Source organism: Kitasatospora sp. NPDC030952 (assembly GCF_055571335.1).
Genome location: NZ_JBVIFM010000019.1, coordinates 1 through 174,491, shown reverse-complemented (window position 1 = coordinate 174,491; position 174,491 = coordinate 1). Strand labels below are relative to the sequence as shown.

The window sequence follows — 174,491 nt, the reverse complement described above, 5'->3', positions numbered from 1 at the left end:
ATCACCCAGCCCCCGGAGCGCCCACCCCCGGAACCGCCCCCGGCGCCACCCACCCTCCCGAAAGCCCACCCCCACAACACCAGCCCCGCGCAGCGCCCCCCACAACCCAACGGCCCGCCACCCCCCAAGGGGCAACGGGCCGCCAGCCATCCACCTAACCGTCAGCGCCTACGAACCCCAGCCGCCAACTCCCCCGCCAGCCCCCGCACCGCATCCAACGCAGCCCCCTCGTCCTCCCCCTCGGAGAGGATCCGCTTCACGAAGGCCGACCCCACGATCACCCCGTCCGCGAACCGGGCGACCTCCGCCGCCTGCTCCGCATCGGAGACCCCGAGCCCGACACACACCGGCAGGTCCGTCGTGGCCCGGGTCCGAGCCACCAGGTCCTCGGCCAGCGACCCGACCGCCGACCGGGTCCCGGTCACCCCCATCACCGCGGCCGCGTACACGAACCCGCTCCCCGCCGCCGTGACCTCCGCCAGCCGCGCGTCCTTGCTGCTCGGCGCGACCACGAACACGGTGTCCAGCCCGTGCGCGTCCGCCGCCTTGCGCCACTCCGCGGACTCCTCCACCGGCAGGTCCGGCAGGATGCACCCCGCCCCGCCCGCCGCCGCCAGGTCGGCCGCGAAGCGGGCCACCCCGTACCGGTCGACCGGGTTCCAGTAGGTCATCACCAGCACCGCCGTCCCGGGGTTGGCGGCGGCGACCTCCTGGACGGTCCGCAGCACGTCCTTGATCCGCACCCCGCCCCGCAGCGCGATGTCGTCCGCGGTCTGGATCACGGCCCCGTCGAGGACCGGGTCGGAGTGCGGCAGCCCGATCTCGACGACGTCGCACCCGCCCTCGATCAGCGCGTTGACCGCCCGGATCCCGCCGTCCACCGAGGGGAACCCGGCCGGCAGGTAGCCGATCAGCGCCGCCCGCCCCTCGGCCTTGGCGCCCGCCAGCACGGCACTCAGCTTCGAAGCCATGATCACTTACCCCCCTCGGCCGCGCCGCCGGCCGGCGAATCGTAGAGCCCGAAGTACTGGGCCGCGGTGTGCATGTCCTTGTCGCCGCGCCCGGAGAGCGAGACCAGGATGGTCGCCTCCGGCCCGAGCTCGCGGCCCAGCTCCAGCGCCCCGGCGAGCGCGTGGGCGCTCTCGATCGCCGGGATGATCCCCTCGGTGCGCGACAGCAGCCGCAGCGCCTGCATGGCCGCGTCGTCGGTCACCGGCCGGTACTCGGCCCGCCCGCTGTCCTTCAGCCAGGCGTGCTCCGGCCCGACCCCCGGGTAGTCCAGTCCCGCCGAGATCGAGTGCGACTCGATGGTCTGCCCGTCCTCGTCCTGGAGGACGTACGTCCGGGACCCGTGCAGCACCCCGGGGTCCCCCTTGGTCAGCGTGGCCGCGTGCCGGGGGGTCTCGGCCCCCTCCCCCGCCGCCTCGCAGCCGATCAGCCGCACACCGGCGTCCGGGATGAACTCGTGGAAGATGCCCATCGCGTTGGAACCGCCGCCCACGCACGCCACGACGGCGTCCGGCAGCCGCCCGGTCCGGTCGAGCACCTGCTGGCGGGCTTCGACGCCGATCACCCGGTGGAAGTCCCGGACCATCATCGGGAAGGGGTGCGGCCCGGCGACCGTCCCGAACAGGTAGTGGGTGGAGTCGACGTTGGCGACCCAGTCGCGGAAGGCCTCGTTGATGGCGTCCTTGAGCGTCCGCGACCCGGACTTGACCGCGATGACCTCGGCCCCGAGCATCCGCATCCGGGCGACGTTGAGCGCCTGGCGCTCGGTGTCGACCTCGCCCATGTAGATGGTGCAGTCGAAGCCGAACAGGGCGCAGGCGGTGGCGGTGGCCACCCCGTGCTGCCCGGCGCCGGTCTCGGCGATGATCCGGGTCTTGCCCATCCGCCGGGTGAGCAGCGCCTGGCCCAGCACGTTGTTGATCTTGTGCGAGCCGGTGTGGTTGAGGTCCTCGCGCTTGAGCAGGATCCGCGCCCCGCCCGCCTCGGCGGAGAAGCGGTGCACGTCGGTCAGCGGGCTCGGGCGCCCGGTGTAGTCCTTGAGCAGCCCGTCGAGCTCGGCGGTGAAGGCCGGGTCGGTCTTGGCCTTCTCGTACTCCTCGGCGACCTGTTCGACCGCGGCGACCAGCGCCTCGGGGATGAAGCGGCCGCCGTACGCGCCGAAGTAGCCGCGCGCGTCCGGCACCTGGGCACCGGGCAGGTAGTCCTTCTCGGACATGGTGGTTTCCCTTGGACGGAGATGGATGACAGTGACGTCCGATCGGCCGGATCCCGGATCCAGCCGCTCTGGTCGGCTGGATTCGGATTCAGCCGTGGGTCACGCGCCATCGCCGCCCCGGGACCTGCCCGGGCTCGCAGCCGATCACGTACCGCACCCGACGCCCCAGCACCCGGCGTGCGGGCGCGCGGCAGCCGCGCGGGCGGCAGCCGGGGGCGAGTCGGGTGGCGATCTTCATCGGGGCGGTGTCAGTCCTTGTGCCGGACGGCGGGGTGGGCCCCGGCCGCGACCAGGTCGGCGACGGCGGCCCGCGGGTCCTTGCCGGTCACCAGCGACTCGCCGACCAGCACCGCGTCGGCGCCCAGGTTGGCGTAGTTGATCACGTCGAGCGGGCCGCGCACACCGGATTCGGCGATCTTGACGATGCTGTCCGGGATGGCGTGGGCGACGTTCCCGAAGGTGTTGCGGTCGACTTCGAGGGTCTTCAGGTTGCGGGCGTTGACGCCGATGATCCGCGCCCCGGCGTCCACCGCGCGCTTGATCTCCTCCTCGTCGTGCACCTCGACCAGCGGGGTGAGGCCGATCGACTCGGCGCGCTCGATCAGCGACACCAGGGCCGGCTGGTCGAGGGCGGCGACGATCAGCAGCACGAGGTCGGCGCCGTGGGCGCGGGCCTCCCACAGCTGGTAGGCGGTGACGATGAAGTCCTTGCGCAGCAGCGGGGTGTCCACCTCGGCGCGGACGGCGTCCAGGTCGGCGAGCGACCCGCCGAAGCGGCGCTGCTCGGTCAGCACGCTGATCGCGGCGGCACCGCCGGCCGCGTAGTCGCGGGCCAGGGCCGCCGGGTCGGCGATCGAGGCCAGCGCGCCCTTGGACGGGCTGGAGCGCTTCACCTCACAGATCACCCGGACCCCGTCGCCCTTGAGGGCGGCGACGCCGTCCTTGGCCTCCGGGGCCTTGGCCGCGAGCGCCTTGAGTTCGTCAAGGGAGACCCGGGCCTGCCGCTCGGCGAGGTCCTCACGGACCCCTTCGATGATCGAGTCGAGCACACTCACTCAGGAGCCCCCATCAGTCCTGGCTGGTTCGCCAGCGCGAGCCGAGCGGGCGGGGGCCCGTCGGCCCTTCGATGGTATCGGCACCCGGGTGGGCACGGCGCATCCGCCCGGCCCGCGTCTCGCGGAACGGGACGCCGTACGACGGCTCTCAACTGCGGTTTCACCGGCTCTCCACCGGCGGGGCGGCCCGAACTCCGCACCGGGATGGGGCCGCTCAGACCACCGGCGGCGCCAGCCCGGCCCCCACCGGCAGGTTGCGCACCACCGCGAACACCAGCACCAGCAGGGCGATCAGCGCCCAGCGGCGGCCCCCCACCGACACCCGGACCGGCGGCCCGCCGGTCAGCGCGGCCCAGGCCCAGCGCAGCCACAGCAGCGCCAGGACGCCGAGCAGCAGGACGGCCACCGCGTTGTCGTGCAGCGCGCCGGTCAGGTCCCCGTGGGCCAGCGCGTGGACGCAGCGCAGGCCCCCGCAGCCGGGGCACCACCAGCCGGTGGCGGTCAGGAAGGGGCAGTCGGGGTAGTGCCCGGGGGCGTTCGGGTCCACCACCGCGACGTACCCGGCGGGGGCGGCCACCGCCGCCAGCGCGGCCAGCGGCGGGCCCATCCGGCGCTGCACGGGCGGTGGGGCGGGGGCGGCGGGGGCGGCGTTCACGCCCCGATTGTGCCGGTGCCGGGCCCGGACAGCACGAAACGGCGGGCGTGGCGCGCCCGCCGTTCGGTTGTACGAATCCGCGCCGGTCAGGCGGCGACGGCCTCGCGGGCCTCGATGGCCGCCTTGCGGGCCGCGGACTGCTCGGCGACCGACTTGTAGACGTTGGCGCTCGCCTGCTTGCCCATGCCGGCCATCGACATGGCCTTGCCGACGATGCCACCCACCAGGACGACCGCCAGGCCGGCCCAGACCAGCAGCGGGGACGGCAGGATCATCGCGACGCCCGCGATGCCGAAGCCGACGAAGGAGATGACGACACCGGTCCAGGCGGCGGGGTTGTGGCCGTGTGCTGCTGCTGACATCGATGGTGCTCCTAGGCTCTCGGGGCCCGGCCGGGCCTGCGGGGCCGCCGGCGGGTTGACGGTTCCCATTGTGCCGGGCCACACACGGGCGCCCCAAAGCGGGTGGCGGGTCTATCGCGTCACACCCGCCGCCCGGCCCCCCGGGGCCGTCAGACGGCCGTCGGGTCCTCGCCCCGGTCCAGGGCCTTCCACAGGTCACCGGGGGTGTCGGCGGTCGCCGGGGCCTTGCGGGTCGGCGCCTCGTAGCGGCTGCCCATGGCCGGCCAGCCCCGGCCGTGGCGCAGGGTGATCAGCCCGGCGACGGCGAGCAGCAGCCCGCCGGCCAGGGCGACCCAGGGCCAGGCGGTGTGCGAGACCTCGGTGGCGGACGAGCCGGCCAGCGCCAGCTTGCCGGAGGCGGCGGAGTCCAGGGCGGCGGTGCCCGAGGCCCCGGCCACCGAGGCGGCGGCCGCGCCCAGCCCGGCCAGCAGGGTCAGCGCGCCGACCGCGAGCCGGCCGATGCCGCGCACCGCGAACACCGCGACGGCCGCGGCCAGGCCCACCAGGGCCAGCCCGCCGGGCAGTTCGGAGATCTTGCCGCCGGTGACGGACACGTCCAGGGTGCCGGCCCGGCCCTCGGCCCAGACCCGTCCGACCGCGGTCAGCACCAGCACCGCGCTCAGCACGGTCAGCAGCAGCATCACGCCGAGGGTGCGGCGGCCTGCCTTGGGCGTCGCGGGAGCGTCAGGGGCGGGGGTCTGGTCTGCAGCGGTCACCCGTCCACTATCCCCCGGGCCACGCCCTACGCCGTACCCGGGGTGGGGAACCCGTCCGTGCGCAGCACCACCGTGCGCCCGCCCAGCGGCAGGAACAGGTCGTTGCCGAAGGGCACCCGCTCGGCCTCCCGGTAGACGCCGCCGGGGGACGGCGCGGTGTGCACGGTGCAGGCGGCGGCCGCCGGGTCGACTACCACGTACAGCGGCACGCCGCTCTCCGCGCAGGCCCGCGCCCAGGCGTGGTCGCGGCCCGGGTGCGACACCTCCAGCACCGCCTCGACGTCGGCGGCGGCGTACCGGCCCCGGGGGTGGTGGACGGCGCCCGGGGCGAGCACCGCGAGGTCCGGGGCGAGCGGCCCGTGCGCGGCCGGGAAGTCGATCATGACCTGGGACAACACCCGCCCCCGGCCCCCGAGTTCGTCCTCGACCTGCACGGCGGCGGCGAACACGACCCCCCAGCGCAGCTCGTCGTACGGCACCTCGGGCATCCCGGCCGCCTCCTCACGCCTCAGGACAGTTCCGGCCTCCGCAGCGTATTGGCGGTGGCGACGGCCCGCAGCACGGCGGCCGCCTTGTTGCGGCACTCGGTGTCCTCGCCGTGCGGGTCGGAGTCGGCGACCACGCCGGCGCCCGCCTGCACGTACGCGGTGCCGTCCCGCAGCACCGCGGTGCGGATCGCGATCGCGGTGTCCGAGGCCCCGGCGAAGTCCAGGTAGCCGACGCAACCGCCGTACAGGCCGCGCCGGGTGGGCTCCAGCTCCTCGATGATCCGCATCGCCCGCGGCTTGGGCGCGCCGGACAGGGTGCCCGCGGGGAAGCAGGCGGTCAGCACGTCGAAGGCGCTCCGGCCGGGGGCCACCGTGCCGGTCACCGTCGAGACGATGTGCATCACGTGGCTGTAGCGCTCGATCTGCATGAAGTCGACCACCTCGACGCTGCCCGGCTCGCAGACCCGCCCGAGGTCGTTGCGGCCCAGGTCGACCAGCATCAGGTGCTCGGCCCGCTCCTTGGGGTCGGCGAGCAGCTCGGCGGCCAGCGCCGCGTCCTCGTGCGGGGTGGCGCCGCGGTGCCGGGTGCCGGCGATCGGGTGCAGCATCGCCTCGCCGTCGGTGACCTTGACCAGCGCCTCCGGGCTGGAGCCGACCACGTCGAAGCCGCCCTCGGCGCCGCCGTCCGGACCGGGGAAGCGGAACAGGTACATGTACGGGCTGGGGTTGGTGGTGCGCAGCACCCGGTAGACGTCCAGCGCGGAGGCCGGGCAGGGCGCCTCGAAGCGCTGCGAGGGCACCACCTGGAAGGCCTCGCCGGCCCGGATCCGCTCCTTGATCTCCTCCACCGCGGCCCGGTACGGCGCCCCGCCGAACGGCGAGTGCACCTCGCCGGGGCCGACCGGGGTGAACGTCGCCAGGCCCGGGTCGACCGGCTTGAGCAGGCCGGCCTCCATCGCGTCCAGCCGGGCCACCGCGTCCGCGTACGCCTCGTCCACGCCGCTGGCCAGGTCGTTGTGGTTGACGGCGTTGGCGATCAGCAGCACCGTGCCGTCCGAGTGGTCGAGCACCGCGAGGTCGGTGGCCAGCAGCATGGTCAGCTCGGGCAGCTCGAGGTCGTCCGGGTTGAGGTCGGGCAGCTTCTCCAGCCGGCGGACGATGTCGTAGCCCAGGTAGCCGACCAGGCCGCCGGTCAGCGGCGGCAGGCCGTCGTCGGCGTGCCGCGGGGTGTGCAGCGCCTCCAGGGCGGCGCGCAGCACCTCCAGCGGGTCGCCGCCGGTCGGGATGCCCACCGGCGGGGTGCCCAGCCAGCGGGCCTGGCCGTCCGGGCCGGCGGTCAGCGCGGCGGCACTGCGCACGCCCACGAAGGAGTAGCGCGACCAGCTGCCCTGCTCGGCGGACTCCAGCAGGAAGGTGCCGGGCCGCTCCTCGGCGAGGCTGCGGTACAGGCCGATCGGGGTGAGGCCGTCCGCGAGGAGCCTGCGGGTGACGGGGATGACCCGGGTGTCGACGGCGAGCTTGCGGAAGGCTTCGAGGTCCATGCGGGGCGGCACCTTCTGGGGTGGTGGACGGGGTGTCAGGAGGTGGGGTCAGGAGGTGGTGTCAGGAGGTCTGGAGCAGCACGTCGGCGTCGAAGCAGGTCCGGTCGCCGGTGTGGCAGGCCGCACCGGTCTGGTCGACCTTCACCAGCAGGGTGTCGCCGTCGCAGTCGAGCGCCACCGACTTGACCGCCTGCGCGTGGCCGGAGGTGTCGCCCTTCACCCAGTACTCGTTGCGGCTGCGGCTCCAGTAGGTGCAGCGGCCGGTGGTGAGCGTGCGGTGCAGCGCCTCGTCGTCCATCCAGCCCAGCATGAGCACCTCACCGGTGTCGTACTGCTGCGCGATGGCCGGGAGCAGGCCGTCCTCGGTGCGCTTGAGGCGGGCGGCGATCGCCGCGTCGAGGGAGGTGGTACCGGGGGCGGCGGGAGTGGTGGACATGGGGCCATTGTGTCAGCCCGTCCGGGGGACGAACCGTCCGCGGGCCGTTCGCAGGCGTCCCGTTCGGGCCCACTTCCGCCAACCGCCTGCCGGGCACGGCCCCGGTGGGCCATCCTCGGGCCATGACCTCCGAGCAGCAGCCGCCCGACGCCGCCGCCACCCGTCCGCCCCGGAGCCTGGTGATCACCGTCGCCGCCGTCCTGGCCGTACTGCTCGCGGTGGTGGCCACCGTGCTGCTCTGGCCGGAGGACGACCGGGAGCCCGCCGCGGCCCCGCCCCCGCCCACTCCCAGCGCCACCCCCACCCCGAGCCCGACCCCCACGCCCACCAAGCCGCAACCCCCGTACGCCTTCTTCCCGGTCGGCACCTGCTTCGACCACCCCCAGCTCAGCCCCGTCATCACCAAGGCCGAACAGCGCCCCTGCACCGGCGACCACGACGGCGAGGTCATCGCCGACCTCAAACTCCCCGACAACCTCACCGGCGAGATCCCCATCGCCCTCGCCATGCGCGACGGCTGCAAGGACGCCGAAACCACCGCCAAGTCCCACCAACCCGCCGGCAGGACCTACTACCCCCGCCAGTTCGGCCCCGCCATGGCCAACTACCAGCAGGGCTGGCGCGACTACACCTGCACCCTCACCGCCAGCAACAAGCAGGGCGGCCCCAAACTCACCGGCCAGCTCCACCCCTGACCCGCTTCGAGATTCAAAAACAAAAGAGAAATAATGATGCGCAACAGGAGAAATGAAAATCTCTGGGGTGCTTCTCGGCAAGCCGAGAAGCACCCCAGAGAAAAACTCAAGAGCCATTGACATGAAGCAGACGAATTGCGGCGCCCCCTCGGCGAGCCGAGGGGGCGCCGCAACAAATGCCTGGTGCGCAAAGTCTCGACCGCTCACAGAGCGCGGAGCGAGGTGGCGGTAACCGGCCTTGGACGGGCAGGATCAGGGACCATGCGAATCCTGGTGATGGGTGGAACCTGGTTCCTAGGTCGGGCGATCGTGGCGGAGGCGCTGGCCCGTGGCTGGGCCGTAACAACCTTCAACCGTGGGCTGTCAGGTGTCGATGTCCAGGGCGTGCACACTGTCCACGGCGACCGCACGAGCGGTGATGACCTCAACCGCCTTGTGGAGCAAGGGCCCTGGGATGCCGTGGTGGACACCTCGGCATCCGAGCTGCCGCCTAGTGCTGTTCTCAAGGGAGTTCAAGCGCTGGAGCCCGTCAGCAGCACGTACGTCTACATCTCCACGGTGAGCGTCTACTCCGGGTGGCCCGACCTACCACTGCGGGTAGGTGACGCGCTGCTGGACGGACCGCCGGACGCCGACAAGGACTACGGACGGAACCCGGAGGGCTGGCAGGGGCCCAACCTCCACTACGGTCGGCAGAAGGCCGGTTGCGAGCGAGCGGTGCTGGCGGCCTTCGGTGCAGAGCGAGCGTGTGTGCTGCGGCCCGGCGTGATCCTCGGGCCGGGCGAGTACGTCGGCCGTCTCCCCTGGTGGCTGACCCGCGTGCAGCGCGGTGGCCCGACTCTGGCTCCCGCCCCCAGTAGCCGACCGATTCAGCCGGTCGATGTGCGAGATGTCGCGATGTTCGCGCTGGACCAAGCCGAGACCGGGGTGGGTGGTACCTACAACGTGGCCCACCCGAATGCCATCACGTTCGCCGAGTTCCTCGAGGCATGCTTCGAGGTGACCGGGGGGTCCGGTCACCCGGTGTGGGTGACACCGGAAGTACTGCTGGAGCGCGGGGTGAAGGAATGGACGGAGCTGCCGCTGTGGCGCACCCACGCCGGAGCCTGGGCGGTGGACGCAGGCACCGCCGTTGAGGCCGGCCTGCGCTGCCGGCCCCTGCGGGAGACGATCGCGGACACGTGGGCGTGGTGGGAGGCCGACGGCCGCCCCGTGGACCACCCGCGTTGGGCCGACCACGGGATCGACCCGGTCAAGGAAGCGAAGATCCTGGCCTCGCTGAGCTGATCAGCCTTCGAGGGCAAGCGGTCCCGTGCCGAGTTGGCGCGGGGCCGACTGCCTGGTGAAGTCCTCGATCCGCTCGCCCAGCTCTGCAGCGAGCGCTACCTGGGCGTACCGGCCATTGGTGAGCCCGCGTCGCACAAGCGCCGCTCGCGTCAGCAGGCCGGTGGCGCGCTGCTCCTTCGGTACGGCCCACATGGCTTCGAGGGCCTGCGCCGCACCGTCGAGGTCGTCCCGAAGAAGTCGAGCCGCGGCCAGATCTGCACCGGCGCCACCGACCACGCGCACGGACCGGGCTGCCGAGGGCCTCGAACGCGCCAGGTCCAACGCCTGGGCTGCGGTCTGCTCCGCTCGGCCTCCGTCCCCGATGAGCAGGCAGGTCGACGCATTCGACATCGCCAGTCGCTCCAGGCTGAACCCGAACTCGCCCCCCACCTCGTCGTGGAGATCGTCCCTCCTCCCGGTTCCGTCCGTGGTGGAGGCGTTCAGGGCCCTCTGCGCGGAGGCGACATCTCCCAGGTGCCCGAAGGCGCGGGCCTCGATCGCCGCCAGCCTGCGTTGTGCCACGTCACCCAGACCAGTGAATGCCTGCGCCGCACGAGCGAGCCGTGCGGCCTCGGCCGGTCGGCCGGAGAAATACGCGATGTAGGCGAGCGTGCCGCCCGCGAACGCCCGCAGCGGATCGAACCGGGCCACCTCACCGTACAGTGCAGCCGACCGGGAAAGTCGCCTCGCCCCGTCGAGTGAACCGAGGTCGAAGGCAGCAGTCGCCAGAAGTGCACAAGCCTGTCCAGCAATGATGAGGAGCTCCTGCTGCTGGGCAGGGACCTGCGTACGTTCACGGTTCGCCTCGGCCGACTCACGCATCTCCTTCGCCTTCTGGAAGACGACGTAGGTCGGCGTGGTGACGTACTCGCGGGCCAAGGCAGAAACGTCGTCGCGGAGTTGGTCGAGCGCGATATCGGAAATAGACGCTGCGGCGGCTGCGCCGGCTTCATTCTGGGCGTCTCGTGCAGTCATGTCGATCTCGTCTTCCAGGTTGAACGCGGGTGCGGGTAGATCCGAGGGAGGCGGACCGAACAACGTCGCGGCATCGATGCCGAACATGTACTCCAAGACTCGGCAAGCATCCGGCCCCGGCAGTGTCTGGACCCGTCCGGCGGTCCAACGGCGGAACTGCGACTCGGACACCGTGAGGTTCCGGGCACTCTCATCGAGGAGTTCATTCGCCGAGCGCCGGAAGTGGCGCTCGAAGTCGACGTATCGCCAACGCCGTTGATCGACGAGGACCTTGAGCAGCGTCTGGGGCGTCTCGCGCATATCGGCTCCTCGGAAACATCTGGCGCAGGGCGCTGGGTCAACTCCCTTACCCGCAGGGGACCTTCCCGGCATTGCCTGACGCAACCCTGTCTGGCGACGTGACACCCGGGCGACGTCTCCACACCACGTCGGTCACCGGAAAGGGTGCCCAGGTGGCACTCGCCGCGTGATGGCGGCGACATCCGCTCTTGCCTGACTCTTGGTCAGCCACTCGGCTTCCAGCAGGTCTTCCGGTCGCGGTGGCATTCCTCACCCTCGGATTCGCCGTTGGTTCCACTTCACCGTGGGGCTTCCGAAACGGCCTGTTTCTCCTGGGAGTTCACATGCCCAGCAGTACCGTCACGCAACAGTCCGGCGGCACGATCCCGCCCCTGCGATCCTGGGACGTCGAACCGAACCTGGAGGCCGTCCGATCCACGCGCCAACTGATCCGGCGCACTGCCGAGTCCTGGCGTCTGCCGCTGTCGGACGACGCACTGCGGGACGTGGAGCTGTGCGCCGATGAGTTGCTGGCCAACGCCGTCGACCACGTGCGGGAACCCTGCCGTGTCACGGTCCGGTGGACCGGTGAGCGCCTGCGCGTCGAGATCGCGGACCGGAGTGCGCAGCCGCCGAAGAGGAACATCGCCGACGACCTGTCCATCAGGGGCCGCGGTCTCGTCCTGGTGGAGGCGCTGGCCCATTCCTGGGGCTGGCACCCGGGGGACGTGGGGAAGGTGGTGTGGTTCGAGGTTGCGCCCGAACAATCCGTGACGGGAGACACTCGGCTCGCCGCGCTGGTTTTTGCGGCTCAGGTTCACGCCACGCCATTGGCATCGCCTCGGTACGAGGTTCGCCTGATCGATTCCCGAAGCCCCCACTTCCGGCTGCTGGAGTGCTGGGGGATCTACGACCGCAGGCAGCACGAGTACGTACGCGTCCCGGGCTCCTCAGACCGGGTCAGGCGCTTCTACATCCGGTCAACCGCCGAGACGTATCTGCAAACCCTGTGTGCGGCACGGGTCGAAGGACGGGCGGATCACGCGACCTGATCACAGGTTCGCTCCCCGACGACCCCCCACTCGCCTCTCGGCCACCCCTGTACGTGGGATGTGACCCAACAGGACGTGTCCTCATGCGGTGACGAGGAGCACGTCGGAGGCGACGCGAGCTTACCTGCACCTGCACTTGCACCAACTCGCCGTCACGGCAGGAAGGATGGATGGATGAGTGACTGGGAGTTCGTGAAGAACAGAACCGCCACCCAAGGCGCGGTGTGGAGGTCGGCCGATGGCCTGCTCTACAAGCGCACCGGTGGCGAGGATCTGCGGGCAGAGGCCGAGTTCCAGCGGCTGGCTGCCAGCCTCGGCTACCCGGTGCCGGAGATCGTCGACAGCGGGTCCGAGGACGGAGGCTATTTCGTCGTTGAGCGCGCTATCGGAGACACCTCGCTGCACGAGGAGGCGCTGGCCGACGCCAGGCAGGACGGTCAGGTCAGCTACCAGGTGATCAGCACGGCGGCGGCCGTCTCATCGAAGCTCCTGCAGGCCCAGGCGAGGCACCCCCTCCCCGCCACGCCGTGGTTCGAGAAGGCGGCCTTCGCGGCAGAGGTCTTCGAGGAGAACCCGGACCTCGACACCCCGCGCGTCCACGAAGCGGTCAAGCACGCCCTCGACCGGCTGACGCAGCTCCCGATGGTGCACGGACATCTCGACTACGGCCTGCCCAACGTCCTCCAGGCCGGCGTCATCGACTGGCAGCACCACGGACCGGTCCCGCTCGGCTACGACGTCTACCCCGCGCTCGACATCGTGGCGTTCAAGGGTGGCGGCAAGGGCTACAGCATCACCCCGGAACAGCGCGCCGCCTACACCGCCGCGCTCGACGAGACCACCGCGTCCCTGATCGGGCAGCGGGTGAGCGAGCACCTGGGCGATTTCCTGCTGGTCAAGTGCTTCTTCTTCCTCGCCCTCATGCGGCCCACCGACCCCACGCGGCACGACAAGCACATCAAGTGGCAGTACCGCCGCGCCCTCTTCACGATGGGACTCGATCAGTATGAGTCGGGCAACACGATCGACACCGGCACCTTCCCCGCTCTGGAACGGTTCGCCGCTGAACACCGGTAGGCCGGTGCCCGCCGTTCGCGACCGCGACTACCTGATGGACCACCACGGAGTCGTCTTCAAGGTCATCGGCGACAGCCACCCCGGCAGCCACTACCTGGGCTACGTCAAGTACCACCCCGACGAGAAGGGCGATCGACGGCTGTTCGGCCGGACCTACCGGCAGAACAGCGTCGTGTCGAAGTCCTTCGGCATCCTGGCCGGCAGGCCGGAGTGCTACGTCTACTCCGACACCCTCGGCTGCGTCATCACCGGCATCCCGCGCGAGGACGTGGCCGTCCACTACTCCTGCCGCCATGCCCTCGCCGCCATTCACGCGGACCCCGGCGCGGTCGCCGACAACCCAGCCGGAAAGGATCTCCTGGCGATCGCGGAGTGGATCACCGCGCACGACGCCCAGGGCCTGATCGGCGTCACCGGCTCTTTCCTGGTCGGCTGCTTCAACGAGCGCTCGGACATCGACCTCGTCTGCTACGGGCCGGAGGGATACGAGGCCGCGCAGGAGTTGTTCCAGCAGACCGACCTGATCCGGCCGTACGGCGGGGACGACCTCACCCGGCTGTACATCCGCAGGGCCAAGTACATGGAGGGCAGTTCCTTCGACGCCCTCATCAAGCAGGAAAGCCGCAAGCTCCAAGGGCTGACCGCTGGCGCTGGCGCGCACATCAACTGCGAGCCCATCCGCTCCGACCGCGACAAGACCTTCGCCCGCATCTCCTCCAAGGAGATCGGAGAGATCTCCCTCCTCGCGAGCATCACCGACCACGCCGAGGGTCTCACCACCCCTGCCGTCTACGGGATCAAGGTCAGGACCATCCTCAGCTCGACCATCGACGAGGCCGACTCCTTCGCCCGCCGGATCACCCACATGCGCTCGTACCTCGGCGCCTACACCGGTGCCTTCCGGTCCGGCGACACCGTGCACCTGTCCGGCAAGCTCGTCCACACCCAGGACGGCGAACACAGCGGCTTCGGCATCGAACTCACCCCCTGGACCGTCAGCGGCTCGTACGTCGCCAACCTCGCCGGATAGGACCCGAACCGTGACCCTGTTCGTCATCCGGCACGCCGAGTCCGTCGAGAACGCCGACAAGTGCAACGGCTTCTACCAGGACCCCCGCCCCTACAGCGGAGCCGCCGCGCACGCCATCTCCCGCACCATCGTCGGCCTCACCCCTCGCGGCTTCCGGCAGGCCCAGTGGCTCGCCGAGGTTCTCCCACAGCTCGCGGGCCCCGAACCGCACGTCTACACCTCGACCTACCGCAGGGCGATCGACACCGCGGCGATCGCCGTGCCCGCCCTCCCCGACGGCTGGCCCCAGCAGACGACGCTCCTGGACGAGCAGCACTACGGCGACGCCACCTACATGACCAAGCACGAGCTCAACGACAGCTACCCCGCACTCGCCGAAGACCGCCGCCTGCGCAAGCACGTCTGGACCGCGCCAGGCGGCGGCGAGTCGCTCGCCGAGGGCGTACTGAACCGGGCCGCCGGGTTCGCCGCCCTCGCCCAGGCCGAACTCCAGGAATCGCGCACCGTCGTCGCCGTCACTCACCAGACCGCCGCGGTGGCGCTGCGCTCCCTGCTCGAACTCCGCAGCCTGCCCGAGATCCTCGCCGAGGAGCGGAAGGGCAGGATGCCCAACGCCGCGATCCTCCACTACGAACTACGAGACGGCCGGTTCACCCGGACGGGAACCACCACCCCGCCGATCTAGGAGGAGCCCGTGCGACACCTGTTCCTCAACGGGCCCGTCCAGAACGGACCCTTCACCATCGGCACCCACCCCGGCAAGGCCGTCGGCATCCGCCTCGCCGCCGCCCTCAACACTATCCTGGGCCTACCGCCCGCACCCCACCTGTGGAACACCGTCACCCTCGCCGGAGACCTCCGCCACCGCCGGGCCGGGGGCCCGACGATCCCCCGCCAGCGGTTCGAGGCCAAGCTGATAGCCGACAAGTACGGCCCCGGACAGTCCCCGGCGGGCGGCATCATGACCGACACCGACGCCGAGGTCGCCAACCTCGCCCTGGAGATGATCGACGCCAACCTCCGCACCGGCGCCCTGAGCATCAGCCGCGAGACCGTCCCCACCTGCCGAACCTGCGGCCACATGACCGGCGGTGGCAGTCAACCCTGCAACTCCTGCGGCGGCACCGACATCCAGGATCGAACCACCCTCCACCTCGTCGCCGAGCTGGCGAAGGACCGTCCCGTCCTCGACCGCTCGGACATCCACGCCAGCCACCGCCGACGGCCCAAGCACCTCCAGCACACTGCCGGCAACGTCGCCCAGCGCCTGCTCCTCTCCCGAACGCGCGACCACGGCATCGACCTCTCGTCCCTCGGCCTCAACGGCCTCGTCCTGGACCCGCGCGCCGGAGTGCACGCCACGGTCCTCGCCGCAGCCCGACGGCACGAAGCCGATACGGCCGTCATGACCATCACCCAGAACGCGGCCAACCACATCGCCGCTCACGGACAGCACTTTCGAGACCACAACGGCACCCGCCTCCAGTACGCCCTGCACGGACACCTCCCGTACGACCGTCTGGCAGGCCTCCAGCCGCTGTACGAGGCGTACCGGGCCACCCCGACGGTCAAGGACGGCTTCGAGCAGTGGTTCCTCCCCCTCCTCGCCCTCAGAACCAAGAGCGCGACCCGGCCGGACCAGCTTCCGGCCCTCTTCAAGCACTACATCCGGGCGTACCTGACCCGACCTTCGGAGACCGCAGAAAGCGCCCTCTGGGCGGTGCGGCTCTCGGTCTCCGAAGGCCGCACCGAATGGATCACGGACAGGAGGGCACTGGCCGACATCATGGTTGCCTGCCTGTGAACTCGCCTTCCCAGCCGGGCATTCGACACAGGCTCGCCCCGCGCGCGCCGTGGGCGTAGCCGCAACCGCGCTACGGGGTGAGCCGGTTGGGGCCGCGGAAGAGGAAGGTGGCTTCGCGGATCGAGGGCAGGCCGAGCAGGACCATCAGGACCCGGCCGAGGCCCATGCCGAGGCCGCCGTGCGGGGGGCAGCCGTAGCGGAAGGTGTTGAGGTAGTCCCGCATCGGCTCCGGGCTCATGCCCTTCTCGGCGGCCTGCTCCAGCAGTACGTCGTAGCGGTGTTCGCGCTGGGCGCCGGTGGTGACCTCCAGGCCGTTCCAGAGCAGGTCGAAGCTCAGGGTGACGCTCGGGTCGTCGGCGGGCCGCATGTGGTAGAAGGGCCGGATGCCGACCGGGTAGTGGGTGATGAAGGCGAACTCGTGCCCGGTGGCCTTCTTGAGGTGGGCGGAGATGGCCCGTTCGCCCTCCGGGTCGAGGTCGTCCTTGACTCCCTCCGGGTCCCAGCCTCCCTCGCGCAGGATCCGTTGCGCCTCGGCCATGGTGATGCGGGGGAAGGGCGTGGTGGGGACGGTGACCTCGACGCCGAAGTGTTCGGCGATCGCCTCGCCGTGGGTGTCGGCGACCTTGGCGATGGCGTGGGCGAGCATCCGCTCCTCGAAGGCCATCACGTCCTCGACGCCGTCGATCCAGGCCAACTCCACGTCGACGCCGGTGAATTCGGTGGCGTGCCGGGAGGTGAAGGACGGTTCGGCGCGGAACACGGGGCCGATCTCGAAGACCTTGTCGATGCCGGCCGCGATCGCCATCTGCTTGTAGAACTGGGGTGATTGCGCCAGGTAGGCGCTGCGGCCGAAGTAGCCGAGCTCGAAGACCTCGGCGCCGGACTCCGAGGCGGTGCCCATGAGTTTGGGGGTGTGCATCTCGGTGGCGCCCTGCCCGTGGGCGTACTCGCGCATGCCCTGTTCCAGGGTGGTCTGCACGGCGAACACCAGTTGGGCGGCGGGGCGGCGGCGCACGTCCAGGAAGCGCCAGTCGAGGCGCTGTTCCAGGCCGGTGCGCTCGTCGATCGGCAGCGGCGTGGCGGCCGGGTTGAGGACCTCGACGGCCTCGGGGACGATCTCCAGGCCGCCGAGCTTGACCTGGGCCGCGTCGACGACGCGCCCGGTGATCCGTACGGCGGACTCGGGGGTGAGGGCTTCGAGGCGGGCCTCCAGCGGCCCGCCGTCCCGCTTGTGGGTCACCTGCACCAGACCGGTGGCGTCCCGGACGAGGACGAACTGCATGGTGCGCTGCAGGCGGAGGGTGTTCACCCACCCGCAGACGGAGACGGTACGACCGACGTGTTCTCGCAGCTCGGAGACACGGACGCGGCTGTGGATCATTGAGGTCCTCCGGAGGACATCGTCATGATCCCTTGGGAGTGCGGGCGAGAAGGGTGACTCGCGGTACCACCGCACTTTCGCCGCCACAAGGTGGCGGCCTCGTTCGGGCCCGATGACGGGGGCCGGCCGGCGGGGCATTGGACCCGGACGGGGGTCGTTCCTCCCCGCGCTCAGGAGGGTCTTCGCCTCGGGGCGCGAGGCCGCCTTCCCAGCTTCCGGCGGCTCTCTCTGCTCACGTGATCCCTGGCTACTCGTCTCCGTCGACGCGTTGCCCAGCAGATTACGGAGCCCGTGGCGGCCGCGCAATCGGGAATCCCCCACGGACGAGGGCAACCGTTCGACCGCACCCCTAGGTCCTGTCCGGCCGATCTTGGCGGATCAGCCCGCGGCTCCCCCAGCCTTCGGCCGGGAGGTACCCCCATGTCGCGCCCGGCTGGGCGTGCGCCCGGATCGTCCTCGTACTGGGCGTACTTGGGCGATTCGGGCGTGCGTCCAGGCGGGATGCGCGGCGTCGCGGGCCCGGCAAGATCGGCCGGACAGGACCTAGGCTGGCGGCATGTCGAATCACGCGCTCGCCGAACGCCACCGCCTCGCCCAGCTGCTCACCGACGCCGGGCCGGACGCGCCCACGCTGTGCGCCGGGTGGAGCACCCGGGACCTGGCCGCCCACCTGGTGATCCGGGAGCGCCGGGCCGACGCGGCGGCGGGGATCCGGGTCGGCCCCCTGGCCGGCCACACCCAGCGGGTGCAGGACGGCTACGCCCAGCGGCCGTACGAGGAGCTGGTGCGACTGTTCCGGGCCGGGCCGCCGGTGTTGTCGCTGTTCGCGCTGCCCGGCGCGGACGAGGTGGCGAACACCGTGGAGTACTTCGTGCACGCCGAGGACGTCGCCCGGGCCGGTGAGGACTGGACGGCCCGGCCGGTGCCGCCCGGCCGGGCCGAGGCGCTGTGGCGGCGGCTGCCGATGATCGCCCGCTTCGAGGCGGGCCGCCGCTCCCCCGTGCGCCTCGACCTGAACCGCCCGGACGGGCAGTCGCTGACGGTCGGCCCGGCCGGCGCCCCGACGGTCCGGATCACCGGCGAACCGGGTGAGCTGGTCCTGTTCGTCTACGGCCGCGGCGCCCGCACCGACCTCACCGTGGACGGCGACCCGGACGCCGTCGAGGCCCTGCGCCACATCCTGCCGCTGCCTTAGGACAGAACACGAGGAAGCTGGACGGGTACGACGACGTACGCGCGCCACTGTCGCACCGGTACGGCGGCGGGCCCGCCGGTCAGGGGATCTCCTGACCGGCGGGCCCTCCGTGCTGAACCCCGCTGCCGGGTCGGCGCCGTCCGCCTCCGACTACCAGCCGCCGGAGCCGATCTCGGTGCGGGAGCCCAGGCCGTTGCCGGTGCCCTTGTAGAGGTAGAGCTTCCCGGTCTCACCGGGAGCGGACTCCACCGCCGCCAGGTCGCCGATGCCGTCACCGTTGAAGTCCGCACCCGCGTAGTCCGAGATCCCGTTCCAGCCACCGGAGCCGATCTCCACCCGGCTGTCGATGCCGTGGCCGTTGCCCGGGTACAGCCACAGCTTGCCCGTGGACGTCTCGGTCGCCACCAGGTCGTCCTTGCCGTCCTTGTTCATGTCGCCAGGACTGACGATCTTGTTCATCCCGTTCCAGCCACCGGAGCCGATCTCCACCCGGTCACCCAGGCCGTGACCCGTCCCCGGGTACAGCCACAGCTTGCCCGTCGAGTTCTCACTCGCCACGACATCGTCCTTGCCGTCACCGTTGAAGTCGCCCACCGCGGTGTTGTTCATCCCGTTCCAACCACCGGAACCGATCTCCACCCGACCGTCGATGCCGTGGCCGTTGCCCGGGTAGAGCCACAGCTTCCCGGTCGACTTCTCGGTCGCCACCAGGTCGTCCTTGCCGTCACCGTTCAGATCGCCGACGGCCAGGTTGCTCATCCCGTTCCAGCCACCGGAACCGATCTCCACCCGGCTCCCCAGCGCGCCCGTACCGGTCCCCGGGTACAGCCACAGCTTCCCCGTCGACACCTCCACCGCCACCAGGTCCTTCTTGCCGTCACCGTTGAAGTCACCGGCCGTCAGGCTGGTCATCCCCGGGTCGGACGGGCCCGCCGGGTACGGGTCCGCGTGATCGGTCGAGAGTCCGGTGCCCGGGCTGCAGGTCCACGCGCCGGCCCCCTGGTCGGCGAGGATCTTCTCGGCGATCAGGATCTGTTCCTTCTTGGTCGCCTGGTGCGGATAGGCCGCGTACTGGGTGCCGCCGTAGTGCTGCCAGTTGTCCTCGGATATCTGCAGGCCGCCGAAGTAGCCGTTCCCGGTGTTGATGGACCAGTCGCCGCTGCTCTCGCAGGCGGCCACCTTGTCCCAGGTGCTGACCGACGCGGCGCCGGCCGTACCGGCGAGGCCGAGGGGTGCGAGGCTCAGCGCGAAGACGGCCAGGCTCTTGCGGATGCGGGTCTGTGCGGACATGGGTGTTCTCCCCCTGGAGCTGATGTTGACTGACGTGGTTTCAGAACTGCGCCGTTGCGCGCGGCGGCTCACCAGCCACCGGAGCCGATCTCGGTGCGGGAGCTCAGGCCGTTGCCGGTGCCCTTGTAGAGGTAGAGCTTCCCGGTCTCACCCGGGGCGGACTCCACCGCCGCCAGGTCGCCGATGCCGTCACCGTTGAAGTCCGCACCGGCGTAGTCCGAGATCCCGTTCCAACCACCGGACCCGATCTCCACCCGGTCGCCCAGACCGCTGCCCGTCCCCGGGTACAGCCACAACTTGCCCGTGGACGTCTCGGTCGCCACCAGGTCGTCCTTGCCGTCCTTGTTCATGTCGCCAGGGCTGACGATCTTGTTCATCCCGTTCCAGCCACCGGAACCGATCTCCACCCGGTCACCCAGACCGTGACCCGTCCCCGGGTACAGCCACAGCTTGCCCGTCGAGTTCTCACTCGCCACGACATCGTCCTTGCCGTCACCGTTGAAGTCGCCCACCGCGGTGTTGTTCATGCCGTTCCAGCCACCGGACCCGATCTCCACCCGGTCACCCACACCGTTGCCCGTCCCCGGGTAGAGCCACAGCTTCCCGGTCGACTTCTCGGTCGCCACCAGGTCGTCCTTGCCGTCACCGTTCAGGTCACCGGCCGCCAGGTTGCTCATCCCGTTCCAGCCACCGGAACCGATCTCCACCCGGCTCCCCAGCGTCCCCGTACCGGTCCCCGGGTACAGCCACAGCTTCCCCGTCGACACCTCCACCGCCACCAGGTCCTTCTTGCCGTCACCGTTGAAGTCACCGGCCGTCAGGTCGGTCATCCCCGGGTCGTTCACCGAGGCCTTGGCGGCGACGTCGACGTAGTTCCGGTCGATGTTGATGGTGGTCCCGCCGTACGACTCCGTGACGTCGCCGGCGTACTGGTGGACGCGCTGGTGGTTGGACCAGTACCCCGCCGGGATGTAACTGTCGTCGGTGTCGGCGGCGTTGTTCCAGTTCGCGGCCCATGCCACGTCGGGGCGGTCGAAGCCGGACGAGTTGTACGCGGCGACCATGTCCTTGATTCCGCTCGACGAGGAACTGTAGACGCCGGAGCGGAAGTTGAGCTCGTGCAGCCGACTGGTCCAGCCCGACAGGTAGTTCAGCACGTTGGTGCGGTAGCCGGACGAGTAGGCCTCCATGTCGACATAGAGCACCGTGCCGGAGGTGAAGCCCAGCCCCTGGGCCAGCTTGACGGCATCATCCGCCGCGGCCCGGCCCTGGCCCCCGGCGTCCGAGGAGGAGATCCCCGCGGCCTGGGTGCCCGCGTAGATCGGCAGCAGGTGCCAGCCGGCGCTGCTCTGCTGCGCCACCCACGACGCGGTGAGGTTGTTCTGCGCGCAGACCCGGGTCGGACCGCCGAGGTAGATGCCCACACCCCGGTAAGGAGAGGAGGCCCAGTCCGCCATCGCGCCGGAGGAGGGGGCGGCGCAGGCGTCGAACGCCTTACCGGTGTAGCCGGTGCTCGGCGTCGCCGACGCGGCCTCCGACACCGCGGCGGACGCGGCGGGCGCGGCCAGGGCGCCCGGAACGCCCTTCGGCGACTGCGGCACCGGAGCCGGGGACGGGGTCGGGGCCGCGGTGGCGCCGCCCCCGATCGAGGCGGACGCGAGAACGCGCTGCACCGCAGCGGCGGACGAGGCGACATGACTGGCCGTCACGTAGACGCCGGCGCCCTCGAACGCCACCCGCGCCTCCTGACCGGCACTGTCCGGCAGGGCCGGGACGCCGTGCCCGGCGGGCACCGCGACGGTGGCGAGGTCGGCTCGCTCGGCAGCACCGGCGAAGGTCTCGACGACCAGCGCGTCCGCCTTCTCCCCGATCAGGTGGGTCGGGCAGCTCTGGTCCGCGCCGGGGTGGCCGAGGTAGACGGTGTTCCGGTCGAGCCGGACGCAGGTGTCGGGCGCCTGGGCCAGGTCGACCACCGACCAGCTCGACGGCACCTGGAGCGAAAGTCCTTGATAGGTAACGGTCTTGACGCTCTGACCGGTAGCGGCGGACGGCTCGGCAGCCTGGGCGACCGGGCCCAGCGGCAGGGCGGCGGTGAGGGCGCCGGCCGCCACGGCGAGCGAGGCGACACCCCTCAGACGGTGGTGTTTCACGGATCTCTCCAAGGAGACGGGCAGGGCGGAGCCGCCCGGGGACGAACCCGGGCAAGGAAGCGCGCAGCCGGGGGAGACGAGCGGGGGGAAGGTGAGCGGGGAGGGCGGGGTGGGCCCGCACGGTGGTCGCGGGCCCACCCCGGGCTCGGCGGCCGACCGGGAACGGTCGGCGGAGCCCGTACGCGGTCTACCAGCCGCCGGAGCCGATCTCGGTGCGGGAGCTCAGGCCGTTGCCGGTGCCCTTGTAGAGGTAGAGCTTCCCGGTCTCGCCCGGGGCGGACTCGACCGCCGCCAGGTCGCCGATGCCGTCACCGTTGAAGTCCGCACCGGCGTAGTCCGAGATCCCGTTCCAGCCACCGGACCCGATCTCCACCCGGCTGTCGATGCCGTGGCCGTTGCCCGGGTACAGCCACAGCTTGCCCGTGGACGTCTCGGTCGCCACCAGGTCGTCCTTGCCGTCCTTGTTCATGTCGCCAGGGCTGACGATCTTGTTCATCCCGTTCCAGCCACCGGAACCGATCTCCACCCGGTCACCCAGACCGTGACCCGTCCCCGGGTACAGCCACAACTTGCCCGTGGACGTCTCGGTCGCCACGACATCGTCCTTGCCGTCACCGTTGAAGTCGCCGACCGCGGTGTTGTTCATGCCGTTCCAGCCACCGGAACCGATCTCCACCCGGTCACCCACACCGTTGCCCGTCCCCGGGTAGAGCCACAGCTTCCCGGTCGACTTCTCGGTCGCCACCAGGTCGTCCTTGCCGTCACCGTTCAGATCGCCCACGGCCAGGTTGCTCATCCCGTTCCAGCCACCGGAACCGATCTCCACTCGACTCCCCAGAGTCCCCGTACCGGTCCCCGGGTACAGCCACAGCTTCCCCGTCGACACCTCCACCGCCACCAGGTCCTTCTTGCCGTCACCGTTGAAGTCACCGGCCGTCAGGTTGGTCATCCCCGGGTCGGACGGGCCGTCCTCGCGGATGGACTTGTTGCGGACCGGCACGTAGGTGCCGTAGCCGGAGAAGTACGGGTAGGGGATCTCGCGGTAGTGGACGCCGCTGCCGGTGAACTCGTAGCCCATGTAGTGGTCGGAGTCGGTCCACTTCTCGAACAGAACCACGTGACCGTTGGCCCCGCTGTTGTCGTTGAGCAGCGCGTCGCCGGGCTTGAGGTCGCCCTTGCCGATCTGCTCGGTGACGCCCCGCGGGCCGAAGGTGTCGGTGGTCAGCGATTCGTCGAGCTTCCAGGCCATCGAGACGTAGCCCGAGCAGTCGGTGCGGTAGCCGTCGTGCGAGCCGGTCCAGCTGTAGTCGAGGCCGATGCCGACCCAGCTCTTGGCGCGCTGGATCGCCTCGCTCCGGCTGACCGCGGGGGCCAGGACGGAGTCGGACGCCGACACGCCGTCAGCGGCGGGCGCCTGGGCGACCCGGGGCGACTTGCCGACCCCGACCGGCTGGCCGGCGCCACCGTACTCGCCGCCCGCGACCGCCGTGGCGGCGGAGGCGGGGGCGGCGAACGCGGTGCCGCCCTGGACGAGCAGGCCGAGCGACAGCGAGCCGGCCAGGCCGAGGGCGATCGCGGACGTACGGAGATAGGCCTTGCGAGACATGAACACTCCTGGAAATGGCATTCGGAGGACCGGTGCGGCGCGTCAGCGCCCGATCACCGGAAGAGGAAGCGCCGGAGGGACTCCGGCAGGATGTGGACGGCCGTCAGCCGGCGACGATGACGCGCCAGGACCGGAAGGCCGGAGACCGCGAGAGGGCGGTGGAACAGATGGCCAGCGAATGGGCGGGGGCGCTGTCGCCACTTCCGCCGCTGGTGAAGAGGATGAGGTCGATCGAGTCCTGACGGGCCCTCGACTGGACGTGCTCCAGACCGCCGTAGGGATCGGCGTGGGCCCAGAGCACGTCCTTCAGGACATGGGCGTCGGCCGCGGTGGGCGGGCGCCGGTCGGGGGTCGTCAGGGTGAGACGGACAATGTGCATCGGGCTCGGTTCAGGCGGCCGACACCGACGGCGGCGGTCACTTCTTGTCGTCCCAGCTGATGCTGCCCGGGTCGCCCAGGCCGGGCTTGTCGGTCCCACCCGCGCCGGTCCCCCCAGCGCCGGTCCCACCCGCGCCGGGGTCGCTCGTGCCGGGGTCGCTCGTGCCGGGGTCGCTCGCCGCGGACACGCCCGCCACGGTGACCGGTGCGACGGCGGCGGTGACGGCGGGCAGAGCGAGCGTGGCCACCACTGCCGCAGCCGCCAGGACACCGGGAACGCGAGCGGAGATCCGCATGGAGAACAACCCCCTGGTTGTTGATGATCGGTCGGTTCGTCGGAGGACGACAGCTGGTTCCCGTCGTCCGTCCCGCCGGCCCGGGGCTCGGTGGCCCCTGCGGCTCGGTGATCCATATCCTGCTAGCCCCGACCGGTGCTCCGGAAGGCCTTACCCGAGGCAGCATCAGGTCTGGCAGCATGGCGCCACCCCCGCCCCCCCGGCCCTCCCTCGACGCCTCCGCAGCCCCATCGACGGACCGTCAGTTTTCCTTGCACACACGTGTTCGAACTGTGAGAATCACGAAAGCGGCCTTGACGTCTCCGGCCGCCCGCAACACCGTGACCAGGGGGAATCGTTGCTCGAAGTACTGGGACTGGACCCAACAGCGGAGGCCGTCTACACAGCCCTGCTGGTCGAGCCCGGATGCGGGGTCACCGACCTGTGCCGCCGGCTCGGCCTCTCCGAGAGCGTCGTCAGGGACGCCCTCGACCAACTCGCGGACCTGACGCTGCTGCGCCCCTCCCAGGAGGTCTGCGGCGCGCTGCGCCCGGTCAGCCCGGCGGTCGGCCTGGAGGCCGTCATCCGCCGCCAGGAGGACGACCTCGCCCGCCGTCAGCAGGAGCTGGCCGCCAGCAAGGCCGCCGTGGCCCAGGCCGTCGCCGCCTACGCGGACCTGGTGCCCAACACCACCTCGGACGCCACCGAGCGGCTGGTCGGGATGGACGCGATCCAGGCCAGGCTGGAGACGCTGGCGCGTGGCCTCCAGGAGGAGTTCCTCGCCGCGATCTCGGGCGGGGCGCAGTCCCAGGCCAGCATGGACGCCGCCCGTCCGCTCGACCAGCAGGCGCTGGAGCGCGGCGTCGCCATGCGGACGCTCTACCAGGACAGCGTCCGCAACGACCAGGCCACCCACACGTACGCCCAGTGGCTCACCGGGCTCGGTGGCCAGGTGCGGACGGCGCCCCTCCTGCCGCCCCGACTGTTGGTCTTCGACCGGCACACCGCCGTCGTCCCGATCGACCCGACGCGGACCAGGCTCGGGGCCCTGTGCACCAGCGAGCCCGGGCTGGTCGCCTCGCTCGTCGCCCTGTTCGAACAGGCCTGGTCGACCGCCGTGCCGCTCGGCGCCGACCAGCCCACCCATCACGACACCGGCCTCACCCCGGCCGAACGCGACCTGCTGCGACTGCTCGGTACGGGCCTGACCGACGAGGCCGCCGGCAAGCGGCTCGGCATCTCGGTGCGCACCGTGCGCCGCCAGATGTCCGCCCTCATGGAGCGGCTCGATGCCGCCAGCCGCTTCGAGGCCGGTCTCAAGGCGGCGCAGCGCGGCTGGCTGTAACCGCGGGCCCGGGCCCGACCCCCGGCACGGCCGCCTCCCGGCTGCGGATGTCAGTGGCCGGGTGCAGACTCGCAGGTGCCCGGGTCCGACCAGGGCGCCCGGGTCACTCTCCGTCGAAGGGGCACCGCCTCATGATCACCACTGACTTTCCCATCGGCTCGCCTTGCTGGATCGACCTGGGCAGCCCCGACATCGCCGCGACCGCCGCGTTCTACGGCAAGGTCTTCGGCTGGACGTTCCAGGAGCTCCCGGACGCGATGGGCTACGGCTTCCTCCAGCTGAACGGGAAGACCGTCGGCGCGATCGGCCCGCTCAATCCGGGCGACCAGTCGTCCTGGACGACGTACTTCCGCACCGCCGACGTGGACGCGACGGTCGGCGCCGCCCAGCAGGCCGGCGGCAAGGTGCTGGTGCCGCCGATGGACGTGATGGAGGAGGGCCGGATGGCCCAGCTCGCCGACCCGCAGGGCGCGCGGTTCGCCGTCTGGCAGGCCGGGAACACCGTCGGGCTGGACGCCGTCTCCGAGGACGACACGCTGGTCTGGTCGGAGCTGCACACCCAGGACCAGGACGGCGGATTCTCCTTCTACCACGGGCTGTTCGGCTGGCGGGAGGAGAACTTCGAGCCGTCCCCGGGGATGACCTACCGGGTGATCTCCACGGCCGACGGGGACCAGCAGCAGACCAGCTTCGGCGGCATCGCCCCGACCATGCAGCAGGGCCAGCCCTCCGCCTGGACGCCGTACTTCGCGGCCGGCGACGTGGACGCGCTGGTCACCAAGGCGACGGCGGCGGGCGGCACGGTGCTGATGCCGGCCGCGGACGTGGAGAACGTCGGCCGGATCGCCTGGCTGGCGGACCCGAACGGCGCGCCGTTCGCCCTGATCAAGGGCGAGCCGCGGCAGTCCTGAGCGCGGAACGCAAGGCCGCGGAACGCGAAGGCACGAAACGCGCGGCCGCGGAACGCGCGGCCACGGAGACGAAGGCACGAAACGCGCGGAGGGCCCGCCCCGGAAGCCGAGGCGGGCCCCTCCTGCACGTCCGGCCGTCACCGCACCGGGTGTCCGGCCTCCCGCAGCGCGTTCTTGACCTCGCCGATCCGCAGGTCCCCGAAGTGGAAGACGCTGGCCGCGAGCACCGCGTCCGCCCCCGCCTCGACGGCCGGTGCGAAGTCGCCGAGCCGCCCGGCCCCGCCGGAGGCGATCACCGGCACCGAGACGGCCTTGCGCACCGCGCGGATCATCTCCAGGTCGTAGCCGTCCTTGGTGCCGTCCGCGTCCATCGAGTTGAGCAGGATCTCGCCCGCCCCCAACTCGGCCGCGCGGCCCGCCCATTCGACCGCGTCGAGGCCGGTGCCGCGGCGCCCGCCGTGGGTGGTGACCTCGTAGCCGGACGGCGTCTCGGTCCCTTCGGCGCACCGCCGGGCGTCGACCGACAGCACCAGCACCTGGCGGCCGAACCGCTGGGCGATCTCGCGGATCAGCTCGGGCCGGGCGATGGCCGCGGTGTTGACGCCGACCTTGTCGGCGCCGGCCCGCAGCAGCTTGTTGACGTCCTCGACGGCGCGGATGCCGCCGCCGACGGTGAGCGGGATGAACACCTGCTCGGCGGTGCGGCGGACCACGTCGTAGGTGGTCTCGCGGTCGCCGGAGGAGGCGGTGATGTCGAGGAAGGTCAGCTCGTCGGCGCCCTCGGCGTCGTAGAGCTTGGCCATCTCGACCGGGTCGCCGGCGTCGCGCAGGTTCTGGAAGTTGACGCCCTTGACCACCCGCCCGGCGTCCACGTCCAGGCAGGGAATGACACGTACTGCGAGGGTCACGGCTGCTTGCCTTCCAGGGTCTTTGCCAGCCCGGTGCGGTGCGCGTCGATCTCGACCTCGACCATCATCCGGGAGTCGATCAGTCCGTCGACCACCACCAGGGTGGCCACAGGCCGTACGGCGTCGAAGAGTTCGTGGTGGATTCGGCCCACCGCTTCGACGTCGCGGGCGTGGGTGAGGAACATCCGGGTGCGGACCACGTCGTCCGCCGTCAGTCCGTACGCGGCCAGCGCCTCCAGGGCGTTGCCGAACGCGACGCGGGCCTGCTCGGAGGGGTCGCCCTCGCCGTAGAGGACGTCACCCACCAGCGGGCGGGCGCCCGACACGTGCACATGATCGCCGGCGGCGACCGCCTGCGCCGTGCCGATGGTGTCCTCCCAGTGGGAGAATCCCGCCACCCGACCGCGCACGACCTGACGTTCCGTCATCCGGAAACCGCCTCCAGGGCCTCTTCGAGGGTGAACTTCTGCTCGTAGAGTGCCTTGCCCACGATGGCGCCCTCGACACCCTCGCCGACCAGCGAGGCGATGGCGCGCAGGTCGTCGAGCGAGGAGACGCCGCCGGAGGCGACCACCGGGCGGTCGGTGGCGCCGCAGACGTCGCGCAGCAGCTGGAGGTTGGGGCCGGTCAGGGTGCCGTCGCGGTTGACGTCGGTGACGACGTAGCGGGCGCAGCCCTCGGCGTTGAGCCGCTCCAGGACGTCGAAGAGCTGGCCGCCGTCGCGGGTCCAGCCGCGGCCGCGCAGGGTGGTGCCGACCACGTCCAGGCCGACGGCGATCTTGTCGCCGTGCTCGGCGATGGCCTTGGCGACCCACTCGGGGGCCTCCAGGGCGGCGGTGCCGAGGTTGACCCGGGTGCAGCCGGTGGCGAGGGCGCGGGCGAGCGACTCGTCGTCGCGGATGCCGCCGGACAGCTCGACCTTGATGTCCAGCTGACCGGTGACCTCGCGCAGCAGGTCGTAGTTGCTACCGGTCCCGAAGGCGGCGTCGAGGTCGACCAGGTGCAGCCACTCGGCGCCGGCGTTCTGCCAGGCGAGGGCGGCGGCCAGCGGCTCGCCGAAGGAGGTCTCGGTGCCGGAGGCACCCTTGACCAGGCGGACGGCCTGGCCGTCCCGGACGTCGACGGCAGGCAGCAGCTCAAGGCTCATCAGTAACAACTCTCAGACGGTCAGAGGGTGTTGACCCAGTTGGTCAGGAGGGCGGCGCCGGCGTCGCCGGACTTCTCGGGGTGGAACTGGGTGGCCCAGAGCGGGCCGTTCTCGACGGCGGCGACGAACGGCTGCCCGTGGGTGGCCCAGGTGACCAGCGGCGGGTTGATCCGCGCGCTGTGGCTCTCCAGCTCCCAGTGCCGCACGCCGTAGGAGTGGACGAAGTAGAAGCGGGTGTCCTGGTCCAGGCCGGCGAACATCCGGCTGCCCTCGGGCACGTCCACCGTGTTCCAGCCCATGTGGGGGATGACCGGGGCGTCCAGCGGCTCGACGGTGCCGGGCCACTCGTCGCAGCCGGACGTCTCGACGCCGTGCTCGACGCCCTTCTCGAAGAGGATCTGCATGCCGACGCAGATGCCCATGACCGGGCGGCCCCCGGAGAGCCGGCGGCCGATGATCCAGTCACCGCGGACGGACTTCAGCCCGCGCATGCAGGCCTCGAAGGCGCCGACGCCGGGGACGAGCAGGCCGTCGGCGGCCATCGCGGTGTCGTAGTCGGAGCTGACCGTGACGTTCGCCCCGGTCCGTTCCAGGGCGCGCTGCGCGGAGCGGAGGTTGCCGGAGCCGTAGTCGAGGACGACGACGTTCTTGCCCATGTTCAGGTGTCCAGTCTCTCTACGGGGCCAGGCGGGTCTAGAGGCGCATGAGGCCGGAGCCCAGGCACATCACGGCACCGATGGCCAGCACCAGGATGACGCCCTTCGGCAGCTTCTGCTTCCAGAAGGAGATCACTCCGCCGGCCAGGAAGAGGCCGACGAACAGGAGGATCGTCGCGGACTTGTTCACAGCGCGCCCTTGGTCGAGGGGAGGATGCCGGCCGCGCGCGGGTCGTGCTCGGCGGCGTAGCGCAGCGCCCGGGCCAGCGCCTTGAACTGGCACTCCACGATGTGGTGCGCGTTGCGCCCGTACGGGACGTGCACGTGCAGCGCGATCTGGGCCTGGGCCACGAAGGACTCCAGGATGTGCCGGGTCATCGTGGTGTCGTAGCTGCCGATCATCGGCGCCATGTTCTCGGGCTCGGTGTGCACCAGGTAGGGCCGGCCGGAGAGGTCGACGGTGACCTGGGCGAGCGACTCGTCCAGCGGCACCGTGCAGTTGCCGAAGCGGTAGATGCCGACCTTGTCGCCGAGCGCCTGCTTGAAGGCGGCGCCGAGCGCGAGGGCGGTGTCCTCGATGGTGTGGTGGGTGTCGATGTGCAGGTCGCCGTCGGTCTTGACGGTGAGGTCGAACAGACCGTGGCGGCCGAGCTGGTCGAGCATGTGGTCGTAGAAGCCGACGCCGGTGGAGATGTCGGTGCGGCCGGTGCCGTCCAGGTCTATCTCGACCAGGACGGAGGTCTCCTTGGTGGTGCGCTCGACGCGTCCGATGCGGGACATGAAGGGTTACAGCTCCTTGATCACTGTGCGGACGGCGTCCAGGAAGGCGTCGTTCTCGGCGGGCGTGCCGGCGGTGACGCGCAGCCACCCGGGGACGCCGTTGTCACGGACCAGGACACCCTGGTCGAGGATGGCCTGCCAGACGGCGTGGGTGTCGGCGAACCGGCCGAACTGGACGAAGTTGGCGTCCGAGTCGGTCACCTCCAGGCCCATCGCGCGCAGCGCGTCGACCAGCCGGTCGCGCTCGGCCTTGAGCCGGCCGACGTACCCGAGCAGGGTGTCGGTGTGCTCCAGGCAGGCCAGCGCGGTGGCCTGGGTGACGGCCGACAGGTGGTACGGCAGCCGGACCAGCTGGACGGCGTCCACCACGGCCGGGTCGGCGGCCAGGTAGCCCAGCCGCAGCCCGGCGGCGCCGAAGGCCTTGGACATGGTGCGGCTGACCACCAGGTTGGGGCGGCCCTCGATCAGCGGCAGCAGCGAGGCGCGGTGCGAGAACTCGACGTACGCCTCGTCCACCACCACCAGGCTGGGCCTAGCGGCCTGGGCGGCCTCGTACAGCCGCAGGACGGTCTCCGCCGTCACCGCCGTCCCGGTCGGGTTGTTCGGCGAGCAGATGAACACCACGTTCGGCTTGTGCTCGGCGATGGCCGCGAGGGCGGCGTCCACGTCGATGGTGAAGTCGTCGCCCCGCGGGCCGGAGATCCAGGCGGTGCCGGTGCCCCGGGAGATCAGCGCGTGCATCGAGTACGAGGGCTCGAAGCCGAGCGCGCTGCGGCCGGGGCCGCCGAAGGTCTGCAGCAGCTGCTGGAGCACCTCGTTGGAGCCGTTGGCGGCCCACACCTGCTCGCGCACCACCGGGAAGCCGGTGGTGCGGGTGAGGTACGCCGCCAGGCCCTCGCGCAGCTCGACCGCGTCCCGGTCCGGGTAGCGGTTGAGGTTGCGGGCGGCCTCGGCGACCCGCTCGGCGATCCGGGCCACCAGCTCCTCGGGCAGCCGGTACGGGTTCTCGTTGGTGTTGAGCTGGACGGGCACGTCCAGCTGCGGCGCGCCGTACGGGGACTGGCCGCGCAGCTCGTCGCGGATGGGCAGGTCGTCGATACGAGTCGTACGCGTGGTCACGAGCGGGGAACCGTCCAATCGCTGTGCCAGTTCTGTTCGTCTCCGACGAAACGGGCCTTGATGGCGTCCCCGTGTCCGGGGAGGTCCTCGGCGTCGGCCAGGTTGACCACGTGCGCGGCGACGTCCGCCAGCGCCTCCCGGTCGTACTCGACGACCTGGACGCTCCGCAGGAAGGTCTGCACCGACAGCCCGGAGGAGTGGCAGGCGCAGCCGCCGGTCGGCAGCACGTGGTTGGAGCCGGCCGCGTAGTCGCCCAGCGAGACCGGGGTCCAGCGGCCGATGAAGATCGCGCCGGCGTTGACCACCCGCTCGGCCACCGCGTGCGGGTCCCGGGTCTGGATCTCCAGGTGCTCGGCCGCGTAGGCGTTGACCACGGCGAGGCCCTGGGTCAGGTCGTCGACCAGGATGATGCCGGACTGCCGGCCGCCGAGCGCCTCGGCGACCCGCTCGCTGTGCTTGGTCCGGCCGACCTGCGCGACCAGCTCGCCCTCGACCGCGTCGGCCAGCGCCGGGGAGTCGGTGACCAGCACCGAGCCGGAGGTGGGGCCGTGCTCGGCCTGGCTGATCAGGTCGGCGGCGACGTCGGACGGCAGCGCGCTGTCGTCGGCGAGGACGGCGATCTCGGTCGGCCCGGCCTCGGAGTCGATGCCGATCCGGCCGGCGAACAGCCGCTTGGCGGCGGCCACGTAGATGTTGCCGGGGCCGGTGACCATGTTCACCGGCGCGCACTCCTCGGTGCCGAGGGCGAACATCGCCACCGCCTGGGCGCCGCCGACGGAGTAGACCTCGTCCACGCCGAGCAGCGCGCAGGCCGCCAGGATGGTCGGGTGGACACGCCCCCCGAACTCCTTCTGCGGCGGCGAGGTCACCGCGATGCCCCGGACGCCCGCCTCCTGGGCCGGCACCACGTTCATCACCACGGAGGACGGGTAGACCGCCAGCCCGCCCGGCACGTACAGCCCGACCCGCTCGACCGGCACCCAGCGCTGGGTGACCGTGCCGCCCGGCACCACCTGGGTGGTGTGCCCGGTGCGGCGCTGGTCGGCGTGCACGGCGCGGGCCCGGCGGATGGACTCCTCCAGCGCGGCCCGCACCTTCGGGTCCAGCGTCTCCAGGGCCTCGGCCAGCTGCTCGGCGGGCACCCGGGTGGACTCCAGCCGGACGCCGTCGAAGCGCTCGGTGATCTCGATCAGCGCCGCGACCCCGCGATGGCGTACGTCCTCGGCGATCGGCCGCACCTTCTCCAGGGCGGCCGCCACGTCGAACTCGGCACGGGGCAGCAGGTCACGCGGGTCGTCCAGCGAGCCGCGGAGGTCGATTCGAGAGATCACGCCACCCAGTGTAAGGAGTGGCCGGAACGGCTGGTCCCACATTTCAGTCCGTGATACGAAAGGCGAGACGACCGGGGGGACGGGGGAAACCATGGCGGAGAGCGCTCCAGAAGGCTGGACCGACACCGAACGGGAGCTCTGGGAGGCCTTCCGGGAGGGCGAGGTCTTCGACCGCCGGTGTGGCCGGAACGACATCGACGACCCCTTCGGGGACACCCTCTGGGGGCCCGAGCGGACGGTCGGCGCCGAGGTCCTCGCCCACCTGCTGCTGGCCGGCCCGCGGCCCACCGCCGGGCGGGTCGCCTCGCTGCGGATGAGCGGGGTGTACGTCACCGGCGCGCTCAACCTGGCCGGCGGGCACATCGACCGGTACGTCGAGCTGCGCGGCTGCCGCTTCGAGCACAAGGTCCTCATCTCGGAGGCCTCGGCCACCACCCTGCGCCTGGTCGACTGCCTGCTCCCCCGGCTGGAGGCCTCCCGGCTCTCCACCACCGGCGACGTCCACCTGGCCCGCTGCCGGATCCCCGACGGCATCCGGCTCACCGACGCCAAGATCGGCACCGACCTGCTGCTCAACATGGCCGTCATCGGCGGCGACCGCTACGGCCGCGCCGTGTCCGCCGACGGGATGACCGTCCACCAGGACTTCGAGGCCGAACGCCTGGAGACCCGAGGCGAGTTGAGCGTACGCACGGCCCGCATAGGCGGCCGGTTCTCGCTCCGCGGCGCCCAGCTGCACGCCGACCCGCAGAACCGGGTCTGCCTCAACGCGGTACGGCTCAACGTCGGCCACACCCTCTACCTGACCAGCTCCGCCGACGGCGGCTGGTTCGGCTCCCGCAGCTACTACGGCTCCGGCTACGGCCAGAGCCCCCCGCCCGACGCCCCCAGCACGCCCTTCCGCGCCTACGGCCAGGTGCGCCTCTCGGACGCCCGCTTCGAGGCCGCCTGCCTGATCTCCGGCGAATTCCACCTGGAGGGTGACGACGAGCTCTCGCTGCGCCGCATCCACACCCCCGAACTGCGCTTCACCTGCAAGATCCGGCCCACCGGCACCGTCTCGCTGTCCCGCGCCCGGGTCGGCAACCTGGTCGACACCCCCGAGGCCTGGCCGCTCGGCCGGCACCTGCGGCTCACCGGGTTCGTCTACGAGAACCTGCGGCCGGTCGGCCAGTTCACCGTCCAGCAGCGGATCGCCTGGCTGGAGGGCTCCGCGGTGGAGTTCCAGCCCGAGTCCTACGAGCAGCTCGCCACCGCCCTGCGCCGCGACGGGGCCGACGACGACGCCCGGCACGTGCTGTACGCCAAACAGCGCCGCCGCCAGGAGACCCTGCCACTGCCCGCCCGGATCTGGGGCAGGGTCCAGGACGTCACCGTCGGTTACGGCTACCGCCCCGGCCGGGCCGGCCTCTGGCTGCTGCTCGCCTGGGCGCTCGGCAGCATCTGGTTCGCCACCCACCCGCTGGAACCGCTCAAGTCCGACGAGAAGCCGCACTGGAACCCGGTGCTCTACACCCTCAACCAGCTGCTACCGATCATCGACCTCAACCAGGGCGCCTGGAACCCCGGCGGGATCACCCAATGGATCTCGGCCGGCCTCGTCGTCGTCGGCTGGCTCCTCGCCTCCACCGTCGTGGCCGGCGCCACCCGCCTCCTCCAACGCGGCTGACCCCACCCCGGCCGCACACCCCAGAATCACGGTCAAGAGATTTTCTTTAGGCGGGCCCGTGTCTTCTGACACGAGCCCGCCCCCAAAAAACAGAGCGGCCCCACCCACCCACCCTTTCCACAAACCGCAAAGCAACGGAGCGGGCCCGGCCAGGGCTGGCCGGGCCCGCCGAAACGCCGCCATTTCCCCCCGTCGCCGCTTCGGCAGAGCCGAAGCGGCGACGGCATTATTCGACACCTCTCGCTCACATAGGAAGTCAACCAGCAGACCCCAGGGTGCGAGAAAATCACGAGAATAGTTTCAGATATTTCCCCGCCCCGCCGCGATAAAAATCGCGGCGGGGCGAAATCGAACCACGGGGACTTGAAAATAGAGTAGAAAACCCACCCACCCACCCACTCCAATGCGCGGGCGGCCTGGCCATGAAACGGCCAGGCCGCCCGAATACGCAGAACTCTTCGGAACTTGCGAAATCCGATCAAGCGGTTTTTCCTGCAGAATCAGCGGCGGCCCCGGCCAAATTGACCGGGGCCGCCGAAACGATAAGCGCGCGATCCTTTCCTCGCTCTGCCCACTCACCTCCCAAGCTTCTTGCCCTGCATAGGAAGTCGACCAGACCGACTTCCTATGCAGATCTAGAGAAGATGACGGCAGATCAGGATGCCGCCAAGGCTTGTGATCTTGAATGACCCCTCGGCCTCGATCGTGGCAGTGACGATCTCGGCTGCCCGGCTGACGGTGTCATGGAACGGGACACCGCATTGGTCGGCCCATGCTGCGTAGGAGGCCAGATGGGCGACGATCGGCGCGGGATCGGTGACCTCGATGGTGCCGGGCAACTTCCGAACCCGGATGTCCTTGAACGCCGTCCCGAGATAGCCGGGAGCCTTCTCCAAGGAGAAGCGGGAGCTGAGCGAGACGCGCGCCGGCCCCTCAGGAATCCCGAGGACGTCTCCCGCAGCCTTGGCCCAGAGCTGGTCCAGCTCCTGCTTGTCGGTGTCGCTGTTGGTCGAGGCGATGAGCACGCCGCCAGGCCGGAGGACGCGGGCCAGTTCATTGATCGTGGCCTCGATATCACTGACGTGGTACAGCATGTGCAGTGCCAGTACGGCGTCGGAGCTATTGTCGGCGAGGGGCAGGGCCTGGGCGTCGGCCACCAGGACCGGCTTCTCGACATCGGCAAGGATGCCCGCCGAGATGTCCATTCCCACGACCGAGAAGCCCGGACGATCCCTGTGCAGGCGGCTGACGAACTTGCCATTGCCGCAGCCGATGTCGAGGACGATCCCGCTGGTACCGGCCAGCTCTTCGACGACGATCCCAGGCAGGTCGTACTGCGGTTGCTGCCAGCGGTAGATCGACTGCCGGGCGACCAGGTGGCGCCCGTCGGCGTAAGCGCTGTTCACGAGGATCGCCTTGTCAGCAACTGCGGCGTCCTGCTGAGTCGTGTTTCTCGTCATTCGGGCAGCTCCGGAGGGTTCGTGAGTCCGGGTCGAGAACAGGCGGGCCTGTGTCCTCGGGCGTAGGCCCGCCCAAATACTGGCCACCCCACCCGCCCTACAGCGGTCAAACGTCCCAGGAGACCACGGTCGGCGCCGCCCACTCTGCGGCCGTCGCTGCGAGATCCGCCGGGAGCAGGGCAACCAGCAAGGCCCGACCGTCAGCAACGGCCTTCAACGCGGCTTCCTGAGCCTCGCCCTTGGTGTCGAACATGCCATCCCCCACGGTCTCGTTGTGGGGCGGTTCGCCGACCTCCCCGACCCACTGCGATGCCCCCGGCCATACGCGGATGTGGGTGAGTCGGGAAAGCTCCGGAAGCCCGGTAACACCCCGAGCTGCGGCTTCCTTGATCACGTCTTCGATCGTCATGCTTGGGCTCTCCTCATCTCGGCCAGTGCGGCATCCAGTCGCGCGGAGCGGACCACGGTGGAAAGGTCGGTGGCTGCATGGGCATAGTGCTCGGCTTCCTCCCGGGCGCCCTGACGGTAGAGCACGGTTGCCAGTTGGGCGGTATCAATCGCCTTCGAGCGGGCGCGGTTGGAGGTCTGGGAGTCCACTGCTCGGCGCAGTCGGGACACCAGATCGGACACAGGTCTCCCCTTGACCGACGCAAGCAGGTAGAGCGCATGACCGGTCTCGCCGTGCAGCTTGTGCTCGGTGAAGTACCACATCCAACGCGGCTCGCTACGGAGATCACTGACGCGGCTGTAGATCGACTCCGCGAGAGCGATCTGCCGCATCACCTCGGGCTCGTCGCCCTGGATGGCGTACGCCTGCGCCTTGACCGCTGCGATCATTGCGAGCGCCGACAAGGGCACGTTGCCCATGGCCCTGTCGGCCAGGGCAACTGCCTCTCCGGACCTACGCTCGGCGATCTCCTGCCGGGCAAGGCCGGTCGCCACGTGGCACAGCAGTCCGTCGTCACCGGCTTCTTGGGCCGCTTTGATGCCCAGTCCGAACGTGCTTCGCGCGGGAGCGCTCTGGCCCGCGTCGAACGCCGACCACGCCGCCAGATCAGCGAGATTGGCGATCTGGCTGCACAGCCGGTCTCGAACACGCGGTCCCATGGACGACTTGGTGAGGTCGACAGCGCTTCGCAGTTCACCGAAGGCCAGATGGCGAGTGGCAAGACCTCCGCTGCGCCGGTCCCACTCCTCCAGAGCGAAGGTCCGCTCTGCGATGTCGTCAACGTCCTTCATCCCCAGGGAAGATGGGGACGGCACCACGTCGGGCAGGATCGAGGCCAGGGAGACGGCCAAGAAGTCACGGCGCTTCGACTCACTCACCTCCTCGCGGTCCCGCCGGGTCCGCTTCGGGAACAGTCCCAGCTCTGCGTTCGTGGCCACGCCGAAGACGCCGCGCAGGGCATCACGGACATCCGCATCAGGCCAGCGGATCACGCCACGTTCTAATCGGCTGATCACATTGGCGTCAATCGCCGACTCACGGCCAGTCACGGCCTTGATCCGGGCGTTCGCCCGGCTCGCGACCTCGCCTTGGGTCCACTCTCGCCCGAGACGAAGCCTTCGTAGAGCATCGTTGGTCATCTGAGGCCCGTCTCTGCGGTGCCGTCGGTGAGGGCCAGACAGCCTAGTGAACTGCCTAGCGTCTGCCTACAGGATCGCCCTGTCTCTGCTCAGCCCGCAGGCGTTTGATGGTTCTCAGTCGCCCGGGGTGACGAGCCGGTTACGCCGGTGCTGTCGGGAAGGCCCCCGGGCGACGCCCGTGCAGCATCGATCCCGCGCCCTGGGTCAGACCGGGCCCTACCCTCGCAACTCCCAACGGCTGGAGACCGTATGTCCGTCGACGACCACTCGGCCGCGTTGATGAGCCGGGCCAACACCGCCTCGCTCCCGGTGCCACAGGAATGGGACGTCGAACCGGAGACGGCGGCCGTGCCGCCCTCCCGTCGTTTGATCCGAAGGATCGCCGAAGAGTGGCAGGTGCCCATGTCCGACGCCGCTCTGCGAGACGTGGAGCTGTGCGCCGGTGAGTTGTTGGCCAACGCCATCGAGCACACCCACACACGGTGCCGGGTCAGGGTGCGGTGGACCGGAGAACGGCTTCGAGTGGAGGTCACCGATTCGAGCCTGGATCTACCGGATCGGGAGGCGGCAGAGGACACCGTCACGGGTGGACGTGGGCTGCTCCTGCTCGAAGGGCTCGCACACTCCTGGGGCTGGCACACGACCGGGCCGGGAAAGACCGTGTGGTTCGAGTGCGCTGCTGACCAGTTGATCACGGGCGATCGGCGTCTGACCGTCCTCGTGCACGCCGCCAACGACCAGGTCGCGGCCCGCCCAACGCGTCCGGCGTGACCCCGAGCGCCCCGCCCCGGCCCCGACGGCCGGGGCGGGGCGCCACAACCCACAACCCACAACCCACAAAACGACCGAGGAACGGAGTTCGCATGGATACGCCCCGAGGATCCTTCGTCACCCTCGACGGCCTCAGCGCGAGCGGGAAGACCACCCTCGCCCCGCTGGTCGCCGCCTTCGTCAACGGCGTTCACCTCACGCACGACGCCTTGCCCACGTTCCCCCGCATGCGCGCGGAGGTGGATGCCACCGGCGTCCTGCCGGCCCGGTTCCACTGGTGGCTGATGGCGAACCACATCACGTCGGAGGCCGCCAGAACGCTCACGGAAAGCGGGCGGACCGTGGTGGTCGAGTCCTACTTCCCCCGCACCATCGCCACGCACAGGGCCATGGGGCACGACTGCACCCCGGAGTACCCGTACGGGGCCCTCGTCCCCGATGTGCCGATCCTGCTGGAGGTGAACGAACGCACTCGCCAGGAGCGGCTCCGTCGGCGCGCCGAGCGCGGGAGGCTCAGCTACTGGCACCAGCGGGAGGAGCCCAACACCGCCGAGAGCTCCCGCGTATACCGGGCCTTCGGCCTCCTTCGCGTGGACGGCACCGGCCGCACGCCGGAGGAGGTGGCCCACGCGATCGCCGATATCGTTCGCTCGCGTGTCCCGTACAGCATCGAGAAAGGCAACGGCCAATGACCGCAACTGAGTTCGAGGCGAAGATCCTCAACGTCGAGCCGGAGAAGATCCGCGCGTTGCTGGCCGAGGCGGGAGCCGAGCACGTGGCCGACCGCTTCCAGCGCCGCTACGTCTACGACATCCCCGACCGGCCTGGAACCTGGGTCCGCCTCCGCGACACCGGCACCGACATCACGCTGTGCGTCAAGGAGATCCACTCCGACGCCATCGACGGCGTGACCGAAACGGAGACGACCGTCGGCGACTTCGACGCCACGAACACGCTCCTCGGCAAGCTCGGATACCAGCCGAAGGCGTACCAGGAGAACCGCCGGTCCTCCTGGACGCTGGGCGGTGCGGCCATCGAGATCGACGAGTGGCCGCTGATCCCCCCGTACCTGGAGATCGAAGGGGACAGCGCCGACCACGTCCACGCGACGGCGACCGCGCTCGGGCTCCCCCTGGCCGAGCTGACGAGCGAGAACACCACCAAGGTCTACCGCCGGTACGGGATCGACATCGAGACGATCCCCCGGCTCACCTTCGAGTAACAGGAGACATGCCTTGCCAATGACCCAACACCCGGCGATCCGAGTCGTCCGGGACAGGACCATCCGCATCAAGGTGATCGACGACTGCGGGCTGGCCTGCACGTTCTGCCACAACGAGGGCACCCCGGTCACCGCCGACAACCGGGACCGTACGCTACTGCCCTTCGTCGCTGGCCCGGGCCGGACCGGGCGCGTGTCGATCTACAGCGAGACGAACGGCGTCGGCTTCCTCGCCGCGAAGATGACCCCGGACCTGCACTTCCGGCGCGCGGTGCGGACCGTGACGAGGGCGTTCGGCGCCGACGAGGTCCACCTCACCGGAGGGGAGCCCACCCTCCACCCGGAGGTCTCCACACTGGTAGCGGCGCTCACCGGCATGGGCCTGAGCGTCGGCATGACCAGCAACGGCGAGCGCGGCCGGCAGGTGATGCCGGACTGCTCGGCCTCCGGCCTCAACCGGGTCAATGTCTCCGTCTTCGGCACCACCCCCGAAGAACTGAAGGCCGTTCAGTCCGACCGCTTCAAGTCGGCGGGTCTGGCCGAAGCGAAGATCCGTGCCGCCGAGCAGACCATCCGGGCCGCCGTCTCCAACGGCGTGAAGGCCTCCGTGAACATCGTCGTTCCCGGCATGGCCCACGTGGACCGCGTCGTCAACCTGGTCGAGTCCTACGGCCAGTTCTCGGACGTCCGGATGCTCACCAGCATCCAGGACGGAACGGAGTCGATCGCGGCGATCTCCGCCGTGCTCGACCGGGTCGGCGCCGAACCGGTGCTCCGGACGTTCACCGCTGGCACCTCCGACGAACGCACCCTCTACCGGGCACTCGGCAGCAGGGCGGTCTACGTCAAGCGCCTGCTGCCGGTACGGCTCCCGGACACCTGCGCGTCGTGCCGGTTCAACAACGACACGGACTGCCAGGAGGGCTACTACGGCGTCCGCCTGTACCTCACCGACCAGGGCGAGTACATGGTCGGCGTCTGCATCCAGCGCATGGACCTCTGCGTCCCCGTGGCCGGGCTGGCGAAGAGCGGGATCGTGGAAGAGGTGCAGGCGTTCAAGGATGCCGAAGTCCGGCGGCTGACCAGCCAGTACGGCGCCGCCGCCTGATCGACGCGCGCGTACCGCGACGCGGGCAGTGGTTGGCGGATTTCGCAAACGGTTAGCACTCAGCGTAGTGACTGTGCTACTTTCCGCATCATCAACAGAACATAGAAGACCCCGGCGGTGGTGGAACACCCCGGGGTCCGGCACAGGAGCTGACACTCCCAATGCAGATTCATCGTAGCGCCCACGCGCGCTGTTTCACCGTACTTCCGAACGGCCTCCTCCAGGACCGTCGCCTCAGCTACACCGCCCGAGGACTTCTCGCCGATCTCCTCTCCCGCCCCGACGGCTGGCGCGAGGACGGGCGGCACATGGCCGACACCAGCACGCAGGGGCGCGGCGCAATCCGGCGGGCGCTCAAGGAGTTGAAGGACGCCGGGTACTACCGGGTCGAGACGGTCCGGATGCCCGACGGCACACTCCACACCCGCGTGCACGTGTACGACACTCCGCAGCGGGCGGCGTCACCGAGTGACCGCCTCTCGGACCCCGGTGAGCCCGAGACCGGTCCGCCTGACAGCCCTGTAGTAAAGAACCCGGGAGAAGTACCCACCCTCCCCACCCAGTTGACGCCAGCGAACGAGCAGACCCGCAGGGCGGTGGCAGCACTCTTCCGCGCGATCCGCCCCGAACCCCGACTGCGCCTCGGCGAGGCCGAGGCGCAGCAGCTCGCGCCCCTCGTGTCGCAGTGGCTGGAACGCGGCAGCACCCCAGCCGAGTTGGCCAACGCCCTACTCCCCGGCCTGCCCACTCCACTGCACTCCCCGGTGGCGATCCTGCGCGACCGCCTCCAACGCAAGCTGCCACCCGCCCGAGCACCACAGGCCACCCCCGCCGAGTGCGCCAAGTGCCACGACCCGGTGCCCCACCCCGGCATCTGCCGCCCCTGCGCGGGCCTCGGCGGCACCAGAACGCTCGCGATCGGCACCGGCGCCACCGCCACACCCGACGGCATCGCCCGTGCCCGCGCAGCGCTGCGCGGGCACGGGATGCTCGCCACCGCATGAACACGGTGCGTGTCCACGGGTCGGCGCTCCGGTAACCGCGCGACAAGGGGTGCCTCCGGGGAACTACGCTGTCCGCCGTGACAGAACGGCTGCCGCTCTTCCCGCTGAACACTGTGCTCTACCCGGGCCTCGTGCTGCCCCTGAACGTCTTCGAGGAGCGTTACCGCCGTCTCGTCGCCGATCTGCTCGAACAGTCCGAGGACGAGCCGCGCCGCTTCGGCGTGCTCGCCATCAAGGACGGCCGTGAGACCTCCCCGGTCCGGCCCGAGGAGGGCCCGGCCGGGCCGCTCGACGGCCTGGGCACCGTCACCGGGGACCCGCTGGAGGCGGTGTACCACGTCGGCTGCGTCGCCGACATCTCCTCCGTCCAGGCCCAGCCCGACGGCCGCTACGAGCTGCTGGTCACCGGCACCACCCGGTTCCGGCTCCGGCGCGACTCGGTGGACGTCACCGGCCCGTACCTGACCGGCGAGGTCGAGCTGGTGGAGGAGCGCCCCGGCGACGGCTCCGGCGCGCTCGCCGCCGAGGTCGAACGGGCCTTCCGGGTCTACCAGAAGCGGCTGGCCGGCGCCCGCGAGGCCAGCACCCACGGCCGCCAGGAACTCCCGGACGACCCCCAGGTGCTCTCCTACCTGGTCGCCGCCGCCTCGGTGTTCGAGACCCCGGTCAAGCAGCGGCTGCTCGCCTGCCCGGACACCGCCCAGCGGCTGCGCACCGAACTCGACCTGCTGCGCCGCGAGAGCGCCGTGCTCAGCTGGCTGCCCTCGCTGCCCGCGGTCGACCTCACCCGCCAGTCCTTCAGCCCCAACTGAGCCGAGGCACGCCCCCCATGGCCAAGAAGCCGAAGAAGGGCGGCCAGGGCACCCCCGCCACCGTCGCCCTGGAGACCGCCGCCGTCCCCTTCACCGTCCACTCCTACGAGCACGACCCGGCCGCCGCCTCCTACGGCGGCGAGGCCGCCGAGGCCCTGGGCGTGGCCGCCGAGCGCGTCTTCAAGACCCTGGTCGCCGACGTGGACGGTGCCCTCACCGTCGGCGTGGTGCCGGTCGCCGGCCAGCTCGACCTCAAGGCCCTGGCCGCGACCGTCGGCGGCAAGCGCGCCGCCATGGCCGACCCGGCCGCCGCCGAGCGCAGCAGCGGCTACGTCCTCGGCGGCATCTCCCCGCTGGGCCAGCGTCGCCCCCTGCGCACCGTGATCGACGCCAGCGCCCTGACCCACGCGACCGTCTTCGTGTCCGCGGGCCGCCGCGGCCTGGAGGTGGAACTGGCCCCCGCCGACCTCATCACCCTCACCCGCGCCCACACCGCCCCCATCGCCCGCTGAGCCCACCCGGCGAAAACCCCGCGCCCCGAAAGGAGCGCGGGAACTGCACGGGGAACCGCACGGGGAACCGCACGAGACGGAAGGCCCCGGCCTGTACCTGGCCGCTCTCCCTCAGCCCTGCCGCCGGTCCTCCGAAACCGTCTCCGCAGGAGCCCCCTCCGCAGGAGCCCCCTCCGCAGGAGCCCCCTCCACGGGAGGCCCGTACGTCCCCGCCGGCACCCCCCAGTACGGCGGCGGATCCTCCTCCCGCTTCCCGAACGCCGCCGACAGCGCCAGCAGCACCACCATCGCCGTCATCGGCCACACCAGCAGCGCCCCCAGCGCGCCCAGGTCGATGCTGGCGTCGAAGTGCCCGCCGTTGCCGACCCGCCGGGCCTCGGCGATCAGGTTGTCGCTCGGCCCGAGCCACCGGCCGAGCTTCCAGGCCCCGTACGAGCCGAGCAGTCCGCCGATCGCCAGCCCGAGCGCGACCGAGATCCCGCCGCCGCGCTTGCGGGTCACCAGGAAGGCGCCGAGCGCGGTGAGGATCCCGGCGCCCAGCCCGATCAGCACGAACACCGCGTCGGCGCCGGCCCGCTGCTCGCCCTCGGGGTCCACGTAGAGGATCCGGTCCCCGTCCACGACCAGCGGCACCTTGGGCGCCAGCCAGGCCCACAGCCCGGCCATCACCAGTCCGGCGAGCAGGCACACGAGCACGACCCCGGAGCCGATCCGCAGCTCGGCCGGCACCTGGCGCCCGCCCGCGGGCGGCGCCGTCGGCAGCCCGGCGGGCGGCTCCTCGGCGGAGACCGGCGGCGGTGCGAACGGGTCGGGTACGGCTCCCGGCTCGGCCGGCACATCGGCGCGGGCGGGTTCCGGAGGTGTGTTCGGTACGGTCACAGGCCCCATCGTTTCACGACGCCCGTACGGACGGCCGCACGGCCGCCCCTACCGCGCGACGGCCCGCCGGTACGCCCAGGTGGCCAGGGCCAGCGACACCACGCCCACCGCCGCGCAGACCCCGAGGTCGGCGAGCACCATCCCCCAGTCCGGGTCGGGTGCGAAGGTCCGGGCGAAGGCCTCCACCCCGTACGTCGAGGGCAGCAGGTCGCGCAGCCACAGCACCGGCTGCGGCAGGTGGTCCACCGGCAGCACACCGAGCAGCAGGGCCGCCGACATGCCGAGCTGCCCGAGCATGGTCGCGATCTCCTGCCGCGGCGCGAGCAGCCCGCAGGCCGCGCCGAGTCCGGAGAGGGCGGCCCCGGCGAGCGGCACGACGGCCAGCAGCACCCACAGCTGGCCGAGCGGCAGCCCGAACATCACCGCGCCGACGCCGGCCGTGACGAGCGTCCCGGGCAGGGTGAAGGAGGCGTAGGCGGCGGCCGCGCCGAGCACCACGGAGGCGGCCGGGACGGGCAGCGTCGCGTAGTGGTCGAGGCCGCCGGTGGCGCGCAGCTTCCCGAAGTACTGGGCCAGCAGGTTGAGCGCGACGAAGGCCACCACCAGCACGCTGGACCCGGCGACCACCGAGCGGGCGGCCGAGGTCTGCCCGGCGTCCACGACGCCCCGCATCATCACCAGGATGCCGACGGACTGGAAGGTCGCCACGAACAGCAGCGGGATCCGGGCCACCTTCGCCCGGGCGAGCTGCGCCCGGTACACCGCGGACAGCGCGGGCAGCAGCCGGGCGGCGGGGGCGAGCGGGGCGGCGGCGGCCGTGGACCGGCGGGTCTGCGGGGGCACCGAGAGCAGCGTCACTTGGCCAGTCCTCCGTGGCGGCCGCCCAGCTTGAGGTAGGCGTCCTCAAGGCTGGGGGTGGCGAGGGTGAAGTCGTCGAGGGCGGCGAAGGCCGGGCCGGTGGTGACGGCGGCGACCAGCTCGCGGGCCTGCTCGGGGGTGGTGCGGACGGTCCAGCGGCGCCCGGTGCGTTCGGCGCGTTCGGCCAGTTCGGCGACGGCGGGCACGCCGATCGGCGCCTCGTCCCGCCAGACCAGGTCGAGCCGGACGTCGCCGTCGACCAGCGCCTTGAGCCCGCCGGGCGTGTCGCAGGCGATCACCCGGCCCTCGTCGATCACGGCGACCCGGTCGAGCACGGTCTCCGCCTCGATCACGTTGTGGGTGACCAGCAGCACCGTGGTGCCGTGCTCGGCCCGCCGCCGGTCGAGGGCCGACCAGACGGCCCGCCGGGCGACCGGGTCCATGCCGGTGGTGGGCTCGTCCAGGACGAGCAGCGGCCGCTCCCCCACCAGGATGGCCGCGAAGCAGGCGAGCCGCCGCTGCCCGCCGGACAGTTTGGCGAGCGGCCGCGCGGCGATCGGCTCCAGCCCGAGTTCGGTGAGGACGTCCGCCGCCGCGTTACGGGCCGCTGCGCGCGAGAGCCCCCGCAGGCGTCCGGTGGTCTCGGCGGCCAGGGCGACGGTCAGCTCGTCCAGCGCGGTGGATTCCTGCCCGAGGTAGCCGAGCAGTCGGGCGGCCCGTTCCGGGTGGCGCACGATGTCGTGGCCGAGCAGTTCGACCGTCCCGGAGTCCGGCCGCAGCAGTCCGGTGAGCTGGCGGACCAGGGTGGACTTCCCGGCGCCGTTGGGCCCGAGCAGCCCGAAGACCTCGCCCTGCCGGACGGTCAGGCTGATCCCGTCATTGGCCCGGACCTCGGTGGCGGCGGCGCCGCGCCCGGTGCGGTACGTCCTGACCAGGTCGCGTACGGCGACGCACGGCGGGGTGTCCTGGGGTGCTCGCCCGGCCGTCTCTTCCACGACCGGAGACTTTACGCGCTCACACGGGCGAACCGGACAACGGGGCCCGATCGCCGCAACCCGCCGGAGGCCGTCAGTCGTCCACCACCATCGAGCCGCCCGGCACCCGGACGGCCAGCTCCTTCCAGAACCCCGCCCGGATGGCGTAGCGGTCGTGCTCGTCGATCTGGTCGTCCTTGTGGGCGAGCAGCCCGAAGCGGGCCGCGTAGCGCAGCAGCTCGCCGTCGACCCGGTGCGGGATGCGCGGGTAGTCGGGCCAGAGCAGGGTGAGTCGTTCGAGGTCGCCGAGCCGGTCGCTCCAGCGGCGGGCGAAGACCTGCCCGACCTCGTGGGCGTCGCCACCGATGGTGGTGATGTCCTCCTCGCGGTCGGCCCAGCGCTGTTCGGCGGTGGTCAGTTGGGCCAGGGTGGGCAGGCCGTCCCCGGCGGTGACGGAGGGCTCGGGCGCGGGCCGGTCGACCCAGCCCCGGTCGGAGGACCAGCGCAGCACCGGCCCGCCCGCCGCGTTCCCGTTGGCGGCGTGGCCGTTGACGGCGTGGCCGTTGGCGTGGCCGTTGGCCGGTACGCCCGCCGCCGGGGTGATCGGGGTGACGGCCGAGACCCGCCCGGCGAGGTCCTTGGGGGTGGGCACCACCCGCAGCGCCGCGGCCGGCTGCGGACGTCCGTCGGCGGCTGGTTCTTCGGGTGCCGCGGCGGCGGCCGGCCGGACGGCCGGGGGCGCCACGCTGGGCAGGGAGGCCGGCGGGGCGGCGAGGATCTTGGCGATCTCCTGCCGGGCGCCGCCCGTGCCGGGGGCGGGGAACACGGTGCTGTGGTCGCGCAGCGAGAAGGACCCCTCGATCCACTCGCGGTCCAGCACCCGGCGCTCGTCGGCCTCGCCGACCAGGTCCTCGGACTGGTTGAAGTCCCCGTCGGCGGCCTGCAGCGCCCACAGGTGCACGGCCACGCCGTGCTCCTTGGCGGTCATCATGCCGGGCAGCAGGTCCCCGTCGCCGGTGATCAGCACGACGTCGGCGCAGGCCCGGTTGCGGGCGAGTTCGGAGAGTTCGGCGTGCATCGCGGCGTCCACGCCCTTCTGCACCCATCGCCCCTCGGCCCGGGTGAGGGCGCCCAGCCGTACGGTGACCCGGGGCAGCACGCGCAGCCGGCGGTGCTCGGGCATCGGGCGGCGGTCGGGGGCCGCGTCGAACCAGTAGATGCGCAGCAGCGGCAGCCCGGTCTCGGCCTCGGCGCGTTCGCGCAGGGCGCTGATCAGCGCGGTGTGGTCGACGCTGACCTTGGAGCGGGAGGGGTCGCCGGCGAGCAGGCTGGCGGCTGCGCCCAACAGGTATCCGGCGTCCACCAGGACGACACATCGGTCCATCCGCGCACCTCTTTCCGCTCGCCCTCGTAGGTCGGTCTGGGTGGGCGGTCCGCCCGTCGGCCGGACGTGTGGGGTGAGGGGCCCCCTTGTCCGCCCGATCGTTGGGTCACCTTTTCCCCCTGGTTCGCGGCCCGAACCTCGGAGGATGTCCCGGTCCCGCAACAGCCGCCCCAATGAGTCGCAAAGAAACACGAAGGCGGGCCCCGTTCAACGACGGGGCCCGCCAAACGTCACGTGACGTTGCGCCGGGCTGCTCGGCAGGGGTGTCAGCGCGTGCGCTCGGTCAGCGCTTGCGCCCCGGGGTGTCAGCGGGTGCGCTCCGAGGTGTCGGCGATTGCGCGCCGGGGCGTCAGCGCTTGAGCTCGGCGGCCACCAGCTCGGCCAGCTGGACGGCGTTGAGCGCGGCGCCCTTGCGCAGGTTGTCGTTGGAGATGAACAGCGACAGCCCGTTCTCCACCGTCTCGTCGGCCCGGATCCGGCCGACGTAGCTCGGGTCCTGCCCGGCCGCCTGGAGCGGGGTGGGGATCTCGGACAGCTCGACGCCGGGGGCGCCGGTGAGCAGCTCGACGGCCCGCTCGGGGCTGATCGGGCGCTCGAAGCGGGCGTTGATCTGCAGCGAGTGGCCGGAGAAGACCGGGACGCGCACGCAGGTGCCGGCGACCTTGAGCTCCGGGATGCCGAGGATCTTGCGGCTCTCGTGGCGGAGCTTCTGCTCCTCGTCGGTCTCGTTGGAGCCGTCGTCGACGAGGGAGCCCGCCAGCGGCACCACGTTGAAGGCGATCGGCCGCTGGTAGACCTTGGGCTCGGGGAACTCGACGGCGGCGCCGTCGTGGGCGAGCGCGGCGGCGCCGTCCACGACCTTGGCGGCCTGGTCCCGCAGCTCGGCCACGCCGGCCACGCCGCTGCCGGAGACGGCCTGGTAGGTGGAGACGACCAGGGCGGCGAGCCCCGCCTCCTCGTGCAGCGGACGCAGCACGGGCATGGCCGCCATGGTGGTGCAGTTGGGGTTGGCGATGATGCCCTTGGGGCGGTCGGCGATCGCCTCCGGGTTGACCTCGGAGACGACCAGCGGGACCTCGGGGTCGCGGCGCCAGGCGGAGGAGTTGTCGATGACGACGGCACCGGCTGCGGCGACCTTGGGGGCCAGGGCCTTGGAGGTGGAGCCGCCGGCCGAGAAGATCACGATGTCCAGGCCGGTGTAGTCGGCCGTGGCCGCGTCCTCGACGGTGATCTCGGTGCCCTGCCAGGGCAGCGTGCGTCCGGCCGAGCGGGCCGAGGCGAACAGTCGCAGCTGCTCCACCGGGCCGATTCCACCGGGAAGTCCAGCGCGCTCGGCCAGGATCTCGCGGACCACGCCGCCGACCTGGCCGGTGGCCCCGACAATGCCGATCTTCATTCCGACTACTCCTCTGAATGGTGCTGTCTACAGCCGCACTCTGCCCATCATGCCTTGTCACGGGCATCGCACGACCTGGCATTCCACGGTATGAGAGCGCTTAGTGGTCCAGACCATTGACGAGGGCCAGCGCGGCCGCGACCTCGGCCTCCCCGGCGGGCAGCAACGGCAGCCGCACGTCCGGGGTGGGGATCCGGCCCTGGGCGTGCAGCACGCCCTTGGTCACCGTCGGGTTCGGCGCGGTGAACGCGGACAGCGCCAGCGCGGTCAGCCGGTGCCCGAGCCCTCGGGCCCGCTCGACGTCCCCGGCCCGCCAGGCCTCGTACAGCTCGACGAAGCGGCCGGTCGCCAGGTGCGCGGAGGCGAGGATGCCGCCGGCCGCGCCGATCGCCAGCATCGGCGCCAGGAAGGCGTCCTCCCCGGTCAGCACCGCGAAGCCGACCGGGGTGTCGGCGAGCAGCTCGGCGGCCGTCTGGTCCAGCCCGCCGGTCGCGTACTTGACGCCCACCACGCCCTCGATCGCGGCCAGTTCGCGCAGCGCGGCGGTGGAGAGCTGCTGCCCGGTGCGGTACGGGATGTGGTAGACGACCAGCGGCAGCGGGCTGGCCGCGGCCAGCGCCCGGAAGTGCGCGACCGTCCCGGCCTCGCCGGCCCGGACGAAGGCCGGGGTGGTGACCAGCGCCGCCGCCCGCGGCACCCGCGCGCCGAGCGCGGCGAGTGCCTCGCCGACGGCCCGGGTGTCGCCGCCGGAGGCCCCGACCGTCAGCTGCGCCCCGCGCGCGGCGCAGGCGGACGCCGTCACGTCGATCACCGCGTCCCGCTCCTCGGCGGTCAGCGCGGCGGGCTCGCCGGTGGTGCCGAGCGCGACCAGGCCGGCCGCCCCGGCGTCCAGGACCTCGTGCGCGAGCTTCTCCAGCGCATCGAGGGCGACGGAGCCGTCGGCGGCGAAGGGGGTGATCAGGGGGACGTGGATGCCCTTGAGTTCCATACCGACGATCCTGCGGCCCGGCGACACCCCAGGTCCAGTTCACATTTCCGACGCTTCTCGTAAGCTGAGCCGATGCTCGACGTACGACGCCTGCGCCTGCTGCGCGAACTCGCCCACCTCGGCACCATCGCGGCCGTCGCCGAGGCGCTGTCCTTCAGCCCCTCGGCGGTGTCCCAGCAACTGTCCGTCCTGGAGAAGGAGGCCGGCGTCCCGCTGCTGGAGCGCACCGGGCGGCGGGTCAGCCTCACCCCGGCCGGACTGGGCCTGGTCCGCCACGCCGAGGCCGTACTCGCCCTGCTGGAGCAGGCGGGCGCCGAACTCGCCCACGCCAAGCGGGGGTTGGCCGGCCCTCTGCGGATCGGCACCTACCCCTCGGCGGCCCGCGCGATTATCCCGGCGGTGCTCGCCGGCCTCGCCGCCTGGCACCCGGGGCTGGAGCCGATGGTCACCGAGGTGGATCCGGCCGCCGTCGGTGCGGCGCTGCGCGCGGGCGAGCTGGACGTGGCGCTGGTCCACGAGTACGACCTCGTCCCGACCGAGCCGGAGCCGGGGCTCGCGGTCACCCACCCGGTCTTCACCGAGCCGATGTACCTGGCCGCCCGCACCGCGGGGACGGTCGCCGAGCAGAGCGGCGCGCCGTGGATCATGTCCCCGCCCGGCACGCTCTGCCACACCATGGCCGTCCGCGCCTGCGAGGCGGCGGGCTTCGCGCCGCGGATCCGGCACCAGATCGACGACTTCACCACGGTGCTCTCGCTGGTCGCCGCGGGCCAGGGCGTGGCGCTGGTCCCCCACCTGGGCACCGCCGGGCCGCCGCCCGGCGTGGTCCTCACCCGGCTGCCGATGTACCGCCGCACCCGCGCCGCGTTCCGGGCCGGCGCGGGCTCCCACCCGGCCATCTCGGCCTTCGTCTCGGCCCTGCACACGGCCGTCCCGCCGGGACTGGGCGGCGGGGCCTGACCACGCAGGCGGGGCCCGAGCTCACGGGCGGGCCCGGGGTGCACACCCCGGACCCGCCCGCGTGCCGCTAACCCGCCAGGCAGCTCGGCCCGAGCAGCTGCTTGAGGTCCCCGAACAGCGCCGGGTCCGACTTCACCCGGTGCCGGTCCAGCCGCAGCACCGTGGTCTTGGTACGGCCCTCCAGCCGCACCCGCACCTCGGTGGTGCCCTTGTGGTGGGTCAGCACCTCGCTGAGCCGGGCGATCAGCGGCGGGGTGACCTTGGCGGTCGGGATGTTGATCACGATCGGCGCCTCGGCGTGCGCGTTCGACAGGTCCGGGATGGACAGCTCCATGCCCATCAGCCGCGGCACGTCCTCCCGCTTGTCCAGCTTGCCGCGCACGAACACCACGGCGTCCTCGACGAGTTGGGAGGAGACCAGCTGGTAGCTCGCCGGGAAGAACATGCAGTCGATCGAGCCCGCCAGGTCCTCGACGGTGGCGATCGCCCAGGCGTTGCCCTGCTTGGTCATCTTCCGCTGGAGGCCCGAGATGATGCCGCCGATGGTGACGATGGTGCCGTCCGGCCGCTCCGCGAGGTCCGCCACCGCGCAGTCCGACTTGTCGGCGAGCACGTGCTCGATGCCGTGCAGCGGGTGGGAGGAGACGTACAGGCCGAGCATCTCCCGCTCCTGGGTGAGCAGGAAGGACTTCTCCCACTCCTCCTCGGAGAACACCACGTCCAGCCCGAAGCTGGGCTCCTCCGAGGTGGCGTCGCCGCCGAAGAGGTCGAACTGCCCCTCGGCCTCCTTGCGCTTCACCCCGACGACGTTGTCGATCATCGGCTCGAACTGCGCGCTCAGGCCCTTGCGGGTGTGCCCGAGCGAGTCGAACGCCCCTGCCTTGATCAGCGATTCGACGGTCCGCTTGTTGCAGACCACCGACTCCACCTTCTCCAGGAAGTCCGGGAAGGAGGCGAACTTCCCCTTCGCCTTCCGGGTGCGGATCATCGACTCGACCACCGGCCCGCCGACGTTGCGGATGGCGGTCAGGCCGAACCGGACGGTCTCGCTGCCGTGCGGCGTGAAGTCCGAGTCCGACTCGTTGACGTCCGGCGGCAGCACCTGGATGCCCATCTTGCGGCACTCGTTGAGGTAGACCGCCGACTTGTCCTTGTCGTCCTTGACGGAGGTCAGCAGGCCGGACATGTACTCGGCCGGGTAGTTGGCCTTGAGGTACGCCGTCCAGTACGAGACCAGCCCGTACCCGGCGGTGTGCGCCTTGTTGAACGCGTAGCCGGAGAAGGGGACGAGGACGTCCCACACCGCCTGGATGGCCGCGTCGGAGTAGCCGCGCTCGCGGCAGCCCTTCTGGAAGGGCACGAACTCCGCGTCCAGGATCTCCTTCTTCTTCTTGCCCATCGCGCGGCGCAGCAGGTCGGCCTGGCCGAGCGAGTAGCCGGCCAGGATCTGCGCGGCCTTCTGCACCTGCTCCTGGTAGACGATCAGGCCGTAGGTGGGCCGGAGCACCTCCTCCAGGGGCTCCTCCAGCTCCGGGTGGATCGGGGTGATCTCCTGCTGCCCGTTCTTGCGCAGCGCGTAGTTGGTGTGCGAGTTGACGCCCATCGGGCCCGGCCGGTACAGCGCCAGGACGGCGGAGATGTCCTCGAAGTTGTCGGGCTTCATCAGGCGCAGCAGCGAGCGCATCGGCCCGCCGTCGAGCTGGAAGACGCCGAGCGTGTCGCCGCGGGCGAGGAGTTCGTAGGTGGGCTTGTCGTCGAGCGGCAGATCAAGCAGGTTGATCTTGACGCCCTTGTTCTTCTCGATCGCCTTGACGGCGTCGTCCATGATCGTCAGGTTGCGCAGGCCGAGGAAGTCCATCTTGAGGAGGCCGAGGCCCTCGCAAGTGGGGTAGTCGAACTGCGTGATGGTGACGCCGTCGGTGTGCCGGGTCCAGACCGGGATGTGGTCGGTCAGCGGCTCGGAGGACATGATGACGCCGGCCGCGTGCACGCCGGGCTGGCGGATCAGGCCCTCGATGCCGCGCGCGGTGTCGATCACCTTCCGCACGTCCGGGTCGTTCTCGTACAGCGCGCGGATCTCGCCCGCCTCGCCGTAGCGCGGGTGGCTGCTGTCCGTGATGCCGGACAGCGGGATGCCCTTGCCCATGACGTCCGGCGGCATCGCCTTGGTGATCCGGTCGCCCATCGCGTACGGGTAGCCGAGGACGCGCGAGGAGTCCTTGATGGCGGCCTTCGCCTTGATGGTGCCGTAGGTGACGATCATGGCGACCTTGTCGGATCCCCACTTCTCCGTCACGTACCGGATCACGTCACCGCGCCGGCGCTCGTCGAAGTCGATGTCGACATCGGGCATCGAGATGCGCTCGGGGTTGAGGAAGCGCTCGAAGATCAGCCCGTGCGGGATGGGGTCGAGGTCGGTGATGCCCATCGCGTAGGCGACCAGCGAACCGGCCGCCGAACCACGGCCCGGGCCCACCGCGATGCCCTGGCTCTTCGCCCACATGATGAAGTCGGCGACCACCAGGAAGTACGCCGGGAACCCCATCTGGATGATGGTGTCCATCTCGTACTCGGCGAGCTTCTTGTGCTCCTCGTCGTACCCGCCCGGGAAGCGCCAGTCCATGCCCTCCCAGACCTTGGACTTGAAGAAGTCCGCCTCGGACTCGAAGCCCTCCGGGATCGGGAACCGGGGCATCAGGTTCTTGAACTTGAACATGCCCTCGGTGTCGACCCGGGAGGCGACCAGCAGCTGGCTGTTGCGGCAGCCCTCCTGCCAGGCGTCCGAGGAGTCCAGCGCGTACATCTCGGCGGCCGACTTGATGTAGTAGCCGGTGCCGTCGAAGCGGAAGCGGTCCGGGTCCGAGAGGTTCTTGCCGGTCTGCACGCAGAGCAGCAGGTCGTGGGCGCCGGCGTCGGCCTCGGTGGTGTAGTGCGAGTCGTTGGTGACCACCGGGGGGATGTTCAGCTTCCTGCTGATCTCCAGCAGCCCGTCCCGGACCCGCTTCTCGATGTCCAGGCCGTGGTCCATCAGCTCCAGGAAGTAGTTCTCCCTGCCGAAGATCTCCTGGTAGTCGGCGGCGGACTTCAGCGCCTCGTCGAACTGGCCGAGCCGCAGCCGGGTCTGCACCTCACCGGAGGGGCAGCCGGTGGTCGCCATCAGCCCGCCGGACAGCTCGGAGATCAGCTCCTTGTCCATCCGGGGCCACTTCACCAGCCAGCCCTCGGAGTACGAGCGCGAGGTCAGCTTGAAGAGGTTGTGCAGGCCCTCCTTGTTCCGGGCCCAGATGGTCTTGTGGGTGTACGCGCCGGACGCCGAGACGTCGTCCCGCTTCTGGTGCGGCTGGCCCCACAGGACGCGCTTGGTGTTCGACCGGGACTCGGGGGCGACGTACGCCTCGATCCCGATCACCGGGGTGATCCCGGCATCGGTCGCCTGCCGGTGGAACTCGGCGGCGCCGTACATGTTCCCGTGGTCGGTCATCGCGACGTGGGTCTGCCCCAGCCGCTCGACCTCCTTGAACATCTGCTTCAGCCGGGCGGCACCGTCCAGCATCGAGTACTCGGTGTGGACGTGCAGATGCGCGAACGGCTGGTCGCTCAAGGCGGGGCCTCCGGAGGCTCTGGTGCTGTTCTGGTGGGCCGGCGAACGCGCGGGTCACAGGGGGAGGAGCCCCGGAAATGGATGTGGCCCGGAACACCTCTCGGGGTCCGGACCATCACTCACGCGTTCACGCGTCCACTCTAGCCTCCTTCGAACAGCTCCCCCACGTCTCCGGCAGGGCCTCAGCTCAGCCCGGCGAGTCGCTCCTCGGCGGCGTTCCTGACCTCCGGCACCTCGATCGGATCGGCCCGCAGGTACGCCAGCCGGGCCCGCACGTGCGGTGCGTCGGGGGCGTGCTCGACCCCCAGCAGCCGGACGTCCGCCTCGCAGTCCCAGAGCGACTCGGTGTACGCCTCGGGCATGCCCGCCGACCCGGCCGCCGCCAGCGCCTCCAGGTACGCGGCCCGCTCGTACGAGTGCGGGGTGTACAGCCAGAACCGTCGCAGCAACGAGACCGCGCCGGCCGCCTCCGACCCGAACCGCGCCAGCCCCCGCGCCAGCCGCATCGGCCCGCACCAGGCCCGGTCCACCCAGTCCCGCTCCAGCGCCGCGACCAGCGCCGGGACGTCCCGCTCCGCCCCGTGCTCGGCCGACCGCCCCGGCAGCGCGCCGCTCGCCGCCTCGGCCATCGGGTCGGGCCGTTCGGCCTCCCGCGCCGGTCCCGGCGGCTCGCTCTGGTCCGAGCCACGGTCCCGGTCCCGGACGGCCTCCTCCAGGTCGCCCCACCACTCCCGCGGCCAGGCCTCCGCCACCGACTCCAGGACGTCGGACCAATGCTCGCCGCCCTCCCGGAGGTACGCCCGCAGCGCCTCCCGGGCCTCGACCGAGCCGCTGAGCGCCAGCAGCTCCAGCACCCCCGCGGCCCGCTCACACGCCTCCTCGCCCCCGGCCAGCACCTCGATCACCGGCCCGAGCGGCAGCTCCAGGTCCCGGACCAGCCGCGCCAGGTACAGGTGCCGCTCGTCGATGTTCGAGTCCCAGCGCCACTCCCACCGGATGCAGCCGTACACCAGCTCGGCCGCCGAGGCGGGATCCTCCGCCGCCATCAGCGCGCCCAGCCCCCGCCCGCGCTGCAACATCCCCGGCAGCGTCCCCGCCGGTGCGTACTCGTGTCGCCGCTCTGCCATGCGCCCATGGTGCCCCAGCCCCCGGCGCGCGGACCCGGCGGGGGACGTCCGAGCACAGCTCCTCCCCGGCGCCACCGCCGGCCGATCAGCAGCACGGCCAATCGATGTCGTCAACCAACCCGCCCACACCATCGTCACTTTGACGATCCATCGGATTCGCCCCCATCGCGACTCCGGGGGTAGTACACCTCGATCGGCACCCGCGCCTCGTCGAACAGCGCCGGCCCGTCCTCCGCCACCACCGGCCACGCCCCCGACTCCGGGTTGAGCTCGACCAGTTGCTCGGTCGCGAGCGCGTACACGACCCGCCCGATCCCCGACCGGACCAGCGCCCCCGCGCACATCCCGCAGGGCTGGCAGCTGGTGTACATGGTCGTGAGCGCGGCGGTCTCCTCGTCCAGGGCCCGGGCCGCCCAGCGGGCGAGCTTCAGTTCCGGGTGGGCCGTGATGTCGTCGTCGCGCCGGACGGTGTTGTGCGCTTCGGCCAGCACCGTCCCGTCCGGCCCGGCCAGTAGCGAGCCGTACGGCGCGTCGCCCAGTTCCACGGCCCGCGCCGCGATCCCGATCGCCTGCCGCAGCAGCGCCTCGTCCGCAGGGGTGATCATGACGCCTTCCTCCACTCCTCGGCCACGGCCGTCAGGGCTCGCCACGCGGTCTCGGGGTGGCGGGTCTCCTCCGGATCGGCCTGGTACGGGTCCAGCACGACGGCCTCCGCGCCGAGTCCGCGCAGTTCCCGCAGGTCGGCGATGACCTGTTCCAGACTGCCGACCCCGGCGAGCCGTTCCGGGTCGTCCAGCGGCCGGTCGGTCAGCCGCAGCGCGATCCGCGGCGCGAACCCGGGCAGTACACGGCTCTCCAGCACCGACCGCATCTTCGCCAGGGTCAGCCGCAGCGGGTGCCAGGCGTCGCCGTGCTCGATCGCCCGTCGGATCGCCGCCCCGCTGTGGCCGCCGACCCACACCGGGGCGGCAGCACCCTCCCCCTGCTGCACCCACGCCTCCCGCACCGCCCGCAGGTACTCGCCGGTCAGCCGCCCCCGCGCGCCGAACGGCACTCCGAGCGCCTCGAACTCCTGCCGCGCCCAGCCGGCCCCGACGCCGAGCACGAACCGCCCGCCGCTGAGCCGGTGCAGGGTGCCGGCCATCCGGGCCACCAGCAGCGGGTTCCGGTACGGCAGCACCAGCACGGTGGTGCCCAGCCGCAGCCGGCCCTCGGTCACCCCGGCCAGCCAGGAGAGGGTGGCGAAGGGGTCGTAGAAGGGTTCGGGGTAGCGCTCGGAGACGTCCGCCGTCACGGCGACGTGGTCCGACACCATCAGCAGGTCGAACCCGAGACCCTCCACCACCCGCGCCCAGTCGCGCAGCATGCCGGGGTCCGTCCCGGGCCCGAAGTTCGGTACGTTGACGCCAAATTGCATGCCACGAGGCTATTCCCGGGCGGATTCCGCACGGAACCCAATGCTCCCGGCAGAACCCTCCCCCAGCCGCGAATCCACCGGTAATATCGCCGGATGGCCGCGAACCTCGACGACACCGACTGGGCGATCATCGATCAGCTCCAGCAGGAGGCCCGGATCTCGCTCAGCGAGCTGGGCCGCCGGGTCAACCTCAGCCCGTCCGCCACCACCGAGCGGGTGCGGAACCTGGAGTCGCTGGGCGTCATCACCGGCTACCACGCCACCGTGGACCTGGCCAAGGTCGGCTACCCGGTGCTCGCCGTGGTCCGCCTGAAGTACCCGGGCAACCGCCACCAGCCGCTGCACCTGATGCTCGCCCAGCGCCGCGAGATCCTGGAGTGCCTGCGCACCACCGGCGACGACTGCTACACCCTCAAGGTGGCCGCGACCTCCATGGAGCACCTGGAGACCCTGATGGACTCGCTCGCCGGCTTCGGCAGCACCACCACCAGCGTCGTCTACAGCCAGACCCTCCCCCGCCGCGGCCCGGCCCGCCCGTGACGGGCCGGCCGGGCTCCCGGTGACCGACTGGGACAAGCTCCGCCGGACCGGCCAGGACAGTCCCTAGCCGTCCAGGTCCGCGAGGAAGTCCACCGCCGCCGCCCAGGCCTGCTCGGCGGCGTCCGCGTCGTAGTCGTCCAGGTCCGGGTCGGTGAACAGGTGCCCGGCGCCCGGGTAGCGGTGCACCTCGACCTCCGCACCGGCCCGCCGCATCCGCAGGTACCAGGCGTTCAGCCAGTCCTCCGGCTCGTACGGGTCCGGCTCCGCCATGTGCAGCTGCACCGGGATCGCGGTTGCCGCGTCCTCCCGCAGGTCGGAGGTGCCGTGCAGGAGCAGCAGCCCGCGGGCCTTCTCGTCGGCCAGCGCCAGGTTCTGCGCGATGGCGCCGCCGAGCGAGAACCCGGCGTACACCAGCCCGCCCTCGGAGAGCGGGGCGGAGGCGACCACTGCGCGCCGCAGCAGTTCGTCCCCGCCGCCGATCTCCTCCTGGTAGGCCTGCGAGGCCTCGTTGTCGTCGAAGGTGCGCCCCTCGAAGAGGTCCGGGGTGTGCACGGTGTGCCCGGCGGCGCGCAGCCGGTCGGCGGCGGCCCGGACGGCCGGGTGCAGGCCGTGGGCGGAGTGGAAGAGGACGATCTGGGCCACGGTTCGGGGTCCTTCGGCAAACGAGATCAGGGATACCCACCCATGATCCCGCACCCGCCCCGGAAGCCCCCGCCGAAGGCCATCGCGCAGGAGTGCGGCCTCCTGCGCGATGGCCTTCGGCGCCGGACTCGGCCCGCTGCTCGCCGGGGCGCTCTCCGAGCTGGCGCCCGTGCCGACCGGCCCCGTCTTCGCGGTCGAGGCCGCGGTCCTGGCGAGCGCGGTACCGGCGAGCGCGGTACCGGTGGTGCTGCGAATGCCGGTGCGCCGCCCCCGCGCGCCGTTCCACACCCTCCCGCGCCCGCTCCGCTCCGTTCTGCGCCGTTCACATGTTCGTAAGATTCCTTCCTTTAGGAATGTTTCTTGGCCTCGATCCGACGGGCAAGAACAAGCACACTCCCTCCCCGAACGAAAGCCTTGCAACAACATTCCATCCCGATGGTATGTATGAGCTGTCGTCAATCACGGAGGGCAGGAACATGGCAAAGCAGGAGCGGGCGCGCCGCACCCGGGAGAAGGTCCTGACGGCCGCGGCCGAGATCTTCGCCGCCCAGGGCTACGAGAGCACCACCCTGAACACGGTGGCCGATCGCATCGGCATGACCAAGGGCGCGCTCTACGGCCACTTCCCCTCGAAGGGCTCCCTGGCCCGCGCCCTGATCGACGAGTCCCGGACGGTCTGGACCAGCGTGCACGCCGAGTACGACACCCCGGGCGCGGACGCCGCCGAGGTGCTCCGGGGCGTCGTGGTGGGCTTCGCCGACCGGCTGCGGTCGGACGTCCGGCTGCGGGCCGCCCTCCGGCTGGCGGCGGACTGCCCCAACCTGGCCCAGGCCCCCGCCGACGTCCTCGCCGACATGCACGTCGCCCTGACCGACCTGGTCCGCCGGGCCCAGCGCGACAGCGGCTTCCCCGACCACTGCCCGCCCGTGGTCGCCGAACTGCTGCTGATCGTGCTCCGGGGGCTGCTGAACACCCGCACCGAGTGCGACGGCGGCACCCGCGCCCCCGGCGGGGAGCCGCTGTGGCGGCTCCTCTTCACGGCCCTGTCCGGCAGCACCGCCCTGCCCGGCGACCCGGCCCCGACCGGAGGCCCCGCCCCGAGCCCCACCGCCGCCGGCTGCCCCGCCCCGGGCCCCGCCCACCCCTGAGCCCCCGCCCCGATGCCCCGGGCCTGCCCCCACCCCGCTACGACACCACGTCCTTGCGCGCGAACCCGCGGAAGGCCAGCGCCAACAGCACCACCGCGTACGACAGCGACAACGAGACCCCCTGCAGCATGCCGCCCCACTCCAGCTGCGGCTGCAGGGCGTCCGCCCAGGCGTACTGCCAGTGCGCCGGCAGCCACTCCCGCAGGTCCCCCAGCGCGGTGACGGCGTCCAGCACCCCGGTGATGATCGACAGGAACACCGCCCCGCCGACCGCCCCCAGCGGCGCGTCCGTGGCCGTCGACAGCCAGAACGCCAGCGCGGCGATCACCAGTTCGCTCAGGAACACGAAGGCCACCGCGATCGCGATCCGGGGCAGCGCCTCCCCGGCCGGCAGGCTGGCCCCGGCGGGCAGCTTGAGGTCCCCCCAGCCGTACGCCACCGTGCCCACGACCAGCCCGATCGCGGGCAGCATGACGACCGCGACCGCCGAGAACGCCAGCCCGACCACGAACTTGCGGGCCAGCAGCCGGGCCCGCGGCACCGGCGCGGCCAGCAGGTAGCGCAGCGAGGACCAGCTGGCCTCCGAGGCCACGGTGTCCCCGCAGAACAGCGCGACGGGGATCACCAGCATGAAGCCGGTGCCCACGAACAGCATGGTGACGGCGAAGTTGGCGCCCGAGGCGGTGGCCAGGTCGATGAAGGTGGTCCGGTCCGGGCGCCCGGGGGTGCCGCCGATCTGGAACGCCGCCAGGATGACGAACGGCATGGCGGCCAGCACCGCGCCGATCACCAGGGTGCGCCGCCGGCGCAGCTGCCGGATCGCCTCCACCCGTAGCGGCAGGGTCCGGCTCGCCCGGTACCCCGCCGCGTGGTCCCCCGAGGCGCGGTCGCCCTGGCCGGCGTCCGTGCTGTCACTCGTCACCCTGGCAGCGCTCACGCCGCACCTCCGATCAACGACAGGAACGCGTCCTCCAGGCGCCGCTGCGGTCCGGCGCTCTCCACCGGCACCCCCAGCCGCACCAGCTCCGCCAGCAGTTCGCTCGCCGGCAGCCCGTCCAGCCGGACCAGCAGCCCGCCCTCGACCGCCTCCGCCGAGCCGACCCCGGCCAGCGCGCCGATCTTCTCGACGACCGGCTCCGGGTCGTAGGACGCGGCCACGCCGATCATCAGCAGCTCACCACCGCCGACGATCTCGCCGACCGGCCCGGCCGTCACCAGCTGCCCGCGGTCCATCACCACCAGGTCCGTACAGCTCTGCTCGACCTCGGCCAGCAGGTGGCTGGAGACGATGACGGTCCGGCCGGCGGCCGCGTACCGGATCATCACCTCGCGCATCTCGCGGATCTGCGGCGGGTCCAGCCCGTTGGTCGGCTCGTCCAGGATCAGCAGGTCCGGCATCCCGAGCATCGCCTGGGCGATGGCGAGCCGCTGCCGCATGCCCTGCGAGTACGTCCGCACCGCGCGGTCCAGCGCCTCGCCGAGCCCGGCGATCGCGAGCGCCTCGTCGAAGCGCGCGTCGGCCTCCGGACGCCCGGTGGCCTGCCAGTACAGCCGCAGGTTGGCGCGTCCGGTGAGGTGCGGCAGGAAGCCCGCGCCCTCGACGAACGCCCCGACCCGCGAGAGCACCGGCGCCCCGGGGCGGATCAGGTGCCCGAAGACCCGGATCTCCCCGGCGTCCGGCCGGATCAGGCCCATCAGCATGCGCAGCGTGGTGGTCTTGCCGGCCCCGTTCGGCCCGAGCAGGCCGAGCACCTGGCCCCGCTCCACCCGGAAGCCCAACTCCCGTACGGCATAACGGTCCTGAGAGCCCTTGTAGCGCTTGCTCAGCCCGCTGATCCGTAGCGGCACCCCGGCCAGCGCCGGATCGAACTCGGGCCCCGGGGGCCCCGACGGCCCGGAGAGCCCCGCCGGCCCACCCGCCGCGGCCCCCCGCCGCAACCACCGCCGCCGCACCAGCGGCAGCAGCACCACCCCGGCGGCCACCAGCACGGCGCCCACCGGCAGCATCCAGGTCCGCGCGGGCAGCGGCGCCGCCTCCGTGACCAGCTCCTCGACGGTCGGCGCGGTGAGCGCCCCGGCCACCGCCACCCGGTAGGTGGCCGGGTCGGCCGGCGAGGCGTACGCCAGGTCGGTGGAGGCCAGCACCAGCCGCAGCCGGTGCCCGGCCGGGAAGTCATGGTCCACGGCGGGCAGCCGGACGGTCACCGTCTGCCCCGCGTCGGCGCCGGTGACCCGCAGCGGCGCCGCGAGCTGCTGCGGCAGCACCGCCTTGCCGTCCGGCCCGACGTCGTACAGCTTCGCGAACAGCACCGCGTCCGGCCGGTCCGCCGTCACCCGCACCGGTACGGTCGGCTGCCCGGTGAGGTGCAGCGGCTTGTCCAGCGGCGCCGATTCGAAGGCGGCGTTCTGCCCGGGGAAGTCCAGCGAGAGCCCGGCCCCGAGCGAGGCCGCCTGGCTCAGCGCACCGATCCCGGGCAGCGTGGAGATCCCCGGCGGCGCCCCGCCGGGCGGATTGGCGACGGCCTGCTCCCGGCCGGTCAGCTCGACGGACCGGGTCGCGGTCCCCCCGAGCCCGGGGTAGCGGTCGGCGTCGGCGCCGCGCAGCACGGCCTGGAAGCCGGTCGAGTCCACGCCGCCGGTCCGGGTCACCCGGAAATGCGGCCCGGTGTCGTTCCCGCGCCCCCTCAAGTAGTGGTCGAACCAGGCGGTGACCCGGTCGTCCACCCGGGCGCTGGTGTCCGTCCCGCCGTCGTGCCCGCCGGCGAACCAGTCCACCGAGACGGGCGCGCCGTTGGCCGCGACCGCCTGGGCGATCCGGTCGCCCTGGTCGAGCGGGAACAGGGAGTCCTGCTGCCCCTGCACCACCAGGGTGGGCGCCTTGAGCTGCGCCGCCACCGAGGACGGGCTCGACTTGTCCAGCAGCGCGACGGCCTCCGGGTCGGCGTGCCCGGCGGTCGCGACCCGGTCGTACATCTGGCAGAGCGAGTCCAGGAACCGCCCGCAGCCGACCTGCCCGTCCGTCGGGGCGCCGTCCGGCTCGGTCCCGTTGCGCGGCGCACCGCCCGAGGGCCCGAGGTCCCCCGCCGAGCCGGTGGTGAAGAAGATCCCGGCCCACAGCTTCTTGAACACGCCGTCGGCCGCGCCCGAGCCCTGTGCCCCCTGCGGGAACAGCGCGTCGGCCAGGTTCCACCAGGTGATCTGGGTGGCCACCGCGTCGATCCGGTGGTCGTACGCCGAGGCCAGCAGCGAGATCGCCCCGCCGTACGAGGCGCCGGTGATGCCGACCCGGGGGTCGCCGGGGCCGTCGAGCTGCACCTCGGGCCGCTGGGCCAGCCAGTCCACCAGGTGCTTGACGTCCTCGACCTCCCGGTCCGGCGCGTTCAGCCCGATCTTCCCGCCCGAGTGCCCGAAGCCGCGCGCCGACCAGGTCAGCACCGCGTAGCCCTGCCGGGCCAGCTGCTGAGCGCGGTCCCGCTCGCCCTCCTTGGAGCCGCCGAAGCCGTGCGCGAGCAGCACGGCCGGGCGCGGGCCGGAGCCGGTGGTGAAGAACGAGGTGTCCAGCTGGACCTGCTGGGTGCTGCCGGGCGTCTCCGGCATGCTGAGGAAACGATCCTCTTGATGGACCGCCTGCTCACCGTCGGACGCCACCGCCACCGTGCCGACCCCGGCCACCGCCACCAGGGCCACCGCCCCGGCCACCAGCCTGCGCCGTACCGACGTGCCCCGGCCGCGCCATCGACGCCATGCCCCACCGAACTCCATGGGGGCAGATCGTATCCGCCGCACGAGTAGGTGTCCGATAAAGCCGCCACCCCTTTTCATCCGTTTCAGGCCGCTAAGCGCCGGTATCGTACGGCTCACCAGCCTGTCCCGCCCCGAGAAGGTCCCCCGTGCTCTGGCCGCTGATCACCCTGCTCGCCACCGTCGCCGCCACCCTCGCGATCGGCTGGATCGTCGACCAGGCCCTCCAGCGGATCAGCGCCGACCACCCCGGGGCACCGGTCTGGGCACTGCTCCGCCGCTGCCGGATCCCGCTCCAACTCGCCATCGCGTCAGCCCTGTTGCTCGCCGTCGACCCGCTCAAGCGGATCTTCCACCTGGCCGACGACGAGGGCGCCCACCACCTGCTCCTACTGCTCCTGCTCGCCTCCCTCGGCTGGCTCACCGTCCGCGTGGTGGCCGCCGTCCTGGAGGCACTGCTCCGCCGCTACGAGACGGTCACCGACGACCCGGCCCGGGTGCAGCGGGTCCGCACCCAGGTCAGCATGCTGCGCCGGGTGGTCGGCGCGGTGATCGTCGTGGTCACCGCCGCCGTGATGCTGCTGACCTTCTCCGCGATGCGCACCGTCGGCGCCAGCCTGCTCGCCTCGGCCGGCCTGATCGGCATCGTGGCCGGCATCGCCGCCCAGAGCACCCTGGGCAACTTCTTCGCCGGCCTTCAGATCGCCTTCGGCGACACCGTCCGGATCGGCGACACCGTGGTGGTGGACGGCCAGCAGGGCACCGTCGAGGAGATCACCCTCTCCTACCTGGTGGTCCGGCTCTGGGACCACCGCCGGCTGATCGTCCCGGTCTCCTACTTCGTCAACAAGCCCTTCGAGAACTGGACCCGCCGCGATCCCGGCCTGCTCGCCGCCGTCCTGCTCCACCTCGACCCCACCACCCGGGTCGACGACCTCCGCGCCACCCTGCACACCCTGCTGGAGCAGCACCCCCGCTGGGACGGCGACGAATGGGCCCTCAACGTCACCGACACCACCCCCAGCACCATCGTCGTCCGCGCCACCATGACCGCCCGCACCCCCGACGACGCCGCCCAACTCCGCTTCGACATCCGCGAACAACTCATCGCCCACCTCCGCGACGAGCACCCCCAAGCCCTCCCCCGCCTCCGCACCACCGACACCTGACCCCGCACCCCCGCCCTCCCCCAACAAAAATCCCCGCGCCCCGGAAGGGGCGCGGGGAACTGCGCGAAGCGGAAGGCCGAGACCCGCACACCCGTCCCGGCCACCAAGAAGCCCTACAAAACCCTCGTCATCGTCCGATGCGGAATCCCGGCATCGTCATACACCGGCCCCTCCGCCACGTACCCCAGCCGCTCGTAGAACCCGAGCGCCCGCACCTGTGCGTGCAGTTCGACCTCGACGCCCCCGCGCTCGCGCCCCGCCGCCTCGATCGCCCGAACCAGCTCGACCCCGAGCCCGGTCCCCCGGGCCGCCGCGACGACCGCGAGCCGCCCGAGCAGCACGCGTCCCTCGACACCCCCGGTCAGCTCCAGCGCCTGGTCGCCGAAGATCAGCCGCCCGGTCCCGAGCCCCGCACCGTCCGCGCCCACGGCCAGCACGTGCACCGAGGTCGCGTCGTACTCGTCGTACTCCAGCTCCTCCGGCACGTTCTGCTCGACGACGAACACCTCACGCCGGACGGCCCGCGCCAGCTCCAGGTCCGCTTCGCTCTCGGCGACCCGCACGGAGACGGTCATCTCAGCTCTCCGAGGCGATGATGTCGAGCGCCTTCTGCAGGTCCGCCGGGTACTCGCTGCTGAACTCGACCCACTGCCCGTCCGCCGGGTGCTCGAAGCCGAGCGAGACGGCGTGCAGCCACTGCCGGGTGAGCCCGAGCCGCTTGGCGAGCGTCGGGTCGGCGCCGTACGTCAGGTCGCCGACGCAGGGGTGCCGCAGCGCGGACATGTGGACGCGGATCTGGTGGGTGCGGCCGGTCTCCAGCTTGATGGCCATCAGAGAGGCCGCCCGGTACGCCTCGATCAGGTCGTAGTGGGTGACGGACGGCTTGCCGTCGCGGGTCACCGCCCACTTCCAGTCCGAGCTGGGGTGCCGCCCGATCGGCGCGTCGACGGTGCCGCTCAGCGGGTCCGGGTGGCCCTGGACCAGCGTGTGGTAGCGCTTGTCGGTGATCCGGTCGTGGAACTGCCGCTTGAGGTCGGTGTAGGCCCGTTCGGACTTGGCGACGACCATCAGGCCCGAGGTGCCGACGTCCAGCCGGTGCACGATGCCCTGCCGCTCGGCCGCGCCGGAGGTGGAGATCCGGTAGCCGGCCGCGGCGAGCCCGCCGATCACGGTGGTGCCGGTCCAGCCGGGGCTCGGGTGCGCGGCGACGCCGACCGGCTTGTCGATCAGGACGATGTCGTCGTCGTCGTGGACGATCCGCATGCCCTCGACCGGCTCGGCCACGATCTGCACCGGGGCGGCGGGGGCGGGGATCTCGACCTCCAGCCAGGAGCCGGCGGTCACCCGGTCCGACTTGCCGGCCACGGCGCCGTCGAGCGTCACCTTGCCCTCGGCGGCCAGTTCGGCGGCCTTGGTCCGGGAGAAGCCGAACATCCGGGCGAGGGCGGCGTCGAGGCGCTCGCCCTCCAGGCCGTCGGGAACGGGGAGGCTTCGGATCTGCGCTGCGGTACTCACCCGTACGAGTATGCCGGAAACGCGCAGTGCCCCTTCCCCCGCCGGGAGCCGCACCGCTCCGGGCGGAGGACGGAGCGCACTACTTGTCGCCCTTCTCCGCCTGCTGGTGCACGGTCCCGTCCGGGTTGCTGCCGCGGAACGAGAGCAGCACCACGAGGATGCCGCCGCAGACGATCGCCGAGTCGGCGAGGTTGAACACCGCGAAGTGCTGGACCGAGATGAAGTCCACCACGTGGCCGCGGAAGACGCCGGGCGCGCGGAACAGCCGGTCGGTGAGGTTGCCGAGGGCGCCGCCGAGCAGCAGCCCGAGCGCGATCGCCCACGGGAGGCTGTACAGCCGGCGGGCGATCCGCCAGATCACCACGATGACGGCCGAGGCGATCATGGTGAAGACGACGGTCAGCGCCTGCCCCATGCCGAAGGCGGCGCCGGAGTTGCGGATCACCTGGAAGGTGACGATGTCGCCGATCACCTTGATCGCCGCGTGGTTCTCCAGCCGGGCGACGACGAGCAGCTTGCTGGCGAGGTCGATCAGGAACGCGAGGACGGCGACGACCAGCAGCACCCCGACCCGCCGCCGGCCCTTCGGCTTGTCCAGCGCCGTGGCCCCGCCCCCGGCGACCGCCTCGTCCGCGTTCCCGTTCTCCACGGAGCCCGCCCCGGAGGGCCCGGTGGGTTCGATGGGTTCGGCCACAACCGCCTCCGCGCCATCGGCGGGGTTCGGGACGGCGTCGTCCCGGGTCTGGGGGGAACCTTGCGTACTGATGATCCGCTCCGCTGCCGATGTGAGCCGGTGAGGGCCTGAACGCGTCCGTACCGACGAGTCAGGCGACGTTACGGGGTCGAGCGTACGGCAAGCCCGACCCCCCGCGTCGCCCCGGTCGCCCGGCCGAGCCGCCCAGCTGAACCGCCCAACTGAACCGCCCGGTCAAGCGCTCCGCGTCAGCGGCGTTCCTGCTTGGCCTTGCACTGCACACAGAGCGTGGCCCGGGGGAAGGCCTGCATCCGGGCCTTGCCGATGGCCTGTCCGCAGGACTCGCAGGTGCCGAAGCCGACGCCCTCCAGCCGCTCCAGGGCGCGCTCGGTCTGGGCGAGGCTGTCCCGGGCGTTGTTGGCGAGCGCCAGCTCGCTCTCCCGCGAGATGTTCTTCGTACCGGCGTCCACCTGGTCGTCGCCGGCTCCGTCGTTGGAGTCGCGCATCAGGCCGGCGATGGCGGCGTCGGCGGCGTCGATCTCGCCGCGCAGCCGTTCCAGGTCGGCGATCAGCTCGTCGTGCAGTTCGTGGACCTCTTCCGAGGTCCAGGCGTCCTCGCCTGGCCGGACCGGCAGCGTGGCCGGGTCGACCGACTCGGCTCCGCGCGGCACGGTGACGGTGTCGGTACTGGTGTTCTGAGGTGCGGTAGTGGTCACGGTCCCCTCCCCTGGATCGGCCGCCACGGCCTTGCGTGCCCGCTTGGTGGCGGTACCCGCGCTGGTTGCCTTCTCAGCCATGGCTTCGACCCCATCTACGAACGAATCGAGCCGCCGGTTCCCGGCGGCTTCCAGTGCCGGAACGATAATCCCGATCAAAACCGGTCACAACATGACATACCGGCGCCTCACGATGATCCCACCCAGGCAGCCGCCCCAAGCGCCACGCCCCACGCGCTGACAGACTTGTGCCCACCTCACCCCTGCCTAACCGCCCCCGCCGACCAGCCCGGATCGCCCCCGGACCGGCCTCCCCCGAAACCGTTTGGACAAACCGTCTCGCCCGGCCGATACACTTGCCCTGCAAGGCGCAGATGGGACGAGTACCGACGTACGCAGCCACCAGCGACCCGGGGACGGTGCGAGCCCGGGGGTGTGCACGACGGGAAGATCACCCCGGAGCCGCCGGAAGAACGGCCACCGCGCAGCCCGCGGCGGCCCACTAGACCCGGCAGCAAGCCCAAACAAGAGGGCCGCAGCGCAGTACGGCGGCCAAGGAGGGTGGTACCGCGGGGCGGCCAGGCCGTCTCGTCCCTCCGGAGGATCCAGTCCCAGCATCCGCCGGAGGTAGACGCCCGCGATGAACACCTATCACCCCGTCCCCGCACAGGTCGATCTCCCCGCCCTCGAACACCAGATCCTCTCCTTCTGGCAGGACAACAAGGTGTTCCAGCGCAGCCTGGAGCAGTCCGAGGGCCGCCCCGAGTGGGTGTTCTACGAGGGCCCGCCGACCGCCAACGGCATGCCCGGTGCCCACCACATCGAGGCCCGCGTCTTCAAGGACGTCTTCCCCCGGTACCGGACGATGAAGGGCTACCACGTCGCCCGCAAGGCCGGCTGGGACTGCCACGGCCTCCCGGTCGAGCTGGCCGTCGAGAAGGAGCTGGGCTTCTCCGGCAAGCAGGACATCGAGGCGTACGGCATCGCCGAGTTCAACGCCAAGTGCCGCGACTCGGTGACCCGCCACACCGACGCCTTCGCCGAGCTGACCACCCGCATGGGCTACTGGGTCGACCTCGACGAGGCCTACCGCACGATGGACCCGTCGTACGTCCAGTCCGTCTGGTGGTCGCTCAAGCAGATCTTCGACAAGGGCCTGCTGGTCCAGGACCACCGGGTCGCCCCCTGGTGCCCGCGCTGCGGCACCGGCCTGTCCGACCACGAGCTGGCCCAGGGCTACGAGACCGTGGTCGACCCCTCGGTGTTCGTCCGCTTCCCGCTGACCAGCGGCCCGCTGGCCGGCCGAGCCGCCCTGCTGGTCTGGACCACCACCCCGTGGACGCTGGTCTCCAACACCGCCGCCGCCGTCCACCCGGAGGTCACCTACGTGGTGGCCACCGACGGCAACGAGCAACTGGTCGTGGCCGAGCCGCTGCTGGCCAAGGCGCTCGGCGAGGGCTGGGAGAGCACCGGCGAGTCCTTCACCGGTGCCGAGATGGAGCGCTGGGCCTACCGCCGCCCCTTCGACCTGGTCGAGATCGAGAACGCCCACTACGTCCTCAACGCCGACTACGTCACCACCGAGGACGGCACCGGCATCGTCCACCAGTCCCCCGCCTTCGGCGCGGACGACCTCGCGACCTGCCGCAAGTACGGCCTCCCGGTGGTCAACCCGGTGCTCGCCGACGGCACCTTCGCCCCCGAGGTCCCGCTGGTCGGCGGCCAGTTCTTCAAGAAGGCCGACGAGGCCCTGGTCGCGGACCTCAAGGAGCGCGGCCTGCTCTTCCGCCACCTGCCGTACGAGCACAGCTACCCGCACTGCTGGCGCTGCCACACCGCGCTGCTCTACTACGCGCAGCCGTCCTGGTACATCCGGACCACCGCCGTCAAGGACGCGCTGATCCGCGAGAACGAGGCCACCAACTGGTTCCCGGAGACGGTCAAGCACGGCCGCTTCGGCGACTGGCTGAACAACAACATCGACTGGGCGCTCAGCCGCAACCGCTACTGGGGCACCCCGCTGCCGATCTGGCGCTGCGAGGAGGGCCACCTCACCTGCGTCGGCTCGCTGGCCGAACTCAGCGAACTCACCGGCACCGACCAGAGCGGCCTGGACCCGCACCGCCCGTACATCGACGCGGTCACCTTCGCCTGCCGTGACTGCGGCGGCACCGCCACCCGCGTGCCCGAGGTCATCGACGCCTGGTACGACTCGGGCTCGATGCCTTTCGCCCAGTACGGCTACCCGTACCAGAACAAGGAGCTGTTCGAGAAGCGCTACCCGGCGCAGTTCATCTCCGAGGCGATCGACCAGACCCGCGGCTGGTTCTACACGCTGATGGCCGTCGGCACCCTGGTGTTCGACAAGAACAGCTACGAGAACGTCGTCTGCCTGGGCCACATCCTGGCCGAGGACGGCCGCAAGATGTCCAAGCACCTGGGCAACATCCTGCAGCCGATCCCGCTGATGGACCAGCACGGCGCGGACGCCGTCCGCTGGTTCATGGCGGCCGGCGGCTCGCCCTGGTCGGCCCGCCGGGTCGGCCACGGCACCATCCAGGAGGTGGTCCGCAAGACCCTCCTCACCTACTGGAACACCGTCGCCTTCCAGGCCCTGTACGCCCGCACCTCGAACTGGGCGCCCTCCGCGACCGACCCGGCCCCGGCCGACCGCCCGCAGCTGGACCGCTGGGTGCTCTCCGAGCTGAACACCCTGGTCCGCGAGGTCGACGCGGCCTTCGAGGCCTACGACACCCAGCGCGCCGGCAAGCTGCTCTCCGGTTTCGTCGACGACCTCTCCAACTGGTACGTCCGCCGCGGCCGCCGCCGCTTCTGGCAGGGCGACGCCGCCGCGCTCGCCACCCTGCACGAGGCGCTGGAGACCGTCACCCGCCTGATGGCCCCGCTCACCCCGTTCATCACCGAACGGGTCTGGCAGGACCTCATCGTCCCCACCGACCCCCAGGCCCCGGCCTCCGTGCACCTGGCCACCTGGCCCGAGGCCGACGAGACGCTGATCGACACCGAACTCTCCCGGCACATGGCGCTGGTCCGCCGCCTGGTCGAGCTGGGCCGGGCCACCCGCGCCGAGTCCGGCGTGAAGACCCGTCAGCCGCTGTCCCGCGCCCTGGTCGCGGCCCAGGGCTGGGAGGAGCTGCCCGCCGACCTGCGCGCGCAGATCGCCGAGGAGCTCAACGTCGCCACCCTCGAATCCCTCGCCGAGGTCGGCGGCTCCCTCGTCGACACCACCGCCAAGGCCAACTTCCGCGCGCTGGGCAAGCGTTTCGGCAAGGGCGTGCAGGACGTCGCCAAGGCGGTCGCCGCCGCGGACGCCGCCCAGCTCGCCGCCGACCTGCGCGCCTCCGGCGAGACCGGCGTCGAACTCAACGGCGAGACGATCACCCTCTCCCCCGACGAGGTGATCATCACCGAGACCCCGCGCGAGGGCTGGGCCGTCGCCAACGAGTCCGGCGCCACCGTCGCCCTCGATCTGGCCATCACCCCGGAGCTGAAGCGCCTCGGCATCGCCCGCGACGCCATCCGCCAGATCCAGGAGGCCCGCAAGAACTCCGGCCTGGACGTCGCCGACCGCATCGTCCTCCGCTGGCGCGCCACCTCGGAGGACACCGCCGAGGCCATCGCCGAACACGGCCCCCTGGTCGCCGAGGAGGTCCTCGCCACCGACTTCGCCGCCGGCGCAGCCGACTGGGAGTCCACCACCTTCACCGACGAATCCCTCGGCCTCGCCTTCCAACTCCGCAAGGCCTGACCCACCCCGAAGCCGCCGTCACCCCCAGGGTGCCGGCGGCTTCGCCACACCCACCCCCAACACCCCACCCCCAACCCACACCCCACCCCCCAACCCGCACCCACCCACCCCCTCCACCCCCACCTCCCCCTCCCCACCCGACCCAGGCGAGAGGGACGCGCTGCGGGAGGGGGCGGTGGAGGGGGTGGGTGCGGAGAGGGGCGTGACGGGTGATTTTCAGACTGCCAACGGTCTCAACCCCCCACCCACAGAATCGGCAGTCGGAAAATCACCCAGCCCCCGGAGCACCCACCCCCGGAACCGCCCCCGGCCACCCACCCTCCCGAAAGCCCACCCCCAACCACAGCCCCGCGCAGCGCCCCCCACCCCCGCCCCCCAAACAAAGAGAGCGCCCCCTCCCCAACCCAAAGGCCAGAAAGGAGACGCCCTCAAAAAACCCTGCTACAACCTCAGTTGTCGCCATCCTCGTCGATCAGAAAGCCCCGCATCGGCGCAGGAGCCTGCTGCATCGGCTGCGGCGGCTGCGGCCGGACGGCCGCCATCGGCTGGGTCATCCCGGCCGGCTGCATCTGCGGCGCACCGCTGTTGCCACCGCCGCCCTGCCCACCGAAGCTCGGCGCCGGCGCGTTCCCGCCGAAGGAGCTCTGCCCCCCGAAGGACGGCGAGCTGCCCCCGAACGACGGCTGGTTCCCACCGAACGACGGCGCAGAGCCCATCGACCCGGCACCGGCTGGCGCCATCGACGAAGCCGCCGGGGGCAGCGACGCGGTGGCGGGGATCCGCGGCGGCGCGAGCGAGTCGTCCGCCTGCGACTCCAGCTGGCGCAGCTGGGTCTCCAGGTAGGACTTCAGGCGCGTGCGGTACTCACGCTCGAACGCCCGCAGGTCCTCGACCTTGCGCTCCAGCGTGGCCCGCGCGGACTCCAGCGACCCCATCGCGACGCGGTGCTTCTCCTGCGCGTCCCGCTCCAGGGCGTCGGCCTTGGCACGGGCGTCGCGCTCCAGGCCCTCGGCCCGGCTGCGCGCCTCGCCGACGATCTTGTTGGCCTCGGAACGGGCCTCGGAGATCGCCTGGTCGGCGGTCTGCTGAGCGAGCGCCAGCACGCGGGCGGCGCTGTCGCCACCGGGGCCCTGCTGCTGCATCGGGCCGCCGAGCGGGCCGCCCATCTGCTGCTGCTGGCCGCCCATGGGGCCACCCATCGGCTGCATCTGCTGCTGGCCCATGCCCTGGCCCATCGGGTTGCCCATCTGCTGCGGGCCACCGGGACCGCCCATGGGCTGGAGCATCTGACCGCCCATCGGCTGGACCAGCTGCTGCTGGCCGCCCATGGTCTGGCCCATCTGCTGCTGCTGGCCACCGGGGCCCATCTGGCCGCCCGGGCCGGCCGGGAGCTGCGGCGCGCCGGAGGGCAGGCCGAGCGGCTGGTTGCCCATCTGCTGCTGCGGACCGCCGGGGCCCATCTGCTGCGGGCCACCCGGACCCATCTGCTGGGGACCGCCCGGACCCATCTGCTGCGGGCCGCCGGGGCCCATCTGCTGCGGGCCACCCGGGCCCTGCTGGCCGGGGACCGGCGGGCCGGATATGGCGGCCGGGACGGGCGCGGCCGGACGCTGGGCGTCCTGCGGCGGTTCCTTCCGCATGTTGGCCTGGTTCTGCGCGGCGGCGCGAGTCGCGGCGGCCAGCTTGGCCCGCAGGTCCTCGTTCTCCCGGAGGAGGCGGGTCAGCTCCGCCTCGACCTCGTCGAGGAAGGCATCGACCTCGTCCTCGTCATAGCCTTCACGCAGGCGGACGGTCGTGAACTGCTTGTTCCGAACGTCCTCGGGGGTCAATGGCATCTCTTCACCTCAACGTGATCGTCGGCACACCGGCATCCTGTCGCATCGCTCACCTACGACTAGGGGTGCACAAGCGAGATCAGGACATACACAATGATCATCAGTACGAAGAAGGACAGGTCGAGCGCCACGCCCCCGAAACGCAACGGCGGAATGAACCGCCGAAGAAGCTTGAGCGGCGGATCCGTGACAGTGTACGTGGCCTCCAGGACCAGGACCATGGCCTTGCCGGGCCGCCACGAACGCGCGAACTGGAAGACCCAGTCCATGACCAGTCGTACGAGCAGGAACACCAGGAAGACGGTCAGGGCGTAGTAGAGCACCGCCCACACGATGTCCATCGCGTTTCCCTCTCCCCGGTCACGGGCCCTAGGGCCTGCCGCTCATCACCTGTCGCCAACCACTGTTGATCAGATCCACACGTAAAGTCGTGGCCGGGTCAGCTCTGGTTGAAGAACCCACCCTCGGCGATCCGAGCCTTGTCCTCCGCCGTGACATCGACGTTAGCAGGCGACAGCAGGAACACCTTCTGTGTCACGCGCTCGATACTGCCGTGCAGACCGAAGACGAGTCCAGCGGCGAAGTCTACGAGCCGCTTCGCGTCCGTGTCGTCCATCTCGGTCAGATTCATGATCACGGGGGTCCCGCCGCGGAACTGTTCCCCGATGGTACGGGCCTCGTTGTAGGTCCGGGGGTGCAGCGTGGTGATGCGGTAGGGCTCTCGTTCGTTCACTACCTTGGGCATGATCACCGGGGCGCTCTTCTCCAGGTTGTGGCGTCGTTCGGGTGTGATGGACGACACGGGGGCCATCCTCGGGGTCTCCTGCCGGATCGGCACCGCCGCCGGGACCGGCTGCGGGGTGATCGAGGAGACCGGGGCGGGCGCGGGGGCGGCGGCCGGCCGGGGAATGTCCTCGGTCCGCTGCCCGGTGCGGATCGGCTCGGGGTCCGCGTCGTAGTCGTCGTCGGGGTCGTACCCCTGGCCGTCGTACGTCTCGTCCTCCACGAGGCCGAGGTAGACCGCCATCTTGCGCATTGCGCCGGCCATGCTCCTGTCTCCTCCGCTCATGACCACCTCGCTCACGCTCGGTGGTTGCTTCGCGAAGCGCGCACCTTCCGGTGGTCGCTCGCTTCGCTCGCTCCTGAGGACCGTCCCGACGGCGGGCGACCAAGGGCCCCGCCTGCGGATTCCGCGATCCCCCCACGACGGCGCGTCAGGTCGACAACCTGTCAGAGTACGTGGAGTGGGGGCCGCGGAGCTGCGATCCACGGTTGGCCAGCACTTCGGAAAGCTGCTAGCTTCTGTCCTATTTTGTCCTGCAGTCTGATCTACTACCCGGTGACGTTACCCGAGGGGTGACCTCACTCCGAGTACCGCCGTTCCGACGCGTACATGTGTCGCTCCGGCGGCAATCGCCTGCTCAAGGTCACCGCTCATGCCTGCGGAGACCATGGTGGCAGCCGGATGGGCCGCCCGTACGGCGGTTGCGATTTCCGTCAGCCGGTCGAAGGCGCGAGCCGGGTCGCCGGCCAGCGGACCGGCCAGCGGAGCGACCGTCATCACACCGTCCAGGCGCAGGCCGGGCGTGTCGGCGATCGCGTCGGTGAGTTCCGCGACGTCCTCGGGGGCGACCCCGGCCCGGTGCCCGCCCTCCCCGTGCTCCTTGTCGAGCGCCACCTGCACCAGGCAACCCAGCTCCGGGCGCTCGGACTTGAGTACGGCCGCGGAGAGCGATTCGACCAGCCGCAGCCGGTCGACCGAGTGCACGTGGTTCGCGTACCGGACCACCGAGCGGACTTTGTTGGTCTGCAGCTGCCCGACGAAGTGCCAGTCAAGAGGAAGGTTTCTGCACTGTTCCGCCTTGGGCGCGGCGTCCTGGTCCCGGTTCTCCGCGACATCCGTCACACCCAGTCCGGCCAGCAGCGCGGTGTCCTCGGCCGGGTAGGTCTTGGTGACGACGATCAGGGTGACGTCCTCGCGCGGGCGCCCGGCGGCCGCACAGGCGTCCACGATCCGGCGCTCCACCACGTCCAGGTTGGTCCCGAGCTCCTCGTACCGGGCCCGCTGGCCCTCGGTCAGCACCTGGAGGAACTCCGCGCTTCCCGGGAACGGTCCGTAGATGTCGTTCGTCATCAGTGATCAGAGCCCAACCAGACGTAGCTCGCGAGCCGGCCGGTGCGCTGCTCGCGGCGATAGGAGAAGTGATCGGCGGATTCGAGGGTGCAGACCGGTGAGCGCACCAGTTCGGTGACTCCGGCCGCGGCCAGCTGGGCCGCGACGCCCTCCGGCACGTCCAGCGCCGGGGTCCCCCACGAGGTCTCGGCGAAAGCCGCCGGGACGACCTCGGCGACCTCGGCGCGCAGTTGGGCCGGCACCTCGTAGCAGCGTCCGCAGACCGCGGGGCCGGTGGCGGCGGTGATCCGCGCCGGCTCGGCCCCCAGGGCGACCATCGCCCGGACGACCGCGGGCACCACTCCGGCCGCGAGTCCGGGCCGCCCCGCGTGGGCCGCGCCCACCACGCCCGTCACCGGGTCGGCCAGCAGCACCGGGGTGCAGTCCGCGGTCAGCACCGCGAGGGCGAGCGGCCGGTCGGTGACCACCGCGTCCACCGTCGGGGCGGCCCCGAGCGGCTGGCGCTCGGTCACCACGGCCACCTCGGCACCGTGCACCTGGTTCATCCAGACCACGTCGGCCGGGTCGAGCCCCAGCTCCCGGGCCGCGACGGCCCGGTTCTCCCGGACGGCCCCGGGGTCGTCCCCCACCGCACCGCCGAGGTTGAGCTCCCCGTACGGCGAAGTGCTCACCCCGCCCCACCTGTCGGTGAAGGCGAAGTGAGCACCCGCGCGTACGGCGTGATCGATCACTTAAGGAAGTCCGGGACGTCGAGTTCCTCGGCCGGGCTCTCCACGAACGGCTGCCGGACCGGCTGCACCTGCGGCGGCACCGGGGCGGCGGCGGTCGTGGTGGCCGGGGTCTCGGTCGAACGCGACGGGGCGGCCGGGGCCTCCCCGTCCGAACGGGACGTCACCGAGCCGATGCTCCCGTAGGACGGACGGCCGGCCGGACGCTCCGGGGCGGCCGGCGGGGTGGCCGGGGCGGCGGGGGTGGTGGACTTCACCACCGGGTCGCGGACGATCGCCGGCGGCTGGCCGCCGTCGAAGCCGGCCGCGATGACGGTGACCCGCACCTCGTCGCCGAGCGCGTCGTCGATGACCGCACCGAAGATGATGTTGGCCTCGGGGTGGGCCGCCTCGCTGACCAGCTGGGCCGACTCGTTGATCTCGAACAGACCGAGGTCGGAGCCGCCCGAGATGGACAGCAGCACGCCGCGGGCGCCGTCGATCGAGGCCTCCAGCAGCGGCGAGGAGATCGCCATCACGGCGGCCGCCTTGGCGCGGTCCTCGCCGCGGGCCGAACCGATGCCCATGAGCGCCGAACCGGCGTCCGACATGACGGACTTGACGTCGGCGAAGTCGAGGTTGATCAGACCCGGGGTGGTGATCAGGTCGGTGATGCCCTGGACACCGGAGAGCAGGACCTGGTCCGCCGAGCGGAACGCGTCGAGGACGCTGACCTGGCGGTCCGAGATGGACAGCAGGCGGTCGTTGGGGATCACGATGAGGGTGTCGACCTCTTCGCGCAGGGAGGCGATGCCGTCCTCGGCCTGGTTGGCCCGGCGGCGGCCCTCGAAGGTGAAGGGGCGGGTGACCACGCCGATGGTCAGGGCGCCCAGCGAGCGGGCGATGTTGGCGACGACGGGCGCGCCGCCCGTGCCCGTGCCACCGCCCTCGCCGGCGGTCACGAAGACCATGTCGGCCCCCTTGAGGACCTCCTCGATCTCCTCGCGGTGGTCCTCGGCGGCCTTGCGGCCGACCTCGGGGTTGGCGCCGGCGCCGAGGCCCCGGGTGAGTTCACGGCCCACATCGAGCTTGACGTCGGCGTCGCTCATGAGGAGGGCCTGCGCATCGGTGTTGATCGCGATGAACTCGACGCCCTTGAGACCGACCTCGATCATCCGGTTGATGGCGTTGACACCACCGCCGCCGATTCCGACGACCTTGATGACTGCGAGGTAGTTCTGCGGTGCTGCCACGTCGAAGGCCTCTCGCCTCGAATTTCCGGGTCGGCCCGGCCCGACGGGGGCCGTACCGACGGATGTCGATGGGTAGGGAGCCTGGTTTCTGACTGAATGTCCGAAATGCCGACCGCCGACCCCAACCCTAAACTTGACCTTTAGGGTTAGTCCTGTGCCTCCGTCACATCACCAATGGACAGAGTCTGGTGACACAGGACACTAGGTGGCTCTGGGCACGCGTTTCAACGAACACGCCGAGCTTCCCTTTTTCTTTTGAGCCTATGTGATCATCGGTCGGCAATGGAAACCGGGGTGACCACCAAGGGTCGGGCCGACACTTCGAGGCGTCAACCCCTCCCTCGGGCACAGAATCTAGCGGATCAGCCGGACACCGCCGGCGCCTCAGGCGCCGTCACGTCGAAGGCAGTGCCCTTCTGCTTCATCAGCGCCAGCAGCACCCGGGCCTTCCGATCGGTCTCCTCCGGACTCCCCCAACGCACCGTCGCACCCCCGCTGAGCTGCAGTTCGATGTCGTCGTAGGAGTGCACCAGGACGGATCCGGCCCGCTTGGCGATCTCCGGCGGGAGCCCGGCGGCCACCGCCACCGCACCCTGCACCAACTGGCCCCGGGAGATCACCCCGTCCACGTCCTTCGCGGACTGACTGAGCCGCAGTTCCACCACCGGCACGCCCTGCGGGGGTGCCGCCTCGGTGGCGAAGCTCACGCCGGAGGCATCCACCTGGGTGAACTGTCCGTCATCCCCCTTGACGGCGGCGGCCGCCGTCCGCTGGACCACCTTGACCTGCAGGGTGTGCGGCCAGCCCCGCCACACCTCGGCCTTCGCCACCCGGGGGATCGCCTCCACCCGGTGCCGGACGCCGTCCAGGTCGACCCGGGCCAGCGGACCGTCGGCCAGTCCGCCGACCGCCTGGCGGACCTGGTCCGACGTCAGCTTGTCGTCCGTCGCGCCCTGGACAGCGACGTCGCGCACGTCCAGCACCGAGGAGAAGAACACCATCCAGGCCAGCCCGCCCAGCACCGCGGCGCCGAGCACGCTCAGCACCGCGATGCCCCGCCGGGAGAGCCGGAGGCGAGGAGCGGACTCCTCCTCCAGCTCCTCGTCCAGAGGGTCGGCGAGCCGGCCGTCAGCCACGTCGGCGACCGCCCCGGTGGGCCTGGATCGCCTCGTACACCATGCCGACCAGCAGGTCGTCGGCGTCCCGGCGGCCGAACTCGGCGGCGGCCCGGCTCATGTCCCACAGCCGCTGGGGGTCGGTGAGCACCGGCAGCACGTTCTGCAGTACCCAGTCCGGGGTCAGCTCGGCGTCGTCCACCAGCAGGCCGCCGCCGGCCTTGACCATCGGCTGGGCGTTCAGCCGCTGCTCGCCGTTGCCGATCGGCAGCGGCACGAAGGCGGCGGGCAGGCCGACGGCGGCCAGCTCGGCGACGGTCATGGCGCCGGCCCGGCAGAGCATCAGGTCGGCCGCGGCGTAGGCGAGGTCCATCCGGTCGATGTACGGCACCGGGCGGTACGGCGGCATCCCGGGGACGTCCGCGACCTGCGGCAGCTCGTTCTTCGGGCCGACCGCGTGCAGGATCTGCACGCCGTACTGCTGCAGCCGCGGGGCGATCGCGGTGACCGTCTCGTTGAGCCGGCGCGCGCCCTGGGAGCCGCCGGAGACCAGCAGGGTGGGCAGCCGCTGGTCGAGGCCGAAGTGCTGGCGGGCCTCCGGCCGGGTGGCGTTGCGGTCCAGGGTGGCGATGGTCCGGCGCAGCGGGATGCCGATGTACCGGGAGTCGCGCAGCTTGCTGTCCGGGGTGGAGACCGCGACGAAGTCGGTGTAGCGGGCGCCGATCTTGTTGGCCAGGCCCGGGCGGGCGTTGGCCTCGTGCACCACGATCGGCACGCCGGCCCGCTTGGCGGCCAGGTAGGCGGGCATCGCGACGTAACCGCCGAAGCCGACCACGGCGTCCGCGTTGACCCGCTCGATGATCTCCTGGGCGGCCCGCACGGTGCCGCGCAGCCGGCCGGGGACGGTGATCAGCTCGGGGGTGGGCTTGCGGGGCAGCGGGACGGCCGGGATGAGCTCCAGCTGGTAACCGCGCTCGGGTACCAGCCGGGTCTCCAGGCCCTTCTCGGTGCCCAGGGCGGTGATCCCGATGGACGGGTCGTGCCTGCGGAGTGCGTCCGCGAGGGCCATGGCCGGCTCGATGTGACCGGCGGTCCCCCCGCCGGCGAGTACGACATGCACCGAAATTCACCGCTCCCTGCGTGCCGGCCCGGGGACCGGGCGCGCTGTGGTTCGTCGTCGTGGCAGCACCCGGGCCAGTCGCTTCCTGATCCGGGAGTTCTTGCTCCGGGCGGCCAGGGCCGCCTTCGCGCCCGAGGAGCTGCGCGCCAGGCACAGCAGCACTCCGATCGCGGACATGGCCGACAGCATGGCGGAACCGCCGTAGGAGAACAGCGGGAGCGGGACGCCCGCGATGGGCAGCAGTCCCAGCGCCGACCCCAGGTTGATCATGGCCTGCGCCATGATCCAGGTGGTGGCGGCTCCCGCGGCGTACCTGACGAAGGGATCCTTCGTACCGATGGCCACACGGATACCCGCGTAGCCTAGTGCCGCGAAGAGACCGATCACCGACAGCGTCCCCACCAGACCGAGTTCCTCGCCGGTCGCGGCGAAGATGAAGTCGGTGTGCGCCTCGGGCAGCTGGCCCCACTTCTCCACGCCGGCGCCGAGGCCGGTGCCGAAGCCGCCGCCGAGGGCGAACGAGTACACGCCGTGCAGGGCCTGGAAGCAGGCGCCCTCCGGGTCGAGCTTGGTGACGCCGATGCAGCCCAGGCGCTCGGCCCGGTGCGGGACGGTGATCACCAGGGCGGTGCAGACCACGACCGCCACGCCGAGGGTGGCCACGAACAGCCGCAGCGGTGCGCCGACCATCCAGAGCAGCGCGAACACCATGGCCACCAGGATCATCGAGGTGCCCATGTCACCGCCGATCATGATCAGCGCGAGCAGCAGCAGGGCGCCCGGCACCAGCGGCACCAGCAGGTGCTTCCAGGAGGTGAGGGTGCCGGCCTTCTGCTTGCGGGCGAGCAGGTCGGCGCCCCAGAGCACCAGCGCGAGCTTGGCGAACTCGGAGGGCTGGAACTGGAAGAACCCGAAGTCCAGCCAGTTCTGGTTGCCGTTGATCCGCACCCCGATGCCGGGCACGGCGACCAGCGCGAGCGCGCCGATCACCCCGAACATCACCGGGTAGACGATCACCCGCAGCACCGCCACCGGGACGGAGGCGAAGCCGGCCAGCAGGACCAGGCCGAGGATGCCGGCGATCAGCTGCTTGAGGAAGTAGTACTGCGCGGTGTGGTGCTGGTTCAGCGCCAGGATCTGCGAGGCCGAGAAGACCATCATCAGGCCGAGCACGACCAGCAGCAGAGTGGTGCCGACGATCAGCAGGTACGGCGTGAGCGGCCGGTCCAGCCAGTACCGGACGCGGGCCCGGAAGGCCTGCAACCGCCCCAGCGGACCGGCCGACTTGTACTTGGTCGTGGTGGCGGAGATCACTCGCCACGGCTCGGCGGCGTCCTGCTCGGTCGCACCGGAATCCGCCCTGCCCTGCCCCGCCACCGCTCCCCTTTTCCGCGGCTCGTTCGCCTCCGGGCCGCTCCGCGCCGACGCCGACGGTCGTCGCTCCAATGCCCCTCGTTCCTCGGGGCCTCCTCGCTTCTCCCTTTCGGCGTCGGCGCGGCCCTTCGGCTCACTCTCCGGGGCCCGACTACTCGCCCGCCAGCTCCCGGACGGCCGCCGCGAACAGGTCGCCGCGCTCGCCGTAGTTGGTGAACATGTCCATCGAGGCGCAGGCCGGGGCCAGCAGCACCGTGTCACCCGATCGGGCGAGCGATGCGGCCGTTCGAACGATCTCGGTCATCGCCACCGCGCCAGTCTGGCCCTCGGCCGCCTCGATCACCGGCACATCCGGAGCGTGTCGCTCCAGTGCCTCCCGGATCAGCGCCCGGTCCTGCCCGATCAGCACGACCGCGCGCAGCCGCTCGGCCGCGCCCTGGACGAGGTCGTCGAAGGTCGCGCCCTTGGCCAGTCCCCCGGCGACCCAGACGATCGGCCGGTAGGCGGCCAGCGAGGCCGCGGCGGCGTGGGTGTTGGTGGCCTTGGAGTCGTCGATGTACGTGACCTCGCGGACGGTACCGACCTCGGCGATCCGGTGGGCGTCCGGGCGGAAGGCCCGCAGGCCCTCCCGGACGGCCTTCGGCTCGACCCCGTACGCCCGGGCCAGCGCCGCCGCGGCGAGCGCGTTGGCGATGTTGTGCGGGGCCGGCGGGTTGACGTCCTCGACGGAGCCCAGCTCGGCCGCGTTCTTGGCCCGGTCCGCGACGAAGGCGCGGTCGACCAGCAGGCCGTCCACGACGCCGAAGTTCGACAGCCCGGGCGCGCCGAGCCCGAAGCCGACCGCCCGGCAGCCCTCCTCGACATCGGCCTCACGGACCAGCGCCTCGGTGGCCGGGTCGGCCAGGTTGTACACGCAGGCCACCACGTTGCCCTCGTAGATCCGGCCCTTGTCGGCGGCGTACGCCTCCATCGAGCCGTGCCAGTCGAGGTGGTCCGGGGCCAGGTTGAGCACGGCCGCCGAGTACGGGCGCAGCGAGGGCGCCCAGTGCAGCTGGTAGCTGGAGAGCTCGACGGCGAGCACGTCGTACGGCTCCTCGGCGAGCACCGCGTCCAGCACCGAGACCCCGACGTTGCCGACGGCGGCGGTGCGCTTGCCGGCCGCGGTGAGGATCGAGGCGAGCATCTGGACGGTGGTGGTCTTGCCGTTGGTGCCGGTGACGGCCAGCCAGGGGGCGGGCTCACCGGTGCCCGGCAGCGGCTTGCGCAGCCGCCAGGCCAGCTCGACGTCGCCCCAGACGGGCACCCCGGCCGCCTCGGCGGCGGCGAACAGCGCGCTGTCGGGGGCCCAGCCGGGCGAGGTGACGATCAGTTCGGTGCCCTCGGGCAGGCTCGCGCCGTCGCCCAGGCGCACCGCGACGCCGATCGCCTCCAGCTCGGCGGCGCGGGCCCGGAGGCCCTCGCCGCCGCCGCCGTCGACCACGGTGACGCTCGCGCCGAGCCCGTTCAGGACGCGCGCGGCGCTGATGCCCGAGACGCCGAGTCCGGCGACGACGACGGGCAGGTCAGAGAAGTCAGGGTTCGTCATCCGGTCCGGTATCCCGCGTAGAAGAGGCCGAGGCCGACGGCCACGCACAGGCCCTGGATGATCCAGAAGCGGACCACGACCAGGACTTCGCTCCAGCCCTTGAGTTCGAAGTGGTGCTGCAGTGGCGCCATCTTGAAGACGCGCTTGCCGGTCATCCGAAAGGAGCCGACCTGGATGATCACCGACAGGGTGATGATCAGGAAGAGGCCGCCGAGCAGGATCAGCAGCAGCTCGGTGCGCGAGCAGATCGCGAGGCCGGCCAGGGCGCCGCCGAGGGCGAGCGAGCCGGTGTCACCCATGAAGATCTTGGCGGGCGAGGTGTTCCACCACAGGAAGCCGAAGCAGGAGCCCATCAGGGCGGCGGCGACCACCGCGAGGTCCAGCGGGTCGCGGACGTCGTAGCAGCTGCCGGTCGCCGTGATGGCGTAGGCGCAGCTCTGGGTGTACTCCCAGACGCCGATGAAGGTGTAGGCACCGAAGGCCATCACCGAGGCACCGGTGGCGAGACCGTCCAGACCGTCCGTCAGGTTCACGCCGTTGGAGGTCGCCGCGATCATGAAGTACGCGAAGATGACGAACAGCACCGGGCCGATCGCCCACTTGAAGTCGCGCACGAAGGACAGCGACTGGGAGGCCGGGCTGAGCCCGCGGTCGTCGTGGAACTGCAGCGCCAGGATGGCGAACACCAGGCCGACGATCGACTGGCCGGCCAGCTTCGCCTTGGCCCGCAGACCCAGCGAGCGGCGCTTGACGACCTTGATGTAGTCGTCCAGGAAGCCCACCAGGCCGAGACCGGTGGTCAGGAAGAGCACCAACAGCCCGGAGGCGGTCGGGCTCTCGCCCGTTATCGCCTTGGTGCCGAAGTACGCGATCAGGGTCGCCAGGATGAAGGCGATGCCGCCCATGGTGGGCGTGCCCTTCTTGCTGTGGTGCGCCTTGGGGCCGTCGTCACGGATGTACTGGCCGTAGCCCTGCCGGGCGAGCAGCTTGATCAGGGCGGGCGTGCCGACCAGCGAGAGGATCAGGCCGATCATCCCGGAGAAGAGGATCTGCTTCATCATCGGGCAACACCGTCCGTCAGGAGGGCCTCGGCCACCTTCTCCAGCCCCACCGAACGGGACGCCTTCACCAGGACCACATCCCCCGGCCGCAGCTGACTGCGCAGCAGCTCGACCGCCGCGTCCGCGTCGGACACCAGCACCGACTCCTCACCCCACGAACCTTCGTTCCTCGCGCCGAGTTCCATGCAGGCCGCCTCGCGTCCGCCGACCGCCACCAGCTTGGTGACGTCCAGCCGGACGGCGAGCCGTCCGATGGCGTCGTGCTCGGCCAGGCTGTCCTCGCCGAGCTCCCGCATCTCGCCGAGCACCGCCCAGGTACGGCGGCGCTCCGGACCGCGGCCGCCCATCGAGACCAGCGCCCGCAGCGCGGCCCGCATCGAGTCGGGGTTCGCGTTGTAGGCGTCGTTGACGACGGTGACACCATCGGCCCGGTCGACGACCTCCATGCGCCAGCGGGACAGCGCACCCGCCTCGCCCAGAGCTGCCGCGGTGTCGTCGACGGTCATCCCGAGCTCCGTCGCCACCGCGGCGGCGGCGAGGGCGTTCGAGACGTGGTGCTCACCGTACAGGCGCAGCTGCACGGGAGCGGAACCGGCCGGGGTGGTGAGCGTGAACGATGGCCGCCCGGTGGCGTCCAGGCGAACGTCGGTCGCCCGGACGTCGGCGTCCGGGGACTCCCCGAACAGGACGACCTTGGCCTTGGTGCGGGAGGCCATCGCGCGCACCAGCCGGTCGTCCGCGTTGAGGATCGCGGCGCCCTCGGCGGGCAGCGCCTCCACCAGCTCGCCCTTGGCCTCGGCGATCGCCTCCTGGGAGCCGAACTCGCCGACGTGGGCGGTGCCGACGTTGAGCACCAGGCCGATCCGCGGCGGGGTGATCGAGGTGAGGTACTCGATGTCGCCCTTGTGCCGGGCGCCCATCTCCATCACCAGGTGCCGGGTGCCGTCCTCGACCCGCAGCGCGGTCATCGGGTGGCCGATCTCGTTGTTCAGCGAGCCGGGCGGGAAGACGGTCTCGCCGTGGCGCTGGAGCAGCTGGGCGATCAGGTCCTTGGTGCTGGTCTTGCCGGCCGAGCCGGTCAGCGCGACCACCGTGGTGCCCTCGGCCCGGGCGACCACGGTCCGGGCCAGCCGGCCGAGCGCCTCCACCACACTGTCGACCAGGACGGCGGGCACGCCGACCGGGCGGGAGGCCAGCACCGCGACGGCGCCGGCCTCGACCGCCGTGGTCGCGTAGTCGTGGCCGTCCACGTGCTCGCCGACGAAGGCCGCGAACAGGCCGCCGGGGCGCACCTTCCGCGAGTCGACCTCGACCGGGCCGGTGACCAGGGTGTCCGGGTCGGCGCCGTCCAGGGTGCCTCCGACGGCGGCCGCCACCTCGGCGAGGGTCAGTGCGATCACTGCTGCTCTACTCCTCGGTCGCCCCGCTCGGCCGTGGTCCGCGCGATGGATTCGCGCAGCACCTCCCGGTCGTCGAAGGGGCGGATCTCGTCTCGTACGTACTGGCCGAGCTCGTGGCCCTTGCCGGCCACCAACACGGTGTCCCCCGCCCGGGCGCGGGCGACCGCGAGTTGGATCGCCTCCGCCCGGTCGGGGACGACCAGGACGGCCCCGCGCTCGGCCTCGGGCACCGCGGCGGCGCCGGTCAGCATGCTGGCGAGGATCGCCAGCGGGTCCTCGCTGCGCGGGTTGTCACTGGTCAGCAGGGCGGTGTCGGCGAGCCGGGCGGCGATGGCGCCCATCGGGCCGCGCTTGTGCGGGTCGCGGTCGCCGCCGCAGCCGACGACGACGTGCAGCCGGCCCTTGGTGACCTCGCGCAGCGAGGCGAGGACGGCCTGCAGGGCGTCCGGCTTGTGGGCGTAGTCGACCACGGCGACGAACGGCTGTCCGCCGTCCACCCGCTCCAGCCGGCCCGGCACGCCGGGGACGGCGGCCACTCCGGCCACCGCCCGCTCCAGCGGCAGCCCGGCGGCGACCAGCACGGTGATCGCGGCGAGCGCGTTGGCCACGTTGAACGGGCCGGGCAGCGGGACGGAGGCGTCGGCCTCGGCGCCGTCCGGACCGACCACCCGGAAGGTGGAGCCGACCGGTCCGAGCTGGACGTCCACGGCCCGCCAGTCCGCCCCGGCGTCACCGGTCGCGGAGAAGGAGGTCACCGGGATCTCGGCCTCGGCGGCGAGCCGGCGGCCGTACTCGTCGTCCAGGTTGACCACCCCGTGGCGGGACTTGCCGGCCTGGAACAGCCGGGCCTTCGCCTGGAAGTAGTCCTCCATGTCCGGGTGGAAGTCGAGGTGCTCGGGGGTGAGGTTGTTGAACAGCGCGACGTCGTACGTCACCCCGTCGGTACGGCCGAAGACCAGGGCGTGGCTGGAGACCTCCATGGTCACCGCGTCCGCGCCGCGCTCGGCCATCACGCCGAGGATCGCGTGCAGGTCGGTGGCCTCGGGGGTGGTGCGCTCGCTCTTGATCCGCTCGTCCCCGACCCGCATCTCGACGGTGCCGATCACGCCCGGGCTGCGCCCGGCGCCGCGCAGCCCGCCCTCGACCAGGTACGAGGTGGTGGTCTTGCCGTTGGTGCCGGTCAGCCCGATCATCAGCAGCCGCTCGGACGGGTGGCCGTAGACGATCGCGGCCAGCTCGCCCATCCGGCCCCGCGGCCGGTCCACGACCAGCAGCGGCAGCCCGGTGGGGGCGGCCAGCTCGGCGCCCGCCGGGTCGGTCAGCACGGCCACCGCACCGGCGTCCGCGGCCTTGGCGGCGAACGCAGCGCCGTGGTGGTTGGCGCCCGGGAAGGCCACGTACACATCACCCGGGCGCACCGCGCGGGAGTCGTGGGTGACACCGGTGACGGCACCGCCCTCGACGGGCGGCAGGCCCAGCCGGGCGGCCAGCTCGGCGAGCGGCAGGGCGGCGGCCCCGGTCGGGCGGGGCGGACTCACGGTGGTTTGATCGGGTTTCGGCACGGCGGGAAGGCTATCCGCCGAAGGGTGCCCAGGGCCAAACCGGGCCTTCGCCGCGCCGCCGTCCGCACCGGCCCGCTGGTTGCTCATCCTCGTTCACGGCTTCCACTCGACGGGCAGGTTCGGCGCCTGGCTTCCGCTCGGCGGGACCTGCATGGTCTTCAGGGTGAACTCCATCACCTGCTTGAACACCGGGCCGCACAGCTGGCCGCCGAAGTGCCCGTTGACCGGGCCCTGGAGGGTACAGGAGACGGTGTAGCGGGGGGCGTCGGCGGGGGCGAAGCCGATGAAGGAGGCGGTGTAGCCGTCATAGCCCTTGCCGTCGGCGGCGCCCCGGTTGGCGGTGCCGGTCTTGCCGGCGACCCGGTAGCCGGGGATGGCGGCCTTGCCGCCGGTGCCCTGCTCGTCGTCGACGACCGACTCCAGCATCGAGGTGAGGGTCTTGGCGGTCTGCTCGCTGACCACCCGGCTCTGCTCGCCCGGAGGGGTCGCGGTGTACTTGCCGTCCGGCCCGGTGACGCCCTGGACGATGCTCGGCGCCACCCGCACCCCGCCGTTGGCGATGGTCGAGTACACCGAGGTGGCCTGCAGCGCGTTCATCTGCAGCGGGCCCTGGCCGAAGGCGATGTTGTACTTCTCCGAGGCGACCAGGTCCTCCGGCTTCTTGAGCATCCCGGGTGTCTCCCCGGGGAAGTTCAGGCCGGTCGGCTTGGCCACGCCGAATTTGCGCATGTAGCCGTCCAGGATCTGGTTGGCCTTCTGCTGGTCGCCGTCGCCGAGGGTCTCGACCGCCTCGATGGTGCCGATGTTGGAGGACTTGGCGAGCACCCCGGCCAGGGTCAGGTACCAGTCGCCGTGCTCGACGTCGTCCTTGAACTGCTGCCCGGCGCGGACCAGCCGGTTGGGCACGGTGACCCTGGTGTCCCAGTTGGCCTTGCCGGAGTCGAGGACGGCGGCCAGGCTCATCAGCTTGGCGGTGCTGCCCGGCTCGTAGGCGTCGACCAGGGCCGGGTTGCCCATCTGGGACTGCTTGGCGAGGCTCAGGTCGTTCGGGTTGAAGCCGGGCGCGCTGGCCATCGCGATGACCTGGCCGGTCTTCACGTCCTGGACCACGACGTAGCCCTTCTCCGCGCCGGAGTTGGCCACCTGGTCGGTGATCGCCCGCTGGGCGGCCCACTGGACGTCCCGGTTGATGGTCAGCTTGATGTCGCTGCCCGGCACCGCCGGGTCCATCGAGCCCCCGGCGGTGGGCACCAGCCGCCCGCCCGACTGGGCGTAGCTGCTGTGGCCGTCCTTGCCGGCCAGCTGCTTCTGGTACTGCAGCTCCAGCCCGCCGGCGCCCTCGCCCTCGCCGTTGACGAAGCCGACCAGGTTGGCGGCCAGGCCCTCGGCCGGGTAGATCCGCTTCTGGGTCTCCCGGTTGAACACCCCGGCCAGCGGGTTGACGCACTCGTTGTCCATCCGGGTGCGCCCGCCCTGGTCGGCGGGCTTGCCGAGCAGCTTCTTCTGGGCCTGGCAGGTGCGCGAGCCGGCCTTCTTCTCCAGGCCCGCCTTGAGGTCGCTGATCTGGTTCTTGGCGGCCGGGGTCTGCTGCGCGGCGAGCCGCTTGTAGCGGGTCTTGGGGGTGTGCAGGTCGGCGGCGATCTTCTCCTTGGCGACGCCGACGATCGGCGACAGCAGGGCGGCCGCCTGCTCCGGCGCGTCCGGGATGCCGGTGGCCTCGGGGGTGAACATCGCCGGGTCGGCGGTGATGTCGTACGCGTCCACGGTGGCGGCCAGCGCGACGCCGTCGGAGGACGTTATCGAGCCGCGCTCGGCGGTGATCGGGATGTTCAGGTAGCGGTTGGTGTTGGCGTCGGCGGCCAGCGCGTCGGCGTCCACCAACTGGAGCTGCACCAGGCGCCCGGCGAACACCGAGAACACCAGCGACAGCGCCACGGTGATCACCCGCAGCCGGCGCTTCGGCTCGGCCAGCCGCAGCGCCCTGGCGCGCTGGGGCAGCCGGGACTTCGGACGCGGCCGCACCGCCGCCTGGCTGCGGGCCGGCGGACGGCCCTCCGGACGGCGCTGCTGCGGCGCCCGCGGGGTACGGGCGGCGGCGGCCTTGGCGGGCTGCGCCTTGGCCGACTGGCCGCGCGCGGTCGAGCCCTTCGCCGGCTGCGCCTTCGGCGGCTGGGGCTTGGCCGGCTGGACCTTCCCGGACTGGCCGCGGGCGCTCTGGCCGTTGGCCGGCTGCCCCTTCGCGGGCTGGCTGCGCCCGGTGGCGGGCCGGGCCGTCCCGGCCCGCGGCGGCTGGCGCCGACCGGAGCCCGAACCGGAGCCTGACGGCTGACGAGGCGTCGTCATCGGGTACCACCCCCGTGCTGGGCCGGCGAGGACGTCACCGGGTTGAGCTGGATCACCGAGTCACCGGCCGAGGCCGCCGGGGTCGGCGGCGGCGCCTGGGGGCTCGGCTGCGCCGGCGGCTGGGCACCGGGCGAGGTGGTCGGCGCGGCGCTCTGCTGCGCCGGGGCCGGGGACGGCGCGCCCGGCGAGGCCTTCATCGGCCACGGCTCGACCGTCGACTTCTTCACCGGCGGGCTGTCCTGCGCCGGGCCGGGCGTGCCGATCACCTTGCCGCCGTTCGGCACGTCCAGGAAGGCCATCCCGCCGGCCGGGACCATGCCCAGCTCGGCGGCCCGCTTGGCCAGCGCGTCCGGGGCCGAGCTCTGGTCGATCTCGTGCTGGAGGCTCTGCTGCTCGTCAGTCGCCTTGGTGGTCTGCTTCTGCAGCCGGGACAGCTCGAAGGAGCCCTCGTTGAGCGCCGTGTTCAGCGCCAGCAGCCCGAGCAGCCCCGCCGCCAGCAGCACCACCACGAGCACCGCGAACGGGGTGCGCCCCCGCACGGGGCGCCGCCCCGGCCGGACCGTGATCCGCGCCCTGCCCTGCCCGGGCAGTCCTCCCCGCCCCGCCCGGACCTCACCGGCCACCGGCCCCACCGCTCTCCTCCGCCCTTCGGACCCCGCCGGAGCCGTTCCTCAGCCCCGCTTGCTTCGGTCCCTGATCCTCTCCGCCACCCGCAGCCGTACGGGCGCGGCGCGCCGGTTCTCCTCGATCTCCGCCTCGGTGGCCAGCTCGGCGCCGCGGGTGATCAGTTTGAGCCAGGGCTGGTGCTCCTCCGGGATGAACGGGAGCCCCGGCGGGGCGGTGCTGGTCGAGCCGGCGGCGAAGCACTGCTTCACCAGCCGGTCCTCCAGCGACTGGTACGACATCACGACCATCCGGCCGCCGAGCGCGAGGACGTCCAGCGCCCCCGGGATCGCCCGCTCCAGGACCTCCAGCTCGCCGTTGACCTCGATCCGCAGCGCCTGGAACGTCCGCTTGGCGGGGTTGCCCCCGGTCCGGCGGGTCGCCGCCGGGATGGCGTTGCGCACCAACTCGACCAGACGCGCGCTGTTGGTGAACGGTTCCTTCTCCCGCTCCCGCAGGATGACCGAGGCGATCTTCCCGGCGAACCGCTCCTCGCCGTACACCTTGAGGATCCGGGCCAGGTCGCCGTGGCCGTAGGTGTTCAGCACCTCCGCCGCGCTGATCCCCCGGGTCTGGTCCATCCGCATGTCCAGCGGCGCGTCCTGGGCGTAGGCGAAGCCGCGGTCGGCCTCGTCCAGCTGCATCGAGGAGACGCCGAGGTCGAACAGGATGCCGTCCACCTCGTCGATGCCCAGGCGCTCCAGCACCTCGGGGATCTCGTCGTACACCGCGTGCACCAGGGTGGCCCGGTCGCCGAAGCGGGCCAGCCGCTCGCCGGACAGCTTCAGCGCCTGCGGGTCGCGGTCCACCGCGATCAGCCGCACCTCGGGGAACTGGGTCAGCAGCGCCTCGCTGTGCCCGCCGAGGCCGAGGGTGGCGTCCACCACCACGGCGCCGGGGCGCGAGATCGCCGGGGCCAGCGCGTCCATGCACCGCTGCAGCATCACCGGAACGTGCTTGGGACCCGGTTCGTTGGTGGTCATGCGCGGTGGCGCCCTTCCTCGGTGCGGAGCAGCCCGACGACCGGGAGCTCCGACCATTCTCGCCCACCGCCTGCCGGCGCGACGACGCGGCCCGTGGTCCCCGCCCGCTCTGGGGGAAGGTCGTGGACGCCCGGCGCCGGGGAAGGTGCGCCAGGTGAACACGGAGCGGGTGGAGGCCACGGGCCGCATCGACCGGGCCGCACACCGGCCGGAACGGCCCGGTTGACGGGCTGCGGCGGGTGTGCTCCAACGCGGCGCAACTCTATCGCGCGGACCCCTCCAGTCAATGGTCCGCTCCGGCGCACCACCCGGGCGGCGGTACGGATCACCGCAGGTCGCGGCCGTCCGGGCAGCTCGGCGGGGGCACCGGCCGGGGGTCTCCGGCGAGCGCCGCGCGCCCCCGTCGAGCGACCGGGCGCGAACCGACGCCGGGGCCGGCTCCGGAACCCGCGCCGGGACGACTCCGGGACCAGCCCGGACAAACCCCCCCGTTGTCGCTATGCGCTCGATCACAGCGGTGCGTTCTGTAGCTCTCCGCCCCACCGCGGAGCCCCGGATCGCACTAACGTCGCCCCCATGACAGTGACTCCCGACCGGCCCAGGCCGAACGCCGCTGCCGACTCCGCCGGACCCACCATCATCGACCGCTTCGTCACCTCCAACCGCGAGTACGCGGTGACCTTCCGCGACGGCGGCATGGACGCCCGCCCGGTCCAGAAGATCGCCGTGGTGGCCTGCATGGACGCCCGGCTCGACCTGTTCGCGGCGCTCGGCCTCGAACTGGGCGACGCACACGTCATCCGCAACGCCGGCGGCGTCGTCACCGACGACACCATCCGGTCCCTGACGATCAGCCAGCGCGCCCTGGGCACCCGCTCGATCGCCCTGATCCACCACACCGGCTGCGGCCTGCTCGGCCTCACCGAGGACTTCCGCCGCGAGCTGGAGCTGGAGGTCGGACAGCGCCCGCAGTGGGCGGTGGAGGCCTTCGTCGACCTGGACAGCGACGTCCGCCAGTCCATGCAGCGGGTGCGCACGTCCCCGTTCCTGCTGCACACCGACGACGTCCGCGGCTTCGTCTTCGACGTCCACACCGGGCTGCTTCGCGAGATCCGGTAGCGCGGGCGCCCGCCCGCCCGGAGGCCCGCCCGCTCCCCCGCCCGCGCATTCGGGGGCGGCCGAATGGTGACTTCTGGCCGCCGAACGGGGGAGAATGCGCCTGCCGGTCGGACCCCGAACCACCTGGGGCGGCCGGGCCGCAGGCCGCCCACCGGCGCCGGCTCCTCCTTCGGAACCGCCCCCGGGACGGCCGCGTCAAGCATGGGGTGGGGTCCGGCCTCGGGTGGGGCGGGCGCAGCGTGCCAGGGAGCGTAAACGGGTGACGAGCTACAACGATCAGGCCGGTCTCGGCAGTCCTGCGGGGGGCGAGCAGCGGGCGAACGGGTACCGTCCGGTCGGGCTCCCGGAGCTAGCCGCGGTCGTGGACCGGGTCCGCACCAACATCGAGAGCGTGATCGAGGGCAAGCCGGAGGCCATCCGGATCGCCCTGACCGTCCTGCTCGCCGAGGGCCACCTGCTGCTGGAGGACGTGCCCGGCGTCGGCAAGACCATGCTGGCCAAGGCGCTCGCCAAGTCCGTCGACTGCACCGTGCGCCGCATCCAGTTCACCCCGGACCTGCTGCCCTCGGACGTCACCGGCACCAACATCTACGACCAGCAGCGGCACGACTTCGAGTTCCGCCCGGGCGCGATCTTCGCCCAGATCGTGGTCGGCGACGAGATCAACCGCGCCTCGCCCAAGACCCAGTCCGCGCTGCTGGAGTCCATGGAGGAGCGTCAGGTCACCATCGACGGCACCAGCTACGAGCTGCCCTCGCCGTTCATGGTCGTGGCCACCCAGAACCCGGTCGAGATGGAGGGCACCTACCCCCTCCCGGAGGCCCAGCGGGACCGCTTCATGGCCCGGATCTCGATCGGCTACCCCAGCCCCGAGGCCGAGTTCGCGATGCTCGACGTGCACTCCGGCGCCAACCCGCTGGACGACCTCCAGGCGGTCGCGCACGCCGCCGACATCCTCAAGCTGGTCGAGCTGGTCCGCACCGTGCACATCGCCGACCCGGTCCGCCGCTACGCCGTCGACCTGGTCGGCGCCACCCGCACCAGCCCCGAGCTGCGGCTGGGCGCCTCGCCGCGCGCCACCCTGCACCTGGTCCGGGCCGCCCGCGCCGCCGCCGCGCTGGACGGGCGCGACTACGTCACCCCGGACGACATCCAGCGCCTGGCCGTCCCGGTCCTCGCGCACCGCCTGATGCCGACCGCCGAGACCCAGCTCGGCCGCCGCACCGCCGAGCAGATCGTGACCGACCTGGTCGCCCGGCTGCCGCTGCCGCGTCCGCAGGGCGGCCCGGCCGTCCGGAGGGGCTGAGGTGGCCTCATCCGACCCGACGGGCGGACTGCGGGCCGGGCTGCGCGGCCTCACCACCCGGGGCCGCTCCTTCCTCGCCGCCGGTCTGACCGCGGTGGTCTGCTCCTACCTGCTCGACCAGGACGCGCTGCTGCGGGTCGGCGTGCTGCTCGCCGCACTGCCGCTGGCCGCCGCCGTGGTGGTCGCCAACACCCGCTACCGGGTGGCCAGCGGACGCCGGCTCAGCCCGCACCGGGCGATCGCCGGCCAGGAGGCCCGGGTCCACCTGCGGGTGGACAACGTCTCCCGGGTGCCCACCGGGCTGCTGCTCCTGGAGGACCAGGTCCCGTACGTACTCGGGCCGCGCCCGCGCTTCGTGCTGGACCGGGTCGAGCCGCGCGGCTACCGCGAGGTGTCCTACCGGGTCCGCTCCGACCTGCGCGGCCGCTACCCGCTGGGGCCACTGCAGCTGCGGCTGTCCGACCCGTTCGGGATGTGCGAGGTCAACCGCGCCTTCACCGCCTCCGACGTGCTCACCGTCGTCCCCCAGGTGCAGGCGCTGCCGCAGGTGCGGCTCACCGGCGAGTGGATCGGCCAGGGCGAGAGCCACACCCGCACGCTGGCACTGGCCGGCGACGACGACGTGATCCTGCGCGAGTACCGGCCCGGCGACGACCTGCGCCGGGTGCACTGGCGTTCCACCGCCCGGTACGGCGAGCTGATGGTGCGCCGCGAGGAGCAGCCGCAGAAGGCCCGCGCCACCGTCCTGCTGGACACCCGCGAGGTGGGCCACCGGGGCATGGGCCCCGCGTCCTCCTTCGAGTGGGCGGTCAGCTGCGCCGCCTCCGTCGCCGTGCACCTGCTGGAGCGCGGCTACCAGACCCAGCTGCTCACCGACACCGGCCACTGGGTGCCCGGGCCCGGCAGCGGCGGGCACAACGTCGCCGCCGACACCTCCGGGCTGATCCTGGACGCCCTCGCGGTCGCCGACCTGTCCGACGGCGCCGGGCTCTCCCGCGCCGAGGAGCCGCTGCGGGCCGGCGGCGAGGGCCTGCTGGTCGCCGTCCTCGGCGACCTGGACAAGGCGCAGACCGCCCGGCTGGCCCGACTGCGCGGCCGTACCGGCGGGGCCGTCGCCTTCCTGCTCGACACCGGCACCTGGGCCGGTCTGCGGATGCTCGCCCCCGACACCGGCGGGGAGGAGTTCCGCGAGCGGGTCCGGGAGCTGCGCCAGGCGGGCTGGACGGTCCTGCCGGCCCGGGCCGGCGACTCCGTACCGGACCTGTGGCGGGCCGCCGACGGCGCCAAGACCACCGCCCCCTACCGAGAAGAGGCCGGCGCGTGACCCCCCGGGCCAAACTGACCGTCTACTCGGCGCTGGCCACCGCCCTCGCCTCGCTGTGCATGCTGCCGCTGCTGACCACCCGCAGCTGGCTCACCCACGCCTTCCTGGTGATCGCGGTGATCTCTGCGGTCGGCGCGGGCCTGCGCCGGTCCCCGCTGTTCCGCTGGACGGTGCCGGTGGCCCAGGTGCTGGTGCTGCTCCTGCTGATGCTGATCGGCTTCGCCGGCTCCGGGATGACCGCCGGCGTGCTGCCCGGGCCGTCCGCGATGCGGGTGCTGAGCCGGGTCTTCTCGGCCGGCCTCGACGACATCACCCAGTACGCCATCCCGGCGCCGCCGACCGCCGGCCTGCGGCTGATCCTGGTCTCCTCGGTCGGCCTGATCGCCGTGCTGGTGGACGCCGTCGCGGTGACGTACCGGCGCTCGGCACTGGCCGGGCTGCCGCTGCTGGCGCTCTACTCGATCGGCAACGGCCTGGCCGGGGAGCACAGCAGCTGGGTCTGGTTCGGCTGCGCCGCGGCCGGCTACCTGGTGCTGCTGTTCGCCGAGGGCCAGGACCGGGTCTCCCGCTGGGGCCGGGTCTTCCGCGGCGGCGCGCGCGGCACGGTGACCTCCACCCAGGTCAGCCTGGGCGGCCAGCAGGTCGGCGTGCTGGCGCTGGCCCTGGCGCTGCTGCTGCCGGTCTTCCTGCCGCGCTGGGACCTCGGGCTGTTCGACTCCGGCTCCGGCGGGTCGTCCGGCAAGGGCACCGCCGGGAGCGTGACCACCAGCCTCGACCCGCTGGTCAGCCTGGAGGCGGCGATCACCAAGCCCTCCGACACCGAGCTGCTCACCTACACCCTGGACAGCGACCTCGCCGACCAGATCTATCTGCGCACCGGCTCGCTGGACCAGTTCGACGGCACCAACTGGAAGCTCGGCAGCACGGTGGTCAGCGACCTGCCGGCCACCATGCCCACCCCCGAGGGCCTGCGGGTCACCGACGTCCCCCGGATCCAGGGCGACTTCCAGGTCAGCGACAAGCTGGAGAAGAGCTGGCTGCCGATGCCGTACCCGGCCGCCTCCGTCCAGGTCCCCAAGCGCGGTGACTGGAAGCTCGACCCGATGACCCGCACCGTCCTGCCGGCCAACGACAAGGCGAACCCGATCCGCGGCCTGCACTACACCGTCAGCGCGCTGGACCTGCGCCCCACCGCCGACGAGCTGCGCACCGCGCCGCTCGCCCCGCAGGACATCCGGGAGCACTACACCGCCGTCCCCTCCGACCTGCCGTCCGTGGTGGCCGAGCAGGCCAAGGCGGTCACCGCCGGCGCCCGCAACGACTACGACCGGGCGACGGCCCTGGTGAACTGGTTCACCGGCCCGCAGTTCAAGTACGACACCTCGGTCGACGGCGGCACCGGCAGCGACGCCATCGCGGTCTTCCTGCGCGACCACCGGGGCTTCTGCGTGCACTTCGCCTCCACCATGGCCGCGATGGCCCGGGTGCTGAAGATCCCGGCCCGGGTCGCGGTCGGTTTCACCCCCGGTGACAGCAAGGGCGGCAACGTCTATTCGGTCAGCGGCCGGATGTACCACGCCTGGCCCGAGCTGTACTTCTCCGGCTACGGCTGGACGCGCTTCGAGCCGACCCCGAGCCGGGGCGTGCCGACCCACTACACCGAGGGGTCCAGCACCCCGACCACGGCTCCCACCCAGCAGGCGACCGCCGCCGCGACCAGCGCGGCGGCCGTCCCGGCGCCGACCAACAGCTCCGACTGCACCGCCAAGCAGCACCAGCTGGGCGACTGCGGCCCCAAGGGCAAGGCCGTCAGCACCGCTGCCGAGGAGTCCTGGCTGCTCTCCGGGCAGGTGCTCGGCACCCTGGCCGTGGTGGTCGGACTGATCGCCCTGCTGCTCGTACCGATGTTCTGGCGGACGGCCGTACGCCGTCGCCGGCTCGGCGGCGGCGGGCGCCGCCGGCCGGGCGGGGACGGTCCTGCCGAGCTCACCGACGCCCAGGTGCTGGCCGCCTGGGACGAGCTGGTCGACTCCGCCTGGGACGTCGGAATTCCCCCGGACGAGTCACGCACGCCGCGCTCGGCCGCCCGCCGGATCACCGAGACGGCGGACCTGGACGCGGATGCGGCGGCCGCCACCGGGCGCCTGGCCCTGGCCACCGAGCGGGTGCTCTACGCCCCTCCCGGGCAGGTCACCACCGCCCCGCTGGCCGCCGACGTGCGCACCGCCCGGCGTGCCCTGTGGGCCCACACCCGCCGGGCCGGCCGGGTCCGGGCGCTGCTGCTGCCGCCGTCCTCGGCGCAGCTGTGGTGGCGGATCTCCGAGGCGCTGCGGGCGGCCCGGGCGGGCGCCGCCACCCGGACCGGCCGGGCCGCCGAGGCGGTCTCCGGCCCGGTGCGGCGGGTGGTCACCCGCGGCAAGCGGTCCACCCCGGAGTCCTGACACACACGGGAGCCGGGGCGGGCAGTCCATCGACTGCCCGCCCCGGCTCCCGTTCTCGGTTCCTCGGCGCGGCCGGTGCGCCGCTGCGACTCAGAAGCCGCCGGTCTGCTCGTCCCGGCGGCGCTGCCAGCGCTGCTCCACCCGGTCCATCATCCCGGCCTTGCGGCGCGGGGCGGCGGCCTGGCGGGGGCCCGCGCCCTGGCTCGCGGGCCCGCGGCGCCAGCCGGTGACCGCGAACACCGCACACCCGAGCATCACCAGGAAACCGACGACGCTGACCCAGATCTGGTCCGGAACGACCATGCCGCCCATCAGCAGGCCGATCCCCACCACGAAGCCGGCGACGGCCAGGTAGACCCGCCGACGGGTGTAGGTGCGCAGCCCGGTTCCCTCAAGCGCCGACGCGAATTTGGGATCTTCGGCATACAGCGCTCGCTCCATCTGGTCGAGCAGTTGCTGCTCGTGCTCCGAGAGCGGCACGGAGTCCTCCTACTCGTCGGTCGCGGGTGCGACCGGTCCGCCACCCCGGTCGGGGAGGCCAGTCCAATCAGCCTTGGGCACACGGTCGGACGCCCGTGCGGGGGACCCGGCCCGTGTCGTCCATATGCCCCACGCATCCGGCTGTCATGCTTTCCGGCTTTACCCAGATCATACGGTCCGTGGACCCGTTGCGGAGTGGTCTGCGCCGCGTGGTACGGGCCACGTGGACCGGGTGGGGCCGCACCCGGGTCAACGCCGGGCGGATCGGACTAGTGCCCGACCCGGTGGAATCGGTCCGGACCTGGGGAGCTTCCCGATCCCACCCCGGTGAGGGGAGGGCGTCCGGCGGGCGTCCGGCACGCGAACCGCCGCCGGACGGTGCGCGAACCGTACCGCGGGCGGGCGGGCGGTCCGGCGGGGGGATTAGGCCAGGGTGGCCAGCAGGTGCAGCTGGGTGGCGACGGCGTGGAAGGCGGGCTGCTCGGCGGCGGCCTCCTCCAGCTTCAGCAGCGCCTCCATCGCGCCCGGCTCGGCGTCCACCAGCACCCCGGGCACCAGGTCGGCGAAGACCCGTACGCCGTGCACCGACTCCACCCGCAGGCCCGCGCCCTCGGCCAGCCGGCCCAGCTCCTCGCCGGTGAAGCGGCGCGGCATCGGGTCCTGCTCGCCCCAGCGGCCGTCCTCGGCGGAGAGCACCGTACGGGCCTCGTTGAAGTGGCCGGCCAGCGCACGGGCCAGCACGGCGCCGTTGCGGTTGGCGGCCAGCAGGCTGACCAGGCCGCCCTTGCGCAGGGTGGCGGCCAGGCTGCCGAGCGACTCGGCCGGGTCGTCCACGACCTCCAGCACGCCGTGGCAGAGCACCGCGTCCACGGTGCCGGGGGCGACCAGCTCGGGCAGCGTCTGGGTGTCCCCCTGGACGGCCCGGACCAGGTCCGTCACCCCGGCCTCGGCGGCCCGGCGCTCCAGCGCGAACAGCGCGTCGGGGCTCGGGTCGACCACGGTGACCCGGTGGCCGAGCTTGGCCACCGGCACGGCGAAGTTGCCGGTGCCGCCACCGGTGTCGACCACGTCGAGCACCGGCTGGTCCAGCTCGGCCGCCCGCTTCTCCAGGGCGGCCCGCACCACCTCCCAGACCACGGCGGTACGCAGGGCGCTGCGGGGACGCGTCGGGTACAAGGCGGGACTCCTCGGCACGTGCAGATCGATCAGGATGCCTCCACCTTAGACCGACCGGCACATGGTGGGTGGAGCAAGGAGCGGCGTCCGGCCCGAGCCTGGCGAGGCGGAGGAGGGAGGAGCAGCGGAGCTGCGGCGACCGACGACAACGCAGTCCAGGCGACAGCCCGGGCGTCGCGACGCCGCCCACCATGTGCCGGTCGGTCTCAGGGCCTGTCCCCGGGCTCGTCGGCGTCGAGCGGCAGCCGGGGGGCGGGCGGCGCCGGGCGCAGGCCGAGCAGCCGCTGGACCAGGCGCAGGAACAGGGCGGAGTTGCGGATCAGGTCGTCGGCGTCGCGGGCCGAGGCGGCGCCCCGGATCCCCGCCTCGGCGGCGGCCCGGCGGCGGGCGCCGGCCCCGTAGTAGAGCGCCCATTCGGCCAGTTCGGGGGCCACCTCGGGCAGCACCTCCCAGGCGCTGCGGATGGCCTTGCGCCGGCGCGGGTTCTTCTCCGGCCGGCCGCGGACGGCCAGCACGGCCGCCACCGTGCGCAGCGCGGCGAGGTGGGCGGTGGCGTAGCGCTCCAGCGGGTCCTCCAGCGCGCGGGCGCGGGCCAGCGTGCGGTGGGCGTCAGCGAGCAGGTCGAGGGCGGCGGGCGGCGCGGCCGTCCGGCGCGGCACGGGGTGCACGTCCCGCCCGGCGGGGCCGGGGGCGTGCGGCAGGGCGGCGGGGTGGAGGCGGGCGGTGACGGGCTCAGGGTGGCTGATGGTCATGGTCTCCCCCGTTCCGAGGCAGCGCGCGGACCGGGTGGTCCGTGCTCCTCCATCGTGAACGGCGCCACTGACAATCGGGCCCGGGAACGGGCGTACCGGCGGCGGACGCGGTCCCCCGATCCGCGCCGCCGCCGTCTGCCGTCGCTCCGCCCACCCCCCACCGGGCGGCGGTGCGAACTCCCCCGTTCCCCCGTTTCCCCCGTTCGGAGACCGGTCTCCCCCCGGCCCGCTCCGCCGCCCCGTGTCGGCGGTGCGGGGCCCGTGACCGGCGCCCGACGCGGATCCCGAACCACCGCCCCCTGGCCCTCCCGGCCGGGGAGCGGACGGATCCGCCACCCGGGCGGCCGACGCCCGACGCGCCGTCCTCCCGGGTGCCACTACTCTCCCGTCCCGGCAGGTCGGAGGCCATCCGCTGACGTACTCAACCGGGGATCTGAGTACCCGTACTCAGTCGGCCCGGCCGGCCGGGCCCGGAACCACGGCGGTGGCCCGTGGCGTCCCGGCTCCGGGTACGGTACGGCGGGACCGGGGCGGTCCCGGCCCGGGTCGGGAGACCCGGGATGGCGAGGAGGGGGACGCGATGACGGTCCTGCCGCTGATCTTCACCAGCGGTCTGGCCAGCGGCATCAACGCGTACGCGGTGGTGCTGCTGCTCGGTCTGCTGGGCCGGTTCGCCGGGGCGGAGTCGGTGCCGCACACGCTGGAGCGCACCGATGTGCTGATCGCGGCGGCCGTGCTGTTCCTGCTGGAGGCGGTGGCCGACAAGATCCCGTACGTGGACACCGTCTGGGACGCCGTGCACACCGTGATCCGGCCGATCGCCGGCGCCGTCGTCGGGGTGCTGATCGCGAGCAACGACCCGGGCTCGCTGAGCGAGGTCGCGGCCGGGGCGATGGGCGGCACCACGGCGCTGGTCACCCACCTGGTGAAGGCCTCGCTGCGGATGGCCGTCAACACCTCGCCCGAACCGTTCAGCAACATCGTGGTCAGCCTGGTGGAGGACCTCTCGGTGGCCGGCCTGGTCACCCTGGCGATCTTCCACCCCTGGCTGGCCGCCTCGATCGCCGCCGTCCTGCTGCTGACCGGCCTGCTGCTGGTCCGGCTGGCGGTGAGCAGGATCCGCGCCTTCCGGGCCCGCCGCCGCGAACGCAGGGCCACCAGGGCCGCGGCCGGAGCGTACGCAGGTCAGCCCTAGGATCTGGTGCCATGGCACGGATCGTCATCATCGGCGCAGGAATGAGCGGGCTCGCGGCGGCCTCCCGGCTGGCGACCATCGGCCACCGGGTGACGGTCTGCGAGGCGGGCGGCACGTACGGCGGCATGGTCGGCCGGTACGAGCGCGACGGCTTCGCCTTCGACACCGGGCCCGGCCTGCTCCCGTTGCCGGCCGTCTACCGCGACCTCGCGCTGAAGACCGGCAAGGAGCCGCTGGAGCAGCTGGTGGAGCTGGCGCCGGTGGACCCGGAGAGCCGGCACCTGTTCCCCGACGGCACCGCCGTCACCCTGCCCAACGCCTCGCGCGGCGGGGTCAGCCAGGCCCTGGACGCCGCCTTCGGCGCGGGCTCCGGCGCCCGCTGGAGTGCGGTGATGAACCACGGCCGGACGGTCTGGGAGGCCACCCGCCGCCCACTGCTGGAGGAGCCGCTCCCGGCCGACCGGGCCTTCCTGGGCACCGACCCGTACCCGGCCCCGGCGCCCACCGGGCTGGCCCGGCTGCGCCGCCCCCGGCCGTGGACCCTCCGGGACGTGGCCGCGCGCGAGCTCGGCGGCCACCCCGGGCTGACCGCCCTGCTGGCCGAGGCCGCCCTCCGGTACGGCTTCGTCCCCGGCCAGGCACCGGCCGGGGCCACCGTGCTGCCGTACATGGAGCAGTCCTTCGGCGTCTGGTACGTCCGGGGCGGCCTGCGGGCCCTGGCCGAGGCCGTGTACCGGCGCTGCGAGCTGCGCGGGGTCGAGTTCCGCTTCGACACCCCGGTCACCCGGGTGGTCGTGGCGGACGGCCGGGCGTGCGGGGTGGAGACGGCGGACGGCCGGGTCGGCGCCGATCTGGTGGTCTCCGCGATGGACGCCGGCGCCCTGTACCGCCAGGGCCTCGCCGAGTGGCCGGGACTGCCGGCCGAGCGCTGGGAGCCCCAGGGAGTGCCCGGCCGGTTCAGCGTGCTGCTGGCCCTGCGCGGCCGCCGTCCGGAGGGCACCGCGCACCGGACGGTGGTGCACGCGGCGGACCCGGCCGCCGAGGAGAACGCCCTGACCCTCTCGGGGCCGCCCTGCGCGCGCCCCACCGTCCAGGTGCTCCGCCCGGACGACCCGGCACTGCGCCCCGATGACGCCCACGAGAGCGTGGTGCTGACCGCGACCGTCCCGGCCCAGGGCGAGTTCGACTGGACCGCCCCCGGCGTCGCCGACCACTACGCCGACCAGCTGCTCGCCCATGTCGACGCGGCCGGCCTGGGCCTGCGCGAGCGGCTCCGGTGGCGGGTCGTGCGCACCCCGGAGGACACCCGCCGGGAGACCGGCGCCCTCGGCGGCGCGGTCGCCCTCCCGGTCCTGGCCGGGTCCGCGGGCCGGTGGCTGAAGGCCGCCAACGAGTCCCCCGTGCCCGGGCTCTACCTGATCGGCGGCAACGCCCACCCCGGCGGCGGCCTCTCCCGCGTCGGCATGTCCGCCTGCATCGCCGCCGACCTCATCGGTCCGGCGTGAGGGCGGGGCCGGCCGGTCAGCCCTGGTGCCAGGTGTTCTGCTGCTGGTAGCCGTAGTTCTGGTCGTACGCCGGCTGCTGCGGGATGCCCTGGCCGTGCTGGTCCGGCTGGGGCTGCCACTGCTGCTGGTCGTGCTGCTGGTGCTGCTGGTGCTGCTGGGCGTTCGGGTCCCAGGCCTGCTGGTGCTGCGGCGGGTAGCCCTGGTACGGGTCCTGGGGCTGCTGGTAGCCGCCGTACGGGTCCGGCTGCTGTTGCGGGTAGCCGCCGTAGGACTGCTGGTCGTAGGCGTAGGCGGGCTGCTGCTGGGTCTGCCACTGCTGCTGGTCGTAGCCGGGCTGGTAGGCCGGGGCGTACGGGTCCTGCGGCTGCTGCTGGGCCTGCGGCTGCTCGTAGTACGAGGGGGCGTAGACGCCGTCCTGGGCCAGTTCCCGCATCTCGAAGGCAGCGGTCTGCTCGACCTCCGGGAGCTCCTCGGCGACCGGCACCGGGGCGTTGTCCCGGGCCGTGTCCGGGGACGGGGCCGGGGCCGGGGTCTCCTCGACCGCGCTGACCTCGCCGACCCGCTTCCGCTCCGCCGCCGCGACGGCCGCGACCGCCGCACCGCCGGTCAGGGCGCCGAGCAGCGGCACCTTGGCGAGCGGACCGGGCAGGCTGCCGTCGGCCTTCCGCAGGGACCAGCCGTTCTGGTAGCCGCGCTTGACCGAGAGGGTGACGAAGACCTGGCCGACCGCGAACAGGCCCGCTCCGGCGCCGATCACCAGGACCGAGCCGAGGCTCATCCCGACGGCCACGCCGAGGAACCCGGCCAGGGCCAGCGCCCGCCAGTGCACCGGCGCCCGGTTCTGCAGCAGCACCTCGGCGACCAGCCAGAGCGCCACCACCGCCAACGCGACGTACAGCAGCAGGTATCCGATGCCCATCCGCCCGCTACCTCCAGTCGCGTGCCCGCGCGCGCCGCGCGTGTGCGGCGACTGTACCGGTTCAACGGCCGGGGTACCGCATCGCGTTCCCGCCGTCGGCGGCACCGGCCGCACACGACCGGGCCCGCCACCGGGGACCGGTGACGGGCTCGTGAACAGTCGTGGTCAGCGCTGGTGCAGCCCCAGGTTCTGGTAGATCTCCAGGGTCGCCGGCGAGTGGTTGAGCGTGATGAAGTGCAGGCCGGGCGCGCCCTCGGCGAGCAGCCGCTCGGCCATCGCGGTGGCGTGCTCCATGCCGACCGCGCGCAGCGCCGCCGGGTCGTCGATGACCGCCCGCAGCCGGTCCTCCAGGTCGACCGGGAAGGCCGAGCCGCTGAGCTGGGGGAAGCGCTCCAGTTGCTTGGCGTTGGTGACCGGCATGATCTCCGGGATGATCGGCGTCTCGCAGCCCGCGGCGGTGACCCGGTCGCGGAACCGCAGGTAGTCGTCCACCTCGAAGAACATCTGGGTGATCGCGTAGTCGGCGCCGGAGCGGACCTTGGCGATGAAGTGCCGGATGTCCTCGTCCCAGTCGGTCGAGCGCGGGTGCATGTTCGGCGAGGCCGCGACGCCGACGCAGAAGTCACCGATGCCCTTGATCAGCTCCACCAGCTCGTACGCGTAGGTGACGCCGTCCGGGTGACGGACCCACTCGCCCATCGGGTCCCCTGGCGGGTCGCCCCGGACGGCGAGGACGTTGCGCACGCCCTGGTCGGCGTACTGGCCGATGATGTTGCGCAGTTCGGCGATCGAGTGGTCCACCGCGGTCAGGTGGGCGACCGGGGTGAGCGTGGTCTCGGTGGCGATCCGGCCGACGATGTTGACGGTGCGCTCGCGCGAGGAGCCGCCGGCGCCGTACGTCATGCAGACGAAGTTCGGGTCCAGCGGTTCGAGCCGCCGGATGGCGTCCCAGAGCTTCTGCTCACCGGCCTCGGTGCGCGGCGGCATGAACTCGAAGGAGAAGGAGCGCTTTCCGGCCGCCAGGAGTTCGCGGACCGTGAGCGCGCGGTCCGGTCTCGTGGAAGCGATGCCGAGTGCCATGTTGGCAGGTTATCGGGCCCCCGACGGGGCCGGACAACTCGATTCCACGATTCGGGACAAGTAGTGGACGGGCCTCCGCTTCCCTCCCGACCACCCCGCACACCCCGGCCGCACCCCGCTCGCACGGCCGTTCCCCGCCGCCCCGCTACGCTTGCTGCACCCCAGCGAACCAGCGGAGCCTCATCGTGACCTCGTCCAGCAACCGGCCGGCCAACCCCATGGACGTGGAGGACGTCCGCACCCGCGTCAACGCGGCCCTCGCCGCGTTCATGGACGGCCAGTCCGCACTGCTCGGCACGATCTCGCCGCAGCTGGTGCCCGCCGCCGACGCCCTGCGCGACTTCCTGCTGGACGGCGGCAAGCGGCTGCGCCCGGCCTTCTGCTACTGGGGCTGGCGCGCCGCGGGCGGGCCCGCCGCCGGCGAGGGGATCGCCAACGCGGCGGCCGCCCTGGAGCTGCTGCAGGCCAGCGCCCTGGTGCACGACGACCTGATGGACCGCAGCGACACCCGCCGCGGCCTGCCCTCGGTGCACCGCCGCTTCGAGGCGCTGCACCGGGAGAGCGGCTGGCGCGGCGACCGCGAGCAGTACGGCGCCTCGGCCGCGGTGCTGCTCGGCGACCTGCTGCTGATCTGGTGCGACGAACTGTTCCTGCGCTCGGGCCTGGACCCGGCCGCCGTGCTGGCCGCCAAGCCGAGGTTCGACCTGATGCGCACCGAGGTCATGCTCGGCCAGTACCTGGACGTGCTGGAGCCGGTGGCCGGCGACTCCACCGACGAGGGCGCGCTGGAGCGGGCGCGGACCGTCCTGCACTACAAGTCGGCGAAGTACACCATCGAGCGGCCGCTGCAGGTCGGCGCGCTGCTGGCCGGGGCCGGGCCGGAGCTGGTCGAGGCGCTCGGCGCGTTCGGGCTGCCGCTGGGCGAGGCCTTCCAGCTGCGGGACGACCTGCTCGGCGTCTTCGGGGATCCGGCCGTCACCGGCAAGCCCGCCGGGGACGACCTGCGCGAGGGCAAGCGCACCCTGCTGGTCGCCCACGCGATGCGCGCCCTGCCGCCGGAGGACGCCCGGCACCTGGACGCCCGACTGGGCGCGCCGGACCTGGCCGCCGAGGAGGTCGCCGAGCTGAGCGGGCTGGTCGCCCGCAGCGGCGCGCCCGAGCTGGTGGAGGCCCGGATCGAGGAGCTGATGGGGCAGTCGCTGGCCGCGCTGGCCGCGGCGCCGCTGGCCGACGAGCGGGCCCGTACAGTGCTGCTGGCGCTGGCCGAGGCCGCCACCGTCCGCAAGTACTGAGGGACGGCGGCGGCCCGGCGGTCACGCTGCCAGGCGCACCCGGCGGGCGAGCTCGGCGGCGGCCGCCCGCGGGTCCTCGGCCGCGGTGATGGCCCGGACCACGACGATCCGGCGGGCGCCGGCGGCCAGCACCTCGTCCAGGTTGCCGAGGTCGATCCCGCCGATCGCGAACCACGGCCGGTCGGTGGCCCGCTCGGCCGCGTACGAGACCAGGCCCAGGCCCGGCGCGTACCGGCCCGGCTTGGTCGGGGTCGGCCAGACCGGCCCGGTGCAGAAGTAGTCCACGCCCGGCTCGGCGACCGCCGCGTCCACCTCGGACTCGGCGTGGCAGGACCGCCCGATCAGCACGTCCTCGCCGAGGATCGCCCGGGCGGCCGGCACCGGCAGGTCGTCCTGGCCGAGGTGCAGCACGTCCGGCCGGGCCGCGTGGGCGACGTCGGCGCGGTCGTTGACGGCCAGCAGCTTGCCGTGGCGGCGGCAGGCGTCGGCGAAGACCTCCAGGGCCGCCAGCTCCTGCTTGGCCTCCAGGCCCTTGTCGCGGAGCTGGACGATGTCCACCCCGCCGGCCAGGGCCGCGTCCAGGAACTCGGCCAGGTCGCCCTGCTCGCGCCGGGCGTCGGTGCACAGGTAGAGCCGGGCGTCGGCCAGGCGGGCGCGCAGCGTGTCCGCCGCCATCAGATCAGCATCGCCTGGGCGCGGCGCTTGACCTCGGTGCCGCGGTTCTCCCGCAGCGCCTGGATCGGGCTGCCGGGCAGCGACGGGTCCTCGGTGAAGAGCCACTCCAGGATCTCCACGTCGTTGTACCCGCAGTCCCGCAGGACGGTCAGCGTGCCGGACAGGTGCTTGACCAGCCCCTGGCCGTCGATGAACGCCGCCGGGACCTGCAGCGACTTGTTCGGGCCGCGCCGGACGGCGATCAGGCCGCCGTTCTTGACCAGGTCACGCACTTCGGTGACCCGGACCCCCCACTGCTCCGAGATGTCGGGCAGGTACACCCACTCGGTGACCAGGGCTTCAATCTTGCTTTCGATCTCACTCACGCCACCAGACTGCCACCTCCGCGGCCCGCCGCGCACCAGCCGCTACCCCGCGACCGCCGACTTCAGCGGTACCGAGGGGTCCGCGGCGAGGGCGCGGTCCAGTACCGCGCCGCGCTCGATCAGCTTCCGGCCCTGGGTGAGGTCGCGCGGCCGGTCCACCGCCAGCAGCGCGCTCGGCACCCCGTCGCGCAGCCACAGCACCGTCCAGCCGGCGTCCTGCGGGCCGCCGCGCCAGAGCAGTTCGTCGCCCCCGGTGTGCCGGCCGGCGTACTGGACCATCCGCCCGAACTGCTCGGACCAGAAGTACGGCACCGGGTCGTACGGCTCCTCCGCCCCGAGCACGGCGGCGGCCGCCGCCCCGCCGGACTGCAGCGCGTGGTCCCAGTGCTGGACGGCCAGCCGGGCGCCGGAGCGGGTCGACGGGTAGCTGACGCAGTCCCCGGCCGCGTACACGCCGGGCAGGCCGGTGCGCAGCCGCCCGTCCACCACGACCGCGCCGGAGGCGTCCAGCTCGACGTCCGAGCCGGCCAGCCAGCCGGTCGCGGGTCGGGCGCCGACACCGACCACCACCTCGTCGGCGGGCAGGTGGGAGCCGTCCGCCAGCAGCACCGCCCCGGGCTCCACGGCGGCCACACCGACCCCGCAGCGCAGCTCCACCCCGGCCTCGGCGTACCAGGCGGCCATCGCCGAGCCGACCTCGGTCGGCAGGGCGCCCGGCACCGGCGCCGGACCGGCCTCGACCACGGTGACCTCGCAGCCGGCCTGCCGGGCCGCGGTGGCCACCTCGGCGCCGATCCAGCCCGCGCCGACCAGCACCAGCCGCAGCCCCGGGCGCAGCAGCGCGTGCAGCGCCAGCGCGTCGTCCAGGGTGTGCAGCAGGTGGGCGCGCTCGGCGCCGGGCAGGGCGCGCGGGACGGCGCCGGTGGCGATCACCAGCGAGTCGTACCGGAGGTCACCGCCGTCGGTGCGCAGCACGCCCGGGGTGAGGCCGGTGGCCCGGCGGCCGGTGAGCAGCTCGATGCCGAGCCCGTCGTAGTCGATGTCCAGGGTGGTGGCGTCGGCCTTGCCGAGCAGCACGTCCTTGGAGAGCGGCGGCCGGTCGTACGGCGCGTGCGGCTCCTCGCCGACCAGCAGGATCCGCCCGCGCCAGCCGCCCTCCCGCAGCTTCAGGGCGCACTGGGCCCCGGCCAGCCCGGCCCCGACGACGACAACCACCTGATCCGTTCCGCTCAGCTCTGCCACGCCCGTCACTGTACTCAGCGCCGTACGGGCGCCCGGGGCCGTCCCCACCCTTCGTACAGCCCTTCGGCCGGGCCGCCGGGCGGTCTATGGTGGACGCACCACACGGGAGCCCGGCGTACCGGGCTGAGAGGCGGGCTGGCACGGCCCGCGACCGTCCGAACCTGATCCGGGTCATACCGGCGAAGGGAGAAGAGCAGCTTTGTCACGCATGCCAGCAGGCAGCCGCGCGGACGTGCTGGTGATCGGCGGGGGCATCATCGGCCTCGCCGTGGCCTGGCGCGCCGCCCAGCGCGGGCTGCGGAACGTGGTCGTGGTCGACCCCGACCACGGCGGGGGCGCGGCCGGGGTGGCCGCCGGGATGCTCGCCCCGGTCACCGAGGTGCAGTACGGCGAGGAGCCGCTGCTGCGCCTCGGGACGGCCTCCAACCAGCGGTACGAGGGCTTCGCCGCCGAGCTCACCGAGGCCAGCGGCGGCCTCGACACCGGCTACCGGCGGTGCGGCACCATCGCGGTCGCGCTGGACTCCGACGACCGCGAGGAACTGCGCGAACTGCACGCCTTCCACCAGCGGCTGGGCCTGGACTCCAGCTGGCTGACCGGCCGGGAGGCCCGCCGGCTGGAGCCGATGCTCGCGCCCGGCGTGCGCGGCGGACTGCACGCCGCGGACGACCACCAGGTGGACCCGCGCCGGCTGCTCACCGCCCTGGTCGCCGCCGACGAGCGGGCCGGGGTCCGGCTGCACCGGGGCGAGGCCGTCGAGCTGCTGGTGGAGGGCGGCCGCGCGGTCGGCGCCCGGCTGGGCTCCGGGGAGGCCCTGCGCGCCGAGCAGGTCGTCCTCGCCGCCGGCCCGCACAGCCACCGGCTCCCCGGACTGCCCGAGGGGGTGCTGCCCGCGGTGCGCCCGGTGAAGGGGCAGATCGTCCGGCTGCACGTCCCGGACGCCTACCGGCCGTTCCTGTCCCGCAACGTCCGCGCGGTGGTGCGCGGTCAGCACCTGTACCTGGTGCCGCGGGAGAACGGCGAGCTGGTGATCGGCGCGACCACCGAGGAACAGGGCTACGACACCACGGTGACCGCCGGCGGGGTATACGAACTCCTGCGTGACGCCCATGAGTTGGTCCCGGGCATCACCGAACTCCCGCTGGTGGAGACCTCCGCCGGGCTGCGCCCCGGCTCGCCGGACAACGCCCCGCTGCTGGGTCCGACCTCGCTGCCCGGACTGGTCGCCGCCACCGGCCACTACCGCAACGGCGTACTGCTCACCCCGGTCACCGCCGACCTGCTCGCCGACTATCTGGCGACCGGCGAAGTCCCCGACCTGGCAAGGCCGTTCACGCCCACCCGGTTCTCCTCCGCATCCCCCCTGATGAAGGCCTCCGCATGACCGAGATCGCTCTGACCGTCAACGGCGAGCCCCGCGAGGTGCCCGCCACGACCACCCTCGCCGAGCTGGTGGCCACCGTCAGCGCCGCCAACACCGGTGTCGCCGCCGCCCTCAACGAGGCCGTGGTACCGCGCAGTTCGTGGTCCGGCACGACGCTGGACAGCGGCGACCGGGTCGAGATCCTCACCGCCGTCCAGGGAGGCTGAGCCATGGCCGACGACCTTCTCACCATCGCCGGGGCGACCTTCTCCTCCCGGCTGATCATGGGCACCGGCGGCGCGCCGAGCCTGGAGGTCCTGGAGCGCGCCCTGCTCGCCTCCGGCACCGAGCTGACCACCGTGGCCATGCGCCGGGTGGACGCCACCACCCAGGGCTCCGTCCTGGACGTGCTGACCCGCAACGGCATCCGGGTGCTGCCCAACACGGCCGGCTGCTTCACCGCCGGCGAGGCCGTGCTGACCGCCCGGCTGGCCCGCGAGGCGCTCGGCACCGACTGGGTGAAGCTGGAGGTGATCGCCGACGAGCGCACCCTGCTGCCCGATCCGATCGAGCTGCTGGACGCCGCCGAGACGCTCGTCGACGACGGCTTCACGGTGCTCCCGTACACCAATGACGACCCGGTGCTGGCCCGCAAGCTGGAGGACGTCGGCTGTGCGGCGATCATGCCGCTGGGCTCGCCGATCGGCTCCGGCCTGGGCATCCGCAACCCGCACAACTTCCAGCTGATCGTGGAGGGCGCCGGCGTCCCGGTGGTCCTGGACGCCGGCGCCGGGACGGCCTCCGACGTGGCACTGGCGATGGAGCTGGGCTGCTCGGCGGTGATGCTCGCCTCCGCGGTGACCCGGGCTCAGGACCCGGTGCTGATGGCCGAGGCGATGCGGCACGCCGCCGAGGCGGGCCGGCTCGCCCACCGGGCCGGCCGCATCCCGCGCCGCTTCCACGCCGAGGCCTCCTCCGCGATGGCCGGCCGGGCCGACCTGGACTCCCGGGAGCGGCCGGCCTTCTGAACCCGTCGCGCATGTCACAAGCCGGTCCCGGTGGCGGTGTCCGCCGGGACCGGTCTCCGCCCGCCCCACTAGACTCCCCCGGGTGGACATGGCATTGCACGACCCCCTGATCGGCGCCCTGCTCGACAACCGGTACCGGGTCGAGCAGCGCATCGCCACCGGCGGGATGTCCACCGTCTACAAGGGCACCGACACCCGGCTGGACCGGGTGGTCGCCCTCAAGGTGATGCACCCCCAACTGGCCGGGGACGAGGGCTTCACCGCCCGCTTCATCCGCGAGGCCAAGGCGATCGCCAAGCTCACCCACCCCAACGTGGTCAACGTCTTCGACCAGGGCGCGGACGGCGGAAACGTTTTCCTCGCCATGGAGTACGTCCCCGGCCGCACCCTGCGCGACCTGCTGCGCGACCGCGGCGCACTGTCCGTACGGGCCGCGCTGGACGTGCTGGAGCCGGTGCTCGCCGCCCTCGGCGCCGCCCACCGGGCCGGGCTGGTCCACCGGGACGTCAAGCCGGAGAACGTGCTGATCACCGAGAGCGGCCTGGTCAAGGTCGCCGACTTCGGCCTGGTCCGGGTGCTCGGCACCGCCGACGGCGCGCCCACCTCGACCAGCACCGCCACCGGGGGCACCGTCATGGGCACGGTCTCCTACCTGGCCCCCGAGCAGATCCTCCCGGACGCCCCCACCGACCAGCGGGTCGACGTCTACGCGGCCGGCATCCTGCTCTACGAGATGCTCACCGGCCGCCGCCCGCACACCGGCGACAACCCCGTCCAGGTCATGTACAAGCACCTGCACGAGGACGTCCCCGCCCCCTCGCTGACCGCCCCGACCGTCCCCCCGGCACTGGACGCCATAGTGGCCGGCGCCTGCGCCCGGGCCGCCGACGCCCGGCCGTACGACGCGGTGGAGCTGCTCGCCGCCCTCCAGCGGGTCCGCCGCACGCTCACCCCGGCCGAGCTGGACGCCGAGCCGCCGGCCTCCACCCGGACCAGCCCGCGCTACCCCACCAGCGAACCGACCTCGGTGATCCAGCCGCTCCCCCGGCCCGCCGACGCCCCGGCGCCGGAGCCCACCAGCGTGCTGGAGGTCCCGGCGGAGCTGATGGAGCAGCTACTGGTCGAGCCCCGCCCGTACGACGAGCCGACCCCGGTCCGGCCCCGCCGGCCGAGCCGGCTGCGCCGCCTCCCGCGCAAGCCGCTGATCTGGACGGCCGCGCTGACCGCCCTGGTGCTGGCGGTGGGCGGTGTCACGTACGGGATCTCCGAGGGGCTGTACGGCTCGGTGCCGGGCGTGCTCGGCAAGGACCGGTCCGAGGCGCAGCGGGTGCTGGACCGGGAGGGCATGCACGGCCGGTTCGTCGAGGTGTTCAGCGAGTCCGTCCCGGCCGGGCAGGTGATCTCCACCGACCCCGGGGTGGGGGCGCGCACCCGCAAGAGCGACGCGGTGACGGTCACCCTCTCCAAGGGCCCCAAGCGGATCGCGGTGCCGGACCTCACCGGCAAGAGCGCGGACGACGCGGCCGCCGCGCTGGCCGGCGCCCAGCTGACCAGGGGCGGCGTGACCCAGACCTACAACGACTCGGTGCCGGAGGGCTCGGTGATCAGCAGCTCGCCGGCCGCCGGGCAGATGCTGCAGGAGAACGCCGCGGTCTCGCTGGTGGTCAGCAAGGGCATGGTGCCGGTCCCGGACGTCAGCGGGATGGGCCGGGACGACGCCCAGCGGGCGCTGCAGGCGGCGGGCTTCACCATGAAGGCCTCCACCGACTGGACGCTCGGCATGGGCAAGGTGAGCAGCCAGTCCCCGGCGGCCGGCGAGCGGCGCCCGCAGAAGTCCGTGGTGACGGTCAACTTCTCGCTGTTCTAGGCGGATCCGGGGCTCAGCGGAGCGGCCCGTCGCCCGGTTCCTCCTGGTAGGAGTAGCGCTGCTCGCGCCACGGGTCGGCCAGGTTGTGGTAGCCGCGCTCCTCCCAGAAGCCGCGCCGGTCGGCCCGCATGTACTCCACCGCGCGCACCCACTTGGGGCCCTTCCAGGCGTACAGCCGGGGCACCACCAGCCGCACCGGGAAGCCGTGTTCGGCGGTCAGCGCCTCGCCGTTGCGGTGGGTGGCGAGCAGGGTGCGGGGGTCGGCGAAGTCGGCCAGCCGCAGGTTGGCGCTGTAGCCGTACTCGGCCCAGACCATGACGTGGGTGACGCCGGGCGCCGGAGGCACCAGGTCGAGCAGGAGGGCCGCGGGCACGCCCGTCCACTCGTTGCCGAGGAGGGAGAACTTGGTGACGCAGTGCAGGTCGGCGACCACGGTGGTGCGCGGCAGGGCGTCGAAGGCCGCGAGGTCCCAGCTGTGCTTCTCGGCCGAGGCGGTGGCTCCGAACACCTGGAGGTCCCAGCTCAGCGGCTTGAAGCGGGGCACCGGCCCGTAGTGCAGGGCGGGCCAGCCGCGCTGCGCGCGCTGACCCGGGGGGAGGCTCGGGTCAGACGGCGGAAGCGGTTCTCGTTCGGACTGACCCATGGCTCCATGGTGACAGACGGCGGACGGGCCCCGGCGCGCGCCCCTTGGGCTCCCGTTCACGCCCCGCCCGTACGGGCCAATGGTCGATCGCATACCCCCGGCTATCGCCCAAATCGGATATTCCGACACATGTCCTAGTGAGTGTGAACTTACTGGAATTTCCTCCCAATACGGTGCCAGGATGCCCAGCGCAGTACTCACCGCAGGACGTGACGCAGGGAGGCAGCACCATGCAGGGCGACCCGGAGGTCATCGAGTTCCTCAATGAGCAACTCACGGCCGAACTCACCGCGATCAACCAGTACTTCCTGCACGCCAAGATGCAGGAGAACTTCGGCTGGACGAAGCTCGCCAAGTACACCCGGCACGAGTCGTTCGACGAGATGAAGCACGCCGAGACGCTCACCGACCGGATCCTGTTCCTGGACGGGCTGCCCAACTACCAGCGGCTGTTCCACGTCCGGATCGGCCAGACGGTCAAGGAGATGTTCGAGGCCGACCGGCAGGTCGAGGTCGAGGCGATCGACCGGCTCAAGCGCGGGATCGTGGTGATGCGGGCCAAGAACGACGTCACCTCGGCGAACATCTTCGAGTCCATCCTGGCCGACGAGGAGCACCACATCGACTACCTCGACACCCAGCTGGAACTCCTGGAGAAGCTCGGCGAGGCCCTCTACCTCGCCCAGCTGATCGAGCAGCCGGAGTCCTGAGGCCCGGCGCCCAGGCTCAGGCCACCCGCAGCGGGACCACCGGGGCGATCGGCGCCACCGGCGCCGGCTTCGGCGCGGCCGGCCCGAGCTCGTCCTGGACCTCCGGGTCGGCGAGTCCGAGCTTGGCGGCCAGCCGGGCGGTCGGGCAGGGCCGGGCGCCGTGCTCGCCGAGCAGCGCCTGGATCCGGCGGACGCAGGAGCCGCAGTCCGTACCGGCCTTGCAGCCCTTGGCTATCTGCCGCGGACTGTTGGCGCCCCCGTCGATCGCCTTCTTCACCTGGTCCTCGGTGACCGCATGGCACATGCACACGTACATCGCGGTCTCTCCCGGGGTGAAGCGCAGGTGAAGCGCGGAGTGGATCTTGACTAAGGCTTGCCTTAGTTCACTAAGCCTCACCTTACCCGGCGATCCGGGCACGAAAAAGCCCCTCCGGCTTCGGGAGTCCCGAATCCGGAGGGGCCTTCGTCACAGTCACTCGCCCACTCGCCTCCGGGCCGCTCCGACCCTGTGCCGACGTTCCTCGCTCCGGCGCTCCTTCGTCGCTGGTCGCTCGTCGCTTTCGGCACCGGCGCGGCCCTTCGGCTCGGGGCGGTGGTCAGGGCCGGCGGATCACTGGCCGCGGTACATCTCCGCCACCAGGAACGCCAGGTCCAGCGACTGGCTGCGGTTGAGCCGCGGGTCGCAGGCCGTCTCGTAGCGCTGGTGCAGGTCGTCGACTAGCACCTCGTCGCCGCCGCCGACGCACTCGGTGACGTCGTCGCCGGTCAGCTCCACGTGGATGCCGCCCGGGTGGGTGCCGAGCGCCCGGTGCACCTCGAAGAAGCCCTTGACCTCGTCCAGGACGTCGTCGAAGCGGCGGGTCTTGTGGCCGCTGGAGGCCTCGAAGGTGTTGCCGTGCATCGGGTCGCAGATCCACACCGGCTTGGCGCCGGAGGCGGTGACCTTCTCCACCAGGGTGGGCAGGTGGTCGCGGACCTTGCCCGCGCCCATCCGGGTGATGAAGGTCAGCCGGCCGGGCTCGCGCTCCGGGTCCAGCTTCTCGATCAGGGTGAGCGCCTCGTCCACCGAGGTGGTCGGGCCGAGCTTGACCCCGATCGGGTTGCGGATCCTGGAGGCGAACTCGATGTGCGCGTGGTCCAGCTGGCGGGTGCGCTCACCGATCCACACCATGTGGCCGGAGACGTCGTACAGCTCGCCGGTGCGCGAGTCCACGCGGGTCAGCGCGGTCTCGTAGTCGAGGACCAGCGCCTCGTGCGAGGAGAAGAACTCGACGGTCTTGAACTCCTCCGGGGCCACCCCGCAGGCGTTCATGAAGGCCAGGGCGTTGTCGATCTCCCGGGCGAGCTGCTCGTAGCGCTGACCGGCCGGCGAGTTGCGCACGAAGTCCTGGTTCCAGGCGTGCACCTGGCGCAGGTCGGCGTAACCACCGGTGGTGAAGGCGCGCACCAGGTTCAGCGTCGCGGCGGACGCGTTGTACATCCGCTTCAGGCGCTCCGGGTCCGGGATCCGGGACTCGGGGGTGAACTCGAAGCCGTTCACCGAGTCGCCGCGGTAGACCGGCAGGGTCACGCCGTCCCGGGTCTCGGTCGACTTCGAGCGCGGCTTGGAGTACTGGCCGGCGATGCGGCCGACCTTCACGACCGGCACCGAGGCCGCGTACGTGAGCACGGCGGCCATCTGCAGCAGGGTCTTCAGCTTGTTGCGGATGTGCTCCGCGGACACGCCGTCGAAGGCCTCGGCGCAGTCGCCGCCCTGGAGGAGGAACGCCTCCCCCCGCGCCACGGCGCCGAGCCGGGCGCGCAGCTGGTCGCACTCACCGGCGAAGACGAGCGGCGGATACGAGGCGAGCTCGGCAAGGGTCTTGCGCAGAGCCTCTTGGTCCGGCCATTCAGGCTGCTGCGCCGCGGGCAGGGACTGCCAGGAGTGGCCAGTCCTCGTGGTCTCAGTCGTTGCGGTCACACGGCAAGGCTACGGGGTGGCGCGAGCGATTCGTGACCATTGCCCGAGGGATGAGACACGTCTCGGACATCGCACGTGAGCGGCCTCACCCGCACGGCCCCATCCGATAGGCTCGACCCCATGCACGCGCCCCACACCCACTCCTGGTGGTGGGCCTCCCCCCTGGGTGGCCCACAGATCGCGCGTTCCTAGACGAACACGACGGCCGCCCCTCGGGGCGGCCGTCGTGCGTCCGAGCAGACGGCCCTCCGGGAGCGGAACCAGCACCGCCTCGCCATCCACCCCGGAAGGAAGCCGTACTCGTGACCACCCCCGCCTCCAGTGAGCTGCTCGCCCGCCTCACCGCCCCCGGCGCCCCCGCCTTCGCCCTGCTGCACCGCCGCACCCCCCGGCACGCCCCGGACACCGTCGAGGTGCTGCTCGGCACCGTCGACAGCTACCAGCACCTCGCCGACCTCCCGGTCCGGGCCGGCATCCCGGCCGCCGGGCCGGTCCACGACCTGCTCGCGCTGGTCCCGTACCGGCAGATCCGCGAGCGCGGCTTCGAGGCGCACGACGACGGCACCCCGCTGCAGGCCCTCGCGGTGACCGAGCAGTACGCGCTGCCGCTGGCCGAACTCACCGCCGCCCTGCCCCAGTTGCCGGTCACCCTGTCCGGCGGTGCGTTCGACGTGGACGACGAGGCGTACGCGGCGATCGTCCGCCGGGTGATCGACGACGAGATCGGCAACGGCGAGGGCGCCAACTTCGTGATCCGGCGCGACTTCCACGCCACGCTCGAGGACTGCTCCCCCGCGCTCGCCCTCACCCTGTTCCGCCGACTGCTGGAGCAGGAGCGCGGCGCGTACTGGACCTTCCTGGTGCACACCGGGGAGAGGGTGCTGGTCGGCGCCTCCCCCGAGGTGCACGTCCGGCAGAGCGGCGGCACCGTCGTGATGAACCCGATCTCCGGCACCTACCGCTACCCGGCCGGCGGCTCCGACCTCGACTCGCTGCTCCAGTTCCTCCACGACCCCAAGGAGCTGGAGGAGCTGACCATGGTGGTCGACGAGGAGCTGAAGATGATGTGCACCGTCGGCGACCTCGGCGGCCAGGTGCTCGGCCCCCGGCTCAAGGAGATGTCCCACCTCGCCCACACCGAGTACGAGCTGCGCGGACGCACCTCGATGGACGTCCGCGAGGTGCTGCGCGAGACGATGTTCGCCGCCACCGTCACCGGCAGCCCGGTGCAGAACGCCACCCGGGTGATCCGCCGCTACGAGCCCGGCGGGCGCGGCTACTACTCCGGCGCGCTCGCCCTGATCGGGCGCTCCGCGAGCGGCGGGCAGCTGCTGGACTCGCCGATCTGCATCCGCACCGCCGACATCGACCCGGCCACCGGGCGACTGGTCGTCCGGGTCGGCGCCACCCTGGTGCGCCACTCCGTCCCGGAGTCCGAGGTCGCCGAGACCCACGCCAAGGCCGCCGGGGTGCTCACCGCGATCGGCGCCCGGCCCGCGCCCGCCCGGCTGCCCCACCCCGGCGGGCCCCGGCTCGCCGACGACCACCGGGTGCAGGCCGCGCTGGACGCCCGCCGGGCCGACCTCGCCCCGTTCTGGCTGCGGATGCAGGCGCCGTCCCCGGTCACCGAGCCCGAGCCGACCCTGGTCGTGGACGGCGAGGACACCTTCACCTCGATGCTCTCCCACCTGCTGACCTCGCTCGGCCACCAGGTCACCGTGGTCCGCTTCGACGAGCCCGGCCTGCGCCGACTGGTCGCCGCCCACCGCGGCCCGCTGGTGCTCGGCCCCGGCCCCGGCGACCCGGCGCTCGCCGACGACCCCAAGATGGCGGTGCTGCGCCCGGTCGTCGCGGACGCGCTGGCCGCCGTCCGCTCCGGCGCCCGGACGGCCCCGCTGCTCGCCGTCTGCCTCAGCCATCAGCTGCTCGCCGCCGAACTCGGGCTCGCCCTGGGCCGCAAGGCCGTCCCGTACCAGGGCGCCCAGGAGAGCATCGACCTGTTCGGCCGCAAGCGCACGGTCGGCTTCTACAACACCTTCACCGCCCGCTGCTCGGACGCCGACGCGGCCCGGCTCGCCGCCGCGGGCGTCGAGGTCGCCCGGGACGCCGCCACCGGCGACGTCCACGCACTGCGCGGCCCCGGCTTCGCGGGCCTGCAGTTCCACCCCGAGTCGGTGCTCACCCGGGACGGCGTGGACATCGTCGCGGCCCTGCTGCGGGAGGCGACGGCCGTCCGGGGCTGAGCGGTCGAGCCGGTCCCGGGCGCTGCCGCCCGGGACCGGCTCACAGCTCCTCGTCCAGCCCCTGCTCGATCGCGTACCGGACCAGCTCCACCCGGTTGTGCAACTGCAGCTTGCCCAGGGTGTTCTGCACGTGGTTCTGCACCGTCCGGTGCGACAGCACCAGCCGATCGGCGATCTGTCGGTACGACAGGCCCTTGGCCACCAGCCGCAGCACCTCGGTCTCCCGAGTGGTCAGCTGCGGGACGGCCGGCGCCGACGCCGGGGCCGGCTCGGCGGCCAGCCGGCGGAACTCGCCGAGCACCAGCCCGGCCAGGCCCGGGGTGAACACCGCGTCACCCACGGCCGTACGGCGCACCGCGTCCAGCAGCTCCTCCCGCCCGGCCGACTTCACCAGGTATCCGGTCGCGCCGGACTTCACCGCCTCCAGCACGTCCTGGTGCTCGCCGCTGGCCGACAGCACCAGCACCCGCACCGCCGGGTCGGCCGCGACCACCTGGCGGCACACCTCGGCGCCGGACAGGCCGGGCAGGTTGAGGTCCAGCACGACCACCTGCGGGGTGCAGGCCCGGGCGCGGCGCACCGCCTCCTCGCCGTCGCCCGCCGTGGCCACCACGTCCAGGCCCGCCTCGGCCAGGTCGCGGGAGACGGCGTCCCGCCACATCGGGTGGTCGTCCACCACCATCACCCGCACCGGCCGGTCGGTCTCCGACTGATCGGTCATCGGCTGGTCGGTCATCGGCTGGTCGGTCATCAGGCGGCCTTCCTCGGAACGCGCAGTTCGACCTCGACGCCCTCCCCGGGCGCCGAGTACAGCTCGGCCGTGCCGCCGAGGTCCAGCACCCGGCCGCGGATCGACTGGGAGACGCCCAGCCGCCCGGCCCGCTCCGCCTCGCCGAGCCGGCCCGGGGCGAAGCCCGGACCGTCGTCGCGGATGCTGACCGTGACGGCCTCCGGCTCGTCCTCCACCAGGATCCAGGCCCGGGCCGACTCCCCGGCGTGTCGGCGGACGTTGTCCACGGCCGCACCGACCGCCGCGGCCAGTTCGCGCGCCGCCGGACCGGGCAGCGGCACCGGGGTACCGGGGGCGGAGAGCGTGATCCGCTCGCCGGCGTACGGGCGCAGCAGGGTGGTGAGGTCCTGCGGCCCGGCGGGGTCGGGATCCTCGGCGCGGTCCGCCTCCGGCAGCCGCTGGGCCGGCAGCGGACCGCCGGTCATCAGCGCCCGCAGCGCCCGCTCCTGCTCACCGGCCAGCCTGCCCAGCTCGGCGAAGTCTGTACCGTTCCCGCTGCCGCCGCCCAGCTCCGCGCCCCGGCGCTGGACCAGCGCCAGCACCTGGAGCACGCCGTCGTGGATGTCCCGGGAGAGCCGCTCGCGCTCCCGGGTGGCGGCCTCGACCTGCAGCGCCCGGGTCAGGGTGGCCTCGCTCGCGCGGGCCAGCTCGATCACATACCCGATCGCGCAGCCGGCCACCAGCAGCAGCACGATGTTGTGCACGTTGTCGCCGGTCGGGCCGCCGTGGCCGAGGATGTTGGCGACCCCGATCACCGCGCCGGACGCCGCCGCCGGGCGCCAGCCGCCCTTGGCGGCGAAACCGAGCACCGTGCCGGCGGCCCAGATGGTCGGCAGGGTCGGCGCGCCGTGGCTGATCCGGGCCGGGGCGTCGGTCATCCCGCTCATCACGATGCCGGTCACGGCCAGCGACAGGTCGAAGCCGAGGACGTACCAGGTGCAGCGCTGCGGGTTGGAGAAGGCCCGGGTGCTGGCGAGCGTCCAGAGGATCAGCGCGCCGAAGTAGATCCAGCCCGCGACCGGGTGCAGGAAGTGCAGGTACGAGTTGAAGTACCGGAGCAGGGCGTAGCAGAGCGCCAGCATCCGGAAGTAGGAGATGGCCTTCCACAGCGGGAGCTCGACGGACATGCCGCCGGCCGCCACCGCGCCGCCCACCGCCGGGCCGGCCGTTCTCGCGCCCTCCGCCATGCCTCGGCCCCTCCCCTGGACCCGACCGGGTCGGTCAGGCCGACCCGGTGTCCTTCTGCTCCTGCTGGTCCTGCTTGTCCTGCTTGTCCTGCGATGCGGCCTGGTCGGCCTTCTCGGCCTCGGCCGCCTTCTCCGCCTCGGCCGCCTTCTCGGCCTCGGCCTTCTCCGCCTTGGCGGCGGCCCGGCGCTCGGCGTCGGCCTTCTTCTTCTCGTCGGCGATCTGCCGCTTGGCGGCGGTCGCGTAGATGTCCACGTACTCCTGGCCGGAGAGCCGCATGATCTCGTACATCACCTCGTCCGTCACCGAACGGAGGATGAAGCGGTCGTTCTCCATGCCGTGGTAGCGGGAGAAGTCCAGCGGGCGGCCGATCCGGATGCCGGGGCGGATGCCGAAGTTCGGGACCACCTGGCCGGGCGGCTGCACCTTCTCGGTGTCGATCATGGCCACCGGGATGACCGGGGCGCCGGTGGCCAGCGCGACCCGCGCCAGGCCGCCGACCTTGCCGCGGTACAGCTTGCCGTCGGGCGAGCGGGTGCCCTCCGGGTAGACACCGAACAGCTCGCCGCGGTCCAGCACCGCGATGGCGCTGCGGATCGCGGCCTCGCCGGCGCCGCGCACGCCCGAGCGGTCCACCGGCAGCTGGCCGACGCCCTTGAAGAAGGCGGCGGTCAACCGGCCCTTGAGACCGGGGGTGTTGAAGTACTCGGCCTTCGCGATGAAGGTCACCCGGCGCTTGATCAGCGCGGGGAAGAAGAACGAGTCCGAGAAGGAAAGGTGGTTGCTCGCGATGATCGCCGCACCTTCGGTGGGGATGTTCTCCTCACCCTCGATCCACGGCCGGAAGAAGATCCGAAGCAGTGGCGCGACGATCATCTTCATCAGTCGGTAGAACAACCCGGGCCTCCTGTTATGCGGACCGGTCGATCCTAATGCCCCGCGACCGTCGGCTGTGCCCGGCCCCGCCGTAGGGGGTGTACGGCCCGGCGCGGGGCGTGGGACGATGCGGATTCCCGCAGCTCCCCTCCCAGCGTCCCTCCCCCAGCGCCACCCGCCCGCGAAGGAGTCCGCCATGTCGCTGCTGCCCGGTGCCGAACCGTACCGCCACCACGGCGGACCGGTCGGGGTACTGCTGTGCCACGGCTTCACCGGGTCGCCGCAGTCGCTGCGGCCGTGGGCCGACGAGCTGGCGGCGGCCGGGTTCACCGTCTCGCTCCCGTTGTTGCCGGGGCACGGCACCCGTTGGCAGGACATGCAGGTCACCCGCTGGGAGGACTGGTACGCGGAGGTCGAGCGCGAACTGCTGACCCTCGCCGAGGAGTGCGAGCAGGTCTTCGTCTGCGCGCTGTCGATGGGCGGCGCGCTGGCACTGCGACTGGCCGCGCTGCAGGGCCCGACGGTGTCCGGGCTGGTGCTGGTCAACCCGTCGGTGCGCTCGGACAACCCCGCGGGGGTGCTGCTCCCGGTGCTCCGGCACCTCGTCCCGAGCATCCCCGGGATCGCGAACGACATCCGGAAGCCGGGCGCCCACGAGGTCGGCTACGACCGGACGCCGCTGCACGCCGCCTGGTCGCTGGGGCGGCTGTGGCAGGAGGTCCAGCGGCGGCTGCCCGAGGTGACCCAGCCGGTGCTGCTGTTCCACAGCCCGCAGGACCACGTGGTCTCGCCGGCCAACTCGGAACTGGTGCTGGCCCGGATATCCTCGACCGACGTGACGGAGCGGCTGTGCCAACGCAGCTTCCACGTCGCGACGCTGGACCACGACGCGGAGGAAATATTCGCGGCGAGCCTGGACTTCATCCGACGGCTGGCTCCCGCGCACGCGGCGGGTGCCGACAGGGCCGAATCCGACGATCACCATGGCTGAAGGGCCGGAAGTGCACGAGAGCAGCACTGCGGGCAGCGGGGACGACAAGCCCCGTGAGGACGGCGCGCGGACCGACGGGGCGCGGACCGACGGGGCGGCGCAGGACGCCACCGCCCGGGGGGACGCCGCCGAGGGGACGCCGACCGTCCCCGGCAACGCCACCGTCCACGGGGACGGCACCGTCCAGAGCGGCCCGACGGCCTCCGGCCCGGGGCCCGACGGCGCCGCGCCGACCGCGCCCGCCACCGGGACCGCCCCCGCGGCGGACGCCCCGGCCCCCGTGGAGCCCCGCCCACGCCGCAGCACCCCCGAGCGCAGCCAGGCCGAACAGGACGCGATCTTCGCCGCCCTGGTCGCCCAGTTCGACGACCCGGTCGACCTCACCAACCCCAACTGGCCGGACGTCGAGAACCTCCGGGCGCAGAACGAGCTCAAGGGCGGCTTCAAGGACGGCAGCGGCCCCGGGGCCGGCCGGAGCGGTCCGGACGACCTCGCCGACCTCGCCCCGCAGCCCCGCCCCCGCGCGAACGGCCCCGTGCTCCCGGCCGCGGGCCCCGGCCCGCGTGACTTCGAGCTGGCCGAGGACCCCGACGAGGGCCACTACGTCCCGCCGGAGCCCCCGCCGCTGCCGCCCGCCGACACCACCGCCAAGTTCGCCTGGCTCGCGGTGCTCGGTGGCCCGGCCCTGCTGCTGATCGACGCCGTGGTGTGGCGGGAGATCTCCGGCTGGCCCGCCTGGGTCGGGGTCACCGCCTTCCTCGGCGGCTTCGTCACCCTGGTCGCCCGGATGAAGGACCGCGACGAGGACGAGCCCGAGGACCCGGACCACGGCGCCGTCGTCTAGGTCCGGCCCGGCGGGTCTTGTCAGGTCCCCTAGACCTCCGGCAGCTCCGGCAGCTCCAGCACCGCCAGCACCGGCAGGTGGTCGGTCGCGGCCCGCAGGTCGGCCTCGGTGACGCCGGGCAGCCCGTGCGGCACCCCGCAGCCGAGGACGGTGATCCCGGGCGTGGCGAACACGGCGTCGATCCGCTGGTAGGGGTTCTCCGGTACGGAGGTGAACTCGCCGCCCCAGGGCGCGGTCGGGTACCCGTCCCACATCCGCGAGGCCAGCAGCTGCCAGCCCGGCCCGTCCGGGTGTTCGTTGAAGTCCCCTGCCACGATGCCCTGTTCGGCGATCGTCAGCTGGTCGAGCAGCAGCTCGAACTGCCCGTACCGCTCCGCCGGGTCCAGGCTGAGGTGGCAGCTGGTGACGGTGAACGGCGCGGCGCCGGGCAGCCGCAGCAGGGCGGTGGCGAAACCGCGCGCGTGCAGCCCGCGGGTCTTGGGCAGCAGCCGGTCGTGCACGCCCAGCACCTCCACCGCGCCGGGCCGGCCGAGCAGCAGCGGTCCGGCGGCGGTCCGGCCGCCCCCGGACAGGACGACCGTCCCGGTGGACCGGGCCAGCCAGGCGGCCTGGCCCTCGGGGCGCCAGTAGCGCGGGGACTCCTGGATGCAGACGAGGTCGGGCGCGCAGGCCCGGATCACCCGTGTGAGCGCCCGCCGGTCGTCGCGCAGCGAGCGGATGTTGTAGCTGAGCAGGCGCAGTCGGCGCGGGCCGCCGGGCGGCGGTTCGATGGGCGTGGCGGTCATCCGTGGTCCTCCCCTTCGCGGTGTCACCAGGGAGGACGGTAGGGCCTGTCCGGCGGATCTCGTCGGATCAGCGCGCGTGCGACGGCGACCGCGCGTGCGACGGCGACGGCGCGGCCGGGATTGGTCGGGGCCCGGTCACACCGCCGCCGGCGGGTCTTCAGCTCCCCCGTGGGCCGCAGGACCGGCGCAGGGGGTGTCACCTTCAGGTGCGGGCGAGGTCCGCCGCGCCGACGATGCCGGCCGCGGAGCCCATGGAGGCGAGGACGACCTCCGCGCGGGGGCGGTGCACCCCGCCGGTCAGGTAGTGCTCGAAGGCCTTGGCGACCGGGTCGAGCAGCAGTCGGCCGGAGTCGGAGACGCCGCCGCCGAGGACGAACACGCCCGGGTCGAACAGCGCGGCGAGGTCGGCCATGCCGCGGCCCAGCCAGTCGGCCAGTTCGGCGTAGCACTCCAGGGCGAGCGGGTCGCCCGCCTCGGCCGCCTCGGTGATGTGGATGCCGCGGATGGTCTCGGCGACGCCGTCGTTGAGCTCCAGCATCCGCCGGCCGCGCACCGGGTCAGCCGCGGCCTTCTCCCGGCCGTAGCGGCGCAGCGCGCGCCCGGAGCCGTACTGCTCCCAGCAGCCCTTGCCGCCGCAGCCGCACTGCAGGCCGTCCGGGACCATGTTGAGGTGGCCGATCTCGCCGGCGACGCCGAAGCGGCCGCGGTGCAGCCGCCCGTCGAGCACGATGCCGCCGCCGATGCCGGTGCCGACGGTGATCAGCACCATGTCCTGGTGGTCGGCGGCCGCGCCGAAGCGGAACTCGGCCCAGGCGGCGCAGTTGGCGTCGTTCTCGACGACCGTGGTCAGGCCGGTGAGTTCCTCGATCCGGCCGCGCAGCGGCTCGTTCTCCCAGTCGATGTTGGGCGCGAAGATCACCGTGGAGCGGTTGCTGTCGACGAAGCCGGGGGCGCCGACGCCGACGGCGGTGACGCCGGGGTGCTGTTCCTTGAGCTCGCGCACGGCCTGCGCGATGGCGTCGACCGCCCACTGGGGGTCGGCCGGGGTGGGGACCCGGGTCCGAGCCAGGATCGCACCCGCTTCGTCGACCACGCCTGCCGCGATCTTGGTTCCGCCGACATCGACGCCGATGGTCAGAGCCATGTGTCCCTCAGCTATTCACTCGTTCCCGCTGGACGGAACGGTACCGCCCAACCCAGCCCCCGTACACAGCCTCGCATACATTATCCGAAGACAATTCTGGGACAGCCGGGCCGCGATGCTTCAAAAGTCGTATCTAATCTCCATCTTCGTGACGTACGAGAGCAGCCCGATCACGCTGCGGAGGTTACGGATTCACTGCTTGGCGGACGGCCCGTCAGCCTCGCCGGAGCCCTCGGCCCGGCCGGGTGCGTCGAGGTCGATCTTCTCCACCGGCGCCCCCTCCCCCGAGGTCCAGCGCCGCTCGTGCCCGGCCACCGCGGAACGGTAGGCGGCCAGCAGCTCGGCGCCGGCGGCGGCCAGCCCGGAGCCGGCCGCGGCGAGGTGGGCGTAGACCTCCGGCTGCTGGGTGCGCAGGCGGTCGGCCAGCCCGGAGAGGGTGATCAGGGTGGTGGCGCTGGTCTCCTGCGCCTTCTCGCCGACGGCGGTGGCGAGCCGGCGCACCTCGTCCACCAGCGGGCCCAGCTCCGGCCCGAACGGGTGGGACGGTCCGCCCGCCTGCTCGGTGCCGGGCTCGGTACGGTCGTCGGTGCTGGTCATCGCGGGCGCCTCCTCAGCCGTGGCCGCACCGCGCGGCCCTTCGGCCCGACGCTACCCGACCGGCCGTACCACCCGGAAAGGCCGGAAAGGCCGTCAGCCCTGCGGCCAGAGCGAAGGGTCGGGTGCGAACCGCACCGAGAGCACGCCCTCGTGCAGCCCCGCCCCGGCGACCGTGCAGCGGCGCAGCGCGGACGGCAGCGGCAGCACCCGGCGGTGGGCGCCGAGGCCGACCACCAGGTCGTCGCCCCGGCGGACCAGGTCCAGTCCGGCGCGGTCGGCGCCGGGCAGGTCGAGGTGCCAGACCAGCAGGCCCTCCTCGGCGAGCCGGTCCTCGACCGTCCAGGGCTGCGCTTCGAGCCGCTCCGGGCCGGGTCCGTCCCCGTACAGCCGGTCGGCGACGGCCTCCAGGGTGCCCTCGGCCAGGCCGGTGACCAGCACCGGGGCGTCGGTTTCGGCGATGAGCCGGTCCAGTTCCTCCTGGCGGCGGCGGGCCAGCCCGGCCAGCCAGGGGTCGGGCGAGGCGAGGGCGGCGGGCGGCAGCGCGCCGTGCACCACGACGGCGTCCGGCCGGTGCCCGTACAGCGCGAGCCCGGCCCGGATCCGGCGCAGTTCCTCGTACGGGTGGCCGTCGGCCGGGACGACCAGGCGCACGCTGGTGCCCGGGTCGCCGATCGCGGCGCGGGACTCGGCCAGGACGGTGGCGGCCCTGGTGCGCCCCTCGTACAGCCACTCGGCGGGCATCGGGACGCCGGCCAGCCCGGCCAGCAGCGGGCGCAGCGCCCGGGCGGCCTGCCGCTGCTCGGGGACGAGCCGCTCCAGGTAGCGGGCGAGCTGCTCGGGCAGGGCGAGGGTGGAGATCAGTTCGGCGGGTGGCGGGGCGAGCACCACCAGGACGTCCTGGTCGGCGGCGGGCAGGGCGCGCAGCAGGGCGAGCCGGGCGATGCCGGGGAGGGCGGTCAGCTCCTCGGGGTCGAGCTGTTCGGCGCCGAGCAGGTCGAGGGCGGGCTTGAGCCGGCCGGTCAGCTCGCCGACGGCGTAGCGGAAGGCGGCCTGCTCGTCGATCCGGGAGACCGTCAGGCCCGGCGCGTAGCCGAGCGGTACCGGCTCCAGGCGGGTGCCGAGCGCGGAGTCCAGGGTGCGGTGGGGGTCGTCGGCGGCCAGCAGCCAGGTGCGGTGGCCGCGCCGGGCGGCGTGCAGGGCGGTGGCGGCGGCCACGGCGGGCGCGCCCGCGTCGCCGCTGACCAGGATGGTGCGCGTCGCCGTCATGCCGTCAGCCCCCGTTCCGCCGTGCCGGTCCCGTCAGCCCTCGACGCGCTTCTTCAGACCGGCCAGCGCCCGGTCGATGATGACCTTCTCGGCCTTGCGCTTGATCATGCCGAGCATCGGGATCTTGACGTCCACGGCGAGCTGGTAGGTGACCTCGGTACGGCCGCCGGCCAGCGGGGCGAGGGTGTAGGAGCCGTCCAGCGAGCGCAGCATCTGGCTGCGGACGAGGGTCCAGCTGACCTCGCGGTCGCCGTCCCAGGTGTAGGCGAGGGTGTGCTCGTCGCGGATGGCGCCGGCGTCGAGCAGCAGCCGGACCTGGGCGGCGCGGCCGTCCTCGCCGGGTTCCAGGACCTCGATCTCCTTGACCTCGCCGGTCCAGGCCGGGTAGGCGGCGAAGTCGGCGATCACGGCCATGACCGTGGCCGGGGTCGCGTCGATGGTGATGCTCGACCTGGTGTGCTCCGCCATGGAATGGCCCTCCGCCTCGTCCCTCTGCCGCCGGCCGGTCCGGTCGAGGCGCGCTCGACCCGATCCGCCCGGAGCAGGCTATCGCGACCGGAGATCGACTCGGCCGCGCGGGCACCGGCGTCGGCGGGCGGGGCCCGCGGCGGTGGGCGCTGCGGGCGGCCGGCAGGGCATGCTACCGGCCGGTACCAGCGGGCTGCCGTAGGGTGCCAGTCGAACGACCCGGTCACGGCCTGGTCGGATCCGGCCGGGTGTGACACTTCGAACACCGGGGCCGACCCCCCTGGTCGAAGCTGCCTACCGGGCAGTAACGTCCTGCCGTCCCGCAGCGTCGCGAACGAGGAGCAGTCTTGCTCGACTTCAGCCTTCCGGCCCTCTATCAGGTACCGAGCGGCGGTAACCTCTCCGACCCTGTGCACCGGAACGCCGAGGAGCACCCGGACGTCGCGGTGCTCAGCCGGAAGGTGGACGGCCACTGGCAGGAGTTGACCTCGGTCCAGTTCCTCGCCGAGGTGCACGCCGCCGCGAAGGGCCTGATCGCCGCGGGCATCGAGCCCGGCGACCGGGTGGGCGTCATGTCCCGCACGCGGTACGAGTGGACGCTGCTGGACTTCGCGATCTGGACGGCCGGCGCGATCACCGTGCCGGTCTACGAGACCTCCTCCGCCGAGCAGGTCGAGTGGATCCTCGGCGACTCGGGCGCGGTCGCCGTCCTCACCGAGACCGACCAGCACGTCAAGGTGGTCGCCGGCGTCCGTGACCGGCTGCCGGAGCTGAAGCACACCTGGCAGATCGACGGCGGCGCGCTCGCCGCACTGGCCGAGGCCGGCCGGGACGTCCCGGACGCGACGGTCCGGCAGCGCCGCTCGATCGCCGGCCCCGACGACATCGCCACCATCGTCTACACCTCGGGCACCACCGGCCGCCCCAAGGGCTGCCAGCTGACCCACGGCAACTTCCTCGCCGAGTGCGGCAACGTGGTCGAGCGCCTGGCCCCGCTGTTCCGCACCGGCGAGAGCTCCGTACTGCTCTTCCTGCCGCTGGCCCACGTGCTCGCCCGGATCGCCGAGATCGCCCCGGTGATGGCCCCGATCAAGCTCGGCCACGTCTCCGACATCAGGGACGTCACCGCCGAGCTGGCCTCCTTCAGGCCGACCCTGATCCTGGGCGTGCCCAGAGTGTTCGAGAAGGTCTACAACACCGCCCGCGCCAAGGCCCAGGCCGACGGCAAGGGCAAGATCTTCGACAAGGCCGCGGACACCGCGATCGCCTACAGCCGGGCGCTGGACGCCGGGGGCGCGGGCCTGGTCCTGCGGCTCAAGCACGCCGTCTTCGACAAGCTGGTCTACAGCAAGCTGCGCGCCGCCCTCGGCGGCCGGGCCACCCACGCGATCTCCGGCGGCGCCCCGCTCGGCGAGCGCCTCGGGCACTTCTACCGGGGCATCGGCTTCACCGTCCTGGAGGGCTACGGCCTGACGGAGACCTGTGCGGCCACCGCCTTCAACCCGTGGGACAAGCCGAAGATCGGTACGGTCGGCCAGCCCGTCCCCGGCGCCTCCGTCCGGATCGCCGAGGACGGCGAGGTCTACTTCAAGGGCCCGCACGTCTTCACCGGCTACTGGAACAACCCGCAGGCCACCGCCGACACCCTCAAGGACGGCTGGATCGCCACCGGCGACCTCGGCTCGCTGGACTCCGAGGGCTACCTGACCATCACCGGCCGCAAGAAGGAGATCATCGTCACCGCGGGCGGCAAGAACGTCGCCCCGGCCGTGATCGAGGACCGGATCCGGGCCCACGCCCTGGTCGGCGAGGTCATGGTGGTCGGCGACCGCAAGCCCTTCATCGCCTGCCTGATCACCGTCGACCCGGACTTCTTCCCGAAGTGGAAGGAGCTCAACGGCAAGCCCGCCACCGCCACCGTCGCCGAGCTGGCCGCCGACCCGGACCTGCTGGCCGCCCTCCAGGCCGCGGTGGACGACGGCAACGCGGCGGTCTCGCACGCCGAGGCGGTCAAGAAGTTCCGCCTGCTGGACACCGAGTTCTCCGAGGAGAGCGGCCACCTGACGCCCTCGCTCAAGCTCAAGCGCAACGTCGTGCTCAAGGACTACGCGGCCGAGATCGAGGCCCTGTACCAGAAGTAGGACCGCACGCCGAAGGGCCCCGGGGCGTACCCCGGGGCCCTTCGGCCTGCTCGGCGTCAGCCCGCCAGCAGCGCGGTCAGCCGCCCGGCCAGCAGGTCCCAGCGCCAGGAGCGCTCCACCCAGCGCCGCCCGGCCTCGCCCATCCGCCGGCGCAGCTCCTCGTCCCGCAGCAGCCGGACGATCCGCTCCGCCGCCGCCGAGGCCGAGCCGCCCGGCACCACGTACCCGGTCTCGCCCTCCAGCACCGCGTCCGGCGCCCCGCCGGAGTCCCCCGCGACCACCGGCAGGCCGGTCGCCGAGGCCTCCAGGTAGACGATCCCCAGGCCCTCCACGTCCAGCCCGCCGCGCCTGGTCCGGCAGGGCATCGCGAAGACGTCCCCGGCGCCGTAGTGGGCGGGCAGCTCCTCCCAGGGCACCGAGCCGGTGAACCGGACCGAGGCCCGGACGCCCGTGGCGTCCGCGAGCTTCTCCAGGTCCGCCCGGTACGGGCCGCCGCCGACGATCAGCAGCACCGCGTCCGGCACGTCCGCCAGGATCTGCGGCATCGCCTCGATCAAGGTGTCCTGGCCCTTGCGCGGCACCAGTCGGGAGACGCAGACCACCACCGGCCGGTCCGCCAGCCCCAGCCGCCGGCGCACCTCGGCACCGCCGGAACCGGGGTGGAAGGTCGTCTCGTCCACGCCCGGCGGCAGCTGCACCATCCGGGCCGCGGCCTGCGGCCCGACCGCGGCGGCGATCCGCGAGCGGGTGTACTCGCCCAGGTAGGTCAGCACGTCGGTGCCCGCGCCGATCCGCCGCAGCAGCTGCCGGGAGCCCGGCAGCTGGGCCCAGGCGGCCTCGTGCCCGTGGGTCATGCCGAGCAGCCGCCCGGCCCCGGCCCGGCGCAGCGTCGGCGCCATCAGGCCGAGCGGGGCGGCGGCGCCGAACCAGACCGAGTCGCACTTCTCCGCGCGCAGGATCTCGGCGGCCCGCCGGGTGACCCGGGGTGTGGGAACCATCACCTTCGTGCGGTCCCGGATCACCGGGAACGGCTGCTCGGCGTCGAAGGCCCGCACCTCGGCGCCGTCCCGCCAGGTCGAGGCGTACACCACGACGCTCCCGGCGGGCTGACGGACGGCCATGTTGTGCACGAAGGCCTGGATGCCCCCCGGACGGGGCGGGAAGTCATTGGTGACGATCAAGGTTCTGTGCATCAGGCCACGGCTCGCTCGGTCGGGGGGTGCTCGGTGTACCGCTGGGTGATCCGTACGATAGGTCAACACCATGACCCGCCGGGAACGGATCCGCCCACGGCAACCGTTTGCCCACCGGGTCAGTCCTAGTACCTAGGCCGCGGACACGGCGGCCCGGGCGTCCGTCAGTACGACGCCTCCGGTGAGGACGTCGAGACGAACGAGGGAGCGCAGTGGAGTTGGCCCCGGCCACCGAGTCCGGTTCTTCACGCGGCCGCCTCGGCCGCCCGCTCGGGGCGCTCGCCGCCCTCGGGGCGACCTGGGTGGCCACCCGCACCGTGCTGGTGCTGCTGGTGACCGGCGTGCTGAAGTCGCCCGGCGGCGACGTCACCGCGGACGTCTGGATGATCTACCACGCCTGGTACGGCGTGCTGCAGACCGGCACCTTCCCGTTCGACGACGTCACCTGGCAGTACCCGCCGGGCGCCGCCCTGGTGATCCTGCTGCCGGGCCTGCTGCCCTGGTCGTACCTGACCTCGTTCTGGGTGATCTGCGGGATCGCCGACGCCGCCGCGGCCGCGCTGCTGGTCCGCACCGGGCTGCGCAAGGGCCGGACGCTGACCGGCGCCTGGCTGTGGGTCGTCGCGGTGCCGCTGCTCGGCCCGATGATCTACAACCGCTTCGACCTCCTGGTCACCGCGCTCGCCCTGGCCGGCCTGCTCGCGATGATCCGCCGCCCGGCGATCGGCGGCCTGCTGCTGGGCCTGGGCGGCATCGTCAAGGTCTGGCCGCTGCTCGGCCTGATCGGCACCCCGTCCGGCCGCCGCACCCGCCGCTCCTGGACGCTGGCCGCCGCCACCGCCGTCTCGGTGGGCTTCCTGCTCGCGGCCGGCATGAACGGCGCCTTCGGCTTCCTGGCCTTCCAGGGGGCCCGCGGCATCGAGGTCGAGTCGGTCGGCGCGCTGCCGCTGCACCTGGCCCGGCTGGCCGGCGGCTGGGACGGCAAGGTCACCATGAACTACGGCTCCCCCGAGATGCTCGGGCCGTGGGTCAGCGTGATCAGCAAGGTGATGATGGCCGGCACCGTGCTGGGCTTCCTCTGGCTGCTGCTGTGGCGCTTCACCGCCCGCCGCCGCAACGCCGCCACCATGTACGACGCGGCGCTGTGCGCGCTGCTGATCTTCGTGGTGACCAGCCGGGTGATCAGCCCGCAGTACCTGGTCTGGCTGGTCGGCGTCGCCGCGGTCTGCCTGACCGTGCGCGGCACCAGCCAGCGGCCGGTGGCCCTGCTGATCCTGCTGGCCTGCCCGCTCACCCTGCTCGAGTTCCCGACGATGTTCACCCAGGTCCTCAACAGCGAGCCGCTCGCGGTCACCGTACTGGGCCTGCGCAACCTGCTGCTGCTGACCGCCACCGTGCTCGCCTGCGTCCGGCTCTGGCGCTCCACCCGCGCCCCCGCCCCGCTGCCGCCCACCGTGGTGCTCGCCGAGCCCCCCGCCCTGCCGCCCGCCTCCGCCTACCCGGTGCGCCCGGGCATCGCCTACGAGCAGGACCTCCTGGACGGCATCGACCAGCCGGCGGGCGCGCGGCCCTCCAACGGCCGTTAGCCCTTCAGAGCCGCCACCTCGGCCAGCCAGAGCCCGGTGAACTCGGCCAGCCCGACACCCAGTTCGCTGCGCAGCAGCCGGTCGGTGCGGTGCTCGCGGTCCTCGCCCTGGCCGTCGCCCGCGCCGACCGCCCGGTAGAAGGCGACCAGCCGCCCGGTGCCGTACCGGCGGGCGATCAGGTCGCAGGCCAGCCAGGACTGCTCGTAGGCCTGGGCGATGCCGGTGGCGCCCGCGGCGAAGTCCCCGTCGGCGGGCAGCGCGGTGGGCAGCTTCCCGGCCGCGACGTCCCGGGTCAGCTCGGGGGCGATCTGCTGCGGGCGGCGGCCGGACTCCCGGTAGGCGGTCCAGTCGGCGACGCCCTCGGAGAGCCACAGCGGGGTCCAGGCCCGGGTGTCGGCCCGGGTCGCGACGTGGGTGGCCTCGTGGGTGACCACCACCTGCCGGCCGAAGTCGCTGAGCCGCCCGAACGCCTCGGGGTTGATCACCACCCGGTCCGCCGGGGTGTGCCAGGGCGCGCCGGGGGCGGCCACGGTGACCGCCGCCATGCCCGTCCAGCCGGCCGGGTCGGCCTCCAGCAGCCGGGCGAACTGCGGCTCGGTGGCGGGCAGTTCGAGCAGCAGCCGACCGGGCCAGGCACTGCCCCAGACCGCACTGACGGCGGGCACCGCGGTGTCCCCCACCGCGACCAGACCGGCCGGGTCGGGCCCGCCGGCCAGGCCGAGCACCAGGCAGTGGGCGCCGGGGGCGGTACGGACGGGGCCGAGGTCCCACAGCGCCGGGGGCCCGCCGGTGCCCTCCTCCCGCTCGACCCGCCGGCCGCCCCGGTCCCGGACCAGCTCGATCCGGCGCGGGTACACCACGGGGTACTCGTCGTAGCCGGTGATCCGCACGGCCAGTTCGACGGAGGCCGTCAGCCGGTCCGGCCCGTCGGCCGGCGACAGCACCAGGTCGCGGTACGCCGCCTCGGCCCCGGTCAGCCCCGACCAGACGGGCAGCGAGCTCGCCCGCGCCGCCAGCAGCCCGGCGACCTCGGCCCGCAGGTCGGCGTCCCGCCCGTCGGGGACCGTCGCCGGGGCGGCCGGCGGCAGCGACAGCTGGGCCAGCCCGCCGGCCGCCAGCAGCAGCGCACCGCGCCGGGACACCACGCAGCGGGCCGGGTCTATCGGGTGGGGGCCGTCCGGCCCGCCGGGCGTCGCGCTCAGAGCCGGACCACTCCCGAGACCGGCATCGCGTTGACGCTCTCGTACCGGACCTTGGCCCCCGGGTACGGCGCGTGCACCATCACCCCGCCGCCGGCGTACATCCCGACGTGGTGCATGTCCCGGTAGAAGATCACCAGGTCTCCCGGCCGTGCTTCGGAGAGGCTGATCCGCTGCCCGGCGTACGCCTGGGCCTGCGAGGTCCGCGGCAGGGTCACTCCGGCCTGCCGCCAGCTGTAGTACATCAGACCGGAGCAGTCGAAGGCACGGGGCCCGGTGGACCCGTAGACGTAGGGCGAGCCGATCATCCGCACCGCGGCGGCCAGCGCGGCGGCCCCGCGCTCTGAGGCGGCCGGGGCGCTGCCGAGGTCCAGCCGGTCGGTGCCGCGGGTGGCGCGCGACTCGGCGTCCCGGGCGTCCTGGGCGATCATCCGGGTCCGCTCGGCGGCGCCCAGGCTGTTGAGCAGCTTCTGGGCCTTGGCCAGCCGCTGCTGGATCTGCTGCTTGTTCTCGGCCAGCGAGCGGCGGGCCTGGTCCAGCTCGGCGAGCTTGGCCGCGGTCTCGGTGCGGCGCTGGTCGAGCCGGCGCTGACGGGTGACCAGCTCGTGCAGGGTCTCCTGCTGCCGTTCGGCGGCCTGGCCCAGGGTCCGGGCGCGGGCCAGGTAGCCCTCGGGGTCGGTGGAGAGCATCAGCTGGGCGGTCTGGGCCATCCCTCCGCCGCGGTACTCGGCCCCGGCCACGGTGGCGAGGTCCCCGCGCAGCTGGTTGAGCTGGTCCTGGGCGGCGGCGACCTCGCCCTGGAGGATCGTGGTCTCGCCGAGCAGCCGCTTCTGCGCCTCCTGGGCGGCGTTGTACTTCTCCGACGCCTGCTCGGCCTCGTCGTACAGCTGATCGACCTGAGCCTTGACGTCCTTGCGGTCGGGCGCGTCCGGCGCGCCGGGGGTGGCCTGGGCGCTGCCGGCGGTCGCCACGCCCAGGGCCGTGGTGGCGGCCGCGGTCAGTACCAGCGCACGGGCGAGCAGTTGGGAACGACGGTGCACGGGCATGGCGGCAGCGGCTCCATTCCTGCGGCGCGGCCCCGCGGCCGCGCCCTGCTGGGCGGCCGTCGAGCGGGAGTCCGGTGGCAGACGTTAGCGAGTCCGGGCAAGTGAGTCCAAACCCCTACCGACCCGAATATTTGACCCCTATTCGGACACCAGGCCGAGCAGCCGGAAAAGCCGCAGGCCCGGCCCTCCGTGACGGAGGACCGGGCCCGTGAACCTTCGAGCGGGGATCAGACCCGGACGATGGAGGCCAGCGGCATGTTGGAGACGGCCTCGTAGCGGACCGACGCACCCGGCTTGGGCGCGTGCAGCACCTGGCCGTTGCCCGCGTAGATGCCGACGTGGTGGGCGTCGCCGTAGAAGATCAGCATGTCGCCGGGCTGGGCCTGGGAGATGTCCGAGCCGATCCGGGTGCCGGCGCCGGCCTGCTCCTGGGAGGTGCGCGGCAGCGACACACCGGCCTGGTTGAACGCCCAGACCATCAGGCCGGAGCAGTCGAAGGAGCCGGGGCCGGTGGCGCCCCAGACGTACGGGCTGCCGACCTTGGTGGCGGCGGCGGCCAGCGCGGCCGCGCCGTGCGAGCTGCCCGGGGCGACCTTGACCGGCGCGGCCGCGGCGCCCGAGCCGAGGTCGCTGCGGCTGCTGTCGCGCGAGGCGCGATCGGCCGGCTGGCTGGCCTTCGCGGCGGCGTCCGCCTTGGCCTTGGCGTCGGCGGCGGCCTTGTCCTCGGCCGCCTTGAGCGCCTGGCGCTCCTGCTCGGTCAGCGTGTTGAGCAGGTCCTGGGCGGCCTTCAGCTTGTTCTGGACCTCGTCCTTGGAGGCCTTCAGCTGCGTGGTGGTGGCTTCCAGCTCGCCGAGCTTGCTCTGGGCCTCGGTGCGGTCCTGGTCCAGCTTGCGCTGCTGGTCCTGGAGCTGCTTCAGCTGGTTCTTCTGGGTGCTGCCGGCCTGGTTGAGCGCACCGGCCTGGTTCAGGAAGTTGTCCGGGCTGGAGGAGAGCATCAGCTGGACGGTCGGGGATATCCCACCGTTGCGGTACTGCTCGCCCGCGATCTCGGCGAGGCCGCCCTGCAGGTCGGTCACCTGAGCCTGCTGCCGGGCCACCTGGTCCTGCATGCCGGAGACCTGCTTCTCCAGCTCCTGCTGCTTCTCCTGGGCGGCGTTGTACTTCTCGGTCGCCTGCTCGGCCTGCTCGTTGAGCTGGTCGACCTGCTCCTTGACCTGGTCCTTGGTCGGCTGCGGGTCGGCGTGCGCGCCGGTCTGCGCGGAGAGCGCGACGGCGGCGGCGGCGAAACCGGTCAGGATCGAGACACGGGCGCGACTGGCGGGCTTGGGACGACGATGGGACGCCACGAAGGCGGACTCCTTCTTCCTACATCCGCCTACCGGGTGAGCTGACGGGTTCGGGCCGGAAGCATGCCCTACGGCGCCTCACCGGCCTCACCTGCGGCCGACCTGGCGCCGATTCACCCCGGAGGAACGTGGTTCCCCGGCTCCGCTCCGCAGCGCCCCCGACTACTGGGCTCCCCTGTCGGGCAGTCGCTTCGACCTGCCCCGCTGTTTCGCGAACTCGACGGTAACCACCGCCGCCACCCAGGCTGGGTGATCGACAGTGCGGTGGTTCGAGGCACGACCCTAGTAACTGAACCGTGATCCGTTCAAATCCTTGTCAGAAAAAAGACGGAAGATCACCCATGTTCTTTTGTGAAAATGACTGATGGTGATCGCCGCCGCACGCAAAGCTGATCGACTCTCACCGATCGGCACTGAGGCGGGCGAACCCGAAGCGCCACCCCCCTCGGGAGGTGGCGCGGATCACAGGGCCGGAGCCGGCCCTTCGGGCGTGTCGGCTCGTCAGATCCGGCGGATCGTGTTGATCGGCATCGCGTCGGCCTTCATCACCTTCACCACGTCACCGGTGTGCGGCGCGTGGACCACCATGCCGTTGCCGATGTACATCGCGACGTGGTGCATGTCGCCGCCGTAGATCACCAGGTCCCCGGGCTGGGCGGTGGACAGCGTCACGGCGGTCCCGATGTGGCCCTGCTCCTGCGAGGTGCGCGGCAGCGAGACGCCGGCCTGGCCGTACGCCCAGACCATCAGACCCGAGCAGTCGAAGGTGCTCGGCCCGGTGGCGCCCCACACGTACGGCGAACCCTGCTTGCTCATCGCCTTGGCGACGGCCACGGCCGCGTAGCCGCTGGCCGGCGGAAGACTGCTGAGGTCGACCCGGTCGGCGCCGCGCGAGGCGCGGTCGTCCTGCTGCTGCTGGGCCTTCAGCGCGGCACGGTCGGCGGCGCTGAGCGAGTTCAGCAGGTCCTGGGCGGTCTTCAGCTTGGTGTTGACGTCCGTCTTGGCCTGGTTCAGGTCCTTGGTGGTGGAGTCCAGCGAGGCCAGCACGGCGGCCGCCTCGCTCTTCTCCTGGTCCAGCCGGCGCTGCTGGTCAAGCAGGCCCTTGAGCGCCTCGGTCTGGGTGGTGCTGGCCTGCTGGACGCTCGACGCCTTCTCCAGGTAGCCCGACGGGTCCGAGGAGAGCATCAGCTGGACGGACGGGTCGATCCCGCCGGTGCGGTACTGCTCGCCGGCGACCTGGGCCAGGCCGGTCTGCAGCTGGCTCATCTGGTCCTGGCTGCGGGCCACCTGGTCCTGCAGCTGGTCGGCCTGCTTGCGGAGCTGGTCCGCGCGCTCCTTGGCGCCGTTGTACTTCTCCGCCGCCTGCTCCTGCTCCTGCTGGAGCTGGTCGATCTGCGCCTTGACGTCGCTGGTGTTCGGCTGCGGCGCGGCGTGCGCGGCCACCTGGGCGGAGAGGGCGACCGCGGTCGCAGCGGCCGCGGTGAGCACGGAGACCCGCGCGCGGCTCGGCTGCTTGGGACGGCGGTGGGAGGCCAAGGGACCCGCTCCTTCTTCCAACGGACTCACCTGTTCGGGTGAGATACCGGAAAATAGGTTTGACGCCAGACCCTAGTGAAGATCTACCCGTTTTGCCACTCCCCCGAAGGCGTGAACTCCGGTTCTCGCACTGACTTCACCGGATCCGCACACCTGCCCGACGACGGCACTGACCTGCTGTCACGCCGCCCGGGCCGCTGGTCAGGGCCGGGCCAGCCGGTTCAGCAGCAGCACCGAGGCCACCGGGCGCGCGCCCGCCTTCCGCACGCCGTCCGCGACCTCCCGGTCGGTGGAGACCACCACCACCGGACGGCCCTGCGGCTCGGCCCGGACCAGACGGCGGATCAACTCGTCCGCGGTCTCGCCGGTCCGACTGAACCGTACCCGCACCCCGCGCGGTGGCGCCATGATGACCGGGACGTCCAGGTCCTGCCCGTCGAACACACAGGTGACCTCCGCCTGGGTGCGCTGGGCCAGCATCGCCAGCCCGCCCAGCAGCCGGATCCGCTGCTGCTCCAGCGGCAACGTCGGGTACCCGGTCTTGGTCACGTTGTAGCCGTCCACCACCAGGTGCACCTGGGGGATCGCCAGCAGCTGGTCCAGCAGCGCCGGGTCGTCGTCGGCCAGGCCGCGCCGGGCCACGTCGTGCGGCGAGGCCGCCCCCGGCACCACCGCCTCCACCAGGTCCGCCGGGCGGATCTGGGAGACCGGCAGCGCCAGCTCGCGCTGCAGCCCCTGAGCCGACTGCAGCACGGTGTCCAGCAGCAGCCGCAGCCGCATGTCCTCGACGCTGCGCCCCTCCCGGGCCGAGCGGCGGCCCTGCTCGGCCGCGTTCTCCAGCTCGGACACCCGGTGCCGCAGCCGCCGCGCCTCGCTCTCGGCCGCACTGCGCTCGCCCGCGGCCTGCGCCCTGGCGGCCTCCAGCTCGCCGGCCACCCGCCGGGTCTCGGCCTGCGCCCGGCGGGTGTCGCTCTCCAGCGACCGCACCTTCTTGCGCAGCGACTCGGCCTCCCGCCGGACGCCCTCGAACTCCGCGCGCTGGCGGTCCAGGTCCGCCCGGGCGGCGGCCCGCACCTCGGCCAGCTCGGCCTGCAGCTTCTCCACCAGCCGGGAGGCCTCCGCCACCGCGTCCTCGGCGCCGGCCCGCTCGGCCTCCTCGCCGGCCTCGGCGACCAGCCGGCTCCAGCCCGCCGACCGCACCAGGTAGGCGGCGGCCGCGACGTCCATCGGATCGGCGGCGCCGGGGACGGTGCCCGACTCCAGCGCCTTCACCAGGTCCGGCTGGCCCAGCCGCAGCCGCTCCGCTATCCGCACCCGGAAGGCCGGCTCGGACTCCAGCGCCGCCGCCAGCGCGGTGGCCGCGTACTTGGCCCGCCGCGCGGGGGTGAACTTGGCGTACTGACGCAGGCTCTGCGGCAGTTCCCCGGGCGGCAGCCCGCCCAGCGCGTCCGAGGCCAGCCCGACCACCCGCCGGCGCACGCCCTCGGGCAGCGGCCGGTCCAGCTTCTCAGCCGTACGCTCCGCCGCGGCACCCGGGGCGGGGGTCTCGGACGGGACCGTCCCGGCGGCCGGCTGCGGTGCCTGCGCAGCGGGCTGAAGCCCCTGCGGTTCGCCGGGCTCCCTCGCTGCGTCCACCACGTCCTCGGCTCCGATCCTGGTCCAGCGGGTGCGGCCGCGGCCGCCCCTGTCGTCACGCTCCGTGCGTCTTGTCTGTATTGTCCCGTGCGGTGGACGGCCGCGTCGCGCACCGCCCGCCGCACCGGAGGGGTCAGCCCTGCGCGGCGGGGGCCTCCGCACCCTCGGCGCCCGGGCGGGCCACCAGCTCGACCTGGTCCACCGCGTTGCACCAGCGGCAGCGCACCGACTCGATCGCCTCGCTGTGCACCTCGGTCTCCTCGACCTTGGACTCGCCGGCCAGGTCGAAGTGCAGGAACTCGGTCACCCGCGCGGTGCGGGTCACGTCGAAGCGGGTGAGGTTGCCGCACAGCGTGCAGCGCCAGCGCGTCTCGGCGGTCAGGGCGGGGACGGTCATCGGGGATCCTCTCGGCTGGTTCCCTGGGTGGGCTAGGCGCTCCCCCCGGAGCCCCGGCGTCGGCGGCGGGAGGCGGGATTGCCCGGCCCAAGCCTATTGCCTGGGGCAACCATCAGGACCACCGGTCAGCCGAGACGACCGGAGCCCGTTCCGGCCCACCGGACGGACCGGTAGTCCACCTGCCGTAAACCGCCGTGTCACCTGCCGCGCCCGGAGGGATGCTTGGCCGCATGGCGCTCGCGACCCCCGGCCACACCGACGCCCGGGACGGCCGCCCGGCGGTGGCCGCCCCGGCGGTCACCTACGCCCTGATCGCGGTCAACACCCTGGTCTTCCTGCTCGGCCCGGCGGCCGGCGTCAACCCGCTGTACGGCACCAGCCAGGCCCGGATCTGCGCCGAGCAGCGCTACGAGCAGCGCTGGGGAGCCGTCCCCGCCGAACTGCTGACCGGTCACCCGCTCACCGCCGAGCAGCTGGCCGAGGCCCCCGACCCGGTCCCCGGCTGCCCCGCCGCCCCCACCCCGGGCAAGCACCCCGCCGTGTCCGCCCTCACCGGCCTCTTCCTGCACGCCGGCTGGCTGCACCTGCTGGGCAACCTGCTCTTCCTCCACGTCTTCGGCCCCACCGTCGAACGCCGGGTCGGACGGGCCAGGTACCTCCTCTTCTACCTGGCCGCCGGCAGCCTGGCCGCGTACGGCTTCGCGCTCGCCGAGGCCCACTCGCCGGACTCCACCCGGGTCCTGATCGGCGCCTCGGGCGCGATCTCCGCCGTCCTCGGCGCCTACCTGCGCTTCCACCCGCGGGCCCGGGTGACCACCCTGGTCCCGCTGCTCCTCTTCCTCCCGCTGCGCTTCCCGGCCTGGCTGGTGCTCGGCCTGTGGTTCGCCCTGCAGTGGTGGTCGGTGCACTCGGCCGGGCCCGGGGTGGCCTACCTGGTGCACGTGATCGGCTTCTCGGCCGGCTTCCTGTACGCCTGCACCGTGGTCGGACACCCCCCGAGACGGCCCGGCTGAGGCCCGATACGCTGGCCGCACCCCATGAAGGAGCCCGCACAGTGATCACTGCCATCGTCCTGATCAAGACCAGTGTCGACCGCATCCCGGAGATCGCCGAGGCCATCGCCGCGATCGAGGGGGTCAGCGAGGTGTACTCGGTGACCGGTGGCTACGACCTGGTGGCGATGGTCCGGGTGCGCCGTCACGACGACCTGGCCGAGGTCATCCCGGGCCGGCTCAACAAGGTCCCGGGTGTGGCCCACACCGAGACCCAGATCGCCTTCCGCACCTACTCCCAGCACGACCTGGAAGCGGCCTTCGCCCTCGGCCTGGACGAGTAGCGGTCCGCCCGTACCCCTCAGCCCTCGCGTCGGCTGTCGGCGACGCAACGGCCGCCCTCGTTGCGGTAGTTCCACGCCGCGCCGTCGGTGACCAGCTCGCGGACGGCGGTCAGGAAGCGCTCCACGTGCTCGTCCGGCGTGCCCGCCCCGAAGCTCACCCGGATCGCGTTCAGGCTGCGCTCGCCCGGCAGCGAGGGCTCGGGCGCCCCGCACTCGGACGGAGCGACGTCCTCGTCCCCGAGGAGGGTCCGCACCAGCGGGTGGGCGCAGAACAGCCCGTCGCGCACCCCGATGCCGTACTCGGCGGACAGCGCGGCCGAGAAGTGCGAGCTGTTCCAGCCCCGGACGACGAAGGACAGCACGCCCACCCGGGCCGAGCCGACGCCGAACAGGTTCAGCACCCGGACCTCCGGGATCTCCGCCAGCCCGGCCGTCAGCCGGTCGACCAGCTGCCGCTCCCGGGCCTCCAACGCGTCGAAGCCGGCCTCGGTGAGCGCCCGACAGGCCGAGGCGATCGCGTAGGCACCGATCACGTTGGGCGAGCCGGCCTCGTGCCGGGCCGGGCCGGTGTGCCACTGGACCGCCACCGAGCCGTCCAGCTCCCGGGCCACCGTCCGGGTCGCCCCGCCGCCGGCCAGGTACGGCTCGGCCGCGTCCAGCCAGTCGGCCCGCCCGGCCAGCACCCCGGCGCCGAACGGCGCGTACAGCTTGTGGCCGGAGAAGGCGATCCAGTCGACGCCCAGCTCGCGCACCGAGACCCGGTGGTGCGGGGCCAGTTGGGCGGCGTCCAGCACCACCCGGGCGCCGTACCGGTGCGCGGTCGCGGTCAGCTCGGCGACCGGCCACAGCTCGCCGGTCACATTGGAGGCGCCGGTGACGCACAGCAGCTTGGGGCCCTCGGGCGCGGCGGCCAGCGCGGCCTCCAGCGCCTCCACCGCCTCGGCCCGCGAGCGCGGCGCCCGCAGGTAACCGACCTCCAGCCCGGCGTGCGCCCAGGGCAGCAGCGAGGCGTGGTGCTCGGTCTCGAAGGCGAACACCCGGGTGCCGGCCGGCACGGCGGCGGCCAGCAGGTTGAGCGAGTCGGTGGTGGCGCGGGTGAAGACCACCTGGTCGCCCTCGCGCAGGTCGAGGAACTCGGCGACGGTCCGTCGGCTCTGCTCGAACAGGTCGGTGGACAGCTGCGAGAGGTACCCGGCCCCGCGGTGCACGCTGCCGTAGTACGGCGCGTAGGCGGCGACGTCGTCCCACACCCGCTGGAGCGCCGGCGCGCTGGCCGCGTAGTCGAGCGCCGCGTAGCCGACCTTCGCACCGCTGGCCAGCGGCACCTGGACGTCGTGGCCGAGGACGGCGAGCGGGGCGGCGGTTTCGAGAGCGAGGGACATGAGGATGCACTCCTTCACGGGGTAAGGGACCCCGGGAGTACTCGTCGTCCGGTGTCCGCGCTTGTCGCGCGGACGGCGTGCCCGGCGACCCGGTCCTCACCCAGGGCACCCCGCCACGGACGGAGGGTTGCCGGACAGCAAGCTGGGGCTTGACGCTGTCACTCATGACCTGGCGAAGACTCTAGGTCGGGTACGTCGGACGGTCAAACGGCCATCCACCATCCGGACAGTGCTCTCGCCCGCTCGCCTCCGGGGCGCTCCGACCCGGCGCCGACGCTCGTCGCTCCGGCGCTCGTACCTCGCTTGTCGCTCCTCGACTTTCGGCACCGGCGCGCCCCTTCGGCTCGGGGCGCATCGACTCGGGCACATCGGCTCGGGGCGCATCGACTCGGGCGCATCGGCTCGGGCGCATGCGAAGGGCCCGTGCCGACGAACCGGCACGGGCCCTCAACTGCCGCCTCAGATCCGGCTGGTGGCCTCCGACCAACGCCGCAGCAGGTCCTGCGCCCGGCCCGAGTCGATCGCCTCGGCCGCCCGCGCCATGCCCGCCGCGAGCTGCTCGGCCAGCGGCGCGTCGCCCAGGTCGAGCGCGACCAGCGCCGCCGCGGTGTTCAGCAGGACGGCGTCCCGCACCGGCCCGCGCTCCCCGGCCAGCAGCCGGCGCGCCACCTCGGCGTTGTACGCGGCGTCAGCCCCGCGCAGCGCCTCGATGCCGACCAGTTCGATGCCGACGTCCCGCGGGTCGAAGGTGGTCTCGGTGACCCCCCCGTCGCGCACCACCCAGACCCGCGAGGTGGTGGTGATGGTCAGTTCGTCCAGCCCGTCGTCGCCGCGGAACACCAGCGCCGTCGCCCCGCGCCGGGCGAGCACCCCGGCGATCAGCCCGGACAGCCGGGTGTCGAAGCAGCCGATGGCGTGCGAGGTGACCTTCGCCGGGTTGGTCAGCGGGCCGAGGATGTTGAACGCGGTGGGCACCCCGAGGTCGCGCCGCGCGGTGGCGGCGTGCCGCATCGAGGGGTGGAACTTCGCCGCGAAGCAGAAGGTGAGCCCGACCTCCTCGGCCACCTCGGCCACCCGCCGGGAGGAGAGGTCCAGCGCCACCCCGAGCTTCTCCAGCACGTCCGAGGACCCGCTGGACGAGGAGGCGGCCCGGTTGCCGTGCTTGACCACCTTGGCCCCGGCCGCCGCCGCGACGATCGCCGACATGGTCGAGATGTTGACGGTCTTCGCCCGGTCCCCGCCGGTGCCGACGATGTCGACCGCCGGGCCGGGGATCTCCAGCGGCTCGGCGTGCTCGTACATCGCGTCCACCAGGCCGGCGACCTCGTCGACCGTCTCGCCCTTGGCCCGAAGCGCCACCATGAACCCGGCCACCTGGACGGGGGACGCCTCGCCGCTCATGATCCGGTCCATCGCCCACGCGGTGGACGAGCGGTCGAGGTCCTCCCCCTTCAACAGCGCCGCCAGGAGGTCCGGCCAGGTGCGGACCACCTGCGCGGGGTCGGTACCACCGTTCGCAGGGTTCACGTTCACCATGGCTGACTCCAGCTGTTGTCGGTTCCCCGCTCGGGGGACGTCCGTACGGATGGGGCCAGCCTATCGAGCGGCGGGGTCCCTACGGCCCCGTCTTCTCTAGTACTGAGACGGCACTGTTCAACGCGTGGCCGGGGCCCGCTTAGCCACCCGCGCCCGCAGCAGGGTGGCGACCGCCTCGGCCAGCGCCACCGGGTCCACCGGGTGGGAGATCGCGGCGTCGGCCCGGCTCCAGGCCGCGAGCCAGGAGTCCTGCGGCCGGCCGATCAGCACCAGCACCGGCGGGCAGCCGTAGATCTCGTCCTTGAGCTGGCGCCCGAGGCCGAGGCCGCCGGCCGGCACCGCCTCGCCGTCCAGCACGCAGAGGTCGATGCCGCCCTTCTCCAGCGCCTTGATCACCGCGGGGGTGGTCGCGCACTCGAGGTAGGACAGCTCCGGAAGATCCTCGGCGGGCCGACGGCCGAGTGCCGTCAGCACCTGCTCGCGGGTGTTGCGGTCGTCGCTGTAGACGAGGACGGTGAGCGTCTCGTCGGTCGTGTACGCCATGGGCCCTGCTCCCTCAAGTGTGATCCGGACCACGTTCACCTGATCCGGATGCTACCCCCGTTTCACCCGTCGCCGGTCCCCCTCGCGCACGTTCCCCCTCAAGCCGCCGCGCCCACGACTCACCCGCCCGGAGGACGGCCCGTCACCCGGGTCGGCCAGGTCCACCCGGACGGCCGATGCCGCCTCTCTCTCCCCTACAATCCGACGCTGCGCCGACCGGGCAACGACGCGCCGGGCAACGGGGTAGCGGGCCGTTCCGAGGAACCGTCAGAAAAGGGACACGCCGCTGCTCGGCCCCCGTCCGGACACCCCGTCGGCCCCCAAGCGGGCATACCGCACGCACCGGACACTCCGAGGGACACCCCCCGACGTGAAGACGGAATAAGGGACCGACATAATGTCCGTCGTGGCGACAGCAACAGCAACAGAAACCGGGCACGCGCACGGATCGGTCAATCGACCGAACATGGTCAGCGTCGGAACGATCGTCTGGCTCAGTTCCGAGCTGATGTTCTTCGCGGCCCTCTTCGCGATGTACTTCACGCTCCGCTCCGTCAAGGGAGCCGAGTTCTGGGCCGAGAAGGCGCACGCCCTCAACGTGACGTTCTCCTCGATCAACACCACCGTCCTGGTGCTCTCCTCGCTCACCTGCCAGCTCGGCGTGTTCGCCGCCGAGCGCGGTGACGTGAAGAAGCTCCGCGGTTGGTTCATCCTCACGTTCTTCATGGGCGCGATCTTCATCGGCGGCCAGGTCTACGAGTACACCGAGCTGGTCAAGAACGACGGCCTCTCGCTGTCCTCCGACCCGTACGGCACGGTGTTCTACCTGACCACCGGCTTCCACGGTCTGCACGTGACGGGTGGTCTGATCGCCTTCCTGCTGGTCCTCGGACGGACGTACGCAGCCAAGCGCTTCACGCACGAGCAGGCCACCGCCGCGATCGTCGTGTCCTACTACTGGCACTTCGTCGACGTCGTGTGGATCGGCCTGTTCGCGACCATCTACCTGATCAAGTAACCAGCTGATCAGGTCGCTGGCCACCGGCTGCGGCCCCCGCCCTCACCGGCGACGGGCCGCTTCTGCCGGTGCCGACGCTCCCACCGACCGACCGCGCGCGCAGCCTTGGACAGGCAGCCTCGTGCCGGCCAGACCGGCAGCCGGGTGCACCCACCAGTCGACCAGATCCTGACACCGGGGTTATTCCGTGAAAAAGCTCTCCGCACGACGGCGCCACCCATTGGCGGCGCTGGTCGTCCTACTTCTCGCCCTGGCGGCAACCGGGGGGCTGTACGGCATGTTCGCGCCCGCCGACAAGGCGCAGGCCGACGTCGCCGCGCAGTCGCTCGCGATCGATGAGGGCAAGAAGCTCTTCGCCGTCGGCTGCTCCTCCTGCCACGGCCTGAACGGCCAGGGCAGCAGTGACGGGCCGAGCCTGGTCGGCGTGGGCTCCGCCGCCGTCGACTTCCAGGTCGGCACCGGCCGCATGCCGGCCCAGCAGCCCGGTGCCCAGGTGCCGCGCAAGAAGGCCATCTACACCCAGGGCGAGATCGACCAGCTCGCCGCGTTCGTCCAGTCGCTCGGCCCCGGCCCGATCGCCCCGGACGCGAAGCAGTACACCTCGACCGACCCTGACGACATCTCCAAGGGTGGCGAGCTGTTCCGCACCAACTGTGCCCAGTGCCACAACTTCGCCGGTCAGGGCGGTGCCCTGACCAAGGGCAAGTACGCCCCGTCGCTGGAGGGCGTGGACGCCAAGCACATCTACGAGGCCATGCAGACCGGCCCGCAGAACATGCCGTCGTTCCCGGACAGCACCATGCCCGAGGAGCAGAAGAAGCAGATCGTGGCCTTCGTTCGCCACACCACCAACGATGAGCCCAACCCCGGCGGTCTCACCCTCGGCAGCCTCGGTCCGGTGACCGAGGGCCTGTTCGGCTGGATCTTCGGCCTCGGCACGCTCATCGCGGTCGCGATCTGGGTCGCCGCCCACACCACCAAGGCCAAGAAGTCATGAGCCACGACATGTCAGAAGAGAAGCTCCCGGAGCCGCACGGCTCCGCCGGCGAGGTGGCCGACCACGGCAACCCGTTCGCCGACCCGGGCCTGCCGGCCCACGAGCCCCGTCGCACCGACATCGACGAGCGGGCCGCCCAGCGGGCCGAGCGTCAGGTCTCGCTGATGTTCGTGGTCTCGATGCTCGCCACCGTCGGCTTCATCGCCTCGTACGTGGCCATCGACCCGGACAAGATCGTCTACATCTTCCCGCTGGGTCACGTCAGCGCGCTGAACTTCGCGCTGGGCCTGACCCTGGGCGTCGCGCTGTTCATGATCGGCGCGGGCGCGGTCCACTGGGCCCGCACCCTGATGTCGGACGTCGAGCTGCCGGCCGAGCGTCACCCGATCGAGGCCTCCGACGAGGTCCGCAACGACGTCATCGAGCAGTTCAAGACCGGTGCCGCCGAGTCCGGCTTCGGTCGCCGCAAGATGATCCGCAACACCCTCATCGGGTCGATGGCGCTGGTCCCGCTCTCCGGCGTGGTCCTGCTCCGCGACCTGGGCCCGCTGCCGGAGAAGAAGCTCCAGGAGACGGGCTGGAAGGAAGCCACTCCGGCCAAGCCGCTGCAGCTCGTCAACATGAGCACCATGCAGCCGATGAAGCCCGAGGACCTCGTGATCGGCTCGCTGACCTTCGCGATGCCGGAGGGTCTGACCACCCACGACGAGGACTTCCAGCAGCGGATCGCCAAGGACGCCCTGATGCTGGTGCGCATCGCGCCGGATGACATCAAGGACGACAAGTCCAAGGAGCTGGGCTTCGAGGGCATCCTCGCCTACTCCAAGATCTGCACCCACGTCGGCTGCCCGATCAGCCTGTACGAGCAGCAGACCCACCACGCGCTCTGCCCCTGCCACCAGTCGACCTTCGACCTGGCGGACGGCGCGCGCGTCATCTTCGGCCCGGCCGGCCACCCGCTGCCGCAGCTGAAGATCACCACTGATGACAAGGGCAACCTGATCGCCACCGGCGACTTCGAGAAGCCTGTCGGCCCGAGCTTCTGGGAGCGTGCTCGATGAGTAGCGCGAGCAGCACCAAGACCGGTGCCGCCAAGCCCTCCAGCACGCGCGCCAATCCCGCCAACAAGTGGGAGGCCGCGGCTGACTGGACGGACGGCCGGGTGGGGATCTACTCCCTCGCCAAGGCCAACCTGCGCAAGATCTTCCCGGACCACTGGTCCTTCATGCTGGGCGAGATCTGCCTCTACACCTTCGTCATCATCATCCTGACCGGTGTCTACCTGACGCTGTTCTTCAAGCCGTCGATGGCCGAGGTCGTCTACAACGGCTCGTACGTGCCGCTCAAGGGCATCGGGATGTCCGAGGCGTACGCCTCGACGGTGGACATCAGCTTCGAGATCCGCGGCGGTCTGCTGATCCGCCAGATCCACCACTGGGCCGCGCTGGTCTTCGTGGCCGCGATGCTCGTGCACATGATGCGCGTGTTCTTCACCGGCGCGTTCCGCAAGCCGCGTGAGATCAACTGGGTCTTCGGCTTCCTGCTGCTGGTCCTCGGCATGTTCGACGGCTTCTTCGGCTACTCGCTGCCGGACGACCTGCTGTCGGGCACCGGCATCCGCTTCATGGAAGGCGCGATCCTCGCGGTCCCGCTGGTCGGCACCTACATCCAGATGTTCCTGTTCGGGGGCGAGTTCCCCGGCCACGACATCGTGCCGCGGTTCTTCACCATCCACGTGCTGCTGATCCCGGGCATCATGCTCGGCCTGCTGGTGGCGCACCTGATCCTGGTCTTCTACCACAAGCACACCCAGTGGGCGGGCCCGGGCAAGACCGAGAAGAACGTCGTCGGCATGCCGCTGATGCCGGTCTACATGGCCAAGGCCGGTGGCTTCTTCTTCCTGGTCTTCGGCATCATCGCCGCCATCTCGGCGATCGCCACGATCAACCCGATCTGGGCCTACGGCCCGTACCGTCCGGACCAGGTGTCGACCGACGCCCAGCCCGACTGGTACATGGGCTTCTCCGAGGGTCTGATCCGCGTCATGCCGGGCTGGGAGATCAGCCTGTGGGGCCACACCCTGAACCTGGGCGTGTTCATCCCGCTGATGATCTTCCCGCTGGTCCTGGTCGCCATCGCGGTCTACCCGTTCATCGAGGGCTGGATCACCGGCGACAAGCGCGAGCACCACATCCTGGACCGCCCGCGCAACGCCCCGGTCCGCACCGCCCTGGGTGCCGCCTGGATCAGCCTCTACCTGGTCCTGCTGGTCGGTGGTGGCAACGACCTGTTCGCCACCCACTTCCACCTGTCGCTCAACTCGATCACCTACTTCGTGCGCGCCGGCTTCTTCCTGGTGCCGGTCATCACCTTCATCATCACCAAGCGCTGGTGCCTCGGCCTCCAGCGCCGTGACAAGGAGAAGGTGCTGCACGGTCGCGAGACCGGCGTCATCAAGCGCCTGCCGCACGGTGAGTTCGTCGAGGTGCACGCCCAGCTGCCGCAGAAGGACCTGCACAAGCTCACGGCGCACGAGCAGAACCAGCCGGTCGAGCTGCCGGCCCAGACGGACGAGAACGGCGTGGCCCGCAAGGCCGGCGCCCTCACCCGCACCCGGGCCAAGCTCTCCCGCGGCTTCTACGGCGAGGGCAGCCAGATCCCCAAGCCCACCGCCGAGGAGCACCACGAGATCACCAGCGGCCACGGCCACCACTGATCCCGTACGCACTCCCGCTTCACCCCGAGGGCCGCTGACCAGAGTTCATCTGGTCAGCGGCCCTCGGCCATTGCCGATCTGCCAGCCCCGCCCCCGCACCGCCCCCAGGAGCCCTCCGTGCAGCTGTCCGTCGACCCCGCCGCCGCCACTCCCCCGTACGAGCAGATCCGCGCCCAGATCGCCGAGCAGGCCCGCTCCGGCGCGCTGCCGACCGGTCAGCGGCTGCCCACCGTACGGGCCCTCGCCGAGGAGCTGGGGCTGGCCGCCGGGACGATCGCCCGGGCCTACAAGGAGCTGGAGGCGGACGGCGTGGTGGAGACCCACGGGCGGCGCGGCACCCTGATCGCGGCCACCGGGGACACCGCCCACCGGCTGGCCGCCGAAGCCGCCGCCGAGTACGCCGAACGGGTGGGCCGGCTGGGCCTGTCCCACCCGGACGCCCTGGCCGCCGTGCTGACCGCCCTGCAGGTGGCCTACCCCGAGGCCTAGCCCGGGGCCTGGCCCGAGGCCTGGCCCCGCTCCGAAGGGGCGGCCACCGCCCCTCAGAGCTCGGGGCGCGTCATCCCCGCGGCGGGGGCCTGGCCGGCCGGGACGGTGGTGCTGAGGGGCTGTCCGAGGGCGCTGTGCTTGACCCAGTCCGTCCAGGAGACGTTCCAGTCCCCGAAGCCGTTGCCGAAGGGCTCCATGGTGGCGCCGCGGCTGTTCACCACCGTCACCAGGTCACCGATCCGGGTGTTGTCGTAGAACCACTTGGCGTTGTCGGTGCTCATCCCGGTGCAGCCGTGGCTGACGTTCTCGTAGCCCTGCGAGCCGACCGACCAGGGCGCCGCGTGGACGTACTCGCCGCTCCACGTCACCCGGGTGGCCCACAGCACGTCGAGGTCGTACGCCTCGGAGCTGCCCGCCGCTATGCCGATCGTCTCGCCGTTCATCCGGACCGAGCGCTCCTGGCCGAGCACCACCTTGATGCCGTTGCGGGTGTCGAAGCCGGGCTTGCCGGTGGTGACCGGGATGGTCCGGACCACCTCGCCGTCACGCTTGAGGGTGAGTGCGTGGGCGGCCGCGTCGACCACCGACTCGACCCGGTCGCCGATCCGCAGCCGCAGCGAGCTGCGGTCGCCGCCGTAGAGGCCGTCCGCGATCCGGCTGCCGGTGCCGTCGAAGGCCAGCGACACGGTCGTCCCGGCCGGCCAGTACTCCTCCGGGCGGAAGTGCAGGTTCTTGTCGTCCACCCAGTACCAGGCGCCGGTGACGGCCGGCTGGGAGGCCACCGTCAGGGCGCGCTCGACCTCCTGCCGGGCCTGGGGGTCCTTCACCGCCTCGGAGAGCTGCGCGGTGAGCGGCTGGCCCACCCCGTAGACGCCGCTGCCGGAGGAGTCCGGGCCGAGCTTGACGCCGAGCAGGCGCTGGGCGGCCATCGTGCTGAAGTTCTGGGTGGTGTCGCCCCGGCCGTTCCGGCCGTCGTCGGCGGAGATCCGGACGGCGTAGGCGGTGTCGGCCTTCAGTCGGCCGGTGGTCTGCCAGCTGTGCTGGTCGTCGGCGAGCCGGCCGGCCACCACCCGGCCGTCCGGGCCGATCACGGTGACGTCGGTGAGCCGGCTGCCCGCCACGGCGGTCACGGTGACCGGCTTGGAGGGGTCGACCTTGCCCTCGGCCGAGAGGTGGACGAGCGGGGCAGCGTCGATCCGGTGCGGCCCGGCGGGCTGATCGTCACCGGACGAGCAGGCGGCCAGCGGCGCCAGTACTGCGAGGGCCAGCGAGATGCTGCCGATGCCTGCGATTCCGCGCCTGTCGGCCATGACCGCCTCCGGGGTGTTCGCACATTTCGCACGATTGATCAGATCGTAGGAACGGCTCGGATCAAGCGACATCCGAGCGACCCTCCGTTCACCCGGCTGAGTGAAGCGGTCACCCCCGGGACGCAGCAGGGCCGCTCCTCCCTTGCGGGAGGACCGGCCCTGCTGTCGGAGGTGGAACCTACTGGTTCTGGTTCTCGCCCCGGTAGAACTCGAAGACCCATCCGAAGATGCCGATCAGGATGATCGGGGCGGCCCAGAACATCAGCCACCAGCCGAAGATCACGCCCAGGAAGGCGAGCGCGCCACCGAGCGCCAGCGACAGCGGCTGCCAGCTGTGCGGGGCGAAGAAGCCCAGCTCGCCGGCGTCGTCCGCGACCTCGGCCTCGGGGTTGTCACCCGCGCCACTGTCCACCCGACGGGCGGTGAAGGCGAGGTAGTACCCGATGAAGGCGCACAGACCGAAGGCCAGGAACAGCGCGGTGGTACCGGCGGCCTCCAGGCCCGGGCCCGAGTGGTTGGTCCACAGGCCGTAGGTGATGGCCATCGCCAGCACGAAGACCGACAGGCCCAGGAAGATCTTTCCCTGTTCCTTCATCAGGCGTCACCCTCCTGCTTGCCCTTGCCCAGCTTCGGGGCGTCGTACTTCGCCGGGGTCACACCGGCGAGGTGCTTCGCCGGCTCGCCGTGGTTCTCCAGGTAGTCCAGCGCGGCGATCTCCGGGTGGTGGAGGTCGAAGGCCGGGGATTCGGAGCGGATCCGGGGCAGGGTGAGGAAGTTGTGCCGCGGCGGCGGGCAGGAGGTCGCCCACTCCAGGGAGCGGCCGAAGCCCCACGGGTCGTCCACGGTGACCTTCTCGCCGTACTTGGCGGTCTTCCAGACGTTGTAGAGGAACGGCAGGATCGACAGGCCGAGCACGAAGGAGCCGATGGTCGAGACGGTGTTCAGCGTGGTGAAGCCGTCCGAGGCCAGGTAGTCGGCGTAGCGGCGGGGCATGCCCTCCGCGCCGAGCCAGTGCTGCACCAGGAAGGTGGTGTGGAAGCCGAAGAACAGCGTCCAGAAGGTGATCTTGCCGAGGCGCTCGTCCAGCATCTTGCCGGTCATCTTCGGCCACCAGAAGTGGAAGCCGGCGAACATCGCGAACACGACGGTGCCGAAGACCACGTAGTGGAAGTGGGCGACGACGAAGTACGAGTCCGAGACGTGGAAGTCGATCGGCGGCGAGGCCAGCAGGACACCGGTCAGACCACCGAAGAGGAAGGTGACCAGGAAGCCGACCGTCCAGAGCATCGGGGTCTCGAAGCTCAGCGAGCCCTTCCACATGGTGCCGACCCAGTTGAAGAACTTCACACCGGTCGGGACCGCGATCAGGAAGGTCATGAAGGAGAAGAACGGCAGCAGCACCTGCCCGGTGACGTACATGTGGTGCGCCCACACCGTCACGGACAGACCGGCGATCGCGATGGTGGCCGCGATCAGGCCGGAGTAGCCGAACATCGGCTTGCGGCTGAAGACCGGGATGATCTCCGACACGATGCCGAAGAACGGCAGCGCGATGATGTACACCTCGGGGTGGCCGAAGAACCAGAACAGGTGTTGCCACAACATCGCCCCGCCGTTGGCGGGATCGAAGACATGGGCCCCGAACTTGCGGTCCGCCTCCAGGGCGAACAGCGCGGCGGCGAGCACCGGGAAGGCCAGCAGGACCAGCACCGAGGTCAGCAGGACGTTCCAGACGAAGATCGACATCCGGAACATCGTCATGCCCGGAGCGCGCATGCAGATGATCGTGGTGATGAAGTTGACCGCACCGAGGATCGTGCCGAAGCCGGAGAAGGCCAGACCCATGATCCACATGTCGCCGCCGACGCCGGGCGAGTGCACCGCGTCGGAGAGCGGGGAGTAGGCGAACCAGCCGAAGTCGGCGGCGCCGTTCGGGGTCAGGAAGCCGCAGACCGCGATGGACGAACCGAAGAGGTACAGCCAGTACGCGAACATGTTCAGACGCGGGAAGGCCACGTCCGGGGAGCCGATCTGCAGCGGCATGATCCAGTTCGCGAAGCCCGCGAACAGCGGCGTCGCGAACATCAGCAGCATGATCGTGCCGTGCATCGTGAACGCCTGGTTGAACTGCTCGTTCGACAGGATCTGGGTCCCGGGACGAGCCAGCTCGGCACGCATGACCAGGGCGAGGATGCCGCCGATCAGGAAGAAGGCGAACGACGTGCCCAGGTACAGGGTGCCGATCGTCTTGTGGTCAGTGGTGGTGAGCCACTTGATGATGGTCGAACCCGGCTTCCGGGTCCGCTGCGCCCCGACCGTGACGGCCTCGGCGCCCCCGCCGGCCGCGGCGGGCTCGTTGAGGATGGTCACTTCGCTTCACTTCCCATGGTGATGACGCCGGAGGGCACCGCACCGTTCTGGCCCTTGGCACGGAGGTCGGCCAGGTGCTTGTCGTAGTCGGCGCGGTCGACGACCTTGACGTTGAACAGCATGCGCGAGTGGTCGACGCCGCAGAGCTCGGCACACTTGCCCATGTACTCACCCTTGACGGTCGGGGTGACCTCGAACTTGTTCACCACGCCCGGCACGACGTCCATCTTCATCATGAAGTTGACGGGCCAGAAGTCGTGGATGACGTCACGAGAGGTGAGCCGGAACTGCACCGTCTCGTTGACCGGCAGCCAGAGCGTCGGAACGTCCTTGGGCGTACCGACGTCGTACGCGGCGTCCTTGTTGGCCGGGTCGGGGGTCTCGGTGTTCTCGTAGTTGAACGCCCAGCTCCACTGGAAGCCCACCACGTTGACGTAGTGCTGCGGCTTGGCGGAGACGGCGGTCAGCTTCGACTCGTCGCGGGCGACGAAGTAGAAGAGGACCGAGACGATGATGATGGGGACCGCGGTGTAGAGCGCCTCGATGGGCACGTTGTACCGGGTCTGCGGAGGGATCTCCACGCCAGTGCGCTTGCGCCGGTGGAAGATCACGCTCCAGATGATCAGACCCCACATCAGTACGCCGACCACCAGCGCCGCGATCCAGGAGCCCTGCCACATCTGGAGGACCATGGGTCCTTCCTTCGTGACCGGACTCGGGAGGCCAAGCCTGGGGAGGTCGTTGGCCGAGCAGCCGGTGGCGGTCGCGATGACGAGGCCCAGTGCCAGCGCCTGAGGCAGCTTCCGCCGCATCGTGCGCCGCGGCGAGCGGTCGGAGCCGTTGGGACTCACGTAGCGCCTTCCCGAAGTCTCGCCCGCCTTCGCGTCGCACCGGGAGGAGATTGTGAGCCCCTCCGGCGACCCGTCCACGGGCACGGTTTGAATGCTTATGCGGGCCAAACCCTACTCCAGCCTTATGCGCTCCTGACGGGCAGCCCCCGGTAACGCGCCGCCCGGTCGCCCGATCAGGCCCGGCAGGGGCTGCGCCCCAGGTCATCGTAGGCATTCGAGGTCCTTACGCCCGATCGGGGGATGACCTCGAACAACGTGGGTGACGACCCGTCGGGACCGGACGAAGCGGACATTCGGGGTGATCGACTGACGGCTGGTGAGCAATTCCGGGCGAGCGGAAAGCTTCTGGGTGTGTCGTTAAATGTGACCGTGTACTTCGACGTGGCTTCGACGGCCCCTCTGCACCCCGTCGCGCGGCAGGCCCTGACCGCCGCCCTGGACGAGGGCTGGGCCGATCCGGCCCGGCTGTACCGCTCCGGCCGACAGGCCCGGATGCTGCTGGACGCCGCCCGCGAGACGGTCGCCGACGTCCTGGGCGCGCGCGCCGACGAGATCGCCTTCACCGCGAGCGGCACCCAGGCCGTCCAACTCGGCCTGCTGGGCGGCCTGGCCGGGAACCGGCGGCGGGGCGGGCACCTGGTGCACTCCGCGGTGGAGCACTCCAGCGTGCTGCACGTCGCCGAGCGCCGGGAGGCGGACGGCGCCGAGGTCTCGGTCGCCCCGGTGGACGGCACCGGACGGGTGGACCCGGAGGCCTTCGGCGCCCTGCTGCGGCCGGACACCGCGCTGGCCGCCCTGCAGAGCGCCAACCACGAGGTGGGAACGGTCCAACCGGTCGGCGAGGTCGCCGCACTGTGCGCCGCGGCCGGCGTACCGCTGCTGGTCGACGCCGCGCAGAGCGCCGGGCGGACGGACGTCCCGGCGGGCTGGTCGCTGCTGACCGCCAGCGCCCACAAGTGGGGCGGGCCGGCCGGGGTCGGGATCCTCGCGGTGCGCAAGGGCGTCCGCTACGTCTCACCGCTGCCGGCCGACGAACGCGAGGGCGGGCGGGTGCCGGGCTACGTCAACGTCCCGGCGATCGTGGCCGCGGCCGCCTCGCTGCGCGCCGTACGGGCCGAGGCGGAACGGGAGAACGCCCGGCTGCACGCGCTGGTGGAGCGGATCCGCACCCGGGTGCCGCAACTGGTGCCCGAGGTCGAGGTGGTCGGCGACCCGGTGCGGCGGCTGCCGCACATCGTCACCTTCTCCTGCCTGTACGTGGACGGCGAGGTGCTGCTGACCGAGCTGGACCGGGCGGGCTTCGCGGTCTCCTCCGGCTCCTCCTGCACCTCCTCCACCCTGACGCCGAGCCATGTGCTGGCCGCGATGGGGGTGCTCACCGAGGGCAACGTCCGGGTCTCGCTGCCGTACGGGACGGCCGAGGCGGACGTGGAGCGCTTCCTCGCCGTGCTGCCGGAGCTGGTCGCCGGGGTGAGGGCGCCGCTCGGGCTGGACCTGCCCGCGCCCGCGTCGGTCAGCACCCCGGAGGCCCCTTCGGAGGTGAGCGGGCAGGTCACCCCGCGAGCCGAAGGGCGCGCCGGTGCCGAAAGCGATGAGCGACAAGCGACCGACGCAGGAGGGAGTGCCGGAGCGAAGAGTGTCGGCGCCGGGTCCGAGCGCCCGGAGGTGAGCGGGCAGGTCACAGTGATCGACGCGCTTGGCAAGCGCTGCCCGCTGCCGGTGATCGAGCTGGCGAAGCGGATCGGTGAGGTGCCGGTGGGCGGGGCGGTCGCCGTCCTCGCGGATGACGAGGCGGCCCGGCTGGACATCCCGGCCTGGTGCGGGATGCGCGGGCAGGAGTACACGGGCGAGGCCCCGGCCGCCGACTACGGCGGCGACCGGGGCTCGGCCTACCTGGTGGTGCGCCGCTCCTGACCGGGCGGCTACTTGACCAGGTTCGCGCGGATCTCCGCGGCGGCCTCGGCACCGTAGGCGGCCTCGAAGCGCTTCAGGAAGGTGGCCGGGCGCAGCTCGTACTCCTGGGTGCCGACGGTCTCGATCACCAGGGTGGCGAGCATGCAGCCGAGCTGGGCGGCGCGCTCCAGCTCGAGGCCCCAGGACAGGCCGGACAGGAAGCCGGCCCGGAAGGCGTCGCCGACGCCGGTCGGGTCGACCTTGGCGTCCTCGACCGGGCAGCCGACCAGGATCGGGGCCTCGCCCTTGCGCTCGATCCGGACGCCCTTGCTGCCCAGGGTGGTGACCCGGGTGCCGACGCGGGTGAGCAGCTCCTCGGCGCCCCAGCCGGTCTTGGTCTCGATCAGCGCGGCCTCGTACTCGTTGGTGAAGAGGTAGGCGGCGCCGTCCACCAGCTCGCGGATGTCCTCGCCGTCCAGGCGGGCCAGCTGCTGGGAGGGGTCCGCGGCGAAGGCGTAGCCGCGGGTGCGGCACTCCTGGGTGTGGCGGACCATGCCCTGCGGGTCGTCGGCGCCGACCAGGACGAGGTCGAGGCCGCCGACGCGGTCGGCGATCGGCTTGAGCTCGATGTTGCGGGCCTCCGCCATGGCACCGGTGTAGAACGAGGCGATCTGGTTGTGGTCCTCGTCCGTGGTGCACATGAAGCGGGCGGTGTGCCGGGTCTCGGAGATGTGGACGGAGTTGCAGTCCACGTTGTTCCGCTCCAGCCAGCTGCGGTACTCGGCGAAGTCCGCACCGGCGGCGCCGACCAGGATCGGCCGAAGTCCGAGCACGCCCATGCCGAACGCGATGTTCGGCGCGACCCCGCCGCGGCGGATGTCCAGGGCGTCGACCAGGAACGACAGCGACACGGTGTGCAGCTGCTCGGCGACGAGCTGGTCGGCGAACCGACCGGGGAACGTCATCAGGTGGTCGGTGGCGATCGAGCCGGCGACGGCGATACGCACGGAGGTCTCCTCAGGATGGCAACAGGGCCAGCGGGGGCGGATGAACCCACCCACGGTACCGGTGCCGGGGCGGCGAGCCGGCAGGAGTCCCGCAAGCTGCCGCTTGCCCCTCCCGGCCATGGTGGCACCCGAAGCCCTCGAACGTGTACTACCTCCGGGTAGCACTGGTGGGCGCCCGGAGCCGCGCCTAGGGTCGGCCACGGGGGCCCCGTCGGACGAGACGGGCCCGTCGTCGACCGTGGCGGTGCGGCCACGGCACTGGATCGGAGCGATGCCCGATGATGCCCAACCACTCCCCGCTGCCCGCCCTCCGGTCCGACGCGGACGGCGAGACCCTCGACGCGCTGGTCAGCTCCTCCCGTCGGCTGCGCCGGTTCTGGCCGCAGGTGACGGCCGGTCCGGAGCCGGCCACCCCCGCCTCCGTCGGTGTGCGGGTCCCGTCCGGGGCGCAGCGGCTGGTCGCCGGGATGGCCGAGTACGGCATGTGATCCGCCCGGACCGGGGCGGAACCGGATCCGACCGGGGCACGTCACATCCGCGCGGAGCAGCCGAGCAGGCGGCGCCGCTGAGCCCTCGGGAGGATGTGCAGATGGATCTGGAGACGATGCCCAGGCGTGGTCGGCGGACGGTGGCCCTGGCGGTGGCCGCGCTGGCGGCGGTGGTGACCCTGGCCGGCTGCAACGGCGACGGCAAGAGCTCCGGGGACTCCGCGGCGAGCAGTGCGACGGCCGCCGCGAGCGCCTCGCCCTCGGCGAGCGGCTCCCCGCAGGCCCCGACGGACTCCGGCTCGCCGTCGGCGGGGGCCACCGCGGCCGGCCCGTCGACCGGCTGGTCCCCGACCCCGGCCGAGCCCGCCCCGGGGCGGCCGTCGGGAGCGGCCACTCCCCCGACCAACGGGATCGCCCCCGGCGAGCCCGACCCGGCCGGCACCGGCAAGCCCAACCCCGGGGGGCGCCCGCCGATCGGCTACCGGGTGGACGGCAACAAGCTGACCGTCTACTTCTTCGGCGGGGTCTGCACCAAGTACGCGCTGAAGGCGGACGAGTCCCAGCAGGGCCAGGTCGGCGTCCAGGTCGTGCCGGGCCCGCCGGCCGTCCAGCCGGGGCAGGTCTGCACCGCACTGGCCAAGCGGCAGTCCGTCTCCGCCGACCTGCGCTCGCCGCTGGCCGGGCGGACGGTGGTCGACCGGTCGAGCAACCAGGACGTCCCGCTGGAGGGCGACTCGCACATGGGCCCCGACCCGGTGACCCCGGACGGCCCGGCGCGGTAGCAGGCCGGCCGCGGCGCTGGAACGCGAAGAGGCGGCCCCGGGAAGGATCCCGGGGCCGCCTCGGCGTTCGAGGCCCGCTTCAGACTTAGCTGAAGGAGTCGCCGCAGGCGCAGGAGCCGGTGGCGTTCGGGTTGTCGATGGTGAAGCCCTGCTTCTCGATGGTGTCGACGAAGTCGACGGTGGCGCCACCCAGGTACGGGGCGCTCATGCGGTCGGTGACGACCTTGACGCCGTCGAAGTCCTTGAGCACGTCGCCGTCGAGCGAGCGCTCGTCGAAGAACAGCTGGTAACGCAGGCCGGAGCAGCCACCGGGCTGGACGGCGACGCGCAGCGCGAGGTCCTCGCGGCCTTCCTGCTCCAGCAGGGCCTTGACCTTTGCCGCGGCGGCATCGGTGAGGAGGATGCCACTCTCGACAGTGGTCTCGTCCTGGACGGTCATCTGCTTTCTCCCGGTCTTGACGACGGTCTACCGCCAGTGCCAACCAATGACCACCCGGTTTCATTTCCCGGACGGCGACGGATTTCTGCGGCTTGTTCGACGGCTGGTTTTCCCTGGACCGGATGTGTCACCCGGGCCCGTACGCTCCCCATGCTCGCACAACCGGGGAGGACGGGGCACCGCCCGCGTCATGGATCCGGGTGAACGGACCCCACGGCCGCCGCTCGGACGCCAGGATGGGCGGCATGATCCTTCGCCAGGTCAGGGACACCGCAGCGGACGCGGAGGTCGTCCGGGAGCTGTCCTTCGCCGCGTTCGCCGCCCCGTCCGACGACCCCGCGCAGGCGCCCGCACCGACGCCACTGCAGCTGGCCCGGACCAGACACCTGGCGCGCACCGACGCCGGGGGCTGCTGGCTGGCGGAGAGCGGCGGGCAGGCGGTCGGGGTGGTGCTGTCGATGCGCCGGGAGGGGCTGTGGATGCCCTCGCTGTTCGCCGTCCGGCCGTCCGCGCAGAACCAGGGGGTCGGGCGGCTGCTGTTCGAACGGGCCCTGGCGCACGCCCGGGGCTGCCTGCGCGGGATGGTCTGCGCCGGCGGTTCCCCGGCGGCGGCCCGCCGCTACCGGCTGGCCGGGTTCACCCTGCACCCGGCGATGCGGCTGACCGGCCGGGTGGACCGGGAGGGGCTGATCGACCCGGGCGACATACCGGTGCACCGCGGCAACCCCACCCACCTGCACCTGCTGGACTCGGTGGACCGCCGGCTGCGCGGGTCGGCACACGGCCCGGATCACGAGCTGATGCTCGGGCACTTCGAGGAGCTGCTGGTCGCCGACGCGCTGGCCGGCAGCGGCTACTGCTACCGGGACGGCGGGGTGGTGCGGCTGCTGGCGGCCACCAGCAAGCGGATCGCCGCCCGGCTGCTGCGCGAGGCGCTGGCCCGGGTGCCGGACGGCGTCGAGGCGCGGGTGGAGTACCTGACCGCCGAGCAGGAGTGGGCGCTGGACGTCGGGCTGGAGGTCGGGCTGACGCCGGAGACCGCCGGCTTCGTCGGGGTGCGCGGGATGCGGCCGCCGACGCCGTACCTGCCGAGCGGGGCGTTCCTCTAGACCTGGACGCGCGTACGGCCCCACCGGGCGGGCCGGCGGGGCCGTACGGACGGACTGCGGGCCTGGATCAGGCCATGGTGTCCAGGATCTCCCTGACCATCTCCATGGTCGTGCCCGGGTGCAGGAAGGCGAAGCGGGCGACCGTCTCGCCGTCCCAGCCGGTCGGGGTGACGAAGCCGATCTGGTCCGCGAGCAGCTGCTGCGACCAGCGGTAGTAGTCGTCGTTGGTCCAGCCGGTGCGCTTGAAGCAGACGGCGGAGAGCTGCGGGTCGAACAGCAGCTCCAGGTGGTCGGTGTCGCGGATCAGCTGGGCGGTGTCCCGGGCCAGCTGGAGGCCGGTCTCGATGGCGTCGGTGTAGGCCTGGACGCCGTGGACGGCCAGCGAGAACCAGAGCGGCAGGCCGCGGGCGCGCCGGGTCAGGTGGTAGGCGTAGTCGGTGGGGTTCCACTCGTCGCCCTCGGTGTGCAGGACGTCCAGGTAGGAGGCGTCCTGGGTGTGCACGGCGCGGGCGAGCTGCGGGTTGCGGTAGATCAGCGCGGCGCAGTCGAAGGGGGCGAACAGCCACTTGTGCGGGTCGACCACGAAGGAGTCGGCGTGCTCGATGCCGTTGTAGCGCTCGCGCACCGAGGGGGCGAACAGGCCCGCGCCCCCGTAGGCGCCGTCCACGTGGAACCACAGGTCGCGCTCGCGGGCGACCTCGGCCAGGCCGGCCAGGTCGTCGACGATGCCCTCGTTGGTGGTGCCGGCGGTGCCGACGACGGCGATCACCGTCCCGGGGTCGGGATCGGCGGCCAGGGCGGCGCGCAGCGCCTCGCCGGTGAACCGGCGGTTCACGGTCGGGACCTTGAAGGCCTCGACGCCGATGATGTTGAAGGTGTTCTTGACCGAGGAGTGCACCTGGTCGGCGACGGCTATCCGCAGCCGGGCCTCCGGGCCGACGCCGAGCTTGCGGCGCGCGGTGTCGCGGGCGACCACCAGGGCGGACAGGTTGCCCGCCGAGCCGCCGGAGACGAAGCAGCCGCCGGCCGAGGCGGGCAGTCCGGCCCGGTCGGCGATCAGCCGCAGCACCTGGTTCTCGGCGGCGATGGCGCCGGCCGCCTCCAGCCAGGAGATGCCCTGCAGTGAGGCGCAGGAGACGACCATGTCGAACAGCAGCGCGGCCTTGGTCGGGGCGCACGGGATGAAGGACAGGTAGCGGGGGCTGTCGGCGGAGATGACCGCGCGGGACAGCTCGTGGTCGTACAGCTTGAGCACGTCGGCCGCTTCGTTGCCGTCCTGGTTGAGCAGGCCGGCCAGCTGGACGCGCAGGTGCTCGCCGTCACCGGGGTGGTCGAGCGGGACGGGGTCGTACTGCAGCCGCTCCCGCATGTAGTCGAAAACCAGGTCGACCAGTTCGTTGTCGGGCCGGTGCATGCGGTCGGGTGCTGCGGACACGGCTGTCCCTCTCGGCTGTGGGTGTCGGGGGGATCCGGTCGGCAGGACGCCTCACCGCGCTGACCGGACGTGATCAGCGTAGGCAGCGCGGGTGCTTCGCCGCGCGTCGGAACGCGGCTGGTCAGGCAGGTTTCGGGCGTCTTCGGACGGGTCCGCGCAGGATTCCTGCGTGCCCGCCGCGGGCTCAGCCGATCAGCTGGGAAAGCACCACCGAGGAGCGGCTGCGCTGGACGCCGGGCTCGCGCCGGATGCGCTCGATGACGGCCTCCAGGTGGCGCATGTCGGCGGCCCGCAGGTGCACCAGGGCGTCCGGGTCCCCGGTGACCGTCCAGGCGGCGACCACCTCGGGGAACTGGCGCAGGCTGGCCAGGATCTCCTCGGGGGCGGTGCGTTCGCGGCAGTAGACCTCGACGAAGGCCTCGGTCTGCCAGCCGAGCACGGCCGGGTCGAGCACCACGGTGAAGCCCCGCACCACGCCGCGCGCCCGGAGCCGGTCGATCCGGCGGCGCACGGCGGTGGCGGAGAGGTTCACCTGGAGACCGATCTCGGCGTAGGAGGCGCGGCCGTCGCTGCCGAGGCGGGCGAGGAGCTGTCGGTCGGTCTCGTCCAGGTCCGCCCCGATCACCTCGGGTGCTCGGCTGCTGGTCATCGGTGCGGGGCTCCACGGGTCGTGCGGTGGGGGTGAGGGGGCGTTCCGGGCGGTGGGCGGTGCTGTCGCGGTCGCTGCCGCCGTTGCCGGTTGCTGTGGCCGGTTGCTGTGGCCGGTTGCTGTGGCCGGTTGCCGTTGCCGTTGCCGAAACGGTTCGCCACCCATTCTGGCGGATGACCTGAACGAGTCCACCGCCGACGGATGACCGGCGGGCGGCCATCAGTCCACGAGCAGCACGATCTTCCCCCGGGTGCGGCCCTCGGCGCTGAGGGCCTGGGCGGAGGCCGCCTGGGCCAGCGGGAAGGTCGAGGCGACGGTGACGGTGAGCCGGCCGTCGTCGGCGAGCGCGGCGAGCTCCGCGAGGTCCGCCGCGTCCGGACGGGCCCAGACGTAGTGGCCGCCGAGGGCCTTGACCCCGAAGTCGGTGACCGAGGCGATCCGGCCCGGGTCGGCCACCAGGCCCGCCGAGACCTGGACGGCGCCGTGGCCGACCAGGTCCAGGGCGGCGTCCACGCCCGCCGGGGCGAGTTCGCGCACCCGTTCGGTCAGACCCTCGCCGTACGTGACCGGTTCGGCGCCGAGGCCGCGCAGGTAGTCGTGGTTGCGCTCGCCCGCGGTGCCGATCACCCGGGCGCCGCGGGCCCGGGCGATCTGGACGGCCAGGTGGCCGACCCCGCCGGCCGCGGCGTGCACCAGCAGGGTCTCCCCCTCGGCGAGCCGCAGCGCGTTCAGGCTCTGCAGCGCGGTGAGCCCGGCCAGCGGCAGGCCGCCGGACTGCGCCCAGTCCAGCGCGGCGGGCCGGCGGGCCAGGGTGCGGACCGGGGCGGAGACCAGTTCGGCGTAGGTACCGTGCTCGACGGCGTCCTTGCGGACGTAGCCGTACACCTCGTCGCCGGGGGCGAACTCCGTCACCCCTCCGCCGACCGCGCGGACCACGCCCGCCACGTCCCAGCCCATGACCAGGGGGAAGTGCACGTCCAGCAGGCCGTCCAGGGCGCCGTCCCGGACCTTCCAGTCCACCGGGTTCACCCCGGCCGCCCGGACCTGCACCAGTACGGAGTCGGGCCCGACCTTGGGGTCGGGCAGGTCGGTGTACTCGACCACGTCGGGGCCGCCGTAGCGGTTGATCGCGATTGCTTTCATGGGCTCAGCCATACCCGGCGGCTTCGAAGTATCGATTCGGCCACGGCCGGACTGCCCCAAACCGGCTATCCGGCTCCGCCGTGGGCCCGATCCGACGAGCGGTTCTCGTCACATCGACAGGATGGCCATCGTCACTCTGACGCTAACCGGTTAGAATAGATAGCGTCAGATAGACGAAAAGGCCCCACCGCTCGGTCGGCCGCACAGAAGGGCACCCGCCCGTGACCACCACCATCACCGAGACCTACGGCGTCGACCCCACTCCGACGCCGCTCGCTCTGCTGCTGCTCGGCCGAGAGGCCGACCCGAACAGCGAGCGCGGCGTCGAGTGTCCCGGCGACCTCCCGCCGGCCTCCGACCCGGACCTCGTCGAGCGCGCCCGCGCGGCCAAGGCCGCCCTCGGCGACCGCGTCTTCATCCTCGGCCACCACTACCAGCGCGACGAGGTCATCGAGTTCGCCGACGTCACCGGCGACTCCTTCAAGCTCGCCCGCGACGCCGCGGCCCGCCCGGAGGCCGAGTTCATCGTCTTCTGCGGCGTGCACTTCATGGCCGAGTCGGCGGACATCCTCACCAGCGACCGCCAGCAGGTCGTCCTGCCCGACCTCGCGGCCGGCTGCTCGATGGCCGACATGGCCACCGCCGAGCAGGTCGCCGAGTGCTGGGACGTGCTGACCGACGCCGGCATAGCCGACGTGACCGTCCCGGTCTCGTACATGAACTCCTCCGCCGACATCAAGGCCTTCACCGGCAAGCACGGCGGCACCATCTGCACCTCCTCCAACGCCCAGCGCGCCCTGGAGTGGGCCTTCGAGCAGGGCCAGAAGGTGCTCTTCCTGCCCGACCAGCACCTCGGCCGCAACACCGCGGTGCGGGACATGGGCCTCTCGCTGGACGACTGCGTCCTGTACAACCCGCACAAGCCGAACGGCGGCCTGACCGCCGAGCAGCTGCGGGACGCCAAGATGATCCTCTGGCGCGGCCACTGCTCGGTGCACGGCCGGTTCAGCCTGGACTCGGTGAACGACGTCCGCGAGCGGATCCCCGGCGTGACCGTCCTGGTGCACCCCGAGTGCAAGCACGAGGTCGTCAGCGCCGCCGACATGGTCGGCTCGACCGAGTACATCATCAAGGCCCTGGACGCCGCCGAGCCCGGCTCCAAGTGGGCTATCGGCACCGAGCTGAACCTGGTCCGCCGCCTGGCCAAGGCGCACCCGGACAAGGAGATCGTCTTCCTGGACCGCGCGGTCTGCTTCTGCTCGACCATGAACCGGATCGACCTGCCGCACCTGGTCTGGGCACTGGAGTCGCTGGTCGAGGGCCGGGTGCCGAACGTGATCAGCGTCGACCCGGAGACCGAGAAGTACGCCAAGGCCGCGCTCGACCGGATGCTGGCGCTGCCGTAACCCGAAGCGCTCGCCTCCGGGGCGCCCCGGAGGCGAGCGGGCGAATCCCGCCCCGAGCGGGCGGACGGGCGAGCGGGCGAATCCCGCCCCGAGCCGAAGGGGCGCGCCGGTGCCGAAAGGGAAAGCGCGAGGGAGCGACGCAGGAGCGAGGGAGCGCCGACCGTCGGCACCGGGTCCGAGCGCCCCGGAGGCGAGCGGGCGAACAACGGCGAAGGGCGGGCCCCCTCCGATCGGAGGGGGCCCGCCCTTTCGTCTGGCAGCGGCCGCGCGGCTACTCGTACTCGGGGAACCCCGGGATCACGCCCTCGCCCTCGGACAGGAGCAGGGCCCGGACCTCGTCGAGGGTCGCCTCGGCGCTCGGCAGGATCAGCTCGGACGGCTCCAACGAGTCGTCCGGCAGCCGGCTGCCGTACTGCTTCACGGCGTCCAGCAGCTTGCCGTAGGCCTGGCGGAAGGTGTCCTCGTCGCCCGACTCCACCGCGGTGAGCAGCTCGTCGTCGAGCTGGTTGAGCAGGTTCAGGTGGTTCTCGCCCACCTCGAACTGCCCCTCACCCATGACCCTCATGATCATGCTGCGCTTCTCCTGGTTCGTGGGTGCGGTCAGCTCACTTGTTGTAGTTGATGCGCGGGGTGTCCTGCGGGTGCGACTCCTGCGGCTGCTGGGCCGGCTTGCCCTGCTCGATCGCGGCCGGACCGGCGGCGGGGCCACCGGACAGCTCGGCCTTCATCCGGGCCAGCTCCAGCTCGACGTCGGAACCGCCGGCCACCCGCTCCAGCTCGGCCTCGATGTCGTCCTTGCGGCCGAGACCGCTGGCGTCGTCGAGCGCGCCGGAGGCCAGCAGCTCGTCGATCGCACCGGCCCGGGCCTGCATCTGCGCCGTCTTGTCCTCGGCACGCTGGATCGCCAGGCCGACGTCGCCCATCTCCTCCGAGATGCCGGAGAAGGACTCGGCGATGCGGGTCTGCGCCTGCGCCGCGGTGTAGGTGGCCTTGATGGTCTCCTTCTTGGTGCGGAAGGCGTCCACCTTGGCCTGGAGCCGCTGGGAGGCGAGCGTGAGCTTCTCCTCCTCGGCCTGCAGGGCCTGGTACTGCGTCTCCAGGTCGGTGATCTGGGACTGCATGTTGGCCTTGCGGGTCAGCGCCTCGCGGGCGAGGTCCTCCCGGCCGAGGGACAGCGCCTTGCGGCCCTGGTCCTCGTACTTGGCGGACTGCTGCTGGAGCTGGGTCAGCTGGAGTTCCAGGCGCTTGCGCGAGGTCGCGACGTCCGCGACGCCACGCCGTACCTTCTGCAGCAGTTCGAGCTGCTTCTGGTAGGAGTAGTCGAGCGTCTCACGGGGATCCTCCGCCCGGTCCAAGGCTTTGTTCGCCTTGGAGCGGAAGATCAGCCCCATACGCTTCATGATTCCGTCGCTCATGGGCCTCGGGTGCCCCCTTCTCCGGCCTGCGGTTTTAAATCTCGTTACCAGACACGACGAGTGTATGTGCAGCGAGCCCGTCGCCGCAGTGCACCTGCCTGCAACAAGACTGCTACAGCGACCGGTGCCAGATCCTCATCCCCCGGGTGGATCCGCCTCTCATCCTCCCCATACTCCATCCGATTGATCCCCTACGGGAAGAGCCCGGGAGATCCGGGTCGGATCGCGGCCGGACGGATCGATATGCGTTTGGGTCCGAGGGGACCCGTGGTCGCGCCGCCGCACCCCGTACGCTGGTGGTGTGTTCCGACGCCGTTCAGATGATGCCGCCGCCTCCGCCACCGTGCTGGAGAAGCAGGACGAGACGCCCCAGGCCCGCCACCCGCAGGCCAAGAAGGGCCGCCCCACCCCCAAGCGCAACGAGGCCGAGGCCAACCGGCGCACCCGGGTCACGGTGCCCAAGGACCGCAAGGAGGCCTCCCGCCAGGCGCGCGACCGGATGCGCACCGAGCGCGAGAAGCAGCGCCAGGCGCTGATCGACGGCGACGAGCGCCACCTGCCCACCCGTGACAAGGGCCCGGTGCGCAAGTTCGCCCGCGACTACGTGGACTCCCGCTGGTCGCTGGCCGAGTTCTTCCTGCCGGCCGCCGTGGTCATCCTGGTGCTGAGCATCGTCAAGGTGCCCGCCCTGCAGCTGCTGTCCACGCTGCTGTTCCTGCTGTTCTTCGTGCTCGTCGTCCTGGACTTCGTCCGCCTCGGCTTCGGCCTGCGCAAGCAGCTCGCCGAGCGCTTCGCCGGGCAGAACACCCGCGGCACCGTCGCCTACGGCATCATGCGCACCCTGCAGATGCGCCGGCTGCGCCTGCCCAAGCCGCAGGTGCGGCGCGGGGAGAAGCCCTGACCGCCGAACCGGTGGACTCCGGCTGGGCCCCGCCGTCCTGGGAGGGGCCCGGCCTCTACGCCCTGCCCGGACAGGGGGGCGCCCTGCCCGGGCAGGGCGACGGCGGCCATGACCGGCTCGGCCTGGAGCGCCGGCTGCCCTCGCGCAGCGGTTCCTTCGCCGGCGGCACCGCCGCCTGGCTGGACCGGCTCGGCGGACTGCGCAACTTCGTCCGGCAGGAGCTGGTCTCCCGGCAGCTCGCCGAGCAGCTGACCGGCCGGAGCGCCCAGCGCGTCCTGGACATCGGCTGCGGCCAGGGCACCCAGGCCCTGCGGCTGGCCCGGGCCGGCCACTACGTCACCGGGATCGACTCGGATCCGGTCGCCCTCGGCGTCGCCCAGGGGGCGCTCGCCGAGGAGCCGCCCGAGGTGCGCGGCCGACTGCAGCTGCTCAGCGGCGACGGCCACCAGTGCGGGCGCTGGTTCGGCCCGCGCAGCTTCGACGTGGTGCTCTGCCACGGCGTCCTGATGTACCTGCCCGACCCGGACCCGATGATCGCCTCGCTGGCCCGGCTGCTGGCGCCCGGCGGGCTGCTCTCACTGCTGGTCCGCAACCGCGACGCGCTCGCGCTGCGGCCCGCCGCCGCCGGGGACTGGCGGGCCGCCCTGCACGCCTTCGAGAGCGACCGGTACTACAACCGGCTCGGGCTGGCCGCCCGCGCCGACCGGCTCGCCGACCTGACCGTCACCCTCTCCGAGGTGTCCGTGCCGCTGCGGCACTGGTACGGCGTCCGGGTCTTCACCGACAACGCGCCCGACGACGCGGCCCCGCCGGTGGACGGGCGGCAGCTGGCGCAGTTGCTCGAGGCCGAGGACCGGGCCGCCCGCACCGACCCGTACCGGCAGGTCGCGGCGCTGCTGCACGTGATCGGGGCGAAGTAGGGGCTCAGCCCTCGTGCAGGCTCATCCCGTAGACCTTGGCGCCGTCCTCCAGCAGGACCGCGGTGTCCACGCCCTCCTCGGCGAGCTGCTTCCAGCTCTCCCCGATCCAGGTCTCGGCGTCGCCCTGACCGGCGAACTCCTCCTGGCCGAGGCTCGACGTCACCGCGCTGCCGTCCGCCTTCTCGTACCGCCACGTCCAGACCATGCCCGGCTCCTCCCACTGACGCTGCCTGCTGTGCTGCCTGCTGTGTGCTGCGCACCATAGCCTGCCCGGCCCGATCTTCCGTATGCCTGTCGGGCAGGATGGGCGGCATGGCGACCCACCCCCCGCTCCCCCGCACGCTGCTGCTCGGCGGCGCGCGCTCCGGCAAGTCCACCCGTGCCGAGCAGCTGCTCGCCGGCCACCCGGACGTCCTGTACGTGGCCACCGGCGGCACCCGGGACGGCGACGCCGAGTGGGCCCAGCGGGTCGCCCTGCACCGGGACCGCCGGCCGGCGAGCTGGCGCACCGCCGAGACCTGCGAGCTGGAGGCCGTGCTGACCGACGCCGAGGACCCGGCGCCGGTGCTGATCGACTGTCTGGCGCTCTGGCTGACCGCCGTGATGGACGAGAGCGACGCCTGGGACGACGCGACCTGGGCGGACGGCGGCGAGGCCGCGGTGCAGCACCGCTGCGAAGCCCTGGCCGCGGCCTGGGCCGGCACCCCGCGCACGGTCGTGGCGGTGAGCAACGAGGTCGGCATGGGCGTCGTCCCGGCGACCGCCGCCGGGCGGCGCTTCCGCGACACCCTCGGCCGGCTCAACATGGCCGTCGCCGACGCCTCGGAGCGGGTCCTGCTGGTGGTCGCGGGACAGGTTCTGACGGTCAAGCCGAGCCCGCACACCCGCGGCGTGTAGCCTTCCGGACGATGGACACGACCGTGGATCTCGATACGTTCTCCTCGCTCGTCGAGCGCCCCGACGACAGCGCCCGGCGGGCCGCCGAGGAACGCTGGCAGGAGGCCGGGCGGCCGCGTGGCGGCCTCGGCAAGCTGGAGGAGCTGGGCAGCTGGCTGTCGTCCGTACAGGGGCGCTCCCCGGTGCGGCCGGTCTCGGCGCCCAAGGTGCTGCTGTTCGCCGCCGACCACGGTGTGGCCGCGCTCGGCGTCTCCCGGCTGCCCGCCGACGGCGGCACCGCGGCCCGGGTGCGGGCCGTGCTCGACGGCAGCGCCCCGGTGGCCCGGCTGGCCGCCCGCTACGGCGCCGAACTGCGGGTCGTCGACGTCGCGGTGGACACCGACCCCGCGAACTTCCCGGACGAGGTGGTCGCCCACCGGATCCGGCGCGGCTCCGGCCGGATCGACGTCGAGGACGCCCTCACCCCGGAGGAGGCCGTCCGGGCCTTCCGGGCCGGCATGGCCGTGGCCGACGAGGAGGCCGACGCCGGCACCGACCTGGTGCTGCTCGGCGACCTCGGGGTCGGCTCCACCACGGTGGCCGCCGTCCTGGTCGGCGCGCTGTGCGGGACGGACGCGGCCGCGGTCTGCGGGCGCGGCTCGGGCATCGACGACCGGGTGTGGATGGTCAAGTGCGCCACCATCCGGGACGCGCTGCGGCGCGCCCGGCCGGTGCTCGGCGACCAGTTGGCGCTGCTCGGCGCCACCGGCGGGGCCGACTTCGCGGCGATCACCGGCTTCCTGCTGCAGGCCGCCGTCCGACGGCTGCCGGTGGTGCTGGACGGCGTGGTCTCCTCGGCCTGCGCGCTGGTCGCCCAGCGGATCGCCTTCCGGGCGCCGGAGTGGTGGCGGGCCGGGCAGTCCAGCGGCGAGCCGGCCCAGGCGAAGGCGTACGACCGGCTCACCCTGACCCCGCTGCAGGACCAGGGCGTCACCGTGGGCGAGGGCGTCGGCGCGGTGCTCGCGCTGCCGCTGCTCCAGGCGGCGGGCGACGCGCTCGCCGAGGAGGCGCCGAGGCCGTTCGTGCCGTCGGTGCCGAAGGAGCAGCCGAAGCTGCCGTCGGCGGCGGATCTGCTCAGGAAGCTGTAGCAGGGGCGGGTGTCCGGACGCTCCGTCAGCTGACGGTCGGCGATCGGGCTTCGGGCCAGTAGTGGCCTTCCGCCTCGCGCAGTTCCCCGCGTCCCTTTTCGGGGCGCGGGGATTCTGTTTGTCGGGGGCGCAAGGGTTCGGTCGGGGCAGGGCGAGTGCGGTGGAGGAGTGCGTGGTGGCCGGCGGCGGTGAGCGGGCGACGTGGGGCGAGGGGCTGCGGTTCGCGTTCGGGACGCTGTCCGTGCTGCGGGTGCGGGTGGAGCGGTGGGACCGGGAAGCGGCGGGCCGGGCGATGACGGCGGCTCCGGTGGTCGGGGTGGTGCTGGGCGGGATCGCCGCCGCGGTGGGCGCGCTGGTGGCCTGGCGGGCGGGCGGGCTGCTGGGGGCGGTGGCGGCGGTGGGGGTGCTCGCCGCACTGACCCGGGGGCTGCACCTGGACGGCCTGGCTGACGTCGCCGACGGGCTGGGCAGCGGCAAGCCGGCCGAGGACGCGCTGCGGATCATGAAGCAGTCCGACATCGGCCCGTTCGGCGTACTGACCCTGCTGCTGGTCCTGCTGGCCCAGGTCGCCGCGCTGGCCGGGCAGTTCGGGCAGTCGACGCCGCGCGGCGCGCTCGCCGTACTCGCCTCGGCGGTGGCCGCGCGGTGCGCGCTCGCCTGGGGCTGTCTGCGGTCGGTGCCGGCCGCCCGGCCGGGCGGGCTGGGGGCGATGGTGGCGGGCACCGTCGCACCCGCCGGGGCCGTCGCCGGGACGCTCGTCGCCGTCCTGCTCCTGGCCGCTGCCGGATCGTTCGACGGATGGTCAGCAGCCCGTCTCCCGCTGGCCGTTGTGCTCGGGGTGGCCGGTGCCCGGCTGCTGCTGGGGCGCTGTGTCCGCCGGTTCGGCGGAATCACCGGGGACGTGCTCGGCGCGATGGCCGAGACCGCCGCGACCGGGACGCTGTTCGCCCTGGCGTTGCTCGGCTGACACCGGGCGGCGCGTGATCCCACCATGCGGACTACCATGCGTGGAGCACCGCAGCCCTGCACCGTGGCAGGTCCTGCCCGCCCGGCGCGCACCGAGGAGCCGGGGCCTCTGGCGTGCGCGGCCGCTCCGACGGACGCGCGCACCAGGGGGCCCGGAATCCAGGGGCCGCCGGCGGACGGCCCTGCACGTCGGGCTGCGCCGGTTCGGCAGTCACGCCGCGACCGGCCGTGGACCGCGAAAGAACAGGACGCATTACGTGACTGCATTGTCTGTGAGCACCTCCTCCGCCGCCTCGCTGCGTGCGGACGCCCTGGTGGTCGGTCTCGCGAAGGGCCCCAAGGGGATCGTGCTGACCCCTGGTGCCGAGGCCGTGAACGAGGCGTTCGAGGGCAAGCTGGCCGAGATCCTCGGCACCCTGGGCGCGACCGGCGCCGAGGGCGAGGCCGTCAAGGTGGCCTCCCCCGCCGGCCTGAAGGCCGCGCTCGTGCTCGCGGTCGGCCTCGGCGAGGCGGCCGAGGGCGGTTACGGCCTGGAGGCGCTGCGCCGCGCCGCCGGTGTCGCCGCCCGCACCCTGGCCGGTACCAAGAAGGCCGCGCTGGCCCTGCCGGCCGAGTCCGCGGAGGAGGTCGAGGCGGTCGCGCTGGGCGGCCTGCTCGGCTCGTACGCCTTCGGCGCCTACAAGGGCAACGGCAACGGCAAGGAGCCGGTCGGCGAGCTGGTCGTGCTGACCGCCCGCAAGGGCAGCAAGGACGCCAAGGCCGCCGTGGAGCGGGCCACCGCGATCGGCGAGGAGATGAACCGCGCCCGCGACCTGGTCAACACCGCGCCGAACGACCTGAACCCGAAGAGCTTCGCCGCGATCGCCCAGGCGGCCGGCAAGGAGCACGGCCTCAAGGTCGAGGTGCTGGACGAGAAGGCGCTGACCAAGGGCGGCTACGGCGGCCTGCTGGGCGTCGGCAACGGCTCGACCAACCCGCCGCGGCTGGTGAAGGTGGCCTACACCCACCCGAAGGCGAAGGCCTCGCTGGCCTTCATCGGCAAGGGCATCACCTACGACTCGGGCGGCATCTCGCTGAAGCCGGCCGGCCACAACGAGACCATGAAGTGCGACATGGCCGGCGCCGCCGCCGTGTTCGCCGCCGTGGTGGCCGCCAAGCGCCTGGGCCTGGCCGTCAACGTGACCGCCTGGCTCGCGCTGGCCGAGAACATGCCCTCCGGCACCGCCACCCGCCCGGGCGACGTGCTGCGCATGTACGGCGGCAAGACCGTCGAGGTCCTGAACACCGACGCCGAGGGCCGTCTGGTGCTGGCCGACGCGATCGTCAAGGCCGGCGAGGACAACCCGGACGTCATCGTCGACGTGGCCACCCTGACCGGCGCCATGGTGCTGGCCCTGGGCACCCGCACCTTCGGTGTGATGGCCAACAACGACGAGCTGCGCTCCAACCTGCACGCCCTCGCGGGCGAGGTCGGCGAGCAGTCCTGGCCGATGCCGCTGCCGGCCGACCTGAAGAAGGGCATGACCGACTCGACCATCGCCGACCTGGCGAACATGGGCGAGCGGATGGGCGGCGGCCTGGTGGCCGGCCTGTTCCTGCAGGAGTTCGTGGCCGAGGGCATCGACTGGGCGCACCTGGACATCGCCGGTCCGGCGTTCCACGAGAGCGCGCCGTTCGGCTACACCCCGAAGGGCGGCACCGCGAGCGCGGTGCGCACCCTGGTCCGCTTCGCGGAGCAGACCGCGGCCAACGGCAAGGCCTGATCCTCCAGGTCCCGGCCTCGACGGGGGCCCGGCGCGAGTGCGCCGGGCCCCCGTCGGCGTTTCCGCACGGGTTACCTGCGAGTAGCCCGGGACGCCCCACCGCACCCTTGTTCGCCACGGGCGAAACTTTGTTCCGCACTGCGGAAGAGGTGGCTGCGAAGCGCGCGGAAGACGCCCGTCCGGCGGCTGTCAACAAGGCCTTGAGCTGCGATGATGCCCTTCCGTCGGGGGCATTCCCGCCCCGGTGACCACTCCGTGGGACTCCCCTGGGGTGGACCCGGACATCAGCCACCGCGAACAAGTGCGAAGATGTATTTCCGGCACGACTGGGCGCCCCACAAAGGCTTCCGACCCACCGGACCGCGACCGGCCCGGCGACCCACCCCATTGCATGGAGGACGTGACGTGGCGAACGACGCCAGCACCGTTTTCGACGTAGTCATTCTCGGAGGCGGAAGCGGCGGTTACGCCGCGGCGCTCCGCGCCGCTCAGCTGGGTCTGAGCGTTGCCCTGGTCGAGAAGGGTGAGCTGGGCGGCACCTGCCTGCACCGCGGCTGCATCCCGACCAAGGCTCTGCTGCACGCCGCCGAGATCGCGGACGAGACGAAGGAGGCCGCCGAGTTCGGCGTTCTGGCCACCTTCCAGGGCATCGACATCAACGGCGTCCACAAGTACAAGGACGACGTCATCGCCGGCCTGTACAAGGGCCTGCAGGGCCTGGTGGCGTCCCGCAAGGTCACCTTCATCCAGGGCGCGGGCAAGCTCTCCTCGCAGACCTCCGTGGACGTGAACGGCCAGCGCATCGAGGGCCGCCACATCGTCCTCGCCACCGGTTCGGTGCCGCGCTCGATCCCGGGCCTGGAGATCGACGGCAACCGCGTGATCTCCTCCGACCACGCCCTCAAGCTCGACCGGATCCCGAAGTCGGTCGTCATCCTCGGCGGCGGCGTCATCGGCGTCGAGTTCGCCTCGGTCTGGAAGTCCTTCGGCGTCGAGGTCACCATCGTCGAGGCGCTGCCGCACCTCGTCCCGCTGGAGGACGAGAACTCCTCCAAGCTGCTGGAGCGCGCCTTCCGCAAGCGCGGCATCAAGTTCGAGCTGAAGGCCCGCTTCTCGGGCGTCGAGTACACCGAGTCCGGTGTCCGCGTCTCCACCGAGAACGGCAAGCAGATCGACGCCGACCTGCTGCTCGTCGCCATCGGCCGCGGCCCGGTCTCGGCCGGCCTCGGCTACGAGGAGAACGGCGTCGCGATGGACCGCGGCTACGTCCTGGTCGACGAGTACATGCGCACCAACGTGCCCACCATCTCGGCCGTCGGCGACCTCGCCCCGACCCTGCAGCTCGCCCACGTCGGCTTCGCCGAGGGCATCCTGGTCGCCGAGCGCCTGGCCGGCCTCAAGCCGATGCCGATCGACTACGACGGCGTCCCGCGCGTGACCTACTCCAACCCGGAGGTCGCCTCCGTCGGCATCTCCGAGGCCAAGGCCGTCGAGCTGTACGGCAAGGAGAAGGTCGTCACCCTGAAGTACAACCTGGCCGGCAACGGCAAGAGCAAGATCCTGAAGACCGCCGGCGAGATCAAGCTCGTCCAGGTCAAGGACGGCGCCGTGGTCGGCGTCCACATGGTCGGCGCCCGCATGGGCGAGCAGGTCGGCGAAGCCCAGCTGATCTACAACTGGGAGGCCCTGCCGGCCGAGGTCGCGCAGCTCATCCACGCGCACCCGACCCAGTCCGAGGCCCTGGGCGAGGCGCACCTGGCGCTGGCCGGCAAGCCGCTGCACGCGCACGACTGATCGCGCCCACCACCCCCCGTTTCCAGTACTTCCCGTACGCAAGACTTGATAGGAGTCGCTGAAACCATGGCGGTCTCAGTAACACTGCCCGCGCTGGGCGAGAGCGTTTCCGAGGGCACCGTCACCCGTTGGCTGAAGGCCGAGGGTGAGCGTGTCGAGGTCGACGAGCCGCTGCTCGAGGTGTCGACCGACAAGGTCGACACCGAGATCCCGGCCCCGGCTTCCGGCATCCTCTCCTCGATCAAGGTCGGCGAGGACGAGACCGTCGAGGTCGGCGCCGAGCTGGCGATCATCGACGACGGCACCGGCGCCCCGGTCGCCGCTCCGGCCCCGGTCGCCGCTCCGGCTCCGGCCGCCGAGGCCCCGGCTGCTCCGGCTGCCGCCCCGGCCGCCGCTCCGGCCGCCGACGCCACCCCGGTGCTGCTGCCCGCCCTGGGCGAGTCGGTCACCGAGGGCACCGTCACCCGCTGGCTGAAGGCCGAGGGTGAGACGGTCGAGGTCGACGAGCCGCTGCTCGAGGTCTCCACCGACAAGGTCGACACCGAGATCCCGTCGCCGGTCGCCGGCGTCGTCGTCAAGATCCTGGTCGGCGAGGACGAGACCGCCGAGGTCGGCGCCCAGCTCGCGCTGATCGGTGCCCCGGGTGCCGCCGCTGCCGCTCCGGCTCCGGCTGCCGCCCCGGCTCCCGTCGCTGCCCCGGCCCCGGCCGCCGCCCCGGCCCCGGCCGCTCCGGTTGCCCCGGCTCCGGCCCCGGCCGCCGCTGCTCCGGCTCCGGTTGCCGCCCCGGCGCCCGTTGCCGCCCCGGCCCCCGCCGCTGCTCCGGCTCCGGCTGCCGCCCCGGCTCCGGTTGCGGCTCCGGCCCCGGCCGCTCCGGTGGCCGACGCCGGTGACGCCTACGTCACCCCGCTGGTGCGCAAGCTCGCCGCCGAGCACGGCGTGGAGCTGGCCTCCGTCGCCGGCACCGGCGTCGGCGGCCGCATCCGCAAGCAGGACGTCATCGCCGCCGCGGAGGCCGCCAAGGCCGCTCCGGCCCCGGTCGCCGCCGCCCCGGCCGCTGCGCCGAAGGCCGCCGCCGTCGCGCCGTCCGCCCTGCGTGGCCAGACGGTCAAGATGACCCGCATGCGCAAGGTCATCGGCGACAACATGATGAAGGCGCTGCACGAGCAGGCCCAGCTGACCAGCGTGGTCGAGGTGGACGTCACCAAGATCATGTCGCTGCGCGCCAAGGCCAAGGAGGGCTTCCTCGCCCGCGAGGGCGTCAAGCTCTCCCCGATGCCGTTCTTCGTGAAGGCCGCCGCCCAGGCCCTGAAGGTCCACGCGGTCGTCAACGCGCGGATCAACGACGCCGAGGGCACCATCACCTACTTCGACACCGAGAACATCGGTATCGCGGTGGACTCCGAGAAGGGTCTGATGACCCCGGTCATCAAGGGTGCGGGCGACCTCAACATCGCCGGCATCTCGAAGAAGACCGCCGAGCTGGCCGCCAAGGTCCGCGACAGCAAGATCACCCCGGACGAGCTGTCCGGCGCCACCTTCACCATCAGCAACACCGGCTCGCGCGGTGCGCTGTTCGACACCGTGATCGTGCCGCCGAACCAGGCCGCCATCCTGGGCATCGGCGCCACCGTCAAGCGCCCGGTCGTCATCGAGGCCGACGGCGGCACCGCCATCGGCATCCGTGACATGACCTACCTCTCGCTCTCCTACGACCACCGCCTGGTGGACGGCGCCGACGCCGCCCGCTACCTGGTCGCGGTCAAGGAGATCCTGGAGGCCGGCGAGTTCGAGGTCGAGCTCGGCCTGTAAGGCGCACGGCCGCACCGCGGTCGTACGGAGCCCCGTGTCGTTCCCGGACGGCGCGGGGCTCCGGCGTATTCCCGGGATGCGGAATCCGCCGGGTCATGGCATGCGTGGAGACGACGGAACAGGGATGCTTGAGCCGTGATGGACGAGACCGACTTCTGGCAGATCATCGACGACACCTGGGAGGCCGCCGACGGCGATCCCGACGAACAGGCCGAGCGGCTGGTGGAGCGCCTCGTCCAGCTGACCCCCGACGACGTGATCGACTTCGCCCGGCTGTTCGAGGCCCGGTTCCAGCGCGCCTACCGCTACGACCTGTGGGGCGCCGCCCACCTGCTGCTGGACGGCGCCTCCGAGGACACCTTCGACTACTTCCGCTGCTGGCTGATCGGCCAGGGCCGGGAGATCTTCGAGGGCGGGCTGGTCGAGCCGGACGACCTGGCGGACCTCTTGCCCGAGTTCGACGAGGAGGAGGACGGCGAGGCCGAGGACCTCGGCTACGCCGCCGACGAGGCGTACGAGCAGCTGACCGGCCTGCCGCTGCCCGACGTGGGCGGGCGGCAGGCGGGGCGGCCGGCCGGGGCGACGCTGGACTTCGACGACCCGGACGTCATGGCGAAACGCTTCCCCAAGCTCTGGGAGCGCTACGGGGACTAGGGTGCGTATTTGGTCGTGATCAAGCGGCTCTGGTGAGGTCCTTGATCCAGATCATCGCGCCACGAAGGTGGAGGCCGGCGAGGTAGCTCTCCGGGGTCTTGTCATAGCGTGTGGCGATGCCTCGCCAGGCCTTCAGCTTGTTGATCAGGCGCTCGACGGTGTTCCGGTCTTTGTAGAGTTCGGCGTCGTGGCTGACGGGCCTGCCGCCCTTGCTGCCCTTCTTCCTGCGGTTGGCGGCCTGGTCGATCTTCTCTGGAATGACGGCCTTGATGTGGCGTTTGCGCAGGTGGTTGCGGTTGCCCCGGGATGAGTAGGCTTTGTCCCCGGCGACCGCGTCGGGCCGGGTGCGAGGGCGTCCGACCGGTCCGGGGACCCGGACTTTCCGCAGCACGGTGATGAACTGCGGGCTGTCGGCGGCCTGGCCCTCGGTCAGGACGAACGCCACGGGGCGGCACCTGCGCTCCCCGGCGACGTGGACCTTGCTGGTCTGCCCGCCTCTGGAGCGTCCGAGCAGGGCGGCTTTCAAACGGAGCCTGCGGCGGCGTCGGACGCGTCGCCGTTCTTCCCGTCCCGGGTCGTCCTGCCCGTCTTGTTCCTGCGGGCCGCCCCCTT

At 72.4% G+C, this 174,491-nt stretch carries 163 protein-coding genes, 1 pseudogene and 3 riboswitches; of the genes and pseudogenes, 61 read left to right on the top strand and 103 right to left on the bottom strand.

Going from position 1 to position 174,491, the window contains the following annotated elements; all coding sequences use genetic code 11:
* Positions 1–161: 161 nt before the first annotated feature.
* The 10 genes from trpA to hisI all read right to left on the bottom strand — a co-directional run bounded on the left by trpA (position 162) and on the right by hisI (position 7,516).
* Entirely contained in the window at positions 162–971 is an 810-nt protein-coding gene (trpA, locus tag ACZ47G_RS29000; protein WP_465747593.1) for a tryptophan synthase subunit alpha, read from the bottom strand.
* A gap of 2 nt (positions 972–973) precedes the next feature.
* Positions 974–2,224 carry a tryptophan synthase subunit beta gene (gene trpB, locus ACZ47G_RS28995; protein WP_465747591.1) on the bottom strand — a complete coding sequence of 417 codons (1,251 nt, stop codon included), beginning with the start codon at positions 2,222–2,224 and terminating at the stop codon, positions 974–976.
* Between the two features lie 88 nt (positions 2,225–2,312).
* Positions 2,313–2,462, bottom strand: coding sequence for a tryptophan biosynthesis modulator TrpM (gene trpM, locus ACZ47G_RS28990; protein WP_167395798.1), 150 nt, complete (start codon positions 2,460–2,462; stop codon positions 2,313–2,315).
* A gap of 10 nt (positions 2,463–2,472) precedes the next feature.
* Positions 2,473–3,279, bottom strand: a complete 807-nt coding sequence (trpC, locus tag ACZ47G_RS28985; RefSeq protein ID WP_465747589.1) for an indole-3-glycerol phosphate synthase TrpC — start codon at positions 3,277–3,279, stop codon at positions 2,473–2,475.
* A gap of 214 nt (positions 3,280–3,493) precedes the next feature.
* A complete protein-coding gene (locus tag ACZ47G_RS28980) occupies positions 3,494–3,934 on the bottom strand; it encodes a DUF2752 domain-containing protein (RefSeq protein ID WP_465747587.1) in 441 nt (146 codons plus the stop codon).
* Between the two features lie 86 nt (positions 3,935–4,020).
* Positions 4,021–4,296 carry an HGxxPAAW family protein gene (locus ACZ47G_RS28975; RefSeq protein ID WP_465747585.1) on the bottom strand — a complete coding sequence of 92 codons (276 nt, stop codon included), beginning with the start codon at positions 4,294–4,296 and terminating at the stop codon, positions 4,021–4,023.
* A gap of 149 nt (positions 4,297–4,445) precedes the next feature.
* Entirely contained in the window at positions 4,446–5,051 is a 606-nt protein-coding gene (locus ACZ47G_RS28970) for a TIGR02234 family membrane protein (RefSeq protein ID WP_465747583.1), read from the bottom strand.
* A 26-nt stretch (positions 5,052–5,077) separates the two neighbouring features.
* A complete protein-coding gene (locus ACZ47G_RS28965) occupies positions 5,078–5,539 on the bottom strand; it encodes a Uma2 family endonuclease (RefSeq protein WP_465747581.1) in 462 nt (153 codons plus the stop codon).
* A 20-nt stretch (positions 5,540–5,559) separates the two neighbouring features.
* Positions 5,560–7,080 (bottom strand): anthranilate synthase component I, encoded by a 1,521-nt coding sequence (locus ACZ47G_RS28960; protein WP_465747579.1) that lies wholly within the window; start codon positions 7,078–7,080, stop codon positions 5,560–5,562.
* Between the two features lie 61 nt (positions 7,081–7,141).
* Complete coding sequence (hisI, locus tag ACZ47G_RS28955) at positions 7,142–7,516, bottom strand: phosphoribosyl-AMP cyclohydrolase (RefSeq protein WP_380461682.1); 375 nt, start codon at positions 7,514–7,516, stop codon at positions 7,142–7,144.
* A gap of 122 nt (positions 7,517–7,638) precedes the next feature.
* Between hisI and ACZ47G_RS28950 the strand changes: the two genes are divergently transcribed.
* Both ACZ47G_RS28950 and ACZ47G_RS28945 read left to right on the top strand, forming a co-directional pair.
* Positions 7,639–8,211 (top strand): hypothetical protein, encoded by a 573-nt coding sequence (locus ACZ47G_RS28950; protein WP_465747577.1) that lies wholly within the window; start codon positions 7,639–7,641, stop codon positions 8,209–8,211.
* Between the two features lie 261 nt (positions 8,212–8,472).
* Positions 8,473–9,498 (top strand): NAD-dependent epimerase/dehydratase family protein, encoded by a 1,026-nt coding sequence (locus ACZ47G_RS28945; protein ID WP_465747575.1) that lies wholly within the window; start codon positions 8,473–8,475, stop codon positions 9,496–9,498.
* Here the strand turns inward: ACZ47G_RS28945 and ACZ47G_RS28940 are convergent, their stop codons facing one another.
* Positions 9,499–10,812 carry a DNA-binding protein gene (locus ACZ47G_RS28940; protein ID WP_465747573.1) on the bottom strand — a complete coding sequence of 438 codons (1,314 nt, stop codon included), beginning with the start codon at positions 10,810–10,812 and terminating at the stop codon, positions 9,499–9,501.
* A 323-nt stretch (positions 10,813–11,135) separates the two neighbouring features.
* Here ACZ47G_RS28940 and ACZ47G_RS28935 point away from each other — a divergent pair, with 323 nt between their 5' ends.
* The 5 genes from ACZ47G_RS28935 (at position 11,136) to ACZ47G_RS28915 (ending at position 15,754) form a co-directional block, all read left to right on the top strand.
* Positions 11,136–11,843 carry an ATP-binding protein gene (locus tag ACZ47G_RS28935; protein ID WP_465747571.1) on the top strand — a complete coding sequence of 236 codons (708 nt, stop codon included), beginning with the start codon at positions 11,136–11,138 and terminating at the stop codon, positions 11,841–11,843.
* A 174-nt stretch (positions 11,844–12,017) separates the two neighbouring features.
* On the top strand, positions 12,018–12,920 hold the full coding sequence (locus ACZ47G_RS28930; RefSeq protein ID WP_465747569.1) for a phosphotransferase: 903 nt from the start codon (positions 12,018–12,020) through the stop codon (positions 12,918–12,920).
* A gap of 4 nt (positions 12,921–12,924) precedes the next feature.
* Positions 12,925–13,950, top strand: a complete 1,026-nt coding sequence (locus ACZ47G_RS28925; RefSeq protein ID WP_465747567.1) for a nucleotidyltransferase domain-containing protein — start codon at positions 12,925–12,927, stop codon at positions 13,948–13,950.
* Between the two features lie 10 nt (positions 13,951–13,960).
* Complete coding sequence (locus tag ACZ47G_RS28920) at positions 13,961–14,635, top strand: phosphoglycerate mutase family protein (RefSeq protein ID WP_465747565.1); 675 nt, start codon at positions 13,961–13,963, stop codon at positions 14,633–14,635.
* Between the two features lie 9 nt (positions 14,636–14,644).
* Positions 14,645–15,754 (top strand): hypothetical protein, encoded by a 1,110-nt coding sequence (locus ACZ47G_RS28915; RefSeq protein WP_465747563.1) that lies wholly within the window; start codon positions 14,645–14,647, stop codon positions 15,752–15,754.
* Between the two features lie 70 nt (positions 15,755–15,824).
* Here ACZ47G_RS28915 and aspS read toward each other — a convergent pair whose 3' ends face one another.
* Positions 15,825–17,135, bottom strand: a complete 1,311-nt coding sequence (aspS, locus tag ACZ47G_RS28910; protein WP_465747561.1) for an aspartate--tRNA(Asn) ligase — start codon at positions 17,133–17,135, stop codon at positions 15,825–15,827.
* Positions 17,136–17,691: 556 nt separating this feature from the next.
* On the opposite strand from aspS, the gene ACZ47G_RS28905 reads away from it, so the two are divergent.
* A complete protein-coding gene (locus ACZ47G_RS28905; protein ID WP_465747559.1) occupies positions 17,692–18,330 on the top strand; it encodes a TIGR03085 family metal-binding protein in 639 nt (212 codons plus the stop codon).
* A gap of 150 nt (positions 18,331–18,480) precedes the next feature.
* Here the strand turns inward: ACZ47G_RS28905 and ACZ47G_RS28900 are convergent, their stop codons facing one another.
* The 5 genes from ACZ47G_RS28900 to ACZ47G_RS28880 all read right to left on the bottom strand — a co-directional run bounded on the left by ACZ47G_RS28900 (position 18,481) and on the right by ACZ47G_RS28880 (position 24,050).
* Positions 18,481–19,620 carry an FG-GAP-like repeat-containing protein gene (locus ACZ47G_RS28900; RefSeq protein ID WP_465747557.1) on the bottom strand — a complete coding sequence of 380 codons (1,140 nt, stop codon included), beginning with the start codon at positions 19,618–19,620 and terminating at the stop codon, positions 18,481–18,483.
* A 68-nt stretch (positions 19,621–19,688) separates the two neighbouring features.
* Positions 19,689–21,770 carry a glycoside hydrolase domain-containing protein gene (locus tag ACZ47G_RS28895; RefSeq protein ID WP_465747553.1) on the bottom strand — a complete coding sequence of 694 codons (2,082 nt, stop codon included), beginning with the start codon at positions 21,768–21,770 and terminating at the stop codon, positions 19,689–19,691.
* 187 nt (positions 21,771–21,957) lie between these two features.
* Positions 21,958–23,376 carry a C40 family peptidase gene (locus ACZ47G_RS28890; RefSeq protein ID WP_465747551.1) on the bottom strand — a complete coding sequence of 473 codons (1,419 nt, stop codon included), beginning with the start codon at positions 23,374–23,376 and terminating at the stop codon, positions 21,958–21,960.
* 103 nt (positions 23,377–23,479) lie between these two features.
* A complete protein-coding gene (locus ACZ47G_RS28885; RefSeq protein ID WP_465747549.1) occupies positions 23,480–23,755 on the bottom strand; it encodes a hypothetical protein in 276 nt (91 codons plus the stop codon).
* A gap of 37 nt (positions 23,756–23,792) precedes the next feature.
* Positions 23,793–24,050 (bottom strand): hypothetical protein, encoded by a 258-nt coding sequence (locus ACZ47G_RS28880; protein ID WP_465747547.1) that lies wholly within the window; start codon positions 24,048–24,050, stop codon positions 23,793–23,795.
* A gap of 337 nt (positions 24,051–24,387) precedes the next feature.
* On the opposite strand from ACZ47G_RS28880, the gene ACZ47G_RS28875 reads away from it, so the two are divergent.
* The gene (locus tag ACZ47G_RS28875; protein WP_465747545.1) at positions 24,388–25,374 is read left to right on the top strand and encodes a LuxR C-terminal-related transcriptional regulator; all 987 of its coding nucleotides are present in this window, start codon (positions 24,388–24,390) and stop codon (positions 25,372–25,374) included.
* 131 nt (positions 25,375–25,505) lie between these two features.
* Positions 25,506–26,285: a VOC family protein gene (locus tag ACZ47G_RS28870; RefSeq protein ID WP_465747543.1), complete on the top strand. Its 780-nt coding sequence runs from the start codon at positions 25,506–25,508 to the stop codon at positions 26,283–26,285.
* Between the two features lie 137 nt (positions 26,286–26,422).
* Here the strand turns inward: ACZ47G_RS28870 and hisF are convergent, their stop codons facing one another.
* The 8 genes from hisF to hisD are packed head-to-tail and all read right to left on the bottom strand — an operon-like array spanning position 26,423 to position 32,226.
* A complete protein-coding gene (gene hisF / locus ACZ47G_RS28865; RefSeq protein WP_465747541.1) occupies positions 26,423–27,193 on the bottom strand; it encodes an imidazole glycerol phosphate synthase subunit HisF in 771 nt (256 codons plus the stop codon).
* A complete protein-coding gene (locus ACZ47G_RS28860; protein ID WP_465747539.1) occupies positions 27,190–27,621 on the bottom strand; it encodes a Rid family hydrolase in 432 nt (143 codons plus the stop codon). The genes hisF and ACZ47G_RS28860 overlap by 4 nt, the downstream gene beginning before the upstream one ends.
* Positions 27,618–28,343 carry a bifunctional 1-(5-phosphoribosyl)-5-((5-phosphoribosylamino)methylideneamino)imidazole-4-carboxamide isomerase/phosphoribosylanthranilate isomerase PriA gene (gene priA, locus ACZ47G_RS28855; RefSeq protein ID WP_465747607.1) on the bottom strand — a complete coding sequence of 242 codons (726 nt, stop codon included), beginning with the start codon at positions 28,341–28,343 and terminating at the stop codon, positions 27,618–27,620. Before priA ends, ACZ47G_RS28860 begins: the two co-directional genes overlap by 4 nt.
* Before the next feature lie 17 nt (positions 28,344–28,360).
* Positions 28,361–28,996: an imidazole glycerol phosphate synthase subunit HisH gene (gene hisH / locus ACZ47G_RS28850; RefSeq protein ID WP_465747537.1), complete on the bottom strand. Its 636-nt coding sequence runs from the start codon at positions 28,994–28,996 to the stop codon at positions 28,361–28,363.
* A gap of 37 nt (positions 28,997–29,033) precedes the next feature.
* Positions 29,034–29,186 carry a hypothetical protein gene (locus ACZ47G_RS28845; protein ID WP_360245225.1) on the bottom strand — a complete coding sequence of 51 codons (153 nt, stop codon included), beginning with the start codon at positions 29,184–29,186 and terminating at the stop codon, positions 29,034–29,036.
* Positions 29,183–29,776 (bottom strand): imidazoleglycerol-phosphate dehydratase HisB, encoded by a 594-nt coding sequence (gene hisB / locus ACZ47G_RS28840; RefSeq protein ID WP_350516577.1) that lies wholly within the window; start codon positions 29,774–29,776, stop codon positions 29,183–29,185. The genes ACZ47G_RS28845 and hisB overlap by 4 nt, the downstream gene beginning before the upstream one ends.
* A 6-nt stretch (positions 29,777–29,782) precedes the next feature.
* Positions 29,783–30,895 (bottom strand): histidinol-phosphate transaminase, encoded by a 1,113-nt coding sequence (locus tag ACZ47G_RS28835; protein WP_465747534.1) that lies wholly within the window; start codon positions 30,893–30,895, stop codon positions 29,783–29,785.
* Positions 30,892–32,226 (bottom strand): histidinol dehydrogenase, encoded by a 1,335-nt coding sequence (gene hisD, locus ACZ47G_RS28830; RefSeq protein WP_465747532.1) that lies wholly within the window; start codon positions 32,224–32,226, stop codon positions 30,892–30,894. The genes ACZ47G_RS28835 and hisD overlap by 4 nt, the downstream gene beginning before the upstream one ends.
* A 91-nt stretch (positions 32,227–32,317) precedes the next feature.
* Here hisD and ACZ47G_RS28825 point away from each other — a divergent pair, with 91 nt between their 5' ends.
* The gene (locus ACZ47G_RS28825; RefSeq protein ID WP_465747530.1) at positions 32,318–33,895 is read left to right on the top strand and encodes an oxidoreductase; all 1,578 of its coding nucleotides are present in this window, start codon (positions 32,318–32,320) and stop codon (positions 33,893–33,895) included.
* 635 nt (positions 33,896–34,530) lie between these two features.
* Here ACZ47G_RS28825 and ACZ47G_RS28820 read toward each other — a convergent pair.
* From ACZ47G_RS28820 to ACZ47G_RS28810, 3 genes are all read right to left on the bottom strand, one after another.
* Positions 34,531–35,355 (bottom strand): class I SAM-dependent methyltransferase, encoded by an 825-nt coding sequence (locus ACZ47G_RS28820; RefSeq protein WP_465747528.1) that lies wholly within the window; start codon positions 35,353–35,355, stop codon positions 34,531–34,533.
* A 106-nt stretch (positions 35,356–35,461) separates the two neighbouring features.
* A complete protein-coding gene (locus ACZ47G_RS28815; protein WP_465747526.1) occupies positions 35,462–35,764 on the bottom strand; it encodes a hypothetical protein in 303 nt (100 codons plus the stop codon).
* Entirely contained in the window at positions 35,761–36,942 is a 1,182-nt protein-coding gene (locus tag ACZ47G_RS28810) for a helix-turn-helix domain-containing protein (protein WP_465747524.1), read from the bottom strand. Before ACZ47G_RS28810 ends, ACZ47G_RS28815 begins: the two co-directional genes overlap by 4 nt.
* A gap of 249 nt (positions 36,943–37,191) precedes the next feature.
* Between ACZ47G_RS28810 and ACZ47G_RS28805 the strand changes: the two genes are divergently transcribed.
* The 7 genes from ACZ47G_RS28805 to ybaK all read left to right on the top strand — a co-directional run bounded on the left by ACZ47G_RS28805 (position 37,192) and on the right by ybaK (position 42,371).
* Positions 37,192–37,713: an ATP-binding protein gene (locus ACZ47G_RS28805; protein ID WP_465747522.1), complete on the top strand. Its 522-nt coding sequence runs from the start codon at positions 37,192–37,194 to the stop codon at positions 37,711–37,713.
* 92 nt (positions 37,714–37,805) lie between these two features.
* Positions 37,806–38,405, top strand: coding sequence for a P-loop nucleotide/nucleoside kinase family protein (locus ACZ47G_RS28800; protein ID WP_465747520.1), 600 nt, complete (start codon positions 37,806–37,808; stop codon positions 38,403–38,405).
* Positions 38,402–38,935 carry a class IV adenylate cyclase gene (locus tag ACZ47G_RS28795; RefSeq protein WP_465747518.1) on the top strand — a complete coding sequence of 178 codons (534 nt, stop codon included), beginning with the start codon at positions 38,402–38,404 and terminating at the stop codon, positions 38,933–38,935. The genes ACZ47G_RS28800 and ACZ47G_RS28795 overlap by 4 nt, the downstream gene beginning before the upstream one ends.
* A gap of 19 nt (positions 38,936–38,954) precedes the next feature.
* Positions 38,955–40,043, top strand: a complete 1,089-nt coding sequence (locus ACZ47G_RS28790; RefSeq protein ID WP_465747516.1) for a radical SAM protein — start codon at positions 38,955–38,957, stop codon at positions 40,041–40,043.
* Positions 40,044–40,204: 161 nt separating this feature from the next.
* A complete protein-coding gene (locus ACZ47G_RS28785) occupies positions 40,205–41,047 on the top strand; it encodes a hypothetical protein (RefSeq protein WP_465747514.1) in 843 nt (280 codons plus the stop codon).
* Between the two features lie 77 nt (positions 41,048–41,124).
* Entirely contained in the window at positions 41,125–41,859 is a 735-nt protein-coding gene (locus tag ACZ47G_RS28780) for an LON peptidase substrate-binding domain-containing protein (protein ID WP_465747512.1), read from the top strand.
* Between the two features lie 17 nt (positions 41,860–41,876).
* Positions 41,877–42,371 (top strand): Cys-tRNA(Pro) deacylase, encoded by a 495-nt coding sequence (gene ybaK, locus ACZ47G_RS28775; RefSeq protein WP_465747510.1) that lies wholly within the window; start codon positions 41,877–41,879, stop codon positions 42,369–42,371.
* A 111-nt stretch (positions 42,372–42,482) separates the two neighbouring features.
* Here the strand turns inward: ybaK and ACZ47G_RS28770 are convergent, their stop codons facing one another.
* The 6 genes from ACZ47G_RS28770 to ACZ47G_RS28745 all read right to left on the bottom strand — a co-directional run bounded on the left by ACZ47G_RS28770 (position 42,483) and on the right by ACZ47G_RS28745 (position 48,850).
* Positions 42,483–43,250 carry a hypothetical protein gene (locus ACZ47G_RS28770; RefSeq protein ID WP_465747508.1) on the bottom strand — a complete coding sequence of 256 codons (768 nt, stop codon included), beginning with the start codon at positions 43,248–43,250 and terminating at the stop codon, positions 42,483–42,485.
* Positions 43,251–43,298: 48 nt separating this feature from the next.
* Positions 43,299–44,108 carry an ABC transporter permease gene (locus tag ACZ47G_RS28765; RefSeq protein WP_465747506.1) on the bottom strand — a complete coding sequence of 270 codons (810 nt, stop codon included), beginning with the start codon at positions 44,106–44,108 and terminating at the stop codon, positions 43,299–43,301.
* On the bottom strand, positions 44,105–45,103 hold the full coding sequence (locus ACZ47G_RS28760) for an ABC transporter ATP-binding protein (RefSeq protein WP_465747504.1): 999 nt from the start codon (positions 45,101–45,103) through the stop codon (positions 44,105–44,107). Before ACZ47G_RS28760 ends, ACZ47G_RS28765 begins: the two co-directional genes overlap by 4 nt.
* 73 nt (positions 45,104–45,176) lie before the next feature.
* Positions 45,177–46,466: an NYN domain-containing protein gene (locus tag ACZ47G_RS28755; protein ID WP_465747502.1), complete on the bottom strand. Its 1,290-nt coding sequence runs from the start codon at positions 46,464–46,466 to the stop codon at positions 45,177–45,179.
* Positions 46,467–46,815: 349 nt separating this feature from the next.
* Complete coding sequence (locus tag ACZ47G_RS28750) at positions 46,816–47,862, bottom strand: aspartate-semialdehyde dehydrogenase (protein ID WP_465747500.1); 1,047 nt, start codon at positions 47,860–47,862, stop codon at positions 46,816–46,818.
* 100 nt (positions 47,863–47,962) lie between these two features.
* Positions 47,963–48,850, bottom strand: a complete 888-nt coding sequence (locus ACZ47G_RS28745; protein ID WP_465747498.1) for a dihydrodipicolinate synthase family protein — start codon at positions 48,848–48,850, stop codon at positions 47,963–47,965.
* Positions 48,851–48,922: 72 nt separating this feature from the next.
* Here ACZ47G_RS28745 and ACZ47G_RS28740 point away from each other — a divergent pair, with 72 nt between their 5' ends.
* On the top strand, positions 48,923–49,810 hold the full coding sequence (locus tag ACZ47G_RS28740) for a LysR family transcriptional regulator (protein WP_465747497.1): 888 nt from the start codon (positions 48,923–48,925) through the stop codon (positions 49,808–49,810).
* A 67-nt stretch (positions 49,811–49,877) separates the two neighbouring features.
* Here ACZ47G_RS28740 and dnaE read toward each other — a convergent pair whose 3' ends face one another.
* The 4 genes from dnaE to ACZ47G_RS28720 all read right to left on the bottom strand — a co-directional run bounded on the left by dnaE (position 49,878) and on the right by ACZ47G_RS28720 (position 55,955).
* Complete coding sequence (dnaE, locus tag ACZ47G_RS28735) at positions 49,878–53,411, bottom strand: DNA polymerase III subunit alpha (RefSeq protein WP_465747495.1); 3,534 nt, start codon at positions 53,409–53,411, stop codon at positions 49,878–49,880.
* Positions 53,412–53,593: 182 nt separating this feature from the next.
* On the bottom strand, positions 53,594–54,538 hold the full coding sequence (locus ACZ47G_RS28730) for a hypothetical protein (RefSeq protein ID WP_465747493.1): 945 nt from the start codon (positions 54,536–54,538) through the stop codon (positions 53,594–53,596).
* Positions 54,539–54,672: 134 nt separating this feature from the next.
* The gene (locus ACZ47G_RS28725) at positions 54,673–55,143 is read right to left on the bottom strand and encodes a nucleoside deaminase (RefSeq protein ID WP_465747491.1); all 471 of its coding nucleotides are present in this window, start codon (positions 55,141–55,143) and stop codon (positions 54,673–54,675) included.
* Complete coding sequence (locus ACZ47G_RS28720; RefSeq protein WP_465747489.1) at positions 55,140–55,955, bottom strand: LLM class flavin-dependent oxidoreductase; 816 nt, start codon at positions 55,953–55,955, stop codon at positions 55,140–55,142. Before ACZ47G_RS28720 ends, ACZ47G_RS28725 begins: the two co-directional genes overlap by 4 nt.
* Before the next feature lie 93 nt (positions 55,956–56,048).
* Here ACZ47G_RS28720 and ACZ47G_RS28715 point away from each other — a divergent pair, with 93 nt between their 5' ends.
* The gene (locus ACZ47G_RS28715) at positions 56,049–56,495 is read left to right on the top strand and encodes an Lrp/AsnC family transcriptional regulator (protein WP_465747487.1); all 447 of its coding nucleotides are present in this window, start codon (positions 56,049–56,051) and stop codon (positions 56,493–56,495) included.
* Between the two features lie 63 nt (positions 56,496–56,558).
* On the opposite strand, the gene ACZ47G_RS28710 is transcribed toward ACZ47G_RS28715, so the two are convergent.
* Positions 56,559–57,137 (bottom strand): dienelactone hydrolase family protein, encoded by a 579-nt coding sequence (locus ACZ47G_RS28710; RefSeq protein WP_465747485.1) that lies wholly within the window; start codon positions 57,135–57,137, stop codon positions 56,559–56,561.
* 476 nt (positions 57,138–57,613) lie between these two features.
* On the opposite strand from ACZ47G_RS28710, the gene ACZ47G_RS28705 reads away from it, so the two are divergent.
* The gene (locus tag ACZ47G_RS28705) at positions 57,614–58,285 is read left to right on the top strand and encodes a TetR family transcriptional regulator (RefSeq protein WP_465747483.1); all 672 of its coding nucleotides are present in this window, start codon (positions 57,614–57,616) and stop codon (positions 58,283–58,285) included.
* A gap of 37 nt (positions 58,286–58,322) precedes the next feature.
* Here ACZ47G_RS28705 and ACZ47G_RS28700 read toward each other — a convergent pair whose 3' ends face one another.
* The gene (locus ACZ47G_RS28700) at positions 58,323–59,207 is read right to left on the bottom strand and encodes an ABC transporter permease (RefSeq protein WP_465747605.1); all 885 of its coding nucleotides are present in this window, start codon (positions 59,205–59,207) and stop codon (positions 58,323–58,325) included.
* Positions 59,208–59,218: 11 nt separating this feature from the next.
* Positions 59,219–62,047: an alpha/beta fold hydrolase gene (locus ACZ47G_RS28695; protein ID WP_465747481.1), complete on the bottom strand. Its 2,829-nt coding sequence runs from the start codon at positions 62,045–62,047 to the stop codon at positions 59,219–59,221.
* 128 nt (positions 62,048–62,175) lie between these two features.
* On the opposite strand from ACZ47G_RS28695, the gene ACZ47G_RS28690 reads away from it, so the two are divergent.
* Positions 62,176–63,195, top strand: a complete 1,020-nt coding sequence (locus ACZ47G_RS28690) for a mechanosensitive ion channel family protein (protein ID WP_465747479.1) — start codon at positions 62,176–62,178, stop codon at positions 63,193–63,195.
* A gap of 113 nt (positions 63,196–63,308) precedes the next feature.
* On the opposite strand, the gene ACZ47G_RS28685 is transcribed toward ACZ47G_RS28690, so the two are convergent.
* The 4 genes from ACZ47G_RS28685 to ACZ47G_RS28670 all read right to left on the bottom strand — a co-directional run bounded on the left by ACZ47G_RS28685 (position 63,309) and on the right by ACZ47G_RS28670 (position 66,120).
* Complete coding sequence (locus ACZ47G_RS28685; protein WP_465747477.1) at positions 63,309–63,770, bottom strand: GNAT family N-acetyltransferase; 462 nt, start codon at positions 63,768–63,770, stop codon at positions 63,309–63,311.
* A 1-nt stretch (position 63,771) separates the two neighbouring features.
* Entirely contained in the window at positions 63,772–64,710 is a 939-nt protein-coding gene (locus ACZ47G_RS28680; protein ID WP_380462005.1) for an RluA family pseudouridine synthase, read from the bottom strand.
* Positions 64,711–64,789: 79 nt separating this feature from the next.
* Positions 64,790–65,404: a signal peptidase II gene (lspA, locus tag ACZ47G_RS28675; protein WP_465747474.1), complete on the bottom strand. Its 615-nt coding sequence runs from the start codon at positions 65,402–65,404 to the stop codon at positions 64,790–64,792.
* Between the two features lie 248 nt (positions 65,405–65,652).
* Positions 65,653–66,120 carry a TraR/DksA family transcriptional regulator gene (locus ACZ47G_RS28670; RefSeq protein ID WP_380462002.1) on the bottom strand — a complete coding sequence of 156 codons (468 nt, stop codon included), beginning with the start codon at positions 66,118–66,120 and terminating at the stop codon, positions 65,653–65,655.
* 640 nt (positions 66,121–66,760) lie between these two features.
* Here ACZ47G_RS28670 and ileS point away from each other — a divergent pair.
* Positions 66,761–69,889 carry an isoleucine--tRNA ligase gene (ileS, locus tag ACZ47G_RS28665; protein WP_465747472.1) on the top strand — a complete coding sequence of 1,043 codons (3,129 nt, stop codon included), beginning with the start codon at positions 66,761–66,763 and terminating at the stop codon, positions 69,887–69,889.
* Between the two features lie 449 nt (positions 69,890–70,338).
* Here the strand turns inward: ileS and ACZ47G_RS28660 are convergent, their stop codons facing one another.
* The 16 genes from ACZ47G_RS28660 to rsmH all read right to left on the bottom strand — a co-directional run bounded on the left by ACZ47G_RS28660 (position 70,339) and on the right by rsmH (position 89,024).
* Positions 70,339–71,724, bottom strand: a complete 1,386-nt coding sequence (locus ACZ47G_RS28660) for a DivIVA domain-containing protein (protein ID WP_465747470.1) — start codon at positions 71,722–71,724, stop codon at positions 70,339–70,341.
* A 59-nt stretch (positions 71,725–71,783) separates the two neighbouring features.
* The gene (locus tag ACZ47G_RS28655) at positions 71,784–72,065 is read right to left on the bottom strand and encodes a YggT family protein (protein WP_030282903.1); all 282 of its coding nucleotides are present in this window, start codon (positions 72,063–72,065) and stop codon (positions 71,784–71,786) included.
* Between the two features lie 98 nt (positions 72,066–72,163).
* On the bottom strand, positions 72,164–72,772 hold the full coding sequence (locus ACZ47G_RS28650; RefSeq protein ID WP_030282899.1) for a cell division protein SepF: 609 nt from the start codon (positions 72,770–72,772) through the stop codon (positions 72,164–72,166).
* A gap of 297 nt (positions 72,773–73,069) precedes the next feature.
* The gene (locus ACZ47G_RS28645) at positions 73,070–73,858 is read right to left on the bottom strand and encodes a YggS family pyridoxal phosphate-dependent enzyme (RefSeq protein ID WP_465747468.1); all 789 of its coding nucleotides are present in this window, start codon (positions 73,856–73,858) and stop codon (positions 73,070–73,072) included.
* Positions 73,858–74,589, bottom strand: a complete 732-nt coding sequence (pgeF, locus tag ACZ47G_RS28640; protein WP_465747466.1) for a peptidoglycan editing factor PgeF — start codon at positions 74,587–74,589, stop codon at positions 73,858–73,860. The genes ACZ47G_RS28645 and pgeF overlap by 1 nt, the downstream gene beginning before the upstream one ends.
* Positions 74,586–75,818 carry a cell division protein FtsZ gene (gene ftsZ, locus ACZ47G_RS28635; protein ID WP_465747464.1) on the bottom strand — a complete coding sequence of 411 codons (1,233 nt, stop codon included), beginning with the start codon at positions 75,816–75,818 and terminating at the stop codon, positions 74,586–74,588. The genes pgeF and ftsZ overlap by 4 nt, the downstream gene beginning before the upstream one ends.
* Positions 75,819–76,180: 362 nt before the next feature.
* Positions 76,181–76,954, bottom strand: coding sequence for a cell division protein FtsQ/DivIB (locus tag ACZ47G_RS28630; RefSeq protein ID WP_465747462.1), 774 nt, complete (start codon positions 76,952–76,954; stop codon positions 76,181–76,183).
* The gene (gene murG, locus ACZ47G_RS28625) at positions 76,947–78,053 is read right to left on the bottom strand and encodes an undecaprenyldiphospho-muramoylpentapeptide beta-N-acetylglucosaminyltransferase (protein WP_380462120.1); all 1,107 of its coding nucleotides are present in this window, start codon (positions 78,051–78,053) and stop codon (positions 76,947–76,949) included. Before murG ends, ACZ47G_RS28630 begins: the two co-directional genes overlap by 8 nt.
* Positions 78,054–78,059: 6 nt before the next feature.
* Positions 78,060–79,430 carry a putative lipid II flippase FtsW gene (gene ftsW, locus ACZ47G_RS28620; protein WP_465747460.1) on the bottom strand — a complete coding sequence of 457 codons (1,371 nt, stop codon included), beginning with the start codon at positions 79,428–79,430 and terminating at the stop codon, positions 78,060–78,062.
* A 148-nt stretch (positions 79,431–79,578) separates the two neighbouring features.
* The gene (gene murD / locus ACZ47G_RS28615) at positions 79,579–81,012 is read right to left on the bottom strand and encodes a UDP-N-acetylmuramoyl-L-alanine--D-glutamate ligase (RefSeq protein WP_465747458.1); all 1,434 of its coding nucleotides are present in this window, start codon (positions 81,010–81,012) and stop codon (positions 79,579–79,581) included.
* Entirely contained in the window at positions 81,009–82,070 is a 1,062-nt protein-coding gene (gene mraY, locus ACZ47G_RS28610; RefSeq protein ID WP_465747603.1) for a phospho-N-acetylmuramoyl-pentapeptide-transferase, read from the bottom strand. The genes murD and mraY overlap by 4 nt, the downstream gene beginning before the upstream one ends.
* Positions 82,070–83,473 carry a UDP-N-acetylmuramoyl-tripeptide--D-alanyl-D-alanine ligase gene (locus ACZ47G_RS28605; RefSeq protein WP_465747456.1) on the bottom strand — a complete coding sequence of 468 codons (1,404 nt, stop codon included), beginning with the start codon at positions 83,471–83,473 and terminating at the stop codon, positions 82,070–82,072. The genes mraY and ACZ47G_RS28605 overlap by 1 nt, the downstream gene beginning before the upstream one ends.
* The gene (locus tag ACZ47G_RS28600) at positions 83,470–85,122 is read right to left on the bottom strand and encodes a UDP-N-acetylmuramoyl-L-alanyl-D-glutamate--2,6-diaminopimelate ligase (protein ID WP_465747454.1); all 1,653 of its coding nucleotides are present in this window, start codon (positions 85,120–85,122) and stop codon (positions 83,470–83,472) included. Before ACZ47G_RS28600 ends, ACZ47G_RS28605 begins: the two co-directional genes overlap by 4 nt.
* 6 nt (positions 85,123–85,128) lie before the next feature.
* Positions 85,129–87,378 carry a peptidoglycan D,D-transpeptidase FtsI family protein gene (locus ACZ47G_RS28595; protein WP_465747452.1) on the bottom strand — a complete coding sequence of 750 codons (2,250 nt, stop codon included), beginning with the start codon at positions 87,376–87,378 and terminating at the stop codon, positions 85,129–85,131.
* Complete coding sequence (ftsL, locus tag ACZ47G_RS28590) at positions 87,375–87,917, bottom strand: cell division protein FtsL (protein ID WP_465747450.1); 543 nt, start codon at positions 87,915–87,917, stop codon at positions 87,375–87,377. The genes ACZ47G_RS28595 and ftsL overlap by 4 nt, the downstream gene beginning before the upstream one ends.
* 132 nt (positions 87,918–88,049) lie before the next feature.
* Complete coding sequence (gene rsmH / locus ACZ47G_RS28585; protein ID WP_465747448.1) at positions 88,050–89,024, bottom strand: 16S rRNA (cytosine(1402)-N(4))-methyltransferase RsmH; 975 nt, start codon at positions 89,022–89,024, stop codon at positions 88,050–88,052.
* Between the two features lie 576 nt (positions 89,025–89,600).
* Here rsmH and ACZ47G_RS28580 point away from each other — a divergent pair.
* The 4 genes from ACZ47G_RS28580 to ACZ47G_RS28565 all read left to right on the top strand — a co-directional run bounded on the left by ACZ47G_RS28580 (position 89,601) and on the right by ACZ47G_RS28565 (position 95,214).
* A complete protein-coding gene (locus ACZ47G_RS28580) occupies positions 89,601–90,143 on the top strand; it encodes a beta-class carbonic anhydrase (RefSeq protein ID WP_380462112.1) in 543 nt (180 codons plus the stop codon).
* Between the two features lie 361 nt (positions 90,144–90,504).
* A complete protein-coding gene (locus ACZ47G_RS28575) occupies positions 90,505–91,449 on the top strand; it encodes an AAA family ATPase (RefSeq protein ID WP_465747601.1) in 945 nt (314 codons plus the stop codon).
* Position 91,450: 1 nt separating this feature from the next.
* Positions 91,451–92,773 carry a DUF58 domain-containing protein gene (locus ACZ47G_RS28570; protein WP_465747446.1) on the top strand — a complete coding sequence of 441 codons (1,323 nt, stop codon included), beginning with the start codon at positions 91,451–91,453 and terminating at the stop codon, positions 92,771–92,773.
* Positions 92,770–95,214, top strand: a complete 2,445-nt coding sequence (locus ACZ47G_RS28565) for a transglutaminase TgpA family protein (protein WP_465747444.1) — start codon at positions 92,770–92,772, stop codon at positions 95,212–95,214. The genes ACZ47G_RS28570 and ACZ47G_RS28565 overlap by 4 nt, the downstream gene beginning before the upstream one ends.
* A gap of 90 nt (positions 95,215–95,304) precedes the next feature.
* On the opposite strand, the gene ACZ47G_RS28560 is transcribed toward ACZ47G_RS28565, so the two are convergent.
* From ACZ47G_RS28560 to ACZ47G_RS28550, 3 genes are all read right to left on the bottom strand, one after another.
* On the bottom strand, positions 95,305–95,694 hold the full coding sequence (locus ACZ47G_RS28560; protein WP_465747442.1) for a DUF3040 domain-containing protein: 390 nt from the start codon (positions 95,692–95,694) through the stop codon (positions 95,305–95,307).
* Between the two features lie 423 nt (positions 95,695–96,117).
* On the bottom strand, positions 96,118–96,870 hold the full coding sequence (locus tag ACZ47G_RS28555; protein ID WP_465747440.1) for a methyltransferase domain-containing protein: 753 nt from the start codon (positions 96,868–96,870) through the stop codon (positions 96,118–96,120).
* A 206-nt stretch (positions 96,871–97,076) separates the two neighbouring features.
* Positions 97,077–97,622: an SAV_6107 family HEPN domain-containing protein gene (locus tag ACZ47G_RS28550; RefSeq protein WP_465747438.1), complete on the bottom strand. Its 546-nt coding sequence runs from the start codon at positions 97,620–97,622 to the stop codon at positions 97,077–97,079.
* A gap of 580 nt (positions 97,623–98,202) precedes the next feature.
* Here ACZ47G_RS28550 and ACZ47G_RS28545 point away from each other — a divergent pair.
* Positions 98,203–98,817, top strand: a complete 615-nt coding sequence (locus ACZ47G_RS28545; RefSeq protein ID WP_465747436.1) for a DUF4126 domain-containing protein — start codon at positions 98,203–98,205, stop codon at positions 98,815–98,817.
* 11 nt (positions 98,818–98,828) lie between these two features.
* Positions 98,829–100,322: a phytoene desaturase family protein gene (locus ACZ47G_RS28540; protein ID WP_465747434.1), complete on the top strand. Its 1,494-nt coding sequence runs from the start codon at positions 98,829–98,831 to the stop codon at positions 100,320–100,322.
* A gap of 16 nt (positions 100,323–100,338) precedes the next feature.
* Here the strand turns inward: ACZ47G_RS28540 and ACZ47G_RS28535 are convergent, their stop codons facing one another.
* Both ACZ47G_RS28535 and metF read right to left on the bottom strand, forming a co-directional pair.
* Positions 100,339–101,241 carry a hypothetical protein gene (locus tag ACZ47G_RS28535; RefSeq protein ID WP_465747432.1) on the bottom strand — a complete coding sequence of 301 codons (903 nt, stop codon included), beginning with the start codon at positions 101,239–101,241 and terminating at the stop codon, positions 100,339–100,341.
* Positions 101,242–101,406: 165 nt separating this feature from the next.
* Positions 101,407–102,321 carry a methylenetetrahydrofolate reductase [NAD(P)H] gene (gene metF, locus ACZ47G_RS28530; RefSeq protein ID WP_465747430.1) on the bottom strand — a complete coding sequence of 305 codons (915 nt, stop codon included), beginning with the start codon at positions 102,319–102,321 and terminating at the stop codon, positions 101,407–101,409.
* Between the two features lie 185 nt (positions 102,322–102,506).
* Here metF and ACZ47G_RS28525 point away from each other — a divergent pair, with 185 nt between their 5' ends.
* Positions 102,507–103,613 carry a polyprenyl synthetase family protein gene (locus tag ACZ47G_RS28525; protein WP_465747428.1) on the top strand — a complete coding sequence of 369 codons (1,107 nt, stop codon included), beginning with the start codon at positions 102,507–102,509 and terminating at the stop codon, positions 103,611–103,613.
* 21 nt (positions 103,614–103,634) lie between these two features.
* On the opposite strand, the gene thiE is transcribed toward ACZ47G_RS28525, so the two are convergent.
* From thiE to ACZ47G_RS28510, 3 genes are read right to left on the bottom strand one after another with little or no spacing between them, the layout of a single operon-like run.
* The gene (gene thiE / locus ACZ47G_RS28520) at positions 103,635–104,288 is read right to left on the bottom strand and encodes a thiamine phosphate synthase (RefSeq protein ID WP_465747426.1); all 654 of its coding nucleotides are present in this window, start codon (positions 104,286–104,288) and stop codon (positions 103,635–103,637) included.
* Positions 104,288–104,653 carry an Rv2175c family DNA-binding protein gene (locus ACZ47G_RS28515; protein ID WP_375893249.1) on the bottom strand — a complete coding sequence of 122 codons (366 nt, stop codon included), beginning with the start codon at positions 104,651–104,653 and terminating at the stop codon, positions 104,288–104,290. The genes thiE and ACZ47G_RS28515 overlap by 1 nt, the downstream gene beginning before the upstream one ends.
* 42 nt (positions 104,654–104,695) lie before the next feature.
* Positions 104,696–105,895 carry an NAD(P)/FAD-dependent oxidoreductase gene (locus tag ACZ47G_RS28510; RefSeq protein ID WP_465747423.1) on the bottom strand — a complete coding sequence of 400 codons (1,200 nt, stop codon included), beginning with the start codon at positions 105,893–105,895 and terminating at the stop codon, positions 104,696–104,698.
* A 92-nt stretch (positions 105,896–105,987) separates the two neighbouring features.
* A riboswitch (TPP riboswitch) is annotated at positions 105,988–106,100 on the top strand.
* Between the two features lie 3 nt (positions 106,101–106,103).
* Between ACZ47G_RS28510 and thiO the strand changes: the two genes are divergently transcribed.
* From thiO to pknB, 4 genes are all read left to right on the top strand, one after another.
* Positions 106,104–107,279, top strand: a complete 1,176-nt coding sequence (gene thiO, locus ACZ47G_RS28505) for a glycine oxidase ThiO (protein ID WP_465747421.1) — start codon at positions 106,104–106,106, stop codon at positions 107,277–107,279.
* On the top strand, positions 107,276–107,485 hold the full coding sequence (gene thiS, locus ACZ47G_RS28500) for a sulfur carrier protein ThiS (protein WP_465747419.1): 210 nt from the start codon (positions 107,276–107,278) through the stop codon (positions 107,483–107,485). The genes thiO and thiS overlap by 4 nt, the downstream gene beginning before the upstream one ends.
* Positions 107,486–107,488: 3 nt before the next feature.
* Positions 107,489–108,286, top strand: a complete 798-nt coding sequence (locus tag ACZ47G_RS28495; protein WP_465747417.1) for a thiazole synthase — start codon at positions 107,489–107,491, stop codon at positions 108,284–108,286.
* 88 nt (positions 108,287–108,374) lie between these two features.
* Positions 108,375–110,153 carry a Stk1 family PASTA domain-containing Ser/Thr kinase gene (gene pknB, locus ACZ47G_RS28490; RefSeq protein WP_465747599.1) on the top strand — a complete coding sequence of 593 codons (1,779 nt, stop codon included), beginning with the start codon at positions 108,375–108,377 and terminating at the stop codon, positions 110,151–110,153.
* A 13-nt stretch (positions 110,154–110,166) separates the two neighbouring features.
* Here pknB and ACZ47G_RS28485 read toward each other — a convergent pair whose 3' ends face one another.
* Positions 110,167–110,796, bottom strand: a complete 630-nt coding sequence (locus ACZ47G_RS28485; RefSeq protein WP_465747415.1) for a molybdopterin-dependent oxidoreductase — start codon at positions 110,794–110,796, stop codon at positions 110,167–110,169.
* 230 nt (positions 110,797–111,026) lie between these two features.
* On the opposite strand from ACZ47G_RS28485, the gene bfr reads away from it, so the two are divergent.
* The gene (bfr, locus tag ACZ47G_RS28480) at positions 111,027–111,506 is read left to right on the top strand and encodes a bacterioferritin (protein ID WP_380458838.1); all 480 of its coding nucleotides are present in this window, start codon (positions 111,027–111,029) and stop codon (positions 111,504–111,506) included.
* A 16-nt stretch (positions 111,507–111,522) separates the two neighbouring features.
* On the opposite strand, the gene ACZ47G_RS28475 is transcribed toward bfr, so the two are convergent.
* Both ACZ47G_RS28475 and ACZ47G_RS28470 read right to left on the bottom strand, forming a co-directional pair.
* Positions 111,523–111,822 (bottom strand): (2Fe-2S)-binding protein, encoded by a 300-nt coding sequence (locus ACZ47G_RS28475; protein ID WP_465747413.1) that lies wholly within the window; start codon positions 111,820–111,822, stop codon positions 111,523–111,525.
* A gap of 294 nt (positions 111,823–112,116) precedes the next feature.
* Positions 112,117–113,466, bottom strand: coding sequence for a class II 3-deoxy-7-phosphoheptulonate synthase (locus ACZ47G_RS28470; RefSeq protein WP_465747410.1), 1,350 nt, complete (start codon positions 113,464–113,466; stop codon positions 112,117–112,119).
* 302 nt (positions 113,467–113,768) lie between these two features.
* On the opposite strand from ACZ47G_RS28470, the gene ACZ47G_RS28465 reads away from it, so the two are divergent.
* Positions 113,769–115,709 (top strand): anthranilate synthase family protein, encoded by a 1,941-nt coding sequence (locus tag ACZ47G_RS28465; protein WP_465747409.1) that lies wholly within the window; start codon positions 113,769–113,771, stop codon positions 115,707–115,709.
* Between the two features lie 40 nt (positions 115,710–115,749).
* On the opposite strand, the gene ACZ47G_RS28460 is transcribed toward ACZ47G_RS28465, so the two are convergent.
* From ACZ47G_RS28460 to ACZ47G_RS28450, 3 genes are read right to left on the bottom strand one after another with little or no spacing between them, the layout of a single operon-like run.
* Positions 115,750–116,460, bottom strand: a complete 711-nt coding sequence (locus ACZ47G_RS28460; RefSeq protein WP_465747407.1) for a response regulator — start codon at positions 116,458–116,460, stop codon at positions 115,750–115,752.
* Entirely contained in the window at positions 116,460–117,686 is a 1,227-nt protein-coding gene (gene macS / locus ACZ47G_RS28455; protein WP_465747405.1) for a MacS family sensor histidine kinase, read from the bottom strand. Before macS ends, ACZ47G_RS28460 begins: the two co-directional genes overlap by 1 nt.
* Before the next feature lie 34 nt (positions 117,687–117,720).
* Positions 117,721–118,581, bottom strand: a complete 861-nt coding sequence (locus ACZ47G_RS28450) for a lysophospholipid acyltransferase family protein (protein WP_465747403.1) — start codon at positions 118,579–118,581, stop codon at positions 117,721–117,723.
* Positions 118,582–118,756: 175 nt separating this feature from the next.
* On the opposite strand from ACZ47G_RS28450, the gene ACZ47G_RS28445 reads away from it, so the two are divergent.
* Positions 118,757–119,551, top strand: coding sequence for an alpha/beta hydrolase (locus ACZ47G_RS28445; RefSeq protein ID WP_465747401.1), 795 nt, complete (start codon positions 118,757–118,759; stop codon positions 119,549–119,551).
* 10 nt (positions 119,552–119,561) lie between these two features.
* Positions 119,562–120,395: a hypothetical protein gene (locus ACZ47G_RS28440; RefSeq protein ID WP_465747399.1), complete on the top strand. Its 834-nt coding sequence runs from the start codon at positions 119,562–119,564 to the stop codon at positions 120,393–120,395.
* 29 nt (positions 120,396–120,424) lie between these two features.
* On the opposite strand, the gene ACZ47G_RS28435 is transcribed toward ACZ47G_RS28440, so the two are convergent.
* The 5 genes from ACZ47G_RS28435 to ACZ47G_RS28415 form a co-directional block, all read right to left on the bottom strand.
* The gene (locus tag ACZ47G_RS28435) at positions 120,425–121,180 is read right to left on the bottom strand and encodes an endonuclease/exonuclease/phosphatase family protein (RefSeq protein ID WP_465747397.1); all 756 of its coding nucleotides are present in this window, start codon (positions 121,178–121,180) and stop codon (positions 120,425–120,427) included.
* 202 nt (positions 121,181–121,382) lie between these two features.
* A complete protein-coding gene (locus tag ACZ47G_RS28430; RefSeq protein WP_465747395.1) occupies positions 121,383–122,324 on the bottom strand; it encodes an ROK family glucokinase in 942 nt (313 codons plus the stop codon).
* A gap of 192 nt (positions 122,325–122,516) precedes the next feature.
* On the bottom strand, positions 122,517–122,921 hold the full coding sequence (locus tag ACZ47G_RS28425; RefSeq protein ID WP_465747393.1) for a DUF5304 family protein: 405 nt from the start codon (positions 122,919–122,921) through the stop codon (positions 122,517–122,519).
* Positions 122,922–123,014: 93 nt separating this feature from the next.
* Positions 123,015–124,187, bottom strand: coding sequence for an ArsA family ATPase (locus ACZ47G_RS28420; protein WP_465747391.1), 1,173 nt, complete (start codon positions 124,185–124,187; stop codon positions 123,015–123,017).
* Positions 124,188–124,220: 33 nt separating this feature from the next.
* A complete protein-coding gene (locus ACZ47G_RS28415) occupies positions 124,221–124,655 on the bottom strand; it encodes an SRPBCC family protein (protein WP_380458862.1) in 435 nt (144 codons plus the stop codon).
* 347 nt (positions 124,656–125,002) lie between these two features.
* Between ACZ47G_RS28415 and ACZ47G_RS28410 the strand changes: the two genes are divergently transcribed.
* Positions 125,003–126,796 (top strand): AMP-dependent synthetase/ligase, encoded by a 1,794-nt coding sequence (locus ACZ47G_RS28410; RefSeq protein WP_465747388.1) that lies wholly within the window; start codon positions 125,003–125,005, stop codon positions 126,794–126,796.
* Positions 126,797–126,852: 56 nt separating this feature from the next.
* Here ACZ47G_RS28410 and ACZ47G_RS28405 read toward each other — a convergent pair whose 3' ends face one another.
* Positions 126,853–127,989, bottom strand: coding sequence for a glycosyltransferase family 4 protein (locus ACZ47G_RS28405; RefSeq protein WP_465747386.1), 1,137 nt, complete (start codon positions 127,987–127,989; stop codon positions 126,853–126,855).
* 212 nt (positions 127,990–128,201) lie between these two features.
* Between ACZ47G_RS28405 and ACZ47G_RS28400 the strand changes: the two genes are divergently transcribed.
* Positions 128,202–129,575 carry a glycosyltransferase 87 family protein gene (locus ACZ47G_RS28400; RefSeq protein ID WP_465747384.1) on the top strand — a complete coding sequence of 458 codons (1,374 nt, stop codon included), beginning with the start codon at positions 128,202–128,204 and terminating at the stop codon, positions 129,573–129,575.
* On the opposite strand, the gene ACZ47G_RS28395 is transcribed toward ACZ47G_RS28400, so the two are convergent.
* From ACZ47G_RS28395 to ACZ47G_RS28370, 6 genes are all read right to left on the bottom strand, one after another.
* The gene (locus tag ACZ47G_RS28395) at positions 129,572–130,720 is read right to left on the bottom strand and encodes a hypothetical protein (RefSeq protein ID WP_465747382.1); all 1,149 of its coding nucleotides are present in this window, start codon (positions 130,718–130,720) and stop codon (positions 129,572–129,574) included. The genes ACZ47G_RS28400 and ACZ47G_RS28395 overlap by 4 nt on opposite strands.
* A 53-nt stretch (positions 130,721–130,773) precedes the next feature.
* On the bottom strand, positions 130,774–131,820 hold the full coding sequence (locus tag ACZ47G_RS28390; protein WP_465747380.1) for a C40 family peptidase: 1,047 nt from the start codon (positions 131,818–131,820) through the stop codon (positions 130,774–130,776).
* 227 nt (positions 131,821–132,047) lie between these two features.
* On the bottom strand, positions 132,048–133,166 hold the full coding sequence (locus ACZ47G_RS28385; RefSeq protein ID WP_465747378.1) for an NlpC/P60 family protein: 1,119 nt from the start codon (positions 133,164–133,166) through the stop codon (positions 132,048–132,050).
* A 10-nt stretch (positions 133,167–133,176) separates the two neighbouring features.
* Positions 133,177–133,331: riboswitch (cyclic di-AMP (ydaO/yuaA leader) on the bottom strand.
* Positions 133,332–133,667: 336 nt separating this feature from the next.
* Complete coding sequence (locus ACZ47G_RS28380; RefSeq protein ID WP_465747376.1) at positions 133,668–134,702, bottom strand: C40 family peptidase; 1,035 nt, start codon at positions 134,700–134,702, stop codon at positions 133,668–133,670.
* Positions 134,703–134,903: 201 nt separating this feature from the next.
* The gene (locus ACZ47G_RS28375) at positions 134,904–136,205 is read right to left on the bottom strand and encodes an NYN domain-containing protein (RefSeq protein WP_465747597.1); all 1,302 of its coding nucleotides are present in this window, start codon (positions 136,203–136,205) and stop codon (positions 134,904–134,906) included.
* A 265-nt stretch (positions 136,206–136,470) separates the two neighbouring features.
* A complete protein-coding gene (locus ACZ47G_RS28370) occupies positions 136,471–136,734 on the bottom strand; it encodes a hypothetical protein (protein WP_465747374.1) in 264 nt (87 codons plus the stop codon).
* A 230-nt stretch (positions 136,735–136,964) separates the two neighbouring features.
* Here ACZ47G_RS28370 and ACZ47G_RS28365 point away from each other — a divergent pair, with 230 nt between their 5' ends.
* Complete coding sequence (locus tag ACZ47G_RS28365; RefSeq protein ID WP_465747372.1) at positions 136,965–137,747, top strand: rhomboid family intramembrane serine protease; 783 nt, start codon at positions 136,965–136,967, stop codon at positions 137,745–137,747.
* A 41-nt stretch (positions 137,748–137,788) separates the two neighbouring features.
* A complete protein-coding gene (locus tag ACZ47G_RS28360; protein WP_030240061.1) occupies positions 137,789–138,070 on the top strand; it encodes an Lrp/AsnC ligand binding domain-containing protein in 282 nt (93 codons plus the stop codon).
* 17 nt (positions 138,071–138,087) lie between these two features.
* Here ACZ47G_RS28360 and ACZ47G_RS28355 read toward each other — a convergent pair whose 3' ends face one another.
* The 3 genes from ACZ47G_RS28355 to ACZ47G_RS28345 form a co-directional block, all read right to left on the bottom strand.
* Positions 138,088–139,452, bottom strand: coding sequence for an aminotransferase class V-fold PLP-dependent enzyme (locus tag ACZ47G_RS28355; protein ID WP_465747370.1), 1,365 nt, complete (start codon positions 139,450–139,452; stop codon positions 138,088–138,090).
* 52 nt (positions 139,453–139,504) lie between these two features.
* Positions 139,505–139,622: riboswitch (SAM riboswitch) on the bottom strand.
* Between the two features lie 289 nt (positions 139,623–139,911).
* On the bottom strand, positions 139,912–140,988 hold the full coding sequence (gene trpD / locus ACZ47G_RS28350; protein WP_465747368.1) for an anthranilate phosphoribosyltransferase: 1,077 nt from the start codon (positions 140,986–140,988) through the stop codon (positions 139,912–139,914).
* Between the two features lie 117 nt (positions 140,989–141,105).
* Positions 141,106–141,531, bottom strand: coding sequence for a response regulator (locus ACZ47G_RS28345; protein WP_380458893.1), 426 nt, complete (start codon positions 141,529–141,531; stop codon positions 141,106–141,108).
* A gap of 397 nt (positions 141,532–141,928) precedes the next feature.
* Here ACZ47G_RS28345 and ctaE point away from each other — a divergent pair, with 397 nt between their 5' ends.
* From ctaE to ACZ47G_RS28320, 5 genes are all read left to right on the top strand, one after another.
* Entirely contained in the window at positions 141,929–142,549 is a 621-nt protein-coding gene (gene ctaE, locus ACZ47G_RS28340; protein WP_188303997.1) for an aa3-type cytochrome oxidase subunit III, read from the top strand.
* A gap of 187 nt (positions 142,550–142,736) precedes the next feature.
* Positions 142,737–143,546, top strand: a complete 810-nt coding sequence (gene qcrC / locus ACZ47G_RS28335; RefSeq protein ID WP_465747365.1) for a cytochrome bc1 complex diheme cytochrome c subunit — start codon at positions 142,737–142,739, stop codon at positions 143,544–143,546.
* A gap of 8 nt (positions 143,547–143,554) precedes the next feature.
* Positions 143,555–144,607 (top strand): cytochrome bc1 complex Rieske iron-sulfur subunit, encoded by a 1,053-nt coding sequence (gene qcrA, locus ACZ47G_RS28330; RefSeq protein WP_380458899.1) that lies wholly within the window; start codon positions 143,555–143,557, stop codon positions 144,605–144,607.
* A complete protein-coding gene (gene qcrB / locus ACZ47G_RS28325) occupies positions 144,604–146,262 on the top strand; it encodes a cytochrome bc1 complex cytochrome b subunit (RefSeq protein ID WP_465747363.1) in 1,659 nt (552 codons plus the stop codon). Before qcrA ends, qcrB begins: the two co-directional genes overlap by 4 nt.
* 117 nt (positions 146,263–146,379) lie before the next feature.
* Positions 146,380–146,751, top strand: a complete 372-nt coding sequence (locus ACZ47G_RS28320) for a GntR family transcriptional regulator (protein WP_380458903.1) — start codon at positions 146,380–146,382, stop codon at positions 146,749–146,751.
* A gap of 53 nt (positions 146,752–146,804) precedes the next feature.
* On the opposite strand, the gene ACZ47G_RS28315 is transcribed toward ACZ47G_RS28320, so the two are convergent.
* The 4 genes from ACZ47G_RS28315 to ctaC all read right to left on the bottom strand — a co-directional run bounded on the left by ACZ47G_RS28315 (position 146,805) and on the right by ctaC (position 151,282).
* Entirely contained in the window at positions 146,805–148,061 is a 1,257-nt protein-coding gene (locus ACZ47G_RS28315; protein WP_465747360.1) for a L,D-transpeptidase, read from the bottom strand.
* A 178-nt stretch (positions 148,062–148,239) separates the two neighbouring features.
* Positions 148,240–148,656, bottom strand: coding sequence for a cytochrome c oxidase subunit 4 (locus ACZ47G_RS28310; protein ID WP_363436136.1), 417 nt, complete (start codon positions 148,654–148,656; stop codon positions 148,240–148,242).
* The gene (gene ctaD / locus ACZ47G_RS28305; RefSeq protein ID WP_396236281.1) at positions 148,656–150,431 is read right to left on the bottom strand and encodes an aa3-type cytochrome oxidase subunit I; all 1,776 of its coding nucleotides are present in this window, start codon (positions 150,429–150,431) and stop codon (positions 148,656–148,658) included. Before ctaD ends, ACZ47G_RS28310 begins: the two co-directional genes overlap by 1 nt.
* Positions 150,428–151,282 (bottom strand): aa3-type cytochrome oxidase subunit II, encoded by an 855-nt coding sequence (gene ctaC / locus ACZ47G_RS28300; RefSeq protein WP_380463153.1) that lies wholly within the window; start codon positions 151,280–151,282, stop codon positions 150,428–150,430. The genes ctaD and ctaC overlap by 4 nt, the downstream gene beginning before the upstream one ends.
* Before the next feature lie 369 nt (positions 151,283–151,651).
* On the opposite strand from ctaC, the gene ACZ47G_RS28295 reads away from it, so the two are divergent.
* The gene (locus ACZ47G_RS28295) at positions 151,652–153,196 is read left to right on the top strand and encodes an aminotransferase class V-fold PLP-dependent enzyme (protein WP_465747357.1); all 1,545 of its coding nucleotides are present in this window, start codon (positions 151,652–151,654) and stop codon (positions 153,194–153,196) included.
* Between the two features lie 8 nt (positions 153,197–153,204).
* Here ACZ47G_RS28295 and ACZ47G_RS28290 read toward each other — a convergent pair whose 3' ends face one another.
* Positions 153,205–154,182, bottom strand: coding sequence for a carbohydrate kinase family protein (locus ACZ47G_RS28290; protein ID WP_465747355.1), 978 nt, complete (start codon positions 154,180–154,182; stop codon positions 153,205–153,207).
* A gap of 278 nt (positions 154,183–154,460) precedes the next feature.
* Here ACZ47G_RS28290 and ACZ47G_RS28285 point away from each other — a divergent pair, with 278 nt between their 5' ends.
* Together ACZ47G_RS28285 and ACZ47G_RS28280 are read left to right on the top strand one after the other, a co-directional pair.
* Positions 154,461–154,670 (top strand): hypothetical protein, encoded by a 210-nt coding sequence (locus ACZ47G_RS28285; protein WP_380463145.1) that lies wholly within the window; start codon positions 154,461–154,463, stop codon positions 154,668–154,670.
* Between the two features lie 101 nt (positions 154,671–154,771).
* Positions 154,772–155,452, top strand: coding sequence for a hypothetical protein (locus tag ACZ47G_RS28280; protein ID WP_465747353.1), 681 nt, complete (start codon positions 154,772–154,774; stop codon positions 155,450–155,452).
* Between the two features lie 85 nt (positions 155,453–155,537).
* Here the strand turns inward: ACZ47G_RS28280 and erpA are convergent, their stop codons facing one another.
* A complete protein-coding gene (erpA, locus tag ACZ47G_RS28275; protein WP_189915188.1) occupies positions 155,538–155,891 on the bottom strand; it encodes an iron-sulfur cluster insertion protein ErpA in 354 nt (117 codons plus the stop codon).
* Between the two features lie 122 nt (positions 155,892–156,013).
* On the opposite strand from erpA, the gene ACZ47G_RS28270 reads away from it, so the two are divergent.
* Complete coding sequence (locus ACZ47G_RS28270) at positions 156,014–157,000, top strand: GNAT family N-acetyltransferase (protein WP_465747351.1); 987 nt, start codon at positions 156,014–156,016, stop codon at positions 156,998–157,000.
* Positions 157,001–157,067: 67 nt separating this feature from the next.
* Here ACZ47G_RS28270 and ACZ47G_RS28265 read toward each other — a convergent pair whose 3' ends face one another.
* From ACZ47G_RS28265 to ACZ47G_RS28255, 3 genes are all read right to left on the bottom strand, one after another.
* Complete coding sequence (locus ACZ47G_RS28265) at positions 157,068–158,435, bottom strand: pyridoxal phosphate-dependent decarboxylase family protein (protein ID WP_465747349.1); 1,368 nt, start codon at positions 158,433–158,435, stop codon at positions 157,068–157,070.
* A 184-nt stretch (positions 158,436–158,619) separates the two neighbouring features.
* A complete protein-coding gene (locus tag ACZ47G_RS28260; RefSeq protein ID WP_465747347.1) occupies positions 158,620–159,084 on the bottom strand; it encodes an Lrp/AsnC family transcriptional regulator in 465 nt (154 codons plus the stop codon).
* A 219-nt stretch (positions 159,085–159,303) separates the two neighbouring features.
* Positions 159,304–160,227, bottom strand: coding sequence for an NADP-dependent oxidoreductase (locus ACZ47G_RS28255; RefSeq protein WP_465747345.1), 924 nt, complete (start codon positions 160,225–160,227; stop codon positions 159,304–159,306).
* 221 nt (positions 160,228–160,448) lie between these two features.
* Here ACZ47G_RS28255 and nadA point away from each other — a divergent pair, with 221 nt between their 5' ends.
* Complete coding sequence (gene nadA, locus ACZ47G_RS28250) at positions 160,449–161,633, top strand: quinolinate synthase NadA (protein ID WP_380463130.1); 1,185 nt, start codon at positions 160,449–160,451, stop codon at positions 161,631–161,633.
* Between the two features lie 271 nt (positions 161,634–161,904).
* Here nadA and pspAA read toward each other — a convergent pair whose 3' ends face one another.
* Complete coding sequence (gene pspAA / locus ACZ47G_RS28245) at positions 161,905–162,204, bottom strand: PspA-associated protein PspAA (RefSeq protein ID WP_465747342.1); 300 nt, start codon at positions 162,202–162,204, stop codon at positions 161,905–161,907.
* 34 nt (positions 162,205–162,238) lie between these two features.
* Complete coding sequence (locus ACZ47G_RS28240) at positions 162,239–163,033, bottom strand: PspA/IM30 family protein (RefSeq protein ID WP_380463785.1); 795 nt, start codon at positions 163,031–163,033, stop codon at positions 162,239–162,241.
* Between the two features lie 316 nt (positions 163,034–163,349).
* Between ACZ47G_RS28240 and ACZ47G_RS28235 the strand changes: the two genes are divergently transcribed.
* Positions 163,350–163,949, top strand: a complete 600-nt coding sequence (locus ACZ47G_RS28235; protein ID WP_465747340.1) for a DUF3043 domain-containing protein — start codon at positions 163,350–163,352, stop codon at positions 163,947–163,949.
* 179 nt (positions 163,950–164,128) lie between these two features.
* Positions 164,129–164,869 carry a class I SAM-dependent methyltransferase gene (locus ACZ47G_RS28230; RefSeq protein ID WP_380463796.1) on the top strand — a complete coding sequence of 247 codons (741 nt, stop codon included), beginning with the start codon at positions 164,129–164,131 and terminating at the stop codon, positions 164,867–164,869.
* A gap of 4 nt (positions 164,870–164,873) precedes the next feature.
* On the opposite strand, the gene ACZ47G_RS28225 is transcribed toward ACZ47G_RS28230, so the two are convergent.
* Positions 164,874–165,074 (bottom strand): hypothetical protein, encoded by a 201-nt coding sequence (locus ACZ47G_RS28225; protein ID WP_380463789.1) that lies wholly within the window; start codon positions 165,072–165,074, stop codon positions 164,874–164,876.
* 98 nt (positions 165,075–165,172) lie between these two features.
* Between ACZ47G_RS28225 and cobU the strand changes: the two are divergent.
* The 7 genes and pseudogenes from cobU to ACZ47G_RS28190 all read left to right on the top strand — a co-directional run.
* Positions 165,173–165,766: pseudogene (cobU, locus tag ACZ47G_RS28220) on the top strand (bifunctional adenosylcobinamide kinase/adenosylcobinamide-phosphate guanylyltransferase); the annotation flags it as partial.
* Between the two features lie 11 nt (positions 165,767–165,777).
* The gene (locus ACZ47G_RS28215; protein ID WP_465747338.1) at positions 165,778–166,893 is read left to right on the top strand and encodes a nicotinate-nucleotide--dimethylbenzimidazole phosphoribosyltransferase; all 1,116 of its coding nucleotides are present in this window, start codon (positions 165,778–165,780) and stop codon (positions 166,891–166,893) included.
* A 175-nt stretch (positions 166,894–167,068) separates the two neighbouring features.
* Positions 167,069–167,860 carry an adenosylcobinamide-GDP ribazoletransferase gene (locus ACZ47G_RS28210; protein ID WP_465747336.1) on the top strand — a complete coding sequence of 264 codons (792 nt, stop codon included), beginning with the start codon at positions 167,069–167,071 and terminating at the stop codon, positions 167,858–167,860.
* 256 nt (positions 167,861–168,116) lie between these two features.
* Complete coding sequence (locus ACZ47G_RS28205) at positions 168,117–169,622, top strand: leucyl aminopeptidase (RefSeq protein ID WP_465747334.1); 1,506 nt, start codon at positions 168,117–168,119, stop codon at positions 169,620–169,622.
* 405 nt (positions 169,623–170,027) lie between these two features.
* A complete protein-coding gene (lpdA, locus tag ACZ47G_RS28200) occupies positions 170,028–171,416 on the top strand; it encodes a dihydrolipoyl dehydrogenase (RefSeq protein WP_350515875.1) in 1,389 nt (462 codons plus the stop codon).
* 66 nt (positions 171,417–171,482) lie between these two features.
* Complete coding sequence (gene sucB, locus ACZ47G_RS28195) at positions 171,483–173,225, top strand: 2-oxoglutarate dehydrogenase, E2 component, dihydrolipoamide succinyltransferase (RefSeq protein WP_465747332.1); 1,743 nt, start codon at positions 171,483–171,485, stop codon at positions 173,223–173,225.
* A gap of 138 nt (positions 173,226–173,363) precedes the next feature.
* On the top strand, positions 173,364–173,879 hold the full coding sequence (locus ACZ47G_RS28190; RefSeq protein WP_465747595.1) for a DUF4240 domain-containing protein: 516 nt from the start codon (positions 173,364–173,366) through the stop codon (positions 173,877–173,879).
* 19 nt (positions 173,880–173,898) lie between these two features.
* Here ACZ47G_RS28190 and ACZ47G_RS28185 read toward each other — a convergent pair.
* Positions 173,899–174,491: IS5 family transposase (locus ACZ47G_RS28185; protein WP_465747330.1), on the bottom strand; the 593-nt coding region annotated here is incomplete at its 5' end.

Coding starts and splice junctions, on each gene's coding strand:
- trpA (WP_465747593.1), bottom strand. CDS start 971: ATGGCTTCGAAGCTGAGTGCCGTGCTGGCGGGCGCCAAGGCCGAGGGG.
- trpB (WP_465747591.1), bottom strand. CDS start 2,224: ATGTCCGAGAAGGACTACCTGCCCGGTGCCCAGGTGCCGGACGCGCGC.
- trpM (WP_167395798.1), bottom strand. CDS start 2,462: ATGAAGATCGCCACCCGACTCGCCCCCGGCTGCCGCCCGCGCGGCTGC.
- ACZ47G_RS28975 (WP_465747585.1), bottom strand. CDS start 4,296: ATGTCAGCAGCAGCACACGGCCACAACCCCGCCGCCTGGACCGGTGTC.
- ACZ47G_RS28965 (WP_465747581.1), bottom strand. CDS start 5,539: ATGCCCGAGGTGCCGTACGACGAGCTGCGCTGGGGGGTCGTGTTCGCC.
- ACZ47G_RS28960 (WP_465747579.1), bottom strand. CDS start 7,080: ATGGACCTCGAAGCCTTCCGCAAGCTCGCCGTCGACACCCGGGTCATC.
- hisI (WP_380461682.1), bottom strand. CDS start 7,516: ATGTCCACCACTCCCGCCGCCCCCGGTACCACCTCCCTCGACGCGGCG.
- ACZ47G_RS28950 (WP_465747577.1), top strand. CDS start 7,639: ATGACCTCCGAGCAGCAGCCGCCCGACGCCGCCGCCACCCGTCCGCCC.
- ACZ47G_RS28945 (WP_465747575.1), top strand. CDS start 8,473: ATGCGAATCCTGGTGATGGGTGGAACCTGGTTCCTAGGTCGGGCGATC.
- ACZ47G_RS28940 (WP_465747573.1), bottom strand. CDS start 10,812: ATGCGCGAGACGCCCCAGACGCTGCTCAAGGTCCTCGTCGATCAACGG.
- ACZ47G_RS28935 (WP_465747571.1), top strand. CDS start 11,136: ATGCCCAGCAGTACCGTCACGCAACAGTCCGGCGGCACGATCCCGCCC.
- ACZ47G_RS28930 (WP_465747569.1), top strand. CDS start 12,018: ATGAGTGACTGGGAGTTCGTGAAGAACAGAACCGCCACCCAAGGCGCG.
- aspS (WP_465747561.1), bottom strand. CDS start 17,135: ATGATCCACAGCCGCGTCCGTGTCTCCGAGCTGCGAGAACACGTCGGT.
- ACZ47G_RS28905 (WP_465747559.1), top strand. CDS start 17,692: ATGTCGAATCACGCGCTCGCCGAACGCCACCGCCTCGCCCAGCTGCTC.
- ACZ47G_RS28900 (WP_465747557.1), bottom strand. CDS start 19,620: ATGTCCGCACAGACCCGCATCCGCAAGAGCCTGGCCGTCTTCGCGCTG.
- ACZ47G_RS28890 (WP_465747551.1), bottom strand. CDS start 23,376: ATGTCTCGCAAGGCCTATCTCCGTACGTCCGCGATCGCCCTCGGCCTG.
- ACZ47G_RS28885 (WP_465747549.1), bottom strand. CDS start 23,755: ATGCACATTGTCCGTCTCACCCTGACGACCCCCGACCGGCGCCCGCCC.
- ACZ47G_RS28880 (WP_465747547.1), bottom strand. CDS start 24,050: ATGCGGATCTCCGCTCGCGTTCCCGGTGTCCTGGCGGCTGCGGCAGTG.
- ACZ47G_RS28870 (WP_465747543.1), top strand. CDS start 25,506: ATGATCACCACTGACTTTCCCATCGGCTCGCCTTGCTGGATCGACCTG.
- ACZ47G_RS28860 (WP_465747539.1), bottom strand. CDS start 27,621: ATGACGGAACGTCAGGTCGTGCGCGGTCGGGTGGCGGGATTCTCCCAC.
- hisH (WP_465747537.1), bottom strand. CDS start 28,996: ATGGGCAAGAACGTCGTCGTCCTCGACTACGGCTCCGGCAACCTCCGC.
- hisB (WP_350516577.1), bottom strand. CDS start 29,776: ATGTCCCGCATCGGACGCGTCGAGCGCACCACCAAGGAGACCTCCGTC.
- ACZ47G_RS28825 (WP_465747530.1), top strand. CDS start 32,318: ATGGCGGAGAGCGCTCCAGAAGGCTGGACCGACACCGAACGGGAGCTC.
- ACZ47G_RS28820 (WP_465747528.1), bottom strand. CDS start 35,355: ATGACGAGAAACACGACTCAGCAGGACGCCGCAGTTGCTGACAAGGCG.
- ACZ47G_RS28815 (WP_465747526.1), bottom strand. CDS start 35,764: ATGACGATCGAAGACGTGATCAAGGAAGCCGCAGCTCGGGGTGTTACC.
- ACZ47G_RS28810 (WP_465747524.1), bottom strand. CDS start 36,942: ATGACCAACGATGCTCTACGAAGGCTTCGTCTCGGGCGAGAGTGGACC.
- ACZ47G_RS28805 (WP_465747522.1), top strand. CDS start 37,192: ATGTCCGTCGACGACCACTCGGCCGCGTTGATGAGCCGGGCCAACACC.
- ACZ47G_RS28800 (WP_465747520.1), top strand. CDS start 37,806: ATGGATACGCCCCGAGGATCCTTCGTCACCCTCGACGGCCTCAGCGCG.
- ACZ47G_RS28795 (WP_465747518.1), top strand. CDS start 38,402: ATGACCGCAACTGAGTTCGAGGCGAAGATCCTCAACGTCGAGCCGGAG.
- ACZ47G_RS28790 (WP_465747516.1), top strand. CDS start 38,955: ATGACCCAACACCCGGCGATCCGAGTCGTCCGGGACAGGACCATCCGC.
- ACZ47G_RS28785 (WP_465747514.1), top strand. CDS start 40,205: ATGCAGATTCATCGTAGCGCCCACGCGCGCTGTTTCACCGTACTTCCG.
- ybaK (WP_465747510.1), top strand. CDS start 41,877: ATGGCCAAGAAGCCGAAGAAGGGCGGCCAGGGCACCCCCGCCACCGTC.
- ACZ47G_RS28755 (WP_465747502.1), bottom strand. CDS start 46,466: ATGGACCGATGTGTCGTCCTGGTGGACGCCGGATACCTGTTGGGCGCA.
- ACZ47G_RS28750 (WP_465747500.1), bottom strand. CDS start 47,862: ATGAAGATCGGCATTGTCGGGGCCACCGGCCAGGTCGGCGGCGTGGTC.
- ACZ47G_RS28745 (WP_465747498.1), bottom strand. CDS start 48,850: ATGGAACTCAAGGGCATCCACGTCCCCCTGATCACCCCCTTCGCCGCC.
- ACZ47G_RS28740 (WP_465747497.1), top strand. CDS start 48,923: ATGCTCGACGTACGACGCCTGCGCCTGCTGCGCGAACTCGCCCACCTC.
- ACZ47G_RS28730 (WP_465747493.1), bottom strand. CDS start 54,538: ATGGCAGAGCGGCGACACGAGTACGCACCGGCGGGGACGCTGCCGGGG.
- ACZ47G_RS28725 (WP_465747491.1), bottom strand. CDS start 55,143: ATGATCACCCCTGCGGACGAGGCGCTGCTGCGGCAGGCGATCGGGATC.
- ACZ47G_RS28720 (WP_465747489.1), bottom strand. CDS start 55,955: ATGCAATTTGGCGTCAACGTACCGAACTTCGGGCCCGGGACGGACCCC.
- ACZ47G_RS28715 (WP_465747487.1), top strand. CDS start 56,049: ATGGCCGCGAACCTCGACGACACCGACTGGGCGATCATCGATCAGCTC.
- ACZ47G_RS28705 (WP_465747483.1), top strand. CDS start 57,614: ATGGCAAAGCAGGAGCGGGCGCGCCGCACCCGGGAGAAGGTCCTGACG.
- ACZ47G_RS28695 (WP_465747481.1), bottom strand. CDS start 62,047: ATGGAGTTCGGTGGGGCATGGCGTCGATGGCGCGGCCGGGGCACGTCG.
- ACZ47G_RS28685 (WP_465747477.1), bottom strand. CDS start 63,770: ATGACCGTCTCCGTGCGGGTCGCCGAGAGCGAAGCGGACCTGGAGCTG.
- ileS (WP_465747472.1), top strand. CDS start 66,761: ATGAACACCTATCACCCCGTCCCCGCACAGGTCGATCTCCCCGCCCTC.
- ACZ47G_RS28660 (WP_465747470.1), bottom strand. CDS start 71,724: ATGCCATTGACCCCCGAGGACGTTCGGAACAAGCAGTTCACGACCGTC.
- ACZ47G_RS28655 (WP_030282903.1), bottom strand. CDS start 72,065: ATGGACATCGTGTGGGCGGTGCTCTACTACGCCCTGACCGTCTTCCTG.
- ACZ47G_RS28650 (WP_030282899.1), bottom strand. CDS start 72,772: ATGGCCGGCGCAATGCGCAAGATGGCGGTCTACCTCGGCCTCGTGGAG.
- ACZ47G_RS28645 (WP_465747468.1), bottom strand. CDS start 73,858: ATGACGAACGACATCTACGGACCGTTCCCGGGAAGCGCGGAGTTCCTC.
- murD (WP_465747458.1), bottom strand. CDS start 81,012: ATGACGAACCCTGACTTCTCTGACCTGCCCGTCGTCGTCGCCGGACTC.
- mraY (WP_465747603.1), bottom strand. CDS start 82,070: ATGAAGCAGATCCTCTTCTCCGGGATGATCGGCCTGATCCTCTCGCTG.
- ACZ47G_RS28600 (WP_465747454.1), bottom strand. CDS start 85,122: ATGAGCAACCAGCGGGCCGGTGCGGACGGCGGCGCGGCGAAGGCCCGG.
- ACZ47G_RS28595 (WP_465747452.1), bottom strand. CDS start 87,378: ATGACGACGCCTCGTCAGCCGTCAGGCTCCGGTTCGGGCTCCGGTCGG.
- rsmH (WP_465747448.1), bottom strand. CDS start 89,024: ATGACCACCAACGAACCGGGTCCCAAGCACGTTCCGGTGATGCTGCAG.
- ACZ47G_RS28580 (WP_380462112.1), top strand. CDS start 89,601: ATGACAGTGACTCCCGACCGGCCCAGGCCGAACGCCGCTGCCGACTCC.
- ACZ47G_RS28550 (WP_465747438.1), bottom strand. CDS start 97,622: ATGACCATCAGCCACCCTGAGCCCGTCACCGCCCGCCTCCACCCCGCC.
- ACZ47G_RS28545 (WP_465747436.1), top strand. CDS start 98,203: ATGACGGTCCTGCCGCTGATCTTCACCAGCGGTCTGGCCAGCGGCATC.
- ACZ47G_RS28540 (WP_465747434.1), top strand. CDS start 98,829: ATGGCACGGATCGTCATCATCGGCGCAGGAATGAGCGGGCTCGCGGCG.
- ACZ47G_RS28535 (WP_465747432.1), bottom strand. CDS start 101,241: ATGGGCATCGGATACCTGCTGCTGTACGTCGCGTTGGCGGTGGTGGCG.
- metF (WP_465747430.1), bottom strand. CDS start 102,321: ATGGCACTCGGCATCGCTTCCACGAGACCGGACCGCGCGCTCACGGTC.
- thiE (WP_465747426.1), bottom strand. CDS start 104,288: ATGGCGGCGGACACGCTGCGCGCCCGCCTGGCCGACGCCCGGCTCTAC.
- thiO (WP_465747421.1), top strand. CDS start 106,104: ATGCCAGCAGGCAGCCGCGCGGACGTGCTGGTGATCGGCGGGGGCATC.
- thiS (WP_465747419.1), top strand. CDS start 107,276: ATGACCGAGATCGCTCTGACCGTCAACGGCGAGCCCCGCGAGGTGCCC.
- ACZ47G_RS28495 (WP_465747417.1), top strand. CDS start 107,489: ATGGCCGACGACCTTCTCACCATCGCCGGGGCGACCTTCTCCTCCCGG.
- pknB (WP_465747599.1), top strand. CDS start 108,375: ATGGCATTGCACGACCCCCTGATCGGCGCCCTGCTCGACAACCGGTAC.
- ACZ47G_RS28485 (WP_465747415.1), bottom strand. CDS start 110,796: ATGGGTCAGTCCGAACGAGAACCGCTTCCGCCGTCTGACCCGAGCCTC.
- bfr (WP_380458838.1), top strand. CDS start 111,027: ATGCAGGGCGACCCGGAGGTCATCGAGTTCCTCAATGAGCAACTCACG.
- ACZ47G_RS28475 (WP_465747413.1), bottom strand. CDS start 111,822: ATGTACGTGTGCATGTGCCATGCGGTCACCGAGGACCAGGTGAAGAAG.
- ACZ47G_RS28460 (WP_465747407.1), bottom strand. CDS start 116,460: ATGACCGACCAGCCGATGACCGACCAGCCGATGACCGATCAGTCGGAG.
- macS (WP_465747405.1), bottom strand. CDS start 117,686: ATGGCGGAGGGCGCGAGAACGGCCGGCCCGGCGGTGGGCGGCGCGGTG.
- ACZ47G_RS28445 (WP_465747401.1), top strand. CDS start 118,757: ATGTCGCTGCTGCCCGGTGCCGAACCGTACCGCCACCACGGCGGACCG.
- ACZ47G_RS28435 (WP_465747397.1), bottom strand. CDS start 121,180: ATGACCGCCACGCCCATCGAACCGCCGCCCGGCGGCCCGCGCCGACTG.
- ACZ47G_RS28430 (WP_465747395.1), bottom strand. CDS start 122,324: ATGGCTCTGACCATCGGCGTCGATGTCGGCGGAACCAAGATCGCGGCA.
- ACZ47G_RS28425 (WP_465747393.1), bottom strand. CDS start 122,921: ATGACCAGCACCGACGACCGTACCGAGCCCGGCACCGAGCAGGCGGGC.
- ACZ47G_RS28420 (WP_465747391.1), bottom strand. CDS start 124,187: ATGACGGCGACGCGCACCATCCTGGTCAGCGGCGACGCGGGCGCGCCC.
- ACZ47G_RS28415 (WP_380458862.1), bottom strand. CDS start 124,655: ATGGCGGAGCACACCAGGTCGAGCATCACCATCGACGCGACCCCGGCC.
- ACZ47G_RS28405 (WP_465747386.1), bottom strand. CDS start 127,989: ATGCACAGAACCTTGATCGTCACCAATGACTTCCCGCCCCGTCCGGGG.
- ACZ47G_RS28390 (WP_465747380.1), bottom strand. CDS start 131,820: ATGCCCGTGCACCGTCGTTCCCAACTGCTCGCCCGTGCGCTGGTACTG.
- ACZ47G_RS28370 (WP_465747374.1), bottom strand. CDS start 136,734: ATGACCGTCCCCGCCCTGACCGCCGAGACGCGCTGGCGCTGCACGCTG.
- ACZ47G_RS28365 (WP_465747372.1), top strand. CDS start 136,965: ATGGCGCTCGCGACCCCCGGCCACACCGACGCCCGGGACGGCCGCCCG.
- ACZ47G_RS28355 (WP_465747370.1), bottom strand. CDS start 139,452: ATGTCCCTCGCTCTCGAAACCGCCGCCCCGCTCGCCGTCCTCGGCCAC.
- trpD (WP_465747368.1), bottom strand. CDS start 140,988: ATGGTGAACGTGAACCCTGCGAACGGTGGTACCGACCCCGCGCAGGTG.
- ACZ47G_RS28345 (WP_380458893.1), bottom strand. CDS start 141,531: ATGGCGTACACGACCGACGAGACGCTCACCGTCCTCGTCTACAGCGAC.
- ctaE (WP_188303997.1), top strand. CDS start 141,929: ATGTCCGTCGTGGCGACAGCAACAGCAACAGAAACCGGGCACGCGCAC.
- qcrA (WP_380458899.1), top strand. CDS start 143,555: ATGTCAGAAGAGAAGCTCCCGGAGCCGCACGGCTCCGCCGGCGAGGTG.
- qcrB (WP_465747363.1), top strand. CDS start 144,604: ATGAGTAGCGCGAGCAGCACCAAGACCGGTGCCGCCAAGCCCTCCAGC.
- ACZ47G_RS28315 (WP_465747360.1), bottom strand. CDS start 148,061: ATGGCCGACAGGCGCGGAATCGCAGGCATCGGCAGCATCTCGCTGGCC.
- ACZ47G_RS28310 (WP_363436136.1), bottom strand. CDS start 148,656: ATGAAGGAACAGGGAAAGATCTTCCTGGGCCTGTCGGTCTTCGTGCTG.
- ACZ47G_RS28285 (WP_380463145.1), top strand. CDS start 154,461: ATGATGCCCAACCACTCCCCGCTGCCCGCCCTCCGGTCCGACGCGGAC.
- ACZ47G_RS28280 (WP_465747353.1), top strand. CDS start 154,772: ATGGATCTGGAGACGATGCCCAGGCGTGGTCGGCGGACGGTGGCCCTG.
- erpA (WP_189915188.1), bottom strand. CDS start 155,891: ATGACCGTCCAGGACGAGACCACTGTCGAGAGTGGCATCCTCCTCACC.
- ACZ47G_RS28270 (WP_465747351.1), top strand. CDS start 156,014: ATGTGTCACCCGGGCCCGTACGCTCCCCATGCTCGCACAACCGGGGAG.
- ACZ47G_RS28260 (WP_465747347.1), bottom strand. CDS start 159,084: ATGACCAGCAGCCGAGCACCCGAGGTGATCGGGGCGGACCTGGACGAG.
- ACZ47G_RS28255 (WP_465747345.1), bottom strand. CDS start 160,227: ATGAAAGCAATCGCGATCAACCGCTACGGCGGCCCCGACGTGGTCGAG.
- pspAA (WP_465747342.1), bottom strand. CDS start 162,204: ATGATCATGAGGGTCATGGGTGAGGGGCAGTTCGAGGTGGGCGAGAAC.
- ACZ47G_RS28240 (WP_380463785.1), bottom strand. CDS start 163,033: ATGAAGCGTATGGGGCTGATCTTCCGCTCCAAGGCGAACAAAGCCTTG.
- ACZ47G_RS28225 (WP_380463789.1), bottom strand. CDS start 165,074: ATGGTCTGGACGTGGCGGTACGAGAAGGCGGACGGCAGCGCGGTGACG.
- ACZ47G_RS28215 (WP_465747338.1), top strand. CDS start 165,778: ATGGACACGACCGTGGATCTCGATACGTTCTCCTCGCTCGTCGAGCGC.
- sucB (WP_465747332.1), top strand. CDS start 171,483: ATGGCGGTCTCAGTAACACTGCCCGCGCTGGGCGAGAGCGTTTCCGAG.
- ACZ47G_RS28190 (WP_465747595.1), top strand. CDS start 173,364: ATGGACGAGACCGACTTCTGGCAGATCATCGACGACACCTGGGAGGCC.